The organism is Variovorax sp. PDC80, assembly GCF_900115375.1.
Taxonomy (GTDB): Bacteria; Pseudomonadota; Gammaproteobacteria; order Burkholderiales; family Burkholderiaceae_C; genus Variovorax.
Map to the genome: position 1 here is coordinate 1 of NZ_FOWG01000006.1, position 228,039 is coordinate 228,039.

Here is a 228,039-nt window from a genome sequence, read left to right on the forward strand (position 1 = left end):
TCCTTCCCATCCCGAACAGGACAGTGAAACGACTCAGCGCCGATGATAGTGCGGGTTCCCGTGTGAAAGTAGGTCATCGTCAGGCTCTTACAGCCAAAAAAGCCCCAACCAATCGGTTGGGGCTTTTTTCTTGGCAAAAGCAAAACAAAAAACAAAAAGCGCCCTGTCACGACAGGGCGCTTTTTTTGTTGGCAATTCAATTACCGATACGCGAGAAGCTAATCAGGCAACTTTGAAGGCAGGCAAATCCACCAGGTGAGGACGGCCGCCCAGCATCCGCGGAAGCGTCTCCGCATTGACTTCGAACGGGACCCCAGGAGCGATCTGGCTGACCTGATCGAGCCGGTCCACCAAGTCCTGCGGCAGCGCCAGGTCGAGCGCCAGAAGGTTGTTGTCGAGCTGCTCCACCGTACGCGGCCCGATGATCGTGATGATCGATGTGGTGGACTTCCGCGCCTTGGCGCCGAGCCATGCCAGGGCCACTTCGGCCGGCGATCTCCCGAGTTGCACACCCGCATCGATCACGGCGTCCACGACGGCCGCGTCGCGCTCGGTCTTCTCGGTGCGGATGACCCGGCCCATGCCCTGCAGCCGACCTTGCTCTCCATTGCGGTACTTGCCCGTGAGCAGGCCGCCCCCGAGCGGGGACCACACGGCAGCGGCCAAGCCCAGGGCTTCGGCCATCGGCATCAGTTCCCGGTCGGCGCTGCGTTCGATCAGGCTGTATTCGAACTGCACCCCCACCAGTGGCGACCAGCCACGCAGTTCCGCGAGCAGATCCGCGCGCGCGATGCGCCAGGCCGGGAAGTTCGAGAAGCCGGCGTAGAGGATCTTTCCCGCGCGCACCAGGTCATCGAGCCCTCGCAGAATTTCCTCGGTGGGTGTGACGTTGTCGGAGTGATGGACCCACAGCAGGTCGATGCGGTCCGTCTTGAGCCGTTGCAGGCTCTGCTCGACGGAGTAGACGAGGTTCTTGCGGCTGTTACCGGTCTTGGCGAGCGTCGGCTCCTTCGACGCGCCGCCGCTGTACTTCGTCGCCACCACGGTGTCGTCGCGGATCGGTGCGATGAGCTCGCCCAGCATGGATTCGGACTGGCCGAACTGGTAGCCGTCGGCGGTGTCGAAAAAGTTGCCGCCGGCCTCGAGATAGCGGTCGAACACCCGGCGCGCATCGGCATGCTCGGAGCCGTAGCCCCAGCCCGTGCCGAACAGGGCGACACCGAGTGCGAATTCAGAGACGCGAAGGCCGGACTTGCGGCCGAGAAGACGATAGCGCATGGAATTTCTCCTTCGTTGATGGACGATCACTCACTCGGCGCCACCATGTGCGCCTCTTGCAGGCCGTTCGCCGCCTGGGCATCGCGGCCGGGCATCAGCAGCCGTGTCAGCACCAGTGCGGCCACGGCCACGCCAGCGGCGGACCACGCGGCGGCGGCGAATCCGGTGCCGAATGCATGTCGCAACGCAGTTGCAGCAGCGGCGGCCGCATCTGTGGGAAGCGCCTGCAGTGCGTGCAGCGCCCCTGCTGCATCGCCCGCGCTGAAGCGCTTGGCCACGTCCCGGGCCAGCGCAGGTGCCAATGGCCACTGCGCAGCCGCGCGCTGGAAATCCGCAGTGGCCATCGCGACCAGCACCGCGCCCAATCCGGCCACGCCCGCCAGCAGACCGCTGAAGCGCGTGGTGCCCGCCAGGCCCGAGGCCATGCCCGCACGCTGCGGCGGGATCGCACCCTGCATGGCCTTGGCCGTTTCGCCGTTGAGCAGGCCGGCACCGGTGCCCGCGAGCGCCATCGCACAGGCGAAGGCTAGGTAGTTCGAGCCGCTGGTGGCCAGCAGTGCCATGGCCGCATTCGCCGCGCCGCTCAATCCCAGGCCCAGGCACAGCAACGCGCGTGGCGTCCACCCGGCCGTGTAGTGGGCTGCGACGCGCGGCACCAGGAACATGGGCAGTGCGAACGGCAGCATGGAGATGCCCGCGCTGGCCGGTGACAAGCCGAAGGCGTTCTGCAAGTACAGCGGCAGGTAGAACAGCATGACCTGCGCCCCCGCCGCGTAACCCACCATGGCGAAAGCGCTGCCGACGAAGGCCGGCGAGCGCAGCAGCCTGAAGTCGACCATGGGCCGCGCCTGCAGGCCCTCGATCACCACGAAGGCCTCGAGCAGCAGCACGCCGCCGATCAGGCGCCCCAGCACCGCGGGCGAAGTCCAGCCCAGCGCGTTGCCGTCGATGGCGGCCCAGGTCAGCAGGAACAGCGCACCGCTGAAGGTGGCGACGCCGCCATAGTCCAGGCGCACGGCTTCCTTGTCGCGCGACTCTTCCACCACCCGCAGCGTGGCGGCGATCAGCACCACGCCGATCGGCAGGTTGATGAGAAACACCCAGTGCCAGCCGATGGTGCTGGAGATCACTCCGCCGAGGATGGGCCCGCAGGTGATGGCGATGCCCAGGCAGGCGCCCCAGAACGCGTAGGCACGTGCGCGCGCCGGTCCCTGGAAGCTGTGGTTGATCACCGCCAGCGCCGCCGTCAACAGCAGGGCTGCGCCGATCCCCTGGAACGCCCGCGACACATTCAGCACCCAGGCGGCCGGGGCCGTGCCGCAGAACAGCGAAGCGCCGACGAAGAGCACCTGCCCCACCACCATGATGCGTCGCCGGCCATACCGGTCGCACAGCGAGCCCGCCGCCATGAGCAGGGCCGCGAAGGGCAGCATGTACGCGGTGATCACCCATTGCATGTCCGCGAACTCGGCATTGAGCGTGTGCGCGATGGTGGGCAGGGCGACCGCCACCACGTTGGTGTCGAGCATCACCAGCGACGACACCATGGAGGCCACCAGCAGAACGGCCTGCTGGCGACGTGGATCCTGCGCGATGGCAGGCGAGGCTGCGGCCCGTTGTGGCGCGGACGTGGGTGGAATGCTGGCGGTCATGATTTAAGGGCATATGCCCATATTGGGGTCAACGGGAAAAGCGGTGGATGCAAGCCCGAAAAATCAGGAGGCCCGCGAACTCAGCCGTTCGTCCGCGGCAATGTCCAGCAAGGTGATGCGCAAGATCGCCGCCTCCGCTTCGCCGAACACCTCGCAGAAGCGGTCCTGCGCGCGTTGCCACAGCGGCTGCGCGCGAGCGACGAGTGCCTGGCCCTTGCGGGTCAGCACGACCTGGCGCTGGCGCCGATCCGACTCGCCAGGCTGCAGCGCCAGCAGGCCATCGCGTTCCAGCGGGCGCAAGGTGTGGCCCAGGGCGGACCGGTCCATCACCAGGGCATCGGCCAGCACCTGAAGGGTGGGCGCCTCGCGGCCACGCCGGCTCAGTTCCATCAGGATCGAGTACTGGGTGGAACGCAGTCCCACGGGTGCCAGCGCTTCGTCATAGAGCTGCGTGACGCGGCGCGTGGCCTTGCGCAGCGCGGTGCTGCAGCACATGCCGTGGTGGTGATGGGCGGAGGTCATGCGCAATTATGGGTATATGCCCATAAACCGCGAGGGCGGTAGTGTTTACCGCGGGGCGCTGCCGCTTCGCCGTGAGCGCCTTGCGGCCGACGCCGCCATCAACCACCCGTGCCGAGCCTGCTACGGCTCGGCGATGCACCCCGCAACCGCCGATGCCGCAAGCACACGCGGATTGGCCAGATAGACATCGCCGTCCCCCATCCGCCCCGGCATGTTCCTGTTCGTCGCCGAGATGGCGACCTGCCCCGCGCGGGGCCCGCCGGGGCCCGCACTGATGCACGCGCCGCATCCAGGCTCGTCGATCACCGTCACGCCGGCCGCGACAAGCACGTCGTGGTAGCCCGCCTGCCTGGCCTGTTGCTGCACCAGCTGCGAGCCGTATTGCACATAGGTCGGAATGCGGACGCGGCGGCCGCTGAAGACTTCGGCATACATCGCAATGCTGCCCAGGTCACCGGCAGTGCACGAGCCGCCATAGGCCAGGTCCAGCGGCGTTCCCAGCACTTGCTCGAGCGGCACCCCGTTGCCGGGATGGCCGGGGCGCGCCACTAGGGTCTGGATCGCGCCGAGGTCGACGGTCATCACGCGCTCGTATTCGGCCTCCGGATCGGGACGCAGGCACAGGGCCCAGGCATCCTCCGGCGCGATCTGCCGCCGAACGGCCAGGTGATCGATCATCGCCAACGTGGGTTCGCACACGGCGGTCAACGCATTGCATTCGACCGCCATGTTCGCGAGCACGGCCTGCTCGTCGAACATCAAGGTCTCGAGGCCGCTGCCGCCGAATTCGATGACGCGGCCCGTGAAGATGCCCGATGCCTTGCCGATGCCGGCCAGGTGAAGCATCACGTCCTTCGCCGTGCAGGCCGCCGGCAAGCGGCCCTCGAGCTGGACCCTGACGGTCCGCGGGACACGAACGCCGAGGACATTCCACTCCCACACGGCCGCGATCTCGCTGTTGCCGACGCCGTAGGCCAGGCAATTGAGCGCGCCGGCGGAGCAGGTGTGCGAGTCGGTCCCGACGATGACCTGGCCGGGGAGGGCGACCTGCTCGCGGATCACCGTGTGGCAGATGCCGGTGGGCGTTCCTTGCGGCGTGGCGTGCCAGTGCATCCCGGTTCGTTCTGCCAGCGCGCGCTGGGACATGCGCAGATCGGCGATGCCGGCCAGCGCTTCGGCATCGATGCCCGGCAATCGCGAGGCCAGCGTCAGGTGGTCCGGAAAGGAGTGGACGGTTGCAGGCCGCTGGACGCGAACCGGTCGTCCGAGGGCCGCCTCGGCGGCGGCCGCGGCAGGCGCCGTCGTGTAGTCATGGGAGAACGCCGCATCGACCTCGAGGAAGCCGGTGTCCCCGGGCCGAACGGCACCGAAGCGCGTCTTCATGCGCCGTGCCATGATCTTCTCCGCGAGGGTCATCGCGCGGGCCGGCGTCGCGATGGCCTCGTCGGGTTCCTTGCCTTCGCTGCGGGCCTGCATGAAGGGGAACAGGCCGCCGCGACGAAGAATCCTGCGCGAGGTCGCGTCGAAGCCCTCGAGCAGCTCGTCGAATGCGAGGGTCTCGCCATCGGCCATGCGCCAGGCGAGTGCGGGATCGGTGATCGGCAGCATCCCGTTGTTGATCAGGTTCTGCCGATGGATGGGCGCGATGGACGGGGCGAACACCGCGCCGATCCCCGCGATCAGCAGCGCCCGCGCCGCGACCTCGCGCGAACTGCCTTCGCCCCATCCCTCGCCCGCCAGGATCAGGCCGAAGCCGCCTTGCCGTATCTCGCTGGCCTCGACGTAGCCGCCGTTTCCCAGGGAGCGCAGCAGGAGGTCGCCGAGCCGGTCGTCGTAGTAGTAGCAATCGGGGTTCGCCTTGATGATCGCGTCGGTCGATACATGGGCGAACAGATCGCAGACCACGGGCCTTTCGGTCAGTGTGGCGCCTTGCAACTGGGTGCGCAGCGGGCCACGGTCGTGCGTGAGATAGAGGGCCCTGCCCGCCAGCCTGGCGGCGGTGGCGAGGCCGTCGTCGTCCAGCAGGATGGTGAGATGGCCGACCTGGCGAAGCTTCGAAGTCATCGTGGGCATGAGAAAGGAGGTCGTCAATCGAGCGGCTTGAAGCCGGTGTCCTCGATCACCTTGCGCCACCGCTCGAGATCGGGCTTCATGCGCGCGGCCAGTTGGCTGGCGCCCGCATTGCCGGGCCTGAAGGCCAGCTGGCGGAAGGTCTCCTGCACGCTCGGCTGCTGCAGCGCGGTCTTCACCCCTGCCTCGACCTGCTGCACGAACTCCAGCGGCGTGCCGGCCGGATAGAAGAAGGCGTTGTAGTCCTCGAGCGTCAGCGCGCCGAAGCCCGCCTCGGCGATGGTCGGCACGTCCGGCAGGCTGCGCTCGGCGCCGCTGGTGGCCAGCAGCCTGATGCGGCCGCTGCCCAGGTGCGGCACCAGGCCCGAGGTCACGTCGACGCCGAAGGGTATCTGCCCGCCATTGAGTGCCTGCAGATGCGGCGCGCCGCCGAGGAAGGGAACGTAGTTCATCGCCACGCCGGCCTCGCGCCCGAGCATGGCGCCCATGAAGTGCGGGATCGAACCGACGCCGACGCCGCCGTAGTTCCCGTTCCTCGGATCCGCCTTCACCCACTGCACGTATTCGCGCAGCGACTTGATGCCCGGTGCTGCCGACGTGCTGGCGACGAAGCCGAACTCCATGTTGACGACGGACGCCACCGGCACGAAGTCGCGCAACGGGTCGTAGCCGAGGTTCTTGAAGACGTGCGGGTACACGCACATCAGCGTCGAGGATGTCAGCAGCAGGGTGTTGCCATCGGGCCTGGCGCTCTTCACGTAGGTGTTGGCCAGGCGGGCACCGGCACCGGGCTTGTTGTCCACGATGACGGTCGCCTTCAGCGCCTTCTCGAGGTGCGGCGACATGGTGCGCGCGATGACGTCGGTGGAACCGCCCGGCGGAAAGCCGATGACGATTCGCACGGTACGCCCGGACGCACTCGAGAGCTGCGCGCGCGCGACCTGCGCGGCGCCGAGCGCACCCATGGCGATCGTGTGGAGGACCTGTCGGCGCTTCATGATTGGCCCCCGTGAATGTGTTGCATGCCCAGCACCTCGTTGCGGGTCAGCAGGGTCGCGTATTTCTGTCCCATGTCGAACAGGTTGGCTTCGTGCGCCGGCAGCGAACGGTCGCCCACGCAGTCGGTCACGACCACCGGGCGGAAGCCGTGGCACATCGCGTCGACCACGCTGGCGCGCACGCAGCCGCTGGTGGTGCAGCCCGCCACCAGCACGGTCTTCGCGCCGCGCTGCGACAGCCAGCCCGCCAGCGAGCTGCCGAAGAAAGCGGAGGGATGGACCTTGCGCACCACCAGCTCGCCGGCGGAAGGCTGCAGCTGCGGCACGAACTGGCTGCCGTGCGCGTCTTCCTTCAAGGCGAGGATGCTGGGCACCTTGAGCGCGAAGATGTTGGCGTCGGCCCCGTCGTCCTGGTAGACCACCCGCGTGTGCGCGATCGGCCAGCCGCGTGCTCGCGCCTCGGCCAGGAGGCCGCGCGTGCATTCGATGGCGGGCCCGATGTTGCCGCCGCCGAAGCTGCCCGGGTCGGCGAACCCGTTGATGAAGTCGACGATCAGCAGGGCGAACGGGGCCTCGGGCGGCAGGGCGTTGCCGAAGCCCTGCTGGCGGTACACGTCTTCGTCGCGGCTCATTGCAGGGCCTCCTCGACGACCTTGCCGTCGCGCACCACCACCACGCCGTCGAGCTCCACCGTGCAGTTGCGCAGCGGAATGTCGAGATGGCAGGCCGTCGTGCGCGGACCGCCGACCTCGTTGTTGGGCCCCAGGGAGAACAGGAAGTTGCCTTCGAAGGCACGCGCGTCCATGCCCACTGTCTGCTCGCGGTCGAGCAGCGACAGCGTGTGCCAGTAGCAGCGCGGCTGCATGCCCCAGCCGATGTGCGCCATGGCATAGGCCTCGGGGTCCTTGTAGGCCTCCATGAACTCGCGCATCAGCTGCGCGTCGATGTCGCCTTCGATCTCGCGCACGAAGCCGTCGCGCACCGTCAGCGTGATCTTGTCGGCCATGTAGTTCTTCTGCGGCAGCAGGATGTCGCCCTTGTCGATCACGATGGTGCCGTCGCTCCCGCCCTCGTTGGCGAAGGTGAAGAGGAAGCCGCTGGGCCAATGGTCCCAGCGGCCGGGCTCGTCGCAGAACCCGTATTCGCCGATGGTGGGAAAGTCGCCGATCCTGAAGGTGGCATCGGTGCCAGCTGGCGAGGTCACGCGCATCAGCCGGGCCTTGCTCAGCACCTCGGTGGCGCGCCGCACGCGCCGGCGATCTTCCTGGGTGGGCACGACCCGCACCAGGATCTCTGGCGGCTCGACGGCCAGCAGGATCTTGGTGCCAGACCCGAGGATTTCCATCTGCTCGGGCGAGAACAGCAGCACCATCAGGTCGAGCACCAGGTCGCTCGTCTTCAGCGCCGCGAGCGCCACCGGGTTGTTGCTCAGCGGCGTCTCGCCCAGCCAGTTCAGGCGGTCGCGGCTCGTGGCCTTCTCGGCATTGATCGGCGGCAGCTCGATCGTCGTGACGATCGCGCCCGCGTTCTGGGCCGCGACCCGCGCGGTCCGCAGCGTCTGCGGGTTCGTGTAGGGCGCGCACAGGATGGTCACCGTTTGGCCGGGCTCGAGCCTGGACAGCCGGAGAACCTCTTCCCAGGCCTTCGTCAATTGGTAGTCGCTGACAGCGGACATTTTTTCTGTACCTCTTCGTTGGTGATGTCAGACCTGAGGCAGCACCGCTTCTTCGAGCGTTTCGAGCTTGAAGAGGCGGCGTGCATTGCCGTGGCAGACCAGCGCGCGCGTGGAGGCATCCAGCGGCGCGTTCTCGATGAACGTGCAGGCTTCCTCGGTGGACTCGAAGGGATAGTCGACCGAGAACAGGACGGCCTCGGCGCCGATCTCGCCGATCGCGCCCAGCAGGGCGGGCGCCGAGCACACGCCCGCGGTGGTGATCAGGATGTTGCGACCGAAGTATTCGCTCGGCTTGCGGGCCAGCGCGATGCCCGACGGATAGGCGGCGAAGCGGCTGTCGATCCGCGTGCGCTGGTAGGGCAGGAACTCGCCCATGTGCCCGAGCAGGAGCACGAGCCGCGGGAAGCGATCGAAGACGCCGCCGAACAGCAGGCGCAGCGCATGCCCCGCGGTTTCGACGCCCCAGCCCCATGTGGGGCCCAGCAGCACGGGCATGCCCGCGAGCAAGGCGGGTGGTGCGCTGAATGCGGCCGGGTGCAGGTAGACCGGGACACCGAGTGCTTCCGCGCGTTCCCAGAAGACGTCGAAGTCGCGGTGCTCGTAATAGCGGCCCAGCGTGTGACCGTTGATCAGCGCGCCCTTGAATCCGTATTCGCGAACGCTGCGTTCCAGTTCGTCCGCCGCGCTGGCCGGGTCCTGCAGCGCGACGTGCGCGAATGCGCCGAAGCGCTTCGGGTGGCGGGCCACGCGTCCCGCGAGGAACTCGTTGTTCTCTCGCGCTCGCCGAACCGCGAGCGCGCTGTCCGCTTCGGCCTGCACGCCGGGGGTGGTCTCCGACAGGATCGAATAGCCGATGTTGCCGGCATCCATTTCGTCGATGCGGCGGTCGTCGAAGTCGGAGAGCCGGGCGCCGATCTCTACGGTGAAGGCGCGCGGGAGCGCGCTGACGAAGGGTGCCCAGTACTGCTCGAATCCGGGGCCCGAGAAATGCTCTTCGAGTGCGATCTTTGGTGTGGTGTTCATGGTGGGTTTCCTGTCAGACCGGATAGACCAGGGCGGTCGCCAGCACTTCGGTGTCGTGGACGACGTCGCGGTGGAACAAGACGAGCCCGTCGGCGCGCCGCAGGAACTTGTCGTGGTAGATGCCCGCCAGATGGAGCGTCGAAGGACCCTCCACCAGGGTCTGCACGAGCATGAAGGGGGTCTGCGCGGCGATCGTGGATTCGTCCTCGTCCACCACGCGCGTGATGCCGAGCACGTGGACCATCTGGCGCGGCGCGAACATCTGCGAGTGGGCGATGGCCATCGCGCGGTCGCGGATCATGTCGAGCCCTTCGCAATACATCAGGCCGACGGGCATGCCGAGCAGCGCGTTCTCGCGCGAGGTCACGCGGTAGGTGGCGTCCTCGCAGAAGAACCCGGGCCAGCGTTCGATGTCGGCGGCGTCGAGCGCGGCGCAGTACTCGGCGTGGAAGACGTCGATCTCGGCGCGCAGTTCGATCGCGCGCCGGGGCGCGACCCTCGCGGGGCTGTAGGCGAGCGGGTTCTTCATGCCGTGGCCTCCGCGACGGGAATGCCCATCACCTCGCGGTAATAGGCGTACATCGAGCGGATGCAGGACTCGGAGATGAACCCACGCGTGGTGCCGGTCTGCCCGGCATCGAGCTGGATCACGTTGGTGTCCGTCGTCGAGCGGCGCATGCCTTCCTGGACGAACTTCAGCGCCTCGTTGTCTTCCACGCCCAGGAAGCCTCCAGGCCCCATCAGGTTGCCCTGGCGCAGGCGATGGCGCGTCATCTCGGGCGTGTCGTCCTCGTAGCCGAACATCGTCCACTGCATGATCATGCTGTTGGGCCCGTTCGGGATGATCTGGCGCACGCCCAGCGTGTTCAGCTCGCGCTGCACGATCATGTTCGGCCAGATGGTCATCATGATGGCCGACCAGGGCGAGTCGAATTCCTCCACGAAGTCGAGGAAGCGCTCGTCGCGCAGCTTCAGGTGGTCATGGAACGAGCGCATCTGCGACTTGTTGTCGTCGGAGACGCTGGCGTACTTCTCCTTCGTCTTGCGCGAGCCCATGAAGCCATGGCGCCCGTGCACCGTGTCCGCGTAGATCAGCGCCTTGACCCCCGCCACGGCCAGGCCGAACACCACCAGGAACGAATGCAGCAGCGTGGCGTGGTACGGGTCCTTGAGGTTCTCGTGGTACATCTTCCAGTTGCACGGAAGCTCGTTGCGGTAGTAGCCCAGCACCTTGAGCTTCTTGCCCGGGAAGGTCGAATCGAGCTGCTCGACGATCTCCGGCGTGAGGTACTCCTCGAGCGGCGGCGTGCGATCCGAATAGGTGGCGAACACCAGGCCGTTGCGCGTCGCCACGCGCAACTGGCGCAGGCCGTGGTCCTCGTTCCTGAAGCTCGGCGGCATGCCGCCCACCTTGTCGACGCCGCGCTTGAAGGGGATCCCCTGCAGGTTGCCCTTGAGGTCATAGGACCACTGGTGATAGGGGCAGACGAACTCCTTCGCATTGCCCTGGTTGTGGCGGCAGAACTCGGCCCCGCGGTGCGCGCAGCGGTTCTCGAAGACCGAGACGGTCCCGTCCTCCGCGCGCGCGATCACGACGGGCGTGGCGCCCACGTAGCCGCGCTTGTAGTCGCCGGTGGCCGGAATCTCGGCCTCGAGCGCAACGAAGTTCCAGCTCTCCCCCAGGAAGAACTTGTCGATCTCCCGGTCGTAGACCGCCTTGCTGGTGTAGACCCAGTCCGGGATCGTGTGGAGGGCATCGGCCGGCCAGACGCACTGCTCGAATGGCGGGTCCTTGTCGGCATTCGTGATTCCAATAACCGCTTGTGATTGATACATACAGGTCCTTCAAGAAAAGGGTCATGCGGCGACCGGCAAGCGCTGCAGCGCCTGCCTGGCCCATGCCCGGAGGTTGACGATCTCGTGGGAGAGGTCGCTGACGTCGACCGGCTGTGCGCGGTCGAAGAGAGGTCGGATGGCACGCAACTCGGCACCGCAGTTGAGGGCGACGCCATGGATCGGCACGCCGTCCCGATGTCCGATCCACAGCGCCTTGTCGTGCAGGGGATCGCCGCAGCGGAGGTACTGGAGGTCGCTGGCCGGAGCGCCCAGGACCTGGAGGTTGTGCCGGCCCTGGTCGGTCCAGAACCACGGCACCACCGGGGGCGGCGGCCGCAGGCCCAGGATGGCCGCGGCAGCCGCGCGTGCCTGCTCGTTCGCGTTCTGCCATGACTCGACGCGCGTGGGCCGCGGCTGGCCGCGACGCAACTGGCTTGCGCAATCGCCCACCGCGAAGACGAAGGGGTCGGTGGTCCGGCACTCGGCATCGACGAGTACGCCGCCGCCATCCGCGATGCCCAGTCCCGCATCGCGCGCGAGCTGGTCGTTGGGTACGAGGCCGATCGCGACCACGATCTGGTCGGCCTCCAGCCGCAGCCCCGCGGCGGTGACCAGCTCCATGCAGCCGTTCTCGGCGGCTCGCGCATGAACCAGCGAATCGTCCAGCACGAGCCGCACGCCCTCGCGCGCCAGCGCGGAGGCCAGCCATGCCGAGGCTTCGCTCGGCAGGAAGCGTTCGAGCAGCGGTGGCGTGCGCGCCAGCAGCGCTACCGACGACGCACCGGCCGCCAGCGCGGAATGCGCGAGCTCGAGGCCCAGGAAGCCGCCGCCGATGATGGCGATGCGGGGCCGCTCTCCGAGGGCCGCACGGAAGCGGCGCGCGTCGTCGAGGGTCCGGATGTAATGCACGCGCGGAGTGCCGCGCGGCAGGCCGGCCATCGTCATGGCTTCGCCGCCGGTGGCGAGCAGGCATGTGCCGTATGCGAACACGCGCCCGTCGCGGGCGCGGACTTCCTGCCGTTCAGGATCGAGTGCGACCACTTCGACGTTCGGAAGCAGCTCGACATCGATGTGCGACAAGACGCTCTCGGGCAGGACGTCGAGCCGGGGCTCGACCTCCGCGCTGAGCACGGCCTTCGACAGGGGCGGGCGCTCGTACGGCCGATGAGCCTCCTGGCCCAGCATGACGATCCGCCCCCGGTGGGCGAACTCGCGCAGCGTTTGCGCGGCGACGGCAGCCGACTGGCCGGCCCCGACGATGACGATCGGTTCGCGGCTCATGCGGCGTCCGGTGCCTGCACGTAGATGTCATCGCCCACGCGCTTCGTGGCGTGGGTGCGCAGGTCGACGGTCGCCGGGGCGCACAGGGCCTTGCCGGTGCGGATGTCGAAGCGTCCCTGGTGCAGCGGGCATTCGATGCATCCGTCTTCGAGGAAGCCGTCGGACAGTTGCGCCTTGCCGTGCGTGCAGATCCCGTCGGTGGCGAGGAACTCGCCACCCACGCGGTAGAGCGCGATGCTGTGGCCCGCGACGTTCACGGACCTGACTTCGTCCTCGCCCAGCTCCTGCGCCGAGGCCACCTTGATCCATTCCATGACGAGTTCCATTGCAGTGCTCTAAAAAATTGCTCAGTACACGTCGTAATTTAGGTGAAAAGAGATCGAGATGAATCAGGGTTTCCACGGGGAATGCTCGCTTCGGAGAAGGCAGGCCGAGCATCTGAATGTCGAGGAAGGTATCTATTTAATGGGGAGAAATGATCGATACGCCGGGTCGAAGCCTAGGGTTTCCACGCGTCAAGACAGGTGATCTGCTTTCGCCACGAGTTACCTATAATTAAGACAGTACACTTCGTATCTATCGATTTTTCCTGTCGATCCACCACACCTCGGAGACAACACATGGATCACGCAGAACTTCCGACACGGGCGCTCAAGCCCGAGGGGATCGGGGCCAGGGTTCCCCGCAAGGAAGACGCCCGGCACTTGGCGGGCAAGGGCAACTTCGTCGGCGATGTGGTGATGCCCGGGCTGCAGGAGGTCGCGTTCCTGCGCAGCCCGCTCGCGCACGCCGCCATCACGGGCGTGGAGATTCCGAAGGAGCTCGCGGGACGGGTGTTCGTGCGCGAGATGCTCGAGGGCGCGCTGGACATCCAGTCGCCGTCGAGCATTCCGGGCTACCAGTACTCGGAAGTGCCGCCGCTCGCGAAGGGCAAGGTCCGCCATGTCGGCGAGGCCGTCGCCATGGCGATCGCGCCGACACGCGCGCTTGCGGAGGACCTGCTCGAGGAGGTGCAGGTCTCGTACGACGAACTCCCGGTCTATCACGATGCCGCGTCCGCGCGGGCGGCGACCGGCGAGTTCCTTCACCCCGGCTGGAAGGACAACGTGTTCCTCACGCTGCGCATGGACCGGGACTTCGAGAAGGTCGCGGCGCAGGCCGAAGTCAAGGTCAGCCGCAGCGTCGAGCTCTCGCGCCAGTGCATCGCGCCCATGGAGGGCAAGTCCGTCATGGCGTACTGGGACTTCCGCACCGAGCAGCTGGTGCTGATCTGCGCGACGCAGTGCCCCCACCTGCTGCGCGCCGGCATCGCGCAGCACCTCGACATGAACGAGGAGTACGTGCGCGTGATCTCGCCGGACGTGGGCGGCGGCTTCGGCTACAAGGGCATGCTCTACCCGGAGGACATGTGCGTGGCCTGGCTGGCCAAGACGTACAAGCGCCCATTCCGCTATCTCGAGGATCGGCGCGAGCACCTGATCGTCGGCGCCAACACGCGCCAGCACCACTACGAGCTCACCGCGTACGCGGATCGCAACGGCAAGCTGCTCGCGCTCGACGCGGTGATCACCATCGACGGGGGCGCCTACTCGTACTGGCCGTTCTTCATCGGGCTCGAGCCCGGGCAGGCGCTCGGGAACCTGCCCGGCCCCTACACGATCCAGGGCTACCGATGCGAGACCGTCTGCATCGGCACGAACAAGCCCGGCTTCATGCCCTACCGGGGCGTGGCGCGCACCGGCGTCTGCTTCGCGATCGAACTGCTCATGGACGCGGTGGCGCGCGAAGTGGGCCGCGAACCGTGGCAGGTGCGCCTCGAGAATCTCGTGCCCGCCGCGCAGATGCCCTACGTGAACATCGCGAACAAGCACTTCGACAGCGGCGACTTTCGCGCCAGCCTTACGCGTGCGCTCGAGATGGTGGGCTACGAGGCCGTGCGCGAACGGCAGGCCCGCGGCGAGCCCGATGGCCGCCGCATCGGCTTCGGCGTCGCCACCTACACCGAGCAATCGGCGCACGGCACGGCGGTGTTCGCCGGCTGGGGCATCTCGGTCGTGCCCGGCTTCGACCAGGCGCTGGTGAGGATGACCGGCGACGGCGGCGTGGAAGTGCGCGTGGGCGTGCATTCGCACGGGCAGGGGATGGAGACCAGCTTCGCGCAGATCGCCCACGACGTGCTCGGCATCCCGGTCAGCCGCATCCGCGTGATCCATGGCGACACCGATCTCACGCCGTTCTCTTCCGGCACCTATGCCTCGCGCGCCACCGTGATGTCGGGCGGCGCCATCGCCACCGCCTGCAAGGAACTGCTGCCCCGGGTGCAGTCCATCGCGGCGCACCTGATGGGCGTGGATGCGCACGGCGTGTCCCTGCTCGACGGCCGGGCCTGGGCCGGCGAGCAGTCGATTCCGCTGTCCGACGTCGGACGCGCCTGGTACCTCACGCCGCAGGACCTGCCGCCAGAAGTCCACCTCGGCGGACTCGAGGTGTCGCGTGCCTACAAGCCCAAGGTCGACACCGGCACCTTCACCTATGCGAGCCACGCCGCCGTGGTCGCGGTGGACACCGAGACCGGCCAGGTCGAGATCCTCGACTACGTGGTGGTGGAGGACTGCGGCACCATCGTGAATCCGATGATCGTGGAAGGCCAGACCATCGGCGGCATCGCGCAGGGCATCGGCACCGCGATGTACGAGGAGAGCCCCTACGACGACCAGGCGCAGCCCCTGGCTTCCACGCTGGCCGACTACATCCTGCCGGGCGCCATGGAAATGCCCCGGATCCGGATCGAGCACACCGAGACCCCCTCGCCCCACACGGAGTTCGGCGCCAAGGGCATGGGAGAGGGCGGCGCGGTCGCGCCGCCCGCCGTGATCTTCAATGCCGTGAACGATGCCTTGCGAGGAACCGGTGCCGCCGAGTTGCGAATGACGCCGCTGACGCCCCGGCGCCTGCTGCAGGCGCTCGAATCGGCCAGGCCCGTGCGGGAGGGCGCGCTGTGAAGGCCGCGAACTTCGCATACGCCCGGGCGGCAGACGTAGACCACGCCATCGAGCTGCTGTCGAGGAACGGCACGGCCAAGCTTCTGGGCGGCAGCCAGTCGCTCGGGCCGATGCTGAACCTGCGCCTGGCCCGGCCCTCGGAGGTGATCGACATCGCGCAGATCGAAGACCTGCGCGTCGTGCGCGCGCACGGCGATGCCATCGAGATCGGCGCCGCCGTGACGCACGCGGAACTCGAGGACGGGGTGCATCCGCCCCTGGTGGGGCATCCGGTCCAGGACGTCGCGGCCGGCATCGCCTACCGCGCCATCCGCACGCGCGGCACCATCGGCGGCAGCCTGGCGCACGCCGATCCCGCGGCGGACTGGGTCGTGAGCCTCGCGGCCCTTGGTGCGCGCGTCCGGCTGCGGTCGCGCAGCGGCGAGCGCATCGTCGAGGCCGACAGCCTGCTGCTGGGCGCCTACACGACGGTGCTCGCGGCGGACGAGCTGATCGTCTCCGTCGCGGTGCCGGTCTCGACGCCCACCGCGCGCTGGGGCTATCACAAGCTGTGCCGCAAGACCGGCGAGTTCGCCGAAGCGAGCGCGGCCTGTTTCTTCGACCCCTCGCGCAACTGCGCGCGCGTGGTGCTCGGCGCGGTCGATGGTCCGCCGATCCTGTTGCGGAGCCTCGCGGCGCATCTGGGCGATGGCGCTACGCAGGGCCTGACGCGCGAGCAGGTGAAGACCGCCGTGAAGCAGGCCCTTCCCGAGCGCGACGCCATCGATCTCCGGCTGTTCGCCGCCGCCCTCGAGCGTGCGCTGCAGCAGGCCGGCGTGACGATCCATCACCAGGTTCAGGGAGCAAGGATTTGAACGCGATCTCCATGGAAGTCAACGGCCGCACGGTGAGCCGGGATGCCGAACCGAGGATGCACCTCGGCGATTTTCTGCGCGACGGGCTGCAGCTGACGGGAACGCACCTGAGTTGCGAACACGGCGTGTGCGGCGCCTGCACCGTGCTGCTGGATGGGCAGCCGGCGCGCTCCTGCACCACCTTCGCCGTGGCCTGCGAGGGGCATGCGGTCACGACCATCGAGGGCTATGACGACGATCCGGCGATGCGCCTGCTGCGTCCCGCCTTCACGCGGCACCACGCTCTCCAGTGCGGCTTCTGCACCCCCGGCATGCTCGCCACGGCCCGCGACATCGTGCTGCGGGTTCCCGCGGCCGACGAAGCGCGGGTTCGCCTCGAGCTCGCGGGCAACCTGTGCCGCTGCACCGGTTACCAGGGCATCGTCGACGCCATCCTGGACGTGCTGAAGCAGCAGCGCGACACGCCGGACCCGCGCGTCGAACGGCTGCGCGACACGCTGCGCGCGCCGCGACCGGTGACGGTCTACCGCAAGCCTGCCCACGCAACGCCGGCACCGACGCCGGCGCCCGCTGCTTCGGCCTCGCCCAGGACCGAGGTCGTCGCCGAGGTCGATGACGGCATCCTCGCCAAGGCCCGGGCCAAGGGCCATGCGATCGATGCGTCCTTCGACGTCCCTTTTCCCGCCGAGCAGGTCTGGGCGCTCATGGGCGATCTGCCGACGGTCGCGTCCTGCCTGCCGGGCGCGCGCATCGACTCGCACGATGGAGAGCGGGTCAAGGGCAGCATCGCCATCAAGTTCGGCCCGATGTCGGCCGCCTTCGTCGGCGCGGCGCGCCTCGAGCGCGACGATGCCCTCAAGCGGGCCGTCCTGCGCGGCGCGGGCCAGGACAGCCTGAGCAAGTCGCGCGCCCAGGGCAACGTGGCCTATCGATTGGAGTCGAGCGACGCCGGCCACACGCGGGTCCAAGTGGACATGGTGTACGCCCTCCAGGGACCGCTGGCGCAGTTCTCGCGCTCGGGCCTGGTCAAGGATTTCGTGCGCCGCATGGTGGCCGATTTCGGCGTGCAGGTGTCGCGACGCCTGGCGGGAGAGACCGCACCCGCCGATGAAGCGAAGCGCTCGGTGTCCCTGCTGGCCATCCTGTGGAGCGTGGCCGTCGACCGCCTTCGCCGCGTGTTCAGGCGGGCCTGACGATGACGCTCGCGCCCTACGGCTACCACGTGCGCGCCAATGGCGTGCGTCTGCACCTGCTTCGCTTCGGCGGGCAGGGGCCTCGCCTTCTGATCCTTCCGGGCATCACGAGCCCGGCCGTGACCTGGGGCTTCGTCGCCGAACGCCTGGCGCCGCACTTCGACGTCCACGTGCTCGACTTCCGGGGACGCGGGCTGTCGTTCAGCGCCCCAGGCATGGATGCGAGCCTGGAGACGATGGCCGCCGATGTCCTCGGCATCCTCGCCTCGCCGGACTGGTCGGCCACGACGGTGCTGGGCCATTCGATGGGCGCGCGCGTGGCGATTCGCGCCGCCGTGCGCGATTCGCGGCAGATGGCCCGGGTCCTGCTGATCGATCCACCCGTTTCGGGGCCCGGCCGCCGGAGCTATCCGTACCCGCTGGATTTGTACGTGAACTCGATCCGGGCAGCGGTGCAGGGGATCACGGCGGAGGCTCTGCGTGCGTTCACGCCCACGTGGACCGACGAACAGTTGCGGCTGCGCGCCCAATGGCTGCACACATGCGACGAGGCTGCCATCGTGCAGGCCCACCGCGGATTTCACGAGGACGACATCCACGCCGACATCGCGCGGCTCGAAACGCCGGGACTGCTGATGGCGGCGGGCCGCGGCGGCGTCATCTCGGCGGAAGACAGGGCCGAGATCCGGGCGCTGGCTCCCCACCTGTCCCAATGCGTCGCCGCCGACGCGGGCCACATGATCCCCTGGGACGACGCGGAAGGCTTCTTCCGGTTGCTCGGCGAGTACCTGCGGATCGACCTGCGCCACGCGCCCCGGCGGGTCGCGTAGATACACTCGCGAACGTGAGACATCCACCATCCAGAGCATGACGACCCAGCGCAATTCAACGCAGAAGACCGCAGCGGCGAAGGACGCCGCGAGCCGGCCGGCGCCGTTCAATCCCTTGCGGCAACTCATGTTCAGCCGCCCGAATTTCCTGATCCGGCGCCTGCATCAGATCGGCGCGGCCATCTTCTACGAGCTCTGCCACTCGGAGAGCATCACGCCGCTGCAGGTGGGAATGCTGACGGCACTGTCGATGAACCCGTGGCTCGACCAGAAGGCGATCGGCCGCGAGCTCGCCCTCGACCGCACGACGACCGCGGAGGTGCTCAAGCGCCTGAGCGAGAAGGGCCTGATCGAAACGCGCGTCAACCCGGACGACCGCCGCTCGAGGCTGTCGGTGATCACCAAGGACGGACTCAAGCTCATCCAGGAACTGCAGGACAGCGTGCGCCATGCGCAGGAGCTGCTGATGGAGCCGCTGTCCGCGGAGGATCAGCAGGTCTTCATGGGCCTGCTGACGCGGCTGGTCGAAGCGCACGAGCTGCGCGATGTCGCGGCGCGGCCCGAGGCCTCGACCGCCGTCGATGGCGAGCCGCCCTCCACGCGCCGCCGCCCGCGCGCGGTCAAGCGCCCACTTTGAAGCGCTCGGCGATGTAGGTGGCCGGCGGCTTGCCGAAGGCCTTCTTGAACATCGTGATGAAGGCGGACGGCGACTCGTACCCCAGGCCATAGGCCACCTGCTGCACGGTCGCGCCGCCCGAGAGTTCGCGAAGCGCCACGATCATGTGCAGCTGGCGCCGCCAGCGGCCGAAGCTCAGGCCGGTCTGCGCCGTGCACAGCCGGGTCAGGGTGCGCTCGCTGGTCCCGGTCTCGGCGGCCCAGTCCTGCAGGGTCCGGCGGTCCGAGGGGTCGAGCGTGATGGCGCGGGAGATCTTTCGAAGCCGCGCGTCCTGCGGCATCGGCAACGAGAAGTCCTCGTTCGGCATCGTGCCGAGCTGATCGAGCAGCACATGCGCGAGCCGGTCGGTCGCGCTGCCGGGCTCGTAGGTCGGCGGCAGGCCGGCCAGGTGCTGGATCATTTCGCTCAGCATGGTGCTGATGGCCAGGGTGCAGCACTTCGTCGGCAATGCGCCCGTGCCCGGCGCGACGAACAGATAGAAGATCAGCGCGTTCGCCGTGCCGTGGTTGCTGTGCGGCGTGCCGCCCGGAATCCACACGCCCGCCTGCGGCGGCACCATCCACAGCGCGCCCGGCACTTCGCACGACACTGCGCCGCGCAGCGCGATGACCAGCTGCCCCATCTGGTGCTGGTGGATAGGGATCTCGCGCGCACGCGCCTCGACGTCCACGCGCAGCGCCATGACGGGCACGGTGAGCTGGTGGTCCAGGCCTTCGGGGACGACCTCGGGGCGTTGCATGGTCTCCATGGGCGTTGCTGCGAGCCGGCCATTCTCGCCGCGCCGAGCGAAGGCTCCGGACGGAAGGGGCGCACGCCATGCCGTGGCCGAAAAGAGAAATCGTTCGGCCAGGAATGCAATTTCCGCCACGGGCACCGCTGCCTAGCATCGACTTATGCAAAGTATTCGCTTCTCTCGCCCCGAGATGCTCTTCTCCCTCAAGAGCTTCGCGGGTGCCATGCTCGCGCTGTACCTGGCCAGCCGCGCCGGCCTGCCACGGCCCTTCTGGGCCTTCATGACCGCCTACATCGTGGCGCATCCGCTCGCGGGCAACGTGCGCTCGAAGGCGCTCTATCGCTTCATGGGCACCCTGCTCGGCTGCGCGGCCACCGTGGTGCTGATCCCGTCACTGTCGGCCGCGCCCGAGCTGCTGACGCTGGCGCTCGCGCTGTGGACCGGGCTGTGCCTCTACCTCTCGCTGCTGGACCGCAGCGCGCGCTCCTATGTCTTCCTGCTGGCGGGCTACTCGGCCGCGCTCATCGGCTTCCCGCTGGTGGAAGCGCCCGCGGCCATGTTCGACACCGCCGTGGCGCGCGTGCAGGAGATCGGGCTGGGCATCCTGTGCGCCAGCCTGGTCCACAGCCTCGTGCTGCCGGCCAGCCTGGCGCCGCCGCTGCTCGGGTTGATGGACCGTGCGCTCGGCGACGCGCGCCGGTGGATGAGCGACCTGCTCGGTGACGGCCTCGCCCATGCGGATGGCGCGCGCATGGCCGCGGACCGCCAGCGGCTGGCGCTGGACATCACGCAGCTGCGCCTGCTGTCGACCCATGTGCCCTTCGACACCGGCAACCTGCGCTGGACCGCGGGCGCCATCCGCGCCATGCAGGACCGCCTCGCGGCGCTCACGCCCACGCTGTCGGCGATCGAGGACCGGCTCGAGGCGCTGAGGGTCGCCGAGGGCGAGGTGCCGCGGGACATCGTCTCGGCCTTCGGGCGCCACATGGGCTGGATGGCGCCGCAAGGAGCGAGCCTGCCGGCCGCGGCCATCGACGAAACGCGTACCGCATTTCGCGCGCTGGCCGATGGGCCGGCGTCGTCACCCTGGATCCGCGCACTGCGCATCGACCTCGCCGTGCGCCTCGAGGAACTGGTGCGCGAGTGGCAGGCCTGCATCGGACTGCGCGCCGACATCGACGCCGGCCTCGCGGGCAGCGCGATGCCACGACAGCGTGCCGCCGCGCTCGGTCAGAAGGTGCTGCATCGCGACCGGGGCCTGGCACTGCGCTCGGCCGTGACGGCCGTGCTGGCCACCTGCGCATGCTGCGCGGTCTGGATCGCCACGGCATGGCCCTCGGGCTCGGCCGCGGCCATGTCGGCGGCCGTCTTCTGCAGCTTCTTCGCGACGATGGACGATCCCGTGCCGGCCATGCACAAGTTCGTCGTCGCCTTGCTGTGGTCCTTGCCGGTGTCGGTGTTCTGCGTGCTGGTGGTGATGCCGCTGGCGCGCGACTTCGGCATGCTGGCGCTGTGCATCGCGCCGTTCTTTTTGCTCGTCGGCTGCTACATCGCGCGGCCCGCCAGTTCGCTCGCGGCACTGGGCATGTTCTTCGGCGTGGCCGGCACGCTCGCCTTGCAGGACACCGCCAACGCGGACCTGCCGAGCCTTCTCAATTCGAACCTCGCGCTGATCCTGGGCGCGGTGGCCGCGGCGCGCATCACGGCGCTCATGCGCAGCGTGGGCAGCGACTGGAGTGCCCGGCGCATACGGCGCGCGACCTCGCTCGATCTGGCCGAGTTGGCGGCCGATCCGCAAGGCGCATTCGCGCGCGACGCCTATGCCGGCCGGATGCTGGACCGCATCGCGCTGCTCGCACCGCGCACGGCACCGGGCGCGGGTGAGGAAGCCCGGGCCGACGCGCGGCTCGCGCTGCGCGACCTGCGCATGGGTGCCGACATCGCGTCCCTGCAACAGTGGCGCCGCTGCCTCCCCTCCGAAGCCGTCGGCCGCCTGCTCGCGGACTCGGCCCGGGTCTTTCGTGCTCAGGCCGCGGGGGCGCCACGGCGCGATGAACCGCTGCTGCCGCAGATCGACCGCCTGCTGCTCGGCGCGCTGCATGGCGATGCCGAGCAGCCTGACGGCGCCGCCATCGCCGCGCTCGTGGGCCTTCGACGCAATCTCTTTCCAGCGGCCCAGGGCGCACTCCACCCATGATCGAAACGAGTTTCCACGGTGTGTACCTGCCGGGGCTGATGCTGCTGAACGGCGGCGCGCTGGCGTGTTCCTGGGCGCTGCGCCGCCTGCTGTCGCTGGCCGGCGTCTACCGCTGGGTATGGCATCCGGCCCTGTTCGACCTGGCGGTGTACGTGCTGCTGCTCTTCGCCCTGGCCCGTTTCACCGGCGCCTTCGCCACCTGATTCCCGCGCTTCGCATTGCATTCCTTCTCCATGAAACCTGACGCCATTCCCTTTCCCGCCTGGGCTCGCCGCGGCATCCGCCTGCTCGTCACCCTGGCGGTCGTCGCGGCGGCCTGCTGGGCCGCCTGGCAACTGTGGGACCACTACGAGCTGGCCCCCTGGACCCGCAACGGACGCGTGCGCGCCGAGATCGTGCAGGTCGCGCCCGACGTGTCCGGCCTGGTGACCGATGTCGCGGTGCGCGACAACCAGTTCGTCGCCGCCGGCGCGCCGCTGTTCTCGCTGGACAAGGCCCGTTTCGAACTGGCCGTGCAGCAGGCCGAGGCCGCCGTCGCCGCGCAGGCCGTCGCGCTCGACAACCAGCGCATCTTCATCGCGCAGGCACAGCGCGAGAACAACCGCAACGCGGGCCTGGGCGAGCTGGTCTCGCAGGAGCTTCGCGAGCAGTCGCGCGCGCGGCTTGACCAGGCGAACGGCACGCTGCGCGCGGCCGAGGTGGCGTTGCGGCAGGCACAGGTCGCGCTGGACACCGCGCGGCTGAACCTGCGCCGCACGCAGGTGCATGCCCCCGCCGACGGTCTCGTGACCAACCTCGACCTGCGGCAAGGTGCCTACGCGAGCGCCGGTCATCCGGTGATGGCTTTGGTGGATGCGGGGTCGGTCTACGTCGAGGGCTATTTCGAGGAGAACAAGCTGCCGCGCATCCACCTGGGCGACCGGGTGCGCGTGACGCCCATGGACGCCGATGCGCTCGAAGGCACCGTGGAGAGCATCGCGGCCGGCATCGCCGATCGCGATCGCAGCACCGGCGCCAACCTGCTTCCCAGCGTGAACCCGACCTTCAACTGGGTGCGGCTCGCACAGCGCGTGCCCGTGCGCGTGAAGCTGGACGCGATACCGGCGGGCACGCGGCTGGTCACGGGCCAGACGGTCACGGTGCAGGTGCTCGGGGCGTCGGCGGCGCGGGAGGCAGCGGCCGTCGCGCGCCGCTCGGAGCTTCCTGGATGAGCCGCCTGCATCGACTTCTGGTCGCCGCCGCGGCGGGTGTGTTGCTGGCCGGTTGTGCCCACTCGCCCGTCGGCCCCGACTATGTGGCGCCGGCCGCGCTCTCGCCCGCGCAGGCGGCCTCCGCGGGACCGTTCCTGTCGGCCGAAGGCAACGCGGCGGACGCGGCCCTGCCGCCGAACTGGTGGCATCTGTACCAGGACCCGCAGCTGGACGCGCTGATCGCCCGAGCCTTCGCGCACAACGCCGACCTGCGGCAGGCCATCGCCAGCTTCGAGCGCGACCAGGCGCTCGAGGCCGAGGTGCGCGGGCCGGAGCGCCCGACGCTGGCCCTGAGCGGCGGCCCCGGCTTCGGCCATGTCTCGGGGCTCACGCTCGTGCAGAAGGACTACGAACCGCCGAGCCGCTTCACCTATGGCGCGAGCGCGAACCTGTCCTACCAGCTCGACCTGTTCGGCCAGTTGCGCCGCGCCGTCGAGGCGGCCGAGGCCGGCAGCGGCGCGGCGCAAGCCGCCGTCGACCTGGTGCGCGTCAACGTCGCCGGCGGCACCGCCAGGGCCTATGCCGAGGCCTGCGCCACCGGCTTGCGTTTGCGCAGCGCCCACGAGTCGGTGCGGCTGCAGGAAGAGGCCGTACGGCTCGCGCAACGGCTGCAGCAGGCCGGCAGGGTGGGGGCCATCGACACCGCGCGTGCACGCGGCCAGCTCGAGCTGCTGCGCGCCTCGCTGCCACCGCTGCAGGCGCAGCGCCAGAACGCGCTGTACCGCCTGGCCACACTGACTGGCGAGGCCCCGCGCGACTTTCCGGCCCAGGTGGCCGCATGCGACAGCCCCCCGCGCGTGGCCGGTCCGCTGCCCGTGGGCGATGGTGCAACCCTGTTGCGTCGCCGGCCCGACGTGCGCCAGGCCGAGCGCAGCCTCGCGGCCGCCACCGCCCGCATCGGCGTGGCGACGGCCGAGCTCTACCCCAAGGTCGTGCTGGGCCTGTCGGCCAGCTCGGCCGGCTTCATGGACCGGTTCGGCAACCGCGAGTCGTTCAGCTACAGCCTGGGCCCGCTGATCAGCTGGACGCTGCCCACCAACGGCGTGGCCCGCGCGCGCATCGCGCAGGCCGAGGCCGCTACGCGGCAGGCGGCAGCCCGCTTCGATGCCACCGTGCTCACGGCGCTGCGCGAGGTCGAGACCGCGCTCGAGTCCTATGCGCGCGAACTGGACCGGCATGCCGCGCTCGCGGCCGCGCGCGACCAGAGTGCCGTGGTCGCGGCGCAGGCACGCGCGCTCTACGTCAACGGCAAGACCGCGCAACTCGACGCGCTCGACGCCCTGCGCACGCTGGCGGCCAGCGAGGCCGCGCTGGCGGCATCGGAAGCCCAACTCGCGGACGGCCAGTTCGCCGTGTTCATGGCGCTCGGGGGCGGCTGGGAAGGCGAAGGACAGGACCGGCTCGCAAAGGCGGCGCCCTAGGCCATGGAGGACCTGCAGCAGCTCAAGGTCTTCGGCGAAGTCGTCGCCCGCAAGAGCTTCACGCGCGCGGCTGTCGCATTGGGCATCTCGAAGGCCAGCGTCACCAAGATCGTGGCCCAGCTCGAGAAGGGCGTGGGCGTGCGGCTGCTGAATCGTTCGACGCGTTCGGTCACGCCGACCGATGCCGGCCAGACGCTCGCGCGGCGGCTGGTGCCGCTGTTCGGCCTGCTGCAGGAGCTGAGCACCGAGTTGTCGGACTTCGCGGCGCATCCGCGCGGGCGGCTGCGGGTCGCGGCGCCGCACGGCCTGTCGCTGAGCCAGCTGGGTTGGCAGATCGAGGACTTCATCGCCGACCACCCCGACGTGCACGTGAGCATCCATCTGAGCAATCGCGACGACGATCTGGTGATGGGCGGCATCGATGTCGCCTTGCGCATCGGGCCCATCGAGGCCCGGGACGTCGTGGTGCGCAAGCTTCGGCCGGTGCCGCTGGTGCTCTGCGCGTCGCCGCGCTACTGGGCGCGCAGGGGCATGCCGTCGAAGCCCGAGGACCTGGCCCTGCACGACGTGCTGACCTATTCGCTGTGGGACGCCTCATCGCGGCTGCCCTTCCTGGTCGACGGCAAGACCCACTACGTGCCCGTGCGCAGCCGCCTCGATGCGGACGATGCCGCGCCGCTGATCGCGCTGGCGGTGAAAGGGCTCGGCGTCACCTGCGTGCCCGAGGTGCTGGCGCGCGCGCACCTGGGGTCGGGGGCCTTGGTGCCCGTGCTGAAAGATGCGATGCCGCAGACGATCTGGCTCTATGCGACCTACGCGCACCGCGACCACAAGAGCGCGGCGCTGCGGGCGTTCCTCGACTTCCTGACGTCGAGCGCCGGGGATTCGCCCGCGGCATCACTGCGCCAGACCCTCAGCGATTGAGCAGCACCATGGCCTTGATCGTCGGTGCGAGGGGAACGGTCGATGTGTGGGTGTAGCTGGCCGCGATGGGGTCGATGGTGCGGCGGTAGAGATTGGAAGAATCCACGAGATAGTTCACGCCCTCGCGCGAAGGATCGAAGGCCGTGGCGATGGGGCCGCGCAGCCCCCGGATCGCAAACGGGGCTCCCAGTGTGCCGGTGGTCGTGTCGGTGATCGCGCGCGTCTGCTGCACGTCGTTGGTCGTGTCGACCAGGCTGAGCATGCGTCCCCTTCCGTCGATGGCCAGGGAGGCCAATGTGGCTTCGAAGCTCTCCATGGCCAGGGTCAACGCCGTCTGCTTCAAGGCCCCCGTCGACGCGTCGATCGAGAAGGTACGCAGGAAGCCATCCGCAGCTAGAGCGTAGAGATAGGCGCCGGAGGGATGCACCGCGATCGACACGACGTCGGACACTCCCTGGTAGGCAACGTTGCCCAGCGTGCCGTCCGCCAGGATCGGCAGGGTCGCCAGGCCCCTGTCCTGGACATTGACGAAGACGAAGCGTCCCAGCGGGTCGACCGCCATCGACCATGCCGATGTGCCGTTGGAACCGATGGGCCGCAGCGCGAGCTGCTTGAGTGTCGTGGGGCTTGCCGGGGACACGGCATAGGTGCTCACCCATCCGGCGGAGCTGGCGGCGTAGAGGTACGCGCCGCCGGGGTGCATGCCCAGCGTCGGCGTTCCGACTTCCTGGACGGCGAAGCTGACCGAATCGGATACATCGCCTTCCTGGATCGCGTAGATCCTGCCACTGTCGCCGCTGCCGTAGACGTAGCGCCCTTTCGGATCGGCCACGAGCGATGTGAAGATGGTGGGCACGATCGACAACGCCTCCCCGCTCAGGTCCGCGCCGCTGTAGCGCGTGAGCGTGGAAAGGCTGCCGCCGAGCACGGAGGACACGTAGACGCTTTTCGTCGCGGGGGTGGCGCAGGCCACGCTCACATCGTCGACGTCCGCCGCGCCGGTCGTGCCGCTGCCCTGGCCGACGGTGCAGAACTGGGTGTACATGCGCGGCTGGGACTTCACCGTCACGGCATAGCTGCTTCCCTCCGCCACGTGGGTCGCGAACTGGCGCTTGCCATTGGCGTCGACGGCCAGGTCGTCGCCCGAGTTGTTCTGCAGCACCAGCCCTTGTCCATCGAGACCGCTCACGGTGACGTTCACCGCGCGGGTCCGGGTGGCGCAGGCCACCTGCACCGACGCCACGTCGTCCGCGCCGATGGTGCCGCTGCCCTGCGCCACCGAGCACAGCTGGGTGGGACCGCCGGGCTGCGTCTTCACGGTCACCGCATAGGCGGCGCCGCTGGCCACCGCCACGGGAAACACGAAGCCGCCGTTGGCCGCGACGGGCAGGTCGTCCGCCGCATTGTTCTGCAGCACCAGGCCCGTGCCGGCCAGTCCGATGACCGTGCCACCCACTGCGTAGGACCGGGTGGCGCACATCACCTTCACCCCCGTCACCGCCGTGTCGGCCACGGTGCCCATGCCCGCATTCACCGTGCAGACCTGGGAAGGCCCGCCGGGCTGGGATTGCACGGTCACCGCATAGGACGCGCCTCGCGCGAGCGCGGTGGCGAAGGTGAAGGTGAAGGCGCCATCGGCCGACACAGCAAGCGCATCGCCGCCGTTGTTCACCAGCACGAGCCCGCTGCCCTTCAACCCGGTGACGGTGCCGCCGATGGTGAGCGGCGAGGGCGTCTCCGGCGGTGGCGTTTCGGGCTGGGACGTGCTCGGCGGGGAGGGTTCCGCCGGCGTCGTCGTGGAGCCGATCGGCGGCAATGCGAACACGGCACCGCCATTGCCGCCTCCACCGCCGCCGCAGGCGGCCAGCAGCAGCACCAGCAGTGCGCAGCTCCTGCGTGCAACGGCCCGGAACGAGTCGGCGAAACGGATTGGCGAAATGGGGACGGGCGTGTGCTGCTGCATGAAGCGATGGGCCCGGTGGCACGACGTGGCGAGCCCGGGCATGGTCAGGAAAACGCGCGATGCTAGGGAGCTAGGCCTGGAGAACCAATCCCCGAAAACAGGTAAATCGAGGCGCCCACGGCGTTCTTCGCGAACGCTCGGCTCTGTTTTCGCGCGCGTGGGCTGTGGTCGATCCGCAGGGGCGCGCGAAGAATCTCTTCCTTCTTTTTCGCCCCGCGAGCGCGCCGGGGCGGAGCGTTCTTTCCCCCTCGATTGAGTCTATGCAACGATCTTTTTGCGTGCGGCGTTTCCTCTTCGCCGCGTTCCTGTGCCTTGCCGTGACGTTGGGCGCTTGCGGTGGCGGCGGCAGCGGCGGCAACGGTTTCTTTCCCGGCGGAATTCCATCGGGCGGCGATCCCTCGGGGGGCGGTGACGCGCCGCCACCGACCGAAGGCGAGGCCGCCAGCGTGGCCCGCCTGAATGCGATGGATCGTCTCGCGGACCAGTTCGAAACCATCACCGGCGGGCGGAAGAACGCCACGCCCGAGCAGTGGGAAGCGCTGCGCGCATGGACTGTCGCGCAAGCCGAGTTCGACGATGCCGGCGTCGGCGACGCGAGCCTCTGGGCCCGCTTCAAGGACGGGCGCTACTACCTGTTCTCCGACAACTGGCGCGTGCCGAAGAACCAGCCCGAACCGGAGCCCGCGCCCGACGAGGAGGACGCGGAACGCACCGGTCTGCGTTCCGCCGGCGCTCTCGCCGCGACCCCGGTGCCGTCGATCGTGCGCGCCATCCCGGGCAGCACGAAGGCCGTGCTGCTCGTCCATTCCGGCGCGCCCGCGCCCAATCCCAACGAATTCCGCTTCGGCGAGCCGCTGGTGCGTTCGATGAAGAAGGCGCTGACCGAGCGCGGCTACAGCGTGACGCGCCAGGCGATGACGGTGGCGAACGTCAAGGCCGTGGGCGATGTCGGCTTCCTGTACTTCAACTCGCACTCGGCCATGTACGGGCCCGGTGCGCAGAAGGAGTTCGCCGTGATGCTGGACGACTTCGCGACAGTGGTGAACGACGTGGTCCACCGCAAGGACCTCGAGGAAGGCAACCTCATCTACCACCGCGAGCGGACGATCTGGCAGGCGATGGGCAAGGGCAATCCGCCGAAGCTCTCGTTCACCGACAAGTTCGTGCGCCGCTATCTGAAGTTCGCGCCGAATGCGCTGGTCATCACCTACTCGTGCAACAGCGGCAATGCCGAGTCGGCGAACTTCCGCAGCGCATTGAAGGCGAGCGGCGCGGGTTCGATCGTGGGCTGGGACGGCAGCTCCAATCCCAACGGCTATCCCGCCATCGGCCTGCTCGTCGACCGCATGGCCGGCGTCAACCAGTACGAGCCCGTGTCCGTGCCGAACCGCTCCTTCGTCTTCAAGGACGTGATGGCCTATCTGCAGAAGCGCGGCCTGCTGTCGGCACCCGGCGTGGAGGACGACGACGGCCACATCACGCCCGATGCCTTCATCCGTGTCGATGGCGATCTCTTCACGAAGCTGGCGCCGGTGATCACGCACCTCGAGATGAAGGCCGGCAACCTGCTGGTGGTGCACGGCGATTTCGGCGACGAACCGGGCACGGTGAGCGTGGGCGGTGTGCCGGTCAACGCGACGTGGGCACCGACGCAGATCAAGGCGGTGCTGGGCAACGCGACGCACGGCGCGGTCGTGGTGACGGCCAGGGAGCTGCGCAGCAATCCGCGCCAGCTCGGCTCCTGGCAGGGCCGCGTCACCTACCAGAGCAAGCGGGTCGACAAGAGCTGCGCGGGCGCCACCTTCCTGGCCGACGTGAACGTCGACCTGCACCTGCGCGCCGACATGCAGGCGCGGCGCGAGGAGGTCGATGGCCCGTTGAAGAACAACAACCTCGTGATCGTTCCCGCCGACGACACCCAGGGTCAGTGGGCGGCGAGCGGCAGGTGCGTGCAGGGCGACGAGGTCGTGCTGGCGCACTCGGGATCGGGCGCGCTCGCGATGCGGCCCTTCGTCGACTTCGACGTGCTGAAGCCCTTCTCGGATGCGGTCTATGCCCGCCTCGACGCGGTGCAGAAGCGCCTGCACATCGCGGGCACCTTCGGCAAGTCGAAGATGACCCTGCAGGACAGGGACCGGGTCACGCAGAGCGAACTGCAGGTCTGGTTGCAGCTCTCGGACTATTTCTATGACGGCAGCCCCAACTGGCCGCACGAAGAGCGCTTCCCCTATGCCTCCTACATCGCGCTCGACCCCCGGCTCGATGCCGCCGCGGGCGTGACCGACAGGCAGGAACCGTCGAACAACGGGATGAGCCTCAAGTTCCAGTGGGGCGCGATGCAGGTCTCGCCGGCCTTCGACGACAAGGTGGGCAACTGAGGCATCACCGAGATGCCGGCCGCGCGGCTCGCAGCATGTCGGTCGCCATGGCCGCCAGGATGTCGTGGTATTCCTGGGCGAGGCGCAGGGACGTCAACAGCACGAGCGGAACCATGATCCGCTCGCGCAGAGGCCGGGGTTGCACGCCGGCATAGCGGTGCAGCGAGAACGGCGCGGGCAGGCAGGTGCATCCGCGTCCCGATCCGATCTGCGCGAACACGTGCAGTGCATCGGGGCCTCCCGCCTCCTGCGAGGGGACGAAGCCATGCGAGGCGTATTGCCGCGTGAACTCGTCGTACATGCGCGAGTTCTCGGCGCGAGCGAAGCGAAAGAAGGGCGGCAGCGCCTGCAGTTCGCGCACGGGGATGGCGCGCTTGCGCGCGAGCGCCGACGTGGCGGGCACGAAGGCCATCAGGGGCACCTCGCCGACCAGGTCGCCGCGCAGGCGATGCATCGAGGCAGGCCAGAGAACGATGGCGGCGTCCAGGTCGTTCTTGCGCAGCGCCGACATCGCGGCGATGGTCGTCGTGGTGCGCGCGTCCACACCGCTGGCATGGCCGCCCTCGACCAGGCTGTGTTCCATGGCCGCGAGGCCGTCCAGTTGCACCCAGTTCAGCACGCCCAGCCGCAGGCGCGGCAGTTGATGGGAGGCCTGCGCCACGTCCGCGACCGCCGCGTCGAACTCTCCCATGAGCGAGGAGAAGCGGCGCAGCGCCACTTCGCCCACCGGCGTCAGCCGCACGCCATGCGTGTTGCGGTCGAAGAGGCGAACGCCGAGTGCCGTTTCCAGCTCCGCGATCTGGCGCGACAAGGGCGGCTGCGTGATGGACAGCCGCTCGGCGGCGCGCCGGAAGCTGCGCTCCTGCGCCACGGCGAGAAAGCACTGGAGCTGCCGCACGCTGATGGGCCTGGTCATTCAAAAACGGTATCACAAAAATCGAAATTCCCTGGCGCCGTGCGCTTTCATAGAGTGCGGATGCCCGAAGCGGCGATGGGCATCCATTTCATTGCAACGACGACCACTCCCCGATGAACCAGCAACCCTTGCGGCAGGCTGCCGCGAGCTATCACGCATGCGTCGAGTCCTGGCGCTTCGACCCGATCCTTCACTTCCAGGCTCGCCTGGGGACAGGCTTCGCGGTCGGCATCGAGGGCCGCCGGCGCGCGCCGCTGTACGCCTTTGCAGGCCGGCCCTGCCAGTTCCGCATGCAGGGTGGGGCGCCGCTCCAGGTGGAACATGGCGACCTGCTGTTTCTTCCCCGCGGCGGAGCCCACCGCCTGTTCGACACGCCACATGCGGCGCCATTGCCCTTCGCTTCCATCGTCGCGCATCGATCCGCGCGCGAAGGCCTGACCTACGCCGTCGACCTGGAGGCCGCCACTGGCGGCACGGCCCGCGAGGATCGGGAGCCGGCCACGGTGGTCAGCGGCAGCTTCTTCTGGAGCGAACGCCTGCAGGCGGAACCGCTGCTGGCGCGGCTGCCCGAAGTGGTCCATCTGCGGCGGCGCAACGATGAATTGCCCTGGCTCGCGCCGATGATCGACCTGCTGCATTGGCTGTCCAACGTCCCCGAAGGCGGCCGTGGCGTGGGCATGACGGAAGCCGTCAATGCGCTGATCCGGCACGTCGTGCTCCAGCAACTGGGCCATGAGCACCATGAGCGCCACGACGAACCCGCACCGGCCGCAGCGCGCAGCGACGCCCGGCTGCTTCCCGCCCTGCATGCCATACACACACGGCCGGAGCAGCAATGGACGATGGAATCGCTCGCCGGCCTGTGCCACATGGCGAGGACCACCTTCGCGACCCGGTTCCAGCAACACACCGGCGTTCCGCCCATGGGCTACCTCGCCCGCTGGCGCGTGCAATCGGCGGCACGCCTGCTGCGCGAGCAGCGGATGTCGCTCGACGAAGCGGCCGACCGGGTCGGGTATTCGACGGGCGCGATCCTGGCGCGTGCGTACAAGCGCGTGCTGGGGACCTCGCCGCGCGCTCGCGCGCAATCGCCGCGCTGAAGCCGTAGCGGGTGAGTCGAGCGGCGCAAGCGCGCCGGCGCATCCTCCTTTTGGAGGAGTCGAAACCGCAAGTCCGCGGAGGAGATCCCGCGTGTAGCGCTTTAGCATTGCGAGGCAGTCGACGTGCGCTCGCACGCCGCGCGCACGAATGCAAAGGAGACCACGATGGCGCGATTCGACGAGGATCTCTACGCTGCATGGGCTGCGTCCGAGACCGCCCTTCACGACACCTTGCGCGAGCTCGGCCCCGAGGCCCCGCTGAGCGCGCTCAACGAGCTGGCCGAACTCAAGCTCGAGGCGAATCGGCGGTTCATGGACCTGTGGACTTCAGGCGCCGCGACCCCTTCGACGCCGGGCGGCGCGGCTCCCGGATAGTCCATTCGAGCCGAGGTTCAGCGGACTAGCGCGCGACCAGGTCGCGCCGCAGGCTCCAGATGCAGGCGCCCAGCTTGAGCAGGCGCTCCACCTTTCGATCGTAGGAATCCCAGGCCGGGTTCTCTTCGGCGACGAGCTCCGCGATGAACTCGAACGCATCGGAGGGGTTGAGGGCCAGTCCATCCCTCGCCATTGCCATGGAAGTGGCCAGAACATCAGTCTTTTTCATTACCTGAATTACGCCGAGCACCTCGGACCTGGATGTGTCCAGTTCGCAGGCACGCCTGCGAAGTGTGAAAAAGTCCACAACACTGGCGCTTCAGGGCCTCGAGGCGTCGAATGAGGCGTTGGCGAGGTGCGCGGTGGCGAGGTCCACGAAGGCGCGCAGGCGTTGCAGCCGCCTGAGATCGCGGTGGTAGCCCACCCAGATGTCCCGGTGCGGCGGGTCGTCGCCCAGGTCCAGCCGGCGGATGGCGCTGTTCTGGTCTCCGACGGGGCGCGGCAGCACGGCGATGCCGATGCCTCTCGCGCACATCTGCGCCTGGACATTGCGGTTGTTCGACTGCAGCACGACGCTGGCATTCGGGAAGCACTTCTTGAGCCAGTCGATGTCGGGAAATGCACCGGTGGACGTGTCCATCGCGATCAGCCGGCTGCCCGTGCCGTCGCCCTCGACCGGGTCGGTGCCGGCGATCGCCACGTAGGCACCGTATCGCATCCGAAGCAGCCGCTTTTGCACGATGTCCAGCCCCTCGAAGGGGACGATGCGGAAAGCGACATCGGCCTCGCGCTGCGCCAGGTCGAACAGGCGCGTTCCCGTGAGGACCTCGATGTCGACGCGGGGATATTCACGCGAGTACTCGGCGACCACCGGCGGCAGGACGTAGGCGCCGAACCAGTCGGCCGACGACACCCGCAGCGTTCCGTCCAGCGTGCGTTGCTTGCCGTCCAGCTGCCGCGCCATGGTCAGCGCGCTGTCTTCCATCTGCTCCGCGAGCGGCAGGATCGCCGTGCCTTCCTCGGTCAGCACGAAACCGTCGGTCGTGCGCTGGAAGAGCATCTGCCCTGTAGCCTCCTCCAGCGCGCGAAGCCGCCGCCCGACCGTCGGATGGCTCAGGTGCAGCAGGCGCGCGGCCGCGCCGAGCGTGCCTGTGCGCGCGACCGCGAGGAAGATTCTGACGTCGCTCCATTCCATGTCCGGCACCCACAAAAATGAACGGCTGTCGTTCATCATATTCAGTTGCCGAACGATGATGAACTCCCGGAGACTACACGCCGTCGCGAGCTGCAGCCTGCTTGCGAGCCGTCAGGAGAGTCACATGGAAATCGGAATCGTCGGCCTCGGGGCCATGGGCCGCGAAATAGCGCGCAACCTGGTCGTCGCGGGCCATTCGGTGAGCGCCTGGAATCGCTCGGGCGGGCATGTCGACGGGGTGCGAATGGTCGAGACGCCGGCGCAGGCCTTGCAGGCGGACCTGACCCTGACGATGCTCTCCGACGATGCGGCGATCCGCGGCGTCCTGCTGGACGCCGATCTGCTGTCCGGGGCTCGGCCCGGGCTGGTGCATGTGGTCGCATCGACGATCTCCGTGGCGTTCGCGCGAGAGCTGGTCGAACACCATCGCAAGGCGGGAATCGCCTTCGTGGCCGCGCCCGTGCTGGGCCGCCCGGACGTCGCCGCGAAGGGCGAACTCAACGTGCTCGCCGCCGGCGCGCCCGCCGCGCTGGAAAAAGCGAGGCCGGCGCTGGAAGCGATCGGCAAGCGGATCTGGGACATGGGGGAGGAACCGCCCACGGCCTATGCGGCCAAGATCGCCTGCAACATGATGATCACGATGGCCATCGAGGCGATGGCGGAGGCCGTGGTTCTCACCGAGACGAACGGACTCGCGCGGGAGCGCTTCTTCGAACTGATCCTGGGGACGCTGTTCGGCTGTCGTCCCTACCAGACCTACTCGGGCAATATCGTCCGGAACGAGTACCCGCCGGGCTTCAAGGCAAGCCTTGGCCTCAAGGACCTTCGCCTGGCCAGGGAAGCCGCGGCAGGTGCCGCGCGTGCACTGCCGATGCTCGATGCCGTCCATGGCCGCATGCGGCAAGCCGTGGATGCGGGCCTTGGCGATCGCGATTGGTCGGTCATGGCCCAAGTCACGCTGGCGCAGGACTGATGCCGATCCAGGTTCGGCGAACCATCTCGGCGCTCCCTGTCCAATTTTGTGGAGACGTCGCCCGCCAGACCATGCCGGCCGCCGCTACTGCTGCCCGGTCAACCAGAGCCCCGATTCGATCTGCGACCTCGCGGTGCCGATCAGCAGCTCGCGCATGCGCTCCGCGGCCGTCGACAGCGACTGGGTGCGTGCGCGGATCAGCGTCCACGCGACCTGCATGCCCGCGATCGGCGCGGCCGAGATCTGCTTGCGCAGCAGCGCCTGGTAGCAGCCCGAGTAGGGCAGGGCCGTGTAGCCGAGGCCCGCTTCCACGGAACCCAGCAGTCCGCGCGAGGAGTTGGTCTCCATCACGATGTCCAGCGGCAGCCGGGCCTTGGCGGCCGCGGCCTCGATCATCAGCCGCAGGCTGTTGGGTCGGCTGGTCAGCACCAGCGGCAGCGAGGCAAGCAACGACAGCTCGACCGGGGCCTTCATCGCGAGCTTCGCCTCCGGCGGGCCGACGAGGCACAGCGCCTCGGTCACGAAGGGCTCGTTCTCGAGCGAGGCCAGCGGCTCGATGTTGGTCACGACCGCGAGGTCGGCGTTGCCGGCCTGCACCATCGACCAGGCATTCATGACCGCGCTCATGGCCTCGAACATCCGCAGCGACACCTTCGGATAGGTCCGGTGGTACTCGCGCACCGCGGGCATGGTCACGAGGTGGAAGAGCGAGGGCGGCATGGCGACGGTCACGGTGCCGCTGGGCTCGTTGAACGCGTCGCGCATGTCCTGGCTCAGCGAATCGAAGTCGCGCAGCAGCGATGTGGCCTTGGCCTTGAGCAGGCGGCCCGCGTCCGTCAGCGTCACGCCGCGCTCGGAACGGTTGAACAGCGTCACCCCCAGTTCGTCCTCGAGTTGCTGCATCTGGCGCGACAAGGCAGGTTGCGCGATGTAGAGCACCGTCGCCGCCTGGGTCAGGCTGCCGATCTCGGCGATCTGCAGGAAATACTGGAGGCTCTTGATCTTCATGGGCGACGCGTCAGTCCCGCGAAGCCAGCCTGGCGATCTCGGCCGCGGCCTTGCGTGCGAAGGCCACCACCTCGGCCCGCCTCTCGGGGGCCAGCCGCTCGGGCACCGCCGCCACGCTCACCGCGCCGATGGGGATGCCCAATTCGGTCACGATCGGGATGCCTATCGCATTCATGCCGGGCATGACCTTGCCGTCGCTCAGGAAGAAGGTGGAAGAGGCCACGCCGGCGGCGCGCGTGGCCTGCACCTTCTCGCGCAGCCGATCGACCGAGATCTCGGGCGCGTAGGGCACGTAGCGCGAGACGTTGGAACGCAGCACCTCGTCGACGTCGGCATCGGACATCGCGCTGAGGATCGCGAGGCTGCCCGCGCCGACGCCCATCGGCCGGCGATCGCCCACCGACATCGTGAGCGTGCGGATCGGGTACTCGCCTTCGTAGCGCGCGATGCACAGCGAGTCCCTGCCGTCGGGGATCGACAGGAACACCGTGTCCTGCGTCTCGTCGGTCAGGCGCGCGAGCGCATCGACGCTCGCGCGGCGCAGGTTGAGGCGCTGTCCGGCCAGTGCGCCGAGGCTGAAGAGCTCGAGCCCGAGGTAGTAGCGGCGCGTCGTCTCGTTCTGCGACAGCAGCCTCTGCTCGATCAGGGCGGCCAGCAGGCGCCGCACGGTCGGCTTGCTGAGGCCCTGGTCGCTCACCAGGTCGGTGAGGCGCGCGCCCGCGTCGCCGCAGGCGGCCACGGCCTGCAGCAGGCGCACCGCGCGCTCCACCGCCTGGGTGCCGGTGCGCGATTCAGTCAGTTCGGTCTCCTCGATGGGCGCGGTACTCATGCGGCAAAGGATACGACAGAGTCATTGGCGTTCTCGCGCGTGCTCAGCTCAGCTTGCCCGTCGATTTCTCGAGCGCCGCCCAGGCTTCCTCGCCGAAGTTCTTCTTCCAGGTCTCGTAGAAACCTGCACCGCGCAGCGCATCGCGGAACGGCGCGACATCGGGCTCGTTGAACTTCAGCCCCTTGCCCGCGAGATCGGCGCGCACGCTGTTGTTGAGCTGCGCGAGGTCGGCGCGCTCCGCCATGGCGGCTTCGTTGATGTGCCTGGCGACGATGGGACGCAGCGATTCGGGCAGCCGTTCCCAGGCGCGGCGGTTGGCGAGGAACCAGAAGCCGTCCCAGGCATGGTTGGTGATCGAGCAGAACTTCTGCACCTCGTAGAACTTGGCGGTCGATAGGATCGACAGCGGGTTCTCCTGCGCGTCGACGATCTTCGTCTGCAGCGCCGAGTACAGCTCGTTGAAGTTGATCGGCGTGGTGGCCGCATCCAGGCTCTTGAACAGCGAGATGAAGATCGGCGCCGAGGCGAGACGGATCTTCAGTCCCTTGAGGTCGGCCGGCTTGTCGATCGGGCGCGTGCTGGTCGTGATCTGGCGAAAGCCGCTGTCCCAGATCTTGTCCATGGCCACGAGGTTGGACTTGGCGATCTGGCCGCGCACGTAGGTGCCGAGGCTGCCGTCCATCGCCGACCAGACCGCGTCGTAGTTGGGAAAGGCGAAGCCCAGGCCGCTGATCGATGCGGCGGGCACCAGGGTCGCGAGGATCAGGCCCGACAGCGTCATGAACTCGATCGCGCCCGAGCGCACCTGGCTGAGCATGTCCGTGTCCGAGCCGAGCTGCCCGTTCGGGAACACCTGCAGCTCCACGCGCCCGCCGGTGTCGGCCTTGATGCGAGCCGCCGCCTCGTTCGCGCGGACGTTGAGCGGATGTGCCAGCGGCAGGTTGTTGGCGAACTTGCAGGTGAACTCCGGCGCTGCCTGGGCCGGCAGCGACACCAGCGTGGCGCCGGCGGTCGCGGCGCCGCCGATCAGCAGCGTTCTGCGTGTCATCGAACTCATGTCTGTCTCCTGTTGGGGGTGGGTCGTTGTGTGGTGCGCCTTGGCACTCTTCAATGGTCCACAAAATGGACCTATGGTTTGCACGAATCTGCAGCGCGATTTCATTCTAGATAATGCTTTCATTACGGCGAGACGGGAGAATCCCGAACAAGCCAGTCCCAAAGTAGGTACACATAATGGACCATCAATCGAAAACCAAAGGCGCCACGCTCGTGACCGGCGGGGCTTCCGGCATCGGCCTGGCCACCGTCGAGCTGCTGTGGCGACGCGGGCAGCGCGTGGTCGTGGCCGATGCCAACGCTCGGGCCATCGATGCGCTGCGCGACCGCGCGGACCTGCCGCTGGACCTCGCCTGCCTCATGCCCTGCGACGTCACCGACGAGGCCGAGGTCGAGCGCATGTTCGAACGCGCGCAGGCGCGCTTCGGCCGCATCGCGGGCCTGGTGCAGTCGGCCGGCATCGGCGCGGAGATTCCCTTCCTCGACACGCCCACGCGCACCTTCCGCCAGGTGCTGGAGGTCAACCTGGTCGGCGCCTTCGTCGTCGCGCGCACCGCGGCGCGCCGGATGGCCGCGCAGGGCGGCGGCGCCATCGTCAACATCGCCTCGGCCTCGGGCCTGGTGGGCAACGCGGGGCGCAGCGCCTACGGCGCCTCCAAGGGCGGGCTCGTCACGCTGACCAAGGTGATGGCCGTCGAGCTGGCCGAGGCCGCGATCCGCGTGAACGCGGTCGCGCCGGGCGCGATCGAGACACCGCTGGTGGCCACCATGCATTCGCCCGCCACGCGCGCCTCGCTGCTCGAGCGCATTCCCCAGCGGCGCTACGGCACGCCCCATCAGGTGGCGAGCGTCATCGCCACCCTGCTCGACGACGAGCTCAGCGGCTACTGCACCGGCCAGGTCATCGCCATCGACGGCGGCATGACGGCCGCCGGGCTGCTGGCCGCCGCGCGCCTGCGAGAGGCCTCCGAGGCCTCCTGATTCCGACTTTCCATCCACTCCATCCCATAAAGGAAACCCACCATGCTGCCCTCCTCGAACACCGCCGTCGCCGAACGTCCGGCGCGACTGCGCGATGCCACGATCCACATCCACGACGTCGCTGCCGCGCCCTGGGTCGAAGCCGGCAAGCCGGGCCTGCACCAGAAGCTCGTGCGCGGCAACGAAGGCCAGGGCGAGTTCCTGGGCCTGCTGGGCTTCGATGCGCTGGTGGCCAGCGGCCTGCACCAGCACACCGGCGTCACCAGCAGCTACATGCTCGGCGGCTCGCTGACCGACCACTGGGACACCTACAAGGAAGGCGTCACCGGCATCAACCTCGAGGGCTCGACGCACGACGCCATGTGCTACTGCAAGACCTCGATGGTCAACCGCCTCGAGGCGCCGGTGCTCTATCCGCAGGACTTCTCGCTGCACACGCTGCACCATGGTTCGCGCCATGGCGACTTCGGCAATCCCGCGCCCGAACTCACGCCCACGCTGAGCATCGAGGTGGCGCGCGTGCAGGCGGTGCCGACCGCCGCGGCCGGTGTCACCCGCCGCATGATCTTCGACTACGGGCGTCCCGCGCAGCACGGCCGCCCCGGCGCCGCGGTGAACCATCGCCACGTCTGCCTCACGATGCTGCCGCGCTCGCGCGTGCCGGTCTTCAAGACCTCGGCGCTGACCGAGTTCTTCGTGCTGGGCGGCGAGATGACGATCGATGGCCGGCGCGCCGGCCCCGCCAACTTCGTGATCGTGGAGCCCGGCACCGAGGTCGCCATCGGCTCGGAGTTCGGCTGCACGCTGCTGGCCTGGGCCGACGGGCCCACCGCCTGGAGCGATCTCGAGGCCCCCGACCTGTTCGGGTTCTGATCCCGGCGCGGCGACCGCACCCGGGCCCCACGTCCTTCCCAAGAAAAAGATCGGCAGTGCCATGAACACCAACTCCCTGCATGCGGCCGCCGTGGATCCGCCGGCACAACGGTCGCACGCTTCCGAGGCCGCGGACTCGGGCTTGCTCCAGCGGGCGACCCGTACCGCGGTGCGCATCGTCGAGGTGCTGGCCTGCGTCCTCGTGGCCGCGGAGATCGTGCTGCTGCTGTGCGGCGTCGTGTCGCGCTACGTGTTCCGCCAGCCGCTGACCTGGTCGGACGAGCTGGCCTCGATCCTCTTCCTGTGGCTGGCGATGCTGGGTGCGGTGCTGGCCTTCTGCCGCGGCGAGCACATGCGCATGGCGGCGCTCGTCAACGGGCTCGACGAGCCGAAGCGGCGCTTCTTCGCGACGCTCGCCGTGATGGTCTGCGTGGCCGTGTTGCTGGCGCTGGCCTGGCCCGCGATCGAGTACGCGCAGGACGAGGCCTTCATCAGCACACCGACCCTGCACCTGCCGAACATCTGGCGCGCGGCCGCCATGCCGGCGGGGCTGGTGCTGATGCTGGCCTTCGCGCTGCTCACCCTGCTGCGGCGCGAACGCCTGGCACATGTGGCGGGGGCGGTCGTGCTGCTGGCGGCCATCGCGGCGGCGCTGTGGCTGCTGCGCCCGTGGCTGATGGAGATCGGCAACTACCGGCTGCTGGTGTTCTTCGTGCTGCTGGTCGGCGCGGGCGTGTTCGCGGGCGCGCCGATCGGCTTCGTGTTCGCGCTGGCCACCGTGGCCTTCCTGGCGGTCACCACTTCCACGCCGTTGAGCGTGGTGGTCTCGCGCATGGACGAGGGCATGAGCCACCTGATCCTGCTGTCGGTGCCGTTGTTCGTGTTCCTGGGCCTCCTGATCGAGGCCACGGGCATCGCGCGCAGCCTGGTGTCGTTCCTGGCCGCGCTGATCGGCCACGTGCGCGGCGGCCTCTCGTACGTGCTGCTCGGCGCGATGTTCCTGGTGTCGGGCATCTCGGGCTCGAAGGCGGCCGACATGGCGGCCATCGCGCCCGGGCTCTTCCCGGAAATGAAGAAGCGCGGCGTGGACGAGGGCGACCTGGTCGCGCTGCTGTCGTCCTCGGGCGCGATGTCCGAGACCATTCCGCCCAGCCTGGTGCTGATCACCATCGGCTCGGCCACGGGCGTCTCGATCGCCGCGCTGTTCACCGGCGGCATCCTGCCCGCGGTGGTGATGGCGCTCGCGCTGGCCGTGGTGGTGGGGTTCCATTGCCGCAACGACATCGTCGATGCCGCGCCGGGCCTGCTGCGCTCGGCCGCCTATTGGCGCACGGTGCGCCGCACGCTGCTGCTCGCGTTGCCGGGGCTCGCGCTGCCGTTCCTGATCCGTGCCGCCGTGGTCGAGGGCGTGACCACCGCCACCGAAGTCTCCACCGTGGGCATCGTCTATGCACTCGTGGCGGGTTGGGTGATCAACAAGGGCCTGCCCTGGCGCCGCCTCGGCGCGATGCTGGCCGAGACCGCCGCGCTGTCGGGCGCGATCCTGCTGATCATCGGTGCCGCCACGGCCATGGCCTGGGCATTGACCCAGTCGGGCTTCTCGCGCGACCTGGTGGCGGCGCTCGCCGGCGTGCCGGGCGGGCACTACACCTTCCTGGCGCTGTCGATCGTCGCGTTCGTGCTGCTGGGCTCGGTGCTCGAGGGCATTCCCGCGATCGTGCTGTTCGGGCCGCTGATGTTCCCGATCGCCAAGGAGATCGGCGTGCACGAGGTGCACTACGCGATGGTCGTGGTGCTGGCGATGGGCATCGGCCTGTTCATGCCGCCGTTCGGCGTGGGCTACTACACGGCCTGCGCCATCGGCCGCATTTCGCCGGACCGCGGCATGAAGGCCATCCTGCCGTACATGGGCGCGCTGCTGGCCGGGCTGCTGCTGATCGCGCTCGTGCCCTGGATCTCGATCGGCTTCCTGTAGCGCTCCGGGATCGCGCGGGCGTTCCGGCATGGCGACCATGCCGAGACGGTATTTCCGCCGCGCCACACCCGCCGATACGCTTGTCCCCATGAGCAGAACCAAGGAGACGAGCCAGATGATTCGCACACCGGGAGCGTCGGCATGAGCCGCCGCAAAGTCATCATCACCTGCGCGGTGACGGGCGCGATCCACACGCCCTCGATGTCGCCGCATCTTCCGATCACGCCCGAGGAGATCACGCGCGAGGCCCTGGCCGCGGCGCGGGCCGGCGCCGCGATCCTGCACCTGCATGCGCGCAATCCCGAGACCGGCAAGCCCGACCAGACGCCCGAGGCCTTCGAGCGCTTCCTGAGCGCGATCAACCGCCAGACCGACGCGGTGATCAACATCACCTCGGGCGGCAGTCCCTACATGTTGGTCGAGGAGCGCGTGAAGCCCGCGCTCACCTTCAAGCCGGAGCTGGCCTCGCTCAACATGGGGTCGACCAACTTCGGGCTGTTCCACCTGCTCGATCGCTACACGAAGTTCCGCTTCGACTGGGAGCCGGTTCACCTGGAGGCCACGCGCGACCTGGTGTTCCGCAACACCTTCAAGGACATCGAGTACATCCTGCAGACCTGCGCGAACAACGGCACCCGCTTCGAGTTCGAGTGCTACGACATCTCGCACCTCTACAACCTCAAGCACTTCCTGGACCGCGGCCTGGTCAAGCCGCCGCTGATGATCCAGTCCGTGTTCGGCATCCTGGGCGGCATCGGCAGCCATCCCGAGGATGTCGTCCACATGCGCCGCACCGCTGACCGGCTGTTCGGCGACCAGTACCAGTGGTCGGTACTCGGCGCGGGCGCCGCGCAGATGCGCATCGCCGCGATGTCGGTCGCGATGGGCGGGCACATCCGCGTCGGCCTCGAGGACTCGCTCTGGGCCGGCCCCGGCCGGCTGGCCACGTCGAATGCCGAGCAGGTGCGCCTGGCCTGCGAACTGGTGCAGGGCCTGGGCCTTGAGGTCGCGACGCCCGACGAGGCGCGCGAGATGCTCGCGCTCAAGGGCCGCCAGAGCGTCTCGTTCTGACAGCGGCGGCGCGGCCCGCGGCGCGCCGGATCTCTTTTCTTTTCTTTCTTCATCCGTCGAACGGAGGATCGTTCATGAGCAAGGTCATGGTCGTGACCGGGGCGAGCCGCGGCATCGGTGCCGCCATCGCGCTACGGGCAGCCCGCGAGGGCTGGCAGGTATGCATCAACTACCGCAGCGCGCACGAACAGGCGCGTGCCCTGGTGCGGCGCATCGAGGAGGACGGCGGGCGCGCCGTCGCGATCGCCGCGGACGTCTCGCGAAACGCCGAGGCCGCGCGGCTGTTCCGCGAGGTCGATGCGCTGCTCGGGCCCGTCTCGGCGCTCGTCAACAACGCGGGCATCGTCGGCGGCCAGCGCGCGCTCGAGGCGATCGACGAGGCGCTGCTGTCCGAGGTCTTCGCGACCAACGTCTTCAGCGTCTTCCATTGCAGCCGCGAGGCGGTGCGCCGCATGTCGACGCGGCACGGGGGCACGGGCGGCGTCATCGTCAACATGTCCTCGGCCGCCGCGCGCCATGGCGGCCTGCCCGACGAGAGCTTCTATGCCGCGAGCAAGGGCGCGGTCGACAGCCTCACGGTCGCGCTCGCGAAACAGCATGGCCGCGACGGCGTGCGCATCAACGCGCTGCGCCCCGGCCTGATCGAGACCGAGATCCACGAGGCGCACGGCGGCGCCGCCGCGGTCGCCGCGCTGGCCGCGGGCGTGCCGCTGGCGGGCCGGGCCGGCTCGGCCGACGAGGTCGCGCAGGCCGCGCTGTGGCTGGCCGGCGACGCCTCGAGCTACGTGCACGGCGCGCTGGTCGACGTCTCCGGCGGCCGCTGAAGCCCACGCATTCCATTCAACGAGAAGCAGAGCAACCATGAGCAATGTCGAACCCCTCCGTTCCGAAGTCCGCGATGGCATGCGCATCGACTGGGACGTGCCCATCGTCATGGACGACGGCCTGGTGCTGCGCGCCGACGTCTTCCGCCCCGAGGCGCCGGGCCGCTACCCGGTGGTGCTGACCTGCGGCCCGTACGCCAAGGGCCTGTCGTTCCAGGAGGGCTATCCGAGTGCGTGGAACGGCATGGTGCTGGAGTTCCCCGAAGTCGGCGCGGGCTCGACCAACAAGTACCAGAGCTGGGAGGTGGTCGACCCCGAGAAGTGGGTGCCCGACGGCTACGCATGCGTGCGGGTGGACTCGCGCGGCTGCGGCCGCTCGCCGGGCTTCGTCGACCACTTCTCGGCGCGCGAGACGCAGGACTTCTTCCTGGCCATCGAATGGGCCGGCGTCCAGCCGTGGAGCAACGGCAAGGTCGGGCTCAACGGCATCTCCTACTACGGCATGAACCAGTGGCAGGTGGCCTCGCTGCAGCCGCCGCACCTGGCCGCGATGTGCATCTGGGAAGGCGCCTCCGACTGGTACCGGGACGCCACCCATCACGGCGGCATCCTCAGCACCATGTGGGCCAACTGGTACGACATGCAGGTCAAGACCGTGCAGCACGGCCTCGGCGAGCGCGGTCCGCGCAGCAAGGTGCACGGCGACACCGTGTGCGGCCCCGACACGCTGTCCGACGCGCAGCTGCAGGCCAATCGCTCGCAGTTCGGCGACGACATCCTCGGGCATCCGCTCGACGACGCCTGGCACCGCGAACGCTCGGCCGTGTGGGAGCGGATCCGCGTGCCTTTCCTCTCGGCCGCCAACTGGGGCGGGCAGGGGCTGCACACGCGCGGCAACTTCGAGGCCATCGCGCGCGCGGCCTCGTCCGAGAAATGGCTCGAGGCGCACGGCCTGGCGCACTGGACGCACTTCTACACCGACTACGGCGTGCAGCTGCAGAAGCGCTTCTTCGACCACTACCTCAAGGGCGAGGCCAATGGCTGGCGCGAGCGGCCGAAGGTGCAGCTGCAGGTGCGCCACGTGGACCGCTTCGTCGAGCGGCAGGAGCACGAGTGGCCGCTGGCGCGCACCCGCTGGACGCGCTACTACCTGCACTTCGGCGACCACTCGCTGCGCACCGAGCCGCCCGCCGCGCCGGCCACGGTGGACTACGAGGCGCTGGGCGACGGCCTGACCTTCATGTCGCTGCCGCTGGCGCATGACACCGAGATCACCGGCCCCTCGGCCGCGCGCCTGCGGCTGTCGTCGTCGACCGCCGACGCGGACGTCTTCCTGGTGCTGCGCGTCTTCACGAGCGACCTGCGCGAGATCACCTTCCAGGGTGCGCTCGATCCGCACACGCCCGTGGGGCAGGGCTGGCTGCGGGCCTCGCACCGCAAGCTCGATCCGCGGTTCAGCCAGCCCTACCGTCCCTATCACCCGCACGACGCGCTCGAACCGCTCGAGCCCGGCCAGCCCGTGGACCTCGACGTGGAAGTGCTGCCGACCTCGATCGTGGTGCCGGCCGGCTACCGCATCGCGCTGTCGGTGCGCGGCAAGGACTACGAGTGGCAGGCGAGCACCGGCCTGAAGCTGTCGAACCTGAAGAACGAGCTCAAGGGCTGCGGCCCGTTCCTGCACAACGATCCGCGCGACCGGCCCGCGGAGATCTACGGCGGGCGCAACACGCTGCACTGCGATCCGGCCGACCCGCCCTTCATCCTGCTGCCCGTCATTCCCGACTAGGAACGGCGAGACACGTACCGGCGCCACAACCACAAGGAGACAAGACATGAGCATCGATCGCCGCCAATTCATCGCGGCCGCGGGCAGCGCCGCGGCACTGGCCAGTTGCCCGCCGCTGGCGCGGGCGCAGTCCGGGCCGATCCGGCTGGGCCTGCTGACGATCCGCACCGGGCCGCTCGCCTCGGGCGGCCTCGACATCGAGCGTTCGCTGCAGCAGTACCTGCGCGAGCGTGGCCAGACCATCGGCGGGCGCAAGGTCGAGCTGGTGGTGGCCGACACCGCCGGCGTGCCGGCCACCGCGCGCACCAAGGCGCAGGAGCTGGTGGAGCGCAACAAGGTGCATGCGCTCACCGGACCGATGGCGGCCTTCGAGGCGCTGGCCATCGACGACTACGTGCGCCAGCAGCAGGTGCCCACGCTGTGGATGCCCGGCGCCGAGGACATGACGCAGCGCAAGACCAATCCCTGGGCCGTGCGCGCCACGGCCACCTCGGCCCAGTGCTCGCATCCCATGGGCGACTACTGCGCGAAGGTCCTCAAGTACAAGCGCATGGTCGTGATCGCCGACGACCTGGCCTTCGGCCACGAGACCGTGGGCGGCTTCCAGCGCGCCTTCGAGGATGCCGGCGGCAAGGTCGTGCAGCGCCTCTTCTCGCCGCTCACGGTGCCGGACTACGGCAGCTACCTGGCGCAGCTCAAGACCGACGCCGACGCGATCTTCATCGGCTTCGCGGGCTCCAACGGCTTCCGCTTCCTGCGCCAGTTCAACGAGTACGGCCTGGCGGGCAAGCTGCCCGTGGTGGGCAACATGACGGCGCTCGAGGAATCGGTGCTGCGCAACATGGGCGACGAGGCCCTCGGCGTGCTCACCGCCTGCTGGTACTCCGCGGAACTCGACAACGAGGTGAACCGCAAGTTCTCGGCCGCCTTCCGCGCCGAGACGCGCTACGACCCCGGCCTCTACGCGGCCATGGGCTATGTCAACGGCGCCGTCTTCGAGGCGGCGGTGACGGCCGCCAACGGCCAGGTCGAGGACAAGGCCGCCTTCATGAAGGCGCTGCGCGAGGTGAAGCTCGCCAGGACCGCCCGCGGGCCGGTCTCGTTCGACACCTACGGCAACGTGGTGGGCGACGTCTACATCCGCAAGGTGGTCCGCAAGGAGGGCCGCCTCGTCAACTCGGTGATCGACACGTACCCGAACGTGAGCCAGTTCTGGAAGTACGAGCCCGCGGCCTTCCTCAAGGAACCGGTGTATTCGCGCAGCTTTCCGCCGGCCAGGCACCTGGAGAGCTGAGCGCATGCCCTCGACGCAATTCATGGTGCTGCAGGCGCTCAACAGCCTCTCGCTGGGCGCGGTGCTGTTCCTGCTGTCCTCCGGCTTCTCGCTGATCTTCGGCCTGATCCGCACGGCGAACCTCTCGCACGGCGCCTTCTTCATGCTCGGCGCCTACCTCGGCGTGATGGTGTTCAGCCGCGTCGCGAGCCTGTGGCTGGCCGTGCTCGCGGCCGGCGTCGCGCTCGGGCTGCTCGGCGCGCTGGTCGAGCGCTTCCTGATCCGGCGGCTGGCCGGCAACTCACTCAACCAGGTGCTCGCCACTCTGGGCCTGTCGTTCATCATCGCCGACGCCTGCCTGCTGCTGTGGGGCGGCGACCCGATCCCGCTCGCGACGCCGGAGCTGCTGCGCAAGCCGCTGGTGGTCTTCGGCATGGCCTTTCCCGCCTACCGGCTGTTCCTGCTCGGCGTGGCGGCCGCGATCGCGCTGGCCCTGCACCTGATGATCGACCGCACCCGGCTGGGCGCCATGATCCGCGCGGGCGTCGACGACATGCCGATGGCGCGCGCCGTCGGCGTGCCGGTGTCGCGCCTGCTGACGCTGGTGTTCAGCCTCGGTGCCGCGCTCGCGGGCATCGGCGGCGTGCTCGGCGCGCCGATCCTCTCGGCCTATCCGGGCATGGACGCCGACATGCTGCCGCTGGCGCTGATCGTCGTGATCCTCGGCGGCGTGGGCAGCCTGCTCGGCGCCTTCGTCGGAAGCTTCGTCATCGGCGCGATCTACACCTTCGGCACCGCGCTGCTGCCCGACCTCGCCTACGTGATCCTGTTCCTGCCGATGATCTTCGTCATCGCTTTTCGCCCGCGCGGCCTGTTCGGGAGGATCGCCGCATGAAGCGCTCCATCGCCGGCTGGCTGGCGCTGCTGGCCGTGCTCGCCGCCATGCCCTGGGTCGCGGGCGAGTACTACGTCAACCTCGCGACGCAGATCCTGATCGCCGCGCTGTTCGCCTCCAGCCTCAACATCCTCGTCGGCTACGGCGGGCTGACCTCGCTCGGCCATGCCTCCTTCCTCGGCATGGCGGCCTACGGCAGCGCATGGCTGACCACCTCGCAGGGCCTCGATGCCTGGACGGCCGCGCCGCTCGCGCTGGCGGCCGCGGTGCTGACGGCCGCGGTGTTCGGCTGGATCGCCCTGCGCGCCAGCGGCATCGGCTTCCTGATGATCACGCTCGCGTTGAGCCAGGTGCTCTGGGGGCTGGCCTACCGCTGGTCCTCGGTGACCGGCGGCGACAACGGCCTCGCCGGCCTGGGGCGGCCTTCGTTGCCGGGAGTGGACCTGAACGCCTCGACGCCGTTCTTCTACTTCACGCTGGCGGTGGTGGCGCTCGGGATGGCGGTGCTCATGGTCTTCGTCGCCTCGCCATTGGGCACCTCGCTGCGCGGCACGCGCGACCAGCCGCGGCGCATGGCGGCGCTGGGCCACGACGTGTGGCGGGTGCGCTGGATCGCCTTCGTGTTCGTCGGCTTCCTCGGCGGTGTCTCGGGCCTGCTCTATGTCTACTACCACAAGTACATCCATCCGAGCTCGCTGGCACTGGGCTCCTCGGCCGAAGCCCTGCTCGGCGTGATGACCGGCGGCACCGGGACGCTGGCCGGGCCGGTGGTGGGCGCGGCGATCGTGCTGCTGCTCAAGAACTACGTCTCGGGCTACGTCGAGCGCTGGAACATGCTGCTGGGCTTCGTGTTCGTGTTCATCGTCGTCTGGATGCCGCAGGGCGTGGTGCCCGGCGTGCGCCGCCTGTTCGGCGCGGCGCGGGAGGAGCGGCCATGAACGCGCCCGCGCTCGAGATCCGCCATCTCGCGAAATCCTTCGGCGGGCTGCCCGTGACGCAGGACGTCTCGCTCGCGATCGCGCAGGGCGAGCGGCGGCTGATGCTCGGTCCGAACGGCGCCGGCAAGACCACGCTGTTCAACCTGATCGCCGGCGACCTGCGCAGCGATGGCGGCGAGATCCGGATCTTCGGCCAGGACGTGACCACGCTGCGCAGCGACCAGCGCGCGCAGCTCGGCCTGGCGCGCACCTTCCAGATCATCACGCTGTTCGACCGCGACACCGTGGCGCAGAACCTGATGCTGAGCCTGCTCGGCCGCTCGCCGCTGCGCTGGACCGCCTGGCGTCCGATGCGCCCCGAGGCCGGCTTCCGCGAGCGCGCGCAGGAAGCGCTCGAGATGGTCGGGCTGCAGGACGCCGCGCGGCGCCGGCTCGGTACCTTGTCCTATGGCGAGAAGCGGCGCGTGGAGATCGCGATGGCGCTGGTGCAGCGGCCCCGGCTGCTGCTGCTGGACGAGCCGCTGGCCGGCCTGTCGCAGGGCGAGCGCGTGGCGATTCGGCAGCTGCTCGACCGCATACCGAGGGAGACCACGGTCGTGATGATCGAGCACGACATGGACGTGGCGCTCGACTTCGCCGACCGCATCACCTTGCTGCACTACGGAAAGATCCTGGTGGAGGGCACGCGCGCGGAGGTGGTGAACCACCCCAGGACACGGGAGATCTATCTTGGCCAATGAAACGGCATTGACGCTGGCCGGCGTGGACGCGCTCTACGGCGACAGCCAGGTGCTCCACGGCGTGGGCTTCTCGGTGCGCGCGGGGACCGTGCTGGCACTGCTCGGTCGCAACGGCGCGGGCAAGTCCACCTGCATCAGCAGCATCATGGGCTTGCTGGCCGGCGGCTGCGGCCGCATCGCGTTGTTCGGCGAAGCGATCGAGCGCGCGAGCCCCGAACGCATCGCGCGCCTGGGCATCGGTCTGGTGCCGCAGGGCCGGCGCGTGTTCGCCACGCTGTCGGTGAAGGAGAACCTCGATGTCGCGAAGCAGCCGCCGCGCCACGCGGGCTGCGCCGCATGGACCATGGCGCGCGTCTTCGAGCTGTTCCCGCGCCTGTCCGAACGGCGCCACCAGGCGGCCGGTTCGCTGTCGGGCGGCGAGCAGCAGATGCTGGCCATCGCGCGCGCGCTGATGGGCAATCCGCGCGTGCTGCTGCTCGACGAGCCCTCGGAGGGGCTCGCGCCGCAGATCGTGGCCGAGGTCTCGCGCACCATCGCGCTGCTCAAGGCCGAGGGGCTGACGATCGTGCTGGTGGAGCAGAACCTGCGGCTGGCCGTCGAGCTGTCCGACGATGCCGTGGTCATCAACACCGGGCATGTCGTGTTCGCGGGCAGCACCTCGGCACTGCGCGCGGACCCGGCCCTGATCGAACACCACCTCGGAATGCACTGAACCGCCATGATCATCGAGATGCGCACCTACACCCTTCGCCCCGGCAGCACGGCGGAGTACTTCCGGATCTACGAGGCCGAAGGCCTCGCGCTGCAGCGAAGCATCCTCGGCAACTACCTGGGGTCGTACCGCAGCGAGATCGGGCCCTTGAACCAGGTGGTCCACCTGTGGGGCTTCGACAGCCTCGACGAGCGCCAGTCGCGACGCGACCGGCTCGCGGCCGATCCGCAATGGCAACGCGCGGTGGATCTGTTCATCGGCTTCTTCGTGGCGCAGGAGAGCAAGATCCTGCTGCCTGCGGCGTTCACGGGGCCGATCGCGATGGCTTGCGCGATGTGATGGACTGACGGGGGCCGCCTCGCCTAAGCCGCAGAGAGACGCAACCCGGATGCAAGAGCCAGGAACCCGTCGATCGCCTTTTGGGAAGCCTCGTGCGGGTCCTCCGCGCTTGCAATCCACAACGATGCGCCAAGCAATGCGCCCATGATCAGTCGCGCCGTGGCGGGCGCATCGACGGGCCGCACCGTCTTCTCGGCGATGAGCTTCTCGATACTGCGCTGCGTGCTCATGATGCAGGAGTTCTGGCTGGGCCAGCGCGATGGATCGCCCAGCACCGCCGGTCCGTCGAGAAACACGATGCGCTGGATCTCCGGCTCGAGCGCCATCTTGATGTAAGCAATGCTTTCGTCGATGAAGCCGTCCCAGGTCGTCTTCGCTTCATCGACGATGGCGGTGAGCCGGGCCGTCATCTCCGCGTCGATCTGCGCGATCACCGCCTCGAGCAAGCCCTTCTTGTCCCCGAAGTGATGGTAGAGGGCGCCGCGCGTGAGCCCGGCCTGGGCGGTCAGCACGTCCATCGAGCTCTGCGCGAATCCCTGGGTGGCAAACGATTCTCTTGCCGCTTTGATGAGCTTGGCACGGGTCTCCAAGATCATGTCCGAACGCTTCTGTGCCATGAAATCCTCAAATTGACCTACGCGGCGTATGTGAATTGACATACGGAGCGTATGTGAAATGGCATACTCACATACGAGGCGTATGTTAGTTGCTGGCGGGTGCTCTGGAAAGCGTCGCGCCGCCGCCTGGACATCCTGGACTTGATCGCAGCCGAGGGAATCGCGATGAACATCTATGAGCAGGGCTTGGGTCGGAACGCGGCGAACTTCGAGCCGCTCTCGCCGACGAGCTTCATCGAGCGAAGCGCGCAGGTCTTCGCCGACATGCCCGCCGTGATTCACGGCGATCGCCGCTTCAGCTGGTCGCAATGCAGGGACAGGTCGGCCCGGCTGGCGGCGGCGTTGCGCGAACTCGGGGTTCGACGAGGCGACACGGTCAGCGTCATGCTCGCCAACACGCCCGAGATGATCGAAGTGCACTACGCGGTGCCGGGCATCAACGCGGTGCTCAACACGCTGAACACCCGGCTCGATGCGGACCTGCTGGCCTGGCAGATGAACCACTGCGAGACCCGGGTGCTGATCACCGACAGTGAGTTCGCACCGGTCATGCGGCAAGCGTTGCGCGCGTTGAAGCAGGTCCATGGCCGCACGCCGATCGTGATCGACGTGTGCGATTCCGAATATGCCGGCTCTCACGAACGCGTCGGCCAGCACGCGTACGAGTCCCTCCTGGCTTCCCACCTGCCGGTGCCCAAGCTGCAAGGGCCGCTCGACGAGTGGGATGCCATCGCCGTCAGCTACACCTCGGGGACGACCGGCGATCCGAAGGGCGTGGTGACACACCATCGCGGCGCGTACCTGAACGCGGTGTGCAACGTCGCGGTCTGGACGATGCCTCCCTTCGCACGCTATCTCTGGACCCTGCCGATGTTCCACTGCAACGGCTGGTGCTTCCCATGGACGGTGGCGCTTCTCGGCGGCGTGCATGTGTGCCTGCGGAAGGTGGAAGCCAAGGCGATCTTCGCTGCCATGCGGGACCACGGGGCCGATCACTACAGCGCCGCACCGATCGTGCACGACCTCCTGATCGCGGCACCTGCCGAAGACAGGCACGGGATCGCGCACAAGGTCCGCGCGATGGTCGCGGGCTCCGCGCCGCCCGCCACCATGATCGAGGGCATGGCCCGTCTAGGCATCGAGATGATCCATGTCTACGGACTGACGGAGGTGTACGGGCCCGCGGCCGTTTCTGCCAGACAACCGTCCTGGGACCGGGCCAGTCCGGCCGAGCAGGTGCGGTTGAACGGACGGCAAGGCGTGCGCTATCCGCTGCAGGAAGACATGACGGTGCGCGACCCGGTCACCCTGCAAGAGGTGCCGGCCGATGGCGAAACCATCGGCGAGATCATGTTTCGCGGCAACATCGTGATGAAGGGCTACCTGAAGAACGAGGCCGCCACCGAGAGCGCCTTTCAGGGCGGCTGGTTCCATACCGGCGACCTCGCGGTCCTGGAGCCCGATGGCTACGCCAGGATTCGCGATCGCAGCAAGGACGTGATCATCTCCGGCGGCGAGAACATCAGCTCCATCGAGGTCGAGGACGCCCTGTATCGCCATCCGGCCGTCCTGTCATGCGCTGTCGTCGCCAAGCCCGATGCCCGATGGGGCGAGACGCCCCTGGCATTCGTCGAGTTGCGGCCGGGCACCGAGGCCACGGCGGAACAGCTGATGGCCCACTGCCGAACGATGCTCGCCAAATACAAGCTCCCGCGCGAAGTTCGATTCGAGGCGCTGCCCCGGACGGCGACCGGAAAGATCCAGAAGTTCCAGCTCCGCCGCAAGGCCAGTTCGGCGGAGGCGCTCGAATGAGCGCGCGCCAGGCCGAAACCCCCTAGCTCCCCCGCCATGTAGCGGCACACCCATGCCGCGGACTCTCCACCACGCGTGGGGAGGGTCCGCGCACGCCCGGTTTTCTTGCTCGTCCACCCACCCCGTCCTTGCACAGGAGTATTCATGATCGAAAGTCTCACCGGTTACCAGTCGCCATCCATGATTGCCGACGCGGCGACGCGGAAGTCCCTCCACGGCTTCATCGCGCAGACGCTGCACGCGCTCTCCACGCCCGACTCGGGCGTCGCCGCGTACTTCGCGGACCCGGACATCGTGATCGCCGGCTCCGGCCTCGACGAGTACTTCATCGGACCCGAGAAGGCACAGGCCGGCGTGAGATGGGTAACCACGCTGGGCATCCGCTGGGAGCCGAAGGTCGTCCTGTGCTGGATGCAGGGCGACATCGCCTGGGCACAGATCCGCATCGACGGCCACAAGATGGAAGCCGGTGCGCCGGCGGTGGTGCCGTACGTGGCGACCGGGATCTTCAGGCGCAAGACCGATGGCTGGACCTGGCTTTACTGGGGCGGGGGTGAACCGCAGAAGGAGCCGCGCCTGTAGTCCGGGCGCGATGCCCGATGTCGAACAGGACCACCCCGATGACTGACCGGAACGTGCTGGTTGCCGCACCCGCCGACGCGTCCCCTCGCCGAGTCGCGAGCGCGAAGAAGATCGGTCTCGTCGTCAATCCGATCGCAGGCATGGGCGGGCGCGTCGGCCTCAAAGGGACCGACGGTGCCGACGTGCTGGACGAGGCGAGACGACGGGGTGCGCGGCCGGTCTCGAGCGAAAGAGCCCTGCAGGCGCTGAAGAAGCTGGCCGCTTCGAAGGCCGAGTTTTCGCTGGTCACGGCGCAGGGAGACCTTGGCGAGGATGTCGCGCGGCAGGCCGGCTTGCATCCGGTCGTGGTGCACGGCAAGCCGCATGCGGGCAGCACCCCCGCGGACACCCGGGAGGCCGTGGCCGCGATGCTGCGCGAGTGCGTCGACCTCCTGCTGTTCGCAGGGGGCGACGGCACCGCGCGCGACGTGCTGAGCATTGCCGGCGATCGAGTGCCGATGCTCGGGATTCCAACGGGCGTGAAGATGTACTCCGCCGTTTTCGGCACGAGCGCGCTGAACGCGGGTGACCTGGCGGCACGCTTCATCGAGGGCGATCCATCGGTGCGGTTGCGCGAGGCCGAGGTGATGGACATCGACGAGATGGCGATGCGGGAAGACAGGATGTCGGCCCGACTCTACGGCTACGCCCAGAGCCCGCATCACCGCCAGCTCGCGCAGAACGCCAAGGCCGGCTCGGGGTTGTCCGAGAACGTGGCGCTCGAGGCCGTGTCGCGGCAACTGGCCCGCCAGATGCGCCCCGGATGTCTCTACATCCTGGGGCCGGGCACCACGACGCGCCGCGTGATGTCGGCGCTCGGCTTGCCCAAGACGCTGCTGGGCGTGGACGCCGTGCTCGACGGTGCACTCGTCGGCGCCGACCTCGATGAGCACGCGCTGCTCGAACTGATGCAGGGGCGCGAAAGCTACATCGTCGTCAGCGTGCTCGGCGGGCACGGCAGCCTGTTCGGACGAGGGAACCAGCAGATCAGCGCGGACGTGATTCGCCAGGTCGGACGCGACCACATCCAGATCGTCGCGACCCTCGAAAAACTCGTCGCCCTGGAATCGGGTGCGCTGCACGTCGATACGGGCGACGAAGAAGTGGACGCCATGTTGAGCGGCTACCTGCCGCTTCGCACGGCGCCCGATCGCACGGTGTATTTCAAAGTCAGATCGTGACCCCATCCATGCCAGATTCAAGTGAAGGAACACCAGATGAATAACGGTACCGCCCATCCCTACATGGCGAACTCGGTCCCCGCGATCAAGCGGGAGATGCTCGACGCCATCGGCGTGGAGACCATCGAAGAATTGTTCGAGCAGATTCCGCGCGAGCATCGCCTGCAGCGTCCGATCGACCTGCCGCCGGCGCTCACCGAAAGCGAGCTGCGACGGCACATGGTGACGACGCTCGCCAGGAACAGGACCGCCGAGCAGAACCTCAACTTTCTCGGCGCCGGTTGCTGGCAGCACCATGTGCCTGCTGCCTGCGACGAGGTCGTGCGCCGCAACGAGTGGCTGACCTCGGTCTTCGGCGAGCCCAGTTCCGACCATGGCCGCAACCAGGCCTGGTTCGAGTTCTGCAGCCAGCTCGGTGAGCTGCTCGACATGGACCTGGTCGGGCTGCCGGTGCGAAGCTGGGGCGTTGCCGCCGGCCACGCCATTCGCATGGCATCGAGAATCACGAGCCGCAACGAGGTCGTCGTCGTTCGCGCGATCGACCCCGAGCGGCTCGCGGTCATCCAGAGCCTGTGCGAGCCGGTCGACATGGCCAGCCATATCGCGATACGCATGGTCGACTACGACCCCGCGACCGGCTTGATGGATCTCGACCATCTGCGCGCGACGCTCACGTCGAAGACCGCCGCCGTGTACTTCGAAACGCCGTCGTACTTCGGCGTGATCGAGCAGCACGGCGCGCAGATCGCCGAACTGGCCCACGCCGTGGGGGCCGAGGTGATCGTCGGCGTGGACGCCATCTCCCTGGGCGTGCTGTCCGCCCCCGTCCACTATGGCGCCGACATCGTCGTGGGAACGACCCAGCCGCTGGGCGTGCACATGAACGGCGGTGGCGGCGCCGCCGGTTTCATCGCTTCGCGCGACGAGGAGCGCTATGCGCACCAGTACCCGACGCTGTTCATCAGCATCTCCGAGACCACCAAGGAGGGCGAGTACGGATTCGGCCTGAGCCTGTTCGAGCAATCGTCGTACGGGCTGCGCGACAAGGGCAACGACTGGACCGGGCATTCCGTGTACATGTGGGCGATCGCCAATTCGGTGTACATGGCCATGATGGGTCCTCAGGGCTTCGAGGAAGTCGGCGAGCTGATCCTGCAGCGAGCGCACCATGCCGCCCGCGTGCTGGGCCGGATTCCCGGGGTGCGCGTCGTCTTTCCCGATGGCTTCTTCAAGGAGTTCGTCGTCAACTTCGACGGCACCGGGGTGCCCGTGGCGCAGATCAACAAGCGGCTGCTCGCGCTCGGCATCTTCGGCGGCAAGGACCTGAGCAAGGACTTCCCGGCGCTCGGCGCCAGCGCCTTGTACTGCGTGACCGAAATCCACACGCTGGCCGACATCGAGCGCCTGGCCGACGCCATCCAGAAAGCGATCCAACCATGAACACCAAGCTGCGCGAATATCACGCTCCGGTATGGAGCGAGCCCGTCATTCTCGAAATGGGCCACCCAGGGCGCCGAGGCGTTCTCTTCTCTCCCGTCGAAGACACGGTGCGCGCCACGGTCGGCGATGCCGCGGACTTGATTCCCTCGACCATGCGGCGAGCGCGCAAGCCCGCGCTGCCGGAGCTGTCGGAACCCGAGGTGCTCTACCACTATCTGCGCCTGTCGCAGCAGACCCTGGGCATGATGAACATCAGCCTGTTTGGCACCTGCACGATGAAATACAACGCGCAGATCAACGAGGCGATGGCCTGGCGGCCCGAGGTCACGCACCTGCATCCGTACCAGGACGAGGACACGATGCAGGGAGCGCTCGAGATCGTCCACGGGATGGACAAGATCCTGCGCGAGCTCTCGGGCATGGACCAGTTCGTGTTCCAGGCCGGCGGCGGCGCGGACGCCGCCTACACGAGCTGCGCCGTGACCCGGGCCTACCATGCCGCACGGGGCGAGCTCGCCCAGCGCGACGAGATCATCACCACGATCCAGACCCACCCCAGCAGCGCGGCCACCGCCGCCGCGGCCGGGTTCAAGGTCATCACGCTGATGATCGAGGAGAACGGCTACCCGTCGCTCGAAGCGCTCAAGGCCGCCGTCTCCAACCGCACGGCCGCCTTGATGCTCAACAACCCCGACGACATGGGCGTCTACAACCCGGAGATCCGCGAGTGGACCCGCATCGTGCGCGAAGCGGGAGGCATCAGCTTCTACGACCACGCGAACTTCAACGGTGCGATGACCAAGATCCGCGCCCGCGAGTTGGGGTTCGATGCCTGCATGTTCATGCTGCACAAGACCTTCGGTGCGCCCAAGAGCGGCGTGGGTGGCCCCGCGGTCGGTGCCTATGGCTGCTCGGCCGAACTCGCGCCCTTCATGCCCAAGCCGCTGGTGGCGTTCGACGGCGAGCGCTACCGCCTCGACTACGACCGGCCGCAGAGCTGCGGCAAGATCCGCGAGTTCTGGGGCAACCTGCCGGTGATCGTCAAGGCCTATGCGTGGTCGCGTTCCATGGGGGCCGAAGGCATGGCCGAGGCCTCGGACCTGTCGGTGCTCGCGAACAACTACATGGAGCGTGGCCTGCTCGCGATCCGCGGCGTCACGCGTTCCCATCCCGATGCGAAGAGCCCGCGCCTCGAGATGACGCGCTACAGCCTCCAGCAGCTCAAGGAAGACACCGGCGTCGACGTGCACGACGTGCAGAACCGCATGGCCGACTTCGGCATCGACCCGATGTGGACCAGCCATCATCCGTGGCTGGTTCCCGAGCCCTTCACGCCGGAGGCCGGCGAGATGTATGGCAAGGAAGCCCTCGACACCTGGATCGCCGTGCTGGCCCGGATCTCGGACGAGGCCTATTCGAATCCCGAGCTCGTGAAGACGGCCCCGCACAACCAGGCGGTGCACCGACTGAAGAACGCGTTGATCGACAACCCCGAGCACTGGGCAATGACCTGGCGCGCCTACCAGCGCAAGCGCAAGCTGGAGAAGCGGCCTCTGGACGCCGTGCCCCGGCACGGGCACTGAGTTGGCCAAGGCATGACGAATTTCGACCAGCACCCCGGTTACTCGGCCATGTTCAAGGACGGGCAGCTGACGCTGGGCCTCTTCTTCGCGATCGAGTCCTACCAGGGCGCGATCCCGGAGATGGACGTGGCCAGCCAGGTCCGCATCGCGAAGATGGCCGAGTCGCACGGCTTCGCGGCGCTCTATTTCAGGGACGTGCCCCTGAATGTGCCTTCCTTCGGCGACGTGGGGCACATCTACGACCCCTGGGTGTTCATGGGCCATATGGGGGCACACACCTCGCGCATCGCGCTGGCCACCGGCAGCATCATCACGACGCTGCGGCATCCCCTGCATGTCGCCAAGGCCGCCGCGTCCGTGGACCGGCTTTCGAACCAGCGCCTGGTGCTGGGGCTTGCCACCGGCGACCGGCCGACGGAATTCGCAGCCTTCAACCAATCGCTCGACAACCGCGGCGAGCTGTTTCGCGAAGCACTCGCCGTCATGCGTACGGCCTGGCGGGAGGACTTCCCGCGTGTCGCCACACCCAGGGTCGACCTGTCGGGTGGCGACACGCTGCCCAAGCCGGCACTGCGCGACATTCCGGTGCTGGTCACGGGCCACTCGCGCCAATCGGTCGCGTGGATCGCGCAGCACGCGGATGGATGGCTGCACTACCCGCAGAACGTGGACCCGCAGGCCCGAACGATCCGCCAATGGCGTTCGCTGCATCAGGGCTTCAAGCCCTTTGCACAGTCGCTCTACATCGATCTGGCCGAAGATCCCGATGCACCGCCCACACCCATCTTCCTGGGCTTCAAGTCCGGCCACCGCTTTCTCGTCGAGTACCTCGGCGCCTTGAGGGACATTGGCGTGAACCACGTCGGATTCAATCTCAAATACGGATCGCGCCCGGCGGCCGAGGTGGTCCAGGAGCTTGGCGAGTTCGTGGTGCCGCATTTCCCTGCGCATGTGGCATCTCGAGATCTCCCTAAAGACAAGGTCGAAAGCTGAACAAGGTGTCCGAACCCCTCATGACCAAGATGGCCTACCCCACAACCCGTCGTGTCGACGTTGTCGATGAGCTGTTCGGGCTAAAGGTCGCCGACCCTTTTCGCTGGCTCGAAGCCGATGCGCGCGGCGACGCCGACGTGGCCGCCTGGATCCAGGCGCAGAGCGCGCTGACGGCGGGCGCCTTGGCGTCGCTGCCCGCGCGCGATGTCTTTCGCGAGCGGCTGACCGCGCTGTTCGACCACGAGCATTTCACCGCGCCCCATCCGCGCGGCGGGCGCTACTTCCACCTGCGCCAGTCCGGCCTGAAGAACCAGCCCACGCTCCTCGTGCGCGAGGGCGTGGAGGGGGAGGACCGCGTGCTCCTCGATCCCGACACATGGTCCGACGACGGCACCGTCGCGCTGGCGGAGTGGGCCGCATCCAGGGACGGCCGCCATGTCGCCTATGCGGTTCAAGAGAGTGGCACCGATTGGCGGACCATCAAGGTCGTCGATGCGGCCACCGGCGAGGTGCTCGACGACAAGGTCGAGTGGGTCCGGTTCACCGCGATCGCGTGGGCCGCCGACGGTTCCGGCTTCTTCTATGCACGCTATCCAGAGCCTGGCGATGGTGCCGAGTCGCAGGCTGCCCTTGCCAACCACGCGGTCTACTTTCATGCGATCGGCACGCGGCAATCGGAAGACCGGTTGTTGCATGCGACGCCCGAGCGGCCCGAGCTGCTGCATTTCCCCGACGTCACCAGCGGTGGCCGCCATGCGTTGATCTACTCCACGCCGGGCTCCCAGACCAATTCGCTGACCGTCGTGGATCTCGCCAGCGACGGTTGGGAGACGCACACGCTGGTCGGCGATTTCGACAACGAGTGGACGGTTGTCGGCGACGTGGGCAGCACGCTCTACGTCCTGACCAGCCATGCGGCGGAGCGCCGCAGGATCGTGACCATCGACCTCGCGGCCGAGAATCCGGTCGCGGTCGAACTGGTGCCCGAAGACGCCGCGGTGCTGAGCCATGCCTGGCTGGTCGGCGGGCGCTTGATGGCCACCTATTTCGTCGACGTCAAGAGCCAGATCCGGCGCTACACGCTCGACGGCCAGCCCGACGGCACGATCGCGTTGCCGGGCATCGGCAGCGCGGGCGGCTTCCAGGGCCATCGCGACGACAACGAAGCCTTCTTCGTCTTCACCAGCTTCAATGCGCCGACCACGATCTATCGCTACGACGTGGCCGCCAACACGCAAGGCGTGTGGGCGGCGCCGAAGGTGGGCGTCGATCTCGAACGCATCGTGGTCGAGCAGCATTTCCATGACGCGAAGGACGGCACCCGCGTGCCGATGTTCATCGTGCGGCGCGACGACGTCGTCGGCGCGGCGCCCACGCTGCTGCACGGCTACGGCAGCTTCGGCATCAGCATGGTTCCGTTCTATTCACCGGACCAACTGGCGTGGGTCGAGCAGGGCGGTGTGCTGGCCATTGCCAACATCCGTGGCGGCGGGGAGTACGGCAAGGCCTGGCACAACGGCGCGCGCATGGACCGGAAGCAGACCAGCTTCGACGACTTCATCGCCGCCGCCGAATATCTGCACGACCGCGGGATCGCATCCGAAGATGGCTTGGCGGTCCATGGGGAATCCGCCGGCGGCCTGCTCGTGGGCGCGGTCGTCAATCAACGCCCCGAGTTGTTCGCGGCTGCCTTGCCGGGCGTCGGCGTGATGGACATGCTGCGTTTCAACCAATTCACCGGCGGCCACCTGTGGACGGGCGAGTACGGCGATCCGGCAGACCCGGCGCACTTCGAGACCCTGCTGGCCTACTCGCCGTATCACAACGTGGCCGCCGGCAAACGCTATCCCGCGATCCTCGCCACGACGGCCGACACCGACGATCGCGTGGTGCCCGCACACACCTTCAAATACATCGCGGCCATCCAGGCCGTCGACACCGGGTCGCGGCCGCACCTCGTGCGCATCGAGACGCGCGCGGGCCATGGTGCCGGCAAGCCGATGACGAAGGTGATCGATGAGTTGGCCGACAAGTGGGCGTTCGCCGCGCATTGGACGGGGCTGAAGTAGAGGCGACCGTGGCGCTGGTCGCCGCTGGTCACGCGTGCCTTGTCACGCAGTCCATCCGCCGTCGGCGTTGATGGCCTGGCCGGTAATGAGACGGCCGTGCTCCGAGGCGAGGAACGCGACGAGCGCGGCGACTTCTTCCGGCTTGCCGTAACGTCCGATGGCCATCATCTTGGCATGCGCGACCGAGTGCGGATTCCGGTCCGGATCCGCCGGATTCATTTCGGTGTCGGTCGGTCCGGGATTGACCGTGTTCACGGTAATGCCACGGCTGCCGAGTTCCCGCGCCAAGGCGCGCGTGAGTCCCGCCACCGCCGCTTTCGACGCGGTATAGATCGAGAGTCCGGGAAAGTTGGCCACCTGCCCGAAGGCGGAGCCGATGGCAACGATCGTGCCGCCGTCCTGCATGTGGGGAACCGCAGCCTTCGCCGCTTCGAAGACGCTGCGCACATGGATGTCGAAAGTGGCGTCGAAGCGATGGCCATCCAGTTCATCGATGGGCGCGGCGTCGAACACGCCGGCGGCGGACACCAGAACATCGACCTTTCCGAATTCGGAGACGACCGCTTCGACAGCACGCGCGGTCGCGCCACGTTCGAGCGCGTCGGCCTGAATGGCAAAGCCCTTGCGACCGGCCTGGCGTACCTGGTCGATCACCGATTGAGCACGCTCGGCCGAACGCGCATAGGTGATGGCGACGTCGGCGCCTTGACGCGCCAGCGTGAGCGCGATGGCCGCGCCGATGCCACCACTGCCGCCGACAACGAGTGCGGTCTTGTTGGAGAGTTCGATCATGAAGATTTCCTTGGTCTTGATTGCTGTGGATGTGGGATGTGGGGCTCGCGTCGGCTTTGTCTACTTCTTGCCGGCTAGCTGCCGCTGAACCTCGAGCACGTCGATCGCGTAGTTCTGCTCGTAGAACTTTCCGTCGCGCACTTTGTGAAATGCGAACTCGCCATATTCCACCGTGACTCCGGTGGGTTCCAGCCCCAGCCATTGCTTCGCCGGGGTGCCGATGTTGTAGAGCCGGGCGGCGACGGTATCTCCGTCGATCGCCAGATCGACGACCCGCCACTTGAAGTCGGGCACGGCGTCGATGTGCCCTTTCAACGATGCGATGACGTCATCACGGGTGATCGTTTTTCCGTGCTGGGTCAGCCGCTCATGGACGAACTCCGTCATGCGATCCATGTCGTTCGCATTGAGCGCGTCTATGTATCGCTCGAAGAATGCCTTGAGTTCGCTTCTGGACATCGCCGTGCCTCCTCGGGTGTGGGTTGAGATAGGGGACTGAGCGAACGCCGCGCCCGCATGCATGAGCGCCATTGCGCCACCCAGTGCGGTGGTCTGCATCACGAAGTCGCGCCGTCCTTGTGGAGAATTCATTTCGTCCATCTCGCTCGCCACCTGTCAGCGGCGGCTCTGACGCTCTGCGGAGCGCAAGAAATTCAGCGTGAGATCGGCGACTTGATCGGGCGCTTCCTCGGCGATGTAGTGGCCGCTCTCTTGAATGTGGACCATCTGCGGATTGACGATGCGGGCCTGCATGAAATCGACCAGCAGGGGATTACCGAGGCCGCCGATTCCCAACGAAGGAACATCGATCTGCTTCGGATAGGCAGCGTTGTCCTCGAGATCCTGAGGGAAGGCCTTGTACCAGCCGTTCCCGCCGCGTATGCCGTCCGGCGTGTTGTAGGCATTGGCATAGACGGCGCGGTCGCGCTGCGTGAGCGCATCCTGCTTGTAGAGCAGGTTCTTCCAGAACCAGTCGAGGTAGATATGCGCTCTCCCTTCGATCAGCGCTTCAGGCAGCTGATCCATTTGGTGGAATGCGAACCACCAGATGAAGAAGTGATCCTTGAAGGGTCCTGACAGCGGCTTCGCGGGCACCATCTTCAGATCGGCAACGGATGCAGGAAGTGCGGAGACATCGAGATAGACGGTGGAAAGCGTCGCCTCCGGGAATTGAGCGGCGAACGCGTAGGCGACATGCGAGCCGATGTCGTGCCCGACGATGTGCGCGCGTTGATGGCCCAGGCTCTTGAGGAGCTCGCGGATATCGACGGCCATGTTCTTCTTGTCGTAGCCACCTTCGGGCTTGCTCGACGTCCCCATGCCCCGAAGATCCACCGCGATGACGCGATGGTTCTGTGCCAGCGCCGGCATGATCTTGTGAAAGGCCCACCAGGTCTGCGGCCAGCCCGGCATCAAGATGACCGGCGTGCCTTGTCCGCCTTCGACGTAATGCAACCGGGTGCCGTTCACATCGGCAAAGCCGTTCTTGAAGCCCTTCAGCTCGCGTACGAGGGCTTCGTCGGAGACATCCATCGAAGCGTAGGGGTTGCCCTTGTCGGTGGTCTGGGCCGATGCCGCCGCTGGCAGAAGAAGGCTCAAGCCAAGAAGGACGGCGCTCAGGTTGCAGCGTGCCAATGCCATCAAGCCCGAAGACCGTGTTTGCGCGAGTCCCATCGAATTCCTTTCGTTGCAGGTTGCCGAACCACAAGGCGTTCAAGCAGGGCGCGGTCTTCACTTGGGCTTCGCAAGGTGAAAGCGACCTGGAATCGCTGAATTATGTGGTGATCGATAAAGTATTGCAACCATCCGCCAGGAAGATGTGGAGATTCAACCGCCAGCCAGACCTGGCTGGCAGGGAGGTCTCCCAGCGTCGACGTGTCATCTATCTGTAACGGTGCGATAAGATGCCACGGAAGCAAGTCGTCCGGACCCGGAGAGATCCGGCAAGCGCTGCTCGAAAATTTGTTTTATATGTATCGAGCGATGAAGAAATCGATCAACACGGAAGTCGAGTCCTCGAAGATCGAACGCAGCCGAGGACGGCCGCGCGAGTTCGATCGCGCCAAAGCCCTGGAGCAAGCAACCCGTCTGTTCTGGGCCAAGGGTTACGAAGCCACCTCGATCTCCGACCTGATCAAGTCCATGGGGATCGCATCCCCGAGCCTCTACGCTGCTTTCGGTTCGAAGGAGGCGCTCTATGCCGAGGTGATTCGCCACTACGGCGAAACGCAGGAGCCGCACTTCTGGAATGGATTCCAGGCGGCCGCGAAAGCGCGCGATGCGGTCAGATGGCTGTTGATGGATACCGCCGTTTTCCTGAGCGGATCGCCGGGTGAGCATTCCAATGGATGCATGGTGGCGCTCTCATCGGTGGGCGTCGGCAATGAGAAGCTGGCCGAACAACTTCGATCGGCGCGCGGGGTCGGTCTGCAGCGACTCGAGGATCGCCTTCGACAAGCGGTCGATGAAGGCGAGATCGCGAGCACCACGGATATCCATGCGCTCGCACGCTTCGTACAGACGGTGCAAAGCGGCATGTCGATACTGGCGCGCGACGGAGCGACCCGCGAGGAGTTCGAGGGCATCATCGAGATCGCGATGCTGGGTTGGGATGCTCGAACGAATGGCCAGGGGTGATTGCGCCTGCCCAGGTTGTCGTCGAATTGCCGCCGGTCTTGCGTGAGCATCACTTGTTGATGCGGCTCATGCGGGCGATCACCAGGAGTGAACGCATTGCCATTTTCGTAGCACCCACCGGCACGCCGGATCTGGAACAACAGGCAATTCCGATCTGCGCAAAGCCGGGCCAATGCGCGCTCATCGCGAGCGACAAATAGCACGCATCTCCGCGTGTGGCCTATCCCACAAATACGGTAGAAGCCCGAGATCGTTGCGTGGGGAAAACAGCGCGCCGGATGCGGGGCCGCGTTACTGCGAAATGTTTCCCAAAAGTGAATGCATTCACATACTCATTCTGCGCACCTACCTGTTTCCTACCGTTATCTGTAGTATCCATTCGTACTACAGCTTGCAACGGAGATAACGATGACGATCGCGCGTGCTATAGGCAGCTCACCTTAGACAGTGCCGCCAGGGATCTCGACAGCTCGCCCTAGCGCACCACTCGAGCATTAACCGCCCACAGCGGTAGCCGGTCGTCAGAACGTAGACGACTCGCCCACGACCCCAGACGCCCCATTCGCTCAACGAGCCGCTTCGGCTCGTATGGATGGGTGCGCCTGCGCGAAAACTGCCGGACTCCATGCAAAGACCCGCGTGCCGCGGGAGGGATGAGTCTTGCCGTTCGAAAAACAACCGACGTTGCCTCGCCCGAGGTCGACGCTTTCGAAACAAGACTCTGGAGAGTTTTGGATGCTTGCCCTATCGCCCAGCGGGGGACATCGTTTCTTTGCTGGACTTCATGCCCGCACGACGGTTTCGCCTCGTACGCTGATCTCTTCGATCGCGAGCGCTCACAACCGCACCGATGCAACTGCCAGTCAGTTGCAGCAACGTGCGTGCGCATACGTCTTCATCGGGAATCTTCCACAGCTCTCGCAGGCATACGGCATCGATTTCGCGATGGCCGTCAGTCGCGAGGTTCGCCGCCGACTCTGTTTCTCGTTCGTTCGCACGGAGAGCACCGACTTCGCCTTTCTGCGTGATGACTGCTACTTGCTGTGGTCTAACGAAAGTTTCCCCGTTCCGGTTGACTCCTCGCTGACTTCGGCTTGCGAACGCCTCGAGTCCCTGCTCGCGCATGTGGCCAAGCGTCCGATCGTGTACCGCGGTATCGCAGCGCTGGTGCAACTGCACAGCGACTGGATCGACGTACGCCCTCCTGCGGAGATGGACAGCACGGACGTCGAGCTCGCGCTATGGACGGCCCAGCAATGCGCGGAGTTCGAGCCGATGGAGCTGGATGGCTGGCGCCATCGATACCGCACCGATATGGACGTCGCCGTGCGGGTGGCCGACGCGCTGTCCCGAGGATTCCTCAGCATGTCCTGGCGCCCGGTGGTCGGCGTGTATGGCGGCTCGACCTCCCTGTACCACTCGCTCGTTGCAAGCGCGGGGCCGGTGCCGGAGGAAAGCCGTGCCGACGCAGTGCGCGACAGCCTCTATGGGCCGTGCCTCGAGCGACTCGGCCTGGCGCGGCTGTGGGATCGCCATGCGATGCGCAAGACCCTGGCGATCCTGCGCCAGCGCCCGGCGTTGCGTCTCGGCGTTCGCCTCTCGACGCAAAGCGCGCACTGCGATCACTGGTGGACCTCCCTCTTCGCCGCGCTGCAGACCGAGCCGATGCTCGCTTCGCGCCTGGTGGTGGAGTTCAGCGCGAGCGGCGCTGTCTGCGCACTCGAGGCCATGCGCAAGTTCTGCAGCCGCCTGCAAGGCCTGGGTTGCCGTATTGCAGTTCGCAACCTCGGATGCCGTGACGGTGACCTCGCCATCGTTCACGCCTGCCGTCCCGACATCGCGAAGGTCGATCCGTCCTTCTTGCGTCGAGCCCGCAGCGGCGAGTTCGGACTGGAAGGGCTGCAGGAGATGGTGTCGCTGGCCGGCCACCTGGCGACCTATGCAGTCGTCGATGGCATCGAGCGCGAAGAAGACATGCACCTGGCGCTGCGCGCGGGAGCCCAGTGGCTGGAGGGCTCTTTTCTCGAGAGCGCGAAGCTCGGGCGAGGGGAGGCGTACGCGTGAACGGCGAGATGCACATTCTTCTCGCGCGCATGGGTCTTCTGCTGGAACAGCTGCAGGAGACCGTGGGTGACCTGCTCGTTTGCAATGAGTCGAACCGGAACCGGGTGCAGCTTCCGCCCGCCACGAAGCCCGCGCCGAGTGATGCCGACAGCGCGACCGATGCCCAGTATCTGGCGCTCGAAGAGGCCATCCGCCAGCAGCGAAGAAGCGAGGTCCGCGAAAAGCTGCGTCCCGGCCGGCCCGCGGCGCCGCCCGCCGCCGCGGCGGAGGTCTCGTTGGGCTCGAGCAGTTGGCGGCTCGCGATGAATGGTTGGCGACTCGTGGCCGATGAGAAGGGCTTCGAGGTCCGACTGCGCCCGCAGGAACGCTCGCTGCTGTTGCGCGTGGCTCATGCGCCGAGCCAGTTCCTCGCGCCGCACGAGGTCCGGGAACTCAATCGCTCGCTCGCCACCTCGGTCGTTGACGTCGCCGGTGCCTTCGTTCCCGGTCGCGATGAGGACGCGGAGGAGGGCGAAACGTCGATCGATCTGCTGCACACCAAGGTCATCGGCCGCCTGCGTCGGCGCATGCGCACGCATGGCCATCTGCTTCCGCTGCGCACGTCCGCGGCAGGCAGCGTCTACGTCGATGAAGGCGGCGATCTCCCGCGCCAGATTCGGCGTCGGCCCGGCGTTTCCAAGACCCGTCACTCGCAACGAAGCGACAAGTCGCAGATCGCTCTGCACCTGGACATCCGCGCCTCCTCGACAGAGCACACGGGCGGCGCGACATGAGCGCGTTGCCTTCTGCCGTCTCCGCCGGCGGCCTTTCGCCCAGGCCCTCCCACCGCACTCCACAAGCAAACGGACACCTCATGACCACTTCACCTCATCCCCACCCAAAGCCCTGGCGCGTGCACGACATCACCCGATCGCTCGAGAAGGGTCTTGTCGCGGCCTGCCTGATCGCTGGCGCGGGCCAGGGGATGGCGAACAACGTCGGAGAGAACTCCGCGTGGCAGTTCCAGACCTCGGCCGACAAGGCCAACCAGGCCGCCATCCAGGACATGGTCCAGCGGCGCAAGGCCGGCAGCTATGGCGCCGCGAGCACCACCAACAACACCTACATCCAGCGCCAGTTCAACTGCGACGTCAGCGCGACCGCGCAGGGCAACCAGGGCTCGAACAGCACCGTTGCCAACTCGCCGAGCACCAGCGGCGCCGCGGCCACCTCGACCGGCAACGACAACACCGGCTGGAGCGGCAGCGGCACGGTGAGCACCGGCCAGGCCAACGCCGGCACCGTCGGCTCCCAGGTGAACGGCTCCACGACCACCGGGGTGCAGGGCTGGGCAGCCCAGGCACTCAACTCCAACCAGACCAACAGCGGCAGCCAGAGCGCAAGCGTCAGCGGCAGCACCGCCTGTGCCTACGGAACGCTCAACTGACGGAAATCCAGTCATGACATCGATCACCTTCGCTCGACCACGCCCGATGCCCACCACGGCGGTACGCACGCTCGGTGCGGCCGTTGCACTCGCCGCACTCGCGGGCTGCGTCACCGCCCCTCAGGAACGTGCCGCGCCCAAAGAAGCCCCCATCGTTCTCGGACCGGCCGTGCGCGACAACGTGACGCCGATGGAGGCCGTGCTCGCCTGCTATGGCGATCACGTCGCCGCCACCTCCAGGCCGCCCATCGTGGTCTCCGTGGGAGACGTGAAGGACTACACCGGCAAGTACAGCATCAACGAGGGCAATGCCATCACGCAGGGCGGTGCGCTGATGGTGTATTCGGCCCTGGGCAAGATGGGCGGCGCGGTCCAGGTCGCGGAGCGCTTCGATCCGGTCATCGCGGAGCGCGAGCTCGGCTATGCCGATCGCCGGCAGCTCGGCGACGGCCGCTCGCACCAGCTGGCGGGCCCGGCCGGCAACCAGGTGGTGCCGTGGCTGCCGTACTTCGGCGGCTCGATCAACAAGTCCGACTACTTCATCGTCGGCGGCATCACCGAGCTCAACTACAACATCAACTCGGGCGGCGCCGAGTTCGCCGTCAACCAGGTCGGCATCAAGGCCAGGACCTTCAGCCAGTCGGTGGGCGTGGACCTGCGCATCGTCGACACCCGCACGCTGATGATCCTCAAGACCATCAGCCTGACCAAGCAGTTCAACGGCTACGAGGTCGGCTTCAACGTCTTCCGCTTCTTCCGCAACGATCTTTTCGACGTGGACGTCGGCGCCAAGGGCCAGGAGCCGGTGCAGTTGGGCATTCGCGCGGCGCTGGAAGAGGCCGTGGTCCGCCTGGTCGCCGCCGTCACCAAGGTCGACCCGAAGCCCTGCCTCGGGATGCGCGTGTTCGATGAACTGCCGCGCCAGTCGGCGGAGTCGCTTCGCAAGGTTCCCAACCCGATCGTCGATTCCAGCGGCGCGCGCGTGCTCACGGGCGAGGCCGTCAACGCGGCCAGCAACGCATCGTCCGTCAGCACAGGCGACGGCGCGAGCGTGCAGATCCCGTTCGAGTTCGGCGCCGCGGCACTGACCGGCGGCACCTTGAATCTGCTCGACCAGATCGCGGCGGCCGCCGCCAAGGCGCCCACCGAAGTGGTGCTGGTGGCCCGCGACACCGAGAACTGGGACGCGGGCAAACGCGATCTGCTGACGGACCAGCGCATCGGCGTCGTGACATCGGCGCTGATCTCGCGCGGGATCGCCCCCGGCGGCATCAGCGTGAGCTGGCGGCCCGACAAGGCCGACACGGCCATCCATCGCGACGGTCCAGGGCTGCAAGAGGTCGCCAAGTTGCGCGTCCAGGGCGCGGGCTCGGGCAAGGGCGGGCCGGTTCAACCAGCCCGAGAGGAGAACACACGACGAGGGAGCTAAACCGCACTGAAAGCTGAACGCCACCACCACATCGATCCTCCGGATCCACCGAATTTTCGGAACTTTTGATCAATACCCAAGGAACTTCCATGAAGAAGACTCGCAATCTCCAGTCGCGTGCCATCAAGGCGCCGGCACTCAGCCGCGTCGGCCTCGCCGTGCTCGCCAGCTTGGCTGCCGGCGGCGCCATGGCCGCACCGCCCGAACTGGGCGCGACCACCACCATCAACGCGACCACCTCGACCGCCACCGCCTCGGGCTTCCTCACCGTGGATTCGGTGCAGACGAAGTCGCAGCCGGTGTCGGCGACCGCCGCCGGCCAGCAGATCGGCATCACGGTGGATGGCGTGCAGACCGGCACGTCGAACACCACGACGCAGAACACGGTGAACGCCACGGCCAAGGCCAATGAGTTCTCCAACGCGATCGACCTGTCCCTGACCGGCAACACGATCGCGCTCGATGGCGCGGCATCGCTGGGCGTGCAGACCAACACCGGCGCCATCTCCAGCAACGCGACCGGCAACTCGGTGGGCGTGAACCTCAATGGCTTCTCCTCGGGCGGCGCCTCGAACACGCAGAACACGATCTCGGCCACCACCGTGATCAATGGCGGTGCCTCCTCGGTGGCGGGCACCGTTCCGGTCGACTACGTCTCCAATGCCCCCGGCATCACCACGAGCACGCATTCGGCCGCCACGAACAGCAGCCAGGCCTCGGGCAGCATCGTGGTCACCACGGCGCAGCAGGGCACCGGCCCCGCATCGTCCGCGAGCGCCAGCGGCAATGCCGTCACGCTCGATCTGACCGCGGACGGCGCGAACGCCGTGAGCTCGGCGCCCGCGCTCGACGGCAACACCGTCTCCGCCACGCTCAAGGGCAATGCGGCGACCAACACCGCCTCGATCCAGGCCGGCGGCGCACCGACCTTCGCCGGCTCGGCCGTCGTGAGCAATCTGCAGCTGAACCAGGGCGTGGGCGTGACGCACAACGCGTCGAACACCGCCACCTCGATCGATGCCACGATCGGCAGCAACGGCACGGGCACCACCAACGTGCTGAACGGTGCCCTGTCCGTTCAAGGCAACACGATCTCCAGCGCGGCCACGGGCAACGAAGCCCTGGGTGCCGCCGGCGTCGCCGGCAACCGCATCGTGCTGGCTGATGGGATCTCCGTCGCCGGTTCGGGCGGCCCGACCATCAACAGCAGCACCTACAGTGCCGGCAGCCAGAGCTCGCAGCTCGGTGCGGACCTCGCGATCCTGAACACCCAGGGCAATGTCGGCGTGGCGCTGCAAGGCTCCACCAATGCCGCCAGCGTGACCGCCACCGTGCAGTCGATCGACGGCGGCGCGGCGACCGTCTCGGGCAACGCGATCACCTCCGCGGCCACCGGCAACGCCGTTTCCAGCGCGATTGCGACCGGCCAGAACGGTGCGACCTTCTCCGCCACCGCCGCGCTCGCGAACCAGCAGAGCAACTTCGGCGGCGGCGTTTCGGCCGTCACCGCACCGTCGATCATCGGTGCTGCAACCGGCCTGGAAAACGGCACCACCAAGGACAGCACGGTGGCCGTCGAGCAGAACCGCGCCGCGGCTTCCGCCTACGGCAACAGCGCGACCCAGAGCCTCTCGCTGGCCGCCAACGCCTTGCCGCTGGGCGCCGGCGCCACCGTCCTGAGCGGTGGCCGCACGCCCGATGGCAACGTCTCGGCCAGCGGCGCCGCCACGATCACCAGCCTGCAGAGCAACTACGCCAGCCCGGTTTCGGCCACGCTGGGCGGCTCGTACGTGGGCGCGTATGTCGACTCGCGCGGCACCGGCGGTGACACCATCACCGGCAGCACGGTCAGCGCCAGCAAGAACACGCAGGAAGCCGTCGGCCTGGCCAACAGCGCTTCCAACACGCTGTCGCTCACTGGCACGAGCATCGGTTCGGGCGCAGGCATCGCGAACATCCAGGTGGTGGACGCAGCCTCGCCGGTGAGCACCGTGCTGGGCGGCTCGGCCGCCGCGGTCTATGCCGGCACGCACATCACGGACACCAGCCTGAGCCTGTCGAACAACCTGCAGCGCTCCATCGCCTACGGCAACTCGACCGGCAACACCCTGACGGTTGCCGCCAACGGCGCCACCGTGCCCACCTCGGTGGCACCGGCGTCCACGCTGTCGAGCACCCCGAGCCTGGGCGGCACGGTCACCGCCGCCTACGGCCTGCTGAACAACCAGTCGGCACTCGGCGACGTGGATGCGCAAGCCACCGGCTTCGGCGGTCCGCTGGGCGCGCTGACGGTCCTGCTGGAAGGCAACGCCACCCGCAGCCAGATCGCCAACCAGGGCAATGCCTTCGTCGCGGCCGCCTACGGCAACGACGCGAGCAACGCCGGCAGCGTGAGCCTGGGTACCGGTGTCGACGCAGCGGGCGCGGCATCGATCGCCAACGTCACTAGCGCACAGACGGCCAGCGGTGCCGTTTCGGCCACCGCCACCGGCGGCGCCGTTATTGCCACCGCCATCCAGGACAACGTCTCGGCCTCGACGGTTGCCACCTCCGGCAACCAGATCCAGGCCCTGGCGTTCGGAAGCCGCGGCACGAACAGCCTGAGCGCATCGGGCAATGGCATCGACACCGCATCGGCCACGCCGCTCACCGGCGCGAGCTCGAACGCCGGCACGCTCACGACCAACGCCGCCTTCAGCGTGCAGAACGCGCAATCGGGCGCGGGCTCGGTCACCGCGACGCAGCGTGACGGAGCGCTGGTCGGTGGCACCGCCGCTGGCGTGCTGACCGCCGTGGGTGGTAACGTGACCGGCTCGAGCATCGCCTCGAACGACAACGTCTCCACCGCCTCGGCAACCAGCAACGCCGCGACGAACAGCCTGGGCCTGTCGGGCAACGGCCTGTCGACCACCACTGCCTTGCAGAACTCGCAGACGACCAGCGCCAGCGTCAATGCGCTGATCGGCCAGGCGGGTGTGGCGGGAAGCGCAGGTACGGCGCCAGAGCCCTTCACTTTCAGTGCCACGGGAAGCGGACTGACTGTTTCCGGTTCCGGCGCCACCCTGACCTTGACGGGCGGTACGCTGACGGTGCTGGCATCCAGCCTCTCGCCGGCGCAATTGAGCTATCTCACCAGCAACGGCTGGACGCAGTCCGGCGGAAACGTCAGTGGCTCGGCGACTTTGCTCGGCACGATCTCGCTGTCGGCCTACTCGGCGATCGTGGACGGGGGCGCGGCCGTGCTGTCGGGGCTCATCCCCGGCACGCCGGCCACGCCGAGCGTCCCGAACCAGGGCGGCGTCATCCTGGCCGTCTCGGGTGCCGTGACCGGCTCGCAGTTGTCCGTCAACGGCAACAGCAACACCGGCTCGGTCACGGGCAACAGCGCGACCAACACCACGAGCGTCACCGGCAACTCCGTCGCAGCCGGCAGCGGCCGCACGGTGGCGACCGCGGGTGCCCTGGTGACCGGCTCGGGCGCGCAGGCGGACAACGCGCTGTCGAACGTGCAATCGGTGACCGGTGACTCGGCGCTGGTGAGCAACGTGTACGGCAGCTTCGCCGTGGATACCGTGGCCGGCTCGGCCATCGGCAACTCCACGGTGAGCGTGTCCAACAACAGCCAGCGCGCGAGCTCGGTGGCCAACACGGCCACCAACACCCTGGGCGTGACCGCCACCAACCTGGCAGCGACTTCCGCGCTGGCTTCGCAGCAATCGAGCACCGCCTCGGTCGCCGCGAGCTCGGACGCGGAGCTGTACGCGCCGGGCGCCGTGTCGGGCTCGTCGGTGGCGCTGGCCAACAACCGCAACGTTTCGCTGGGCGTGATCAACGATGCCACGAACGCGCTGACGGTCACCGCGGGCAACGCAACGCCGGTCGGTGCCACGACCAATGCCGTTCTGAACGCGGCGGGCGCCACCGGCGACCACGTGCTCAGCAACAGCCAGGCCGCGTCCACCTCGGTCTCCAGCACGGCGAGCACGCGCCTGTACAACCAGGATCGCGTGGCCACGGCCACCACGGGCCTGGCGGACAGCACGTTCTCGATCACCGGCAACGCGACCACGGCAGAGGCTTCGGCCAACCGCGCCGACAACAGCGTGACGCTCTCCGGCGCCGCGCTGCAAGGCAGCAACGCCGGTCTGAGCAATGCGCAGACCAGCAGCGCCGCCGTCAACGCGAGCTCGACCACCGCCGCGGGCTTCAGCCTGGCGGGTGGCGTGCCGGCAGCGACCGCCGCGCTCAACAGCGGGCTGACCATCGACGGCAACAGCACGACGGCGCTGGCTCGCGGCAACGCGGCAAGCAACGTGCTCAACGTGTCGGCTGGCAGCAGCTACGCGACGCCCGCATCGGTTGCCGGCAGCACCGTCGGCGCCTCGCAAGCGGCCGCCGCCGTGCTCAACAACCAGGGCAACACGGGCAACGTGAGCTCGTTCGCGACGGCCAGCTACCAGGTGGCCCTGAACGCGACGGCTCCCGTGCTCGTGCCTGGCGTGAGCGGCAGCACCGTGGCCGTCACCGGCAACACGACCGCCGCCGAAGCGTATGGCAACACCGCGACCAACCGCGTGAATGTGAGTGCGCCTAGCGCGAGCCGTCCGACGGCTGCGGTCGGAAACTTCCAGACCAACAGCGGCACGGTCGTGGCGACTGCCACTGGCGTGAACTACGGCATCGGCGTCACTGGCGCGGCTACGGGCAGCACGCTGCGCGCGGCCGGCAACCAGGTCAGCGCCACGGCCGTGGGCAACTCCGCCGTGTCGACGATCGCGTCGGTGCGGTGATCTAGTTTCGCCCCTCCCCCGGCGGACGGTTTGCTGCCGGGGACTTTTGCTCAAACCGCTTCGGCGGTTTGAGCCTTTTGATTCGCCGGTTCTTCTCTTGACTCCCTGCATTCTCATCAGAGCCCATCACCTCGAAGTCGCGCGCAGCCGCTGCGCAGCCTCGATTTCGACGCGCTCGAACGCGGTGGATCTGGCGCACCGAGTGAAGGCATACGGCCCCGCCAACGACGGCTCGCCACGTGATGGCGCACGCGTTGTCCTGCCGACTTATCACTTTCAGCCTTTCACACAACTGCTGCAAAGAGAGAGAACAGCTTCAGTTTTTATCAACTTCATTTCATCAATCACGGAAAAGCCGGGACCCTGACGGCCAGCGATACAGGTCCCTTTTGGGGGGATGAGCTGGAGCACGAAGGAGGAGACCGCGTCCGTTCCAGCATGTATCTGCACCCACTTATTGCCACGCTGCCCGACAGCGAGCGTGCGTTGCTTGTTCAAAGCACCGAGTTCCGAAACTATCGCCGCAACGATGTCGTACTCGCCGTCGACGAGACATCCGAACATGTTTACTGCGTCGCCACTGGACTGCTGCGTGTCGTGGTACACGGCAGCGGTGGCGACAGCGAAGGCGTCACCACCGATTTCGTCAGCAAGGACGACTTCTTCTTCAGCCCCTCGTTGAAGGAAGACAGCTACGTGGCGCAGTCCACGTTGATCGCGGCGCTTCCTTCTTCTGTCTACCTCATCCCGATCCATGTTCTGCGGCGGCTTTGCACGCTCTTTCCGCAGGTCGCCGTGGGCCTGCTGGAGTCGGCCGTCAAGCGGGTCTCCATGGTGCATGGCCAGCTGCGGCGAATTTCTTCGCTCCCGCCCGTCGAACTGGTCGGCCGGGTGCTTCATGAATTGACGCACCTGGCACCGGCCGGCCCCGGCGGCTACGACAAGCGGATCACGCAGGCCGTGATCGCTTCGTATGCCGGGCTCTCGCGCGAGGGGGTGAACAAGGCGATGCGCGAACTCGAGAACCGCGGCCTCGTCCGGCGCGACGACGAGGGCGTGCACGTACCTCCGGAGTTTGCTTCCACCGATTTCGGCGCCCTGGAACTCGAAGGCGACAACGAGGACGCATCGGACACCAAGCTGCAGAACCCTTCCGATAGGCACCGCTCGCGTCGAGGCTCCTGACGCCATGGCACCGTTCCCCTTCACACCAAAGAGCGCGCCCACGAAGCGCGGAGGGGACACGCAATCGCTACGAGAAAAACACAGGGATGGATGTCACGGATCGGATCTTCAGGATGGATGCCGTCGGGAATCAGAGAGGGAAAGATGAAGAGTGTCCAAGATCCGCTCACGGGCTTGCTCGCTCGTCAGAGCTTCGTCGATGCGGCGTCGCATTGGCTCGGATCGGAGAAGCGGCCACGCCAGCGCCTGGTGATCTTCGAAGTCTTCGGCTTGTCGATCATCAACGAGACACAAGGGCTGGCATGGGGAGACAAGGTGCTGCAGGAGGTGGCTCGATGGCTGGCATCGAAGTTCGATCCGGCCCGGTGTGTGCTGGGCCGGTGGGCGGGCAACAAGTTCGTCGTGCTCTACGAGCCGCGCGGCGCCGAGGCCTTTCCCGGCGATATCCATCGCGCGAGCCTCGGGTCCCTCGGGCTGGGATCGAGTCTCGGCAGGCAAGCGGACCTGACGCGCCTGCACGTCGGCTTCTGCGACAGCGGTTCACGCCAGATCGATGAGCTCCTGACCTTCGCGAGCGAGGCGCTTCACGCGTCCGCGCGGTCGGTGGGGGCATGGGGCTATCGCTTCGATGAGGCGATGCATCGACGCCTGTTGCGCCGCCAGGACATCGAAAAGGATCTGGCCTGCGCCATCGAGGCACGGGAGATCGGGCTCTGGTATCAGCCGATCCTCTCGAGCGATGGAGCCAGCCTTCATAGCCTGGAAGCGCTGTTGCGCTGGCACCATCCGAGGCAGGGATGGACTTCACCCGAGGAGGTGGTTCACGCGGCCGCGGTCATGGGGATGGGCGAAACGCTGTTGCAGCACATCCTGCAGGAGGTCTGCCACGGCTTGCACGCTTTGGCGGACGCGGACCCCCGGTTCGAGGAGGTTCCGGTGGCCATGAACGTGTCGCCCCGTGAGATCGGAGATCTTCCCCTGAGCGACATCGTGTTGAGGACATTGCTGCGCGAGGGCATCGCCCCTCGGCATCTGAGGATCGAGATCACCGAGGAAAGCGCGCTGGACAGCCTGTCGTCTTCGGGGCAGCTCGAAGCGCTTGCGGCAGCCGGAATCGCCATCGCGGTGGACGACTTCGGCACCGGCTATTCGTCGCTGGCGATGCTGGGCGACAAGTACGTCAAGCAGATCAAGATCGATCGATTGCTGATATCGGAATTCCACCGGTCCGACAGGCGCATGCTGCTCGTGGATTCGATCATCCACCTCGGGAACGCACTGGGCATGGAGGTGGTGGGCGAGGGCGTGGAAACGCTCGAAGAGCTCGAGCACCTGCGCTTGCTCGGTTGTTCGCTGGTGCAGGGCTACTACCTGGCGCGGCCAACGCCGCTCGAGACATTGATCGCCCAGGTTCGTCACGCAAGATTGGATGGAGGCTAGCCAGCGCCCCCCGATTGTCGGTAACGCGCACTGGCGCAGGTCACGGATCCGCCTGCGGTCGCCGAGCTGCTGCTGTTGCTGGCTTGAATGCTGTTCGCCCCACCTGGATCGATCGGGACAGCGGAAGGGGCAGGCCTTTTTTTCAGCCAGCAACATGCATGCGAGCGATGGAGGAATGGACAGCGCAGCTTCAGAGCTTCGAGCCGCCGTCGACGTGCAAGGTGTGGCCGGTGACCCAGCGAGCCTCGTCGGACGCCAGGAACGCCACGGCATCGCCGATGTCCTCCGGCTGAGCCAGGCGCTTGAGTGCCTGCATGCCCAAGGTGGCAGCGCGTCCGGCGTCTGTCCTGGTGAAGCTGGACATCTCGGTCTCGACCACGCCCGGCGCGACCGCATTGACGCGAATGCCGCGCCCGCCGAGTGCCGTGGCGAAATGCGTCACGAGCGTGTCGATGGCCCCCTTGCTCGCGGCATAGGCAGACAGGGTGCCGACCGAGGCGCGCGCGGCCAGCGATGAAACCAGCACGATGCTGCTGCCTTCGCACAGCGCCGGCAGCAATTGCTGCACCAGGAAGAACGGCGCGCGCACGTTCACCGCGAAGAGATGGTCGAAGTCCTCCACGGTCGTGTCCTCGATCGAGGCGGCCCTGGAGATGCCGGCGTTCGCCACCAGCACATCGAGGCGGCCGCCGATGATGTCGCGCACGCGCTGCGCCAGGTCATGCGGTCCGGTGGGCGAGCGCAAGTCGGCTGCGACCTTCTCCGCCTTGCCCCCTGCACCGCGGATCTCGTCGACAACGGCGGTCGCTTCCTTCTCGCCGCTGGCGTAGTGAACCAGTACCTGGGCCCCGGCGCGAGCCAGGGCCAAAGCACTGGCTCGGCCGATGCCGCGCGATGCGCCCGTGACCAGGGCGGTCTTGCCGGAAAGGGTGTTGTTCACGGCGTGCTCCTCAGATTGCAACCGCTTCGAGCGGGAAACGATGTGCGTCGGCGATTGGGCCAGGCTGGCCTTCGGTGCCGGCGTTGTTGATGGCGACGTCGAGGCGGCCGAAGCGGGCGATGGTCTGGTCCACCAATTGGCCGACCTCGGCGTCGTTGCGCACGTCGGCTTCGATGAAGAAGGCCTGCGCACCCAGCGCATGGAGTTCGGCTTCGAGCGCCTTGCCTTGCGGCACGCGGCGTCCGGAGACGACCAGGCGGGCATGGGTGCGGGCGAATGCCAGGGCGGTGGCACGGCCGATGCCGGTGAGGGCGCCGGTGATGAGGACAACGGGTTGGTTCATGATGAAAAATCCTATGGGCATGACGATGGAAGCATGGATGAACCGGCTGATCACTTCGCTGCCGGTCGCGTCTCCATAGGGGAGAATCTAGGGATTCGGCGCAACTTTTAAAAAGACTTTGTGGGCTGGTGGGCATGCCTATGAAGCATGGGGATGCACATGGAACTGCGACATCTGAGGTATTTCATCGCGGTCGCGGAGACGGGCAGCCTGACCGTCGCGGCCGAGCGGCGCCTGCATACCTCGCAGCCGTCGCTGAGTCGACAGATCCGCGACCTGGAAGACCAGGTCGGGGTGGCGTTGTTGCATCGAAGCGCCCGCGGGGTGGAGTTGACGGCGGCCGGCAAGGCGTTTATCGACCATGCGCGGCTGGCGCTGACCCAGGTCGACGCGGCTGTCGAAGCCGCTCGGCGGGCCGCGCTGCCTTCGAAGCAGCGCTTCGCGCTGGGCTTCCTGACGGGGCAGGAGATGACCTGGTTGCCCCGAGCCATGCATCTGCTTCGAGACGAGTTGCCGAACATCGACGTGACGGTCTCCAGCGACTATTCCCCCGATCTGGCGGATGCCGTGGCACGCGGCAAGCTGGACCTGGCCTTTCTGCGCGCCGAGCCGGGTTTCGACCTGAGCTATCGAACCGTGGGCCGAGAACCTTTGGTGGTCCTGATGCCCAGCGATCATGCGCTGACGGCTCGGGCCGCCGTCACGCCGCAGGACCTGGTCGGCAGTCCGTTCATCGGCATGGCCAACAAGGCGCGGGTGTTGCAGGCCGTGGTGGACGACTACCTGCTGCGCTCGGGCGTGAAGATCACGCCGACACAAGGCGTGGACAACCCCGCCATGGTGATGTCGCTGGTCGCCTCGACACGTGGCCTGGCCCTGATTCCCGACTATGTCGAGAACCTGCTGCCCTGGTCGGTCGTCAGCCGCCCGCTGGCAGGTGAGGTGCCGACCATCGATCTGGTGGTGGGGTACAGCAAGTCCAATGCGTCGCCGGCGCTCCAGCTGTTTGTTTCCAGGCTGGGAGAGTTGGTGGCGAGGGCAGCGGACAGGCCCGCCGCGGCATCGTGAGATCCGTCGGCGCTCGAAAGGCTATGCCGGGCGGCCTTGGGTCGAGTCCGGTGCGACGTCCCGGAAGGCCGGGCTCGGACTCGTGCGGGCGCGCGTCATCCTGACTGTCTGTGCGCTGTCGGGCCTGGGGGCTCGCGCCAGGATGGACTGCCAGGTCGTTTGCCACCGTGCGAGCGCCGTGCCGTCGTGCTCGAAGATCAGGTCGAAGAATGCCAGTGCGAGATCCGCGGTGGCGACCTTGACCTTGGGGTTGAGCGATGGACCGCCGGTCAGCGAACGATCGGTGAACATGCTGTGGGAACCGCCCTGGAACACGGCCAGCAGCTTGTGGGGATTGGTGATTGCATCGAAGACGGCCAGTCGGTCGTCCACGCCTGAGCGGTAGCCCGGGATCTCGATCACGTCCTCGGTCGCCGTCACATGGATGGTGGGAATCGACACCTTGCCCAGCACTGCCGCCAGATCGGGTTCGCCATAGAACGGCGGCGCAGAGATGACGACTGCCGCCGAGAAGCGGGAATCGAGGCAGTCGAGCGTCAGGCCGTTCCTCACGATCTGCGCGCCGATCGTGAGGAGCGTCGTGTTCGCGCCGTAGGAATGGCCCGCCGCAACAAGGCGCTGGCGGTTCACCGCAGCGCCAAGACTGCCAGTTTCGTCGGAGAGCATTCGGTCGAGCGCGAAGCGCACATCGGCGGCACGCGCGATGGCCTCCTTTTCCTGCGCCGCAGCCTGCAGGCGGCCCACCACGCCGAACGGGTTGCCTCGCCAAAGCTGCGCATCGCTGCCGACATGCTGGACATGCAGACTGGCGACACCATGGGTCGACCAGTGTTTTCCGAGATAGCTGTAGCCCTGCCGCGAACCGCCGATCCCGTGCGAGAACACCACCAACGGCACGGACGCGTCGGACGTCGCAACCGTTGGCCAGTACAGGCGCGCTGGCACCGGGCGGGATCGCGCCTGGTCGACCCAGTCGAAATCCATCACCAGATAGGGCGGCTCGGTGGGTTGCGCCATCGCTTTCGTCGGGTCTGAGGCCAGCGCAGCCCACAGCAACATGGCATTGACTTGCCGCCGGCTCAGATTCATCTGCATGTCTTGGGTGCTGCGATGTTTCATGCGCGCGAGGGCTGGATGACATCGAGCGGTTTTACGGACCTTCGACCATCGCTGGTGGGAAACACCGCACCGGTCAACGCCTCCGACTCCAGCCACAGCTTCGCAGCGACGTTCTTGTCCAGTGCCTGAGGCGGGATCCTGGCCAGGACCGGATAGCCGCGCGTTTCGGCGAGCTTGTCCGGGCCGTAGTAGGCGCCGCCTCGAGCCTGCGGCGAAGTCGCGGCGAAGAGGGTGGGCAACGCGCCCTGCGCGGCCGGCTGGAACAGGAACCACATATAGCGGCGAGCGATGCCCGCGGCGCTCCATGCGCCCGCGCCGTTGGGCAACAGATCGGTGCGCGAAACGCCGGGGTGGGCGGGGATGCTCTGAATGCCCCAGCCCCCGGCATCGCTGCGGCGTTGCAACTCGAGGGCGAACATCAGGCACGCGAGTTTCGATTGACCGTAGACCGGCATCGGCCTGTAGCCGTGCCGAGCCTGCAGGTCATCGAAGTTGATCGCGCCGCTTCGGGCGGCAACACTCGACAGGCTGACCACGCGCGGTTGGTTGCCTTGGCGCAGCAAGGGGAGGAGCCTGGCGGTCAAGGCAAAGTGACCCAGGTAGTTGGTGCCGAACTGCATCTCGAATCCGTCGGCGGTCGCCAGGCGTTTGGGCGGTGCCATCACCGCCGCGTTGTTGATCAGCAGGTCCAACCGGTCGTGCGAACTCCGAAGGCGCTCGGCAAAAGCCTCGATGGAATCGAGGCTGGCGAGATCCAGCGCCCCGAAAACCACTTTCGCATCCGGAACGCTTTGGCGAATGAGGTCGACTGCTGCCGCCCCTTTCGTCGGGTTGCGACCTGCAATGACGACGTTCGCACCTGCACGGGCCAACGCGAGCGCGTCCTGGAACCCAAGACCGCCGGTACCGGTGACGACCGCGGTGCGGCCGCGCTGGGAAGGAATGTCGGAAGCTGTCCAGTGGGCCATGTCTTAGCTGGGGAAGAGGGGGACGGTAGAATCAGTGCATATAAAACAGCACTGAGTGCATAATTTAATGCACTTCGTGCAGCTATGCAAGAGGCCATCGAAATGCCAGGAAATCCCTCGCCCGCGGGCACGGTGCCCGCAGAGGGCCTGCGGGAACGCAAGCGCCGTGAGACACGTCAGCGCATCGCCGAGGTCGGCCAGCGCCTGTTCCTCGCCAACGGTTACGAAAGCACCACGCTGGATGCCATTGCGGCGGAAGCCGGTATTTCGCGCCGGACTTTCTTTTCGTACTTCAAGTCGAAGGACGAGATCATCGTGTTCTGGCAGCAGACCGGATCGGCCAGTCTGTATGCCGATCTGCTGAAGACATCGCCCGATGTGCCGCCGCTCGATGCGGTCCGCGATGTCATGGTGAAGCACATCTCGCTCTACACGACCGAGCAGATGACGGCGCTCGACAATCTCATGCGATCGAGCGAAGCGCTTCTTGCGCGCAAGCAAACGCACTACGTGGAGCAGGAGCAGGCGCTCTTCAGCACGCTGTGCGAAGTCTGGCGGCAGCCCGAGCGCCGTACGTCGCTTCGGATGGTGGCCATGGTGTCCACCGGTGCGATGAGATTGGCGCTTCAGGCCTGGAGAGACCAGACCGGCCCGCGAAAGCCGGTGGCCAGGTTTCTGCGGGAGGCCTTCGACAGCCTGCGAACGGAGCTTTGACGGCGCACCTCGAGGCAGGCCGCGAGTGGCTTCTTCAGGCTCGAGCCCGCCTGACTGATTGAAGGCTCGCGTTGCTCGAAGCGCCGACCATGCCGCGATGCCAAGGCCGGGGTGCGCGCCCCGTTACTTCGGAATGCTGATCACCTGTGGCTGCGTGACCGCCTTGAGGCCCTCGGCACCGAATTCCACGCCCCAACCCGAGCCCTTGACGCCACCGAAGGGCACCATCGGATGGATCGCGCCGTGCTGGTTGATCCACACGGTGCCGGCCTGCAGCCGCACGGCAACCGTACGCGCCTGCGCCACGTCGGAAGACCACACGGAGGCGCCGAGTCCGACATCGAGCCGGTTCGCGCTGGCGATCGCATCCTCGAGCTCGCGGTACTTGATGATGGGAAGCACGGGGCCGAACTGCTCTTCGTCCACCAGCGCGGCACCATCGGCCAGGCCGGTCACGAGCGTGAGCGGATAGAAGTTGCCGGCGCCTTCGCGCGCCTGACCGCCGCAGACGATCTCGCCACCATCGCGGCGCGATGCCTCCACCAGGCGGCTCACCTTGTCGAACTGCATCCGGTTCTGCACCGGCCCCATGACCACGCCGGCACCGAAGCCGTCGCCCATCGGCACCGTGGTTGCGATCGTCCTGAGTTCGTCCACCACCGCGTCGTGCAGCGATTCCGGCACGTACAGGCGCTTGATGGCCGCGCAGGTCTGTCCCATGTTGATGAAGGCGCCCCAGAACAGGCCCATGGCGATGGCGGCCGGGTCCGCGTCGGCCAGCACGATGGCCGCGTCGTTGCCGCCCAGTTCCATGGTGGTCGGCGTCAGATGACGCGCCGCGATCGCCGTGATCTTGGCGCCGGTCGAACCCGAGCCCGTGAACATGATCTTGTCGATCTGCGGGTTGTCGACCAGTGCGGCGCCGACTTCTCCCGGACCGCTGACGCTGTTGAGCACGCCCGGCGGCAGGTGCTCGGCCATGATTCGCACCATCTCGAGCGTGCCGATGCTCGTGTATTCGGAAGGCTTGATGACCACCGTGTTGCCGGCCCGCAGCGCCGGCACGATCTGCCAGATGGCAATCAGCAACGGCCAGTTCCACGGCGCGATGGCGGCGATCACGCCGTAGGGCTTGCGGTGCACTTCGTAGCGTCGGCCATCGTCTTCGAACACGGTTTCCACCGGCAGCTCGAGACTGGCGGGCACCCGGGTCCAGGCCTCGCAGCCGGCCAGCTCGAACAGCGCGCCGGGCACCTGGTCCGGCCCCAGGCCGCCGAGCGGCTTGCCCTGTTCGCGCGTGACCCATTCGGCGAGGTAGGTCGCATTGCGCTTCAGGGCGTCGGCCACGTGCTCGAGGTGTTCGCGTCGCTTGCCATCGGGCAACGCAGCCCACGCCGGCTGGGCCGCCTTCGCGGAAGCGATCGCCTGCGCGATCTGCGCCGGCTCGGAATGCGGCACCAGTCCGATCGCCTCGCCGTTGGCGGGGTTCTTCGATTCGAAGGTCCGGGCGGAGGGGACGGCGCGGCCGTCGACGGTGTTCGTGAAGGATTTCAAAGATTTCTCCGGTGAATGTTTTCAGACGCCCAGGTAGGCGTTGCGAACCGCCGGGTCCGCGAGCAGCGCGCGGCCGGTGCCGCTGTGCACGATGCGGCCGGTCTCGAGCACGTAGCCGCGGTCGGCCACGGTCAGTGCGGCGGCGGCGTTCTGTTCGACCACGAGGATGGTCACGCCCTGTGCGCGCAGTCGCACCAGCACCTCGAAGATCTGGTCGATCAGCAGGGGTGCGAGGCCCAGAGATGGCTCGTCCAGCAGCAGCAGCTTGGGCCGGCTCATGAGCGCGCGGCCGATGGCCAGCATCTGCTGCTGGCCCCCCGAGAGATCGGAGGCCACGCGGCGGCGCATCTCGCCGAGCACCGGAAACATGGCATAGACCATGTCGGTGTCCGCCGCGATCTCGGCGTCCTTGCGCCGGTAGGCGCCCAGGCGCAGGTTGTCGGCCACCGAGAGGGGCTTGAACACCTGCCGGCCTTCGGGCGCATGGCCCAGCCCCATGCCGACGCGACGGTGCGGGCTCATCGCGTCGAGCTTCGCGCCTTCGAGCCAGACGCTGCCACCGAGCTGCGAGTGCAGGCCCGAGATGGTGTGCATCAAGGTGGTCTTTCCCGCGCCGTTGGCGCCGAGCAGCGCCACGATCTCGCCGGCGTGCACTTCGAGCGTCACGTCCTTGAGCACCGACACCCGCCCGTAGGCGGTACACAGGCCTTCAACCCTCAGCATGGGCCAGCTCCTTTGCGTGACTACCGAGATAGGCCGCGATCACATCCGGGTTCTCGCGCACCTCTTGCGGCGTGCCCTGGGCCAGGATGCGGCCCTGGTTCAGCACCAGCACCTGGTGTGAGAGCCGCATCACCATCTTCATGTCGTGCTCGATCAGCACCACCGACACCTCGCCCGCGATGCCGCGCAGCATGTGCTCGATCTCCTCGGTCTCGACGGCGTTGCAACCGGCCGCCGGCTCGTCGAGCAGCAGCACCTTGGGCTCGCTGGCCAGTGCGCGCGCGATCTCGAGGCGCTTGAGCACGCCGTAGGAGAGGCTGCCGGCCACCGCGTTCGCATGGGTCGCGAGGCCGGTGCGCTCCAGCGCCGCCATGGCGCGCTCGCGGCTTTGCCGGTTCTGCCGGCCCACCGAGGGAAGGCGCAGCAGATCCTCGAGCAGCGTGGTGCTTTCCCAGCGAGCGCGACCGACCATGACGTTGTCGAGCGCGGTCTGTTGCGCAAACACCTGCAGGTTCTGGAAGGTGCGCGACATGCCCTTGCGGGCCAGCCGGAACGGCGGCAGGCCGCTCACGTCCTCGCCGCCCATGCGTACGCTGCCCGAGCGCGGCGTGTAGAGGCCGGACACCATGTTGAAGAGCGTGGTCTTGCCCGCGCCGTTCGGTCCGATGATCGACAGGATCTCGCCCGTCGGCGCGTCGAAGGAGACACCGTCCACCGCGACCACGCCGCCGAAGGCGATGCCCAGGTCCCTGACTTCGAGTGCCGCGCTCATTTGATGCCCCTCCGCAGCAGCTGGCCCAGCGTGGGCACGATGCCCTGGCGCAGGAAGATCATCGACAGCATGATGATCAGCCCGACCGCGATGTCCTGGTAGTCATGGAAGGATGCGAGCAATTGCGGCAGCAGGGTCAGCAGTGCCGCGCCGACCAGCGCGCCGAAAGGCGTCGCGGCGCCGCCGATCACGACCATTGCGACGAATTCCACCGAGGTCATGAAGCCCGCGAGGTCCGGCGTGATGAAGCCGTTCATGAGTGCCAGCGTGCTGCCGGCCACCGCCGCATAGACCGATGCGATCACGAAGGCCTGGAGCTTGCGCCGCGCGACGTCCACGCCCATGCTGGCGGCCGCCACCTCGCTGTCGAGGATCGCGCGCAGGGCGCGGCCGGTCGGACTGTCGCGCAGCACCATCGCGACGGCGACGCCCGCGACCATCAGCGCGGCGCTGATCCAGTACCAGGTGCTCGGCGATTCGAGCGTGAAGCCGGCGATGCCGAGCCGCTTCACGTCCATGCCGTCGGGGCCGCCGGTGAGTGCGACCTCGCTGGTGATCACCAGCCCGATCAGCAGCGAGAAGCCCAGCGTCGCGATGGCGAGGTAGTGGCCCTTGAGCCGCAGGATCGGCTTGCCGACCAGGTAGGCGATCAGTCCCGCCAGGACGATGCCGCCGGCCGCCGCCACCACCACCGGCACGCCGTAGCGCGCCGGCAGCACGGCGCTGGCATAGGCGCCGATGCCGAAGAAGCCCGCATGGCCCAGGCTGATCTGCCCGGCCATGCCCATGAGGATGTGCAGGCCGACGGCGGCCAGCCCCATGATCCACACCAGTGCCGCGATGCGCATCACGTAGCTGGAGCCCGCCACCACGGGAAGCAGCGCCACGATCAGCACCAGCAACGCCAGGGCGCGCCAGCCCGCGCCGGAAGCTCGAAGTGCTTTCATACGCGGTCCACCAGTTTGCTGCCGAGCAGGCCGTTGGGCATCACCAGCAGCATCAGGATCAGCGCGACGAAGGCAACGCCGTCCTTGTAGACGGACGTCACGTAACCGGCCGCGCCGGCTTCGAGCAGGCCCAGCAACAGCCCGCCGAGCACCGCACCCACCGGATTGCCGAGGCCGCCGAAGATCGCGGCCGAGAAGCCCTTGAGCGCCAGCAGCGCACCGATGTCGTAGCGCGTCAGCGTCACGGGCGTGACCAGGATGCCGGCGATGGCACCGAGCGCGGCCGACAGGCCGAAGGCGAGCACCAGCACGAAGGAGATGTTGATGCCCACCAGGCGCGCCGCCAGCCGGTTGGCCGCGCTCGCGCGCAGGGCCTTGCCGGTGAGGGTCTTGTCGAGGAAGAGCCAGAGCGCGAGAAACATCACGATCGCGCTGCCCAGCACCCAGAGGCTCTGCGGCAGCACGCTCGCGCCGCCGACCGCGATCGGCGTGTTGCCCGAGAAGGGCGCCAGGTTGTGGAACTGCTTGTCGAACAGGAGCCCGGCCACGCCGCGGATGAAGATCGAGGCGCCCAGCGTGATGATGATGAGCGTCACGGGCGAGGCATCGCGGGCGCGCTCGATGGCGAGCTTCTGCAGCAGGATGCCGACGATGACCGCAACGGCCACCGCCGAGGCGGCCGCCAGCCATACCGGCAGCCCCATGGCGATCAGGAACACCGTGGTCATGCCACCCAGCATGACGAACTCGCCCTGCGCGAAATTGACCACGTCCGAGGCGGCGTAGATCAGCGTGAAGCCGATCGCCACCACCGCGTAGACGGCGCCGACCGTGAGTCCGGAGAAGACGAACTGGAGAAACTGCGACATGGAGTGCTTCGTCAGTCGATCAGCAGCCAGTCGCCGTTCTTCACCTCGAGCATCCGGAAGGCCTCGACCGTGAGGCCCAGATGGTCCTGCGGCGTCATGTTCACCACGCCCGACGTGCCGACGAAGCCGCGGGTCTGCTCGAGTGCGTCGCGGATCTTCCTGGGATCGGCGCTGTTGGCGCGCTTGATCGCCTCGACCACCATCATCAGGCCGTCGTAGGCACCACCGCCGAAGGTGGAGACCGGCTGGCCCGTGGCCTTCTCGTAGGCCGCCATGTAGCCCGTCACCACCGGCTTCTGCGGATCGCTGGCCGGCAGCTTCGACGCCACCAGCAGCGCCGCGGCCGGCAGCCGCACGCCTTCGGCGGCGGCACCGGAGAGCTCGATGTAGCTCTTCGACGCCACGCCGGGGTTCTGGTAGAGCGGAATGCTCTTCATGTCGAGCTGACCGTAGTTGCGCGTCAGCACCGCCGGGCCCTGGCCCGAGGCGCCGGTGTTGAGGATGGCCTGCACGCCCGGCGTGGCCTTGATCTTCGCCAGCTGCGGCGTCATGTCGGTGTCCTGCGCGCCGTAGGTCTGGTCGATCAGGATCTTGATGCCGTACTTGTCGACCACCTTGAGGCACTGCTCGCGCATCGAGGTGCCGAATCCGTCGGTGCCGGCGATCAGCGCGATCGACGTGAAGTTGCGCTTCTTCATGTCCGAGAACACGCGCTCGCAACCCATGCGGTCGGTGTGCGGGCTCTTGAAGACGTGCTGGCGCACCGGCTCGATGATGTTCACGCTGCCGGCGAGCGACATGAAGGGGAGCTTGGCCGCTTCGAACACCGGGATCATCGCCATCGTCGTGCCGGTGGTGGAGCCGCCGACCATCGCCACCACGTTGTCGCGTTCGACCAGGCGCTGGGCGAAGGTGCGGGCCTTGTTGGCATCGCCCGCGTCGTCGTAGGTGACCAGTTCGATCGGCCGTCCGAGCACGCCGCCGGCGGCGTTGATCCGGTCGGCATAGAGCTTGAGCGTCTTCGCTTCGGGATCGCCGATATAGGAAGCCGCGCCCGTCACCGACAGCACGGAGCCGATGCGGATGGGTTCGGCCGCCTGCACCGAGGCCGCGAGGCCCAGGGGCAGGGCGATGGCAAGCGCCAGGTGGCGAAGGCGCGCGGAAATTCTTTTCATGGAACTGTCTCCTTGTCGTTGGCGGGGGTGGTGAATTCGATGAGCAGGCGCGTGAGGCCCGGTGCCGAGGCAGGCGCTGCCAGCTGGCCGGCGCGGCTTTGGGCGAACAGTCCGAGCGCCAGTCCGGTCGCGAAGCCTTGGCCGGAGCTGCCGGCCTGCTCGAGCGCCTCGCGCTCGGCGCCGCGGCGGATCGCGGCCGCGATGCGGGCGCGAAGGCCGGCGGGCGCGAGCCCGATGCGGTCGCCGACCAGCAGCGCTTCGGCACTGGCCGCCAGCACGTCGGCATGCACGTGGGCCTCGACCAGGCGCAGCGCCTGGCCGCATCCCAGCGCGCCACCGGCAACGAGCTCGTGGCCCAGCGTGCGCAGCACGGGCAGTGCGACGTCGAGTGCGGAGTCGTCGTCGCAGCCATGAACGATGGCAGCGGCAGCGCTGTCTTGCGCGCCGCCGCACAGGGGCGCGTCGATCAGCACGATGCCGCGCTGCGCGAGTCGTGCGCCGAGGCTGCGGGTGAGCGTTGGATCGGCAGCGCCGAGATCGACCACGATCGCGCCCGCGTGCAGGCCCTGCGAGACGGACGCGATCCGCTCGCGTACCGCGAAGCCCGGCGGCGCGAAGAGCAACAGGCCGGACGCCGACAGCCCGGCCAGATCGTTCGCCGCGCGGCACTGGAACTCCTGCGCGAAGGCGCGGGCCCGCGCGGCGTCGTCGTCATGCACCACCAGCGCATGGCCGGCGCGCGCAAGGCTGGACGCCAGCGCCCATCCCACGCCGTCGAGGCCATCGAAACCGACCGCCGCGCCCGAACCGATCACGCCCGCGTCCATCAGGCGACCAGCAGCGGAATCAGGCTGCGTACGTCGGCGACTTCGGGCAAGGCGCGCAGCGCCTGCAGGTAGGGTTCGATGCGCTCCGCCGCAATGGGTCGTGGGGCATAGGCCAGGCAGTCGTCGAAGCGCGCGCGGTGCTGCGTCTCGTCGAGGTCGGCGCCCGGAAAGCCCGGCGCGATGTCGAGCGAGCGCCGCAGGCTGCGGCCATCGTTGGTGTGCACAGTGAGGTCGACCGCGGTATGGCCGCGCGCATCGAGCGCGGCATCAGGCACGACCGTGATGCGGTCGATCAGCGTGCGCAGCGCGGGATCGAGCACCTGCTCCGGCGCGAAGTGCGCGAGCTTCGACGCACGGCGCGCGAAGGCATTGGCCACGCAGTAGGCGGCGCTGAACTGGCCGTCGACGCGCGGGTTGGTGCCCGGATCGAAGGGCTTGCCGACCAGCCGGAAGGCGTAGGGTGGCAAGCGTACTTCGGCCGCGCGCAAGTCCTCGGCCGAGACGCCGTCCTCGAGGAGCGACAGCGCCAGCTCGGTCACGCCCTGCGTGACGCCGCAGCTCGGGTATTTCTTGAAGACCATGCGGTGCAGGCGCCAGGTCGTGCCCAGTCCTTCGCCGACGGCGTCGAGATCCAGCGTGCCGCGGCCATAGAGGTGGCCGTAGCCGTAATGGCCCGAGAGGAAATTGACCGGCCCCGTGACACCGCGGCGCGCCAGCTCGGCACACTGCACGCCGGCCTGCGCCACCCAACCCTGCACCACGCGCACGCCCAGCGAGCCATCGACATGGCTCTGGAAGCTGCCGCCACAGCGGTTGAATGCCAGCGCCAGTGCATGCAGGGTCTGCTCGCTCGTGAGCCCGAGGATGCGCGAGGCAGCCGCGGCGGCCGAGAACACGACCGCGATGCCGGTGGGATCGAAGCCGTCGTACTGGGCTTCGCTGAGGTTGAGCCGCGAACTCAGCTCGGCACCGGCCGCCAGCGCGGCCAGAAACTCCGACCCGCTGCAGCCGCCCGCCAGCTCCGCGGCCGCGAAGGCCGCCGGCAGCAGGGCCGAGCCGATGTGCGGGCCGGGCGCCATCGCGTCGCAGTAGTCGAGCGCACGGCACATCGTGGCGTTGAACTGGGCCGCGGCATTCGCGGGCAGGCGATCGCCGTAGACCAGTGTGGTCGCCTGCGGCGTACCGCCGGACTCGGCAAGCACCGCGCGCAGGGCCTCGATGCCGTCTTCGGCCGCGCCCGCGATACCGGTGCCGGTCACCGCCATGACCATCCAGCGCAGGATGCGGCGTGCGTCCTCGGGCACTTCGTCGGCGCGCAAGGTGACAACGAACTCGGCGAGTCGGCGTTCCAGCTTCATCGCGCTACCTCAGGCCTGGCGCGGCGTGGCACCGGGCTCGATCACCGTGCCGGACTGCTGCTCGACCCAGCGGCCCAGTTCGCTCACGCTGGCGCCCGGCCCGGCGAAGCGCGAAGCCGCCATCCACAGCTGCTGGCCCAGCGCCGAGATCGGCGCCGAGGTCTCGGTCTCGCGCGCCAGCGCGTTGGCGATGCCGATGTCCTTGAGCATCAGCTCGAGCTTGAAGGGATCGTCGAAAGCGCGGCTCAGGATCCGCTGCTCGATGTGGGTCTTGCTGATCCACGACATGCCGGTGGAGACGTTGAGCACGCGCACCATCTCGGCCGGGTCGAGGCCATAGCGCTTGCCCATCGTCAAGCCCTCGCAGGTGGCACTGAAGGTCATGGCCGTGATCAGGTTGTTGATGCACTTCATGGCATGGCCGCTGCCCACCTCGCCCAGATGAAACACCGAGGTCCCCATGCGGTCGAGCAAGGGCCGCACGCGCTCGAGGTCCTCGGTCGCGCCGCCGGCCATGAAGACCAGCGCGGCCTCCTGCGCCCCCCATTGCGCGCCCGACACCGGGGCGTCGACCATCGCGATGCCGGCCGCCGCCAGTTGCTTCGCCGTCTGCTGGGTCAGCCAGGGTTGCGAGGAAGAGGTATCGAGCAACAGCGTGCCGGGCCGCCAGCCGGCCAGCAGGCCGTTCTCGCCGAGCGCCACCGCCTGCACGACTTCTCCGTTGGGCAACATCGTGATCACGATGTCGCTGCGGGCCGCAACCTCCCTGGGCGTCGCCACCGCGACCGCCTCGCCGCCGAGCGTGCGTGCCAGTTCCCGCGCGGCTTCCAGGTTCGCATCGTTGAGCGTCAGCCGATGGCCGGCATGCGCCAGGTGCGTCGCCATCGGCGATCCCATCACGCCCAGGCCGATGAAGCCCACATTCAAACTCTCGCCAGCTGTTTCCATAAGGTCCTCGAGATCAGCTTCGCGGAGTCGGATGCTGGCGATGCGCCAGTCATGCCCGAGCTCCGTCGATGATGGATCGAGGTTATGAAAAGGAGGCCGAACAGGCTTGCACCTTGATGCGGCGCCTTGGCTGACCGTGCACAAGCGCCCGGGTATTTACCCTGAGGCCGGCGAGCGCAGGCCAAAGTGAACGCGCGTCAGTGGCCCGCGATCTGCTGGTTGCGCCAGCGGCTCGGGCTTTGGCCGAACTTCTCGCTGAACACGCGCGAGAAATGCGCCGCATCCGAGAAGCCGAGTTCGAAGGCGACCTGCGTGATGGTCGTGCGCTCGGACTGCTCGACCAGCCGCTGCGCCGCCACGGCCAGGCGCCGGTTCATGATGTAGCTGCTGGGCGTCTGGCCCAGTGCGTTGAAGGCCGCGTAGAGGCTGCGGCGCGACATGCCGCATTCGCGTGCCACCAGTTCGGGGCTCAGTTCGGGCTCGGTGAGCCGGTTCTCGATGAAGGCCTGCACCTTCTGCAGCCGCTGGGAGAGGGCCCCGTCCTGCTTCGGCGAACTGCCGTGGATCTGCGCCACCGCGGTGCCGATCAACGCACTGATCGAGTCCTGCATCACGATCGCGCCCTGCTGCTCGAGTTCGACGAAGCCGGACAACATGCCCGAAAGGGCCGAGCGTGCGATCTCCGCGGTTCCGCGTGTCGGCAGCACCTTCCCGGTGACGAACTCGATGCCCGGGTTCCAGCGTCCCATCTCGGAGACCGGCACCAGCAGCACCATGAAGCGCGATCCGTTCGAGGTTTCGACCGAGTAGGGGCGGGAGGTGTCGTAGATCGTCCATTGGCCGGGATCGATCGTCACCGAATGGCCGTTGTGTTCGATCAGATTGCGGCCCTGGATCTGCCAGATCACCTTGAAGTAGCGGTCCTGATCTTCCGACGCCAGGGCGCGCGTGCGCATGACACGGTGCGCGCTGCTGTGGATGTCCGCCACCACGCAGCGGTGGAAGCGCGCGATGCAGGCCTGCCCCGAGAAGTGTTCGGAAGGCTGGAGATTCTGGGCCTGCAGCGTGAGGATCTTCGACGACATCGTCTCGCCCCAGCGGCTGAAGACGTTGGTGCTCAGCGGCTCGGGTTCGAAGGCGCGCTCGGTGGGCACGGCCCGCATCAAGGCGAGCGAATCCGGCACGGTCTGAGGCAGGGTCATTCGGGGCTCCAATTACCTCGTACCGCGTGGCTGCCGAGGTGTGTCTGTCGTCTCTTGTCTCTTCGGCAAAAAGCTTAACAGGGCTGCCTGCAACCGCAGAGCCCTGTGCCGTCGAATTCCATCCAGAAGCGATTCGGTGAGGATGCGGATGAAAAACGCCGAAAGGGCCGGCGGTTGGCCCATGGCGCAAGCTCAAAGCACTTCGCCGTTCACGCTGTGCGCTTCGATCACCCATCCGCTGACCGTGACGAGCGGATGCGCCGCGCCTTCCGCCTGAACCTGATCTCCGGGCTTCAGTTGCAGGCGCTCCATGCCTTGTGGGCGGAGGTGAACGAAGTCGCCGCTGTCCAGAACGACGCCATTGGCGGCGCCATGCTTCGCAAAATTCAGGCGCACGACCTTTCCATGCACCTGCGTTTCTCGTGCAGCCGCGTGGGTCGCGCGACCGTCGACGGCGGCCAGTCGTTCGAAGTGGTAGACCACGTGTTCGCCGTCGCCCTTCGGTGAAGGTCCGGCTTCGCGGCCTTCGACGACCAGCGCCTGGTCGCGACGAAGGCTCAGCAACTGGGCGACGCTGGCGGCGTCGTCGGGATCGATCGCGAACTGCGTGACGATGCCTTCGGTTTCGATCAACAGCCCTTCGATGCCGCCTTTGGGGCTGTAGATCAGGTGCTGGAAGCGGCCCTCGACGGACCAGATGTCGTCGTGCTCGGCGGGCTGATGGTGATGTGGCATGGGGAGGTCCTCGGAAGCTTGTGTGGGTGGATGTCCCCAGGACATCTCACGCAACGTGCCAGCACCGCGATCCTTTGAAATCAACGACTTGCGATCGCCGCCGCGGCGGCATCCGGATGATCCGGGGACAACGGGCGTCCGCTTTCCGGACACCGCGTCACGGCAGCGATGTCATGCAGTTTGAACGACGGTGCCATGGAGGCCACGCGCCCGCGCCGATCCAATCGATCGCGTTGACATGCCATCGGGCGCATGTCCGAACACAAGAGGCACACCATGGATTTCGAACTCAACCCCGCGCAACGCGATCTTCAGCAGCGCGCGCGCAGCTTCATCGGGACGGAAGTCCTGCCGCACTACCGCGAATGGCCGGTCGCCAACTGCGACTACAGCCCCGAGCTCAACGCGCACCTCAAGGGCAAGCTGGCCGAGTACGGCCTGGCCAAGCTGATCGTGCCGAAGGAATTCGGCGGCCAGGGCCTGGGGCCGATGGAGGATGTGATCGTGCTGGCCGAGTTCTCGAAGTCGCCGCGGCGCATGCCGGGCGGTCCGTTCGCGCCCTGGCCGGTGCTCTACCAGGCGCCCGAGAAGATCCGCGAGAAGTACCTCTATCCGGTGCTCGAGGGCAAGACGGGCTGGTCGATGTGCTTCACCGAACCCGAGGCCGGCTCGGACCTCGCGGGCATCCGCACGACGGCGGTGCGAAAGAGCGACCACTGGGTGCTCAACGGCACGAAGATGTGGCGCACCGGCCATCACTTCGCGTCGTACACGGCGGTCGCGGCGGTCACCGACCCGAGCAGGGGGCCGAAGGGCATCAGCGTGTTCCTGGTCGACAACGACACGCCGGGCTTCACGAAGTCGCGCGACATCCCGGTGATCGCGCGGCAATGGGGCACGGAACAGGAAGTGCGGCTCGAGAACGTGATCGTGCCGGCCGAGAACCTGCTGGGCGCGGAGGGCGAGGGCTTCTCCATCGCGCAGCACCAGTTCAACCGCTTCCGCCTGCGCCTGGGCGGCACCGCGCTCGGCATGGCCGAACGCAGCCAGGAACTGGCGGTCGAATACGCGCGCGAGCGCAAGGTGTTCGGCAAGGCACTCGGCGACAACCAGGCGATCCAGTGGATGCTGACCGACAACCAGTACGACATCGAATCGATCCGCCTCAACACCTACTACGCGGCCTGGATGGTGGCGCGCGGCGGCTACTCGGCCTCGCGGATGCAGGCGGCCATGGTGAAGGCCTATTGCGTGGATGCGGGGCTGCGCGTGATCGACCGCTCGATGCAGGTGCTGGGCGGCCGCGGCCTCGCGATCGAGGACTATCCCTTCTTCGATTTCCACAACCTGTTGCGCATGTGCAAGCAGATGGAAGGCTCGACCGAGATCATGAAGATCGTGATGGCGCGCGAGATCCTGTCGGGCGAACTGAACTGAAGAAGAAGACGGCGGCCCCGGCGGCCGCCGCCTTCACGCGACCACGACGATCTTGCCGAGCGCACCGCGCGCATCGAGCCGCGCGATGGCCGAAGGCGCATCGGCCAGCGCGAAGGTCTCTGTCACTTCCGGCTGCAGCAGGCCCTCGCGCCACATCGCGAGCAGCGAGTGCACGTTGCGGTCGTTGAGCTTCGGGTCTTCCTGCACGAAGCTGCGCCAATCCACGCCGACGATGTGGCGGCTCTTGAGCAGCGCCAGGTTGAGCGGCACGCTCGGGATGCCGGCGGTGAAGCCCACCACCAGGTGGCGGCCGCCGCGGCGCAGGCTGCGCAAGGCCGGTTCGGTGTAGCCGCCGCCGACCGGATCGAACACCACGTCGCAGCCGTCGCCGCCCACCGCCTCCTTGATGCGGCGTGCGAGCGCCTGCTGCGCCTCCCTGCCCTCGACCTGCTGTTCGTAGACGAGGCCGCCCGACGCACCGTGCGCCATCGCGAAGGCCAGCTTGGAGGGCGAGGACACGGCGGCCACCACGCGGGCCCCCAGTGCATGCGCGACCTCGACCGCGGCCGACCCCACGCCGCCCGCGGCGCCGAGCACCAGCACCGTCTGCTTCGCTTGCAGCTGGGCGGCATCGCACAGCGCGTGGTAGGCGGTGGCATAGGCGAACATGAAGGCGGCCGCCTGCGTGCGCGGCGTGTCGGCCGGCACGCGCACGCAGCGCTGCTCGGCCACGGCGATGCGATCGGCCATGGCGCCCCAGCCGCAGCGGCCGATGACGAGGTCGCCCTCGCGCAGGCCCGACACGCCCCGGCCCGTCTGTTCCACCACGCCGCAGAACTCGCTGCCGGGAACGAAGGGCCGCTCGGGCCTGACCTGGTAGAGGTCGCGGATCAGCAGGCCGTCGGGGTAGTTGACGCCCACCGCGGCGATCTTCACGAGCACCTCGCCGTCGGCGGGCACCGGATCCGGCAGCTCCTGCCACACCAGCGTCTCCGGTCCCCCGGGGCGATGACTCACCCATGCTTTCATGTTCGGCTCCTTTGGTTGGCGCCATGATGAAAGGCCCGTCCGGCCCGCGCCATGACCGCCGCGCGCAACCCGCATGGCGCGGCGCGCAGGGGTCATGGGGAACGAGCGCGACGGTCATCGCGGCCATGCAGGCGCGACGGCACCATGCAGCGATGAACGACGAGACGAAGAACGCATCCCCATCGCCCGCCGGTCCATTGCGCGGTCTGCGGGTCGTCGAGTTCGCGGGCCTGGGGCCGGTCTCCTTCACCGCGATGCTGCTCGCCGACATGGGCGCGCGGGTGGTCCGCATCGAGCGCCCCGGCGCGGTGCAGATGGAGCACGGCGCCACGATGCGCGGGCGCGAACGCCTCGCGCTCGACCTGCGCTCGACGGAAGGCCTCGCGACGGCGCGCGAGCTGCTGCGCCATGCCGATGTGGCGATCGAGGGCTTCCGGCCCGGCGTGATGGAAAGGCTGGGTCTCGGTCCTGCCGAGCTGTTCGCGTTGCGGCCCGCGCTGGTGTTCGGCCGCATGACGGGCTGGGGGCAGGAGGGTCCGCGCTCCCAGCAGGCGGGCCATGACATCGACTACCTCGCGGTCGCGGGCGCGCTGCATCCCATCGGTCCCGCCGAAGGCCCGAGCGTGCCGCTGAACCTGGTCGGCGACTACGGCGGCGGCGCGCTCTACCTGGCCGTGGGCGTGCTCGCGGCGCTGCACGAGGCGGCGCGCAGCGGGCGCGGCCAGGTGGTCGATGCCGCGATCTGCGACGGCACGGTGTCGCTGCTGTCGCTGATCCATGGCCTGCGCGCCGCATCGCGCTGGCACGACGAGCGGCAGTCCAACGTGCTCGATGGCGCCGCGCCGTACTACCGCAGCTACCGCTGCGCGGACGGGCTGCACCTGGCGGTGGGCGCGATCGAGCCGCAGTTCCATGCCGAGTTCCTCGCGCGCCTGGGCCTGGATGCCAAGGCCTTCGCGCAACACGATCGCGACCGCTGGCCCGAACAGGCGCGCGCGCTCGAGGCGCTGTTCGCGCGCGAGCCACGCGCGCATTGGGAGGCGCTGTTCGAAGGCAGCGACGCCTGCGTGGCGCCCGTCAACAACCTCGCAGCAAGCACGCGCGACCCGCACCTCGTCGCGCGACAGGCCTTCGTCGAACTCGAAGGCGAACTGCAGCCGGCACCGGCGCCGCGCTTCAGCCATTCGCCGTCGCTGCCGCGTCGCGCAACGGCGGTGGTGGCCGATGCGCACTGGCTCGCGGACTGGGCGGGCCCCGCGAACCCCTGAATCAGGACGCCGGCGGGTTGGCCCGGTACTCGGTCGGCCCCGTGCCCGTCCAGCGCCTGAAGGCCCGGTGGAAGGTGCTGTACTCGGCGAAGCCCAGCCGCAGCGCGATGGTCTCGAGCTTCACATGGCCCTGGCGCACCATGTCGAGCGCCGCGCGGCGGCGCACGTCGTCGCGCAGTTCGGAGAAGCCGCAGCCCTCGTCGGCCAGGTGCCGCCGCAGGGTCACCGGTGTCATGTGGAGGCGGGCCGCCACGTCGTCCAGGCTCATCGGCGTGCCCACCTGGGCGCGCAGGATGGACTTCACGCGGTCGCTGACGCGGCTGTGGTCGTAGTAACGGGTGATGAGCGTGCGCGGCGCCTCGGAGAGGAAGCGGCTCAGGCGTTCCTCGCCGCCGATGATCGGCAGCGAGGCCAGGTGGCTTTCGAGCCGCAGCGCGGTGAACGGCTGCTCGAAGCGGATCTCGCGCGTGTCGTAGGTGCGCAGCGTCTCGGCGCTGGTCGGCCGGCGCGGGTACGAGAACTCCACCGCGGTCAGCGGAATGCGGCGGTCGACCAGCCAGCACATGAACTGGTAGAGCAGGAAGACGGTCGCGCCATGCAGGCTCACGTGCCGCTCGGGCGAGAGCGTGCGCAGCGGCTTGAGCCAGACGATGGCCTCGCCGCCCTCGCGGCGGATCTTGATCGAGAAGTCGTCGACCACCAGCGCATAGAAGCGGCCGATGACGACCAGCGCCTCGCCGAGCGTGCGGCAATTGACGATCAGCCGGCACAGGGTGTGGAAGGTGCCCGGCGGAATCGGCCGCGAGGCGATGCCCCAGGCCTCGTCGCGCGCGCGCCGCGCCAGCAGGATCAGGAAGCGCGTGAAGGCCTGCTCGGTGACGCGCAGCCCGCGCGCGTCGAGTTGCAGCGGATCGATGCCCGAACGGCGCAGCACGGCTTCGGCCTGCGCCGGCGGCAGGGCCGCGCTGCGCAGGAACAGCTGCACGAACCAGCCGGCGATCGGCGGCGGCGTGGCGCTCGGCGAGGGGCCGGGGGCGGCGGTCATGAAGCGGGCGGGTGCGGGGAAAGCGCGGGCATGCGCTTCGCATTGTCGCGCCGCCCGCACGAGCGACAGCGTCAATCGGCCGTGATGTTGAAGCGCCGGCTCAGCGCCTCCCAGTGGCGGTACTCGTTCTGCATCGCGGCCGTGATCTGCTCGGGCGTCTCGCTGCTGGGCTCCAGGCCGGCCAGCTGCAGCCGGCCGACCATGTCGGGCTCCTGCAGGATGGCGCGGATCGCGTTGCGCAGGCGCTCGGCCACCGGCGCCGGCGTGCCCGCGCGCAGGAACAGCCCCCACCAGCCGGTGTAGTCGAAGCCCGCGTAGCCGAGCTCGTGCAGCGTGGGCACCTGCGGCAGCGCGGTCAGCCGCTTGCTGTGCGCCACCGCGATCGAGCGCAGTCCCTTGTCGCCCTGGCGCTCGATCGCGGTGGCGGCCGAGACGAAGGCCATCGGCACGCGTCCGCCCAGCATGTCCTGCAGCAGCGGGCTGGTGCCGCGGAAGGCCACGTGCGGCATCTCGATGTTCCAGGCCGCGCGCAGCTGCTCGCCGTAGATGTGCGAGGTCGAGCCCGCGCCATAGGAGCCGAACGAGAAGTTGCCCGGGTTGGCCTTGGCCGCGCGCGCGAGGTCGGCCAGGCTCTGGTAGGGACTCGACGCGGGCACCACCAGCACCACCGCCTGCCGGCCCAGCAGCACCAGCGGCTCGATGTCCTTCGCGAAGTCGTAGGGCGGCTTGCCGCGCGACAGCGCGATGTTCTGGATCAGGCTCGTGATGTGGAACAGCATCGTCAGCCCGTCGGGCGGCTGGCGCAGCAGGTACTGCGTGCCGATGAGTCCGTTGGCGCCGGCCTTGTTGTCGACCAGCACGGTGCGCGCGAGCACCTCCTGCAGGCGCTGCGCGAGCGGGCGCACCACGGGGTCGGCCGCGCCGCCGGCGGCATAGGGCACGAGCAAGGTCAGCGGCCGGGTGTCCGGCTGCGCACTGGCCAGTTCGGGCAGGCCGGCCAGCGAGGCCAGCAGGGCCATCGTCCAGTGCCTGCGTCCGATGTCGATCGTCATGGTCGGGTCTCCGTCACGGTTGGGAAGCGGGCGCGGCGAGCGCGCGGTAGCGGTCGCGCACCACGCGCTTGAGCAGCTTGCCGGTCTCGGTGCGCGGCAGGTCGGTCGCGAAGTCCACGCTGCGCGGGCACTTGATGGCCGACAGGTGGGCGCGGCAGTGGTCGATGAGCTGCTGCGCGGTCGAGGCATCGGCGAGAGCGGGGTCCTTGAGCTGGACCACGGCCTTCACCTCCTCGCCGAACTCGGCATGGGGCACGCCGATGACGGCCACCTCGTGCACCAGCGGGTGGTCCTGCAGCAGGTTCTCCGCCTCCTGCGGATAGATGTTCACGCCGCCCGAGATGATCATGTTGGCGCGCCGGTCCGTGAGGTAGAGGTAGCCTTCGGCATCCACGTGCCCGATGTCGCCGAAGGTGCCCCAGCCCTGCGGCGTGTGGGTCTCGGCGGTCTTCACCGGATCGTTGTGGTACGCGAAGGTCGGGCCGCCCTCGAAGCAGACCAGGCCGTCGACCATCGGCGCGCATTCGCCGCCGTCGTCGCCGACGATGTGCAGCACGCCCTGCTTCGCTCGGCCCACCGAGCCGGGATGCGCGAGCCATTCGGGCGCCGAGATCGCGGTGGCGCCGGCGCGCTCCGATCCCGTGTAGTACTCCCAGACGATCGGGCCCCACCAGTCGATCATGCGGCGCTTGACCTCGAGAGGGCAGGGCGCCGCCGCATGCAGCGCCAGCCGGTGGCTCGAGAGGTCGTGGGCCGCGCGGCGCTCGGCCGGCAGCGCGAGCAGGCGGATGAACATCGTCGGTACCCATTGCGAATGGGTGACGCGCCAGCGCGCGATCGCTTCGAGCGCGCCTTCGGCATCGAAGCGGCGCATCAGCACCACCGTGCCGCCGAAGGCCACGCAGCGCACGCTGAAGCGCAGCGGTGCCGCATGGTAGAGCGGCGCGGGCGAGAGATAGACGCTCGCGGGATCGAAGGCGAAGAACGAGAGCCAGTCGCCCGCGAGCGCCTTGCGCAGCTGCTGGTCCTCGAGCTTGTGCTTGATGCCCTTGGGCCGGCCGGTGGTGCCCGAGGAGTAGGCGAAGTCCAGGCCCAGGGGCCGATCGGGCAGCGGCGGCACCGCGCCGTCGTCCGCGACGAGCGCGCGGTAGCTCGCGGCGCCTTCGATGGGATCGTCGGCGTCGATGCAGAGCACCGCCTCGAGCGGCGCGGGCCAGGCCGAGCGCTCGGCCCAGGGTCGCAGCGCCGTCTCGGTCAGCAGGATGCGCGCGCCCGAGTCCCGCAGGATGTAGTCGATCTCGCCCGGCGTGAGGTGCGTGCTGATCGGCACGTAGTAGAGGCCGGCGCGGCGCGCGGCGAAGGTGAGCTCGAAGTATTCGAGCCGGTTGCCCAGCAGGATCGCCACCACCTCGCCGGCCTCGAGGCGGGCCGCGAGGAACTGCGCGAGCCGCGCCGAGCGTTCGTGCAGGCTTCGGTAGTCCAGCGTTTCGCCGGTCTCGGCCAGGATGGCGGCCGGTCGCGCGGGGGCCTCGGCGGCGAAGCGCGCCAGGCCGTCAAGGACGGGTTCTTTCGGTGGCAAGACGGTCTCCGTGTGGCCCTGGCCACCGGGGGTGGCGCGGACCTTGTCTCTCGTTCAATGGTCCGAGGATACGAAGCCGGGTCGGCGCGCGGCATGACCGGGCCGATCAAACTGCATGACGCGCGGCGACGGCCCCCTGGCCGGACCTCAGGCGCCTGGCTGCAGACCGCCCGCCGACAACGCCATGAGCTCGACCTGCCCGCCGTGGGGATCGCGCCATGGAAAGGCCATGGCCGCCAGCACCGTGTACTCGGCCGCCCTCGCCTCGTGGTGCGGCGTGCCGGTGTCCTCGGCCAGCGCGGGATGGCACATCAGCACATCGCCGCTGCGTGCCGCGGACAGCCAGGCGAGCAGGCGCCGCCGGTAGCCCGTCACCCCGCCCGCGAAGTCGTAGACCCCCAGCAGCCCCCGGCTGGTCGGGATCGACCGTCGCGCGGCTTCATGCACCAGCGCACGGCCTCCCAGCGCGTGGATGACCCGGGGCTTGAGCGCCGTGGCGCCGGGCCGCGTGTTGCGCAGCCACGGCGGCGCGGCCGTGTAGCGGCGCGACAGCTCCTCGAGCAGCAGCTCCCGCACCATCGGCAGCTGGTGCACGTGCCGGTGCCCGTCGACGAAGGCGGGCGCGCGGCCCAGGCCGTCCTCGAAGCGCGCGAGCTGTTCGGCGATGGTCTGGCGCAAATGGCGCCGCGGCGCGGACCGCGTGTAGCAGCGCAGGATCAGCGGGCCGAGGCCGGGCTCCCCGGCGCGCGGTGTCCGCGGCGGGGTCAGGTCCAGGTGCAGGCCGACGTCGACGCGCGCGGCATCGACGCGCCGCAGCGCGGGCAGGCCCCGGGGCCAGGCCTCGCGCAGCACGAGGCAGCCGGTGGCCGAGAGGTTGCCTCGCGCGATCAGGTCGAGCACCGCCGCGTTGATGCCGGGGCTCATGCCGAAGTCGTCGGCGCAGATGCACAGCCGTTGCGTCCTGGCCGCGGCTGGGGCCGCGGGCGCGCTCATGGCTCCTCGGCTTCCAGCCCGTGGCCGCGCTGCTCGCGCACCACGTAGACGGGCCGGCCCTTGACCTCTTCGAAGATGCGCGCGACGTACTCGCCGAGGATGCCGGTGGAGATCATCTGCACGCCGATGAAGAACATCAGGCTCACGACGATGGTGGACCAGCCCGACACCTCGTTGCCGAAGCACATGTAGTCGAGGACCACGTAGCTGCCGTAGCCGAAGGCCGGCAGCGCGAGCATCAGGCCGGCCACGCTGACCATGCGCAGCGGCCAGGTGGTGAAGGAGGTCAGGCCGTCGAGCGCCAGCTTGAACAGGCGCCGCGCGTTGAAGCGGCTGCGCCCCTCGGCGCGCGGCGCCGGCGTGTAGGGCAGCGCCACGGCGCGAAAGCCGACCCAGGCGTACAGGCCCTTCATGAAGCGGCTGCGCTCGGGCAGCTTCAGCAGCGCATCGACCACCTTGCGGTCCATGAGCCGGAAGTCGCCCGCGTTCTCGGGCACCGCGAAACGGTCGGAGGCATTCAGCAGCTTGTAGAACAGGCGCGTGCTCAGCGTCTTGAGCGGCCCTTCGTCGCTGCGGTCCTGGCGCACCGCATAGACCACCTCGGCGCCCGCGCGCCACTGGTCGATCATGGCGCGCACCAGCGCGGGCGAATGCTGCATGTCGCCGTCGAGCAGCACCACCGCGTCGCCCCGGGCCGCGCCCAGTCCGGCCGTCAGCGCCGCTTCCTTGCCGAAGTTGCGCGACAGCGAGAGGCAGCGGATGCCCGGCCGCTGGCACCACTGCTCGATGACGGCATCGGTGTCGTCGGTGCTGCCGTCGTTGACCACGATCACTTCCCAACGCAACTGAGTGGCGCGCAGCATCCGGTCGAGTTCCGGCAGCAGCGCGCCGAGGTTGCGTGCCTCGTTGAAGCACGGAACCACGCACGAGATGCCCGGGACCGAGGCCGTCCGGGGCCGTTGCAGGTTCGAGAGATCGCGCAGCGGAGCGTTCATGGATGGGCTGGAGATTAAGGGCTTGTGGATAGGAAAGCACTCAATCCCATGCACGCGAAGCGACCCATTGCGCACGGTCAGTGCGGGGTCAGCATGACCGGCTCCGCGGGCGTCGCGGCCAGCGGCAGCCGCAGCTCGAAACGCGCGCCGCCGCCCGGCGCGTTCATGGCCTCGATGCGGCCGCCATGCACCTGCACCACGGCCTGCGACAGCGCGAGCCCGAGTCCCAGGCCCGGCGTGGCCTCGTCCGAACGCGCGCCGGCGCCGCGGTAGAAGCGCTCGAACAGGTGTGGCAGTTCGTCGCTGCGGATGCCGGGGCCGTGGTCGGCGACGCGGACCACGGCCTCGCCGCCGCCGGGCGGTGCGAACACGTCCACGTGCACGGTGCCGCCATCGGGCGAGAACTTCAGCGCGTTGTCGAGCAGATTGGCCAATGCCAGATTCGCGGCACCGCGCGCCACGCGGACCGCGACCGGCTCCATCAGCTCGAGCCGCAGCCGGACGCCGCGCTCGCGCGCCATCGACTCGAGGCGGCGCAGCGCTTCCTCGGCCAGCTGATCGAGCGCCACCGTCTCCGCGGCCTCGCGTTCCTGGCCCGCATCGATGCGCGCCAGCACCAGCAGTTCCTCCACCAGCAGCGTGAGCGATTCCACCTCGTCGAGCGCCGAGCGCAGGGTCTGGACGTAGACCGCGGGTTCGCGCGGCCGGCGCAGCGCGAGCTCGAGCTCGGTGCGCAGCCGCGACAGGGGCGAGCGCAACTCGTGCGAGGCATCGGCGGTGAAGCGCCGCTGCGCTTCCATGCCGTGCTCGATGCGCGCCAGCATCGCATTGAGCGTCTCGACGAGCCGGCCGACCTCGTCGGCGGTTCCGGGCGCCGGCAGGCGCTCGCTGAGGTTGGCGTCGCTGATGCGATGCGCCTGCTGCACCACGTCGTCGATGGCGCGGAAGGCGCGCCGCGTGATCAGCGTGCCGGCCAGGCCCAGCGCCAGCAGCAGCGTGCCGCCGAGCACGAGGAACAGCACGCTGGCCATCGCGACGGTGCGGTTGATGTCGTCGAGCGAGCCGGCCACCTGCACTGCCAGCGTCGCGTCGCGGCCCGGCACCGGCACCGAGACCATGCGCGTGGGTTCCTCGCCGAAACCCTCGAGCGTCTCGAACACGGTCTCGCCCGCGGCGAGCCGCGCGCGCAGCAGCGGCGGGATCGGCAGCTGGGCCTCGCCCAGGTTGGCGCTGCGCGCGAGCACGCGGCCATCGGGGCCGACGATCTGCACCAGCCGGTCGAGCCGCACGAAGGAGGGCGCGCCGGGGCCGGAGGGTGCCTCATGCACCGTGGCCGCGGTGCCCGGGCCGGCCGACAGCAGCATGCCGAGCTCGGTCTCGGCCAGCGCCAGCAGCGCGGCGTCGAGTTCGCGGTGCACGTTGCGCGAGAACACCGCGTAGGCACCGAAGGCCGCGATGGCCATCACCACCACGGTCACGCCGACCTGCACCAGCACCAGCCGCCGGCGCAGGCTAAGCATGCGCGCCGTCCGCCGCCGCGAGCCGGAAGCCGCGCCCGCGCACGGTCTGGATCAGCGGCACCGCGGGCGCCGCGTCGACCTTGCGGCGCAGGTTGCCCACGTGCACGTCGATCAGGTTGTCGATGCCGATCAGGTCGTCCTTCCACACCTGCTCGGCCAGCCGCGCGCGGCTCACGACCTCGCCGGCATGGCGCAGCAGCATGTGCAGGATCGCGAACTCCTTGCGCGTCAGGTCCAGCGCCGCGCCGCCGCGCCGCGCGCTCTGGCGCTGCGGGTCGAGGCTCAGGTCGGCCAGCGACAGGATCACGGGCCGCATGCTCTCCGGGCGCCGCAGCAGGGCGCGCACGCGCGCCAGCAGCTCGTCGAAGGCGAAGGGCTTGGTCAGGTAGTCGTCCGCACCGGTGTTGAGGCCGGCCACGCGGTCCTGCAGGGCGTCGCGCGCCGTGAGCATCAGCACCGGCGTGCCGCAGCCGCGCCGGCGCAGGTCGTCGCACAGGGCCAGGCCGTCGCGGCCCGGCAGCATCCAGTCGAGGATCAGCAGGTCGTAGGTCTGGACGAAGGCCTTCTCGTCGCCCGCCTCGGCCGTGTGCACCGCATCGACGACGAAGCCTTCCTCCTCGAGGCCGCGCGCGAGCAGCCGGGCCGCCTTGCGGTCGTCTTCGATCAACAGGATTCGCATGGCGCGGATCATCCCGCCGCTACCTGACTGCCCGCTGCCCACGGTGCGCGTGGCATCGATGCGTCGCGGTCGCGAACCTGAAGACGTCTTCAGGATTTCTTCGGGCGTTCTTCAGCCGGGCCTTTCTACGCTGTGGCACCGGCGAAGGCAACGGGCCGCATCGCCGCGACGCATCCACTGTCATGAAGAACTCCCTGCACAAGACCCTCCTCGCGCCCGCCGCCGCGGGCGTGCTGGCCTGCGCGGCCCTGTACGCGGTCTGGTTCCACACCGCCGCGCACGGCGCCCAGGCCGCGGCCGCGCCCGCGCCGCTGCTGGTGCGCGAGGGCCATCGCCTCAGCGTGCCAGCGGGCTCCCCCTTGCGCGAGCGGCTGCAGGTCGCCGCCGCCACCGAGGGCGCGCGTTCGCACCTGCTGAGCCTGCCCGCGACGGTGGAAGCGGACCCGGCGCGCACCGTCAACATCCTGCCGCCGCTGGCCGGGCGCCTGCTCGAACTCAAGGTGCGCCTCGGCGATGCGGTGCGCGCCGGACAACTGCTCGCGACGATGGCCTCGCCCGATCTCGCGCAGGCCGTGGCCGACGCGCAGAAGGCGCGCGATGCGCTCGCGCTGGCCGAGCGCGCGCTCGCGCGGGCGCAGGGCGTCAACGAGGCCGGCTCCAACGCGGCCAAGGACGTGGAGGCGGCGCGCAGCGCGGTGGTGCAGCAGACGGCCGAGCTGCGGCGCAGCGAGGCGCGCCTGCACGGCATCGGCGCGAGCGCCGGCGACGGCCGCGTGCTGCGCATCGTCGCGCCCATGGCCGGCACCGTCACCGCGCTGAATGCCGCGAGCGGCGCGGTGCTCAACGACGCCAACGCGGCGCTGATGACCGTCTCCAACCTCGAGCGCGTCTGGGTCACGGTCGGCGTGCCCGAGGACCTGCTGGGGCTGGTCGCCGCGGGCCAGAACGCGACGGTGACGCTGGCCTCGCAGCCGGGGCGCCGGTTCGCGGGCCAGGTCGCCTTCGTGAGCGCGGCGCTCGATGCCGACACGCGCCGGGCCCGGGCGCGGATCGTGTTCGCGAACCCCGAGGGCGTGTTCAAGCCCAACATGTACGCAAGCGCGGCGCTCGAGCTGCCGCAGGCCGCGCAGCCGCAGGTGCCGAGCTCGGCCCTGCTGATGAACAACGACAGCGTGAGCGTGTTCGTCGAGGTGCAGCCATGGACCTTCGAGCGGCGCGCGGTCGAGCTCGGGCGCGAGGACGGCGACCGGGTGCGCATCCGCGGCGGCCTCGTGGCCGGCGAGCGCGTGGTGGTCCGTGGCGGCGTACTGCTCAATGATTAATCTCGTCATTTCCCAGTTCCTGCGCCGCCGGCACCTGGCCTGGGCGCTGTCGGTCGCGCTGGTGCTGTTCGGCGCCTGGTCGTGGACGCAGATGACCGTCGAGGCCTATCCCGACCTCGGCGACGTCACGGTGCAGGTGACGACGCAGGTCAACGGCCTGGCTTCGGAAGAGATGGAGCAGCAGATCACCACGCCGCTGGAGCGCGCGCTGAGCAACACGCCGGGGCTGGCCTCGATCCGCTCGAGCAGCACCTTCGGCCTGTCGCTGATCACGCTGACCTTCAAGGACGGCACCGACGACTACTTCGCGCGCCAGCGCGTGACCGAGCGCATCGGGCAGGTCAGCCTGCCGGCGGGCGCGCAGCCCGCGCTCGGGCCGGTGGCGGGGCCGGCCGGCGAGATCTACCGCTACACGCTCGAGTCCGACCGCATGAACCTGATGGAGCTGTCGGAGCTGCAGCGCTGGAAGGTGATCCCGGCCCTCAAGCAGGTGGCGGGCGTGGTCGACGTCAACAACTTCGGCGGCTTCACGCGCGAGTTCCAGCTCGAGCTCGATCCCGCGCGGCTGCAGGCGCACGGGCTGGTGCTCAACGACGTGGTGTCGGCGATCAACAACGGCAGCGCCAACGCGGGCGGCGGGCGCATCGCGCGCGGCGAGCAGAGCTACGTGGTGCGCGGCATCGGCCAGATCCGCTCGCTCGATGACCTGGGCGCGGTGATGGTGTCGAACAGCGGCGGCGCGCCGGTGCTGGTGCGCGACCTCGGGCGGCTGCAGTTCGGGCACCAGGAGCGCGGCGGCATCCTGGGCAAGAACACCGACCCCGACACGATCGAGGGCATCGTGCTGATGCTCAAGTACGAGAACCCCTCGCGCGTGCTCGAGGGCGTGCACCGGAAGATCGACGCGCTGCAGGCCGAGCTCGCCCCGCTGGGCGTTCGCATCGTGCCCTACATCGACCGCGACGACCTGGTGAAGCTCACGGTCGACAAGGTGACGCACACCGTGCTCGAGGGCATGGCGCTGGTGTGCTTCGTGCTCATCCTGTTCCTCGGCAGCCCGCGCAGCGCGGTGGTCGCGGCGATGGCCATCCCGATGTCGCTGGTGACGGTGTTCATCGTGATGCACTTCACCCGCATGCCGGCCAACCTGTTCTCGCTCGGCGCGATCGACTTCGGGATCATCGTGGACGGCGCCATCGTGGTGATGGAGGCGATCCTGCGGCGGCGCGAGGAGGAACCGAACGCCACGCTCACCGAGGGCAACATCCTCGAGACCGTGAGCCACGTGTCGGGGCCGATCTTCTTCGCCACGCTGATCATCATCACGGCCTACTTCCCGCTGTTCGCCTTCGAGCGCGCCGAGGGCAAGCTGTTCCGGCCGATGGCCTTCACGGTCGGCTACGCGCTGGTCGGCGCGCTGCTGTGCGCGCTCACGCTGATCCCGAGCCTGGCCTACGTGGCGCTGCGCAAGCCGCGGCGTCCCTTCGTCAACCGGCCGCTGCTGTGGCTCACCGCGGCCTACCGGCGCGCGCTCGACCTGCTGCTGGGGATGCCCGCCATCGCCTACGGCCTGGGCGTGGCCGCGCTGCTGGCGGTGGCCGTGCTCGGCGCCACGGCCGGGCGCGAGTTCCTGCCCGACATCGACGAGGGCGCGCTGTGGCTGCAGGTGCAGCTGCCCTCGGGCCTGTCGCTCGACAAGGCCAGCGAGATGGCCACCGAGCTGCGCCACGTGCTGCTCGAGTACCCGGAGGTCTCCTACGTGGTCACGCAGCTGGGCCGCAACGACGACGGCACCGACCCCTGGACGCCCTCGCACATGGAGGTGCCGGTGGGCCTCAAGCCCTATGCCGAATGGCCCGCGGGCACGCACAAGGCAGACTTCGTGCGCATGCTGGGCGAGCGCTTCGCGCGCATGCCGGGCTTCGACGTGGGCATCAGCCAGCCGATCATCGACGGCGTGAACGACGCCGTGGGCGGCGCCCACAGTCCGCTGGTGCTGCGCATCTACGGCGACGACCTCGCGGAGAGCCGGCGCATCGGCAACCGGATCGTCGAGCTGCTGGGCACGGTGCGCGGCACGGCCTCGGCCTCGCTGTTCCAGGAGCCGCCGATCCCGCAGGTGGTGATCCGGCTCGACCGCGAGGCGGCCGCGCGGCTGGGCGTGAGCGCGGCCGACGTGGCGGGCTTGGTGCAGACGGGCATCGGCGGCGCGCCCGTCATCACGGTCTATGCGGGTGCGCGCACCTACAACGTGTCGGTGAAGCTGCCGGCCAGCGCCAAGGGCGGTACCGAGGCCATCGGCGCGCTGCTGCTCAACGGCGCCAACGGCGCGAAGGTGCCGCTCGCGCAGGTGGCCGACATCCGCCTGCAGACCGGCGAGAGCACCATCTCGCACGAGATGAACGAGCGCCAGATCACGGTGCGCGTGGACAACCGCGACCGCGACCTGGCCTCCTACCTCGAGGAGGCGCGCGCGCGCATCGCGAAGGAAGTGCCCTTCGATCCCGCGAAGTTCCGGCTGCAGTGGGCCGGCCAGTTCGAGAACCAGCAGCGCGCGCAGGCGCGCCTGGGCGTGTCGCTCGCGATCGTGGTCGCGATCATGGCGGTGCTGCTGTTCTTCCAGTTCGGCAAGATCCGGCACGTGGCGCTGATCCTCGGCGTGGTGCCGATGGCCACGCTCGGCGGGCTGATCGCGGTCCACCTCGCGGGCGAGACGCTCAACATGGCGACCGCGGTGGGCTTCATCGCGCTGTTCGGCGTGTCGATACAGAACGGGATCATCATGGTCGCGAACTTCCGCCGCGTGCGCGGCGAGGGGCTGGCGCTGCGGGCCTCGGTGCTCGAGGGCGCGACCGAGCGGCTGCGACCGGTGCTGATGACGGCCTCGGTGGCCTCGGTCGGCATGCTGCCCGCGGCGCTGGCCACGGGCGTGGGCACCGACGTGCAGCGCGGGCTGGCCACGGTGGTGGTCGGCGGCCTGGTGGTGTCGACCCTGCTCACGCTGTTCATCCTGCCGGCCTTCTACTACGCGATGGAGCGGCTGTTCGAGCGCAAGGGCTGGGGCGTGCGCTCGCGGCGCGATCGCTGAAGCGGAGAGAACGATGAACAAGAGCATTCCCGCCGCGTTGGCCGTCGCGCTGTGCCTGGCCGGCTGCGCGGCCGGTCCCGACTACGCGCGCCCGCCGCTGGACCTGCCCGCGCGCTACACGGCCGCGCCGCCGCTGGCCGAGGCCGGCGAGGGCGTGCCGCTGCCGCGGCTGTCGCCCGGCCTCGACATCCCGGCCCAGTGGTGGGCCGCCTTCCACAACGAGCCGCTGAACGCGCTGGTGGCGCAGAGCCTGGCCGGCAATCCCGGCGTGGAGGCCGCCGACGCGGCGCTGCGCGCGGCGCGCGAGAACGAGGCGGCCCAGCGCGCGGCCTTCTGGCCCGTGCTGACGGCCGGGCTGGCGCCCACGCGCCAGCGCGTGGCGAATGCGGTCGCGAGCCCGGTGTCGTCGAACGCGAGCCTCTACACGCTGCACACGGCGCAGCTCAGCGTGAGCTATGCGCCCGACGTGTTCGGCGCCACGCGCCGGCAGGTCGAGGGCGCGCAGGCGCAGACCGAGGCGCAGCGCTTCCAGCTGCTCGCCGCGCGGCTCACGCTCAGCAGCAACGTGGTGGCGGCCGCGATCGCCGAGGCCTCGCTGCGCGCGCAGCGGCGTGCCACGCTGGCGATCGCCGAGAGCCAGTCGCAGGCGCTGCAGGCCTATCGCCGCCAGCTCGCGCTGGGGCAGGTCGCGCAGGCCGACGTGGAGGCGCAGGCCGCCCTGCTGGCCGCGACCGAGGCCGCCGTGCCCGCGCTCGACAAGCAGCTCGCGCAGCAGCGCAACCAATTGGCGGTGCTCGGCGGCCACTACCCGAGCGAGGAGGTGGCCGCGCGCTTCGAGCTCGACACGCTGGCACTGCCCACCGAGCTGCCGCTCGCGCTGCCCGCGCTGCTGGTCGAACACCGGCCCGACGTGCGCGCCGCCGAGGCCCAGCTGCAGGCCGCGAGCGCGGCCATCGGCGTCGCGGTGGCGGCGCGGCTGCCGGCCGTGACGCTGAGCGCGAACCTCGGTTCCTCGGCCTACACGCTGTCGCAGCTGTTCCATTCGCCCGCGATGTTCTGGACCGTGGCGGCCGGTGTCGCGCAGCCGCTGTTCGATGCCGGCGCGCTCGGCCACCGCGAGGCGGCCGCGCGCGCCTCGTTCGACGAAGCGGCCGCGCAGTACCGCGCGACCGTGCTCTCGGCCTTCCAGGACGTGGCCAACACGCTGGCCGCCATCGATGCCGACACGCGCGCGCTGCAGGCATCGGTGCGGGCCGAGCGCACCGCCGCGCAGGCGCTCGCGCGCACCCGTGCGCAGCTGCAGTGGGGCGATGCCAGCGCGCTGGCGCTGCTGCTCGCGCAGCAGCAGCAGGCGCAGGCCGAGATCAACCTCGTGCAGGCGCGCGCGCAGCGGCTCACCGACGCGGCCGCGCTGTTCCAGGCGCTCGGCGGCGGCTGGTGGAACGCGCCCGCCGATCCACGCCCGCCGACGGCTGCCCCCGTCGCTTCTTCCTCGTCTTCTTCTTCGAGCGCAACGCCATGAACATCAGCCGCCACGAGATGGGCCCGCGCTTCAGCGAGATGGTGACCGTCGACCTCGGCGCCGCCCGCCTGCTCTACCTGTCGGGGCAGGTGGCGGAGAACCCCTCGCTCGACGTGACCGGACAGATGCGCCAGATCCTGCGCCAGATCGACGACCTGCTCGGCCTCGAGGGCGCCACGCGCGAGAACCTGGTCAGCGTCACGATCTACCTGCGCACGGTGGGCGACTACGCCGCGATGAACGCGGTGTGGGACGAATGGGTGCCGGCGGGCCACACGCCGGCGCGCGCGACCGTGGGTGCCAGGCTGATCGATTCGGAGTACCGCGTGGAGATCCAGGCCACGGCCGCGGTGGGAGCGCGCGGCTGATGCGCGGCCTCGGCGGCGTGCTGGCGGCGTGCCTGTTCGCGCTGGCCGGCTGCGCCGGGCTCGCGGCCAGCCATGCCGACTTCGTGGCCGGCTGGCGCACCGGGCGCGTCGAGGCCCTGGGCCGCGCCGGCGAACTCGCGCGCGGCATGTACCGCGACTGCGCGCCGCGGGCCGGCGCGGACGAGCCCTATGCGGTCGTGCGCTACCACGACGGCGGACTGCGCACGCGCGCGCTCGGCACCACGCGCCTGCCGCCGGACCTGCGCGTCGGCGACACCGTGCGCGTCGACGTGCTCGATTGCAGCGCGCCGCTCGAGCTGCTCTCGCGGCCGGCGCCCGCCGACGCGTCGTGAGGGCCCGGTGACGCACGCGCAACGGCGCGCGAAGTCAGGCGGCGGTGGGGTGCGGTCCCTATAAATCCCGCCCATGACTTCTGGATCGACGCCCGTGCCGGGCCGCTTTCTTCCCGCCGCCGCCACGGCCCGCGAACCGATCGAGCGCTGGGTGCCCGCGTTGCTCGTCGCGCTGGTGCTGGCGTGGGCCTGGCCGATGGTGGCGCTCGACGTCACGCCGCCCTGGGACAACGTGGAGGAGCTGTTCTGGAGCGGCAGCCTGCAGTGGGGCTACTACAAGCATCCGCCGCTGCCGAGCTGGCTGCTGAGCCTGCCGGTGGCGCTGCTCGGCCGGCAGCCGTGGCTGACCTACGTGGCCGGCGTGGGCTGCGGCGTCGGCGCGCTCTACCTGCTGTGGCGCTGGTCGCGCGAGATGATGACGCCGGCACGCGCCGCCTTCGCGCTGCTGCTGGGCACGCTGGTCACCTACCACGTGCAGCGCGCGGTGGTCTACAACCACAACACGGTGCAGCTGCTGCCGCTCGCGGGCTACTGGTGGATGCTGTGGCGCGTGCTGCGGCCGGCCGGAAGCGGGCGCGCCGACTGGGTCTGGCTCGGGCTGTTCGCGGCCCTGTCGATGCTCACCAAGTACAGCGCCGCGGTGCAGTTCGCCGTGGGCCTGGGCTTCGTGGTCCGCCAGGGCCTGTGGCGCGACGCGCGCGTGCGGCGCGACCTGCTGCTGGCCACCGGCCTCGCGTTGCTGCTGCTGTCGCCGCACCTGTGGTGGGTGCTGCAGCACGGCGACACCACGGTGCTCTATGCGCGGCACTCGGTCCATTCGGTGCATGTATCCGGCAGGCACCTGCTGCCGCGGCCGGTGTTCGTGCTGCTGGTCCAGCTCGCGCGGCTGTCGCCGATGCTGCTGTTCATCGGCTGGGCCTGGTTCGCGCAGCGGCGCGAAGCGGCCACGCAGCGGGCGCCGCTGCCCGCCGCATTCGACCGGCGCTTCCTGGCCTGGGCGACCCTCGGTCCCACCGTGCTGGTGCTGGTCGCTTCGGCCTTGCTGCATTCGCGGCTGATTCCGGCCTGGCTCACGACCTTCTTCCTGCCGCTGGGCGTATGGGCGGCCGCCTCGCTGCCATGGCTCGACGTGGAGCGCTGGAGCCGGCGCCGGTGGCAGGCGGTGCTGGCGGTGGTGGGACTGCTGCACATCGCCACCGCCTGGGGCTATGCCGGCGTCGACGGGGTCTGGAGCGCGCGGGCCGGCCGCGCCACGCGCGCCAACCTGCCATCGCAGCGCATCGCCGCGGCGGTGGAGGCGACATGGCGCGATCGCATGGGCGAGCGTCCCCTGACGCTGCTGGTCGGCGATACCTGGTTCGCGGGCGCCGTCGCGCTGCGGATGGATCCCGGCGTGCGCCTGCTCATCGACGGCGACGAGCGGACCTCGCCCTGGCTGGCACCGGGCGTGCTGGCGCGCGAGGGTGGCATGGTGCTGATGCTCGACACGCGGCCGTTCCAGGCCGAGGGGCCGTTGCTCGAGCCCTTGATGAAGACCGTGGACTGCGCCGGCAGCATGGAATTGCCCTGGACCGGCGAGGGGCCCGATCGCCGCGTGCGTCTGCGTTGGGGCATCGTGCTGGCGGAGAACGAACGCGGCGCGCCGGGCATCGCCTGCGGCCACGATCCGCAGGCGAGCGCCGCGCGCTGAGCCGGCCGCCGCGCGTCGCGCGCGATCAGTGCCCGGCCGGAAAGCGCAGCGTGACCGCGAGGCCGCCCCAGGCGCTGTCCGACAGCGCGACCGTGGCGCCGTGCATCGCGACGATGTCGCGCACGATCGCCAGCCCCAGGCCGCTGCCGTCGCCGGTCGCATCGCGGCCGCGCACGAAGCGCTCGAGCACGGCCTCGCGTTCGTCCTCGGGAATGCCCGGTCCCGAGTCGCTCACGCGCAGCGCCGGCGGATCGCTCTCGAACTCCACCAGCACGCGCCCGCCCGGCGGCGTGTAGCGGATCGCGTTGTCGAGCAGGTTGCTCAGCGCGTCGGCGATCAGCTCGGGTTGCACCGCGACGCACACCGGCCGTTCGGGCGCCGCGAGTTCCAGCTCGATCGCGCGCGCCGAGGCCTGCTCGATGTGGGTGGCGCCCACGTCCTGCGCCAGCGCGACGAGGTCGATGCGGCGCCGGTCGAGATCGGCGCGCGCCTCGGGGTCGAGGGCGCCGAAGGTCAGCAGCTGCTGCACCAGCCGTCCCGAGCGCTGGATCGAGCCGCCGAGCTCGTCGACGATGCGCCGCATCGCCTGCGGATCGGGCGCCTCGCTGGCACGCGCCAGCCCGAGCTGCAGACCGGTCAGCGAGGTGCGCAACTGGTGCGCCGCCGTTGCGGCGAACTGCCGCTCGCGCGCCAGCATGGTCCGGATGCGCGCGAGCAGCTCGTTGTGCGAACTCGCGAAGGCCTGCAGCTCGCGCGGCACTTCGTCCACGCCGATGGGATCGAGCGAGGCATGCGAGCGCTCGTTCCAGCGCGTGGCGATGGCCTGCAGCGGCCGCACCGTGCGGCGCACCGCGATCGCGATGGCGAGCGCCGCCGCCACGACCAGCGCGACGACGGGCCACAGCAGCACCCAGAGTTCCTGCTCGGCGCGATGGCGCTTGGTCAGCGTCTCGCCCATCAGCATCGTGACCGGCGCGGCGCCGGGCCGCGTCAGCTCGACGCGCACCACGCGCACCGGCTGGCCCAGGTACTCGGCATCGAAGGCCTCGCCGCGGCGGTAGTGCACGCGCGCGGTGCCGCCGTCGGGCAGGCCGGGCTGCCCGGCCAGCAGGCGGTCGGACTGCGTGACGCTGAACCAGTTCTGGTCGATCTCGTCGAACAGCAGCATGGCCTTGAGCTGCGGCGACATGTCGATCGCCGCGATGCCCCGGTCGTCGTAGCGCAGCAGCGCGATGCTCGAGCGCGCGGCATCGAGCAGCCAGCGGTCGAACACGCGTTCGATCACCGCGTGCGTGTAGTGCAGGCCGAAGCCGCCGGCCACGGCCATCATCGTGATCAGCGGCAGCATCAGGCGCAGCAGCAGCTCGCGCCGCAGCCAGCGGATGCGGCGCGGCGGTTGTGGCGGCAACGCTTCCATCAAGCCTCCTGCGCGCCGGGAGCGGCCGCGTCGAGCACCAGCATGTAGCCGAAGCCGCGCACCGTGCGCACCTGCACGCCCGCGTCGACCAGCTTGCGGCGCAGGCGCGAGACGTAGATCTCCGAGGCGCTGTCGCCGAGCTCGATGTTGCGCTCGGCCAGCGCATCGACCAGCGCGCGCTTGGCGACCAGCCGCGGCGCGCGCTGCATCAGCAGGCCCAGCACCTCGAACTCGCGCGGCGCCAGCTCGAGCACGCGGTCGTCCACGTAGGCCCGGCCCAGGTCGCCGCGCCAGGTCAGGCGGCCATAGTGCAGGTGGTCGCCGCGCGCCACCTGGGCGCGGCGGCCGAGCACCTCGATGCGCGCATCGAGTTCCTCGGGCGCGAAGGGCTTGACCAGGTAGTCGTCGGCACCGCCCTGCAGGCCCAGCACGCGGTCGGCCACGCGGCTGCGCGCGGTCAGGATCAGCGCGGGCGTGAGGCGGTCGCGCTGGCGCAGTCGCCGCAGCCAGTCCAGGCCGTCGCCGTCGGGCAGGTTGAGGTCGAGCACGATGAACTCGAAATCCTGCACGTCGCGCTCGGCCAGCGCGCGATCGGCCTCGGCGAGATCGCCGCAGCCGCGCACCACCCAGCCGCGCTGGCGCCAGCGCAGTTGCAGTTCCCGCGAGATCACGGGGTCGTCTTCGATCAGCAGCAGGAGCATCGCGGTGCGAGGCGGCGGGACGCGGGGGCGGAGGGGCCGCCATTGTCGGCCAGCGGCGGCGCGCTCACGAGGTCGGCGCGCGCTGCCACCAGCCGCCGCCCGAGGCCTGGAACAGCGCGGCGCTGTCGCCCAGGCGCGCGGCCTGCGCCTGCACGCGCACGAGCATCGCCTGGTCGTGGGCCTGCTGCGCATTGAGCAGCGCGAGGCGGTTGACGTCGCCGAGCCGCAGCTGGCGACGCACCAGTTCCAGCCCGGTGCGGGCCTTCTCCTCGGCCAGCGCCGCGTCCTGCAGCGATTGCGCGTTGGCCTGGATCGACTGCAACGTGTCGGCCACGTTCTGCAGCGCCGCGATCACGGTCGCGCGGTACTGCGCATCGGCCTGGCGCAGCCCTTCCTCGGCCGCGCGCTGGCGGTGTTCGAGCGTGCCGCCGTCGAACAGGGTCTGCCCGACATTGCCCGCGAGGCTGAAGAAGCGCCCCGACTTCAGGAACATCTCGCCGAGCCGGCTGGCCGCGCCGCCCCAGCTCGCATCGATGGAGAACTGCGGCAGCCGGTCGGCCACCGCCACGCCGACCTGCGCGGTGGCGGCATGCAGCTGCTCCTCGGCGGCGCGGATGTCGGGCCGCTGCTCGACCAGGCGCGAGGGCAGGGCCAGCGGCAGTTCGCGCGGCAGCACCAGCGCATCGAGGTCGAAGTCGATCGCGAGGTCCTCGTCGGGGCCATCGCCGGCCAGTGCGCGCAGCAGGTTGTGCGTCTGCTCGCGCTGCTTGCGCAGCGGCGGGAGCTGCTGGCGCGCCTGCGCGAGCGCGAGTTCCTGCTGCGCCAGGTCCTGCCGCGCCGCGTAGCCGGCCCGCAGCTGGCGCTGCACCAGTGCCACCGCCTGTTCGTTGGCCTCGACGATGCCCTCGGCGATCGCGAGCTGCCGGCGCAGCAGCGCCTCCTGGATCGAGGCCGCCACCAGGTTCGAGGCCAGCGTGAGGCGCGCCGCCTCGAGCTGGTAGTGCTGCATCCGCGCCTGCGCCTCGAGGCTCTCGAGCTGCCGGCGCTGGCCGCCGAAGATGTCGGGCGCATAGCCGACCGTGAGCTGCGCGGTGTGGAAGTTGTAGATCACCGGCGCGTTGAAGGGCGCGCTGCCACCTTCGCTGGCCGGCGTGCCCTGATAGGTGGAGATCACGCTGCCGTTGCCCTGCACGCCTGGCGAGTTGCCGCCGAGGTTGCCCGCGATCTTGGTGCGCGCCGGCGAATAGCCGATACCGACCGTGGGAGCGAAGAAGCCGCGCTGCGCGTAGACGTTCTCCTGCGCCGCACGCAGCGCGGCCTGCGCGGCCTCGAGCGTGGGGCTGCGCGCCAGTGCGCGTGCGATCAGTGCGTCGAGGCGCGGCGAGCCGAACAGCGTCCACCAGTCGGCCTGGATGTCCCGCCCCGGCGCGAAGCGCTGCGCGTCGCCGCCGGGCACCGGTGCCGACGCGGTGTCGAGCGGCAGCGCCGACGGGGCATAACCCTTGGATGCGGGCGCATCGGGGCGCCGGAAATCGGGGCCGACCGTGCAGCCGGCCAGCAGTGCCACGCAGGCCAGCGCGAGCAGCGATCGAACGCGGGGATAAAACAAGGCGGGGGCATGCATCATCGCGGGCTCCGGTGCATCAGGGCGCGGCCGCCGGGCGCGCCTCGCGCGCCTGCTGCGGTTCGTCGTAGAAATCGCCGAAGCGGCGGATCGCCACCGGCAGCACCAGCAGCGTGAACAGCGTGCCGGTGACGATGCCGCCGACGATCACGCAGGCGAAGGGCCGCTGGGTCTCGCTGCCGATGCCGTGCGAGAGCGCGGCCGGCAGCAGGCCCAGGCCCGCCATCAGCGCCGTCATCAGGATCGGGCGCAGCCGCGTCGTCGCCCCTTCGACGATCGCCGTCGCGACCGCCGCGCCCGAGCGCACGCGCGCCATGATCTCCTCGACCATGATCACGCCGTTCTGCACCGAGATGCCCGCCACCGCGATGAACCCGACCGCGGCCGAGACCGACAGGTGCAGGCCCGCAAGCCCGAGCGCCGCGAGCCCGCCCACCAGCGTGAACGGCACCATGCCGAGCACCAGCGAGGCCAGCCGCACCGAGCGGAAGGCCCAGAACAGCAGCGAGAAGATCAGCAGCGCCGTGAACGGCACGATCACCGCAAGCCGCGCCGCGGCCCGCTGCGAGTTCTCGAACTGCCCGCCCCACACCAGCTGGTAGCCCGGCGGCAGCGCGACCTGGCGTGCCACGGTGCGCTGCGCCTCCTCCACGAAACTGCCCTGGTCGCGCCCCAGCAGGTTGACCTTGACGATGACCATGCGCGAGCCCGACTCGCGGAAGATGCGCGAGGCGCCCTGGCGCACCTCCACGTTCGCGACCTCGCCCAGCGAGATGGTGCCAGGGCCGTTGCCGACCTGCGTGCCGGCCACGGCGAGCTGCAGTCCGCGCACCGCGTCCACGCTGTCGCGGTGCGGCTGCGCGAGCCGCACCACCACGTCGAAGCGGCGGTCGGCGTCGTAGAAGCTGGTGGTCGAGGCGCCCGACATCGACTGGCCGATGACGTTGTCGACGTCGTTGACCGTGAGGCCGTAGCGCGCGAGCCGCGCGCGGTCGGGCGTGACGACCAGCTCGCTCTGCCCGCCGATGCGCGTGCTGTCCACGTCGGTGGCGCCGGGGATGGCGCGCAAGGTGGTGGCGACCTTCTCGCCGAGCTCGTCGAGGATGTCGAGGTTGTTGCCGATCACCTTCGCGACGATCTCGCCGCGAAAGCCCGACAGCGACTCCTCGACGTTGTCCTGGATCACCTGCGAGAAGTTGGTGCTGATGCCGGGGATGTCTTCCAGCTTGGCCGACATGTCGGCGATCAGCGCTTCCTTGCCCGCGAAGCGCCAGCCCGAGCGCGGCTGCAGGTCGACCAGGATCTCGAGGTTGTTCGGCCCCTTCGGGTCGGAGCCGTCGTCGGGCCGGCCGACCTGGCTGATCAGCCGCGCCACCTCGGGGTACGTCAGCAGGGTGGCGCGCACGCTGCGTTCCACCTGCTTGGTGGTCTCGAGCGCGGCCGAGGTCGGCAGCGTGATGGTCAGCCAGATGTTGCCCTCGTCGAGCTTGGGCAGGAACTCGCTGCCCAGCCGCGGTGCCAGTCCCAGCGCGAGCGCCACGGGCAGCGCCGCGAGCCACAGCGTGCGGCCCGCGTGGCGCATGGTCGCGGCGAGCAGGCCGCGGTAGCGCGCCTGCAGCCAGTCCAGCCAGGGCTTGTGCTTCTCGGCCAGGGTGCGGCGCTGCAACACGGTGGCCAGCAGCGCGGGCAGGTGCGTGAAGGTCAGCAGCACCGCGCCGAGCAGCGCGAAGCTCAGGGTCAGGGCCACCGGCGTGAAGATCTTTCCCTCCACGCGCTGGAAGGTGAAGATCGGCACGAAGGCCAGGATGATGATCGCCTTCGAGAACAGCACCGGATGCGCGAGATCGCTCACCGTGTGGTGCAGCACGCCCAGCCGCTGGTGGCGCGCCTCGGGCGAATCGGCGTCGAGCGCGGTCTTGGCCGCGAGCCGCACCATCAGCGCCTCGACGATCACGACCGCGCTGTCGATGATGATGCCGAAGTCGACCGCGCCCAGCGAGATCAGGTTGGCCGACACGCCGCGCGCGGTGATCAGGATGAAGGCGAACAGCAGCGCGAGTGGGATCACGGTGGCCACCACCAGCGCCGCGCGCCAGCTCGAGAGGAAGATCACGAGCACCGCCACCACCAGCAGCGCGCCCACCACCAGGTTCTCGACCACCGTGGCGACCGTGTGGTGCACGAGCTGCGTGCGGTCGTAGATCGGCAAGATCTTCACGCCGGCCGGCAGGCGCGGCTCGAGCTGCGCGATGCGCTGGCGCAGCTCGGCATTGATCTTCGCCGGATCGCCGCCCTTGGTCATCGAGACGATGCCCTCGACGATGCTGTCGCGTTTGCCCGCTGCGGCGATGCCCAGGCGCGGGCGCTCGCCCTCGCGCACCTGCGCCAGGTCGGCCACCGTCACGGGACGGCCCTGGCGCGAGGCGACCACCGCCGCGCGGATGTCGGCGAGGCTGTCGAACAGCCCGCTGGCGCGCACCACCAGCGAGGTGTCGCCGCGTCGCATCAGCCCGCCGCCCGCGCTGCCGTTGGCATTCGAGACCGCCTGGCCGAGCTGGTCCAGCGTCACCTGGTACTTGCGCAGTGCCACCGGGTCGACCTCGATCTGGAACTCCCTGAGCGCGCCGCCGAAGGTGACGATGTCGGCCACGCCGGGCGTCATGCGCAGGAACGGGCGCACGGTCCAGTCCTGCAGCGTGCGCGCCTCCACCTCGGACAGGCCCGGCGCCTCGAGCGTGTAGCGGTAGATCTCGCCGACGGCCGTCGACAGCGGCGCGAGCTGCGGCTGCACGCCGGTGGGCAGGTCGACGGTCGAAAGCTTCTCGAGCACCTGCTGGCGCGCGAAGTAGTCGTCGGTGCCGTCGGCGAAGGTCAGGGTCACGATCGACAGGCCGGTCATCGTGACCGAGCGCACGTTCGACAGGCGCGGGATCCCCGCCACCTCGCGCTCGATCGGCAGCGTGACCGAGCGCTCCATGTCCTGCGGCGCCGCGCCGGTGCGCTGCGAGATCACGCGCACCTGTACGTCCTGCACGTCGGGGAAGGCCTCGATCGGCAGGTTCGAGGCCGCGTAGCCGCCGAAACCCACGAGCGCCGCGACCAGCACGAACACGAAGACGCGCTGCGTCAGCGCGAAGGCGATGAGCCGCTGCATCACGGCCGCTCGCTCGCGCGGGTCGTCAGCTCGGCGTCGAGCAGCAGCGCACCCGCCGTGACCACGCGCTCGTTGCCCGCCAGGCCCTCGCGCACGTAGCTGGTGTCGCTGCCCTGCGCCAGCAGTTCGACCTGGCGGCGCCGGAACGCGCCGGGCGACTCCTCGACGAACACGTAGCTGTGCACGCCGCGGTTGACCAGCGCCTCGTTGGGCACGCGCACGCCGCTGCCGTCCTCCTGCAGCAACTGCGCACGCACGAACATCTCGGGCAGCAGTTCGAGCCCGGCGTTGTCGAGCTGCGCGCGCACCGGCACGCGCCGGGTGTTGGTGTCGACCGCGTGGCCGACCTGGCGCACCGTGGCGGCGAAGCGCCGGCCCGGATAGGCATCCGACTCCACGCTCACCGCGCTGCCCAGCTTGATCCGGCCGAGCAGCCGCTCGGGCAGGTCGATCATCAGCCACAGCCGCCGCGGATCTGTGACCACGAACAGCGGCGCCGCCATGCCCGGCGCGACCTCGAGCGCCGGCGTGGCCGTGCGCTCGGCGACCAACCCGTCCATCGGGCTGACCAGCTGCGGGCGCTGGCCTTCGCCGCGCAGCCCGCGCGGATTCATGTTCTGCAGCCGCCGGCGCGCGCGCTCCACTTCTTCCAGCGCCTGCGCATGGTCGGCCTCGAGCGCCTCGAGGTCCTTGTGCGCGATGGCATCGCCCGGCGCCAGCTCGCGCCCGCGTTCGGCCGCCAGCTGCTTGCGCTTCTCGTCGGCCAGCGCCTTGCCGAGGTCGGCGCGCGCCGTGCCGTAGTCGGGCGAGTCGATGTCGGCCAGCACCTGGCCGGCACGCACGCTGTCGCCGGGGCCGACGCGCAGCGCCACGATGCGGCCCGAGAAGCCGACGCCGATGCGCGCCGTCGCGTCCTCGTCGTAGACCAGGCGCGCGCTCAGCGGTTCGGCCAGGGGCAGCGGCACGCGAGGCATGGCGTCGGTGCGGATCATCGCGAGCTGGGCCGCGCCCTTCGGGTAGCGCAACTGCTCGGGATCGGCGGCGCTGGCTGTGTTGCTCGCGCCCGCAGGCGGTGTGGACGGCCCGGCATCGGAGCGCGGCGCGCGCCAGACGAGGAATGCCGCGCCGGCGAGCACCAGCAGGGCGAGAAGGACCAGGAGGACCCGGCGGGAGGCAGGAGGACGCAGGCTCATCGGTGCGGCGGTACGTACGGACCGACCGTGCGGGCACGACGTCGGAGAAGGAGGGAGCCGACCAGCCTAGGCCGCGAAGCTTTCGGGAAGCTATCTATCCACGGGCGGCGCTCCGGCAATCGCCACCGGCTTGCGAATGCGCGGTCGATGCGCGATCCTGAAGAGCGCGCATCGTGCGCCGCCTGTCATGGCCACAGCCACCCCCCTCGTCAACGGAACCCTTTCCAGAACCATGAGCAAACTGGACCTCAGGCAGGTCGAGCTGCGCCGGCTGCTGTCGGACGCACGACCCACGCAGGTCTTCGAGGACCTGCTGCAGCGCGGCCTGGTCGCCTGCCGGCAAGACTTCGGGTCGCTGCTGCTCGAGGTCTTCCCGAGGATCGATTCGACCGTGGTCGCGATGCTGTGGCGCTGGCGGCGGGACGGGGAGTGGCATCCGGCGCTGTCGGATGCGCATGTGGATTCGCAGGTGAGGCGGCTGCTGGCGGAGGCGGGGTACTTCGATGCGGTGTTGCAGGGGGCCGAAACCGAGAGATCCGGCGGCGCCTGAGAGGCGGTCCGGCGCATTGCCGGGGGCATCGGGCGGCCCGGCGAGCGGGCGGAGTGCCGAGGTGGCCCACCTATAATTCACCCCCGATGCCGCCCCTGGCATCGCCCTCGAATGCAGGCGCCTCGTCCCGCGACCGCGCCTTCCCCGCTTCCCCAATGTCTGCGCCCGTGCCCCCGTTCGTTCCCGATCCAGCCGGATCGCTTCCCACGCATTGCCCCTCGCTCCCGCGGTTTCGCAACGGCTTTGTCGGCGCGCAAGCGCTGAGCGCCCCGCGCCGCTGAAGCCCGCCCCGTGCAAGACCTTCTCTCCGGCGCCGGCCCGGTGCTGGCCTTCATGGCCTGCGTCGCCCTCGCCACCTACGCCCAGAACCTCACCGGCTTCGCCTTCAGTCTGATCCTGCTCGGCCTGGTCTCGGTGTTCCATATCGCGAGCGTGAGCGACGCGGCCAACGCGGCCACGGTGCTGAGCCTGATCAATGCCTGGACCTACTTCCGTGCCCGGCCCGGCCCGGTGCCCTGGCAGCTGATGAAGCCGGCGCTCAATGGCAGCACGGTGGGCGTGATCGTCGGGCTGATGCTGCTGACCTGGCTCAGCGGCAGCGCGGTCGACTGGCTGCGCGCGCTGCTGGGGGTGTCGATCCTCGGCTGCGCGGTGCTGCTGGTGTTGCAGGCGAAGCCGCTGCCGGCGATCTCGGGGCGCAAGAGCTTCGCCGTGGTCGGCTGCCTGTCGGGCGTGCTCGGCGGCCTGTTCTCGAGCTCGGGGCCGCCGATCGTGTTCCACATGTACCGGCAGCCGCTGGATCGCGAGCTGGTGCGGCGCGCGCTGCTGCTGATGTTCGCGTTCAACTCGCTGGTGCGGCTCGTGATCGTGGTGCCGACCGGGCACTTCTCGTGGCGTGCCGCGCTGCTCGCGGCCTGCGCGATGCCGGTGGTCTACGGGGCCACGCGCCTGCACCACCGGCTGCCCAACCGGCTGCAGCCGCGCACGCTCAAATGGCTGGTGGGCGGACTGCTGGCTGCCGCGGGTTCGACGCTGTTCGCCGCGGCCTGGGCCGCGATCGCGCACGGCTGAGCGCCACCGATCGCGGTGGCATGGCGCCGCCGCGCGGGGCCTTCACGAGGCGGCGGCTTACACGCGAAGTGCCCGAACCGCCCCTGTCGCGGCGCATGGCGCGCTGGAAAATCCGGCTGAAACCTCCCCAGGTCGTTCGCGTTGCACGAAGACAGGCACCGGTCGTCCCGGGCGTGTGTTCCTTCCAAAAAAAAGCCGCCCTCGCTGTCATGCCATCCTCGTCATCCCTCACCTCCACGGGAATTCCCGGCCTCGACGACATCCTGGGCGGCGGGTTGCCCGCGCAGCACCTCTACCTGGTCGAGGGCACGCCGGGCACGGGCAAGACCACGCTCGCGCTGCAGTTCCTGCAGGCCGGCCGCGCCGCGGGCGAGCGCGGGCTCTACGTCACCTTGTCCGAAACCTCCGAGGAACTGACCCAGGTCGCGGCCTCGCACGGCTGGTCGCTCGACGGCATCGAGGTCTACGACCTGGTGAGCGACGAGGGGCTCAGCGAAGAGGCCGAGCAGACGGTGCTGCATCCCTCGGAGTTCGAACTCGGCGAGACCACGCGCGACGTGATGCGCCTGGTCAACGAGCAGAAGCCGCAGCGCGTGGTCTTCGACAGCCTCTCGGAGATGCGGCTGCTGGCCCAGAGCGCGCTGCGCTACCGGCGCCAGATCCTCGCGCTCAAGCGCTTCTTCGCGCAGCGCGGCTGCACGGTGCTGATGCTCGACGACCGCTCGGGCGGCGATGGCGACCAGCACCTGCACAGCATCGCGCACGGCGTGCTGCACCTGGAGCAGAACACCAACGACTATGGCGCCGACAAGCGGCGGCTGCGCGTGGTGAAGCTGCGCGGCGTGAAGTTCCGCAGCGGAGAGCACGACTTCAACCTCGACCGCGGCGGGCTGCAGGTATTCCCGCGGCTGGTGGCCAGCGAGCACGAGCAGAAGATCGACGAGCGGCTGGTCTCGACCGGCACCCCGGCGCTCGACGCCCTGCTCGGCGGCGGCCTGACGCCCGGCAGCAGCCTGCTGCTGGCCGGGCCCGCGGGCGTGGGCAAGACCACCACCGCGATCAGCTGCGCCGTGGCCGCCGCGCGGCGCGGTGCGAAGGTCGCCTACTACCTGTTCGACGAGGGCCTGGGCACGCTGCGGCAGCGCTCGCGGGCACTGGGGCTCGATGTCGAGCCCTACATGAGCTCGGGCCACATCACGATCCGCACGCTGGACCCGGCCGAGGTCTCGCCGGGCCAGTTCGCGCATTCGGTGCGCATGGCGGTGGAGCAGGACGGCGTGCAGATGGTGGTGATCGACAGCCTCAATGCCTACCTGCACGCCATGCCCGGCGGCAAGTACCTGATACTGCAGATGCACGAGCTGCTGGCCTACCTGAACCTGCGCGGGCTCACCACGCTGCTGATCCTGTCGCTGCATGGCACCGTGGGCGAGATGCGCGCCGACGTGGACCTGAGCTACCTGAGCGATGCGATGCTGAACTTCAGGTACTTCGAGGCGCGCGGCAACCTGCTGAAGGCGATCTCGGTGATCAAGAGCCGCACCAACGCGCACGAGCAATCGATCCGCGAATTCCGCCTCGGGCCGCACGGCGTCGAGGTCGGCAAGGCGCTGAGCGACTTCCAGGGGGTGCTGTCGGGCGCGGCCCGCTACACGGGCACGCAGCCGTTGCTGGGCGATAGCGATATCGCCACGCCGACCCCATGAAAGGGCCGGTGTGGAAGACCGCATCCTGATCCTCGCGCCGCGCGGCCGGGATGCGCAGGTGATCCGGGCCGTGCTCGAAGGCCAGGCCATCGAATGCCTGGTCTGCCCCGACGCGTCGTCGCTGCTGGCGGAACTGGAGACCGCGGCCGCGGCCGCGGCCGCGATCGTGACCGAGGAGTCGCTGGCGGACGGCTTCGACGGCGCGCTCGGCGCCTGCCTGGCGCGGCAACCGGCCTGGTCCGACCTGCCCTTCGTGGTGCTGGCGATGCGCCAGTCAGGGCGGCGTTCGGCCAGCGCGCAGGCCTCGCTGCAGCAGCTGGGCAACTCGGTGCTGCTCGAGCGGCCGCTCAATCCCGAGACGCTCGCGAGCGCCGCGCGTTCCGCCCTGCGCGCGCGCCGGCGGCAGTACGCGACGCGCCGCCACCTGAACGACATCGAGGCGGCCAAGGCCACGGTCGAGCGACTCAATGCCGAGCTCGAAGGGCGCATCGCCACCCGCACGGCCGAACTCGCGGGCGCCAACGACTGGCTGATGCGCGAGATCGCCGAGCGCGAACGGCTGCAGGCCAACGTGGTGCAGGGCCAGAAGCTCGAGGCCATCGGCCGGCTCACGGGCGGCATCGCGCACGACTTCAACAACCTGCTGCACGTGGTCAACCTCAATCTGGAGTTCATCGCGCGGCTGGCGCCCGAGGGCAAGCTGACCGACTACGCGCGCCGCGCGAAGGAGTCGGTGGCGCGCGGCTCGCGCCTGACCGGGCAGCTGCTGTCGTTCGCGCGGGCGCGCAGCCTGGTGCCGCGGCTGCATGGCGTGAATGCGCTGGTCACCAATCTGCGCGAGCTCATCGAGGTCTCGGTCGGCTCGAAGGTGCGGGTGGCATTCGATCTCTGGGAAAGCGAACTCTGGGTGATGCTCGATGGCGCGCAACTCGAGATGGCGCTGCTGAACATGTCGGTGAACTCGCGCGACGCGATGCCCGAGGGCGGGCAACTGACCATCCGCACGGCATTGGCGAGCGCGCCCGACGGTTCGCCCCAGGTGCTGGTGAGCGTGGAGGACACCGGCAGCGGCATACCCAGCGCGGTGCTCTCGAAGGTGTTCGATCCCTTCTTCACCACCAAGGCCAACGGCCATGGCACGGGGCTGGGGCTGAGCCAGGTCTACGGCTTCGCCAGCCAGTCGGGCGGCCAGGCCGAGATCCGCAGCACGCCGGGCCAGGGCGCGACCGTGACCTTGCGCTTTCCGCTGTCGCAGCCCGAGCAGGCGGATGACACCGCATTGCCGCGCGAGCGCGAAGGCACCGCGCCCGCACGGCAGGACCCGCGCAGCGAGGTGCTGGTGGTGGAGGACGATGCCGAGGTCCGCCAGGGCATCGCCGAAGGCCTGCGCCTGCTGCAGTACACCGTGCGCGAGGCCAGCGACGGCCACAGCGGCCTGCAGGAGCTGCAGCGCCGCCGGCCCGACCTGCTGATGGTCGACTACCTGATGCCGGGCATGAACGGCGCCGAGCTCGCGGCGGCCGCGCGCCGGCTCTATCCGCAGATGCCGGTGCTGGTCGCGACCGGCTATGCCGACATGGCGGAGGTGCAGAAGGTGGTCGGTTCGCACTCCGTGCTGCGCAAGCCCTTCGACCTCGAGACGCTCAGCGGCGCGGTGAGCGCGGAGCTCGGCCGTGCGCGGACGACGGCGCAGGCCGCGGACGAGCGCGAACGGATCGTTTCCGGGTCATAAGCTCACAGCGATTCGTTCTTTGGCGCCGCGCGAGGTCTGGGCCACACTGCGGGGCCCATGTCTTCCCTCACCGTCATTCCCGACGCAGCCAGCCCGTCGGCCGATGCCGGGTTCGATGCCCAGGCCGACCGGGTGGCCGACTGGCTGCTCGGCAGCCTCGAGTGGAACGCCACGCTGTTCCACGTGGGCCAGTACTGCGGCCGCTGGCGCGCCTCGACGGCGGGCCGTGCGCGCGCGAGCTTCCACCTGATCCTCGAGGGCCGCTGCTGGCTGCATCGGCCGGGGCTCGAATCGGTGGCGCTGTCGCCGCGCGACGGCGTGTTCCTGATGCGCGACGTGCCGCATTTCCTCTCGCCCTATGCCGACCCCGGCATCGACTGCGCGCCGCGCGCGATGCAGCCGCTGTCGGCCAGCCCCGCGCTCGGCGAAACGGCACTGGCCTGCGGCTTCTTCTCGTTCGACGGGCCGCTGCGCGACCTGGTCGCGCAGTCCTTTCCCGACTGCCTGGTGCTGCGCGCCGACGACCTCGCGATGGCCTCGGCCGCGACCCTGTTCGACCTGATGCGCAGCGAGGCGCTGCGCGCCGGCACCGAGCCCTCGGTGCTGATGGACCGGCTGGCCGGCCTGCTGTTCTTCTATGGCCTGCGCCACGTGGCGCGCAGCGACGCGAACGCGCGTGGCTTCTGGGGGCTGCTGCGCCGGCGCGGCTTCGCGCCCTTGCTGGCGGCGCTGCTGCAGTCGCCCGAGCGGCCCTGGAGCGTGGCCGACATGGCGCAGCGCGTGCATCTCTCGCGCGCGGCCTTCTTCCGCCAGTTCGGCGAGGCCTGCGGCCAGTCGCCGCTGCAGTTCCTGCAGCTGCTGCGCATGCAGATCGCGGCGCGCAAGCTGACGCAGGGCGAGTCGATCGCGCAGGCTGCCGAGGCCGTGGGCTACGACTCCTATGCCGCGTTCTCGCGCACCTTCAAGCGCGTGATCGGCGAGCAGCCGGGCGCCTGGCAGCGCGCGCGCCGGCTCGATCGCAGCGAGGCCGCCGGCGTGACCGCGGGCGAGACGAACCGGCACAGATCCGAGACGCCCGGTCATTGATGCCCGCGAGCGCGCCGCGAAGAATCGGTGCCAGTTTCCGCACACCACGAGCCGCACCGACATGACACGCCTGACCCTGCACACCGAGACCTCCGCGCCCGAAGCCAGCCGTGCGCTGGTGGCGCGCGCCGCCGCCAACAACGGCTTCCTGCCGAACCTGATCGGCATCCTCGCCAATTCGCCGCAGGCGCTCGAGACCTACCTCGGCGTGGCCCAGACCACCGCGCGTGGCGAGCTCACGCTGGCCGAGCGCGAGGTGCTGCAGATCACTGCCGCGCGCATCCATGGCTGCGACTTCTGCGTGGCCGGCCATTCGGCCGCGGCGCTCAAGCAGGCCAAGTTGCCGGCCTCGGCCGTGGTGGCGTTGCAGCGCGGCGAGGCCACGGGCGAGGCCCGGCTCGATGCGGTGCGCGCCTTCACCGAGGCCGTGATCGCGAGCCGCGGCAAGGTGAGCGACGAGGCGCTCGCGGCCTTTCGTGGCGCGGGCTTCTCCGAGCGCCAGGTGCTCGAGGTGGTGCTGGGCGTGAGCCTGGCCACGCTGTGCAACTTCGCCAACAGCCTGGCCGGCAGCGCGGTCAATCCGCAGCTGCAGCCCTACCTGCCCGAGAACCTGCGCGCCGACGCAGCGCCCGCCCATGCTGGCTGAGGCCGACCGGCACTGGCTCGACGCGCAGGCCGAGGCGCTCGACAGCGACAACGCGCAGGCGCATGCCGTGCTGCCGCGGCTCGCGGCCGCCCAGCTGTTCGGCCTGGGCGTGCCGCGCGCGATCGGCGGGCAGGGCGGCGACACGCGTGACGCCATCGAGGCCATCGCCGCCGTGGCCGGCCATTCGCTCGCGGCGGCCTTCACCTTCTGGGGCCAGCGCGTCTTCATCGAATACCTGCTGCAGTCGCCCAACCAGGCGCTGCGCGAGCGCTGGCTGCCCGCGCTGCTCGACGGCTCGCTGGCCGGCGCCTCGGGGCTGTCGAACGCGATGAAGTTCCTCGGCGGCATCGAGGCGCTGCAGATCACGGCCACGCGGCAGGAGGGCGCGCCCGGCTGGCGGCTCGACGGCAGCGTGCCGTGGTGCACCAACCTGCGGCCGCAGGGCTTCGTGGCCGCGGTGGTGGTGCAGCGTGCCGATGGCGGCGCGCCTCTCGTGGCCGCGCTGCAGGGCGGGCAGGCGGGCGTGGAACGCAGCGCCGACCTCGACCTGATCGCGCTGCGCGGCAGCAACACCGCGTCGCTGCGCATCGAAGGCGCGCGGCTCGCGGCCGACGAACTGATCCACGACGAGGCCAACCGCTTCCTGCCCACGGCGCGGCCCGAGTTCCTCGGCCTGCAGTGCGGGCTGTCGATCGGGCTCGCGCGCGCCGCGCTCGCGACCGCGGCGCAGATCGGCGGTGCCGGGCGCGCGGTGCTCGACGCATCGCTGGTCGAACAGCGGCAGGCGCTCGATGCCACGGTCGATGCGCTCTACGCGGGCATCGCCGATGGCCGCTTCCGCACCCAGCCCGAGGCGCTGTTCCGCGCCCGGCTCGCGCTGGCCGACATCGCGCAGGCCGCGGTGCAGCTCGAGCTGCAGGCCAGCGGCGGCCGCGGCTACCACCGCGACCAGCCGCTGAGCCTGGCACGGCACTGGCGCGAGGTGGCTTTCGTGCCGATCGTGACGCCGAGCGTGGTGCAACTGCGTGGCGAACTCGCGCGCCGCGCGGCGCAGTCCGCATCGTGAGCGCCCTGGCTGCCGAGATCGGCCTCGACGAGGCCGCGAACGCGCCGCACCCGGTGCTCGAGGCACGCGATCTCGCCTTCGGCTTCGATGCGGCAAGGCCGGTGTTCAGCGGCGTGTCGCTCGCGGTGGCGCCGCGCGAGATCGTCTGCCTGCTCGGCGGCAGCGGCTGCGGCAAGTCCACCTTGCTGCGCCAGCTCGCGCGGCTCGAGGTGCCCGGCGTCGGGCATGCCGAGGGCGAGATCCGTTTTCTCGGCGAGGCTTCGAGCGCACCGCATCCGCGCGCGGCGCTGGTGTTCCAGCAGCCGGGCCTGCTGCCATGGCTCGACGCCGCGCGCAACGTGGGCTTCGGGCTCGACTTCGCGCGCCAGCCGAAGCTCGAACGCGAGCTGCGCGCGCGCCGCGTGCACGACGCGCTCGCGGCCGTGGGGCTCGCGGGGCAGGGCGGGCTCTATCCGTCGCAGCTGTCGGGCGGCATGGCACAGCGCGTGGCGCTGGCCCGGGCACTCGCGCGCGAGCCGGTGCTGCTGCTGGCCGACGAACCCTTCTCGGCGCTCGACGCCATCACCCGCACCGAGATGCAGGAACTGCTGGTCGACCTGGTGCACCGCTGGCGCACCGCCGCGCTGCTGGTCACGCACGACATCGACGAGGCGATCCTCGTCGGCGACCGCATCCTGCTGATGGGCGAGCGGCCCGGCCGCATCGTGCGCGAATGGCGCGTCGACATGCCGCGTCCGCGCAGCGATGGCGCCGCCTTCACCGCGCTGCGGCTCGACATCCTCGCCGCGCTGCAGGCCACGCGCCGTCATTCCTCCATCGAATCGCCACCCGGCATGCCAGAAAGAAAGCCCGTCGAATGACCGACCCGAATCCCGCCCATGGCGCCGCGCCGCGCGCCACCCATGTCTGCGCCTCGTCCGCCTGCGACTGCGGCCTCACGCGGCGCGACATGCTGCGGCTGTCGGCCCTGGCCGGCGCGGCGGTGGCGGCGCCCTTTCTCTCGGCCGGCGATGCGATGGCGCAAGGCTTCAAGGGCGATGACCAGCCCGTGAAGATCGGCTATCTGCCGATCACCGATGCCACGCCGCTGTTGATCGCGCATGCGCGCGGGCTGTTCGACAAGGAAGGGTTGCGTGCCGAGGCGCCGCGCATGTTCCGTTCGTGGGCGCAGATCGTCGAGGCCTTCGTCGCGGGCCAGGTCAACGTGATCCACCTGCTCACGCCGGCCACGCTGTGGGTGCGCTACGGCTCCAAATTTCCGGCCAAGATCGCGGCCTGGAACCACATCAACGGCTCGGCGCTCACCGTGCTGCCCGAGATCGGCAAGCTCTCCGACCTCGGCGGCAAGACCGTGGCGGTGCCGTTCTGGTATTCGATCCACAACGTGCTGCTGCAGGACATGCTGCGCGCCGAGGGCCTCAGCGCCGTCACCAAGGGCGCGGGCGCCGGCGGCGGCGTGGGTCCGAAGGAGGTCAACCTCGTGGTGCTGGCGCCGGCCGAGATGGTGTCGGCGCTGGCCGCGCGCTCCATCGCGGGCTTCATCGTGGCCGAGCCCTTCAACGCGGCGGCCGAGATCGCGGGCGTGGGCAAGGTGCTGCGTTTCTCGGGCGATGTCTGGAAGGACCATGCCTGCTGCGTCACCTTCCTGGCCGAGCGCGACATCGCCGAGAAGCCCGAATGGGCGCAGCGCGTGACCCATGCGATCGTCAAGGCGCAGCTGTGGACGCGCGACAACCGGCTCGACGCGGCACGGCTGCTGTCGAATGCCGGCGAGCGGCGCTACACGCCGCATCCGCCGCAGACCCTGGCCAAGGTGCTGGCCGCCACCGACTACGCGAGCTACGAGGCCAGCGGCGTGGTGCGTCACAAGGGCTGGAGCCAGCGGCGCATCGATTTCCAGCCCTATCCCTTCGCCTCCTACACCGAGCAACTGGTGCGCGCGGTGCAGGGCACCCGGGTCGAGGGCGAGAACGCCTTCCTGCGCGCGCTCGATCCGAAGTTCGTGGCGCGCGACCTGGTCGACGACCGTTTCGTGCGCAAGGCGATCGAGGCCGTGGGCGGGCCGCAGGTGTTCGGCGTGGCGCCGGACTACCAGCGGCGCGAGACCATCGCGGTCTGACGTGGGCCGCCGCCTAGGACTGCCGCTGGCCGGCCTCGCGCTCGCGCTCGTGCTGTGGTGGGCCGGCAGCGTCTGGCTCGCGCAGCGCACGCCCATCGCCACGGCCTTCGCGCCCGGACCGTCGGCGCTGGCGCTCGTGCGTCTCGTCGCCGGTCCCGACATCTGGCAGCACGCGCTGCTGAGCCTGCAGCGCGTGGCCATCGGCCTCGCACTGGCGATCGTGTTCGGCGTGCCGCTGGGCGTGCTCACCGGGCTGTGGCGCGGCTTCGCGCAGGCCAGCACGCCGGTGTTCCAGTTCCTGCGCATGATCTCGCCGCTGTCGTGGATGCCGATCGCCGTGATGGTGCTCGGCGTGGGCGACCTGCCGGTGTATTTCCTGCTGGCCTTCGCGGCCGTGTGGCCGATCCTGCTCAACACCGCGGCCGGCGTCGCGCAACTCGACCCGCACTGGCTCACGCTCGCGCGCAGCCTGTCGGCCACGCGCCGCGAGACCGTGCTGCGCGTGATCCTGCCAGGCATCACCGCGCACCTGCTCACGGGCGTGCGGCTGGCCATCGGCATCATCTGGATCGTGCTGGTGCCGGCCGAGATGCTGGGCGTGTCGGCCGGGCTCGGCTATTTCATCCTCGACACGCGCGACCGGCTCGCCTATTCGGAGCTGATGGCGGTGATCGTGCTGATCGGGGCGTTGGGGTATCTGCTCGATGGGTTGGCGCGCTGGTTGCATGCGCGGTGGACGCATGGGTGAGGGGGGCGCGTGCGGCAGGCAGGGGCAACCGAACAGGAAAACGAACCGGAAAATTCAGCCTTCTGAATGACGCAAGGACTTCATATAAAGCGTTGAATACATTGGTTTTTTAAGCAGAATCAACCGGCAAAAGAACCGGAAGCCATGAGCGAAAGACCGATCCCCCTGTCTGCCACGACCAGGCGAGCTTCATGAAGCGCCTGCCTCTCTTCGCAATCCTGCTGTGGCTTTGCATCGCCCTCGGCTCGGCCAACGCGGCGCCGCCGACCTACCAGGATCTGCAGGCTGACCCGGGCACTGTGCCGATGCAGCCAACCTGGCAATTGCGGCCGGTGAATGCATCAGCGCCGCCCTGGGAAGATATCTTCACTTTCACCATCGGCATCGCCCCGGACCTGATCGAAAAGGCGCGTTGGCTGAGCCTGAATCCGGGCAGGAACGGCGAGCGCGCGCCCGCGCTGTTCGACGCCCTCGATGGGCGAGTGCTTTTCCTGTCACCGACGGCGCGCAGCTTCTGCGATGGCCGCTGGCAGGTCGCGTGGCTGGAGCGCGTTGGCATCATCGTCATCGACGGCGCACTTCAGCCGACGCTCAAGGTGTGGCTGGTGGAGCAAAAGCCCGGCGGCGGACAACGGACCACCGTGGGCATCGGGCGCATCGATGCGCAAGGGCAGTGGGCCGTGCCGCCCGTGCGTTGCGATGGCAAGGACACGACATCCATCGACTCTCCCGCCGCTCTTTCCTACCTGATGCCCGACGAATCCAGGCAGGCGGCTTCCGATCTGCAGGTGGACACGGTCTACGCACAGCCCGGCTTGCGCGATGCCGCGGGGCAGTGGCGTACGCCGCCGCCGCCGCGTGACATCACCACGGCGCAATGGATGGACTACCAGCGGCAAATGCCGGCACCCGGCTCCACCGGCTCGGGCCTCATCGACGCGCGAGGCAGGATGGTGATCCCGTTCATCTTCGGCGGGCTGCCCGACGCGACGGCCCAGCGGCGCATCCGGCTCTGCACCGCCATCGGACTCGATCGCCAGCGCAACGCCAGCACGCCGCGCGCGTGCCGCTGGCAACGGCTGCACGGCGGCAACACCGACGCCGCGCTGCGGCCGGCCAAGGATGAGGACACCGGCCGATGGGGCTACCGGAACGCACAGGGCCAATGGGCGATCGCGCCGCAGTTCCAGGAGGCGCGAGCGTTCCGCCATGGCTATGCCGTCGTCGCGGGCGTGTTCCCCCAGGACTGGCGGCCGCCCGGGTGGCAGGACGAGCGGCCGATCATCCGGCAGTTCCACCGCATGGGCCGCCATTGGGTGGCCGAAGCCCTGGTGCGCAACGCGTCCACCGCCGGCGCATGGGAAATACGCTACGGCCTGCTCGACGATGCGGGGCAATGGCTGGCCGCCGTGCCACAGCCCACGCTGCACGTGGCCGTGCTGTTTCCGCCCGGCGGACGCAGCAGCCACTATGCCGGGATGCTGGCCAGCCATTTGCCCAGGCTGCTGGGACGCAACGTGCAGGTCGATCACGTGCCCAAGGCCACCGAGGCCGACTATCGCCGGCTGATGACGGAGGGCGGCAACGAGAAGGTCCTGCTCGCGGCGCTGAGGTTGCCGCGCGGAGGTATCGAGGGCGTGCACCAGGGCCCGCCGATCGATGCGCTGATGCAGGCCCTTCGCCCCGTCACGCTGCTGGCGTCGCAGCCGCTGGTGCTGGCCATCGACAGCACGAAGGCCGATGCGCTGGGCATTCACGACACGGACGACCTGCTCGCCTACGCGCGGGCCCACCCCGGCAGCCTGCGCATCGGCACGGGCGAAGACGGCTGGACCGGCCACCTCGCCTTCGGCCAGTTCCGCGCGCTGAGCGGCGTCGACGTGCAACGCGTGGTCTTCAAGGGCATGTACCCCGACTCGGACGTCATCACGAAGGAGCACGCGGTGGACCTGCTGTTCGCGCCCGTGAACGGCGTGGCGGTCGCGGTACGGCGCGGCCAGTTGCGCGTGCTCGGCACCACCGCCGACCCGGCGCGCCCGCAAAGCTTCGACGGTGTGTCGTGGCCGACGCTGGCCTCGAGCGCGCCGCTGGCCGGCTACGCGACGTACGACCACTTCAGCCTCTGGGCACCGGCGAATTCGGATGCCACGTCCAATCGCACCGTGCAGCAAGCCGTGGCCCAGGTGCTTGCCAGGCCCGAGGTGCGAAAGCAGCTGCAAGACCTTCAGGTGGTCAGCGGCGGTGGTTCACCCGAGAGCTTGCTGGCGCTGGAAGACGAAGAGCGCGAACGCTGGCTGCGTGCGCTTTCCTCGTCGGGGCGTTGATCGCGCTGCCGGGTCTTCGGGCGTGACGGCCTCGACCCTCGCGCTCATTCCGTCGCGAACCACGCCAGCGCCATCGCCGGCAACGCGAACCCGATCCACGACGCCAGCGGCCATCCGCCCTTCGCATAGGCCCAGGCACCGAGAGCTGACCCCACCGCACCACCGAGGAAGAAGGTGGCCATGTAGAGCCCGTTGAGGCGCGAGCGCAGTTCGGCACCGAGGCCGAAGATCGCGCGCTGCCCCAGGGTCATGTTGGCCGCCACGCCGAAGTCCAGCACCACCGCCGCGACCACCAGCAGGCTCAGCGACAGCGGCGATCCGCCATGGGTGAAGTGGGCCAGCAGGAAACTGCCCGCCACCGCGAGCATGGCGCCGATGGTCGCGCCGCGGCTCCAGCCGCGGTCGGCGGCGCGGCCGACCAAGGGGGCGGCCACGGCGCCCGCCACGCCCACCAGCGCGAAGAGGGCGATCTCGGCCTGCGACAGCCCGTAGGCGCTGCTCGCCAGCAGCAGCGGCGTGACGGTCCAGAACAGGCTGAACGATGCGAACAGGAAGGCGTGATAGAGCGCGCGCCGCTGCAGGACCCGCGTGGTGCGCGCGAGCCGCACCATCGATGCGAGCAACTCGCCGTAGCGCAGCCGGTGCGACGGCGTGCGCGTCGGCAGCGCCAGCGCGAGGACCAGGGCCAGCACCAGCATCAGCGCCGAGGACAGCACGAACACCAGGTGCCATGACGACAGCTGCGCGACGAAGCTCGCGGCCGGCCGCGCCCCCATGATGCCCAGCATCAGCCCGCTCATCACGCTGCCGACGGCACGTCCGCGCCGCGCCTCGGGCACCAGGTGGGTGACGTAGGGCACCAGCACCTGGACCGCCACGGTGCCGAGCCCGATGAACAGCGCCGCCGCCAGGAAGGGCAGCGGATGGGTGGACAGGCCCGCGGCCAGCAGCGACATCGCATCGATGCACAGCAGGACCAGCACCAGCAGCCGGTTCTCGACCAGGTCGCCGAGCGGGACGATGAACAGCAGGCCCAGCCCGTAGCCGAGCTGCGTCAGCGTGACGATGAGGCCGGTGGCGGCGGGCGACAGCCCGAGCGCGGCGCTGATCAGTCCGGCCAGCGGCTGCGCGTAGTAGAGGTTGGCCGCGGCCAGGCCGCAGGCCGTGGCCACCAGCGGCACCAGCCAGGCATCGGGTTGCGCGGCGGTGGCGCGTGGCGTCGCCGTGTTCGTGGAGGTCGTCATGGGGAGCGTGAGAGCGTGGAAGAAAGGAGGGCGCCAAATAAGGAAATGTTCATGTCCCAAATTGGCAAAAAAAAGATCGGTCGAAGGTCAGTCGAAAATGTGCATCGCGGCCTCGGCGACCGCCAGCATCTCCTTCTTGCTGCGGCCCGTGGTGCCGACCACGCGCATGCCCTGAAGGACGCACAGCACGAGGCGCGCGGCGGTCCTGTCGTCGAGGGCGGTGGCGATCGAACCGTCGTCCTTGCCCTGACGGATCAGATCCTCGAGCAGCGCCTCGTTCCGGTCGAGCGAGCGCTTGACGCGCTGCGCGATCTCGTCGTCGAGCGTGGCCAGTTCGGTGGCCGTGCCGACCACCAGGCAACCGCGCTCGCCCTCGACGCCATGCGACGAGCCCGCGAAGAAGCCGAGCACGTTGAACAGCCGCTCGCGGCCCGTGGCGCCGCGCTCGACCTGGGCCCGGATCAGCGGATCGCGCCTCTCCTTGTAGCGGTCGAAGGCCGCGAGAAAGATGCCGCGCTTGTCCTTGAAGGCCTTGTAGACGCTGCCCGAGGTCAACGCCATCGCGGCCGTCAGGTCGGTGATCGAGGTGCCGTGATAGCCGCGTTCGCGGAAGACCAGCACGGCCTTGTCGAGCGCCTCGTCCATGTCGAACTCGCGCGGGCGGCCGCGGCCGCGCGTGGTGTTGACCTGGATCGAAGGGGAGGAGGACATGGGCGGCGAGTATATAGGGAATGATCGATCCCTATTATGCGGGCCGGCAAAGGCGAGGCTTTCCCGGCCGCTGAACTGCGCTCCCTAGACCTGCTCACGGGCATCCGGCTGGCCATCGGCATCAACTGGATCGTGCCGATCGGGGCGCCGGGGTATCAGCTCGATGGATTCGCGCGCTGGCTGCCTGCGCGGTGGACGCATGGGTGAGGGGGCTGCCATGCCAGCGGTCACGAGACCGTCATTCGCGAATGTGATCCTTGCAGTAGTTGAAATGCCGTCCACAAGCTTGCCGATACGATCCTCTTCTTCCTTGTCGGCTTCCGTGCATGGTGGTTGTGGGCGAGTTGTCGTACGGGGCTCTGGCCGGGGCAAGGACGACAGGCTCGTGCGAGCCGTTGCCTCTGGCCTGACGTGTACCGCAGTTTGCGTCTGCATCGCCTGGATATCGACAGCGAAGGCGGTCGCCGCGGGCACTGACGCGCAGTCGGTGGATATCGCCACTGGCGCTTCGTCCGAATCGCAGATGCTGGACTTCGATGTGCCGGCGCAGCCATTGGTGACTGCCTTGGCGCAATACGCCACGGTGTCGGGGCGATCGGTGATGTTCATCGACGAATGGGTGGCCGGGCAAACTTCCGCGCCGGTGCGAGGGCGCCATACGTCGCATGCAGCCTTGCGGATCTTGCTGGCCGGCACAGGCTTCACTGCGGATGACGTGGACACCCAGCTTTCCGGTGCCTTCATACTGCAGCGTGTCGCAGCGGCGCCTGTGGTGGCATCGGCTGCCGGTTCGCAACGCCGGTACGACGCCCTGGTTCAGGCCCGTGTCTGGGAGGCATTGTGTGCCGATCTCCGCACAGCCCCCGGCCACTACCGCTCGATCCTGCAACTGCGGGTGGCCGCGTCGGGCCACATCAGCCAGGCCAGCCTGGTTTCGTCTTCGGGAGATCCTGGGCGGGATGCGGCCATGCTCGCGGCATTGGCGAATCTGAAGATGGACGGCCCACCACCAGCGGACCTGGCTCTGCCGCTCACGCTCGCCATCCTCCCGCACGACGTATTGCCCGGACCCCGCTGTGCCACGGTGCACTGACGCATGACGGAGAACGTCATCCCGCTGCTGCGCAGCTTCCTGGTTCAACGCTACGATCAGCTCAAGCAACGCTTGGCCCTGCGGCTGGGGAATGCCGAACTGGCGGAAGACGCCTTGCACGAGACTTGGCTGAAGCTGCAGCGCAGCCAGTCCATTCCGGGGCCCATTGCCACGCCTCAGGCGTACCTGCTGCGCATGGCGGTCAACCTGGCCATCGATGTGCGGCGCGCGCAGAGCCAGGTCTTGCTGTCCGACGACATCGAGGCGCTGATGAACGAACTGCCGGACCCGGCGCCCGGTCCCGCCGAGGTGGCCGAAGCCCGTTCGCAGCTGGAGGCGCTGGATGACCTTCTGTCGCGCTTGCCGCCGCGCCGCCGCGAAATCCTGCTGCTGATTCGGCTGGAGGGCTGGTCCCAGCGGGACGTGGCCAAGCGGCTCGGTATTCCCGTGCGGAACGTCGAGTACGAACTGAAAGCCGCGCAAGATTTTCTGTTCTCACGACTGGAACCGAAATCCGGCGGGTTCTCATGACGGCACGAAGAAACAGTTTGAGGATTGCGGCGTCCGCAACCGTCTACAAGGTACGGGCCCCCTGAGACCATCATGACGACGCACCCTCAACCACTGAAGCTGCCCGAGACCCTGCGCGAAGACGCGCGCGCCTGGGTGCGCAAGTTGCATTCGGGCGCCGCGACGCAATGGGAGGCACAGGCGTTCCGGCGCTGGCGTGACGCAAGTCCCGCGCATCAAGCGGCGTTCATCGAGGCCCGGCAGCAGTGGCGAGTGCTTCAACCCGCGCTGAACAGTCTGGTGCGCAGCGACGCCGAAGCGGCGAGCCTTCACCGCGAAACCCTGCGCGCGCCCGAGGCGAGCCGCCGGGCCTTCCTGGGCGCGGCCGGAGCGGCGGCCGTGGCTGGTGTCGCGGGGGTGGCGGTCTATTCGCCCTTGGGGTTGTGGCCCGCGGCCAATGAATGGAATGCGGACTGGCGCACGGTCGCCGGCGAGCAGCGTGCGATCGCGTTGTCCGATCAGATCGGCGTGACCTTGAACACCCGGACCAGCGTCCGCCGGTTGACCTCGGACGGCCAGACCGTGGGGCTGGAATTGCTGAACGGCGAGGCGGCGATCGAGATGCTGGCCAGTGCGCGCGACTTCAGCGTCGTGGCTGGCGCCGGCCGCAGCATTGCCGAATCGGCTCGCTTCGAGATCAGCCGCCTGGAGGGACGGGTGTGCGTTACCTGCCTGGCGGGGCGCGTACGCATCGAGCATCCGGCCGGCGACCGTCTGCTGCTGGCACGCCAGCAAGCGGTCTACCGCGATCACTCGATCAGCGGCATCGCCACCGTCGACCCCAAGGTGGCTTCTGCCTGGCGGCGCGGTGAACTCGTGTTCAAGCAGGTCCCCTTGTCCGCGGTGCTGGATGAGATCAATCGCTACCGCCCCGGGCGTGTGGTCCTGATGGTGGATTCGCTGCGGGAGAAAACGGTCACCGCGACCTTCAGGCTCGACCGTCTCGATCTGGCATTGCTCCAGATGCAGCGTTCCTTCGGCTTGAACGCCCGGTCGCTCCCCGCCGGTGTGCTGGTCCTGAGCTAGGGGCAAGTCCCGGGGCGGGTGGTGACTCTGTCTCGATGTCGCGTCGGGTCCACGTCGAATGTTGTCGAGGCTTCTCATGGTTGTCGTGCGCAGCCACTGTGAAGCTTTCGTGACTTTGCCGAGGTGCAGCGCGTTCCCGCCGTTGATCTGCAAGGACTTTTCAGATGGAGGCCGCAGCGGCGAGCGCGTGCCCGCAACGAGTCCAAAAATATTCTTCTGGAATTCGACGTTTCCGTCCCGTCAAGGAACTGACGGCTCCTATCGCGTTGGCTCTTGATCGCCATCGCAGGGGGCTTCTTGAATGCGGCTTGCCTGCGAGAAGCGTGCAGCCCCTTCGGCACAGTCCTTACTTCGGCGGGAACAAGAAATGACCATCAGTGGGTACAACGAGAAGAATCGACCGACACGCGCGGCGCGGCAGGTTTTCAGGATGGCGCCAGTCGCGCGGGCCATCGCGGTGGCGCTGGCCGCGGGTGGGATCCTCGGCAGCGCGCACGCCCAGCGGGTGTTCGGTCCGGCGTGGTTCGCCGACAAGGGCGCGACTCGGGCGGGCGTGATCGCAACGGGCAAACTGCCGAACGGCACCCCGGCGTCCAGCCTGATCAACCCGACGCAGCCATCGGCCGCGGCGAGTCAGCAGTTGCAGGCTTCCATCAACAACCTGAACCTGGCCGCGCGCACGATCGCCGCGCAACAGGCGCAGCAGGCACAGAAGCGGGCCGAGGCGCTGGCCAGCGGCGAATCTCCGCCGGACGGCCTGGCCGAAGGCGGCCTGAAGGTCGACACCCATTCGCTGACGGCCGGCTGGCTCAATGCCAGGAATCCCGTGCAAGCAGCAGCGGACGGCAGGACCACGGTCACCATCGAGCAGACCGCCGACAAGGCCATCCTGAACTGGGAGACCTTCAATGTCGGCAAGAGCACGACGGTGAAGTTCGACCAGCGTGGCGGCACCCAGGCCAAGACCGGCGTCAACGAGTGGGTCGCGCTCAACCGCATCAACGATCCCAGCGGCCGCCCCAGCCAAATTGCCGGCCGCATAGAGGCCGAGGGCAGCGTCTACCTCATCAATCGCAACGGCATCCTGTTCACCGGCAGCAGCCAGGTCAACGTGCGCAACCTGGTCGCCTCCAGCCTGAAACTCAGCGACGAACAGTTCAAGGCCGGTCTCAACACGCGGCTGGGCGCGAAGGCGGGCGACCCCGGTTACTGGAGCGGCCTGGAAGTCGGCGTCGGGATTCCCACCTTCGGCGAGAACCCCAAGCAGATGCCGACCGATTCGAACGTCCTGTTCGAAGACATGGGCCCGGCCTTCGATCCGGGCAAGCCGCCGGGCGACGTCAAGGTGCTGGCCGGTGCGCAGATCACGGGCCAGGGTGGCCACGTGCTGATGTTCGCACCCAAGGTCAGCAATGCCGGCAGCATCCGGACGCCGAGTGGCCAGACGCTGCTGGGCGCCGGCGAGAACGTGTGGCTGGAAGCCAGGGAAATCAGCCCCACCGTGCGCGGCTTCGATGCCGTCGCCTCGTCGGTGCGGCCCTGGGTCTTTCCGGCCAAGTTCCTGATCAATCCGCAGACAGCGCCCGCCTTCCAGCCCTACCTCATCGGGCGCATCGTGTCCGACATCCTGCCGCTGATGGAGCAGCGCGCGGCCCAGGTCGGCTACAGCGTGTTCAACACCGGCATCGTCCAGGCCGATCACGGCGACATCACCATGGTGTCGCGCGAAATCAATCAGAACGGCATCTTGCAAGCCAGCACCGCGCTGAACAACCGGACCGGCTCCATCCGCCTGCACGCCTGGGGCCAGGGCGTCCACAACATCGACATCAATCTGGCGGCCAACGTCTCGCACCTGGCGGCCTGGTCGGGCGGCACGCTGAACCTGGGGCCGGACAGCATCACGCAAGTCGTCAACGACTGGCAGGACACCACCCGGATCGAAAGCGGCTCGCTGGCCAACCGCTACCAGCCCGGCCGCATCGAGCTCCACGGCAAGACGATCGACGTGCAGACCCGTGCCCAGGTCACCGCCGCTGCGGGCAACATCGACATCCAGGCCCAGGCCAACCCTGCGGCCCTGCAGCGCAACACCCAGGTGGGCGACGGCAGCCGCATTCTCATCGGTGAACATGCCACCGTCAGTACCGCGGGACTGATGCAGATGCCGGTGGACATGGCCAGCAACTTCGTCGAAGCCGAACTGCGCATCAACGAACTGCGCGACTCCCACCTGCAAGCGAATACCTGGCTGTACGGCCGGAAGGTCGTCGTGGATCGACGCAAGTCGGGGACCTTCAAGGGGCTGATGGCGGGGGTCGAATGGGTCACCGACGAGTCCGGCAAGGTGGTCAAGGGCGTCTGGGTCGGCACCCCGCTGGCGGACGTGACGGGCTGGGTGGGCAACGGCCTGATCGGCTTGTCCGAGCTGGCGGCGCGAGGCGGCGACATCACGATCCAATCCAACGGTTCGGTGATCACGCGGCCGGGATCCATTCTGGACGTGTCCGGCGGCTCGGTGCGTTACAGCGACGGCTGGAACACGGAAACCCTGCTGCGAGGCGTGGACGGGCGCAGCTACACCATGTCGTCCGCGCCGGCGGACATGACCTACGAGGGCATCGCGGGCCAGTACCAGTACACGCATGCGCGCTGGGGTGTCACGCAGACCTATGTCAATCCGCTGTTGTCGGGGCGGCGCTGGGAGCCGGGCTACGAGGAAGGCCGGAATGCCGGTTCGATCGATATCCGTGCCGGCAGCGCCTTCATCCTGGAGGGTGAGTTCAGGGGCTCGGTGCAGCCCGGCGACCGGGTGCAGGAAGCGTCCGAGCTGCCTCGGGCCGGCCGCCTCACGGTGGGTTCCAACCGGGCGCAAGAGGGCATGTGGACCCTGGGCCAGGTCATCATCAGCGACAGGCCCGCGCTGCTGCCGGCGGGTTTCTCCATCGACAGCCCGCTGGGCAGGGACGCCTTCCTGACCGAGCCGGAAGGGCAATCCCCCGGCGCCGGCGCGGGCGTGGGCCGCACGACGTGGCTGTCCGCCGCGGGGCTGAGCCATTCAGGCCTGGGCGCCATCGAGTTGAACCTCAACACGGGCTTCGTGCTGGAAGACAACGCGGTGGTGAATCTGCAGCCGGGGGCGCGCTTCACGGCCGCGGTCTACGACGGCCAGGGCATCCCCGGCAACTTCGACATTCAGGGCAAGCTCATCGCCCCGGGTGGCTCCATTGCCCTGAGCGCCGGCGGCCAGGCGGACAGCGTGCTGCGCCTGGGTGCGAACAGCCTGCTGAGCGTCGCGGGCCAGTGGGTCAACGACACCGCTGGGGGCGTCACGCTGGGCCGCGCCATCCATGGTGGCTCGATTGCACTGGGGACCCCGATGAAAGAGGGCCTCGGCACGGTGTACGGCAACGTGGACGTGGCCGCCGGCGCAGCGCTGGACGTGTCCGGCGGCGGCTGGCTGTCCGGTGTCACGTCGGGCGGCAAGGCGGGCAAGGTGCAGGCGGGCAATGGCGGGGCCATCAGCCTGACGGCGTTCGACAACACGGCGCTCGACACGCTGGACCTGCGCGGCTGGGCGGGGGGCGATGCGTCCCGGCTCACCCTGACTGCGACCGGTGACGTGCAGGTGGGCGGCTCCGCGCCCGCGGGCGGGGCAACGGGCGAAAGTACATCGGGCGCAGCCAAGCCGCTGCACCTGCCGCAGACCCTGTACGCCGAGCGCGGCTTCGGCACGATCGGCATCCGTTCGCTCGGCGGGGACATCGTGGTCGCGGAAGGCGCACGGGTCCACATCCAACCCGCGAGCTGGGACATGCCCGCCGCGGTATCGACGCTGCGCACGCTGCCCAGCGGCAGCGCATTGGGCGATGTGCTGGCCCCCAGGACACTGGACGAACCGAGCGAGCCGCGCCGCGCCGCGCGCGCGCCCGGCGGCCTGTCGCTGGCGACCGCCGCGTCCGGCGGCGGCATCCGCATCGACGCGAACGCCAGCATCCAGACCGAAACCGGCGGCGCGATCTCGCTGGACGCCGACGGGTCCGGGCAGGCTTCCGTGCTCGTGGCGGGCCGCCTTCAGGCGCCGGCCGGGACGCTGAACATCCGCGCCAAGAACACCTTGACGCTGGCCGACGGGGCCGAATTGCTGCTGCCCGGCGTGGCGCAAATCTTCCACGACCCGGTCATGCGCCTGCCCCAGGGCAGGGTGCTGCCGGGCGGCACGGTCACGCTGAGCGCCGGCACGCTGGATGCGCAAGCGGGTGCGCTGATCGACGTATCGGGCGCGCGGGGCACGGTGGCGTATTGGGATCGCGGCACGGGTGCGCTCGGCGCCCTGCGGCGCGTGAACCAGGAGCTGGGCAGCGATGGCGGCGCGGTCGTGATGACGGCCGCGGCCGGCGGTGCCATGAACGCCAGGCTTCGCGCCCACGGCGGCAATGCCCAGGCGGCGGGCGGGTCCTTGTCCATCACGGACACCAGCGCGGCAGGGAGTGCGTCCGGGGACCTGGTGGCGCCGGACATCGGCTCCTTCCTCTACTACAAGAGCCCCACCGGCACGTACACGTTCAACGGCGAAAGGTACGTGCGGATCATCGGCACCAGCGGCAACCTCGACGTCCACGACGAGTACGCCGGCGACGTCAAGATGAGCAGTGCCATGCGCACCGCGCTCAACACGATGCTGCCAACGTCGGTGTCCAGCAGCCAGGGGCTCGTCCTCGACGCGGGCGCGGCGCTCGCCGCGGGACCGGGCGCCGACAGGGCGCCGTGGGAGCACGACGCGAGCATCGACAAGCGCGTGGTCGAACTGCTCAACAAGTATTTCTGGAGCGGCACCGGAACGGCACTGACCCACAAGATCGACATCGGCAACATCGCCACCTCGGACGGCACCCTGCACGTGTCGGCGAAGGCGCTGCAGGACACGGGCTTCTCGGCGGTCGATCTGCATTCCACGCAAGTGGGCGTGCAGCTGGCCGGCGGCGTCGACCTGAGCGTCGCCGGTCGCCTGGGCATCACCGCCCCGGTCATCAGGAGCGACGGGCTGGGCGGCGTGGTGCGCTTGCACGCCCGGCATCTGCAACTGAACCCGCTGGCAGGCACGGTCGGCGCCACGGCCGGCAATGCCGGCGAACTGATCCTGTCGGCCAGCCAGGCCATCGACATCGCAGGCAGGGGTGCGAAGGGCGAGTCTGCGTCGCCCGTCGACGTCAAGCTGCGCGGCTTCGAACGCACGGTGCTGGACACCGCCGACCTGCGCTTCGTGGCAGGGGCCTACAGCGAAGGCGGCACCGACTACGACGACTCCCAGCTCAGGGCCACGCTGGACGTGGGTGGCGCGCTGGAGATCAAGGCCGCGCAGGTCTACCCGGCCACGGCCGTCACGGCGCGAATCAACTCGGACCGGTCCATCACCGTGCACGGCAACGGAAGCGCCGCGGCGCCTCTGTCGGCCGGCGGCAGCCTGACGCTGAATGCGCCCGTCATCGAGCAGGACGGCGTGCTGCGCGCGCCCTTCGGGCAGATTGCGCTGAATGCCAGCGAGCGCCTGACGCTGGGCACGAACAGCCTGACCTCGGTGTCCGGCGCGGGCCTGGACGTGCTCTACGGCAGCCTGCGCAACGCCGAATACTGGCTGGACCCTGCCAACCCGCAGGGCCGCAATCGTGCGAATGCCGGCGATGCCAGTTCCCTGGACGAAAACCGCTATCTGTCGTCCCTGCCGGAAAAGCGCGTGCTCCTGCAAGCACCGGACGTGGCCATGGCCGCGGGCGCGGTGGTGGACATCGCGGGCGGGGGCGATCTGCATGCGTGGGAGCACGTGCCCGGCTCGGGGGGCTCGCACGACGTGCTGACGCTGCCCGGCATGTACGCGGTGCTGCCGGGCTACCAGGGCCTGTCGCCCGTGGCGGGCGGTGCGGCGGGCCGGAAGGTCTGGCTGGCCGGCGGCGGCCTGGGGGCCGGCTGGTACACGCTCCTGCCGGCACGCTATGCGCTGCTGCCCGGCGCCTTTGCGGTGCAGAGCACGGGCCAGGCCTTGCCGGCATGGGCTGCGTCCCGTGGCGAGGTGGTGAACCTGCGTGACGGCTCGACGATCGTGGCCGGGCGGGAACAGGACACGATCAGCGGCGCGCGCGATGCCACGGCCTCGGGCTGGCGCGTGCTGCCCGCCAGCCTGGTGCGCAAGGTCAGCGAATACAACGAAGCGCGGGGCAACGCCTTCTTCTCGTCGGATGCGTTCAAGCTGACGCAGTACCGCCTGACAGGGCAGGACGTCGTGACCCCGCGCCTGGCCCGCGATGGCGGCGCGGTGGTGTTCAAGGCCGACCGCGCGCTGACGCTGGACGGCGAGCTGCGCGCGCAACCCGATGCGGGCGGGCGCGGCAGCCTGGTGGACATTGCCGCCGCGAAGATCGCCATCGTCGGCGCGGGGCAGGACAGCAACGACCTGCGTGCCGACGGCTACCTGGTCGTGGACGCCGGCAGCCTGACGCGCTTCGGCGCGGGCAGCCTGCTGGTGGGCGGCACGCGCACGGGCGATGTGCGGGGCCTGCAGGTGGACGTGGCCGCCAGCGACGTGGTGCTGCGCAACACCGCAGGCACCGCGCTGAGCGGCCCGGAGGTGATCCTGGCCGCGGCGAATGCGGTGTCGATCGAGTCGGGCAGCGTGCTGCGCGCGGACGGCCGGGCCTCGGGCGACGAGGCGAACCTGGTGCTCAAGCCGCAGGTGGCGGCCGTGTGGAGCGACAACAACACGCCGAACGACACCAGCGACGACCACATCGTCACACCCTCCAGGGACTGGGGTGCGCTGGTGCGCGTGAGCAGCGGCCAGGCCGTGCGGGCGTTGCGCGAGAACGTCGACACCACGGTCGGCGGCCAGGTGCGCATTGGCGCCGGCGCGCTGCTGCAGGGCGGCGAGGCGCTGCTGCTCGACGCCACCAGCAACACGGAGATGGCCGCCGGCGCGCAGCTGTCGGGCAAGGCCTTGTCGGTGGCCGCGAGCCGCATCGGCATCGGCGGCGGCAGCGGCGGCCTGGTGCTGGACGCCGACGCCCTGGCGCAGCTGTCGCGCGCGCAGTCGTTGACGCTGCACAGCTACGGCAGCCTGGACTTCTATCGCTCGCTGGACATGCGCGGCCTGGCGCAGGTGGTGTTCGACGCCGCGGCCCTGCGCGGTCATGGCGCCGATGTCGTGCAGGTACAGGCCTCCCACCTGACGCTGCAGAACACGGGCGCGGCGCTCGGCAGCGCGGGCACGGGCAGTGGTCGCCTCGAGCTGTCGGCAGGCGAACTGGTGCTGGGCGCGGGCGACAAGACGATGTCCGGCTTCGACCAGGTGCTGCTGTCGGCCAGCCGTCGCATCGCCGGCGAAGGCACCGGGGGCCTGGACGCCGGGACGGCGGCGCTGACGCTGCGCACGCCGGTGCTGCAAGGGGTGTCCGGCGCCGACCAGGCCCTGCGAACGCAGGGGCAGCTGGTGTTGCAGCAAGAGGCGCAACTGGATGCGCAAGAGATGGCGGCGCAGGGCCGCGCCAGCCTGGGCGCGCGCCTGAGCCTGTCGGGCCAGGGCGTGACCGTGGCGCTGCCGGTGCTGGCGCTGGGCGGCAGCATTGCGGTCGATGCCGGCACGGGCAACCTCACGGTCGCAGAGTCGGGCCGCCTGCACGCGGGAGGCCTGGAAAAAGTCTTCTTCGACGCGGCCCAGTACGTGGATGCGGGCCAGATCAGCCTCGCGACGCGGGGCGGCTTGATCGACCTGGCCGCGGGCAGCCTGCTGGACCTGTCCGCCCATCCACGCGGTGGCGACGCCGGCCGCCTGACGGTGGATGCATCGGCCGGCGGACGGGTCCACTTCGGGGGCACGCTGCAGGCGCAGGCCGGTGCCGGGGGCAATGGCGGCAACTTTGCGCTGGCCATCGATCGGCTGGACGATTTCGGCGCGCTGGCGCGAACGCTCAACGATTCGGGTTTCAGCCGGTCGCGGCAGTTCCGCGTCCGCCAGGGCGACCTGACGATCGCGGGCACCACGCGGGTGGCCGACTTCGAAGTCATCACCGACCGCGGCGTGATCTCTGTCGACGGCACGGCGCGCGTCGAGGCCAACGCGGCCTACGGCGGCAGCATCCGCCTGGTCGGCGGGGCGGGGCTGGCGATGCAGCCTGGCGCGGTGCTGGCAGCCCATGCCACCGACGCCATCGACGGCCTGGGCAGCAGCCGCATCGACCTGGAAGCGGTCGACGGCCAACTGAACCTGGCCGGCGGCACGCTGGACCTGAGCGGCGGCGAAGGCGGCAAGCTGCGGCTGCGGGCGCAGCGCACCGCAGGCAACGACGGCCTGAACGTCACGGCGCTGAACGCCGCCGTGCAGGGTGCGCGCTCCGCGGTGCTCGAAGGCGTGCGCCGCCATGCCAGCACGGATGGCACGGTGGAATCCGTGGCCCCGCGGGCGATCGCCGAGGCCAATGCCTTTGCAGGCCACACCGGCATCCTGACGCGGCTGGGCGGCAACGCCGCCGCCTATGCGCTGGCGGCGGGCATCGAGATCACCAGCCCGGGCGACCTGACGCTGGGCCGCGACTGGAATCTGTTCGACAGCTTCGGTGCGGCGCACCGCGAAGGCACGCTCACGCTGCGCGCCGGCGGCAACCTGAACATCGACGGCCATCTGAGCGACGGCTTCGACGTGGCCGGCCGCGACAACGGCGCGGGCCGGGCGGCGCGGCTGCAGCAGGCCGCGTCGTGGAACCTGCGCCTGGTGGCGGGCGCGGACCTGAATTCGGTCGACGCACTGGCCACGCGGGCGCCGGGTGCGCTCGCGAGCGATGCCGGCACGATCCGCTTGGGCACGGCCGGTGCCGAATCGGGCGCCGGCAAGCTGGTGCGCACCGGCAGCGGCGACCTGACGGTGCGCGCCGGGCGCGACCTGGTGCTCGCCCACAAGGAGTCCGCGCTGTACACGGCGGGCCGGGCCGAGGCCGATCCCACCCTGGGTGGTGGCTTCGACACCGCCAGCGTCGATGCCCAGTACGGCACCGCGGGCGGTCACCTGGACGTCGCGGTCCAGGGCAGCGTGCGCGCGCCGACCCAGCAGGGCGTGCGTTCCGACCAAATACTGACCGAATGGCTGTTCCGCCAGGGGCGCTACGGGGGTGAGTTCGGCAGCCCCACCGGCTACTACGACGCGTACAACATGGGCGACAGCTGGGCGCCGGTCATGTCCGACCGGGGCCAGCAACCGAGCTGGTGGGTGAACCACGCCAGCTTCCAGCAGGGCCTGGGCGCGCTGGGCGGCGGCAACGTGAAGCTGTCGGCGGGCGGCGACCTGGTGAACCTGGTGGTGGCCTTGCCCAGCACCATGCGCGTGACGGGCGGGCGTTCCGCCGGCGATGCCGCGGCCTCCATCGTGACGCGCAATGGCGGGCAACTGCAGGTGAGCGCGGGCGGCGCCCTGAAGGCCGGCCAGTACTACGTGGGCCGCGGCGCCGGCGAGATCGACGCAGGCACCAGCGCCGCCGGCTACGTCATGACCGGCACATCGAGCAACGGGTCGGGCGCCACCTATGCCTACGACATCGCGCCCGTGCTGGCGCTGTCGGACGCCACGCTCAAGCTGCAGACGCTGGGCGACCTGGTCCTGCAGACCGTGATCGACCCCATGCAGATACGCCGTGCCTACATCGACCAGGCCGACAAGGACACCAGTGGCGGGGCCAGCCATGCGATGTTCATGAGCAGCCAGACCGAGCGCAGCGCCGTCACGCTGGTGTCCACCGGCGGCAACGTGCGCCTGGAAAACCAGTCGGAATACGTGGCGGGCAACGACACGGGCAACACCACCAAGCTGGTGAACGGCATGACGGACACCAAGCTCCAGACGGACATGGTGGGCCTGTATCCGGCCAAGCTGAGCGTGTCGGCCCTGAGCGGAAGCATCGACATCGCAGGCCTGCTGGCGATGGCGCCGGCGAACACCACCGACCTCTCCTTGCTGGCTGCCCAGGATCTGCGCTTCCTGCGCGGCAGCAGCCTGCTGAACACGGGGGCCATCGTGATGACCCAGACCACGCTGGACAAGTGGCCCTCGATCTTCCGCCCGTGGACAGGCCTTACCACCATGCTGGGCGGTGCGTCGGCGTTTGGCGCGCCGCTGAAGTCCGTCTATGGCGGCTTCTCGGTGACGAATGCCTTCCTGACGAACAGCGCCAATGGGGGGGCGGAGCTGTTCGACAACCCGGAGACGCTGCCGATGCAGGCGCACGACTTCGCGCCCAGCCGCCTTTACGCGGGGGCCGGTTCCATCAGCGACCTGAACCTGATCGCGTCGGAATCGGTGCGCGTGCAGGCCGGCACCGACATCCGCAATTTCGAGCTGAGCGCGCGAAACCTGCGCGCCACCGACAGCACGGTGCTGGCGGCGGGCAACGACATCCTGGCTGTCGCCAACCGGTTCCTGTCGCATCCCTATGCGGGAGCCAGCGGAGGCGCGGCCTCGTACTACTACGACAGGGGCAGCCGCACCGCGCTGCAAGGGCCGGGGGAGCTGCTGCTGCTGGCCGGGCGCGACATCCAGGGCAACAACTTCTCGCTGTACACCAACGGCAATCGCTATTGGGACTACGTGTCGGCCACGCCGCGCGGCGAGGAAACGAACATCATCAAGGCCCTGCCCGTCGAGGGCGCCGACATCACCCTGATGGCCGGCATGAACAAGGCCGCCAGCTACGACGCCTTCGAGTCGGCCTACCTGAACCCGGCCAACGTGGCCGCCATGCCGCAGTACCTGAAGACCACCCTGGCGGACGGCACGGTGGCGCCGCTGTACCTGACCGACGGCGTGGACCACCGCGGCGACCTGCCCAAGCTCACGCGCCGGGGCCTGGTGTCCTTCGTGGAAGGCGTGCTCGGTGCCGACAAGGTCGCCGGCCTGACCGGCCGCGCGGACGGCAAGCTGAGCCCGCAGCAGGCGTGGGAGCAATACCGGCAATTGCCGTCCCTGGTGCGCGAGCAGTTCCTGCGCCAGGTCTTCGTCTATGAACTGCGCGAAGGAGGGCGCGACCAGAACGGGGGCGACGGGCAGAACGGTCCGATCAACGGCGGCTACCGCCGCGGCTCCGCGGCCATCGACACGCTGTTCCGCGGTGCGACGGCCGAAGGCCAGCCCGTTCGCTACGCCGCGGACCTGCCGGACAACTGGCGCAGCAGCTGGTCCGGCGTGGGCAGCATCGCCGCGACCCGGATGGCGGCGCGCACCCACCAGGGGGGCGACATCAACGTCTTCACCCCCGGCGGCGGCCTGCAGGTGGCGGGGCTGGGCGCGGTGGTGCCGGACGGATACGGCCTGGTGACGCTGGCCTCGCCGGGGCAGGTCAATGTGTTCGCCGACCGCGACATCATCGTGAACCGCTCGCGCATCCTGTCCTTCGTCTCGCAAGCGGAGCCCCTGGGCAGCGACCAGGTGTTGTGGTCCAGCCAGGGCGACATCGACGCCGGCCGCGGCGCGAAGACGGTGCGCATCCCGCAGGCGCCGGAAGTCACGTCGGACGCGGACGGCAACATCACCGTGCGGGAAAAGCGCGACATGAGCGGCGCCGGCATCGGCACCGTGGGCGAAGGCGACGTGGACCTCGTCGCGCCCAGGGGGACCATCGATGCGGGCGATGCCGGCATCCGGGTCGCCAGCAACCTCAACATTGCCGCGCTGCAGGTGCTCAACGCCGACAACATCCAAGTCGAAGGCGAAGCGACCGGTCTGCCGATGGTGGCGGCGGTGAACATCGGTGCACTGACCAACGCCAGCGCGGCGGCGGCGTCGGCGGCCATGGCGGCGCAGGAATCCCTGCGAAACGAGCGGGACGCAGCGCGGCGCAGCCTGCCGTCGGTGTTCACGGTGCGGGTGCTGGGCTTCGGCAACGAAAGCCTGTCTCCGGGAGGTGCGGATACATCGCCGCCGCCGCGCCCCGGCTCGCCATCGAGCGTTTCGCTTCGATACGACCCTGCCCACTCCGTGCAGGTCTTCGGACACGGCAACCAGTTCGACGCGTCCGTGATGTCGTTGCTGACCGAAACCGAGAAGACCAGGTTGCGGCATGCCAAGTAAGACGCTTCCCCCGTTCGACTTCGGTCTCGGTCCTTGTTCCCAGGGGCGATGAGCGAAGGCGGTCCGCTATGAATGCACATTCTTCGTGTTGTCCGGGCGTCGCCGGCGCGGCCGATGCATCGTCTCTTGATCCCGATCCTGAGTTCGTGGGCAACGGCGAGCTCCCCGGCGTGGTGCTGCGGGCGTTCCTGACGGCGAACTACGCGTACCTGCATCGCCGGTTGGCCCGCGATCTCGGCTGTTCCGATCGGGCCAGCGAGTGCTTGCACGACGCCTGGCTGCGCCTGGGCGACATGACGGCATCGGAGCCCGTGCGCAGTCCCGGGGCCTACGTCTATCGAACGGCTCGCAACCTGGCCATGGATCGCCTGCGTCACGATCGGTCCTGGCAGTACGTGGCCGAGTGGGATAGCGCACTCGATCTCCTGGTCGATCATGCGCCCGGCCCGGATGCCATCGCCGAGGCGCGGTCGGCCGTGGAGGCCGTCGAGGAGGCAATGCAGCGGCTTTCGCATCGGCATCGTTCGGTACTCGTTGCGCTGCGAATAGAGGAGATGACCCGCCAGGACGTGGCGGACCGGCATTGCATCTCCCTGCGCAGGGTGGACACTGCACTTCGCCAGGCCCTGGACTATTGCGCTCATGCGTCGGGTCAGACAGCGTGGGCGGAAGTCTCTTCGCCCCGACCGGGTCCTTCTCGACGATGGCAGGAGAAAGTCGTCGCCCCGATGCGCGCCAGCGGCCGCGAATGATCAGAGGCGCGACAGCGGGATCCACGCAGCTCGGCTGGTGCGCCCGCCCGGCGATCACGAAGACCGATAGCGCTCCAGCCAGTGCGCGTACGGCGCGGGCAGCGTCCAGGCCGCCTTGTCCATGCCGAGCTCGAGCGCGGCGCGGTACGGCCAGTGCGGATTCGCAAGCAGCGGCCGGCCCAGCGTGACCAGGTCGACGGTGCCGCCGGTGACCAGTTCGTCCGCTTGCCGGGGCTCGCTGATGAACCAGCTCGTGGTGGCGGGCAGGCCCGTCTCGCGGCGCACGCGCTGCGCGATCGGCGCCATCAGGGCCGGGCCCCATGGGATCTTCGCCTTGGGCGTCGAGAAGCCGATGCTGACGTCGATGAAATCGAGGCCGGCCGCCTTGAGCCTGCGCACGAGCTCGATGCCTTCCTCGAGGTCGTCCTGGCCCGCGAACTCGGTGACGCCGAAGCGGGCCGCGAGCGGCAGGCGCTCGGGCCAGACCTCGCGCACGGCGGCGAGCGTCTCGATCAGGAAGCGCGCGCGGCCTTCGAAGTCGCCGCCGTAGGCATCGGTCCGCAGGTTGGACCAGGTCGAGAAGAAGCTCTGCGCCAGGTAGCCGTGCGCGAAATGCAGCTCGAGCCATTCGAAGCCCGCGTCGAGCGCGCGCTTGGCCGCGGCCACGAAGTCGGCCTTGACGCGCTCGATGTCGGCCAGCGTCATGGCCTCGGGCACCTTCGGCAGGCCGCCGCCGAACGCAACGGCCGAGGGGGCGATGGTCTGCCAGCCGCGCGCGTCGCCGGCGGCGATGTGGTCGTCGCCTTCCCAGGGCCGGTTGGCGCTCGCCTTGCGCCCGGCGTGGGCGATCTGGATGCCGGGCACGGCGCCGGCGGCCTTGACCGAGGCGACGATCCTGCGCCACGCCTCGGCCTGCGCATCGGTCCAGATCCCGGCGCAGCCGGGCGTGATGCGGCCTTCGGGCGAGACGGCCGTGGCTTCGGCGATGACCAGGGCCGCGCCGCCGCGCGCGAGGCCCGACAGATGAACGTGGTGCCAGTCGTTGACCACGCCGTCGACGGCCGAGTACTGGCACATCGGCGAGACGACCATGCGGTTTTTCAGCGTGACATCTTTCAGCGTGAAAGGCGAGAAGAGGCTTGGCATCGGATCCCTGGAGAAGGTGTGAAGAACAAGGTTCGATCGTACCTTGGTTCGATAACTATCGAACAATAGGACAAAAGCCGATCCGTGCTATGGTCGCGCGATGCGCAGCCTCAACCATCCGGCCCTCGACGATGTCTCGCTGACCCAGGTCCTCTATGCCCTGAGCGATCCCGAGCGGCTGCGCGTGGTGCACGAGCTCGCCGGCTGCGGCGAGGCAAGCTGTGCCGCACTGGGCGGGGGCAGGGCGAAGTCGAGCATGTCGCACCACTTCAGGGTGCTGCGCGAGGCGGGCATCGTGCGCACCCGCACCGACGGCCCCGCGCATGTGAACGAGCTGCGCCGCAAGGAAGTCGACAAGCGCTTTCCCGGCCTGCTGAAGGCCGTGCTCGCGGCCCAGGAGCCGGCCGCGAAGCAGGGCTGAGGGCGCTGCCTCAGACCCGCTCGAAGCGCTCCACCTGCTTCGAGACCACCCAATCCGTCGTCAGGCTGTCGAAGCGCTGGAAGTGCGCGCTCGCGAGATGCGCGTCGAAGGCCGCGCGGTCGTCGTAGACCTCGTAGAGGAAGACATGGCCCGCGTCGTCGGGCGCCACGCAGACGTCGAATTGCCGACAGCCGGGCTCGTGCTCGACCGAGCGCGAGGCGTTGGCCTTGATCTCGCGGAGGAAGTCTTCCCGGTGTTCGGGGGCGATGTGGAAGCGGGCGGTGACGATGTGCATGGTGGGTGGATTCTCGGTGAGTCGGGAACCTGGCCGCCGATGTGCGTCGGCTGAGGGCTCGGCGTCGCTCGTGTGGATGCGCCAGCCACGGCGGGGGGAGTCGTCGAGGAATTTAGAAATGCGCAAACTGTTTCCAGTATTGATTTGTCATTAGCTGGAATCGGCGTGTCAATAAAACACGTTAATTTTTGCTATTGCAAAAGAAGGGTTTCATTCTGATTTTCACTCCAAATCCCTAGTCTCAAAGTTTCTCAATTTCCACGATTTCGCCACACCTGATGCCAATCGTTGAGCACTATTTCCCGAAAACAATACAAACATACTGACTCTTCGTAAGAATTCGATGGTCCAGGTTTTCGACGAAAGGAGGGTGGAGTAATCTTTATGAAACTGAACATTCACTCTCTTTGGAGAAGGCGATGTTGTCTGTTCCGATAGACGTGGAAAAGGATCCAAGTGACAAAGGAAGTACGGATGCAACAAGCAGGAACGGCACGGGAGGCCGGCGTGGACTCCGGCGTTGCCGAAAAGCGCGTCGATCGATTCATGGTCCCGGTGCTCCCGCCCGCCGAACCACTGAGGTCGGCTCCTGGAGCGTGCGCATGGTGAGTCCGGCGGCAAACGCGGCCAAGCCCATCACGACGCTGGCGCTCGTCTTTGGCGACGATCACAACCGCAGCGCGCTGCGCAGCGCCCTCGATCCACAGGGCTTCGCCTCGGCGGCCTTCGATTCGGTGCAGGCCTTGTGCGAGTCCATGTCGACCGGCCACCACTACGACGCGCTGATCGCCTGGGCCGACAAGGCGTGGAGTCCGCGGCGGTGGGTGAATCTGCGCAGCATGGTGCGATTGCCGATCCTCGTCGTCGTGGCGCGCGATGCCGTGGAACTGGCATCGGCCTTCGGCAACGAATCCCTCAATGGCGAACGGATCGAGTTCGCCACGGCGCCCGTGGACGGCACCGAACTGGCCATGCGGTTGAGGCTGCTGCACTCGCGAAGGTTCGGGGGCAATGCCTTGCCCGAAGAGGAAGACCTGGTCTGGGGAAGCTTTCACTTCAAGCGGCACGCGCGCGTGGTGCTGGTCGATGGGGTGGAGGTCCGGCTGCAGCCGCGCGAGTTCGACATCGCGCTGCTGCTGTTTCTCAACCTCGGCAAGGTGGTGGCCCGCACCGACATCGAGGCACAGATCTCGGATTGGCGCGCCAGTCCTGGTTCGCGCGTGCTCGATGTGCATCTGGCCCGGATGAAAAAGAAGCTCTCACTGGGGCCGGAGAAGGGCGTTCGGCTGCTGACGGTCTATGGCATCGGCTACCGGCTGGTGATGCTGGGCCATCCGCTTGGGGGTGTGGCCGACGCGGACTCGGAAGGCCACGATCTTGAGCCTTGAGAAGGTTCTCGTCGCTCTCCCTCGCGATGTCCCCGCCCTCCATCATTAATAACTTTATCAAAAAATTAGCCAGACACTTTTAATTGAGATGTATTTGTAGAAGTCTATCGCAGTCGTCTTCGAGTGGTTGAAAGAGTTAATCACGTTTTTAATTTCTATTGTGTGATGCGACGTCCTGCGTGGTTTTCTATCTATACGATGACAATTGTCCGCAATAGGTTGCGGGCAATTCTTCATATCAATATTTAGGACCTTCATGTCGAAAAAACATCTTTCCAAGTTCGCAGTGATTGCGGCAGTTGCCGCCGTGTCGCAAGGTGCCTTCGCGGCTGCCGCAGACACCGGCAACATCAACTTCGAGGGTGAAATCACCGCCAGCATCTGCTCGATCTCGCCGAAGAGCCAGAACATGACCGTCTTCCTCGGCAAGCCGACGGTCAACCGGTTCAAGGCGGCGGGCGACAAGGCCCAGCCGGCCGACTTCACCATCGACCTGCTCGATTGCCCCGCCGTGGCCGCCGGCAGTCCCGCCAACGTGGCAAACGTGACCTTCAAGGGTGACGGCGACATGACCGCCGCGAGCGGCGGCAAGTGGCTGAAGATCTCCAATGCCGGTCAGGCTGGTGGCGTCGTGGCTGCCAAGAACGTGGCCATCCAGATCCTCGATTCGGCCAGCACCCAGGTCGACCTGAACACGGGCAAGTCGGGCGACTACATCCTCGGCGAGGGCACCAACTCGCTGAAGTTCAAGGCTGCGTACATCGCCACCGCGGTCGGTGTCACGGCGGGTCCGGCGAGCTCGAGCGCCACCTTCCAGGTCGACTACAAGTAAGCGGATCGACAGCGAGGGGCGCCAACGCCCCTCGCGTTGTCGGCGGCGCGAGGCGTGGCGATGCTCAGTCGCGCGGCGCTCGCGCCAGCCCACGCTTCTTCTCCTTCTGATTTTTCTTGAACGCACCGCCATCGGTGCGGAGTGCTTGCGCGCGCGCGTCGAATGCGGCTTGCAAGGCGGGGATACATAAATGTGTAGCAACAAACAGATTCGCTGGCTCTTCGTCCTCATCGCGCTGCTCAGCCTTCAATGCGCCGCGCATGCGAGCATCATGCTGAGCGGCACGCGCGTGATCCTGCGCGAACAAGCCCGCGAGGCCTCGCTTCCCATGAAGAACTACGGCACCGCCCCTTACGTGGTGCAGGCCTGGATCGATGCGGGCGAAGGCAAGAACAAGACGCCGTTGCTGGTTTCCCCGCCGCTGTCGCGGCTCGACCCCGGCAAGGAAAACATCCTGCGCATCATGCGCGCGGGCGGTGAGTTGCCATCCGACCGCGAGTCGGTGTTCTGGATCAACGTCAAGGAGATTCCCCAGAAGTCGCAGGAAGAGAACGTGCTGCAGATCGCGCTGCAGAACCGTCTCAAGGTGTTCTATCGCCCCGCCGGTCTCGAAGGAAGCTCCGCCGAGTCCCGCAGCAAACTCAAGTGGGCGGTCAGTGCTGACGCTCAAGGTCAAGGTGCGATTCTGAGAGTCGCCAATCCGACGCCTTATCACATCACCTTGGTCACGCTGAACATCAACAACGGCCAGCAGATCATCGATCCGGGCATGCTCCCGCCTTTCGGCGAACTGTCCTATCCGCTCAGCGCGATCAAGACGCCGCAAGCCGTCCAGGTCAATTTCGTGACGATCAACGACTACGGCGCCGGCACGCCCGAGGAGTTCGTCAAGGTTCCTGCGGCACCCGAGCCGGTGGCGGTGCAGGCCGAGCCCGTGCCGAAAAAGCCCGAGGCTTCCGCGACAGATACCAGCCAGCGCTGACCGGCCATGGGATACATCTCCTCATTGGGGGCGCCGTTTCGCCTCTCGCTGTGCGCCGCCGCCATCGGTATGCTGGGTACGCCGGCCTTCGCGCAGAAGTCGCCGCCAGAACAGTTGCCCGAGAAGTCTGCCGCCTCGGTCTTCAACGAAGACTTCCTCAACTACGGTGCCACCCAGAAGAGTGCGGACCTGTCGCTCTTCGCCTTCGGCAACCGCGTGCTGCCGGGGCGCTACACCGTCCGCGTATCGCTCAATGAGCGCGATGTCGGAAAGGTCGAGATCCAGTTCGACGACAAGCCAGGGAAAAGCGATGCCGAGCCCTGCCTCACGCGCCACATGCTGGACGACTGGGGCGTCAACGTGCTGGCATTCCCAGCCCTCACGGCCTTGTCGGACGATGCGTGCGTCGCCGACCTGGGCGCTGCCATTCCCGATGCTTCATTCGGCTACGACGGTGTGAAGCTGCTTCTGACCCTGAGCATTCCGCAGGCGGCATTGAAGCGCTCGGCGCGCGGCGCGGTCGACCCCGGCAAATGGGACACGGGCATCACCGCCGGCATGCTCGACTACCAGGTCAACTTCTCGCGCTATGGCGGCGACACCTACAGGCGCTCGTCGGATCCCTTCGCGCAGACGCGAAGCCTGTTCGACAACAACCCTTTCGATCGACCTCCCAACGACCCTCGGCGCGACACGTTGTACGCGGGCCTGCGAGCCGGTTTCAACCACCGCGAATGGCGCTTTCGCCATTTCTCCACCTACAGCCGCGGCACGGATGGGCGTGCTCGCTGGCAGGCCGTCGAGACCTATGCGCAGCGCGACTTTCCAGCGATCAACGGGCGCTTGCTGATCGGCGACGGCAGCACGCCCGGCAACTTCTTCGACAGCCTGCCGTTCCGCGGCGTGCAACTCGCTTCCGATGAAGCGATGCTGCCCGACAGTCAGCAAGGCTACGCGCCCACCATCCGCGGCATCGCGCAGACCAATGCCCGGGTCACGGTGCGGCAGAACGGCTACGTCATCTACAGCACCTTCGTCGCGCCCGGCGCTTTCGTCATCGACGACCTCAATGCCAACGGCTCGGGCAGCGACCTGGAAGTCGTAGTCACCGAAGCCGACGGCCGCGAAAGCCGGTACTTGCAGAGCTTCTCGGCCGTGCCCACGCTGTTGCGCGAAGGCGCCTGGCGCTATTCGGCCACGGTGGGCAAGTACCGGCGTGCGTCCGGGCAGGGCCGTGGCTACAACAGTTGGGGCGGGCTGTCGCAATGGCCGTGGACCCAGTCCCGGCAACCGCTGGCCGAGCCTGCGTTCTTGCAAGGCTCGCTGGCACACGGGCTGGGCGGCGACTACACGCTGTACGGCGGATTGATCGTGTCAGGTCGTTATCAGTCGGTGCTGGCCGGCGTCGGCAAGAATCTTCGAGCTTTCGGCGCCATTTCGGCCGACCTGACGGCCGCGCGCGCCACGGTGCCGATGCCGCTATTGGTCGACAAGAGCTACAACGGCCAGTCCTTGCGCTTTCTCTATTCCAAGGCCTTCGAGGTCGGCACCAATGTTCGCGTGGCTGGCTATCGCTATTCCACCGGTGGCTATCGTACTTTCCAGGAGGCCGCCGACATGCAGGGCCTGCTGCCGCTGGAGCGCCTCAACAACCGGCGCAGCGAGTTGCGGCTGGAGCTCTCGCAGCAGCTGGGCGACAAGTGGGGGTCGGTGTTCGTCTCGGCGCGGCAGCAGAGCTATTGGGGTGCCCGCGACAAGGACCGTGCGGTTCAATTCGGCTGGTCGGGCAGCTACAAGCAGTTCAGGTTGGGTGTGAACTACAACCGCGGCGTCTACCAGGATTCCCGGCGCAGCAGTCAGATCATGTTCACCGTGAACATGCCGCTGGGCGCGTCGGGGCTCAGCGCGCAATACGCGGTCACGCAGGAGCGCAACGGCCGTACCAGCCAGCAGGCCAATGTCTTCGGTTCCGCGCTGGACGATTCGCGTCTCAGCTACAGCGTGACAGCCGGGCATGACGATGGCCAGGGTTCCACCGGCGCCGTCAGTGCCAATTACCTGTCGCCCGTGGGGCGTTTCGATCTGGGCCATTCGCAGGGGGCCGGCTACCGCCAGACCACCGTCGGCATGGCGGGTGGCCTGGTGGTTCATGCGGGTGGTGTCACGCTGTCGCAGACCTTGGGCGAGACGATCGGGCTGGCGCGGCTGCCCAAGGCGCCTGGCGTGGGCTTCGAATCGATGTCAGGCGTGGCGACCGACTGGGCGGGCAACGCGGTCATCCCGAACCTTAACCCCTATCGCATCAACCGGGTGGCCGTGCGCACGCAGGACCTGGGCGACACCTTGGACGTCAAGAACGCTGCGACCGAGATGATTCCCACCCGAGGCGCAGTGGTTCTTGCGGCTTTCGAAACCTCGGTGGGCTACCGGCTGATGTTGACGTTGGCTGATCGCAAGGGCGAGCCACTTCCTTTCGGCGCCAGGATCGAAAGCGACACCGGCGTGGAGATGGGTATTGTGGGATCCGAAGGTCAGGCTTTTGTAACGGGTGCGGGTCAAAGCGGACGCTTCATCGTGCGCTGGGGACAACGGACGGTCGATCAGTGCACGGTGACCTATAGCTTGCCCGAGGCGGAGAGTCCTCCGCCTATCCGCGAAATGACGGCGAGCTGTGAATGACAGAGTGGATCCGCTGCGATGTTGGCTGATGCGTTTCATTCTTCGATGGCTAATCTTCTCTCGCAGCTTATCCGGTCATGGGATTATTTTAAAAATTAGCCTTAATCTACTGATTGGTGGTGTGTAGATGATAAAAAATCGTATTGATGTCCTTGTTTGGGTTGTCTTGTTTAATTGCTTGATCTTGGTTTCTACAGGTGTGAATGCAGCTTGTCCGGCGGTCTTGAATGTCAGGGGCCCTTCATCGATTACCTATGATCCCTCTGGGCCAGATCTATTGTGGGAGGGGAGTGTGAGTGTTTCAGGAGGGACTTTGGTTTGTCCTGCTAACCCGCCAGGTACTTATCCTATTAGTGGTTATATTGCGTATAATGAGCATTATGATGGAATTGGGACTCCTAATGGCAACATCTACGAATCTGGAATTCCAGGAATTGGATATCGACTGTGGCTTGAGGGTTCTACAGTAGCAGTCGCGGGAAGATATTGGCCAACTATTGTGCGGGGTCTGCGTTGGCTCGGAAGTTTTACTATAAACCCGCACACTATGCGTGTTCAACTGATTAGAACAGGACCTATTTCACAGGGGGGATTGTTGTCGGGTGTATTCGGAAAGATTTCTGCAGGTGGTATGACGGATGTGATTTTATATACTTGGTCTCCAGCCATTGTCGTCAAACCCAGCGTCCCAACTTGTGTGGTCATTACGCCATCAGTGAGGGTTCCTTTGGGAAGCGTTCCGCGCGCAGAGTTCGCCGGCCTAAACAGCACTTCGGCCAGCCGGCCGCTCAACATTGGCCTGTCGTGCTCTGGCGGGGACGGTATTAGGGGAGTCAACGTTTATACGACATTGACCGACAATACAAACCCTGGAAATCGGTCAACCTCGCTCACGCTGACAAGCGCCTCTACAGCGAAAGGGGTCGCAATTCAAGTGCTCAAAAATGGGGCGGTACTCGGCTATGGACCGGCTTCGAGTGCCAATGGAAACACGAATCAATGGTTCGCCGGCACGTCTTCCGGGGGAATTCTCAACATTCCCTTGACTGCTCGGTATGTTCAAACTGGGCCGACAGTCACTGCGGGGTCAGCCAACGGTGTGGCGACTTTTACGATGAGCTATAAGTGACGCGATCGACGGGCGATGACGATGTGACTGCGCGAATTCAGTGTTTTCCCCAAAGGTGGTCGTGTCGTTGACAGCTGACTCACTGGCACGGACCAAGAAAGCAGCGGCAACTGCAGCCGCGCCAGCATGTTCGAATCAGGCTTGTTGTTGAGCACTTCGTTGTTGAGATCACCCGATGCGATCCCTGCAGGTTCTCGTCATCGGCTTGAACTGGACGCGGCAGACGCGCTCAATGTCTCCCCGGCTTTCGTGACGAGGTCACTCAGCCAGGCCGTTAGCGACGCCTTGGCCTCCCGGTCCGCTTCGACGATGTGCTTGGCGATTGCCTCGTTGTGCGTGCTTTCCGCACTCATTCCCAGGATCAGTGGAGGCTCGGAACATCGGGGGTGCCCGCCAGTCATCGGCGTAGGTCTGATAACTGGAACCTGGCTGTGATCGTGAGTCCAAGGCCTCTCAATTGCACAATGGTCATGCCATCGCAAACCATTCGATTAGGACATATCCCGAGCACGGCATCCGGCCAATCGATCCACCTCACTGTTGCTCTCGGGAACATCCACAGCCAGTGGCATCTCGATCCAAATGCTCAGTTATGGGCCCGCGTCGAATGCCAACAACAACGCGAGTCAATGGCTTGCGGGCAAGACTGGCAATGAGTCTTCAACATGCCGTTGACGGAGCGCTACGTTCAAAAGGGCGCGACGGTCACTGGGGGTTCGGCCAATGGCCTGAGACAGTCACGATGAACTATCAGTGATTGACCAATGACATTGAGGGCCGAGGCGCGTTGAAAGACCCCGATCAGCTCGCCTTCCCCCGCCCCAACTTCTTCACTCCCTCGGCACGCCCCGCAGCCGCCGAAGCCTGCCCGACCTGCATCTGCTCCACCCACAGCAAGGTGTCCACATAGGTCATGAAGCGATTGAGGTACTCCGGCGAGAGATCGCGCATGAGGATCAGCGCGCGGTGCACGAGGTGGTGCGAATTGAGCGGGCCCGCGTTCTCGGGCATCTTCGCGAGCGACTGCGTGAGCCGGCGATCGGCGCTCAGGCGCGACCAGGTGCCGCGGAAGTAGCGCATGGTCTTGAGCTCGGCGGGCGCGGCAGAGCTCGCCGCGCTGGCGCGAATCGGCACGGCACCACCGCTCGGTGTCGGTGCTTCTTCGGGCAGCGGCGACTGGCGCGCGATGTGTTCGACGAGCTCGGCGAGCGCGCCGCGCGGTAACGGCTGTGCCGCCGCGGCCGGCGTCTGCGGCACCGCCTTCTCGAAGTCCTCGCCATACGCGCTCAGCAACTGCCGCAGCCGCTCGTCGAGCAGCCGCCTGGCCTCGCCGCGCTGCACCGAGGCGCGCTTCGCAAGCGTCTCGATGAAATGCAGCCGCACGGGATCGAAGCGCTCGGCCCCGCGCGCGCGCCAGGCTGCGACGACCGCGAGCGGGTCGTCGTTCGCGTCGATGGGCGCGTCGCTACTCACGGGCCTTCGCTGCAGTGCTGGCGGTGCTCGCCGCATACGACGGCCGCGGCGTCGGCGCCATCTCCACGCGCCGGTTCTTCGCGCGGCCATCGGCATCGGCATTCGAGGCCACGGCCTGTTCGGCGCCGAAGGCCGCGGCGAATACCGCGGACGAGGGCACGCCTTCCTCGATCAGCGTGCGGGTCACGGTCAGCGCGCGCTGGGCCGAGAGTTCCCAGTTGTCGGCGAACAGGCGCGCGCCCTCGCGCATCTGGCGGTTGTCGGTGAAGCCGCTCACCATCAGGATCTCGTCGCGCGAACGCAGGTAGGTGGCCAGCGGCGCCGCGAGGCTGCGCAGCACCTGCCGGCCCTCGGGCTGCAGGTCGGCGGAGTTGAAGGCGAACAGCACGCTGCCGCTGATGCCGATGCGCCCGTTGTTGAGCGTGACGCGGCCCGCGGCCAGCGGCCCGGCCAACGCCTTCTCGAGCGCCTCGCGGCGCTGGGCCTCGGCCTGGCGCTGCTTGACCTCGGATTCGAGCTTGGCCGCGAGGTCGAGCTGCATGCCGATCGCGCAGACCAGGATCAGCACGAAGGCGCCGAGCAGGCCCGACATCAGGTCGCCGAAGACGGCCCAGACCGGCACGCTGGTGTCGAGGCCGGCGTCGTCGATGTCCGCGTCCTGGCGCATCACGCCTCGCTGGCCACGGCGGCGGGCTGCCGGCTGGCGATCTGCTGCAGGTCTTCCACGATCTGCTTCTGCGACATGATGCTGAGGTCGATGACCTCGCGCGCCTGCGCCACGTAGTAGGCCAGCTGTTCGTCGCTGCGCGCCATCGACTTGCCGAGCGCGCCTTCCACGCGCTGCAGGTGCGCCACCAGCTTGTCGTTCGATTCGCCGAAGCGCTGCACCGCGAAGCCGAAGGTCTCGCCGAGACTCGCGACCTCGACCGCGCTGCCCGTGACCTGCGCGGCCACCTCGGCCATCTTGCCGGTCTGCGTTTCCACCTGTTCGGCGAAGCGGCTGCCCGCGCGTTCCATCGCCTCGGCCGAGGCCGCCACCAGCGCGTCGACCGCGCTGCGCTGCTCGGTCGACGCATGGTTGACCGCGTCGAGCAGCGTGCCCAGCGTCTCGAGCAGGCGGTTGCGTTCCTCGAGCATCGCGTTGTCGCGCGCCATGCTGTCCGATAGCTTCTGGCGCAGTTCCGACACCACCTCGGCGGCGGCGCGCGGCGCTTCGGCGGCGGCCTGCAGCAACTGCGCGATCTCGGTGACGGTGCGCTTGGCATGCGCCTCGTTCTGCGACGACATTTCGCCGGCGGTCTTCGTCAGCGCATCGAGCAGCTGGCGCTGCTGGTCGGCGCTGTGCGCACCGGCCTGCTGCCATTCCTGGCGCAGCGCGCCGGCCATTGCTTCGAGCGAGCCGGTCCAGGCGGCGAGGCGTTGCTCGTCGCGCGAGGCGAGGTCGGCTTGCGTCTCGAGCAGCTTCTGTTGATGGTTCAGTGCATGGGCGCCGGCCTGTTGCCATTCACGCTGCAGCGAAGTGGCCATGGCTTCGAGCGAACCGGTCCAGGCGGCGAGGCGCTGTTCGTCGCGCGACGAGAGGTCGGCCTGCGTCTCGAGCAGCTTCTGTTGATGGTTGAGTGCATGGGCGCCGGCCTGTTGCCATTCCTGCCGCAGCGACGCAGCCATGGCCTCGAGCGAACCCGTGAAGGCCGCGAGGCGCTCTTCGTCGCGCGCGGCGAGGTCGGCTTGCGTTTCGAGCAGCTTCTGCTGATGGCCCAGCACATGGCTGCCCGCCTGTTGCCATTCCTGTTGCAGCGATGCGGCCATCGCCGCGAGCGAGCGGGTCCATGCCGACAGCCGTTCCTCGTCGCGCGACGAGAGATCGGCCTGGGTGTCGAGCAGCTTCTGCTGGTGGATCAGCGCCTGCGCGCCGGCCTGCTGCCATTCCTTCTGCAGGGCCGCGCCCATTGAGGTCAGCGATTCGGTCCAGGCCGCGAGGCGCTGTTCGTCGCGCGCGGCCAGCGCGGCCTGCAGCTCGCCCTGCGCGTCGCCCACGGTGCGCAGCAGCGAGGCCGCATGCGCCTCGAAAGCCGTGGCGGCGGCCGACAGCGCCTGCTGCGCGTCGCCCGAGAGTCTGTCGCTCGTCTCCTGATGCCGCGCAAGCGCCTGTTGCCAGGTGTCGGACACCTTGCCGACCGTGGTCTCGAGTCGCGTCGACACGCCATCGACCAGCGCGGTCGAGCGCTGCTCGAAGCTCTGCGCGAAGCCTTCGAGCGAACCGCGCAGGTCGCTCGACAGCGCCTCGCTGGTGCGCTGGTGCGCGGCGAGCGCGCCCTGCCAGGTGTCGGCCACGCGGCCGGTGCTGGCCTCGAAGCGCGACGACAGGCCTTCGAGCTGCTGCTGCACCGTCTGCGCGATGCTGCCGTGCAGCGAGGCGGTCTCGCGCGCGATGCCGGCCATGGTGGCCTCGACCACCGGCTGGATCGCGGCGCCGGCCACGCGGGCGCTCTCGATCAGGCTGTGCTTGAGCGACTGGTCGACCGAGCTCGCGAGGCCGGCGTAGACCGCCTCGGCCTTGCCGTGGAACTCGGTCTGGTTGCCGATCAGGCGCTCGCTGAGCACCTGGGTCTGGCGCTCCATCGCGCCCATCATGGCCTGCAGCTGGCCGACCAGCTCGGGCATCAGGTCGGCCTGGCGCTGCAGCAGCTTGAAGGATTCGTCGCGCCGGTGCGCCTGCGAGTGCACGCGCAGGGTGCTCGCGATCTTCGCGTCGAGCGCCTGCGAGGCCTGCAGCCGTTCGCGCCGGCACAGCGCCGACACCAGGCCCAGCGCCGCCGAGGCGGCCACGCCGGCCACCGAGGTGCCGAAGGCGAGGCCGAGGCCGCGCACCGGGGCGGAGAGCGATTCGCGGATCGCTTCGAGGTCGGTCGCGCCCTGCAGCGCCGCGCCGGTGCCGTTGAGCGTGACCACCATGCCGAGGAAGGTGCCGAGCATGCCCAGCAGCACCAGCAGGCCCGCGAGGTAGGGCGCCAGCGCCGGCCCGGGCAGGCCCACGCGTTCGCCCTCGACGCGCAGGCGCACGGCGTTGCGCAGCGAGGGATGCAGCGAGGCAAGCCAGTCGCCGAGGCTGGCCGGGGGCTCGGACAGCGCGTTCGTCGCCTGCACCAGCGAGCCCGTGGCCTGCTGGAAGCGGTGCAGCTCGAGCCCGCCCATCAGGTAGAACGCGGCCACGAGCCCGGTGACGGCCAGCGCCAGCGTGTTCGTGCCAATGTAGCCGGCGCCGACCCAGCCGACGACGGCCAGGCCCGCGACGAACACGGCGTGATGGAGAAATCGGGTCATGTGTATCCAGTCAGCCCTTGTGACCGGTGCGCAGGGCTTCGAGCAGCCCGTCGACCGGTTGAAATCGAAAGTCCAGTTCGGCCTGCAGCACGTCCTGGATGTCCTTGCGGAAGACCGCGAGCCAGTCGGCATGGCCGCTGGCGCCGGGGTCTTCCCCCGTCGTTTCCTCGCTCTGGCGGGCCTTGCGCAGCCGCGCGAAGCGCTTCTCGAGCGCCGCCGGCACGCTCGCCAGCAGGCTGCGTTCGCGCGCGCCCAGCACCTGTTCCATCACCACGTCGACGGCGGCGAGCCGCGCCATGTCGTGCGAACCGGCGGCGAGCCGCGCGCGCAGCCGGCCGCGCAGCGGGCCGATGGCCGTCTCCATCGCCTGCTGCCGCGCGAGGTAGCGCTGGCGCATCGGCGCGAAGTCGGGCGGCGTCTCGACGTCGGCGGTTGCCGCGGCCGGGCGTGCCTTGGCGGGCGCGAAGCTGCCGTCCTCGGCGATCGCCTGGGCCAGCGCGGCGCGCACGCGCGCGCATTCGCTTTCATCGGCGCGCACCGAACCCCGCGGGGCCGGCGGCAGGCTGGCCGGCGTGCCGTTGAGGGCGGCCGACAGCGAGATCGCGTCGGTCCAGCCGAACCATAGGCTCAGCCGGTCCGCCGAAGCCTGTTCGGATTCGCGGATGTCGCCATCGGTCAGTCGGGAAAGCAAGCGGACGAGCGCCGAGCCGTTGAAACCAGTGCGCTGTGGAACGTGCGCCATGCCAGAGTCGGAAAAACCCGGCAGTCTACACCGCCGACCCTCGGGGGAATCCCGGGGCCGGGGCCGCTGGCAGTGGCGCGGACGGCGTTTCGCCAGGGGCGACGCGGGCCGCCGAGGCGGCGGAAATTTTGTATCGAAATCCAACCTGCCCGTGCCGGGCCCGGCGCTCAGGCCGGGGGCTTGGGCAGCGCGTGTGCGAGCAAGGCCACGGCCGCCTCGATCGGCCGGTCCACCGCCAGGCCCTCGGCCCAATCGAAGCGCAGCCCTTCGAAGGCCGCGCCGCCGGGCACCAGTCGCCGCGCACCCGCCGCGCGCGCGCGGGCCGACAGCGCGCGCACCTGCGCACGGAAGCGCTCGGGATCGGCGCGCAGCGCCGCACCGTCGCCATCAAGCGCGAACACGCCCGCCAGCAGGTGCGACGCGCCGCCGGCCACCACGCAGTCGGTGAGGATCGGCACCCAGGCCGCGCCCGCCGTGAGGATCGCGAAGCGTTCGCCGCGTTGCCGCGCGGCCAGGACGGCGGCCTCCGCCAGGCCGGTCACGGGCACGCCGGCGCGCTCGCGCAGCACCGCCAGCCCGGGGTCGCCGAAGCAGGCCAGCAGGATGGCGTCGGCGCGCGGCGCCTCGGCCAGCAGCGCCGGCATCGCGGCCGCGGCCGCGTCGTAGCTAGGCCGGTCCCTGATCACCGGCGGCCCGGCGGAGGCGGTCCAGCCGATGGCCTTCAGGCCCGGCGGCAGCAGCGCGCGAGCGGCCGAGACCACGGCTTCGGTCATCGCCTGGCTGGTGTTCGGGTTGAGCACCAGCAGCGTGGCGTCGCTCATCGGCCTTCGTCCGTGGACTGCGCGGCGCGCTGGCCCGCCCACATGCGCAACAGCACGCCCACCACGTCCTGCGAGGGCGCGGCCGCGCCGGGGCGCAGCCGGGTCTCGACCAGCGACAGGTGCGAGCGCATCGCGCGCGCGGCACCACCGCCGTCGCCCTTGAGCAGCGAGGTGAAGATGTCGCGGTGCTCGTCGCAGGCGCATTGCGCCGAATGCGGCGCCTCGTACATCGCCACCAGCATCGAGGTCCGGCTCACCAGCTCCTGCATCTGCTGCAGGATGAAGGTGTTGCCCGTGGCCTCTGCCAGGATCATGTGGAAGTCGGCCGACAGCCGCACCGAGGTGGCGCGGTCGCCCTCGGCCAGCGCGGCCTGCTCGCGCTCCATGTGCTCGTCGAGGCGGCGCAGCGCCTCGGCGCCCGCGTTCTGCGCCAGGTGGGCGACGATGCCGCCCTCGAGAATGCGGCGCGCGTCGTAGATCGAGCGCGCCTGCTCGAGCGAGGGCGCGGCCACGAAGGCGCCGCGGTTCGGGATCATCTCGATCAGCCGGTTGGTGCCCAGCCGCAGCAAGATCTTGCGGATGCGCTCGCGGCTCACGCCGAAGACCTCGGCCAGCGCGGTCTCGCGCAGCGGCGCGCCGGGCGCCAGCGCGCCGGCCAGCAGCGCGCGCGAGAGCGTGTCGTAGACCGCGTCCTCGCGTTCCTTCATGCGGCCGTGCCCTCGTCGGTGTGCGCCAGCCAGTGGCGGGCGATGCGTTCGCGGCTGGTCACCCAGGCGCCGCCCTTGTCGTGGAGGTGGCGCAGGATGCGCTCGAGCGCGCCGATGCGCCCGGGCCGGCCGATCATGCGCAGGTGCAGGCCCACCGACAGCATGCGCGGCGCATGCCCGCCCTCGCGCCACAGCCAGTCGTAGGCGGCACAGACGTAGTCGGCGAAGGCGTCGCCGGTATCGAAGCGCTGGGTGTTCTGGAACTGCATGTCGTTGGTGTCGAAAGCATAGGGCAGCACGAGGTGCGGCCGGCCGTCGACCGCCACGCGATAGGGCGTGTCGTCGTTGTAGGCGTCGCTGTCGTAGAGGAAGCCGCGCTCCACCAGCAGGCGGCGCGTGTGCGGGCTCGGGTTGGAGCGCGTGTGCCAGCCCACGGGGCGGCGCCCGGTGGCGGCCTCGATCGCGGTGCAGCAGCGGTCGATGGCCAGTCGCTCCTCGTCGAGCGTGAGGTCGATGCCGCGCTCCCAGCGCCAGCCGTGCGCCGAGACCTCGTGGCCGGCCTGCGCCGCATGCCGCGCCAGCCATGGCGAGCGCTCCACCGCGCGGCCGCAGGCGCTGAGCGTGAAGTGCCCGCCATGCCGCTCGAACAGGTCGGCGATGCGCCAGTAGGCCACGCGCGTGCCGTACTCGAAGTGGCTGTCGATGCAGCGGTCGGGCACCGGCTGGCCGTCGATCACCTCGTAGATGGCCTCGTTGCGGCTGTCGCCGTCGGTCATCGAGAACTCCGCGCCCTCCTCGAAGTTGACGACGAAGGAGACGGCCACGCGCGCCGCCTCGGGCCAGCGCACGGCGGGCAGGTCGCGGCCGTAGCCGATGAAGTCGCGGGTGGAGGCGGTGGTGTGGGAAGCAGTCGGATCGGCCATGGTCAGAACTGGGCCAGCCGGCGCAGGCCGACCAGCCTTTCGGCGATGAAGAGCACCACGGCGGCCAGCAGGATCAGGCAGGCCGAGATGGCGGCGATGGTGGGGTCGGGTGACTCCTCCAGGTAGTGCAGGATCTCGATCGGCAGCGTCTTGCTGCGCGCGTCGGTCAGGAAGATCGAGATCGGGTAGTTGTCCATCGAGGCGAGGAAGGCGAACAGCCCCGAGGTCAGGAAGGCCGGTGCCAGCGCCGGCACCATCACCTGCAGCAGCGCGCGCGGGCGCGACAGCCCCAAGGTCTGCGCCGCCTCGAGCAGCCGGGTGTCGAACAGTGCCAGGCTCGCATGCACCGTGCGCGTGACGTAGGGCAGGGTGATCACCACGTGCCCGATCAGCAGGCTCCAGAACACGTTGGCGAGCCCGACCGCGCGGAAGGCCTGCAGCAGCGCCACGCCGATCACCAGCCCCGGCATCATCAGCGGCGAGACCAGGAAGGCCAGCAGCGCCTCGCGGCCGCGGAAGCGTCCCTGCTCGATCGCGATCGCGCACAGCGTGCCGAGCACCAGCGCCGCGAGCGTCGCGCCCGCGGCCACCGCGGCCGACAGCAGCACGGTGTCGGCCAGCCCCTCCTTGGCCAGCATCGCGCGGTACCAGCGCAGCGACCACTGGCCCTCGGGCAGGTTGAACACCGGCGAGGGGCTGAACGAGACCAGCACCACCACCACCAGCGGCGCCAGCATGAAGACCGCGGTCGCCGCCATCAGCAGCCCGCCCGCGAGGCGGTTCCAGCGTGTGCTCATGCCGTGGCTCCCCGCGCCTGCAGCCGGCGCGTGAGCAGCGTGCTGCCCACCACCACCGCAACCGCGATGGCCAGCAGGATCACCGCCAGCGTCGAGCCCGACTGCCGGTCGCGCATGAACAGGTAGGCGCGCGCCAGCAGCGCGGGCAGCGTCTGGTAGCGGTCGCCCACCAGCAGCGCGGGGATCACGTACATCGACACCGCCATCGAGAACACGAAGGCCGAGCCCGCGACCACGCCCGGCAGCGACAGCGGCCAGGTCACGCGCACGAAGGCATGCAGCGGCTTCGCGCCGAGCGTGGCAGCGGCCTCGGCCAGGCGCGAGTCGATCTGGCGCGCCACCGTGAACACCGGCAGCACCATGAAGGGCAGGAACACGTGCACCGCGGCGATCACCAGCCCGCGCTCGTTGAACAGCAGCCGTGCCGGCTCGTCGACCAGCCCCAGGCCCAGCAGCACCTGGTTGACCAGGCCGTTGCTGCGCAGCAGGATGGTCCAGGCGAAGCTCTTGACCACCACGCCCACCGACAGCGGCAGGATCAGCGCCAGGAACATCAGCCCCTGCACCGGCAGCGAGGCGCGCGCCATGGCGAAGCCCACCGGGTAGCCGATCAGCAGGCACAGCAGCGTGACGAGCAGCGCGATCTTCAGCGTGTTCCAGACCACGACGGCGCTGAAGGGATCGGTCGCGAAGCGCGCGTAGCCCGCGAGCGAGAAGCCGCCCTGTTCGCCCTGGAAGCTGGTGGCCAGCAGCGCGGCCAGCGGCAGCACGAACAACAGCACGAGGTAGCCCGCGCCCGGCACGGCGAGCCAGCCCGGCGATCCTTCGGCGCGGCGCATGGCGCGGCTCATGGCGCCGCCTCGGCCGCGAACAGCAGCGTGTCGGCCACCGGCCATTGCACCGACAGCGTCTCGCCGGGGCGCGGCGCCAGGTCGTCGTGCGCCGGGAATTCCGCGAGCAGCGTCGCGCCGCCGCCCGGTGCGTTGAAGTAGACCAGCCGGTTGGCGCCGCGGTAGACGGTCTGGCTCACCACCAGCGACAGCCGGTTCATGCCCGCGGCCGCGGGCTGCGGATCGCGCGAGGCGCGCAGCCGCTCGGGGCGCACGCCCACCAGCACCTCGTGGCGCAGGCCGCCCGCGCCGACGTCGCGCGCGCGCTCGGCGGGCACCTCGATCTCGCCGCAGGCGGTGCGCACGCGCGCGCCGTCGAGCGTGCCGCGCCATTGCGAGGACAGGCCCACGAAGTTGAGCGCGAACTCGGTGCGCGGCTGGCCGTAGATGTGTTCGGGCACGTCGAGCTGCTCGATCGCGCCGCGGTTCATCACCGCGATGCGGTCGGACATCACCAGCGCCTCTTCCTGGTCGTGCGTGACGAAGATCGCCGTCATGCCCGCGTCGCGCAGGATCTGGCGCAGCTCGACCTGCATGGTCTCGCGCAGCTTGCGGTCGAGCGCCGACAGCGGCTCGTCGAGCAGGATCAGCCGCGGTCGCGTGGCGATCGCGCGCGCCACCGCCACGCGCTGCTGCTGGCCGCCCGACAGCGCCGAGATCGGCCGGTCCGCGAGCGCCGCGAGCCGCACCGAGCGCAGCGCCGCGTCCACCGCCTGCGCGAGCTCGGCGCGCGGCGTGCCGCGGGCCTTCAGGCCGAAGGCGATGTTCTCGCTGACCGTGAGGTGCGGGAACAGCGCATAGCTCTGGAACACCACGCCGATGTTTCGCTGGTGCGCGGGCAGCGCGGTCACGTCGCTGCCGCCCACGCGCACCGTGCCGGCGTCGCACGCCGCGAGCCCGGCGACGATGCGCAGCAGCGTGGTCTTGCCGCAGCCCGAGGGGCCGAGCAGCGACACGAATTCGCCGGAACCCACCTGCAGGTCCAGCCCGTCCACGACCGTCTGCGCGCCGTAGCGCTTGACGATCCCGCTCAGTTCGAGAGTGCTCATGCGACGCGCCTCACAGCGCCATCTCGCGGTCCCAGCGCTCGACCCAGGTCTTGCGGTTCTCGGCGATGTAGGCCCAGTCGGGAATGAACACCTCGCCCTTGGGCAGGCCGGCCGGCGCGGCCACGCCGGTGTTGGTGGGCATCGCGAGCGAGATCTCGGCGATCTGCTGCTGCCAGGCGCCGAGCATCGCCTCGACGAAGGCATTGGCGAGGTCGGCCTGCGGCCCGCCCCGGACCTTGGCGATGCCGGTCGGCATGGCCATGCCGCCTTCCTTCGGCAGCACGAAGTCGATCGGCGCGCCCTTGGCCTTGCGGTCGAAGGCGTTGAATCCGATCATGCCCGCGATGGCCGTGGCCTCGCCCTGCTCGAGCAGGTTCAGCGCCTGCGGCAGCTGGGTGTAGACGGTCAGCAGGTTGGGCTTGAGCGCCTTGAGCTTGCGGAACGCCGCCTCGGGCTGGTACTGCGCATCCTTCATCGGCTTGCCGGTCTCGAGCGCGGCCGCCACCAGGAACATCGACAGGCCCTCGGTGTTCTGCAGCGAGGGGATCACGACCTTGCCCTTGTTGGCCGGCTCCCACAGCGCCGCGTACGAGGGCAGTTGTTTGAGCTTGCCCGTGTTGACCGCCACGCCGGTGGTCGACTGCATGTAGTTGGCCCACATGCCGTCCATGTGGACCGTGCCGGGCTTGAGCTTCGCGAGGCTGGGGATGTCCTTGGCGGTGAGCGGCTCCAGCACGCCTTCCTTGACGGCCGGGATCATCACCGGATCGTCCATCAGCACCACCGACATGTACTGGCGGCCCTTGTTGTTGACCATCTTCTCGAGGTTCACGAGCGAGCGCGTGCCCTCGAAGATCACCTTGCAGCCGGTCTGCTTCTCGAACACCGGGATCAGCGGATCGAGGAAGGCCTTGTGGCTGCCCGCGCCGCCGACCACGAGTTCGCGGCCCTTGCCCTGGGCGCGCACCCAGGCCGGCGCGGCCAGCGTGGAAGCGGCGAGGAGTCCCTGCCCGAAGGCGCGGCGCGAGAGGCCGGATGCTGAGCGATTCATCTGCATGTCCTTGGGGGGCGATGCCCCAAATGGGTGGATGGAAGGCCGTGGCAGCCGCCAATCAGCCCAACAATTGTGCGCTCTTCAAAAGAAATTGTGCACAATCCATGCAGGAGGCCAAATCCGTGCCAACCCGCAGGCGCGGGGTGCCACGAAGAGAAAACCGGGAGGGGCGCTACGCGCGCAGCCGGCGCGCCGGTTCGGCCTCGTGCAGGTAGGCCGTGAAGGTGTCGCGCGGCGACGAGCCCGTGTGGCGCGTGAGGATCTGCCCGACCTCGCCGCGGTGGTAGCCGCCATGGGCGATCACGTGGCCCAGCATCTCCTCGCGCGACATGCGGCCGGCCGAGCCGTCGGTGAAGTCGAAGGCGAGCGGGGCCGCCAGGTCGTCGTCGCCGATCGCCTGCACGTGCGCGACGAACCAGCGGTCGTTGTCGCGCACCGCCTGCAGCAGGTGCCCGGGCGCGAGCCGCTGGGGCGAATGGGTGCCGGTGTAGGCATGGGGCCGGCCCTCGAGGTGGGCCCTGAAGATGCCGTCGACCGCATGGGCATGGTCGAGCGTGGCCCAGGCCGCCTCGAGGTCGTCCTCGGGCAGCGTGCCCCGCGCGGCCAGCAGGCCGGCGAACAGGCTCTCGTCGGCCCAGGCCTTGTAGCGGAACATCGAGGTCAGCAGCGTGCGTGCGCTCATCGGGGGTCTCCTGGCGAAGCGCCGCGGCGCGGCGCGCTTCGGGGCACGATGATCCCCGGCGTCCATGGCGCGGTCCAATGAAATGCAACCGGCCCACTGATAAGAGCCCCGCATCAATGCAGGGCCTGGCCGGGCGGCCGATTGCGCGGGCGCGGCTTCATGGGCACGATGCTTGCGGATGCGCCGGCGTACGGCCGATCCGCATCCTCCACCTCCAAGGCAGCGCCGATGTCCTTCCTGTGGCCCGGTTACCTCTGGTTCCTGCTGGCGCTCGCGCCGCTGCCGCTGGCCTATGCCTGGCTGCTGCGGCGCCGCGGCCGGCTGGCCCAGCGCTATGGTCGGTTGCAGACCGAGGGCGCCGCGTCGCTGCGGCGCGGCTGGCGCCGGCACCTGCCGCCCGCGCTGTTCCTGCTGGCCTGCGCCGGCCTGCTGTTCGCCGCGGCGCGGCCGGTGGCGCGCGTGCCGCTTCCCTGGGCGCGCACCTCGATCATGCTGGCGATGGACGTCTCGCTGAGCATGCGCGTGAACGACGTCAAGCCGACCCGGCTCGAGGCCGCGCAGGCGGCGGCCAAGTCCTTCCTGCGCGAGCTGCCGCGGCGCATCGAGGTCGGCCTCGTCACCTTCGCCGGCAGCAGCCAGGTCGCGCAGCGCGCCACGCTCGACCGCGACGCGCTCGCGGCCAGCATCGATGCTTTCCAGATGCAGATGGGCACCGCGGTCGGCGACGCGATCGTGCTGTGCCTGGCCGAGCTGTTCCCGCAGGACAACATCAGCCTCGGCGAGATGACCTTCGGCGGCAATGCGCCGCGCGGGCGCAGCCTGGACGACAAGGCGAAGCCGCCGCCGCGCCAGATCACGCCGGTGGCGCCCGGCTCCTACGACGCCGCTGCGATCATCCTGCTGAGCGACGGCCGCCGCACCACCGGCATCGACACGCTCGAGGCCGCGAAGATGGCGGCCGACCGCGGCGTGCGCGTCTACGTGATCGGCATGGGCACGCTCGACGGCGACATCGCCGCGCCCGACGGCATGGCGATCTACATGAAGCTCGACGAGCCCACCTTGCGCGAGGTGGCGCGCATGACCGGCGGCGAGTACCACCACGCCGGCACCGCCGAGGCGCTGCACGGCGTCTACGAGAAGCTCGGCTCGCGCGTGCAGGTGCAGCCGCGCGAGAACGAGCTCTCGGGCCTGCTGGCGTTGCTGTCGGCGCTGTTTGCGATCACAGGCGCGGGGTTGTCGGTGCTGTGGTTCGGGCGCATCGTCTGAGCCGCGGTTTGCCGCTCTCGCGCGGCGGCGCCACAATCGTGGCTGTACCCGTTGGCTCGCCGTCGATCCGTTCGACCGCCGGCCACGGTGTCGCATCCACCGGCCGATCCTCCATGCAGCATTCCCCGTTCCTCCTGCGCACGCGCCCCATCGGCGCTGGCAACCTGCGTGCCTTCGAGGTCGTGGCGCGGCACCTGAACTTCCGCGCCGCGGCCGAGGAGATGTCGCTCACGCAGCCTGCCGTGAGCCGCCAGATCCAGGCGCTCGAGGAGGAGGTGGGCGTGCGGCTGTTCCTGCGCCACACGCGCGCGGTCGAGCTCACGAGCGCGGGTGCCTTGCTGCTGCTGTCGGTGCAGCAGGCGCTGCCGCGCATCGACGCCACCATCCGCCAGATCCGCCAGAGCGCGTCGCGCAAGAGCGTGGGGCTGACCACCTTCGCCTCGTTCGCCTCGATGTGGCTGATCCCGCGCCTGGAGGCCTTCCAGCGCGACCATCCCGACATCGACATCCGCATCGATGCCTCCGACGCGGTGATCGACCTCGAGGTCAGCGACATCGACCTCGCGCTGCGCTACGGCCGCGCCGAGCACATGCCCGAGGGCGCGGTGCGGCTGTTCGGCGAGCACCTCACGCCGGTGGCCAGCCCCTGGCTCATCAAGAGCAGCCCGCCGATCGAGAAGCCCGAGGACCTCGCGCGCTTCACGCTGATCGAGGTCGGCGATGCGCACCCCAGCTATGTCGAGTGGCTGGTCTGGCGCCGCTGGTTCGAATCGAACGGCCTGGCCCGGATCCAGCCGCGCCGCTGGCTCTACTTCAACTACGACTACCAGATGGCGCAGGCCGCGCTGACCGGCCAGGGCGTGGTGCTGGCGCGCAGCCCGCTGATCGCCGAGAGCCTGGCCAACGGCGACCTGGTCGAGGTGCTGCCGCGCCAGCGCATGGATTCGCCGATGGCCTACTGGCTCGTGAGCGGCCCGCGCAGCGCCGGCCGGCCCGAGCTCCAGGCCTTCGGCGCATGGCTGCAGCAGCAGGCGGTGCTCACGCGCGCGGCGATCGGCGATGCGGTCGACGACGAGGTGCCGGTGGCACGGCGCCAGAGTGCCGCATGAACGCCGCATGAGCGCCGAGTGAGCGGCGGGCGCGGCAACAGCGTCTACGTCGAGCTGGCGCCGCTCGCGGCGCACCGCGCGCTGCTCGACCACCTGTTCATCCTCGTCGACGACGGTACCTTGACCGCGCCGGGCCGGCATCGCTTCGCCACGCCGTTCTCCGAGATCCGCTACCTGCGGCGGCCGGACGACGATCCGCCATGGCAGGCCTCGTGGTCGCGGCCCGTGGCCGCCGCGCGGCCCCGGCAACGCGCGCTCGCGGGCATGGTGGTCGGCTTTCGCGCGCATGCGCAGCCATCGCCCGGCGCGTTGCCGGAGCTCGGGCCGATCGGCATCGAGGGATCGCTCGATGCGGTGGTCCATGCGCTCGATGCGCTCGCGGCCGACCTGTGCCCACGTCTCGGCGGAGCACCGGCGATGGCTGCGGTGTCGCAACGCACGCTGCGGCGCCGCTTCGACGCCAGTGTCGGCCTGGGCCCGAAGGCCTGGCAGGCGCTGCACCGCTTTCGCGGCGCGCTGCTCGATCTCGCGCGCTCGCCGGCCAGCCTCGCCGACACCGCGCAGGCGCGCGGCTATGCCGACCAGTCGCACATGTCGGCCGACTTCCAGCGCTGCGCCGGCACCTCGCCCGGTCGCTTCGCCGCGCGCTCGCGCGCCGAGGCCGGCGGCGATGTTGGCCGATTCTTCCAAGACCCGGCGCTGCGGCAGCGGGTACACACCCTGGTTTCCACGTGATGAACGGAGCGATTCCATGGTGCGAGAGACGATCGACCCGGCCGATGCGCAACGGGTGAGGGCCAGCTTCGAGCGGCAGAACGCGATGCGCGAGCTCGGCATCGAACTGGTCGAGGTGCGGCCCGGCGAGGTCGAGCTGGCGATGCCGGCCTCCGAACGGCTGACCCAGCAGCACGGCTTCCTGCATGCCGGCATCGTCGCCACCGGGCTCGACAGCGCCTGCGGCTACGCGGCCTTCTCGCTGATGCCGCCCGAGGCGGCCGTGCTTACGGTCGAGTTCAAGATCAACCTGCTGGCTCCGGCGGCCGGCGAGCGCTTCGTGTTCCGTGCCGGCGTGACCAAGGCGGGCCGCACGATCAGCGTGAGCGACGGCCGTGCCTATGCGCTGCGCGAGGGGAAGGAGTCGCTGATCGCGACCATGACGGCCACGCTGATGGCGGTGGTGGGGCGCGAGGACATCCGGCACTGACGGGCTTCCGCGGCCGTCGCGGCCGCCACCGTGGCGGGTGGGTCGAATGCTGCCGACCGTTCAGAAGCTGAACGTTCAGGAGTTGTTCGGTGGCCGCGCGCTGATCGCCTGAAGGGCGCCAAAAGGCCCTGAAAAGCCTCGAAACCGCCGCTTTCGGCACGCAAAGCACGAGGTATTGCGTTGGCACGGCGCTTGCCATGTCGTGTGCATGACCTCTACCACAGCCACCCCCGAAACACCCGGCGCGCATGGCGCCGATCCCGACGGCCGGCCCGCGCTTCGCGAGGGCACGACCGGCAGCGCCACGCTCGTCGTCGCGCCGAAGCACCTGGCCAGCGCCTTCGCCGAAGAAAGCGGCGAGGCCTATCCGCAGGTGCTCGCCACGCCGGCCCTGGTCGGCCTGCTCGAGCGTGCCTGCGCGGCGATCCTCGTGCCCGCCCTGCGCGCGGGAGAGATGTCGGTCGGCCACCGGGTCCAGCTCGTGCACGGCGCGCCCACGGTGCCCGGCCAGGTGGTTCGCGCGAAGGCGACCTTGCTGCGCCGCGAGAAGCGCCTCTACGTGTTCGAGGTCGAGGCGCGCGACGACGCGGGCGTCGTGGCCACGGGCGAGCATTCGCGCGCGATCGTGCCGGCCGCCGCGGTGGAGGCCACGGCGCTGCGCCGCGCGAACGACGCCGTGGAGGCTGCGCGATGAGCACCGCCGCGATGCTGCATCCCGAGGTCGAGACGCTCGCGCCCGCGACCCTGCGCTCGCTGCAGGAAGCGCGCTGGACCGAGCAGTGGCGCTACGTGCGCACCAGCTCGGTCTTCTACCGGCGCAAGCTGTCGGGCTGGCTCGACCGCGCGCTCACGCTCGACGAGTTGCAGGAGCTGCCGCTGACCGAGAAGGACGAGCTGCGCCTGAGCCAGGAGGCCGACTACCCGTTCGGCGACTACGTGGCCTGCGCCGAGAAGCGCGTGGTGCGGCTGCACCGCACCTCGGGCACCACGGGCCGGCCGCTGATCCTCGCCAATTCGCGCCGCGACGCCGAGATCGTGGCCGAGGTCGGCGGGCGCTCGATGTGGGCCTCGGGCCTGCGGCCCAGCGACCGCGTGGTGCATTGCCTCAACTACTGCATGTGGACCGGCGGCTTCACCGACCACACCACGCTCGAGGCGGCCGGTGCCACCGTGCTGCCCTTCGGCGTGGGCAACACGCGGCAGTTGATCGATGCCATCCTCGACCTGAGGATCACGGCGATCTCGTGCACGCCGTCCTATCCGGCGCTGCTCGAGAGCGTGCTGCGCCAGCACTATCCAGGGCTGCAGCCGGCCGACCTGGGGTTGAAGCTGGGCCTGTTCGGCGGCGAGGCGGGGCTCGACAACGCCGAGTTCCGCGCGCAGATGGAGGCGCGCTGGGGCTTCAAGGTGCGCAATGCGAACTTCGGCCTGTCGGAGGTGATGAGCATCCTCGGCGGCCAGACCGACTGGACCACCGACCTGCTGTTCCATGCCGGCGACGTGGTGTTCGCCGAGATCCTCGATCCCGCCACCCTGCAGCGGCTGCCGATCCGCGAAGGCACTGTCGGCGAGCTGGTCTGCACCCACCTGCGCAAGGAGTGCCAGCCGCTGGTGCGCTACCGCACGCGCGACGTGGTGACGGTGACCGGCACCGAGCCCGGTCCCGACGGCCGCACTGCCTGGCGCTTCCGCGTCAGCGGGCGCACCGACGACATGTTCAACGTGCGCGGCATCAACGTGTTCCCGAGCGCGGTGCGCGCGGCGATCGAATCGCTGCCCGCGCTGAGCTCGGGGCACTTTCGCATCGTGCTGCGCGGGCCCGGCCCCTACGACCGCGTCGAGCTGCGCGCCGAAGCGGCCGCGGGGCTCGCGCCGGCCGACTGGGAAGCGGCCGCGCGCCGGCTGGAGATCGCGGTGCGCGAGCGCGCGGGCGCCAGTGCGCTGGTGGAGATGGTGCCGTTCGAGTTCTACGAACGCACCGACGGCAAGACCCAGTGGGTCGAGAAGCACTGAAGACCGGCCCGAGACCAACGAACGAACGAGCAAAGGATTTTTCGCCATGAACTACGTCACCCTCGAAACCAGCGACGGCATCGCGCACGTGCGGCTGCAGCGGCCCGAGCGCCTCAACGCCATCAGCGCCGTGGTGCTCGACGACCTGCACGAGGCGCTGCGCGAGGCGCAGTCCTCGACCGACGTGCGCGCGATCGTGTTCTCGGGCGCGGGCCGGGCCTTCTGCGCCGGCGACGACCTCAAGGAGTTCGGCGAGCAGACGCGCACGCCGGCCTCGATCCGCCATCACATCGAGCGCATCCAGACCATCACGCGCGACCTGATGTTCGGCGGCACGCCGGTGGTCGGCGCGATCCACGGCTTCGCGGTCGGCGGCGGCTTCGAATGGCTGCTGAACTGCGACCTGGTGGTGGCTTCCGAGGACCTGGTGTGCTTCTTCCCGGAAATGGACTGGGGCCAGTTCGTGACCGGCGGCGTGACCTGGCTGCTGCCGCAGGCCGTGGGCCACCAGCGCGCGATGGAGCTCTGGCTGCTGGGCGAGCGCCAGTCGGCCGCCGACCTGCTGCGGCTGGGGCTCGCGAACTGGGTGGTGCCGCCGGAGCGGGTGCTGGCGCGCGCCTTCGAGGTGGCGGCGGTGGTGGCCTCGAAGTCGCAGGGTTCGGTGTCGCGGCTCAAGCGCGTGGTGACGATGCAGGCGCAGTCGAACCTCGCGGTGGCGCTCGAGCTCGAGCAGGAGGCCACCGTGGCCGCCTTCGCCACGCCCGATGCCGCCGAGCGCGTGCTGAAGTTCGGGCGTCGCGCCTGAACAGGGAGACCGCGATGAACGTCCGCGCCATCACCTTCGACTACTTCGGAACCCTGGTCGACGTCGACCGCGGCGGCATGGCCGGCATCGAGGCCGTGCTGGCCGAAGCCGGCCTGCGCACCGAGCGGCCGCTGTTCGAGCTCTACCTCGACTGGGACATCCGCAACGTGCAGCGCTACCGCGGCGGGCGCTGGCGCCCCTACCGCCAGGTGGCGCGCGAGGCGCTGCGCGAGACGCTCGAGGCCATCGAGCTCGGCGTCACGGCGCGGCTCGACATCGACCTGCTCAACGAGCTGTACCTCGGCCACCTGGTCGAGTCGGCGCCGCCCCATCCCGAGGTCGAGGCCATCCTGCAACGGCTGGCCGAGCGCTTTCCGCTGATGCCCATCACGAACATGGACAGCGACCTGTGGCAGCGCAGCCAGCTCGTGCGCTTCTTCGACCAGGTCACCACGGCCGAGATGGCACGGGCCTACAAGCCCTCGGAATCGATCTTCAGGCTCGCGCTCGACCGCCTCGCGGTGCCGGCGGAGTCGGTGCTGCACTGCTCGCTCGCGAGCTGGGCCGACATCGACGGCGCCAAGCCGCTGGGCATGCAGGTGGCCTGGATCAACCGCGGCGCCGAGCGGCTGAGCGTCTGGCAACCGCGGCCCGACCACGAGTTCCCCACCCTCGAGGGCGTGCTCGCCCTCCTGGACTAGTCGGTTTCTTCCATTCACTTCGAGGTACAGAACATGCGCCGTTTCCTGCTTCTTGCTGCTTCCCTGGGCCTGTGGGCCTCCCTCCTGCCCGCCAGCGCGCAGGAACTGGTCGTCAAGATCGGCCATGCCGGCCCGCTCAGCGGTCCGCAGGCCAACGCGGGCCGCGACAACGAGCGCGGCGTGAAGCTCGCCATCGCCGATCTCAACGCGCAGGACTTCCGCATCGGCGGCAAGCGCGCGCGCTTCGAGCTGGTCTCGGAGGACGACCAGGGCGACCCGCGCACCGGCACCCAGGTGGCGCAGAAGATGGTCGACACCGGCGTGCGCGCGGTCATCGGTCACTACAACTCGGGCGTCTCGATTCCCGCCTCGCGCATCTACAGCCAGGAGGACATCCCGATGATCACGGGCGCGTCCTCGAACCCGCAGCTCACGCGCCAGGGCTTCGCGAGCATCTTCCGGCTCGCGGCCAACGACAACGTGATGGGCGCGGCCATGGCCGAGTTCGCCGCCGCGCGCGGCCTGCGGAAGGTGGCGGTGATCGACGACCGCACCGCCTACGGCACCGGCGTGGCCGACATCTTCGTGCAGACCGCCAAGGGGCTGGGCCTCGAGGTGGTGGGGCGCGAATTCACCAACGACAAGGCCACCGACTTCACCGCCATCCTGACCAAGTTCAAGGGGCTCGCGCCCGAGGCGGTGTTCCTCGGCGGCTACTACGCGCAGGGCGCGGGCGTCGCGCGCCAGATGCGCCAGCTCGACATCAACGCGCTGCTGCTCGGCGGCGACGGCATCTGCACGGCCGAGGTGGTGCCGCTGGGCGGCAAGCTGCTCGAAGGCCGCTACTTCTGCGCGCAGAGCGGGCGCCCGCTCGACAGCCTGCCGGGCGGCCCGGCCTTCCGCGAGCGCTTCACGAAGACCTTCGACGCGCCGATCGATGCCTATGCGCCGGCCTTCTACGTGGCGACGCTGGTGATCGCGCGCGCGATGCAGCAGGCCGGCAGCGACGAGCCGAAGAAGGTCACGGCCGCGCTGAAGACGCTGAAGATGGATTCGATGCTCGGCCCGGTGCAGTTCGATGCCACCGGCGAGTGGCTCAAGGCGCCGGTCACGGCCTACCAGATCGCCGGCGGCAAGCTGGTGCCGGTCGAGCGCAAGCCGTGAGCGCGCGCGCCCCGGCGGATGGCGCCAGCGTTCCGCCGCCCGCGCTTCCTTGGCAGAATCGGCGCGACCGGTCGGCCGCGGCGTCCTCGCCGCGCGCACCGGGCTGACGAGGACAAGGAACGCGATGACGCCGATGCTCGACGAGGTCTGGGACGTGCTGGTCGAGCGGGCGGTCGCCCAGGGCCACGGCGCGCTGCTGTTCGGCGCGGGGCGCGTGCTGCGGCGCGCCTGGACCGCGCCCGGCATCGAGGCCTCGGCGCTGATGGCCGTGCTGCCGGCCGAGGGTGCTGCCGCGTGGGCGCCCTGCGTGCCGGTGGCGCAGCCGCGGGGCTTCGATCGCCTGCACCTGCGTGCCGCCGACTCGAAGAGCGGCGAAGCGCTGTTCGTGGCGCTGCTCGCGCGGCCGGACAGCGCGGAGCTCGGCGACGAACTGCGCCTGCTGGCCCACCTGTGGGCCGCGGCGCATTCGGCCGAGCTGGTGGCCGAGCAGCAGGGCGCGTTGCTGCAGGAGCAGTCGGCGATCGTCGAGCACATCACCGACGGCCTGCTGGTGGTCGACCGCGAGCTGATCGTCAAGCACATGAATGCCGCGGCCGGCCGCATCCTGAGCCTGCATCCGCGCGAGAGCATCGGCAAGCCCTTCGGTTCGCTGCTCGATTTCGCGCCGATCATCCAGCCGCTGCTGGAAACCGGCGAGGGCTACATCGACCGCGAGCTGATCATCGACTCGCCGCAGCGGCACCTGCACCTGGTCGACACCGCGGTGCCGATCAAGAACGCGGCGGGCCAGGTGGTGTCGATCGTGAATTCCTTTCGCGAGATCCAGCGCGCGCGCCGCATGGCCGACCGCATCGCGGGCAACCATGCGCGCTACAGCTTCGACGACGTGGTGGGCACGGCGCCGCCGCTGGTGGCGGCCGTCGAGGCCGCGCGCAAGGCCGCGCGCGGTTTCGCCAACGTGCTGCTGATCGGCCAGAGCGGCGTCGGCAAGGAGGTCTTCGCCCAGGCCATCCACAACGCCAGCGCGCGCGCCCCGGGGCCTTTCATCGCGATCAACTGCGCCGCGCTGCCGCGCGACCTGATCGAGAGCGAGCTGTTCGGCTATGCGCCCGGCAGCTTCACGGGCGCCACGCGCGAGGGCCGGCCCGGCAAGTTCGAGGCGGCCAGCAGCGGCACCATCTTCCTCGACGAGATCTCCGAGCTGCCGATCGACGTGCAGGCCAAGCTGCTGCGCGTGCTGCAGGAGCGCGAGGTGGTGCGCGTGGGCGACACGCGCAGCATCCCGATCGACGTGCGCGTGATCTCGGCCAGCAACCGCGACCTGCAGGCCATGATCGAGCGGCGCGAGTTCCGCGAGGACCTCTACTACCGCTGCCACGTGATCGGCATCGAGCTGCCCTCGCTGCGCGAGCGGCCCGAGGACGTGCCGGTGCTGGTGCACCACTTCCTGCGCAAGTACGCGCAGCTGCTGCGCAAGAACGTCTTCCGCGTCTCGCCGGCCCTGATGCAGCGGCTGGTCGCGCATCCGTGGCCCGGCAACGTGCGCGAGCTCGAGAACACCGTCGAGCGGCTGGTGAACATGACCGATGCCGAGACAGCCTGCGTCGACGACCTGCCCGCATGGTTCTCCGGCGGCCCGAAGCCCGACGCCGCGCCGCCGCCGCCGGTGCGCCCGGCCTCCGAGGTGCGCACGCTCGAGGAGGTCGAGAAGGAGGCGATCGCGAATGCGCTGCGTGCCTGCGGCTTCAACGTGACCGAGACCGCGCGCCGGCTCGGCATCGCCAAGCCCACGCTCTACGCGAAGATCCGCGGCTATGGGCTGCGGCTGCAGCGCGGCGGGCGCGGCGCCTTCGATGCCGAGGAGGCGCGGCCGGCCGGGCACTGACCCCGATGGCATGGGCGCGAAGGCGTCCGGCACCGGGCGGCTGCCGGCGCGTTGAATGCCCAACAAGGCGCACTTTGCGAATGGCAAATTGCGCGTTCCGCCGGATCGGGCAATGCTGCGGCCATGACTACCGAGACCTCCGTCGACCTCCGGGCCTGGATCGGCCGCACCGAGCGCAGGGGCGACGACGTGGGCGCCGCGTCCCTGTCGGCGCTGGCCGCCACGTTCGACCGGGACGACCTCGCGTTCAACCTGGGCAGCGACGTGCCCCCGTTGTGGCACTGGCTGCACTTCATCCCGCTGGCGCGCCAGGACCAGATCGGCGTCGACGGCCACCCGCTGCGCGGCGGCTTCCTGCCGCCGATCGCGCTGCCGCGCCGCATGTGGGCCGGCGGCGAGCTGCAGTTCCACCATCCGCTGCAGGTGGGCGACGAGATCACGCGCCAGTCGCGGATCCTCGACGTGGATGCCAAGGACGGCAAGAGCGGGCCGCTGGTCTTCGTCAAGGTCCGCCATGAGATCTCGAATGCCCGGGGCCTCGCCATCACCGAGGAGCAGGACATCGTCTACCGCGACATGCCGGCCGCGGGCGCGCCCGCCCCGGCGGGAACGAAGGCGGCGACGGACGAGGACTACCGCGAGACCGTCGAGCCCGATCCGGTGCTGCTGTTCCGCTACTCCGCGCTGACCTTCAACGGCCACCGCATCCACTACGACCGGCCCTACGCCACCGAGGTGGAGGGCTACCCGGGCCTGGTGGTCCATGGCCCGATGGTGGCCACGCTGCTGCTGGGGCTCGCGAGCCGCCGGCTGCCGCAGCGTCGCGTGCGCGGCTTCGCCTTCCGGGCCGTGCATCCCCTGTTCGACACCGCCGCCTTCGAGCTGTGCGGCAAGGCCCAGGCCGACGGTTCCCAGACGCTGTGGGCACGCAACCATGACGGTGTGCTGGCGATGGAAGCCCGCGCCAGTTTTTTCTAACCCCAAGCAGCGATCCAATGACGAAGAACGCCGTCGACAAGTACCAAGACATCCGCGATGCCGTGCGCGCACTCTGCGCCGAGTTCCCCGACGAATACCACCGCAAGATCGACGAGCAGCGCGCCTACCCCGAGGCCTTCGTCGATGCGCTGACCAAGGCCGGCTGGCTCGCGGCGCTGATCCCCGCCGAGTACGGCGGCTCGGGCCTGGGCCTGACCGAGGCCTCGGTGATCATGGAGGAGATCAACCGCTCGGGCGGCAACTCCGGTGCCTGCCACGGCCAGATGTACAACATGGGCACGCTGCTGCGGCACGGCTCCGAGCAGCAGAAGCAGCTCTACCTGCCCAAGATCGCCTCGGGCGAATGGCGCCTGCAGTCCATGGGCGTGACCGAGCCCACGACCGGCACCGACACCACCAAGATCAAGACCACGGCCGTGAAGAAGGGCGACCGCTACGTCGTCAACGGCCAGAAGGTCTGGATCTCGCGCGTGCAGCACTCCGACTGGATGATCCTGCTCGCGCGCACCACGCCGCTGGCCGAGGTCAAGAAGAAGTCCGAGGGCATGTCGATCTTCCTGGTCGACCTGCGCGCCGCCGAGAAGAGCGGGATGACGGTGCGACCGATCCCGAACATGGTGAACCACGAGACCAACGAGCTGTTCTTCGAGAACCTCGAGATTCCGGCCGAGAACCTGATCGGCGAGGAAGGCCAGGGCTTCAAGTACATCCTCGACGGGCTCAATGCCGAGCGCACGCTGATCGCGGCCGAGTGCATCGGCGACGGCTACTGGTTCATCGACCGCGTGACGAAGTACGTCAACGAGCGCGTGGTATTCGGCCGCCCGATCGGCCAGAACCAGGGCGTGCAGTTCCCGATCGCCGACGCCTACATCGAGGTCGAGGCCGCCAACCTCATGCGCTTCAAGGCCTGCGAGCTGTTCGATGCGCACCAGCCCTGCGGCGCGCAGGCCAACATGGCGAAGTACCTGGCGGCCAAGGCGAGCTGGGAAGCGGCCAACACCTGCCTGCAGTTCCATGGCGGCTTCGGCTTCGCGAACGAATACGACATCGAGCGCAAGTTCCGCGAGACGCGCCTCTACCAGGTCGCGCCGATCTCCACCAACCTGATCTACGCATACGTGGCGGAGCACCTGCTCGGCCTGCCGCGTTCCTTCTGAGCGCCATGACGCGAACCCAAGGCAGGCGCCCGCTCGAAGGCATCACCGTCGTCACGCTCGAGCACGCGGTGGCGGCGCCCTTCGCCACGCGCCAGCTCGCGGACATGGGTGCGCGGGTCATCAAGATCGAGCGCCCGGGCGCCGGCGACTTCGCACGCGCCTACGACCGGCGCGTGCGGGGCGAGGCCTCCTATTTCGTCTGGATCAACCGGTCCAAGGAAAGCATCACCCTCGACGTCAAGCATCCCGAGGCGCGGCAGGTGCTGGCCAAACTGCTGGGCCAGGCCGACGTGCTGGTGCAGAACCTGGCGCCCGGCGCCGCGGCGCGGCTCGGCCTGTCCGAGGAAGCGCTGCGCCCCACGCACAAGCGCCTGATCGTCTGCGACATCTCGGGCTACGGCAGCGCGGGACCGTTCCGCGACAAGAAGGCCTACGACCTGCTGATCCAGGCCGAGGCGGGCCTGCTGTCGGTGACCGGTTCGCCCGAGGAGATGGCGCGCGCCGGCATCTCGGTGGCCGACATCGCCGCCGGCATGTATGCCTACAGCGCGGTGCTGGCCGCGCTGATCCAGCGCGGCATCACCGGCGAGGGCAGCCACATCGACGTGTCGATGCTCGAGTGCCTCGCCGAATGGATGGGCAACCCGCTCTACTACGGCTTCGAGGGCCAGGCGCAGGCTGCGCGCGCGGGCGCCAGCCATCCGAGCATCTATCCCTACGGCCCGTTCATGGCGGGCGACGGCAAGACCGTGCTGTTCGGCCTGCAGAACGAGCGGGAATGGAAGGCCTTCTGCGAACAGGTGCTCGCGCACCCGGAACTGGCCACCGACGAGCGCTTCGATGCCAATGCCAAGCGCAGCGCGCACCGGGTGGAGCTCAAGCAGCTCATCGAGTCGCTGCTGCAGCCGCTGACGGCGGCCCAGTGCATCGAGCGCCTCGATGCCGCCCACATCGGCAACGCCAGCGTCAACGACATCGCCGACGTGTGGGCCCATCCCCAGCTGCGCGCTCGGGAGCGCTGGCTCGAGGTGGGCTCGCCCGTCGGGCCGATCCCGGCGCTGAAGCCGCCAGCCGACAACGATCGCTTCGCGCCGCGCATGGACCCGGTTCCCGCGCTCGGCGAGCACACCGATGCCATCCTGCAAGCGCTGGGCTATGGTCCCGAAGACATCGCGCGCCTGCGTGCCAGCCAGATCCTCTGAAAGAACATCCGACATGACGACCTCGAACACCCCCGAGTCCATCCTGGCGCGCTTCGCCGCCGACCTGAAGGCCGAAGACATCCCGCCGGCCGTGCTGCGCCGCGCCGAGGACCTGTTCCTCGACTGGATCGGCTCGGCGCTGGCCGGCAAGGGCGCGCGCCCGGTCGAGACCATCACCCGCTTCGCGTCCGCCATGGGCGCGGGCGACGGCCGCAGCGAGATCCTGATCCACCGCACGCGCTCCAGCCCCCTGATGGCCGCGATGGCGAATGCCGCGGCCTCGCACTTCGCCGAGCAGGACGACGTGCACAACGGCTCGGTGTTCCATCCGGCGGCCGTGGTGTTCCCGGTGGCGCTCGCGATCGCCCAGGCGCATGGCCTCAGCGGCGCGCAGCTGCTGACCGCGGCGGTCGCCGGCTACGAGGTCGGCATCCGCGTCGGCGAGTTCCTGGGCCGCTCGCACTACAAGATCTTCCACACCACCGGCACCGCGGGTGCCGTGGCCGCCGCGGTGACGGCCGGCCACCTGCTGGCGCTCACGCCCGACCAGATGCTGCATGCGATCGGTTCCGCGGGCACCCAGGCCTCGGGCCTGTGGGAGTTCCTGCGCGATGCCGCCGATTCCAAGCAGCTGCACACGGCCCACGCGGCCGGCGCCGGCCTCACGGCCGCCTACCTCGCCAAGGACGACTTCACGGGCGCGCGGCGCATCCTGACCGGCGCGCAGGGCATGGCCGCGGGCATGTCGAGCGATGCCGATCCGGCCCGGCTCACGGACGGCCTCGGCACGCGCTGGGCGCTGCCCGAGACCTCGTTCAAGTTCCACGCCTCGTGCCGCCACACGCATCCCGCGGCCGATGCGCTGCAGCAGATCCTGCTGCGCCACCAGCTCGCGGCCGGCGACGTGAAGGCGGTGACGGCGCAGGTGCACCAGGCGGCCATCGACGTCCTCGGCCCGGTCACGGATCCGCAGACCGTGCACCAGTCGAAGTTCTCGATGGGCACCGTGCTCGGCCTGGTGGCCGTGCATGGCCGCGCGGGCCTGGCGGAGTTCGACGGGCACTTCAAGGACGCCGCGGTCTCGGCCTTCCACGACAAGGTCAGCATGGTCCTCGACCCCGAGGTGGACCAAGCCTACCCGGCGCGATGGATCGGCAAGGTGCATGTTGATACCATCGACGGCCGTCGTCTCGAGGGCCGCGTCGACGAACCCAAGGGCGATCCCGGCAACACCCTCGAGCGCCATGAACTGGAAGAGAAGGCGACGCGCCTGGCGCTCTACCGCCACGGCGCCACGGCCGCCGAGATGCAGAGCGTCATCGGCTGGGTCTGGTCGCTGATGTCGGTGCCGCGCGTCGGTCCTCTGCTGGAGCCTGTCGTTCCTCGTTGACGCAGGCAAGGGCGGCGGCGGGCGAGGGGCAAAGTCGGAAAGCAAGATGATCCATTTCGATCTGGTAGACCTGCGGCTGTTCCTGGCCATCGCCGAGGCCAACAGCCTCACGCGCGGCGCCGAGGCCACGTTCATGTCGGTCTCGGCGGCGAGCATCCGCGTCAAGAACCTCGAGGAAAGCGTGGGCACCAAGCTGCTGTACCGCAGCAGCCAGGGCGTGACCCTCTCGCCGCCGGGCCAGGCGCTGGCCTATCACGCGCGCCTGGTGGTCGGGCAGCTCGAGCACCTGCGCAACGACCTGCAGGAGTACGCGAGCGGCATCAAGGGCCATCTGCGCGTGTTCGCGAGCACGACCGCCATCACCGACTTCCTGCCGGCCGTGATGAGCCGCTACCTCATCACCCATCCCGACGTGAACGTCGACCTGCGCGAGCGCGGCAGCGGCGACATCGTGCGCGCGGTGTCCGACGGCCACACCGACATCGGCATCGTCTCGGGGCGCGTGCGCACCGAGGGGCTCGAGGTCGTGCCCTATCGCGAGGACCGGCTGGTGCTGGTGGTGCCCGACGGCCATGCGCTCGCGGCCCGCTCGCCGGTGCCCTTCGCCGAGACCCTCGAGTACGAGCACGTGGTGCTCAACGAGGGCACGGCCATCCATTCGTTCCTGAACCAGATCGCCCGCGACATGAACCGCGTGCTCAAGCCGCGCATCCAGGTCGGCAACTTCGAGGCCTGCTGCAAGATGACCGAATCGAACGTCGGCATCAGCATCATGCCGGGCACCTCGGCCGAGCGTTACCGGCAGTACATGGCGGTCCAGGTCATCCAGCTCGAGGACGACTGGGCCCTGCGCAACCTGCAGATCTGCTTTCGCAGCCTCGAGGCGCTGCCCGGCTTCGCGCGCGACCTGGTCGAGCTGCTGAAGGCCGATGCGCTGTCGGCCACGCGGTCTTCGGGCGGCGAGGCCGATTGATTCTCAGACCCCGGGCTCGAGCAGGGCGCGAGCACCGGGTCGGTCTTGTTCATGACTGCGTCGCTGCCGCGCCGGCCAGCCGCAACGCACGTTCGCCCGCTTCCTGCACGATCGCCTGGGCGCGCATCATGACGGGGCGGTCCACCATCCTGCCGTCCACCGCGACGGCGGCGCCCGCCGAACGCGCGGCCGCCTCGAGCACGCGGCGCGCCCAGGCAAGTTCCTCGGCGCTGGCGCAGAAGGCCGCGTTCACCGCGCCCACCTGCTTCGGGTGGATGCACAGCTTGGCGCCGAAGCCGAGCCGCCGCGAACGCAGCGTGTCGGCCGCGAGCGCGGCCTGGTCGTCGATCGAGGTGCTGACGCCATCGATGGGCGCGGCCAGCCGGGCCAGGCGCGAGGCCATCACCAGCTGCGCGCGGTAGGGCAGCAGTTCGAGCTCGTCGCCCGAGATGCCCAGGTCGAGCTGGAAGTCGATCGAGCCGAACACCAGCCGCTGCACGCCCTGCGCCCGCGCGATGGTGTGGACGTTGTGCAGCCCGGCCGCGGTCTCGATCATCGGAAACACCGCCGTGCCCGCGCCGATGCACGACACGCTGAACACCTCGTCGATGCGCTCCGTCTTCGGCAGCATGATGCCCGCGACACCGGGCAGCCGGGCCAGCGCGAGGTCGTCCTTGAACCAGGGCGTGTCGGCCGCGTTAATGCGCACGATCACGCGATGGTGGGTGGCCAGCCAGGCGGCCACGGAATGGCGCGCCTCGGTCTTGTTCTCGGGAGGCACCGCGTCCTCGAGGTCGATGACGACGGCATCGGCGCCGCAGGCCAGCGCCTTGTCGAAGCGGTCGGGACGGTTCGCGGGCACGAAGAGGAAGGAGCGTTGGGGCAGTGTCATGGTTTCGCCAGTGAGTTCGCCCTGAAGAATGCCCAGCGCGCGCGGGCCGCGCAATTTGCGCTTCCACAAGCCGCCATTTCGCGTGGCCAAACACCGGCCGGATGCGCAGGCCCTGTTCGACATCGACCCCGCACCGCCCCTGCCTTGAGGGCTCGCGAAGTGCCCGTTTGCGAATCTCAAATAGCGCGCGTCGCGCGGATCCAGGAAGCTCCGCGCGCCGGCATGCAACGCCGTGCGCAACACCACGGACCCATGAACGAACTGACCCACGCTTCCCGCCCGGCGCTCGACACCTTGCATCGACAGTGGGCCCGGGCCCATGAAGCGCTCTGCGCGCAACCGCTGAAGCTCAGCATGGCGCGCGGCGTGCCGTCGGCGGAACAGGTCGCGCTGTCCGAGGGCCTGCTGGCGCTGCCCGGCACGCAGGACTTCCTCGCCGAGGACGGCACCGACTGCCGCAACTACATGGGTCTGCAGGGCCTGCCCGAAGCGCGCCGGCTGTTCGCGTTCATGCTCGGCGTGCCGCCCGAGCAGGTGGTGGCCGGCGGCAACTCGAGCCTGTCGATGATGTACGACTGCGTCTCGCACGCCTGGCGCGCGGGCGTGCCCGGCGGCGGCGAGCCATGGCATGCCGTGCCCTCGGGCGTGGCCTTCCTCTGCCCGGTGCCCGGCTACGACCGCCACTTCGCGATCTGCGAGGCCTTCGGCATCCGCCTGATCCCGGTGCCGCTGCACGACGACGGACCCGACATGGAGGCGGTGCGCGCCCATGTGCAGGACCCGTCGGTGCGCGGCATGTGGTGCGTGCCCAAGTACAGCAACCCGACCGGCGCCGTGTACTCGGACGCGGTCGTCGAGGCGCTCGCGTCCATGCCCACGGCCGCGCCGGACTTCCGCCTGTTCTGGGACAACGCCTACGGCCTGCACCACCTGGGCGTGGAGGAGGTGCAGATCGCCAACATCGCCGAGCGCTGCGAGGCGCACGGCCATGCGAACCGGCCGCTGGTCTTCGCCTCCACCTCGAAGATCACCTTCGCCGGTGCCGGCGTCGCGCTGTTCGGTGCCTCGCCCGAGAACCTGCGCTGGTGGCTCGGCCATGCGGCGGTGCGCAGCGTGGGGCCCGACAAGCTCAACCAGCTGCGCCATGTGCGCTTCCTGCGCGACCGCGTGGGCCTCGAGATGCTGATGCTGCGCCACCGCGCGCTGCTGGCGCCTCGCTTCGACCGCGTGCTGGACGTGTTCGAACGCGAACTGGGCCCGTTGGGCATCGCGCAATGGACGCGCCCGCGCGGCGGCTACTTCATCGCGCTCGACGTGCAGCCGGGCACGGCCCGTCGCGTGGTCGAGCTCGCGGGCCGCGCGGGTGTCACGCTCACGCCGGCCGGCGCGCCGTTCCCGGGCGGCATCGATCCGCAGGACCGGACGCTGCGCATCGCGCCGTCCTCGCCGTCGATCGAGCAACTGGGCCGCGCCGCCGAAGTGGTCGCGCTGTGCGTGCGGCTGGCCGCCGCCGAGCAGTTGCTGGCGGCGCGCGCCGCCTGACCTCCCTTTTTTTCCATCCCCCGCTGGAGCTCCCCGCATGAAGAAGAAACAAGCATCGATCCTGGTCATCGCCACGCTGGCCGCCTGCGGCGCGCTCGCGCAGGCCAACGACACCCTCGCCAAGGTCAAGGCCTCGGGCGCCATCACCGAGGGCGTGCGCGAGTCCTCGGGCCTGGCCTACACGCTGGGCAACGGCCAGTACACGGGCTTCCACTTCGACGTCTGCGCCAACATCATCAAGGACCTCGAGAAGTCGCTCGGCCGCAAGCTCGATATCAAGTACCAGCCCGTGACCTCGCAGAACCGCATCCCGCTGGTGCAGAACGGCACCGTCGACCTCGAGTGCGGCTCGACCACCAACAACGCCGCGCGGCAGAAGGACGTGGCCTTCGGCCTGACCACCTACATCGAGGAGACCAAGATCCTCGTGAAGGCGAATTCGAGCATCCATGCGCTCGCGGACCTCAAGGGCAAGACGGTGGTCACCACCACCGGCACCACGCCGCTGCAGACCCTGCGCAAGCAGAAGCGCGCCGAGAACCTGAGCTTCTCCGAGGTCTACGGCAAGGACCATTCCGACAGCTTCCTGCTGCTCGAATCCGACCGCGCCGACGCCTTCGTGCTCGATGCGTCCGTGCTGGCCTCGCTGGCCGCCAAGTCGAAGTCGCCGAAGGACTTCAGGCTGCTGCCCGATGTGCTGGCCGTCGAGCCCATCGCGATCATGATCCGCAAGGACGACCCCGCGTTCAAGGCCGCGGTGGACGAGAGCATCAAGGCCCAGGCCAGGTCGGGCGAACTCGCCAGGCTCTACGACAAGTGGTTCCTGAAGCCGATCCCGCCCGTGGGCGTGACCATCAACCTGCCGCTGGGCGAGGCCACGAAGAACGCCTGGGCCAACCCGAGCGACAAGCCCGCGGAAGCCTACGTGGCCAAGGAATAGGCCCGCAACCGTCCCATGCCCCTTTCGTCGCGCCGCCTTGATCACTCCTGAAGTGCCTGTTTGCGAATCGCAAATGGCGCCGCGCGCATCGATGTAGGAAGCTTCGTCCACCGATATGAAACGCTACTCACACTGGATCGACGGACAGGAAGCCGCCCCCCTCGGCGGCAGCTGGTTCGAAACACACAACCCCTACACCGGCGAGGCCTGGGCCGAGATCGCCTCGGGCACGGCGGCCGACGTGGAAGCCGCCGTGCAGGCGGCGCACCGGGCCTTCACCGAGGGCCCCTGGGCCAGGCTCACGGCCACCGAGCGCGGTGCGCTGCTGCGCCGCGTCGGCGACCTGATCGCGCGCGATGCGCGCCGGCTGGCCGAGATCGAGGTGCGCGACAACGGCAAGCTGCTGGCCGAGATGCTGGGGCAGCTCCACTACATCCCGCAGTGGTTCTACTACTTCGGCGGCCTGGCCGACAAGGTCGAGGGGCGCGTGATGCCGCTCGACAAGCCGGGCTACTTCAACTTCACGCGCCGCGAGCCGCTCGGCGTGGTGGCCGCCATCACGCCCTGGAACTCGCCGCTGCTGCTGGCCACGTGGAAGATCGCCCCCGCGCTCGCCGCGGGCTGCACGGTGGTCATCAAGCCCTCGGAGTTCACGTCCGCGTCGAGCCTGGAGTTCGCGCGGCTGTTCGAGGAGGCGGGCTTTCCCGCCGGCGTGGTCAACGTGGTCACGGGCTTCGGCCGCGAGGTGGGCGCCACGCTCGTCGAGCATCCGCGGGTCGCGAAGATCAGCTTCACCGGCGCCGACGCCACCGGCCGTGCCATCAACGAGGCGGCAGCGCGCCAGTTCAAGCACGTGAGCCTGGAGCTTGGCGGCAAGTCGCCCAACATCGTCTTCGCGGATGCAAACCTCGACGACGCCGTGAACGGCGCGGTCTCGGGCATCTTCGCCGCCACCGGCCAGACCTGCATCGCGGGCTCGCGCCTGCTGGTGCAGGACGCGGTGTACGACGAGGTGGTCGAGCGCCTGCTGGCGCTGGCGCGCACCGCGCGCATGGGCGACCCGATGTCGATGGACACCCAGGTCGGCCCGGTGACCACGCGGCCCCAGTACGACAAGGTGCTGAGCTACATCCAGATCGCGAAGGACGAGGGCGCCCGGCTGCTGCTCGGCGGCAGTCCCGCCACGGGCGAGGCCTGCGGCACCGGATGGTTCGTGCAGCCGACGATCTTCGGCGACGTCGACAACGGCATGCGCATCGCGCAGGAAGAGGTGTTCGGCCCCGTGCTCTCGATCATCCGCTTCAAGGACGAGGACGACGCGGTGCGCATCGCCAACGATGTGCGCTTCGGGCTCGGCTCGGGCGTGTGGACGCGCGACATGGGCCGCGCGTTCCGCATGTCCGAGCGGCTGCAGGCCGGCATGGTGTGGATCAACACCTACCGAGCCGTGAGCTTCATGTCGCCGTTCGGCGGCTACAAGGATTCGGGCCTGGGCCGCGAGAACGGCATGGACGCGATCAACGAATACCTGCAGACCAAGAGCGTCTGGATCAACACCGTCGCGGCGACGGCCAACCCCTTCGTCATGCGCTGAGCATCGATCGATCCCTTCTTTCCATCATTCACCACCCCACTCACTCCCATGTCCACCATCGATTGGCCTCAGCAAATCTTCGAAGGCTTCAAGAACCTCGGCGTCCGGCAGGTCGCCTATGTCCCCGACGCGGGCCACAGTCAGCTGATCCGCATGTGCGAGGCGGACCCCGGGATCCACGCGGTCTCGCTCACCACCGAGGAGGAGGGCGTCGCGATGCTCGGCGGTGCCTGGCTCGGCGGCGACCGCGGCGTGCTGCTGCTGCAGTCCAGCGGCGTCGGCAACTGCATCAACATGCTGTCGCTGCAGCACGAGACGCGCATGCCGCTGTTCATGATCGTGACGATGCGCGGCGAGTGGGGCGAGTTCAACCCCTGGCAGGTCGCGATGGGCAAGTCGACGCAGGCGGTGCTCGAGGATTCGGGCGTGTACGTGTACCGCGCCGATTCGCCCGAGGAGGTTCCGCCCACCGTGATCGCCGGCGCGAAGTTCGCCTACCAGACCGGGCGCAGCGTCGCGGTGCTGATCGGGCAGCGCGTCATCGGCACGAAGAATTTCAACAAGTGAGCACCGCCATGTCATCCACAGCCAAGAACCAAGCCGTCCTGAATCGCCGCGAAGTGGTGGCGCGCATCCTGCGTGACCGGGGCGAGGCGCTGGCCATCACCAGCCTGGGCAACCCGACCTTCGACGTGGCCGCCGCCGGCGACGGTCCGCAGAACTTCTACCTCTGGGGCGCGATGGGCGGCGCCGTGATGGTGGGCCTGGGCCTGGCCCGCGCGCAGCCGAAGAAGCGCGTCATCGTGTTCGTCGGCGACGGCGAGATGATGATGGGCCTGGGCTCGCTGGCGACCGCCGCGGTCGACCGCACCGAGAACCTCACGGTCGTCGTGATCGACAACGAGCACTACGCCGAGACCGGCATGCAGCCGGCCCACGCGGGCCGCGGCGTCAACATCACCGAGGTGGCCAAGGCCACGGGCTTCCCGCAGGCGCTGACGGTGCGCACGGCCGCAGAGCTCGAGGAGGCGGTCGACAGGATTCTCCACGGCCAGGGCCCGGTGCTCGCGACCATCAAGGTCACGACCGATCCCGCGCCGACGGCGCTGCCGCCGCGCGACGGCCCGTTCCTGCGCAGCCGCTTTCGCACCGCGCTGCTGGGCGCCGAAGCGCACGTCTGAGGCCCGCGGCCCCGGCAAACCCTTCGTGCACCGCGACGTCGCGGATGCGTGGAGGCTGCACAACGACCGGCTCAAACGCCGGCGGCCGGCGCGCGGCCGCCGGCCACACAACAACCCACCGGAGACATCACATGGGCCACACCTACAGCGCATCGAACACGCGGGGCCGCGGCCTCGCCGTCGCGAGCCTCCTGGGCCTCGCGCTCGCCTTCACCTCGTGCCTGCCGGCGCGCGCCGACACCGACTACCCCGACAAGCCCGTGCGCCTGATCGTGCCCTTCCCGCCGGGCGGCGGCGGCGACAAGCTGGCGCGCGTGCTGGCGCCGACGCTCGGCGAGCTGCTCAAGACCAGCGTCATCATCGACAACCGCGCGGGCGCCAACGGCAACATCGCGCTGCAGGCGGTGGCCAAGTCCAGGGCCGACGGCTACACGCTCGGCCTCACGCTCACCGATCACATCGCGCTGAGCCCGTCGCTCTACGACAAGCTGCCATTCGACCCGCTGAAGGACTTCCAGCCGATCGGGCTGATCGCTTCCACGCCCTATGTGTTCACGGTCGACGCGGTCAGCGGCGCGGCCAACCTCGCGGCCGCCATCGCGAAGGCGAAGAAGGATCCGGGCGCGGTGAGCATCGGCTATCCGACCGTGAGCCCGCTGCTGGCGACCGAGCTGCTGCAGAAGCAGTCGGGCGCGAAGTTCAACCTGATCCCCTATCGCGGCATCGCCCAGGGCATGCCGGACATGCTCGGCGGCCGGCTCGACGCCTGGGTCGGGACCAGCGTCACGATGCGCGGCTTCATCGACGGCGGCAAGGTGCGCGGCATCGCCGTCACCTCGGCGCAGCGCTCGCCCGCGCTGCCGGGCGTGCCGACCATCGCCGAAAGCGGCTTCCCGGGCTTCGAGCTCGTGACCTGGTACGGCATCGTGGCGCCGGCCGGAACGCCGGCGGCGATCGTCACGGTGCTGAACGCCAAGCTCAACGAGACGCTGCGCACGCCCGACGTGAAGGCCAGGCTCGAGGCCGATGGCGCGCTGATCCTCGGCGGCGCGCCCGAGCAGCTCGCGCGCGCGCTGCGCGCGGACATGGACCGGCTGGGCCCGCTGGTCAAGGCCGCGGGCATCAAGCCCGAGTGACGCGGCCGATGGGGCTCGCATGAACCCGGTCGAACTCGTGGCCCAGTCGAAGGTTGGGGGCGCTGCGAAGGACCCGGTCACCCGTGGCCTTCGCGTTGCCGCTCAATGCATGGCGTCGGAGGAGATGAAGTGGCAGCCGGGCTTCGCGGCGATGGCCGCGTCGAGCAGTGCCGCGGCAATGGCCGCTGCCGGATTGACACGCCATCGCGCCGGCAGCACCGGCCCCAGGCGCCGCGCCCAGGTCAGCGCCATGCCTTCGGCACGCCTTTCCTCATGGCGTTCGCCGCCGATCAGGCTCGGCCGGCAGATCGTCAGCGAGCGGAAGCCGATCGCGCGGACGTCCCGCTCCACTTCGCCCTTGGTGCGCGGATAGAAGAAGAGCGAGCTGTCCGAGGCACCCATGGCCGTCACGATCACGAAGGTGCCCACGCCGGCGGCGTGCGCGGCCTGGGCGAAGGCGACCGGCAGTTCGTGGTCGACGTGGCGGAAGGCCTCCTTCGAACCGGCTTTCGCCTGCGTCGTGCCCAGTGCGCAGACCACGGCATCGGGCCGGTGCGCGATGCAGGCCTGCACCAGGTCCTCGAGCCGAGAGGCGACCGGGTTGACCAGCCTGGCGTGGGCCGCGAGCGGCGTTCGCGTTGGCGCGATCACCTCGGAGAAGGCGTCGTTCGAGAGCGCGAGCTGCAGTGCCCGGCCGCCCACCAATCCCGTCGCACCCAACAGCAGCAGTTTCATGTCGATCGCCTCGCGTGGTTCACCGCAGGCCATTGTGCGGCCCGATCAGGCCTGCGCGTCCAGGTCCTGCTCGTAGGCCTCCAGCGCCTTCGGCTTGCCGAACAGATAGCCCTGGTACAGGTGGCAGCCGTGGCGCGCGAGGAACTCGCGCTGCGCCTGCGTCTCCACGCCTTCGGCGACGATCTGCAGCTCGAGGTTGAGCGCCATGCCGATGATGGTCTGGATCACCAGCTCCACCTTCGGGTTCAGGCCGATGCCATGCACGAAGTACTTGTCGACCTTGATCTGGTTGAGCGGCAACTGGATCATGTACGACAGCGACGAGAAGCCGGTGCCGAAGTCGTCCATCGAGAACTGGATGCCCATGCCGGCCAGGGTCTTCATCTTGGCGATGGTGTCGGCGACCTTGAACTGCAGCAGGCTCTCGGTCAGCTCGAGCTTGAGCTGGCGCGGATCGGCGCCGGTGCGCTCGAGCACGCGGGCGACCTGCTTGACGAAGTCGTCGGTGCGGAACTGCCGCGCGCTCACGTTGACCGACAGCTGCAGGTGCGCGCGCCGCGGGTCCTCGCTCCAGGCCGCGAGCTGGCGGCAGGCGGTCTCTAGCACCCAGAGGCCGAGCGGGATGATGAGCCCGGTGTCCTCGGCCGCGGCGATGAACTCGCCGGGCGCCAGCAGGCCCCGCGTCGGATGCTGCCAGCGCACCAGCACCTCGGCGGCGACCACGCGGTCCTCGCTCGTGACCTGGCTCTGGTAGTGCAGCACGAACTGCCGCTGCTCGACGGCCGCGTGCAGTTCGTTCTCCAGCGCCGCGCGCGCGGTGATGCTGGTCTGCATACTGGTCTCGAAGAAGCGCAGCGCGTTGCCGCCGGCGGTCTTGGCGTAGTACATCGCGATGTCGGCCTGCTTGATGACCTCGTCGAGCGAGGCATCGGCGGTGTCGAACAGCGCCACGCCGATGCTGCAGGTGCTGTGGTGCTGCTGGCCGCCGAGCTGGTAGGGCCGGTTGAGCTGCTCGAGGATGGCCGCGCCCATGGCCTCGGTCTCGGAGGTCGCGATCAGCCGCCGCTCGTGCAGCTCGGCCAGCATCACGACGAACTCGTCGCCGCCCAGCCGCGCCACCGTGTCGCCGCGGCGCAGGCAGGCGGTCAGGCGTTGCGCCACCTGCTTGAGCATCACGTCGCCGGTGTCGTGGCCGTGGGCGTCGTTCACGGTCTTGAAGTTGTCGAGGTCGAGGAACAGCAGCGCGCTCCAGCGCGAGCGCCCCGGCACGGCATCGATGGCGTGCTTGATGCGGTCCACCAGCAGCCGACGGTTGGGCAGGCCGGTGAGCGTGTCGTAGAAGGCGAGCTGCTCGACCTCGTCGGCCGCCTGCTTGCTCTCGGTGATGTTGCGCAGGATCACGATGAAGCGCGGATCGGCCTGCGCGCCGCTGGCCTTGCGCGAGACCGAGATCTCGAACCAGGCCTTGCTGCGCGCGTAGCGGCGTTCGAACTGGCGCCCGCTCGAGCGCCCGGTCTCATTGGCTTCCTTGAGCGCCGCCATGACCTCCGCGCTCGCCTGCGGCGGCAGCAGCTCCTGCAGCCGCCGGCCGGCCGGCTGGTCGACCTGGATGCCCGGCAGCGGCACGCGCGGCGCGTGGTGGCCGTGGCAGATGCCGTCGAGGCCGACCTCGAGCAGCAGGTCGGGCAGCGCCTCGAGCGTGGCCTGCAGCTGGGCCTTGCTCTCGACGATGGCGGCCATGTGGCGCCGCTTCTCCGTGATGTCCTGGTAGACGCAGACGGTGCCGCCGTCGGGCGTGCGGCTGCGCGTGGCGTGCAGCACGCGGCCGTCCTCGAGCACCGCCTCCTGCTCGGAGTGGTCCTGCGCGAGCTGCGGCATGTTCAGCGCCATCCAGCCGGGCGGGCCGCCCTCGTGCACCACGTGGCGCGCGGTCTCGGCCACCAGCTCGCGAAACGGCAGCTGCGGCGCGAGCAGCGGCCGCACCCACGGGAACATCGCGACGAAGCTGTGGTTCCAGGCCAGCACGCGGTCGTCGGCATCGAGCAGCACGAAGCCGCCGATCATCGATTCGAGCGCCTGGTCGAGCGTGGCCTTGGAGCGCACCAGCTCCTGCCGCGACTGCCACTGGCGCCGCAGCTGCAGGTGGGTGAAGGCCGCGATCGCGAGGATCAGCGCGCCGATGACGGCGCCGGTCCACGCGATGCGGTCGCGCTCCTCGCGCCAGTCGCGCAGCGCCGCGGCCAGCGGGATGCTCGCGACGATCAGCAGGTTGCGGTGCAGCGTCGGGCGCGCCACCAGGATCGCGGGCACGCCGCTCAGGCGCGCGGCCATGCGCACCGGCTTGCCGTCGCTGGTCTGCTCGCTGAGCGCGGGTTCGAGCTGCCGGCCCAGCAGGTCGTCGCGCGCCGGCACGCTCACCAGCAGCGGACCGGCATCGCGCTCGAGCGTGATCTCCAGGCCCGGGATTGACGCGCCCTGCGTCGTCACCATGGCCAGCAGCGAGATCTGCACCTCGGCCACGGCCAGCACGCGGCTGCCGTCGGCCAGCGGCACGGCGCGCGCGAAGAACACCACCTTCTGCAGCGTGGCCGGGCTGGCGATCGGCGCGCTCACGGCCATGGTCGACAGCGGCTGCGCCAGCACCGAGCGCGCGAAGCCCTCGGGCAGCGCCATCGGCAGCCGCGCGCCGCGGCGGTCGGAGGAGGCGAGCGGCGTGCCGTCCGCGTCGACGAAGGCGACGAAGCGCACCAGCAGGTTCTGCCGCACCAGGTTGACGATCAGTCGCTGCACCTCGGGCCGGCCGGCCTCCTCGGCGAGGCGTTCGCGCGGCACGGCGCGCAGTTGCTCGCCGGCGCCGGCCAGCAGCATGTCGATGCTCAGCAGCGCGCGGTTGAGCGCCGCCTCGGAGCCGCCGACGAAGCGCATGGCTTGCGTCTCGGCGTTCTCGATCGCCCGGCCGCGCGCCTCCCAGGTGATGCTGGCGGCCACGGTCGCCAGCGTGCCGAGGAACAGCAGCGCCACGCCATAGACCACGGCGGCGACGCGACGGGAGAAGCGCTGCGTCATCGCACGAGCGGGGCGCGGATGCCGACCACGGGACCGACGGTGTCGTTCCAGACCTGCGCGCAGACCGGGCCGCAGCGCTGCAGCCAGGCCGGCAGCACGCGGGTGGCGAAGATCTCGCGCCGCCGCGCCTCGTCCTGCGGCGTGGGCGCGACCGCGGTCATGCGGCCCCGGACGGGCTTGGTGCAGGCGTCGGCGCCGGTGTTGCAGGCGATGCCCTCGGTGGTCTCGCGTTCGGACTCGGCCCACACCGCGGCCTCGAGCTTCGGCAGCTCCTGGCGCAGCACCGCCTGCAGGTCGGGCGGCAGCGCCTCGAGGTTCTCGCGGTTGGCCGCGAACACCGCGAGGCCCCAGCTCAGCGGCATGGTGTAGAGCGCGCTCGTGAGTGCATGCAGGCCCAGCGTGTGGCCCGACATGGTGCCGGTGATCGCGCAGTCGGTGTTGCCCGAACGCATGTTCGGCAGGATGGCCGCGAACTCGGTGTAGACCGGCGTGGCGCCGAGCGCGCGGATGAAGTCGGCCTGCGTGGCGCTCGACACGCGCACGCGCCGCTTCGCGAGATCGGCCAGCCGCGCGACCGGCCGGTTGCAGAACACGGCCTGCGCCGGGTAGATGTAGATCGCGAGCAGCTCGGCGCCGTAGCGCTCGCGCAGCGCGCCCGCGAGGTAGGGGCGAAAGGCCGCGACCACCCGGCGCAGGGTCGCGATGTCGGGGTTGAGCCCGGCCATGTCGGGCGTGCCGAGCTCGGGAAACTGCATCGCCATCTGGCTCATGAGCGCGGTGCCGAAGGGCACCACGCCGAGCTGGATCAGGCTCAGCATCTCCTGGCCCGGCACGCCCGCGCGGTCGAAGGGCACGATGCTGGCGCTGTAGCGCCCGCCGGTGCGTTCGGCGAGCTCCCGGGCCCAGAAGTTCTCCTCGTGCCGCGTGTACTGCGTGATGCCGCCGAGCCCGCCGACGATGCGCAGGCGCTGCAGCGGGGCGTCCGGCGTCGGCGCGGTCTGGGCCTGGCAGGCGAACGCGGCGAGCAGCAGCAGGGCGGCGAGCAGGCGGGGCATGGCGTGGCTCCTTCTTCGCGTGGGCGGGCGCATCAGGCGATGCCCGTTCCGCCGGCCAGCGGCCCGGCCTGGGTGGGGCGCGCCGGGCCCGCGTGCGTGTCGCCGAAGAAGGCGAAGCCCGGTCCCTGGCGCTGCTGCTTGACGCGGTACATCGCCTGGTCGGCGCAACGCAGCAACTGTGCCAGCGTTCGGCCGTCCTCGGGATTGCAGGCGATGCCCAGGCTCATGCCGACCGACACTTCGGCGCCATCGGCCTCGATGGGCTGCAGGCCGGCGTCGACGATGCGGCGTGCCATCTGCGCGAGCGCCTCGCGCGAGGGCCGGCCCGGCACCAGGATCGCGAACTCGTCGCCGCCCAGGCGCGCCACCGTGTCGCTCGCGCGCAGCTGCGCGCGCAGCCGCGCCACCGTCTGCACCAGCACCGCGTCGCCGACCGCGTGGCCGTGGCCGTCGTTGACCTCCTTGAAGCCGTCGAGGTCGAGCAGCATCAGCGCGAAGGGCTGGCCGTTGTGCAGCCATTCCTCGCCGCGGCTCTCGAGGCCGGCGCGGCTGGCGGCGCCGGTCAGCGCGTCGGTGCCCAGCGCTTCCACCAGCTGCTGGGTGCGCGCCGTCAGCGCCTGCTCGGAGCGCAGCACCAGCCGCAGCCGCGAGGCCATCGCCACCGCGAACACCACCAGCTCGGCCACCAGCGCCGCCTGCGAGACGTTCATCTGGCCGGGCGCCCATTCGATCCAGCCCCAGCTCGCGAACACGATCGCGCCGATGCCCGCCAGCAGCAGCCCGACCCCGATGCAATAGAGCACGGCCGGCCAATAGCGCCGGCGGATCGCGAACATCGCGCCGATCACCATCACGGCCGTCGAGGCCACCACCGACATCTGCACCAGCCGGAAGGTGATCAGCGGATGCGCGCCCCAGTGCGCGTAGGGAATGGCCAGCAGCAGCGCGACCGAGAAGGCCTGCACCAGCCGGTCGAGCAGCGGCGCGAAGTGCGACAGCCGCAGCAGCCGCCGGCCGAACTGCAGCTTGCACAGTGCCCACAGCGCGGGCCCGGCCGTGTAGGCGAAGCCGGCGCCGGCCGGCCAGTGGGCGAAGGGATAGCGCAGCGCATGGCCGTTGATGCTCGCGAGCGCCAGCAGGCCGCAGAGGCAGGCCAGCATGTAGTAGGCATAGAGCGCCTCGCCGAACACCACGAACAGCACCAAGCCGTAGACCGTGAGCCCGAGCAGCAGGCCGTAGCTGACGCCGTCGAACATGCGCTTGTCCTGCGTCGACTGCAGGTAGTCAGCCGGGTCCCAGAGCGTCACGTCGTAGATGCGCGCGAAGGTCGACTCGACGCGGAAGTACACCGTGTAGACGCCCGGCCCCGGCAGCTCGAAGCGCCAGGCCATCTGCTCGGAGGCGGCCGGCCGCGTGGCCCAGGGGTGGCGCATGCCGGTGACCACGGGCTCGGCCAGCGCCTGGCCCGTGGTGTCGAAGGGGCCGTAGAAGCGGATGTCGCGCGTCGACACCGTGGGCACCAGCATCAGCCATTCGCGCGCCGCATCGGCCGGGTCCTGCAACTGCATCTGCAGCTTGAACCACAGCACGCGGTCGGATTCCTGGCCGCGCAGCGGTTGGTCGGGCAGGGTGAAGCGCGCCTCCTGCGCCGGGGTGCGGACCTCGTCGATGCCCAGGGCGCGGGTCGTGTCCTCGAAGAACTGGAGCTGCAGCACCGCCGGCAGGCCGGCGGCCTGGCGCGAGAGCGTGAGCACCGGTTGCTGGCTGCCGGGCGGCGGTGCGCCGAGGGCCGGTGTCAGCGTGGCGAGCAGCAGCCACAGCGCCAGCAGCCAGTGCCGGCAGGGCCTGCGGTGCGCGGCGCGTGGGCGTGCCGGTCCGTCCTCATCCTCGAAGGCGCGAGACCGGACGAACGCGGATACCAGGGACATGGGGCGAACGGAGACGCGCCGCTGCCAGGCGGCATGAATGAAGAAGTTTGCAATTGTGTCCTACGGACTTCGGTGGGTGGGGCGGGGCGTGGCCTGGTTGCCACGGGTGGCCGACGAACGGTTTGGGGGTCTTCCCGAGGGAGGCCGGATCGGGGCCGTTCCCGCTTTTTCGTGCGGTGATTGCACGGCTCATTCACCGCAGATATTGCGGTGAATGGTTTGTGCTTGCGGCGAATCAGGCGTCTAATCTCCGCATGGATCGCGGAGAAAACATCTACATCTGGCAGGCCGACGACTGGCCCCGGTGGCGCTATGACCTGCCCGCCCTGGCCCAGCCCCTGGCCGATGTCAGCCGCGCCCAGGGCACCTTGCTCGGTCGCCTGGCCGACGTGGGGCTCGCGCTGCGCGACCAGGCCAGCCTGGCGGCGCTGACCGACGACGTGGTCAAGACCAGCGAGATCGAGGGCGAGGTGTTGGACGTGGCCTCGGTCCGGTCGTCGATCGCGCGCCGGCTCGGGCTGGACATCGGCGCGCTGGCGCCCGTGGACCGGCATGTGGAAGGCGTGGTCGAGATGGTGCTCGATGCCACTTCGCGCAGCGCCGAACCCCTGAGCGCCGAGCGCCTGTTCGGCTGGCACGCGGCACTGTTCCCGACCGGCTATTCGGGCCTGTCGAAGATCACAGTGGGCCGCTGGCGCGATGACGCAGCCGGTCCGATGCAGGTCGTCTCGGGGCCTGTGAACCGGCGCAAGGTCCACTTCGAGGCGCCGCCCGCGGTCACGCTGCCCGCGCAGGTGGAAGCGTTCCTGGCCTGGGCCAACCGGGAGACGGACGAACCCGCCCTCCTCAAGGCGGGCCTGGCGCACCTGTGGTTCGTCACCCTGCATCCCTTCGACGACGGCAACGGCCGCATCGCGCGCGCCGTCGGCGACCTGTTCCTCGCCCGTGCCGATGGCGCGGGGCAGCGCTTCTACAGCCTGTCGGCGCAGATCCAGCGCGAGCGCAAGGCCTACTACGACATCCTCGAGCGCACCCAGAAGGGCTCGCTCGATGTCACCGCATGGCTGGCCTGGTTCCTCGGCACGCTGGGTCGGGCCACCGCCAGCGCGCAGCTCACGCTCGACGGCGTGCTGGCCAAGGCGCGCTTCTGGCAGCGCTGGGCCGGTACGCCGGTGAACGAACGCCAGGCGAAGCTGCTCAACCGCCTGCTCGACGGCTTCGAAGGCAAGCTCACCAGCAGCAAGTGGGCCGCCATCGCCAAGTGCTCGCCGGATACCGCGCTGCGCGATATCACCCAGTTGCTGGCGCTGGGGGTGCTGAAGAAGTCGGCGGGAGGTGGGCGCAGTACGGGTTACGAGCTCATGGACTCCTGAGCCTCAACGCGCACCCGGGACCCGCTTCCCGCTTGCCGCCGCCGGCAGCCGCTCGTCGCGCGAGAACATCTGCGCTACCAGTTGCCGCAGCCACGCGTTGCTCTGGCACAGCGTCGTGGGAATGCGGATCGAGCTTGTCGGTGTTGCTGCCCGTGGCCGCAGTCTCCATGAACGCGAGGCCGCGGCGCCGCCGGCGATGCGTTGTGAGGATGCCAGTTGCTCTCGATGGGGCGGTAGTCGTTACCGCAGGGGTGTGATTCAAGTATCCAATGACTCGATGATGCGGGAGGGAGGACTGAATGCGGTGCAGTTCCTGTGTCGGCAGGGAGTCTTAAAAAAAATCAGTTGAGCCCGCGTTTCGGGCGCATCTATTTTTATGGTGATATATATCTTACGCGGCAAAGCGACGTTCCATCAGATCGGTGCACGTGCTTGTAAAAATGAATCATTGGCGAGGCGGCTCATTCTGCGAGGACTCAAGTGTTGCTTCCTGTTATTGGGCGCCTTGCATATTCCATCAAATGCAGCGGATCCAAACTATTCTGCAATCGCCCTGTCCGATCTTGCACGAGCAAAGCAGGTCATTCTTGATGCCCATCCGGCAGTGGCATTGAAAACAGACCAAGCGTTCAACGATTGGTTCATTCAGGGCTATGACGAAGCTATGAAATTGGCAATGCGGGCCGCGAACCAGGCCCAAGCACTGGCAGCGGTGCGCTATTACATCTCAGGCTTTCGCGATGGTCATGTAGCCGTCTGGGACCCGAATGCCCCCAGCAAGGCAATGTGGGCCGGGTGGACTGCGCAATTGAGGAGTGGCGAATGGCGTGTTGTGCATGCCGCTTCAAAATGGCCAACTTCGCTGCCGGAAAAAGGCGCCATGTTGATCGCCTGCGATGGATTGAAGCCTTTCGAATACATAGATACCTACATAGCGCCTTTCGTGGACCGGCGTACCGAGCTTGGATCCGTTCTGGACAGGCTGGCACTGCTGCTCTCCAATCGAATTCCTCGTGACAGCATTTGGGAGGCAGAAACGCCGCGCACTTGTACTTTCGAATCGAATGGAAAAACCATCGAACATCACCTCGATTGGAAAAATTCGGACGAAGGTACTTCTTTCCTCAATGTGCAACAACCGCGGATAGGCGTTGAATCATGGGGTGAGAATAGATATTGGATATATGCGCAGCAGTTTCTGCCTGCTCGCTTGGCAGAAGATGAATTGGAGAACGCCATTTCGGCCATTCAAATTATTCCGGAGAAAGCAGAGGTCGTTGTATTTGATGCGCGTGGCAACAACGGTGGTAGCAGCCTTTTCGGTTATCAATTGCTCGCAGCACTAATGCGTCGAGATACACCGACAATCGACAGTGGCGCGCAGGCTTGGTGGCGCCCCTCTCGAATTTCAGTCGATTGGTTTGATCGTCTTGCGCGTGATGAATTGGTACGCACTGGGCCGAAGAGCATTAGATACAAGAAGATTCTGGAAATGAAAAATTTCCTGAAAGAGGCTCATGAAAAATCCGGGCCGAGTGTGTTGGTAGCCGATAGTGCAATTGAAGGAAGCCAGTACCCGCCCCCTCCCGACGGAAATTCATTCAAAGGTCGGGTTGTTCTGTTGACCGATAAGCACTGCGCGAGCGCCTGCCTGGATTTTTCGGATCTGGTGCTCGCAGTCCCGGGTTCTTTGCATGTAGGTGAATCGACCAGCTCGGACTCCGATTACCTCGACATCACGGTGGTTGATCTGCCGAGCGGCTTGCAGATGGCCGTCCCCCAAAAGGTATGGATTGGTCGGGGCCGGAAGGCAAACGAGCCACTCATTCCTGAACACATATTTTCGGGAGATATTTACGACACGCCGTCGCTCCGAGCCTGGATGGAGCCATTGCTGTGACTCTCGCAAAATCAGCCTGTCGTTTGATCACAGGGATAGCTCATTTTCCTGTCGTGCGGACGGCCCGAATGCGTACGGCGTGCCGCTAGGAGCGATGCCATGAGGCGGCGGCTGGCCTATGCCTGGCTGAATAAAGCAGCACAGAGGCGTGCTCGCGAGGCCCGAGCTGGCTCTCAAAGGCGTCCATTTGGGCCCGTTGGATTGGCGCTGGCTACATCGGTCAGTACGACACCGAGAAATTCAACAGCCTGCTACGCCGAGCGCGCCGACGCCGGCACCCGCGCCCCCCCATCGGCCACCAGCGCCGCACCCGTCACGAACGACGCCTCGTCGCTCGCGAGGAACAGGCACGCGGCCGCCATCTCCTCGGCCGAGGCCATGCGCCCGAGCGCGATGCGCGCCACGGTCTGTGCATGCGCGGCTTCCTCGGAGATGCCGCGCTCGGCAGCCAGGTCGCGCATCTCCTGCCGGCTCATCGGCGTGTCGACCCAGCCGGGGCACAGCGCATTGACGCGCACGCCGCGCGGCCCATAAGCCTGCGCGGCCGAGCGCGTGAGCGCGACCACGCCGGCCTTGCTGGCGGCGTAGCTGGCCATGCCGGCACCGGCATTGAAGGCCGCCACCGAGGCGATGTTGACGATCGCGCCGCCGCCTTGCGCCACCATGCCCGGCAGCACCGCGCGCTGGCAGCGCATGGTGCCGCCGAGGTTGACCTCGTGCAGCCGCCGCCAGTCCGCGTCGTCGATGTCGGCCGCGTCGTCGTTGCGCACGATGCCGGCGCAGTTCACGAGCACGTCGATGCGGCCGAAGGCCGAGATCACCGTGGTCACGGTCGCGCGCACGGCGTCGTCGTCGGTCACGTCGCAGTCGAGCGCGGGGCCGTCGCCCACCGGTTGCGGCCGCGGCCAGCCGGCGACGGCGACGCGCGCGCCCTCGCTCGCGAAGCGTGCGGCCACCGCCGCGCCGATGCCGCTCGCGGCGCCGACGACGAGGCAGGCCTTGCCTTGCAGCCTTCCGCTGCTCATGCCTGCTCCGCGAAGAAGGGACTCTCGGGCAGGGTCGAGCCGCCATCGACCACGATGGTCTGCCCGGTGATGTAGCGCGCGGCGGGGCTCGCCAGGAAGCGCATCGCCAGGGCGATGTCCTCGGGCCGGCCCAGCTCGCCGATCGGGATGTGGCGCGCGATGCGCGCGGCCTTCGCGGGATCGGACAGCAGCGAGCCGCCCTGCTTGGCGATGTAGCCGGGCTCGACGCCGTTGACGGTGATGCCCTCGCGCGCGTACTCGAGCGCGGCGCTGCGGATGAAACCGTTGACGCCGGCCTTGCTGGCCGCGTAGTGGGCGCTGCCGGGCATGGCGACGCGCGGGCCGGTCACGGAAGAGGTGACGAGCAGCCGTCCGCCGCCGCGCGCGCGCAGGTGCGGCACCGCCGCCTGCGCGAGCCAGAAGCAGGCCTTGAGGTTCACGGCCAGCGTCCGCTCGAGCTGCTCGTCGCTCATGGCGTCGATCGCGGCCCAGGGATTGACCGCGGCGTTGTGGACCACGATGTCGAGCGCGCCGAAGACGCGCACCGCCTCGGCCACCGCGCGCTCGGCCTCGTCGCGCCGGCCGATGTCGCAGGCCAGTGCCTGCACGGCGAAACCGCGCGCGTGCAACTCGCCCGCCACGGCCTCGCCGGCGCTGCCGGTGCGGTTGGCGATGAGCACCGAGGCGCCGGCCTCGGCGAAGGCCTGCGCGATCGCGGCGCCGATACCGCGTCCGCCGCCGGTGACCAGCGCGACCTTGCCCTGCAGACCGAAGGGATCGTTGCCGCTCATGCGCTGCACTCCCGCGCGAAATCGGCGAAGGCCGCATCGTGTTCGTCCACCTCGCGCGCGGTGGTGCCGGGGCAGCACAGCATCATGTTGTGGAAGGGCGTGATCAGCACGCCGCGGTTCATCATGTAGAGGTGCAGCAGCGCCTCGAGCTCGCCGTCGCGCGTGCGCCGCACGTCGGCGGCGTTGCGCGGCGCGTCGGGGCAGAACAGGGTCTCGACGCGCGCGCCGACCTGGGTCGCGTGCCAGGGCAGGCCGGCCCTGGCGATGCTCGCGTTCACGCCATCGGCCAGCCGCTCGGCGAGCGCGAGCATGCGCTCGAAGGCCTCGGGCGTCAGCACCTGCGACAGCACCGCGCGCATCACGGCCACGGTGAGCGCATTGCCGGCCAAGGTGCCGCCGAAGCCGGCATGCGCCGACTGCCGCTTGGTCGGATGCAGCTTGGGCAGCACCTGCCACACGCGCTCGGCGGTCTCGGCACTGAGGCCGAAGGCCGCGGCGGGAATGCCGCCGGCGATGGCCTTGCCGATCACGAACATGTCGGGCGCGAGGCCGTGCGCGCGCGTGTAGCCGCCGGGGCCGCTCGAGATGGTGTGGGTCTCGTCGATGACCAGCAGGGTGCCGGTCTCGCGCGTGAGGCGGCGCAGCGCGTCGTGGAAGCCGGGCGCGGGCGCGATCATGCCGTAGTTGGTCATGGCCGGCTCGGCCAGCACGCAGGCCACGTCGCCCGCGCGCAGCGCGCGTTCGAGCGCGGGCAGGTCGTTGAACTCGACCACGGCCGACAGGCGGTCGTGCGGGAAGCCGTTGGGATGGATGTCGTTGCGCATCGCGACCGCGCCGTCGCGCAGCTCGACGTGCGCCTCTTCCACCGAGCCGTGGTAGCAGCCCGAGAACACCAGCACGCGTGGCCGGCCCGTGACCATGCGCGCGAGCCGGATGCAGGCGCGGTTGGCGTCCGAGGCCGAGGTCGTGAGGTTCCAGTAGGGCAGGCCGAAGCGGCGCGCGAGTTCCTCGCCCACCCAGGCCGCGTCGTCGGTGGGCAGCATCAGCGAGCTGCCGATGCGCGCCTGCCGCGCCAGCGCCTCGACCACCGCGGGGTGGCCATGGCCGCACATGCCGCCGGTGTCGCCGAGGCAGAAGTCGGCGTAGCCGTGGCCGTCGACGTCGACGAAGCGCGCGCCGTAGGGCAGCTTCGCGTCCTGCACGTAGAGCGGCCAGCCGCCGATCCAGCGGCGCATCCAGTGCGAGGGCGCGCCATAGAGCCAGGCCTGCTGGCCTTGCGCGAAGAGTTCGCCGGATCGCGCATGGGTGCGCGCGTAGCGCTCCTGCTCGGCGCGCATCAGGGCCTGCACGCGTTCGCGCGGCACGGTGGGTTCGAAGGTCGGGGTCATGGTCGTTGCGAAGAGGAAGAGGGAATGCCCAACAGCGCGAGAGCCCGCGCGTAGCTCGCGGCGGGCTGCATCACGTCGAAGTGCACGCAGCGCAGGCCCACGCGCTCGGCGCCGGCGATGTTGCGCAGCTGGTCGTCGACGAACACGCAGGCCTCGGGCGGCAGGCCGAGTTCGTCGAGGCACTGCCGGTAGGCGCGCGCATCGGGCTTGAGGACGCCGGTGTGGGTGGCGTCGACCACCACGTCGAAGGCCGCCATGAAGGGCAGGCGGCGGCGGAAGTCGGCGCCGTAGAACAGGTCGAGCTCGTTCGAGAGGATCGCGAGTCGGCAGCCGGCGCGGCGCGCGGCCTCGATCGCGGCCAGCGCCTCGGGCCGGATCGCGGCTTCGGGATCGGCGCCGCGCGCGCGTTGCACGAAGGTTTCCATCGCGTCCCAGCGCTCGCCCACCAGCGCGCCGACCTCGCGGGTGCGCGCCATCCAGTAGTCGCGCTCCGAGAGCTTGTCGGCCTGCATGTCGCGCCACAGCGGATCGCTCGCGAGGTCGAAGGGGCCGCGCCAGGTCAGCGTGCCGCGCGGCAGCGCGAGCGCTTCCTCGGTCAACGCATGGGTCTCGAACAGCGTGCGGCTGATGACGCCGCCGAAGTCGAGCACCAGCGCCTGTGTTGCGTGCGTCGCGCTCATGCGGGCCTCCCCGCGGGCACGGTGCCGTCGGCGACCCAGGCATCGAACACCCGCAGCGCGGCCTCGCAGAAGGCGGCGTCGTTGATGTGCGCGTTGAGCTCGATCAGGCGCGTGGCGCCGACGCTGTCGCGCAGCGCGGCGGTGAAGGCGGCCAGGCCTTCGGGATCGTGCAGCGGTTCGCCGGGCCGGTCCCAGCCCTCGATACCGTGCAGCGGCAGCAGCACGCAGGTGGCGCCTTCCGCGCGCGCCAGGCGGCTCGCGATCTCGGTCGCCACGCCGCGCCGGAACGCGGGCGCGCTGAGCGCCGAGGCCAGCAGCCGGTTGTGCGTGTGGGCCGGCCGGCCTTCGAGGCCTCGGGGCGTGGGCTGCCAGGCCGGGAAGTCGAGCATGTCGATGGCGCCCGGCGCCACGATCTGCGGCGTGCCGGCGCGGCCGGCGCCGAGCAGCCGGTCGGGCCCCGCGGTCACGCAGGAGCCGCCGAGCTGGTTCGCCAGTTCCTGCAGGCTGAAGTCCATCACGGCGCAGAAGCGGCCCTCGGCGGCCAGCGCCTCGAAGGCACGACCGCCCATGCCGGTGGTGTGGAACACGGCGACCTCGTAGCCGCGCGCCTCGAGCGCGGGCTTGAGCGTCTTCATGTAGGTCAGCGCGCTCGAGCCCAGCGAGGTCATGCCGACCAGCGGCCGCTCGAAGGCCGGCGCGCGCGCCTGGCGGCAGGCGCCGAGCACCGCGCCCGCGGCCTGGCTCAGGGCAGAGCGGCACAGGCTGTTGAGGCCGTAGAGGCCGCCGGCCCACAGCACCATGATCAGGTCGGGCGGAATGCGTTCGGGCGGCAGCAGGTGCGAGTAGGCAATGGTCGAGACCACCACCTTCGGCACGCCCAGCGGCAGCGCCTGCGCCACCTCGAGCGCGAGGTCGGTGCCCATGGTGCCGCCGAGCGCCAGCAGGCCGTCGATGCGGCCCTCGGCATGCCAGCGCGCGGCCAGCCTGGCGGCGCCGCGCGCCATCAGGGTCATGGCGCTGTTCTCGTCGCCGCTGGCCGCCACTTCGGCCACGCTGCGGCCGGCGGCCGCGGCCACTTCGGCATTCGTGATCTCGGGCACGAAGGGCGCGCCGTCGAGCACGCCCACGTCCATCACGGCCACTCGGCCGCCACCGGCCTCGATGCACTCGCGCATGAACAGCAGCTCGGCGCTCTTGGTGTCGGCGGTGCCGATCAGCAGGACGGTCGGCACCTTGCTCACAGCGTGGCTTCCACGTCGGCGAAGGCGCCCTCGAGCGCATCGACCATGTAGTCCACTTCCTCGCGCGTGATCACCAGCGGCGGCGACAGGATCAGGTTCGGGCCCGAGATGCGCACCATCAGCCCGCGCCGGTAGGCCGCCTGCGCCACCTTCGCGGCGATCGGGTTGCCGCGCGGCAAGGTGGTGCGCGTGGCCTTGTCGGCCACCATCTCGATGCCGAGCATCAGGCCCATGCCGCGCACGTCGCCGACGAAGCTGAACCGGTCGACGAAGGGCCGCACGCGGGCCTGGAAATGCGCGCCCACGCGCGCCGCGTTGCCGGGCACGTCGAGCGCCTCGATCTGGTCGAGCGTGGCGAGCGCCGCCGCCGCGGCCACCGGATGCGCGCTGTAGGTGTAGCCATGGCCCACCGCGGCCTGGCCCGTGGGGTCGTTGAGGAAGACCTCGGCCACCTTGGCGCCGATGGCGGTGGCGCCCAGCGGCACGTAGCCCGAGGAGATGCCCTTGGCCAGGCACCAGAGGTCGGCCTTGACGTTCCACAGCCGCGTGCCGAACAGCGCGCCGCCGCGGCCGAAGCCGGTGACCACCTCGTCGGCGATCAGCAGCACGCCGTACTTGTCGCAGATCTCGCGCACGCGCGGCCAGTAGTTGGGCGGCGGCACGATCACGCCGCCGGCGCCCTGGATCGGCTCGGCGATGAACGCGGCCACGGTGTCGGGTCCCTGGAACTGGATCTCGCGCTCGAGCAGCGTGGCGCAGATCTCGCCGAGCGCCTCGGGGTCCTGCGTGTAGGGATTGCGGTAGAGCCACGGCGTGTCGACGTGGAAGCAGCCGGGCAGCAGGGGCTCGTAGGCGCGGCGGAAATTGAGGTTGCCGTTCACGCTCATGCCGCCGAAGTGCACGCCGTGGTAGCCCTGGCGCAGCGCGATGAACTTGTAGCGGTCGGCCTGGCCCTGCAGCTTCCAGTACTGGCGCGCGAGCTTGAGCGCGCCTTCCACCGCGTCGGAGCCGCCGTTGCTGAAGAACACCGCGGCCACGCCGTCGGGTTCCATCGTCTGCACGATGCGCTTCGACAGCTCGATCGCGCGCGGATGCGTGGTGCCGCGGAACACGTTGTAGAACGGTAGCTCGTCGAGCTGCGCCACGATCGCGTCGCGCACCGCCCGGTTGCTGTGGCCCAGGTTCGCGGCCCACAGGCCGCCGACGCCGTCGAGCATCTTGTGGCCGTCCACGTCCCAGATCCAGCAGCCCTGGCCGCGCGCGACGATGTCGGGCTTGCTCTTCTGCATGGCCTGCGGATGGGCCATGGGGTGCCACAGGTAGCGGGCGTTGTCTTCCTTGAGTGCGTCGATGTCTGTTGTCGTCATGCGGGGACTCCCACGGTGATGGTCTTGAGTTCGGTGTAGTGCAGCAGGCCCTCGGCGCCCATCTCCTGGCCGATGCCGCTCTGCTTCCAGCCGCCGAAGGGCATCTCGGGCTGCGAGACGCCGAAGTGATTGATGCCGACCATGCCGGCCTCGAGCGCTTCGCCCAGGCGGTGCGCGGTCTGCAGGTCGCGCGTGAAGGCATAGGCGCCGAGGCCGTAGGGCAGGGCGTTGGCGGCGGCGATCGCTTCGTCGAGCGTGTCGTAGGGCTGCAGCACCGCGATCGGGCCGAAGGGCTCCTGGCGCATCACGCGGCTGTCGTCGGGCGCATCGGCGATCACCGTGGGCTCGAAGAAGTAGCCGGGCCGCGCGATGCGCCGGCCGCCGCACAGCAGCCGCGCGCCGCGGTCGACGGCGTCGTCGACGAAGCGCTGCATGTCCTCGATGCGGCGCGCATGCGCGAGCGGGCCCATCTGCGTGGCGGGATCGGTGCCGGCACCGATGCGCAGCGCGCGCGCGGCCTGCACGAAGGCCTCGGCCCATTCGCCGAAGCGCGCGCGCGGCAGGTAGAAGCGGATCGGCGAGGCGCAGACCTGGCCCGCGTTGCGGAACTTGGCGGCGATCGAGTTCCTGAGCGCGAACGCGAAGTCGGCGTCCTCGCAGACGATCACCGGCGCGTGGCCGCCGAGCTCGCCCGTGAAGCGCTTGACGTGGCGCGCTGCCTGTTCGCCGAGCAGCTGGCCTACCGCGACCGAGCCGGTGAACGAGACCTTGGCGATCGCGGGATGGTCGATGAGGAACGAGGACACCTCGGCCGGATCGCCGCACACCATGTTGAGCGCATCGGGCGGCACGCCCGCGTCGAGGAAGGCGCGCACCAGCAGCATGCAGGTGCCCGGCGTCTCCTCGGCCGGCTTGATGACCACGCTGCAGCCCGCGGCCAGCGCGCTCGCGAGCTTGCGCGTCGGCAGGTTGGCCGGGAAGTTCCACGGCGTGAAGGCCGCCACGGGGCCGACCGGCTGGCGCGTGACGGCCTGCGAGAGGATGCCCTCGACGCGCGGCGGCACCAGCCGGCCGTACAGGCGCTTGGCTTCCTCGGCCTGGAAGTCGACGATGTCGGCCGACAGCGTGACCTCGCGCAGCGACTCGGCCAGCGGCTTGCCCTGTTCGAGCGTGAGCACCTGCGCGATGGTCTTCGCCTGGTCGCGGATCGTCTGCGCGGCGGTGCGCAGGATGTTGCAGCGTTCGAGCGCGCTCTTCGCGCGCCAGAGCGCGAAGCCGCGGCGCGCGGACTCGGCGGCCTGCGCGAGTTCGTCGCGGCTGGCGAGCGGCAGTTGCGCGAGGGTGGCTTCGGTGGCGGGATCGACGACGGCGCGTTGGCCGCCTGCGGTCTGCGTGCGCCATCGGCCGGCGATGTGCAGGGCGAGTTCGGGATAGTCCATGCCGCGACGATAGGGATCGCACCCCCTGCCGCGTTATCGAAAACTGGCAAACCTCGTGCGTCCATCGTCGCTGTGTGGGCACGATGCATGAACGCGTTCCTATACTGTCCGCGCCCTTCACCTCCTCGCTCGCACCGTGCCCCGTTCACGCACCTCCTCGCCGCCGCGCTCGATCGCCGATGCCTTCGACCTCGAGACCTTCCTGCCGTTCCAGCTCTCGGTGGTCGCCAATCGCGTGAGCCAGTCGGTGGGCCAGGCGATCGCCGGCCGCTTCGCGCTGCAGATCCCCGAGTGGCGCATCGTGGTGGTGCTCGGCAAATACGGCGCGCTGTCGGCGCTCGAGATCGCGCGCAAGACCAGCATGGACAAGGCACGCGTGAGCCGCGCGCAGCACCGGCTGGTCGACCTCGGCCTGGCCAACATGCACCCTTCCGCCGAGGACCGGCGCAAGGTCATCGTCTCGCTCGAGGAAGAAGGCCTCGCGCTCTACCGCGACATGGTGCCGCTCGCGCACGACACCGCGCAGCGGCTGTTCGCGCAGCTCACGGCCGACGAGCGGCGCGTGCTGCAGACCATCGTGCAGAAGCTGTTCGACAGCACCACGGGCTTCGAGCCCAGCGGCGAGCTCGAGTAGGCGGGTTACAGGCCCTGGAGGTAGTGGGCCTTCTGCGCGGGGTAGTAGTCGCCGAAGGAGGGCAGCGCGCGGCCCTCGCGCGCGGCGACCAGCATGTCGAGGTAGTACTCCCAGCCCGGTCCCACCTCTGCCGCGAGCGCCGGATCGTCCAGGCGTTGCACGAAGCGCAGCGTGGTGATGTCGTCCTGCTGCGCCAGCGTCAGCTCGAGGCGCCACTCACCGAACTCGTCCACGGTCGCGACCGCGAGGCGATGCGGCGCCTCGCAGGCATCGATCCTCAGGTCGGTCCAGGGCTGGTCCTTTTCGTGCACCAGCTGGAGCCGCACCGTCATGCCCTGGCCGACCTCGCCTTCCCAGGGTCCGAACCAGAGCGCGGTCTTCCCGGGCCTCGTGACGCTGGCCCAGACGTCGTCGATGGGCGCGCGAAACCTGCGCTCGATGATCAGGTCGCTTCCTTGAAGCCGGCCGGTGGCTTGGGGGCTCATGCAGTCTCCTGGCGTTCGTGGATCGCCACGCATTCTCTTCGGGGCGCGTGGATCCGATGGAATTCAGGCCCGGGCGCCGAGGGTTTCTCCCGGTGCTTTGAGATCGTTGTCAACGAAACAATCTGGTCTGGAGATTGCTTCGGTCCAGGGGATCCCCCGTCCCCGTGGATATCCGCCATGAACTGCCAGACCGCCTCCACCTCCCGTCTTCCCATCGAGCGCTGGACCCTCACCACGCACGACATCGACGCCTATGCCAGCAGCCAGAGCGGCTGGCACCTGGAGTGCGACATGCTGTCGGGCGGCAGCTTCGCGGGCTTTCTCGACCATGTGCAGCTGCCGGGCCTGCGGCTGGTGCGCGAGACCACCAACCGCGCGCTGCGCCAGCACGGCGAGATGAATCCCGAGTGCTGCGGCTTCGCGCTGACCTGCCGGCAGGAGGGCGAGGCGCGCTTCTCGGGCCAGCGGCTCGACACCGGCTCGGTGATGGTCGGGCGCTGCGACGAACTCGACCTGTGCAGCCCGCCGGGCTTCGAGCTGATGGGCATCGTGGTCGACAACGCGCTGCTGCAGTCGCTGGCCGAGCGCCTCGACGAGCGCGGCCCGCCGGCCTGGCTGGCGCGGCGCGTGGTGCTGCACTTCGACGACGCGACCATGCGCGCGCTGCGCGGCACGCTGCTCGGCGCCTTCGCCGCGCTCGATGCGATGCCCGCGCTGCTCGCCGACCCGACCGCCACCACGCAGCTGCGCGACGACGTGCTGCTGGCCTGGCTCGAGGCGCTGCCCGAGGACGTGGACCTGCGCGAGCTGCGCTCCACCGAGGCACAGCGCCGCGTGGTGCGCCGCGCCTGCGAGCTGATGATGGCGCGGCCCGACGAGCCGCTGTCGATGCTCGAGGTCTGCAGCCGCATCGGCGCGAGCCAGCGCAAGCTCAACTATTGCTTCCAGGAAACGCTGGGCCTGAGCCCGGCGCGCTACCTCAGGGCGCTGCGCCTCAACGGCGTGCGGCGCGAACTCAAGCGCCTCGGTGCCGGCTCGGTGCAGGACGTCGCGGCCCACTGGGGCTTCTGGCACCTGAGCCAGTTCGCGACCGACTACCGGCGCCAGTTCGGCGAGCTGCCCTCGCAGACGCTGCGCGGCGCGGCGTTGATGCACCACTGAAGGGCCGACCGGGCGACCGGCCGATCGGTCGACCCAGGGGAATCCCGGGGGCCGCGGCACGCCAGGTTTGCCAATTCTTGATACCCGCTTCGCGGCGCGATCGCTATCGTCGATCGCCATATGTCGTCCTTTCCGTCCACCTTGCCGAGCGCCCGCGCGCTCGCCGCCGCGCTGAAGCGCCGCGAGTTCTCGTGCCGCGAACTGATGCAGGCCTGCCTGGGCCGCATCGACAGCCTCAACCCGAAGGTCAACGCGCTGGTGTCGCTGCAGCCGCCCGAACGGATGCTGCGCGAGGCCGATGCCTGCGACGCGCGGCTGGCGCGCGGCGAGCCGGTGGGCCGGCTGCACGGCTTTCCGATGGCGCCCAAGGATTTCGTCGCCACCGCGGGCATCCCCACCACCATGGGCAGCCCGCTGTTCGCGAACCAGCTCACGCCGCACGACGCGATCATGGTCGAGCGGCTGCGCCGCGCCGGCGCGATCTTCGTCGGGCGCAGCAACACGCCCGAGTTCGGCCTGGGCTCGCACACCTACAACACGGTGTTCGGCACCACGCGCAACGCCTGGAACCTCGACCGTGCGGCCGGCGGCAGCAGCGGCGGTGCCGCGGTGGCGCTGGCGCTGCAGATGCTGCCCGTGGCCGACGGCAGCGACATGATGGGTTCGCTGCGCAACCCGGCGGCCTGGAACCATGTCTACGGCCTGCGGCCCTCGCTGGGCCGCGTGCCGACCGGACCCGGGCCCGAGCTGTTCTTCCAGCAACTGGGTTGCGAAGGGCCGATGGGCCGCACGCCCGAGGACGTGGCCTGGCTGCTGTCGGTGCAGGCCGGCCACGATCCGCGCTCGCCGCTGAGCCTGGCCGGCGACGGCGAGGCCTTCGCGCAGCCGCTCGACGCCGAGCTGCGCGGCACGCGGGTGGCCTGGCTCGGCGACCTCGGCGGCCACCTGGCGATGGACCTGGGCGTGATGGCGCTGTGCGAGGGGGCGCTGCGCCACTTCGACACCCTGGGCTGCACGGTCGAGCCGGCCGTGCCCGATTTCGACTTCGACGCGCTGTGGACCGCCTGGCTGCGCCTGCGCGGCTTCATCGTGGCCGGTGCGCTGCAGGGCCTGCATGCCGATCCGGCGCTGCGCGCGAAGCTCAAGCCCGAGGCCTGCTGGGAGATCGAGCAGGGCCAGCGCCTGGCCGTGCCCGCGCTGCACGAGGCCGCCGTCACGCGCACCCGGTGGCATGCCACGCTGCTGAAGCTGTTCGAGCGCTTCGACGTGCTGGTGCTGCCGGCCGCGCAGGCCTTCCCGCTGCCGGTCGAGCTGCACTGGCCGCGCGAGGTCGGCGGCCGCGCGATGGACACCTACCACCGCTGGATGGAAGTGACGATCGGCCCCTCGCTTGCTGGTTTGCCCGCGATGGCGGTGCCGGCCGGCTTCTCGCCCGACGGCGCGACGCGCGGCCTGCCGATGGGCCTGCAGCTGATCGGCCGGCCCGGTGCCGACCTCGAGGTGCTGCGGCTCGCGCACGGCTGGCACCAGGCCGTGCCCTTCGCCGACGCGCGCTCGCCGCTGCTGGCCGCGGCCTGAATTTCCGAGAACACACAACAACCACCCGAGGAGTAAAGCGCATGCGCAGACGTTCGATGATCGGTGCCGGCCTGGCGGCCGGCCTGTCCACCATGGCCGGCTCCGTCCTGGCCCAGGGGCTGGCCGGCAAGACCCTGAACCTGATCGTTCCCTACCCGGCCGGCGGCGGCTCCGACATCAACGCGCGGCTGGCCGCGCCCGAGCTGTCGCGGCTGCTGGGCCAGCCGGCCGTGGTCGACAACGTGCCCGGCGCCAGCGGATCGCTGGGCGTCATGAAGGCCGCCAACGGCGCGGCCGACGGCTCGGTGCTGCTGATGGGCTCGCCGATGGAGCTGATGCTCACGCCGCTCACGCTCGCCAGCGCGCGCTACAAGGCCGAGGATTTCCGCCCCATCGGCATGATGGCCGTGACCTCGATGGTGCTGCTGGCGCGCAAGGACCTGGGCCCGGGCAGCGTCGACGAACTGATCGCGCAGCTGCGCAAGCCCGACGCGAAGGAACTGAGCTACGGCAGCATCGGCCCGGGCTCGCTCTACCACCTGCTGGGCGAGCGCTTCACGCAGCAGACCGGCACCAAGATGCTGCACGTGCCCTACAAGGGCTTCGCGCCGATCATCAACGACCTGCTGGGCGGCCAGATCGACCTGGTGTTCGCGCCGCTGGCCGGCAACGTGCCCGACCTGCTGGATGCCGGCAAGGTCAAGGCGCTGGGCATCGCGGCCGCCGCGCCGCACGAGCGCTTCGGCGCCATTCCGCTGATCCGCGCCAGCAAGGGGCTCGACGACTTCGTCTACAGCCTCTGGGCCGGCGCGCAGGTGTCGCAGCGCGTGCCCGAGGAGGCGCAGCAGCGGCTGCACGTGGCCTTCAACGAGATGATGCGCAAGCCCGAGCTGCGCCGCGCCATCGAGCTCGGCGGCAGCAAGGTGGCGCCCGAGCAGACGCTGGCCGAGCTGCGCCGCGGCTACCAGGCCGACGTGGAGCGCTACCGCGCGATCGCGAAGTCGGTCAACCTGCGCCCCGAATGAGGGCGGCGGCCACGGCCCGCGATTTGCCAGTTTTCGATAACGGCGAGCCGGCGCGCGGAGGGAGGATGCGGCCCTGTCCATCCTCCATCGCCAAGGAGCATTCCATGCCCGCCGCTTCCCATTCCGCAGCTTCCGGCGCGCTGACGCGCCGCCAACTCGTCATCGGCGGCGGCGCGGCCGCGCTGGCCGGCGTGCCGGCGCTGTCGCACGCGCAGTCGAAGACGATCAAGATCGGCTATCTCACGACGCTGTCGGGCGTGCGCGCCAATTTCGGCGAGGCCGACCCCTGGAGCCTGGAGCGCGTGCGCGCCGCGCTGAAGGACGGCCTGACCATCGCCGGCACCAACTACAAGGTCGAGATCGTGGTGCGCGACACCCAGTCCGACGCCAACCGCGGCGCCACGATGTCGAGCGAGCTGCTGCTGCGCGAGAAGGTCGACCTGTTGCTGGTGCAGGACAGCGATGCAGCGCTGGCGGCCGGCCAGCTCTGCGACGTCAACGGCGTGCCGATGGTCTCGACCATGGGCCCGTGGCAGGCCATCACCTTCGGCCGGGGCTCCACGCCGCAGAAGGGCTTTCCGTTCTCGTTCCATTTCTTCTGGGGCGCCGACGACGTGCTGAAGAACTTCTTCGGCATGTGGGAGCCGCTGAAGGTGGAGCGCTCGCTGGGCACGCTCTACATCGACAACGGCCCGGGCCATGCCTTCGCCGATCCGGCCACCGGCATCCCGGGCGGCGCGAAGCAGCGCGGCTACAAGGAGACCAACGGCGGCTTCTTCAAGATCGCGACCGACGACTTCAGCAACCAGGTCTCGAGCTTCAAGGCGGCGCGCGCGAACATCGTCTCGGGCTTCGCCTATGCCAACCACTTCGCCACCTTCTGGAAGCAGGCGCAGCAGTCGGGCTACCGGCCCGAGGTGGTGACGATGGCGGCGGCCTTCCTGTTCCCGAGCGCGGTCGAGTCGCTGGGCGCGGCCGGCAACGGCATGTCGACCGAGGTCTGGTGGACGCCCAACTTCCCGTTCAAGTCCTCGCTGACCGGCCAGAGCGCCAAGGCGCTCGCGGCCGACTGGGAGAGCTCCACGGGCAAGCAGTGGACCCAGCCCATCGGCTACGGCCATGCGCTGTTCGAGGTCGGCATCGCGGCGCTCAAGAACGCGACCAACCCCAAGGACAAGAAGGCGGTGCGCGATGCGCTGGCCAACCTGCAGCTCGACTCGGTGGTCGGGCGCATCGACTTCAAGGGCAGCCCGATCAAGAGCGTGGCCGTCACGCCGATGGTGGCGGGCCAGTGGCGCAAGACCGCCGCGGGCGCGAAGTTCCCGTACGAGCTGGTGATCACGCACAACAGCACCGCGAAGCAGATTCCGGTGGAAGACGAACTCAAGCTGCTGTCGCAGCTCAAGGCCTGAGCCCGCGACGCATGACCGATTGCCTCGTCATCGACGGCCTGTGCAAGCGCTACGGCGAGATCGTGGTGGCCGACGGCGTGTCGCTCGCGCTCGCGCGCGGCCAGTGCCTCGGCGTGGTCGGCCCCAACGGGGCCGGCAAGAGCTCGCTGTTCAACCTGATCACCGGCGTGGCCGTGCCCGATGCCGGCAGCATCCGGCTCGAGGGCCGCGAGCTGGTGGGCCTGCGCGCCGATGCGCGCGCGCGGCTGGGCGTGGCGCGCGCCTTCCAGATCCCGCAGCCCTTCGCGCACCTGAGCGCCTACGAGAACGCGCTGGCCGCCGCCAGCTTCGCGGCGCGGCTGCCGCGCGCGCAGGCCGCGCAGCTGGCCTGGGAGGTGCTCGAGCGCACCGGCCTGGCCGACCGCGCCGAGGTGCCCGCGGGCCGGCTGCCGCTGCTCGACCGCAAGCGGCTCGAACTGGCCAAGGGCCTCGCGGCCCGGCCGCACCTGCTGCTGCTCGACGAGATCGCGGGCGGCCTGACCGAGGCCGAGGTGCAGGTGCTGGTCGCGCTGGTGCTCGAGCTCAAGCGCGACGTGGCGATGATCTGGATCGAGCACATCGCGCAGGCGCTGATGGCGGTGGCCGACCGCATCATGGTGCTGAACTTCGGCCGCAAGCTGCTCGAGGACACGCCGGCCGCCGCGATGGCCAGCCGCGAGGTGCGCGAGATCTACATGGGCGTCGGAGAAGACGCAGAGGACGAAGCAGAGGAGGGCACCCATGCCGCTGCTTGAAGTGCGCGACCTCTGCAGCCACTACGGCGACCTGCAGGCGCTGTTCGATCTCTCGCTCGACGTGGGCGAGGGCGAGGCCACGGCGCTGATCGGCGCCAACGGGGCCGGCAAGTCCACGCTGATCCGCGCCATCGCGGGCCTGGGCCGACGCAGCCGCGGCACGGTGCGCTTCGACGGCCAGGCCATCGAGGCCGAACCGGCCGAGCGCATCGCGCGCCGCGGCATCGCGCTGGTGCCCGAGGGCCGCATGCTGTTCGCCTCGCTCACGGTGGAGGAGAACCTGCGCATGGGCGCGCTGTGCGGCCGGGCCGGCCACTGGAACCTGGCCACCGTGTATGCGCTGTTCCCGATCCTGCGCGAGTTCCGGCACCGGCCGGCCACGCGGCTGTCGGGTGGCCAGCAGCAGATGGTGAGCATCGGCCGCGCGCTGATGGCCAACCCGCGGCTGATGCTGTGCGACGAGATCTCGCTGGGCCTGGCGCCGGTGGTGATCGCACAGATCTACCGCGCCTTCGGCGACATCCAGGCGCAGGGCACGGCGCTCTTGATCGTGGAGCAGGACGTGACGCGCGCCTGCCGCATCGCGCAGCGCGTGTACTGCCTGCTCAAGGGCCGCGTCACGCTGGCCGGCCGCGCGTCTGACTTCAGCGCCGCGCAGATCGCCAACGCCTATTTCGGGCACTGAGAGAAGCACCATGGCCTGGATCGAAACCCTCATCAACGGCGTGCTGCTCGGCGGCCTCTATGCGCTCTTCGGCCTCGGGCTGGCGCTGGTCTTCGGCGTGATGCGCATGGTCAACCTCGCGCACGGCGAGTTCGTCGTGCTCGCGGCCTATTTCGCGGTGTTCCTGGCCGCGCAGTTCCCGCAGGTGTCGCCGCTGCTGCTGCTGGTGCCGGTGGCGCTGGCCGCCTTCGGCACCGGCTACCTGCTGCAGCGGCTGCTGCTCAACCGCGCGGTCGCGACCGACGATCCGCTCACGCCCGTGCTGGTGACCTTCGGCATCGCGGTGGTGCTGCGCAACCTGATGGTCGAGCTGTTCGGCGCCGACCCGCGCGCGCTCGACGGCGGCGCGCTGGCCACGGCCGGCTTCGAGATCGGCGGCCTGCGCATCGGCTGGTACCCGGTGCTGGTGTTGGGGCTCGCGGTGCTGGCCTTCGGCGCGCTGCAGTGGCTGCTGCGGCACTCGCGCTTCGGCCTGATCGTGCGCGCCACCTCCGACCACCGCGAGATCGTGCGCACCATGGGCGTGCGGCCGCGCCATGTCTACGGCGTGGTCATGGGACTGTCGCTGGCCTTCGCCTCGGTGGCGGGGCTGCTGCTGGCGCTGCGCAGCTCGTTCACGCCGTTCTCGGGCGTGGAGCGGCTGCTCGGTGCCTTCGAGGTCGTGATCATCGGCGGCATGGGCTCGTTCTGGGGCGCGCTGGCCGGCGGCATCGCGCTGGGCGTGGCGCAGCTCGCGGGGCAGCGGCTCGATTCCAACGCGGGCGCGCTCTATGCGCACCTGCTGTTCTTCATCGTCCTGATGGTGCGCCCGAACGGCATCGCGGGCCAACGGGCCTGACACCCGATGCGCAACCCCTCTCTTTTTCCCTCGATCGGCTTCCTCGCCGCGGCCCTCGCCATCGCCTTCGCGCCCACGGTGGCCGATGCCGGCCTGCTGCGCCTGCTGAGCGAGGTGCTCGTGGTGCTGGCGATGGCCCAGATGTGGAACCTGCTGGCCGGCTACACCGGCCTGGTGTCGATGGGGCACCAGGCCTTCGTCGGCATCGGCGCCTACCTGGTGTTCGTGGTCTCCGACCGGCTCGGCCTCTCGCCCTACTGGATGGTGCCGCTGGCCGGCGTGGGCGCGGCGCTGCTGGCGGCCGCGGTGGCGCCGCTGATGTTCAGGCTGCGCGATGCCTACTTCTCGATCGGCATGTGGGTGCTGGCCGAGATCGTGCGGCTGCTGGTCGCCAAGTTCCCGCTGTTCGGCGGCGAATCGGGCGTGCCGCTGCAGGCGGTGCGGCTGGTCGATGCCGAGACCTTCCAGCGCAACGCGTTCTGGATCTCGGGTGCGATCGGCCTCGCGGCCGTGGCCGGCGTCTACCTGCTGATGCGCTCGCCCTTCGGCCTCGGGCTGATGGCGGTGCGCGACAACGAACTGGCCGCCACCAGCATCGGCGTGAACGTCTGGCGCAACCGCTTCATCGCCTTCGTGCTCTCGGGCCTGGGCTTCGGGCTGGCCGGCGGCGCGCATTTCATGGGCACGATGTTCGTCTCGCCCGACTCGGCCTTCGACATCAACTGGGTCGTGACCGCGATGTTCATCGTCATCATCGGCGGCATCGGCACCATCGAGGGACCGCTGATCGGCACGCTGATCTACTTCGGGCTGCGCGAGCTGTTCAACACCTGGTTCGCGATGTCGGGCGGCTGGTATCTCATCGCCATGGGCAGCATCGCGGTGGCCGTGATGCTGCTGGCGCCGCGCGGCCTCTGGGGCCTGGCCCGCGAGCGCTGGGGCTGGCGCGGCCTGAGCGTGCAGCGCCATCCGCCCCAAAGGGCGGCATCGATTTCCTCTTCTTCCTTTTCCCACACCACCGAGGACGCAACGCATGAAGAACACCGCCTTCTTTCACGATGAACGCACCTTCTGGCACGTGCCGGGCGGGCTGCACGCCCTGTTCCTGCCGGTCGGCGGCTGGGTCCAGCCCATGGCCGGCAGCGGCATGGCCGAGTCGCCCGATTCCAAGCGCCGCATCAAGTCGCTGATGGACGTGTCGGGCCTGAGCGCGCAGCTCGACCTGCTGAGCGCGCCGATGGCCAGCGAGGAGGACCTGCGCCGCGTGCATCCCGCGAGCTACCTCGAGAAGTTCAAGGCCGCCAGCGATGCGGGCGGCGGCGATCTCGGCGAGGTCGCGCCCTTCGGTCCCGGCAGCTACGAGATCGCGAAGCTCTCGACCGGCCTGGCCATCGCCGCCATGGACAGCGTGCTGCAGGGCCGCCACCGCAACGCCTTCGCGCTCACGCGGCCGCCGGGTCACCACTGCCTGCGCGAGCACAGCATGGGCTTCTGCCTGTTCAACAACATCGCGGTGGCGATCGAGACCATGAAGGCGCGCCACGGCGTCAAGCGCGTGGCCGTGATCGACTGGGACGTGCACCACGGCAACGGCACGCAGGAGATCTTCTACGACCGCCCCGACGTGCTGACCGTCTCGCTGCACCAGGAGAACTGCTTCCCGCCCGGCTACAGCGGCGCCGAGGACCGCGGCGAGGGCGAGGGCCTGGGCTTCAACGTCAACGTGCCGCTGCAGCCCGGCGGCGGCCACGCGAGCTACATGTATGCCTTCGAGCGCATCGTGGCGCCGGTGGTCGAGCGCTTCCGCCCCGAGCTGATCGTGGTGGCCAGCGGCCTCGATGCCAATGCGGTCGACCCGCTGGCGCGCATGCAGCTGCATCCCGAGTCGTTCCGCCAGATGATGAAGCAGGTCAACGCGCTCGCGGCGCGGCACAGCGAAGGCCGCGTGGTGGTGGTGCACGAGGGCGGTTATTCCGAAGCCTGCGTGCCCTTCTGCGGGCTCGCGGTGGTCGAGGAACTCTCGGGCCACCGCACCGAGGTGCAGGACCCGTTCACCGATTTCTTCGGGCTGCAGCAGCCCTCGGCGCGTTTCGATGCGTTCCAGCGCGGGCTGATCGACGAGATGGCGGCGCTGCACGGGCTCTGAGCGCAGCGCCGGGCCCGGGCTCAGGCGGGCTGCGCGTGCCCGATCGCCTGGAACGGATGCCAGTGCGAACCGGCGCGCTGGCGGCTCGCAGGCGCGGCCTTCGGCGGCGCCGCGCTCGCCGTCTGCATGCGCGCCTCCAGCAGGTCGAGCAGCGCGCGCAGCGCCGCGCTGTTGTGGCGGCGCTGCGTGTAGGCCGCGAACAGCCAGAGGTCGCTGGGCATGAAGTCCTTGAGCACCGGCACGAGCCGGCCGCCGTCGATGTGCGGCTGCGCGAGCAGCGCGGGCACGCAGACGGCGCCGACGCCCGCGAGCGCCGCGGCGATCAGCGCGGCGGCGTCGTTGGCGTCCATGCGCGCGTTCACTGGCACGCTGTACGGCTTGCCGTCGACCTCGAAGGGCAGGTGCGCGGGGCCGCCGCCGGCCGAGTAGGCGAGCACCTCGTGGCGGCGCATGTCGTCGGGCACCCGCGGCATGCCGCGCCGGGCCCAGTAGCCGGGTGTGGCGCACAGCACCAGCGCCATCGGGCGCAGCTTGCGCACGATCAGGTTCTCGTCGCCGATGCGGCCCACGCGCAGGGCGACGTCCACGCCTTCCTCGACCAGGTCGATCACGCGGTTGCTCAGGTGCAGGTCGATGTGGACGTCGGGATGCAGGGTGATGAACTCGCCGAGCAGGCCGGGGAAGTCGGTCTGCACGAGGCCGTGCGGCGCCGCCACGCGCAGCCGCCCGCTCGGGCGCGCGCTGTGAGCCTGCAGCTCGTTCTGCGTGTCCTCGACCATCTCCATCAGCGGCATGCTGCGCTCGCGCAGCAGCCGGCCCGCGTCGGTCAGCGTGACCGAACGCGTCGAGCGGTTGAACAGCCGCACGCTGAAGCTGGCCTCCAGCTGCGCGACATGCTTGCTGACGCTGGCCTTCGAGATGCCCAGCATGTCGGCGGCGCGCGAGAAGCTGCCGCGCTTGGCGACCTCGAGGAAGGTGCGCAGGTGCTCGAGACCGTCCATCGAATCCCTGCTCCGTTCAGGACGCCTTGGCGGCGCCGGCCGTGCGCGCGGCCGGGCGCCGCTGCACCAGCACGTGCGTGGTCTCGGTGATGGGCTCGCCGCTGCTGCGGTCGACCAGCACGGGATCGATCTGCCGGCCCGTTTCCTTCTCCTGCAGCACCACGCTCTTGCCCTCGGTGGCGAAGTGCCGGTTGCCCCAGGTCACGAGCGAGAGCAGCACCGGCCGGAAGTCGCGGCCCAGCGGCGTGAGGCAGTACTCGTAGCGCGGCGGGCGCTCGCTGTACTGGCGTTTCTCGAGCAGGCCGTCCTCGACCAGCGAGTTGAGCCGGCGCGTCAGCATGTTGGGCGCGATCTGCAGGCTGTTGACGAAGTCGTCGAAGCGGGTGATGCCGTAGAAGGCGTCGCGCAGGATCAGGATGCTCCACCGCTCGCCCACGCGCTCGAGGCTGCGCACGATGGGGCAGTACTTCATCCGCTGCTCGGGGCTGATGGGCGTGGGGGTCTTCGGGGTCATGGGCGGCTCTTCTTGGAAACGTCGGTGGCGCGGAGGTCGGCGGGACTCAGTGCGCGTCGGCGGACGGCGCCTTCGGCGGCCCGACCTTGCGCATGAGCGGCACCATCGCGGTGGCGATGATGAAGCAGACCATGATGCCAAAGAAAACGTCGGAAAAGGTCAGCGTCAGGGCCTCGCGGAAGGTCAGGTTCCAGAGCTGGCGCAGCGCGGCCGAGGCGCCCACCAGCTGGTCGGTGGCGCCCTGCAGCCGGCTGCTCACGCCGTCGAGCAGCGCGGTGGTGGCCTCGTTGCTGCGCGTGAGGTGCTCGGCCAGCCGGTAGAAGTGCAGGTTGGTGCGGTCGTTGAGCAGCGTGGCGCAGGCTGCGATGCCGAGCGCGCCGCCGAGGTTGCGCATCAGGTTGAACAGCCCCGAGGCGAGCTTGAGCCGGTTCATCGCGAGGCCGCCGAGCGTCAGCGTGACCGCGGGCGGCACCGCGAACTGCTGGCCGATGCCGCGCAGCGCCTGCGGCAGCAGCAGCTCGGCCGGGCCCCAGTCGTGCGTGATCGGCGTGAACTGCCACATCGACAGCGCGAAGCAGGCCAGCCCGAACATCATCAGCCAGCGCAGGTCGAGGCGGTTGGCGAAGAAGGCATAGACGGGAATGGCCAGGATCTGGAACACGCCGGTCGAGAACACGGCCAGGCCGATCTGCAGCGCGCTGAAGCCGCGCACACGGCCGAGGAACAGCGGCGTCAGGTAGATGGTGGCGAAGATGCCGATGCCCGTGATGAACGAGAACAGGCAGCCGAGCGCGAAGTTGCGGTCCTTCAGCGCGCGCAGGTCGACCACCGGGTGCGCATAGGTCATCGAGCGCCAGACGAACAGCACGCCGGCCGTGCCCGAGACCCAGGCGGCGCCCGCGATGGCGGGGTCGCCGAACCAGTCGAGGCGCGGTCCCTCCTCGAGCGTGTACTCGAGGCAGCCGAGGAACAGCGCCATCAGCACCATGCCCAGGTAGTCCGCGTTGCGCAGCAGCGACCAGTCGTGGCGGTCGATCTTCACCAGCAGCGGCACGGCGATGGTCACGAAGATGCCGGGCACGAGGTTGACGAAGAACAGCCAGTGCCACGAGTAGCTGTCGGTGATCCAGCCGCCGACCGAGGGCCCGAGCGTGGGCGCCAGCGAGGCGATGGCACCGATGATGGCGGCCGCGAAGACGCGCTGCTTGCCCTGGAAGAAGGCGAAGGCGGTGGTGAAGACCAGCGGGATCATCGAGCCGCCGAGGAAGCCCTGCAGCGCGCGGAAGGCGATCATGCTCTGGATGTTCCAGGCGATGCCGCACAGGAGGCTGGTGAGCGTGAAGCCCGCGGCCGAGACGGCGAACAGCCAGCGCGTGGACAGCACGCGCGACAGCCAGCCCGACATCGGGATCACGATGATCTCGGCGATCAGGTAGCTGGTCTGGACCCAGACCGTCTCGTCGGTGCCGGCCGACAGGCCGCCGCCGATCTCGCGCAGCGATGCCGAGACGATCTGGATGTCGATCAGCGCGATGAACATGCCCACGCACATCGCCGCGAAGGCCAGGGCCTTGGCGGAGGTGGTCATGCCGGCGGGGTCGACGATCCCCGAGACGGGCTGGCTCATGGTTCGCCTGCCGTGCCCGTGCGTGCGTTCGCGAACTGCACGTCGCGCGCATCGACCTCGGCCGTGACCGACAGGCCGGGGCGCAGCAGGCCGAGCACGCCGTCGGCGTCGTCGAGCACGATGCGCACCGGCACGCGCTGCACGATCTTGGTGAAGTTGCCGGTCGCGTTCTCGGGCGGCAGCACACTGAACTGCGCGCCGGTGGCCGGCGAGAGGCTCGCCACGTGGCCGTGGAAGCGGCGCCCGGGCACGGCATCGGCCTCGACGGTGGCGGGCATGCCGGGACGGAAGCGCGCGAGCTGGCTTTCCTTGAAGTTGGCGTCGATCCACAGGCCGCGCGCCGGCACGATCGACATCATGTGCGCGCCGGCGGCCGCGAAGGCGCCGTTGCGCGCATTGCGGTTGCCGACCGTGCCGTCGATGGGCGCGCGCAGCTCGGTGTAGCCGAGGTTGAGCCGCGCGATGTCGCGCTCGGCCGTGGCCTGCGCGAGCGCGGCCTGCGCCTGCTGGCGGCGGGTGGCGATCACGTCGAGCTCGCGCTCGGCGGCCAGCTTGCTCGCCTGCGCCTTCTGGCCGTTGGCCACGGCCTGCTTGTAGTCGGCATCGGCCTTCTGCGCGCTCTGCACCGACACGGCCGCGGTGGCCGAGAGGTTCTGCAGCCGCTGGGCATCGTCGCGCGCGCGCAGCGTCTCGGCCGCGGCGGCGCTCACGCTCGCCTCGGCCTGCGCGATCACGGCCTGCTGCAGGCTGCGCGTGGCGAGCAGGTTGGCCAGCACGGCTTCCTGGCTCGCGACCGTGGCCTCGGCCTTGTCGAGGGCGGCGCGGTAGTCGCGGTCGTCGAGCTTCACGAGCAGGTCGCCCGCATGCACCGCCTGGTTGTCGGTGGCCGCGGCGCTGACGATGTAGCCCGGCACCTTGGGGCTGACGACGGTGATGTCGCCGCCCACGTAGGCGTCGTCGGTGCGTTCGACGAAGCGCCCGCCGTTCCACCAGTGCCAGCCATAGACGGCCGCGGCCAGCACCACGGCGATGGCCGCGCAGCTCGCGACGAGGCTGCGCCCGTGCGGGCGCCGGTGCCGCGGAATTCCTGCCGGGGCCTTTTCAACGGAGG

General features: G+C 69.2%; 195 protein-coding genes and 1 pseudogene (1 of these 196 only partly in view). 109 read left to right on the forward strand and 87 right to left on the reverse strand.

Annotated elements, in window-relative coordinates:
• Positions 1–236, forward strand: a 236-nt coding sequence (locus BM109_RS41480; protein ID WP_218159379.1) for a hypothetical protein, incomplete at its 5' end; no start/stop codon positions are given.
• On the opposite strand, the gene BM109_RS17995 is transcribed toward BM109_RS41480, so the two are convergent.
• From BM109_RS17995 to BM109_RS18050, 12 genes are all read right to left on the reverse strand, one after another.
• Positions 223–1,278, reverse strand: coding sequence for an aldo/keto reductase (locus tag BM109_RS17995; protein ID WP_093345096.1), 1,056 nt, complete (start codon positions 1,276–1,278; stop codon positions 223–225). The two genes, BM109_RS41480 and BM109_RS17995, sit on opposite strands and share 14 nt — an antisense overlap.
• Before the next feature lie 26 nt (positions 1,279–1,304).
• Entirely contained in the window at positions 1,305–2,930 is a 1,626-nt protein-coding gene (locus BM109_RS18000) for an MFS transporter (RefSeq protein ID WP_093345099.1), read from the reverse strand.
• Positions 2,931–2,993: 63 nt separating this feature from the next.
• Positions 2,994–3,452: a MarR family winged helix-turn-helix transcriptional regulator gene (locus BM109_RS18005; RefSeq protein ID WP_218159380.1), complete on the reverse strand. Its 459-nt coding sequence runs from the start codon at positions 3,450–3,452 to the stop codon at positions 2,994–2,996.
• 120 nt (positions 3,453–3,572) lie between these two features.
• A complete protein-coding gene (locus tag BM109_RS18010) occupies positions 3,573–5,516 on the reverse strand; it encodes an aconitase family protein (protein ID WP_177239378.1) in 1,944 nt (647 codons plus the stop codon).
• A gap of 23 nt (positions 5,517–5,539) precedes the next feature.
• The gene (locus BM109_RS18015; protein WP_093345119.1) at positions 5,540–6,520 is read right to left on the reverse strand and encodes a tripartite tricarboxylate transporter substrate-binding protein; all 981 of its coding nucleotides are present in this window, start codon (positions 6,518–6,520) and stop codon (positions 5,540–5,542) included.
• Complete coding sequence (locus BM109_RS18020; protein ID WP_093345121.1) at positions 6,517–7,152, reverse strand: isochorismatase family protein; 636 nt, start codon at positions 7,150–7,152, stop codon at positions 6,517–6,519. Before BM109_RS18020 ends, BM109_RS18015 begins: the two co-directional genes overlap by 4 nt.
• On the reverse strand, positions 7,149–8,195 hold the full coding sequence (locus BM109_RS18025) for a 2,5-dihydroxypyridine 5,6-dioxygenase NicX family protein (RefSeq protein ID WP_093345126.1): 1,047 nt from the start codon (positions 8,193–8,195) through the stop codon (positions 7,149–7,151). The genes BM109_RS18020 and BM109_RS18025 overlap by 4 nt, the downstream gene beginning before the upstream one ends.
• Before the next feature lie 27 nt (positions 8,196–8,222).
• The gene (locus BM109_RS18030; protein WP_093345128.1) at positions 8,223–9,218 is read right to left on the reverse strand and encodes an amidohydrolase family protein; all 996 of its coding nucleotides are present in this window, start codon (positions 9,216–9,218) and stop codon (positions 8,223–8,225) included.
• A gap of 13 nt (positions 9,219–9,231) precedes the next feature.
• Positions 9,232–9,747 carry an aromatic-ring-hydroxylating dioxygenase subunit beta gene (locus BM109_RS18035; protein ID WP_093345131.1) on the reverse strand — a complete coding sequence of 172 codons (516 nt, stop codon included), beginning with the start codon at positions 9,745–9,747 and terminating at the stop codon, positions 9,232–9,234.
• Entirely contained in the window at positions 9,744–11,054 is a 1,311-nt protein-coding gene (locus BM109_RS18040; RefSeq protein ID WP_093345134.1) for an aromatic ring-hydroxylating oxygenase subunit alpha, read from the reverse strand. The genes BM109_RS18035 and BM109_RS18040 overlap by 4 nt, the downstream gene beginning before the upstream one ends.
• A gap of 21 nt (positions 11,055–11,075) precedes the next feature.
• Positions 11,076–12,335 (reverse strand): NAD(P)/FAD-dependent oxidoreductase, encoded by a 1,260-nt coding sequence (locus BM109_RS18045; RefSeq protein ID WP_093345136.1) that lies wholly within the window; start codon positions 12,333–12,335, stop codon positions 11,076–11,078.
• Positions 12,332–12,649 carry a non-heme iron oxygenase ferredoxin subunit gene (locus tag BM109_RS18050; RefSeq protein WP_093346090.1) on the reverse strand — a complete coding sequence of 106 codons (318 nt, stop codon included), beginning with the start codon at positions 12,647–12,649 and terminating at the stop codon, positions 12,332–12,334. The genes BM109_RS18045 and BM109_RS18050 overlap by 4 nt, the downstream gene beginning before the upstream one ends.
• Positions 12,650–12,955: 306 nt before the next feature.
• Between BM109_RS18050 and BM109_RS18055 the strand changes: the two genes are divergently transcribed.
• From BM109_RS18055 to BM109_RS18075, 5 genes are read left to right on the forward strand one after another with little or no spacing between them, the layout of a single operon-like run.
• Complete coding sequence (locus BM109_RS18055; RefSeq protein WP_093345138.1) at positions 12,956–15,337, forward strand: xanthine dehydrogenase family protein molybdopterin-binding subunit; 2,382 nt, start codon at positions 12,956–12,958, stop codon at positions 15,335–15,337.
• Positions 15,334–16,191 (forward strand): FAD binding domain-containing protein, encoded by an 858-nt coding sequence (locus BM109_RS18060; protein WP_093345141.1) that lies wholly within the window; start codon positions 15,334–15,336, stop codon positions 16,189–16,191. Before BM109_RS18055 ends, BM109_RS18060 begins: the two co-directional genes overlap by 4 nt.
• An 11-nt stretch (positions 16,192–16,202) precedes the next feature.
• A complete protein-coding gene (locus tag BM109_RS18065) occupies positions 16,203–17,384 on the forward strand; it encodes a xanthine dehydrogenase family Fe-S subunit (RefSeq protein WP_093346092.1) in 1,182 nt (393 codons plus the stop codon).
• Positions 17,385–17,386: 2 nt separating this feature from the next.
• Entirely contained in the window at positions 17,387–18,214 is an 828-nt protein-coding gene (locus BM109_RS18070; protein ID WP_093345143.1) for an alpha/beta fold hydrolase, read from the forward strand.
• A 37-nt stretch (positions 18,215–18,251) separates the two neighbouring features.
• Positions 18,252–18,851, forward strand: a complete 600-nt coding sequence (locus BM109_RS18075) for a MarR family winged helix-turn-helix transcriptional regulator (protein WP_093345146.1) — start codon at positions 18,252–18,254, stop codon at positions 18,849–18,851.
• Here the strand turns inward: BM109_RS18075 and BM109_RS18080 are convergent.
• Positions 18,835–19,638 carry an AraC family transcriptional regulator gene (locus BM109_RS18080; RefSeq protein ID WP_256222636.1) on the reverse strand — a complete coding sequence of 268 codons (804 nt, stop codon included), beginning with the start codon at positions 19,636–19,638 and terminating at the stop codon, positions 18,835–18,837. The two genes, BM109_RS18075 and BM109_RS18080, sit on opposite strands and share 17 nt — an antisense overlap.
• 175 nt (positions 19,639–19,813) lie before the next feature.
• Here BM109_RS18080 and BM109_RS18085 point away from each other — a divergent pair, with 175 nt between their 5' ends.
• From BM109_RS18085 to BM109_RS18105, 5 genes are read left to right on the forward strand one after another with little or no spacing between them, the layout of a single operon-like run.
• Complete coding sequence (locus BM109_RS18085) at positions 19,814–21,820, forward strand: FUSC family protein (RefSeq protein WP_256222637.1); 2,007 nt, start codon at positions 19,814–19,816, stop codon at positions 21,818–21,820.
• Positions 21,817–22,023, forward strand: coding sequence for a DUF1656 domain-containing protein (locus BM109_RS18090; RefSeq protein ID WP_093345151.1), 207 nt, complete (start codon positions 21,817–21,819; stop codon positions 22,021–22,023). The genes BM109_RS18085 and BM109_RS18090 overlap by 4 nt, the downstream gene beginning before the upstream one ends.
• A 30-nt stretch (positions 22,024–22,053) precedes the next feature.
• A complete protein-coding gene (locus tag BM109_RS18095) occupies positions 22,054–23,031 on the forward strand; it encodes an efflux RND transporter periplasmic adaptor subunit (protein ID WP_093345154.1) in 978 nt (325 codons plus the stop codon).
• Positions 23,028–24,491: an efflux transporter outer membrane subunit gene (locus BM109_RS18100; RefSeq protein WP_093345156.1), complete on the forward strand. Its 1,464-nt coding sequence runs from the start codon at positions 23,028–23,030 to the stop codon at positions 24,489–24,491. Before BM109_RS18095 ends, BM109_RS18100 begins: the two co-directional genes overlap by 4 nt.
• Before the next feature lie 3 nt (positions 24,492–24,494).
• On the forward strand, positions 24,495–25,415 hold the full coding sequence (locus tag BM109_RS18105; RefSeq protein ID WP_093345159.1) for a LysR family transcriptional regulator: 921 nt from the start codon (positions 24,495–24,497) through the stop codon (positions 25,413–25,415).
• Here BM109_RS18105 and BM109_RS18110 read toward each other — a convergent pair.
• Positions 25,405–27,378 carry a lactonase family protein gene (locus tag BM109_RS18110; protein ID WP_177239379.1) on the reverse strand — a complete coding sequence of 658 codons (1,974 nt, stop codon included), beginning with the start codon at positions 27,376–27,378 and terminating at the stop codon, positions 25,405–25,407. The genes BM109_RS18105 and BM109_RS18110 overlap by 11 nt on opposite strands.
• Before the next feature lie 464 nt (positions 27,379–27,842).
• Between BM109_RS18110 and BM109_RS18115 the strand changes: the two genes are divergently transcribed.
• On the forward strand, positions 27,843–29,756 hold the full coding sequence (locus BM109_RS18115; RefSeq protein WP_143129192.1) for a hypothetical protein: 1,914 nt from the start codon (positions 27,843–27,845) through the stop codon (positions 29,754–29,756).
• Between the two features lie 4 nt (positions 29,757–29,760).
• Here the strand turns inward: BM109_RS18115 and BM109_RS18120 are convergent, their stop codons facing one another.
• Entirely contained in the window at positions 29,761–30,672 is a 912-nt protein-coding gene (locus BM109_RS18120; RefSeq protein WP_093345166.1) for a LysR family transcriptional regulator, read from the reverse strand.
• Between the two features lie 113 nt (positions 30,673–30,785).
• Here BM109_RS18120 and BM109_RS18125 point away from each other — a divergent pair, with 113 nt between their 5' ends.
• Together BM109_RS18125 and BM109_RS18130 are read left to right on the forward strand one after the other, a co-directional pair.
• Positions 30,786–31,772, forward strand: coding sequence for an AraC family transcriptional regulator (locus tag BM109_RS18125; RefSeq protein ID WP_093345168.1), 987 nt, complete (start codon positions 30,786–30,788; stop codon positions 31,770–31,772).
• A gap of 165 nt (positions 31,773–31,937) precedes the next feature.
• Positions 31,938–32,147, forward strand: a complete 210-nt coding sequence (locus BM109_RS18130) for a hypothetical protein (protein WP_143129193.1) — start codon at positions 31,938–31,940, stop codon at positions 32,145–32,147.
• A gap of 25 nt (positions 32,148–32,172) precedes the next feature.
• On the opposite strand, the gene BM109_RS18135 is transcribed toward BM109_RS18130, so the two are convergent.
• Both BM109_RS18135 and BM109_RS18140 read right to left on the reverse strand, forming a co-directional pair.
• Positions 32,173–32,346: a hypothetical protein gene (locus BM109_RS18135; protein WP_256222638.1), complete on the reverse strand. Its 174-nt coding sequence runs from the start codon at positions 32,344–32,346 to the stop codon at positions 32,173–32,175.
• A gap of 120 nt (positions 32,347–32,466) precedes the next feature.
• On the reverse strand, positions 32,467–33,342 hold the full coding sequence (locus BM109_RS18140) for a LysR family transcriptional regulator (protein WP_093345174.1): 876 nt from the start codon (positions 33,340–33,342) through the stop codon (positions 32,467–32,469).
• Positions 33,343–33,466: 124 nt separating this feature from the next.
• Between BM109_RS18140 and BM109_RS18145 the strand changes: the two genes are divergently transcribed.
• Entirely contained in the window at positions 33,467–34,315 is an 849-nt protein-coding gene (locus BM109_RS18145; protein ID WP_093345176.1) for an NAD(P)-dependent oxidoreductase, read from the forward strand.
• 84 nt (positions 34,316–34,399) lie between these two features.
• Here BM109_RS18145 and BM109_RS18150 read toward each other — a convergent pair whose 3' ends face one another.
• Genes BM109_RS18150 through BM109_RS18160 form a run of 3 tightly spaced genes read right to left on the reverse strand, consistent with a single transcriptional unit; the run spans position 34,400 to position 37,209 of the window.
• On the reverse strand, positions 34,400–35,323 hold the full coding sequence (locus BM109_RS18150; protein WP_093345178.1) for a LysR family transcriptional regulator: 924 nt from the start codon (positions 35,321–35,323) through the stop codon (positions 34,400–34,402).
• A 10-nt stretch (positions 35,324–35,333) separates the two neighbouring features.
• Positions 35,334–36,152: an IclR family transcriptional regulator gene (locus BM109_RS18155; RefSeq protein ID WP_093345181.1), complete on the reverse strand. Its 819-nt coding sequence runs from the start codon at positions 36,150–36,152 to the stop codon at positions 35,334–35,336.
• A 43-nt stretch (positions 36,153–36,195) separates the two neighbouring features.
• Positions 36,196–37,209: a TRAP transporter substrate-binding protein gene (locus tag BM109_RS18160; RefSeq protein WP_093345183.1), complete on the reverse strand. Its 1,014-nt coding sequence runs from the start codon at positions 37,207–37,209 to the stop codon at positions 36,196–36,198.
• 176 nt (positions 37,210–37,385) lie between these two features.
• Here BM109_RS18160 and BM109_RS18165 point away from each other — a divergent pair, with 176 nt between their 5' ends.
• From BM109_RS18165 to BM109_RS18220, 12 genes are all read left to right on the forward strand, one after another.
• Positions 37,386–38,189: an SDR family NAD(P)-dependent oxidoreductase gene (locus BM109_RS18165; RefSeq protein WP_093345186.1), complete on the forward strand. Its 804-nt coding sequence runs from the start codon at positions 37,386–37,388 to the stop codon at positions 38,187–38,189.
• A 42-nt stretch (positions 38,190–38,231) separates the two neighbouring features.
• Positions 38,232–39,062, forward strand: coding sequence for a cupin domain-containing protein (locus BM109_RS18170; protein WP_093345189.1), 831 nt, complete (start codon positions 38,232–38,234; stop codon positions 39,060–39,062).
• 61 nt (positions 39,063–39,123) lie between these two features.
• Positions 39,124–41,037: a TRAP transporter large permease gene (locus tag BM109_RS18175; protein WP_093345191.1), complete on the forward strand. Its 1,914-nt coding sequence runs from the start codon at positions 39,124–39,126 to the stop codon at positions 41,035–41,037.
• A gap of 141 nt (positions 41,038–41,178) precedes the next feature.
• Positions 41,179–42,108 carry a 3,5-dioxohexanoate:acetyl-CoA acetone transferase gene (locus BM109_RS18180; RefSeq protein ID WP_093345194.1) on the forward strand — a complete coding sequence of 310 codons (930 nt, stop codon included), beginning with the start codon at positions 41,179–41,181 and terminating at the stop codon, positions 42,106–42,108.
• Between the two features lie 74 nt (positions 42,109–42,182).
• Positions 42,183–42,932 carry an SDR family oxidoreductase gene (locus tag BM109_RS18185; protein ID WP_093345196.1) on the forward strand — a complete coding sequence of 250 codons (750 nt, stop codon included), beginning with the start codon at positions 42,183–42,185 and terminating at the stop codon, positions 42,930–42,932.
• A gap of 37 nt (positions 42,933–42,969) precedes the next feature.
• The gene (locus BM109_RS18190; protein ID WP_256222639.1) at positions 42,970–44,718 is read left to right on the forward strand and encodes a CocE/NonD family hydrolase; all 1,749 of its coding nucleotides are present in this window, start codon (positions 42,970–42,972) and stop codon (positions 44,716–44,718) included.
• 46 nt (positions 44,719–44,764) lie between these two features.
• Positions 44,765–46,012: an ABC transporter substrate-binding protein gene (locus tag BM109_RS18195; protein ID WP_093345198.1), complete on the forward strand. Its 1,248-nt coding sequence runs from the start codon at positions 44,765–44,767 to the stop codon at positions 46,010–46,012.
• A gap of 4 nt (positions 46,013–46,016) precedes the next feature.
• Positions 46,017–46,886, forward strand: a complete 870-nt coding sequence (locus tag BM109_RS18200; RefSeq protein ID WP_218159381.1) for a branched-chain amino acid ABC transporter permease — start codon at positions 46,017–46,019, stop codon at positions 46,884–46,886.
• Positions 46,883–47,824 (forward strand): branched-chain amino acid ABC transporter permease, encoded by a 942-nt coding sequence (locus BM109_RS18205; protein WP_093345201.1) that lies wholly within the window; start codon positions 46,883–46,885, stop codon positions 47,822–47,824. Before BM109_RS18200 ends, BM109_RS18205 begins: the two co-directional genes overlap by 4 nt.
• Positions 47,821–48,564, forward strand: a complete 744-nt coding sequence (locus BM109_RS18210) for an ABC transporter ATP-binding protein (RefSeq protein ID WP_093345203.1) — start codon at positions 47,821–47,823, stop codon at positions 48,562–48,564. The genes BM109_RS18205 and BM109_RS18210 overlap by 4 nt, the downstream gene beginning before the upstream one ends.
• On the forward strand, positions 48,554–49,276 hold the full coding sequence (locus BM109_RS18215; RefSeq protein WP_093345206.1) for an ABC transporter ATP-binding protein: 723 nt from the start codon (positions 48,554–48,556) through the stop codon (positions 49,274–49,276). The genes BM109_RS18210 and BM109_RS18215 overlap by 11 nt, the downstream gene beginning before the upstream one ends.
• A 6-nt stretch (positions 49,277–49,282) precedes the next feature.
• Positions 49,283–49,615 carry an NIPSNAP family protein gene (locus tag BM109_RS18220; RefSeq protein WP_093345208.1) on the forward strand — a complete coding sequence of 111 codons (333 nt, stop codon included), beginning with the start codon at positions 49,283–49,285 and terminating at the stop codon, positions 49,613–49,615.
• Positions 49,616–49,638: 23 nt separating this feature from the next.
• Here BM109_RS18220 and BM109_RS18225 read toward each other — a convergent pair whose 3' ends face one another.
• Positions 49,639–50,211, reverse strand: a complete 573-nt coding sequence (locus BM109_RS18225; protein ID WP_256222640.1) for a TetR/AcrR family transcriptional regulator — start codon at positions 50,209–50,211, stop codon at positions 49,639–49,641.
• A gap of 186 nt (positions 50,212–50,397) precedes the next feature.
• On the opposite strand from BM109_RS18225, the gene BM109_RS18230 reads away from it, so the two are divergent.
• From BM109_RS18230 to BM109_RS18260, 7 genes are all read left to right on the forward strand, one after another.
• Positions 50,398–52,044 carry an acyl-CoA synthetase gene (locus BM109_RS18230; RefSeq protein ID WP_093345213.1) on the forward strand — a complete coding sequence of 549 codons (1,647 nt, stop codon included), beginning with the start codon at positions 50,398–50,400 and terminating at the stop codon, positions 52,042–52,044.
• A 144-nt stretch (positions 52,045–52,188) separates the two neighbouring features.
• Entirely contained in the window at positions 52,189–52,626 is a 438-nt protein-coding gene (locus BM109_RS18235; RefSeq protein WP_093345215.1) for a nuclear transport factor 2 family protein, read from the forward strand.
• A 38-nt stretch (positions 52,627–52,664) separates the two neighbouring features.
• Entirely contained in the window at positions 52,665–53,846 is a 1,182-nt protein-coding gene (locus BM109_RS18240) for an ATP-NAD kinase family protein (RefSeq protein ID WP_093345218.1), read from the forward strand.
• Between the two features lie 21 nt (positions 53,847–53,867).
• A complete protein-coding gene (gene gcvPA / locus BM109_RS18245) occupies positions 53,868–55,286 on the forward strand; it encodes an aminomethyl-transferring glycine dehydrogenase subunit GcvPA (RefSeq protein WP_256222641.1) in 1,419 nt (472 codons plus the stop codon).
• Complete coding sequence (gene gcvPB / locus BM109_RS18250) at positions 55,283–56,869, forward strand: aminomethyl-transferring glycine dehydrogenase subunit GcvPB (protein WP_093345224.1); 1,587 nt, start codon at positions 55,283–55,285, stop codon at positions 56,867–56,869. Before gcvPA ends, gcvPB begins: the two co-directional genes overlap by 4 nt.
• A 12-nt stretch (positions 56,870–56,881) precedes the next feature.
• On the forward strand, positions 56,882–57,862 hold the full coding sequence (locus BM109_RS18255; RefSeq protein ID WP_256222642.1) for an LLM class oxidoreductase: 981 nt from the start codon (positions 56,882–56,884) through the stop codon (positions 57,860–57,862).
• 20 nt (positions 57,863–57,882) lie between these two features.
• The gene (locus BM109_RS18260) at positions 57,883–59,931 is read left to right on the forward strand and encodes a prolyl oligopeptidase family serine peptidase (protein ID WP_256222643.1); all 2,049 of its coding nucleotides are present in this window, start codon (positions 57,883–57,885) and stop codon (positions 59,929–59,931) included.
• Between the two features lie 42 nt (positions 59,932–59,973).
• On the opposite strand, the gene BM109_RS18265 is transcribed toward BM109_RS18260, so the two are convergent.
• Genes BM109_RS18265 through BM109_RS18275 form a run of 3 tightly spaced genes read right to left on the reverse strand, consistent with a single transcriptional unit; the run spans position 59,974 to position 62,397 of the window.
• Complete coding sequence (locus BM109_RS18265; RefSeq protein WP_093345227.1) at positions 59,974–60,723, reverse strand: SDR family NAD(P)-dependent oxidoreductase; 750 nt, start codon at positions 60,721–60,723, stop codon at positions 59,974–59,976.
• Between the two features lie 60 nt (positions 60,724–60,783).
• Entirely contained in the window at positions 60,784–61,323 is a 540-nt protein-coding gene (locus tag BM109_RS18270; RefSeq protein ID WP_218159382.1) for an ester cyclase, read from the reverse strand.
• 15 nt (positions 61,324–61,338) lie between these two features.
• Positions 61,339–62,397, reverse strand: coding sequence for an alpha/beta fold hydrolase (locus BM109_RS18275; RefSeq protein ID WP_218159383.1), 1,059 nt, complete (start codon positions 62,395–62,397; stop codon positions 61,339–61,341).
• Between the two features lie 309 nt (positions 62,398–62,706).
• Between BM109_RS18275 and BM109_RS18280 the strand changes: the two genes are divergently transcribed.
• The 9 genes from BM109_RS18280 to BM109_RS18315 all read left to right on the forward strand — a co-directional run bounded on the left by BM109_RS18280 (position 62,707) and on the right by BM109_RS18315 (position 75,694).
• Entirely contained in the window at positions 62,707–63,360 is a 654-nt protein-coding gene (locus BM109_RS18280) for a TetR/AcrR family transcriptional regulator (protein WP_093345232.1), read from the forward strand.
• Positions 63,357–63,560: a hypothetical protein gene (locus tag BM109_RS40765; RefSeq protein WP_143129194.1), complete on the forward strand. Its 204-nt coding sequence runs from the start codon at positions 63,357–63,359 to the stop codon at positions 63,558–63,560. The genes BM109_RS18280 and BM109_RS40765 overlap by 4 nt, the downstream gene beginning before the upstream one ends.
• Before the next feature lie 535 nt (positions 63,561–64,095).
• Positions 64,096–65,424, forward strand: a complete 1,329-nt coding sequence (locus BM109_RS18285; RefSeq protein ID WP_093345235.1) for an EAL domain-containing protein — start codon at positions 64,096–64,098, stop codon at positions 65,422–65,424.
• Positions 65,421–66,197, forward strand: a complete 777-nt coding sequence (locus tag BM109_RS18290; RefSeq protein ID WP_143129195.1) for a hypothetical protein — start codon at positions 65,421–65,423, stop codon at positions 66,195–66,197. The genes BM109_RS18285 and BM109_RS18290 overlap by 4 nt, the downstream gene beginning before the upstream one ends.
• 80 nt (positions 66,198–66,277) lie before the next feature.
• Positions 66,278–66,850 (forward strand): hypothetical protein, encoded by a 573-nt coding sequence (locus BM109_RS18295; protein WP_256222644.1) that lies wholly within the window; start codon positions 66,278–66,280, stop codon positions 66,848–66,850.
• 13 nt (positions 66,851–66,863) lie between these two features.
• On the forward strand, positions 66,864–68,279 hold the full coding sequence (locus BM109_RS18300; RefSeq protein ID WP_093345244.1) for a CsgG/HfaB family protein: 1,416 nt from the start codon (positions 66,864–66,866) through the stop codon (positions 68,277–68,279).
• Between the two features lie 89 nt (positions 68,280–68,368).
• Positions 68,369–73,069 carry a beta strand repeat-containing protein gene (locus BM109_RS18305; RefSeq protein WP_093345247.1) on the forward strand — a complete coding sequence of 1,567 codons (4,701 nt, stop codon included), beginning with the start codon at positions 68,369–68,371 and terminating at the stop codon, positions 73,067–73,069.
• Between the two features lie 438 nt (positions 73,070–73,507).
• Complete coding sequence (locus BM109_RS18310) at positions 73,508–74,254, forward strand: Crp/Fnr family transcriptional regulator (RefSeq protein WP_093345249.1); 747 nt, start codon at positions 73,508–73,510, stop codon at positions 74,252–74,254.
• Between the two features lie 144 nt (positions 74,255–74,398).
• Positions 74,399–75,694, forward strand: coding sequence for a GGDEF domain-containing phosphodiesterase (locus tag BM109_RS18315; protein ID WP_177239380.1), 1,296 nt, complete (start codon positions 74,399–74,401; stop codon positions 75,692–75,694).
• 190 nt (positions 75,695–75,884) lie between these two features.
• Here BM109_RS18315 and BM109_RS18320 read toward each other — a convergent pair whose 3' ends face one another.
• Complete coding sequence (locus BM109_RS18320; RefSeq protein ID WP_093345254.1) at positions 75,885–76,634, reverse strand: SDR family NAD(P)-dependent oxidoreductase; 750 nt, start codon at positions 76,632–76,634, stop codon at positions 75,885–75,887.
• Between the two features lie 46 nt (positions 76,635–76,680).
• A pseudogene (locus tag BM109_RS18325) lies at positions 76,681–76,977 on the reverse strand (SDR family NAD(P)-dependent oxidoreductase); the annotation flags it as partial.
• A 159-nt stretch (positions 76,978–77,136) separates the two neighbouring features.
• Here BM109_RS18325 and BM109_RS18330 point away from each other — a divergent pair.
• Complete coding sequence (locus BM109_RS18330) at positions 77,137–78,045, forward strand: LysR family transcriptional regulator (RefSeq protein ID WP_093346113.1); 909 nt, start codon at positions 77,137–77,139, stop codon at positions 78,043–78,045.
• A 21-nt stretch (positions 78,046–78,066) separates the two neighbouring features.
• On the opposite strand, the gene BM109_RS18335 is transcribed toward BM109_RS18330, so the two are convergent.
• Both BM109_RS18335 and BM109_RS18340 read right to left on the reverse strand, forming a co-directional pair.
• Entirely contained in the window at positions 78,067–79,164 is a 1,098-nt protein-coding gene (locus BM109_RS18335) for an alpha/beta hydrolase family protein (RefSeq protein WP_143129196.1), read from the reverse strand.
• Entirely contained in the window at positions 79,161–80,132 is a 972-nt protein-coding gene (locus tag BM109_RS18340) for an SDR family oxidoreductase (RefSeq protein WP_093345259.1), read from the reverse strand. The genes BM109_RS18335 and BM109_RS18340 overlap by 4 nt, the downstream gene beginning before the upstream one ends.
• An 84-nt stretch (positions 80,133–80,216) precedes the next feature.
• On the opposite strand from BM109_RS18340, the gene BM109_RS18345 reads away from it, so the two are divergent.
• Positions 80,217–80,846 (forward strand): TetR/AcrR family transcriptional regulator, encoded by a 630-nt coding sequence (locus BM109_RS18345; protein WP_256222645.1) that lies wholly within the window; start codon positions 80,217–80,219, stop codon positions 80,844–80,846.
• Between the two features lie 123 nt (positions 80,847–80,969).
• Here BM109_RS18345 and BM109_RS18350 read toward each other — a convergent pair whose 3' ends face one another.
• From BM109_RS18350 to BM109_RS18400, 11 genes are all read right to left on the reverse strand, one after another.
• On the reverse strand, positions 80,970–82,400 hold the full coding sequence (locus BM109_RS18350; protein WP_093345262.1) for an aldehyde dehydrogenase family protein: 1,431 nt from the start codon (positions 82,398–82,400) through the stop codon (positions 80,970–80,972).
• Between the two features lie 21 nt (positions 82,401–82,421).
• Complete coding sequence (locus BM109_RS18355; protein WP_093345264.1) at positions 82,422–83,123, reverse strand: ABC transporter ATP-binding protein; 702 nt, start codon at positions 83,121–83,123, stop codon at positions 82,422–82,424.
• The gene (locus tag BM109_RS18360) at positions 83,110–83,895 is read right to left on the reverse strand and encodes an ABC transporter ATP-binding protein (RefSeq protein ID WP_093345267.1); all 786 of its coding nucleotides are present in this window, start codon (positions 83,893–83,895) and stop codon (positions 83,110–83,112) included. The genes BM109_RS18355 and BM109_RS18360 overlap by 14 nt, the downstream gene beginning before the upstream one ends.
• Positions 83,892–84,842 carry a branched-chain amino acid ABC transporter permease gene (locus BM109_RS18365; RefSeq protein WP_093345269.1) on the reverse strand — a complete coding sequence of 317 codons (951 nt, stop codon included), beginning with the start codon at positions 84,840–84,842 and terminating at the stop codon, positions 83,892–83,894. The genes BM109_RS18360 and BM109_RS18365 overlap by 4 nt, the downstream gene beginning before the upstream one ends.
• Complete coding sequence (locus BM109_RS18370; protein ID WP_093345272.1) at positions 84,839–85,711, reverse strand: branched-chain amino acid ABC transporter permease; 873 nt, start codon at positions 85,709–85,711, stop codon at positions 84,839–84,841. The genes BM109_RS18365 and BM109_RS18370 overlap by 4 nt, the downstream gene beginning before the upstream one ends.
• An 11-nt stretch (positions 85,712–85,722) precedes the next feature.
• Positions 85,723–86,886 (reverse strand): ABC transporter substrate-binding protein, encoded by a 1,164-nt coding sequence (locus tag BM109_RS18375; protein WP_093345274.1) that lies wholly within the window; start codon positions 86,884–86,886, stop codon positions 85,723–85,725.
• A complete protein-coding gene (locus tag BM109_RS18380) occupies positions 86,883–87,713 on the reverse strand; it encodes an NAD(P)-binding domain-containing protein (RefSeq protein WP_093345277.1) in 831 nt (276 codons plus the stop codon). Before BM109_RS18380 ends, BM109_RS18375 begins: the two co-directional genes overlap by 4 nt.
• Complete coding sequence (locus BM109_RS18385) at positions 87,713–89,071, reverse strand: MmgE/PrpD family protein (RefSeq protein WP_093345279.1); 1,359 nt, start codon at positions 89,069–89,071, stop codon at positions 87,713–87,715. Before BM109_RS18385 ends, BM109_RS18380 begins: the two co-directional genes overlap by 1 nt.
• Positions 89,072–89,080: 9 nt before the next feature.
• Positions 89,081–90,019, reverse strand: coding sequence for an NAD(P)-dependent oxidoreductase (locus tag BM109_RS18390; protein ID WP_093345282.1), 939 nt, complete (start codon positions 90,017–90,019; stop codon positions 89,081–89,083).
• Between the two features lie 197 nt (positions 90,020–90,216).
• Positions 90,217–91,221 (reverse strand): helix-turn-helix domain-containing protein, encoded by a 1,005-nt coding sequence (locus tag BM109_RS18395; protein ID WP_093345284.1) that lies wholly within the window; start codon positions 91,219–91,221, stop codon positions 90,217–90,219.
• 192 nt (positions 91,222–91,413) lie between these two features.
• Positions 91,414–91,956, reverse strand: a complete 543-nt coding sequence (locus tag BM109_RS18400) for a hypothetical protein (protein WP_093345287.1) — start codon at positions 91,954–91,956, stop codon at positions 91,414–91,416.
• 276 nt (positions 91,957–92,232) lie between these two features.
• Between BM109_RS18400 and BM109_RS18405 the strand changes: the two genes are divergently transcribed.
• Complete coding sequence (locus BM109_RS18405) at positions 92,233–93,393, forward strand: acyl-CoA dehydrogenase family protein (RefSeq protein WP_177239381.1); 1,161 nt, start codon at positions 92,233–92,235, stop codon at positions 93,391–93,393.
• A gap of 33 nt (positions 93,394–93,426) precedes the next feature.
• Here BM109_RS18405 and BM109_RS18410 read toward each other — a convergent pair whose 3' ends face one another.
• Complete coding sequence (locus BM109_RS18410; RefSeq protein WP_093345292.1) at positions 93,427–94,422, reverse strand: NADPH:quinone oxidoreductase family protein; 996 nt, start codon at positions 94,420–94,422, stop codon at positions 93,427–93,429.
• A gap of 152 nt (positions 94,423–94,574) precedes the next feature.
• Here BM109_RS18410 and BM109_RS18415 point away from each other — a divergent pair, with 152 nt between their 5' ends.
• Positions 94,575–95,690 carry a CaiB/BaiF CoA transferase family protein gene (locus BM109_RS18415; RefSeq protein ID WP_093345294.1) on the forward strand — a complete coding sequence of 372 codons (1,116 nt, stop codon included), beginning with the start codon at positions 94,575–94,577 and terminating at the stop codon, positions 95,688–95,690.
• Between the two features lies 1 nt (position 95,691).
• On the opposite strand, the gene BM109_RS18420 is transcribed toward BM109_RS18415, so the two are convergent.
• From BM109_RS18420 to BM109_RS18450, 7 genes are all read right to left on the reverse strand, one after another.
• On the reverse strand, positions 95,692–96,735 hold the full coding sequence (locus BM109_RS18420; protein ID WP_093345295.1) for an AraC family transcriptional regulator: 1,044 nt from the start codon (positions 96,733–96,735) through the stop codon (positions 95,692–95,694).
• 71 nt (positions 96,736–96,806) lie between these two features.
• Positions 96,807–97,787, reverse strand: coding sequence for a Bug family tripartite tricarboxylate transporter substrate binding protein (locus BM109_RS18425; protein WP_093345298.1), 981 nt, complete (start codon positions 97,785–97,787; stop codon positions 96,807–96,809).
• A 13-nt stretch (positions 97,788–97,800) separates the two neighbouring features.
• Positions 97,801–99,366, reverse strand: a complete 1,566-nt coding sequence (locus BM109_RS18430) for an AMP-binding protein (RefSeq protein WP_256222648.1) — start codon at positions 99,364–99,366, stop codon at positions 97,801–97,803.
• Between the two features lie 147 nt (positions 99,367–99,513).
• A complete protein-coding gene (locus BM109_RS18435; protein ID WP_093345300.1) occupies positions 99,514–100,359 on the reverse strand; it encodes a ChbG/HpnK family deacetylase in 846 nt (281 codons plus the stop codon).
• Positions 100,356–101,354 carry a glycosyltransferase family 2 protein gene (locus BM109_RS18440; RefSeq protein ID WP_093345303.1) on the reverse strand — a complete coding sequence of 333 codons (999 nt, stop codon included), beginning with the start codon at positions 101,352–101,354 and terminating at the stop codon, positions 100,356–100,358. The genes BM109_RS18435 and BM109_RS18440 overlap by 4 nt, the downstream gene beginning before the upstream one ends.
• Before the next feature lie 77 nt (positions 101,355–101,431).
• Complete coding sequence (locus BM109_RS18445; protein WP_093345305.1) at positions 101,432–102,874, reverse strand: sensor histidine kinase; 1,443 nt, start codon at positions 102,872–102,874, stop codon at positions 101,432–101,434.
• Positions 102,867–103,553: a response regulator transcription factor gene (locus BM109_RS18450; protein ID WP_093345307.1), complete on the reverse strand. Its 687-nt coding sequence runs from the start codon at positions 103,551–103,553 to the stop codon at positions 102,867–102,869. Before BM109_RS18450 ends, BM109_RS18445 begins: the two co-directional genes overlap by 8 nt.
• Positions 103,554–103,735: 182 nt before the next feature.
• Between BM109_RS18450 and BM109_RS18455 the strand changes: the two genes are divergently transcribed.
• The 6 genes from BM109_RS18455 to BM109_RS18480 all read left to right on the forward strand — a co-directional run bounded on the left by BM109_RS18455 (position 103,736) and on the right by BM109_RS18480 (position 111,896).
• Positions 103,736–104,875, forward strand: coding sequence for an efflux RND transporter periplasmic adaptor subunit (locus BM109_RS18455; RefSeq protein ID WP_093345310.1), 1,140 nt, complete (start codon positions 103,736–103,738; stop codon positions 104,873–104,875).
• The gene (locus BM109_RS18460; RefSeq protein WP_093345312.1) at positions 104,868–107,963 is read left to right on the forward strand and encodes an efflux RND transporter permease subunit; all 3,096 of its coding nucleotides are present in this window, start codon (positions 104,868–104,870) and stop codon (positions 107,961–107,963) included. The genes BM109_RS18455 and BM109_RS18460 overlap by 8 nt, the downstream gene beginning before the upstream one ends.
• A gap of 13 nt (positions 107,964–107,976) precedes the next feature.
• On the forward strand, positions 107,977–109,485 hold the full coding sequence (locus tag BM109_RS18465) for an efflux transporter outer membrane subunit (RefSeq protein WP_093345314.1): 1,509 nt from the start codon (positions 107,977–107,979) through the stop codon (positions 109,483–109,485).
• Positions 109,482–109,853 carry a RidA family protein gene (locus BM109_RS18470; protein ID WP_093345317.1) on the forward strand — a complete coding sequence of 124 codons (372 nt, stop codon included), beginning with the start codon at positions 109,482–109,484 and terminating at the stop codon, positions 109,851–109,853. Before BM109_RS18465 ends, BM109_RS18470 begins: the two co-directional genes overlap by 4 nt.
• Positions 109,853–110,206 carry a hypothetical protein gene (locus BM109_RS18475; protein WP_093345319.1) on the forward strand — a complete coding sequence of 118 codons (354 nt, stop codon included), beginning with the start codon at positions 109,853–109,855 and terminating at the stop codon, positions 110,204–110,206. The genes BM109_RS18470 and BM109_RS18475 overlap by 1 nt, the downstream gene beginning before the upstream one ends.
• Positions 110,207–110,279: 73 nt before the next feature.
• Complete coding sequence (locus BM109_RS18480; protein WP_093345322.1) at positions 110,280–111,896, forward strand: glycosyltransferase family 39 protein; 1,617 nt, start codon at positions 110,280–110,282, stop codon at positions 111,894–111,896.
• A gap of 25 nt (positions 111,897–111,921) precedes the next feature.
• Here BM109_RS18480 and BM109_RS18485 read toward each other — a convergent pair whose 3' ends face one another.
• From BM109_RS18485 to BM109_RS18505, 5 genes are all read right to left on the reverse strand, one after another.
• On the reverse strand, positions 111,922–113,313 hold the full coding sequence (locus BM109_RS18485; protein WP_093345324.1) for a sensor histidine kinase: 1,392 nt from the start codon (positions 113,311–113,313) through the stop codon (positions 111,922–111,924).
• On the reverse strand, positions 113,313–114,014 hold the full coding sequence (locus BM109_RS18490) for a response regulator (RefSeq protein WP_093345327.1): 702 nt from the start codon (positions 114,012–114,014) through the stop codon (positions 113,313–113,315). Before BM109_RS18490 ends, BM109_RS18485 begins: the two co-directional genes overlap by 1 nt.
• Before the next feature lie 64 nt (positions 114,015–114,078).
• Positions 114,079–115,623 (reverse strand): efflux transporter outer membrane subunit, encoded by a 1,545-nt coding sequence (locus BM109_RS18495; protein WP_256222649.1) that lies wholly within the window; start codon positions 115,621–115,623, stop codon positions 114,079–114,081.
• Between the two features lie 34 nt (positions 115,624–115,657).
• The gene (locus tag BM109_RS18500) at positions 115,658–118,792 is read right to left on the reverse strand and encodes an efflux RND transporter permease subunit (protein WP_256222650.1); all 3,135 of its coding nucleotides are present in this window, start codon (positions 118,790–118,792) and stop codon (positions 115,658–115,660) included.
• A complete protein-coding gene (locus BM109_RS18505; protein ID WP_143129197.1) occupies positions 118,792–119,985 on the reverse strand; it encodes an efflux RND transporter periplasmic adaptor subunit in 1,194 nt (397 codons plus the stop codon). Before BM109_RS18505 ends, BM109_RS18500 begins: the two co-directional genes overlap by 1 nt.
• Before the next feature lie 232 nt (positions 119,986–120,217).
• On the opposite strand from BM109_RS18505, the gene BM109_RS18510 reads away from it, so the two are divergent.
• From BM109_RS18510 to BM109_RS18560, 11 genes are all read left to right on the forward strand, one after another.
• On the forward strand, positions 120,218–120,535 hold the full coding sequence (locus tag BM109_RS18510) for a hypothetical protein (protein ID WP_093345332.1): 318 nt from the start codon (positions 120,218–120,220) through the stop codon (positions 120,533–120,535).
• A 291-nt stretch (positions 120,536–120,826) separates the two neighbouring features.
• Positions 120,827–121,606, forward strand: a complete 780-nt coding sequence (locus BM109_RS18515) for a sulfite exporter TauE/SafE family protein (RefSeq protein WP_093345333.1) — start codon at positions 120,827–120,829, stop codon at positions 121,604–121,606.
• A 209-nt stretch (positions 121,607–121,815) separates the two neighbouring features.
• The gene (locus BM109_RS18520; RefSeq protein WP_093345336.1) at positions 121,816–123,312 is read left to right on the forward strand and encodes an ATPase domain-containing protein; all 1,497 of its coding nucleotides are present in this window, start codon (positions 121,816–121,818) and stop codon (positions 123,310–123,312) included.
• A 10-nt stretch (positions 123,313–123,322) separates the two neighbouring features.
• Positions 123,323–125,044: a response regulator gene (locus BM109_RS18525; protein ID WP_093345338.1), complete on the forward strand. Its 1,722-nt coding sequence runs from the start codon at positions 123,323–123,325 to the stop codon at positions 125,042–125,044.
• Between the two features lie 57 nt (positions 125,045–125,101).
• A complete protein-coding gene (locus BM109_RS18530) occupies positions 125,102–126,130 on the forward strand; it encodes an AraC family transcriptional regulator (RefSeq protein WP_093345341.1) in 1,029 nt (342 codons plus the stop codon).
• 61 nt (positions 126,131–126,191) lie between these two features.
• Positions 126,192–126,776: a carboxymuconolactone decarboxylase family protein gene (locus tag BM109_RS18535; RefSeq protein ID WP_093345342.1), complete on the forward strand. Its 585-nt coding sequence runs from the start codon at positions 126,192–126,194 to the stop codon at positions 126,774–126,776.
• A complete protein-coding gene (locus tag BM109_RS18540; RefSeq protein WP_093345345.1) occupies positions 126,766–127,842 on the forward strand; it encodes an acyl-CoA dehydrogenase family protein in 1,077 nt (358 codons plus the stop codon). Before BM109_RS18535 ends, BM109_RS18540 begins: the two co-directional genes overlap by 11 nt.
• A complete protein-coding gene (locus BM109_RS18545) occupies positions 127,839–128,702 on the forward strand; it encodes an ABC transporter ATP-binding protein (RefSeq protein WP_256222651.1) in 864 nt (287 codons plus the stop codon). Before BM109_RS18540 ends, BM109_RS18545 begins: the two co-directional genes overlap by 4 nt.
• Complete coding sequence (locus BM109_RS18550; RefSeq protein WP_093345346.1) at positions 128,699–129,961, forward strand: ABC transporter substrate-binding protein; 1,263 nt, start codon at positions 128,699–128,701, stop codon at positions 129,959–129,961. Before BM109_RS18545 ends, BM109_RS18550 begins: the two co-directional genes overlap by 4 nt.
• A 1-nt stretch (position 129,962) precedes the next feature.
• Positions 129,963–130,709: an ABC transporter permease gene (locus BM109_RS18555; protein WP_093345349.1), complete on the forward strand. Its 747-nt coding sequence runs from the start codon at positions 129,963–129,965 to the stop codon at positions 130,707–130,709.
• Between the two features lie 191 nt (positions 130,710–130,900).
• Entirely contained in the window at positions 130,901–133,033 is a 2,133-nt protein-coding gene (locus BM109_RS18560; protein ID WP_093345351.1) for a tripartite tricarboxylate transporter substrate-binding protein, read from the forward strand.
• Between the two features lie 44 nt (positions 133,034–133,077).
• Here the strand turns inward: BM109_RS18560 and BM109_RS18565 are convergent, their stop codons facing one another.
• Complete coding sequence (locus BM109_RS18565) at positions 133,078–134,277, reverse strand: MFS transporter (protein WP_093345353.1); 1,200 nt, start codon at positions 134,275–134,277, stop codon at positions 133,078–133,080.
• Positions 134,278–134,364: 87 nt separating this feature from the next.
• The gene (locus tag BM109_RS18570) at positions 134,365–134,988 is read right to left on the reverse strand and encodes a TetR/AcrR family transcriptional regulator (RefSeq protein ID WP_218159385.1); all 624 of its coding nucleotides are present in this window, start codon (positions 134,986–134,988) and stop codon (positions 134,365–134,367) included.
• 36 nt (positions 134,989–135,024) lie between these two features.
• Here BM109_RS18570 and BM109_RS41240 point away from each other — a divergent pair, with 36 nt between their 5' ends.
• The 6 genes from BM109_RS41240 (at position 135,025) to BM109_RS18595 (ending at position 150,529) form a co-directional block, all read left to right on the forward strand.
• Complete coding sequence (locus BM109_RS41240) at positions 135,025–135,195, forward strand: hypothetical protein (protein WP_177239382.1); 171 nt, start codon at positions 135,025–135,027, stop codon at positions 135,193–135,195.
• A gap of 316 nt (positions 135,196–135,511) precedes the next feature.
• The gene (locus BM109_RS18575; protein ID WP_093345356.1) at positions 135,512–136,081 is read left to right on the forward strand and encodes an STN domain-containing protein; all 570 of its coding nucleotides are present in this window, start codon (positions 135,512–135,514) and stop codon (positions 136,079–136,081) included.
• A 3-nt stretch (positions 136,082–136,084) separates the two neighbouring features.
• Complete coding sequence (locus BM109_RS18580; protein WP_093345358.1) at positions 136,085–136,612, forward strand: RNA polymerase sigma factor; 528 nt, start codon at positions 136,085–136,087, stop codon at positions 136,610–136,612.
• Between the two features lie 72 nt (positions 136,613–136,684).
• Positions 136,685–137,677, forward strand: a complete 993-nt coding sequence (locus tag BM109_RS18585; RefSeq protein ID WP_093345361.1) for a FecR family protein — start codon at positions 136,685–136,687, stop codon at positions 137,675–137,677.
• A 367-nt stretch (positions 137,678–138,044) separates the two neighbouring features.
• Positions 138,045–149,777, forward strand: a complete 11,733-nt coding sequence (locus BM109_RS18590) for a filamentous hemagglutinin family protein (protein WP_177239383.1) — start codon at positions 138,045–138,047, stop codon at positions 149,775–149,777.
• Between the two features lie 68 nt (positions 149,778–149,845).
• Entirely contained in the window at positions 149,846–150,529 is a 684-nt protein-coding gene (locus tag BM109_RS18595; RefSeq protein ID WP_093345365.1) for an RNA polymerase sigma factor, read from the forward strand.
• 54 nt (positions 150,530–150,583) lie between these two features.
• Here the strand turns inward: BM109_RS18595 and BM109_RS18600 are convergent, their stop codons facing one another.
• Entirely contained in the window at positions 150,584–151,675 is a 1,092-nt protein-coding gene (locus BM109_RS18600; RefSeq protein ID WP_093345367.1) for an NADH:flavin oxidoreductase/NADH oxidase, read from the reverse strand.
• Between the two features lie 100 nt (positions 151,676–151,775).
• On the opposite strand from BM109_RS18600, the gene BM109_RS18605 reads away from it, so the two are divergent.
• On the forward strand, positions 151,776–152,096 hold the full coding sequence (locus BM109_RS18605; RefSeq protein WP_093345369.1) for an ArsR/SmtB family transcription factor: 321 nt from the start codon (positions 151,776–151,778) through the stop codon (positions 152,094–152,096).
• Between the two features lie 10 nt (positions 152,097–152,106).
• Here the strand turns inward: BM109_RS18605 and BM109_RS18610 are convergent, their stop codons facing one another.
• Positions 152,107–152,391 carry a putative quinol monooxygenase gene (locus tag BM109_RS18610; RefSeq protein ID WP_093345372.1) on the reverse strand — a complete coding sequence of 95 codons (285 nt, stop codon included), beginning with the start codon at positions 152,389–152,391 and terminating at the stop codon, positions 152,107–152,109.
• Between the two features lie 602 nt (positions 152,392–152,993).
• On the opposite strand from BM109_RS18610, the gene BM109_RS18615 reads away from it, so the two are divergent.
• The gene (locus tag BM109_RS18615) at positions 152,994–153,779 is read left to right on the forward strand and encodes a winged helix-turn-helix transcriptional regulator (RefSeq protein ID WP_177239384.1); all 786 of its coding nucleotides are present in this window, start codon (positions 152,994–152,996) and stop codon (positions 153,777–153,779) included.
• A gap of 57 nt (positions 153,780–153,836) precedes the next feature.
• Here the strand turns inward: BM109_RS18615 and BM109_RS41625 are convergent, their stop codons facing one another.
• Entirely contained in the window at positions 153,837–154,190 is a 354-nt protein-coding gene (locus tag BM109_RS41625) for a hypothetical protein (RefSeq protein WP_256222653.1), read from the reverse strand.
• On the opposite strand from BM109_RS41625, the gene BM109_RS18620 reads away from it, so the two are divergent.
• Entirely contained in the window at positions 154,189–154,611 is a 423-nt protein-coding gene (locus BM109_RS18620) for a fimbrial protein (RefSeq protein ID WP_256222654.1), read from the forward strand. The two genes, BM109_RS41625 and BM109_RS18620, sit on opposite strands and share 2 nt — an antisense overlap.
• Positions 154,612–154,675: 64 nt before the next feature.
• Here the strand turns inward: BM109_RS18620 and BM109_RS41245 are convergent, their stop codons facing one another.
• Positions 154,676–154,873, reverse strand: coding sequence for a hypothetical protein (locus tag BM109_RS41245; RefSeq protein WP_177239377.1), 198 nt, complete (start codon positions 154,871–154,873; stop codon positions 154,676–154,678).
• Positions 154,874–154,882: 9 nt separating this feature from the next.
• On the opposite strand from BM109_RS41245, the gene BM109_RS18625 reads away from it, so the two are divergent.
• The 3 genes from BM109_RS18625 (at position 154,883) to BM109_RS41805 (ending at position 159,401) form a co-directional block, all read left to right on the forward strand.
• Positions 154,883–155,593 carry a fimbrial biogenesis chaperone gene (locus tag BM109_RS18625; protein ID WP_256222655.1) on the forward strand — a complete coding sequence of 237 codons (711 nt, stop codon included), beginning with the start codon at positions 154,883–154,885 and terminating at the stop codon, positions 155,591–155,593.
• Between the two features lie 6 nt (positions 155,594–155,599).
• A complete protein-coding gene (locus BM109_RS18630) occupies positions 155,600–158,272 on the forward strand; it encodes a fimbria/pilus outer membrane usher protein (RefSeq protein ID WP_093345382.1) in 2,673 nt (890 codons plus the stop codon).
• A 631-nt stretch (positions 158,273–158,903) separates the two neighbouring features.
• Positions 158,904–159,401, forward strand: a complete 498-nt coding sequence (locus BM109_RS41805; RefSeq protein ID WP_371268822.1) for a fimbrial protein — start codon at positions 158,904–158,906, stop codon at positions 159,399–159,401.
• 801 nt (positions 159,402–160,202) lie between these two features.
• On the opposite strand, the gene BM109_RS18640 is transcribed toward BM109_RS41805, so the two are convergent.
• From BM109_RS18640 to BM109_RS18695, 12 genes are all read right to left on the reverse strand, one after another.
• Complete coding sequence (locus tag BM109_RS18640; RefSeq protein ID WP_256222656.1) at positions 160,203–160,874, reverse strand: DUF2894 domain-containing protein; 672 nt, start codon at positions 160,872–160,874, stop codon at positions 160,203–160,205.
• A complete protein-coding gene (locus BM109_RS18645; RefSeq protein ID WP_093345388.1) occupies positions 160,867–161,541 on the reverse strand; it encodes an OmpA family protein in 675 nt (224 codons plus the stop codon). Before BM109_RS18645 ends, BM109_RS18640 begins: the two co-directional genes overlap by 8 nt.
• Positions 161,541–164,198: a DUF802 domain-containing protein gene (locus BM109_RS18650; RefSeq protein WP_093345391.1), complete on the reverse strand. Its 2,658-nt coding sequence runs from the start codon at positions 164,196–164,198 to the stop codon at positions 161,541–161,543. The genes BM109_RS18645 and BM109_RS18650 overlap by 1 nt, the downstream gene beginning before the upstream one ends.
• A 10-nt stretch (positions 164,199–164,208) precedes the next feature.
• A complete protein-coding gene (locus BM109_RS18655; protein ID WP_093345393.1) occupies positions 164,209–164,940 on the reverse strand; it encodes a DUF3348 domain-containing protein in 732 nt (243 codons plus the stop codon).
• Between the two features lie 167 nt (positions 164,941–165,107).
• The gene (locus BM109_RS18660; RefSeq protein WP_093345396.1) at positions 165,108–165,761 is read right to left on the reverse strand and encodes an aspartate/glutamate racemase family protein; all 654 of its coding nucleotides are present in this window, start codon (positions 165,759–165,761) and stop codon (positions 165,108–165,110) included.
• Positions 165,758–166,468, reverse strand: a complete 711-nt coding sequence (locus BM109_RS18665) for a GntR family transcriptional regulator (RefSeq protein ID WP_093345398.1) — start codon at positions 166,466–166,468, stop codon at positions 165,758–165,760. The genes BM109_RS18660 and BM109_RS18665 overlap by 4 nt, the downstream gene beginning before the upstream one ends.
• A complete protein-coding gene (locus BM109_RS18670; RefSeq protein WP_093345401.1) occupies positions 166,465–167,391 on the reverse strand; it encodes a polysaccharide deacetylase family protein in 927 nt (308 codons plus the stop codon). The genes BM109_RS18665 and BM109_RS18670 overlap by 4 nt, the downstream gene beginning before the upstream one ends.
• A gap of 2 nt (positions 167,392–167,393) precedes the next feature.
• The gene (locus tag BM109_RS18675) at positions 167,394–168,188 is read right to left on the reverse strand and encodes an ABC transporter permease (protein ID WP_093345404.1); all 795 of its coding nucleotides are present in this window, start codon (positions 168,186–168,188) and stop codon (positions 167,394–167,396) included.
• Positions 168,185–169,039 (reverse strand): ABC transporter permease, encoded by an 855-nt coding sequence (locus BM109_RS18680; RefSeq protein WP_256222657.1) that lies wholly within the window; start codon positions 169,037–169,039, stop codon positions 168,185–168,187. Before BM109_RS18680 ends, BM109_RS18675 begins: the two co-directional genes overlap by 4 nt.
• Positions 169,036–170,127 (reverse strand): ABC transporter ATP-binding protein, encoded by a 1,092-nt coding sequence (locus tag BM109_RS18685; RefSeq protein ID WP_093345406.1) that lies wholly within the window; start codon positions 170,125–170,127, stop codon positions 169,036–169,038. The genes BM109_RS18680 and BM109_RS18685 overlap by 4 nt, the downstream gene beginning before the upstream one ends.
• Positions 170,128–170,137: 10 nt before the next feature.
• A complete protein-coding gene (locus BM109_RS18690; RefSeq protein WP_093346136.1) occupies positions 170,138–171,178 on the reverse strand; it encodes an ABC transporter substrate-binding protein in 1,041 nt (346 codons plus the stop codon).
• A 175-nt stretch (positions 171,179–171,353) separates the two neighbouring features.
• Positions 171,354–171,863, reverse strand: a complete 510-nt coding sequence (locus tag BM109_RS18695; RefSeq protein ID WP_093345409.1) for a DinB family protein — start codon at positions 171,861–171,863, stop codon at positions 171,354–171,356.
• A 228-nt stretch (positions 171,864–172,091) separates the two neighbouring features.
• Here BM109_RS18695 and BM109_RS18700 point away from each other — a divergent pair, with 228 nt between their 5' ends.
• The 15 genes from BM109_RS18700 to BM109_RS18770 all read left to right on the forward strand — a co-directional run bounded on the left by BM109_RS18700 (position 172,092) and on the right by BM109_RS18770 (position 187,737).
• Positions 172,092–173,132, forward strand: a complete 1,041-nt coding sequence (locus tag BM109_RS18700; RefSeq protein ID WP_093345411.1) for a VWA domain-containing protein — start codon at positions 172,092–172,094, stop codon at positions 173,130–173,132.
• A 113-nt stretch (positions 173,133–173,245) separates the two neighbouring features.
• Positions 173,246–174,241, forward strand: a complete 996-nt coding sequence (locus tag BM109_RS18705; protein ID WP_093345414.1) for a LysR substrate-binding domain-containing protein — start codon at positions 173,246–173,248, stop codon at positions 174,239–174,241.
• An 18-nt stretch (positions 174,242–174,259) separates the two neighbouring features.
• Positions 174,260–174,976: a helix-turn-helix transcriptional regulator gene (locus tag BM109_RS18710; protein WP_093345416.1), complete on the forward strand. Its 717-nt coding sequence runs from the start codon at positions 174,260–174,262 to the stop codon at positions 174,974–174,976.
• Between the two features lie 16 nt (positions 174,977–174,992).
• Positions 174,993–175,445 (forward strand): PaaI family thioesterase, encoded by a 453-nt coding sequence (locus tag BM109_RS18715; protein ID WP_093345418.1) that lies wholly within the window; start codon positions 174,993–174,995, stop codon positions 175,443–175,445.
• Positions 175,446–175,653: 208 nt separating this feature from the next.
• On the forward strand, positions 175,654–176,139 hold the full coding sequence (locus tag BM109_RS18720; RefSeq protein ID WP_256222658.1) for a thioesterase family protein: 486 nt from the start codon (positions 175,654–175,656) through the stop codon (positions 176,137–176,139).
• Entirely contained in the window at positions 176,136–177,458 is a 1,323-nt protein-coding gene (locus BM109_RS18725; protein ID WP_093345420.1) for a phenylacetate--CoA ligase family protein, read from the forward strand. Before BM109_RS18720 ends, BM109_RS18725 begins: the two co-directional genes overlap by 4 nt.
• A 46-nt stretch (positions 177,459–177,504) precedes the next feature.
• On the forward strand, positions 177,505–178,263 hold the full coding sequence (locus BM109_RS18730) for an enoyl-CoA hydratase/isomerase family protein (protein ID WP_093345423.1): 759 nt from the start codon (positions 177,505–177,507) through the stop codon (positions 178,261–178,263).
• 14 nt (positions 178,264–178,277) lie between these two features.
• Positions 178,278–178,964, forward strand: a complete 687-nt coding sequence (locus BM109_RS18735; protein WP_093345425.1) for an HAD family hydrolase — start codon at positions 178,278–178,280, stop codon at positions 178,962–178,964.
• A gap of 33 nt (positions 178,965–178,997) precedes the next feature.
• The gene (locus BM109_RS18740) at positions 178,998–180,128 is read left to right on the forward strand and encodes a branched-chain amino acid ABC transporter substrate-binding protein (RefSeq protein ID WP_093345428.1); all 1,131 of its coding nucleotides are present in this window, start codon (positions 178,998–179,000) and stop codon (positions 180,126–180,128) included.
• 124 nt (positions 180,129–180,252) lie between these two features.
• Positions 180,253–182,013, forward strand: coding sequence for a sigma-54 interaction domain-containing protein (locus BM109_RS18745; RefSeq protein WP_093345430.1), 1,761 nt, complete (start codon positions 180,253–180,255; stop codon positions 182,011–182,013).
• Between the two features lie 123 nt (positions 182,014–182,136).
• A complete protein-coding gene (locus tag BM109_RS18750) occupies positions 182,137–182,991 on the forward strand; it encodes an HTD2 family dehydratase (RefSeq protein WP_093345433.1) in 855 nt (284 codons plus the stop codon).
• Positions 182,992–183,008: 17 nt separating this feature from the next.
• Complete coding sequence (locus tag BM109_RS18755) at positions 183,009–184,172, forward strand: acyl-CoA dehydrogenase family protein (RefSeq protein WP_057590129.1); 1,164 nt, start codon at positions 183,009–183,011, stop codon at positions 184,170–184,172.
• Positions 184,173–184,177: 5 nt separating this feature from the next.
• Positions 184,178–185,374, forward strand: a complete 1,197-nt coding sequence (locus BM109_RS18760; protein ID WP_093345435.1) for a CaiB/BaiF CoA transferase family protein — start codon at positions 184,178–184,180, stop codon at positions 185,372–185,374.
• A 13-nt stretch (positions 185,375–185,387) separates the two neighbouring features.
• A complete protein-coding gene (locus BM109_RS18765) occupies positions 185,388–186,764 on the forward strand; it encodes an MmgE/PrpD family protein (RefSeq protein ID WP_093345437.1) in 1,377 nt (458 codons plus the stop codon).
• A 46-nt stretch (positions 186,765–186,810) separates the two neighbouring features.
• Positions 186,811–187,737 (forward strand): LysR family transcriptional regulator, encoded by a 927-nt coding sequence (locus tag BM109_RS18770; RefSeq protein ID WP_093345440.1) that lies wholly within the window; start codon positions 186,811–186,813, stop codon positions 187,735–187,737.
• Between the two features lie 49 nt (positions 187,738–187,786).
• Here the strand turns inward: BM109_RS18770 and BM109_RS18775 are convergent, their stop codons facing one another.
• Positions 187,787–188,629, reverse strand: a complete 843-nt coding sequence (locus BM109_RS18775; protein ID WP_093345442.1) for an HpcH/HpaI aldolase/citrate lyase family protein — start codon at positions 188,627–188,629, stop codon at positions 187,787–187,789.
• A gap of 252 nt (positions 188,630–188,881) precedes the next feature.
• Between BM109_RS18775 and BM109_RS18780 the strand changes: the two genes are divergently transcribed.
• The 6 genes from BM109_RS18780 (at position 188,882) to BM109_RS18805 (ending at position 195,022) form a co-directional block, all read left to right on the forward strand.
• Positions 188,882–190,171 (forward strand): aspartate aminotransferase type Ic, encoded by a 1,290-nt coding sequence (locus tag BM109_RS18780; protein WP_093345445.1) that lies wholly within the window; start codon positions 188,882–188,884, stop codon positions 190,169–190,171.
• A 37-nt stretch (positions 190,172–190,208) separates the two neighbouring features.
• Positions 190,209–191,111 (forward strand): amino acid ABC transporter substrate-binding protein, encoded by a 903-nt coding sequence (locus BM109_RS18785; RefSeq protein WP_093345447.1) that lies wholly within the window; start codon positions 190,209–190,211, stop codon positions 191,109–191,111.
• A gap of 115 nt (positions 191,112–191,226) precedes the next feature.
• On the forward strand, positions 191,227–192,705 hold the full coding sequence (locus tag BM109_RS18790) for an aldehyde dehydrogenase (RefSeq protein WP_093345449.1): 1,479 nt from the start codon (positions 191,227–191,229) through the stop codon (positions 192,703–192,705).
• A gap of 48 nt (positions 192,706–192,753) precedes the next feature.
• The gene (locus tag BM109_RS18795; protein WP_093345452.1) at positions 192,754–193,272 is read left to right on the forward strand and encodes a thiamine pyrophosphate-binding protein; all 519 of its coding nucleotides are present in this window, start codon (positions 192,754–192,756) and stop codon (positions 193,270–193,272) included.
• Between the two features lie 8 nt (positions 193,273–193,280).
• Positions 193,281–193,886, forward strand: a complete 606-nt coding sequence (locus BM109_RS18800) for a thiamine pyrophosphate-dependent enzyme (RefSeq protein WP_093346141.1) — start codon at positions 193,281–193,283, stop codon at positions 193,884–193,886.
• A 131-nt stretch (positions 193,887–194,017) separates the two neighbouring features.
• Positions 194,018–195,022, forward strand: coding sequence for a Bug family tripartite tricarboxylate transporter substrate binding protein (locus tag BM109_RS18805; protein WP_093345454.1), 1,005 nt, complete (start codon positions 194,018–194,020; stop codon positions 195,020–195,022).
• A gap of 102 nt (positions 195,023–195,124) precedes the next feature.
• Here BM109_RS18805 and BM109_RS18810 read toward each other — a convergent pair whose 3' ends face one another.
• Genes BM109_RS18810 through BM109_RS18825 form a run of 4 tightly spaced genes read right to left on the reverse strand, consistent with a single transcriptional unit; the run spans position 195,125 to position 201,806 of the window.
• Positions 195,125–195,757, reverse strand: a complete 633-nt coding sequence (locus BM109_RS18810) for an NAD(P)H-binding protein (protein WP_093346143.1) — start codon at positions 195,755–195,757, stop codon at positions 195,125–195,127.
• 45 nt (positions 195,758–195,802) lie between these two features.
• On the reverse strand, positions 195,803–198,823 hold the full coding sequence (locus BM109_RS18815; protein WP_093345457.1) for a bifunctional diguanylate cyclase/phosphodiesterase: 3,021 nt from the start codon (positions 198,821–198,823) through the stop codon (positions 195,803–195,805).
• Positions 198,820–199,878: a TRAP transporter substrate-binding protein gene (locus tag BM109_RS18820; protein ID WP_093345458.1), complete on the reverse strand. Its 1,059-nt coding sequence runs from the start codon at positions 199,876–199,878 to the stop codon at positions 198,820–198,822. Before BM109_RS18820 ends, BM109_RS18815 begins: the two co-directional genes overlap by 4 nt.
• A gap of 32 nt (positions 199,879–199,910) precedes the next feature.
• Positions 199,911–201,806, reverse strand: coding sequence for a diguanylate cyclase (locus BM109_RS18825; protein ID WP_093345461.1), 1,896 nt, complete (start codon positions 201,804–201,806; stop codon positions 199,911–199,913).
• Between the two features lie 254 nt (positions 201,807–202,060).
• On the opposite strand from BM109_RS18825, the gene BM109_RS18830 reads away from it, so the two are divergent.
• Both BM109_RS18830 and BM109_RS18835 read left to right on the forward strand, forming a co-directional pair.
• Positions 202,061–203,179, forward strand: coding sequence for a Fic family protein (locus tag BM109_RS18830; RefSeq protein WP_093345463.1), 1,119 nt, complete (start codon positions 202,061–202,063; stop codon positions 203,177–203,179).
• A 376-nt stretch (positions 203,180–203,555) separates the two neighbouring features.
• Positions 203,556–205,079, forward strand: coding sequence for a S41 family peptidase (locus tag BM109_RS18835; RefSeq protein ID WP_093345466.1), 1,524 nt, complete (start codon positions 203,556–203,558; stop codon positions 205,077–205,079).
• Positions 205,080–205,330: 251 nt separating this feature from the next.
• Here BM109_RS18835 and BM109_RS18840 read toward each other — a convergent pair whose 3' ends face one another.
• The 7 genes from BM109_RS18840 to BM109_RS18870 are packed head-to-tail and all read right to left on the reverse strand — an operon-like array spanning position 205,331 to position 213,010.
• Positions 205,331–206,104, reverse strand: coding sequence for an SDR family NAD(P)-dependent oxidoreductase (locus BM109_RS18840; RefSeq protein WP_093345468.1), 774 nt, complete (start codon positions 206,102–206,104; stop codon positions 205,331–205,333).
• Positions 206,101–206,895: an SDR family oxidoreductase gene (locus BM109_RS18845; protein WP_093346146.1), complete on the reverse strand. Its 795-nt coding sequence runs from the start codon at positions 206,893–206,895 to the stop codon at positions 206,101–206,103. Before BM109_RS18845 ends, BM109_RS18840 begins: the two co-directional genes overlap by 4 nt.
• Positions 206,892–208,283 (reverse strand): transaminase, encoded by a 1,392-nt coding sequence (locus tag BM109_RS18850; protein ID WP_093345471.1) that lies wholly within the window; start codon positions 208,281–208,283, stop codon positions 206,892–206,894. Before BM109_RS18850 ends, BM109_RS18845 begins: the two co-directional genes overlap by 4 nt.
• On the reverse strand, positions 208,280–208,963 hold the full coding sequence (locus BM109_RS18855) for an HAD-IA family hydrolase (protein WP_093345473.1): 684 nt from the start codon (positions 208,961–208,963) through the stop codon (positions 208,280–208,282). The genes BM109_RS18850 and BM109_RS18855 overlap by 4 nt, the downstream gene beginning before the upstream one ends.
• Complete coding sequence (locus BM109_RS18860) at positions 208,960–210,204, reverse strand: Tm-1-like ATP-binding domain-containing protein (RefSeq protein WP_093345476.1); 1,245 nt, start codon at positions 210,202–210,204, stop codon at positions 208,960–208,962. The genes BM109_RS18855 and BM109_RS18860 overlap by 4 nt, the downstream gene beginning before the upstream one ends.
• Positions 210,201–211,571, reverse strand: coding sequence for an aminotransferase class III-fold pyridoxal phosphate-dependent enzyme (locus BM109_RS18865; RefSeq protein ID WP_093345479.1), 1,371 nt, complete (start codon positions 211,569–211,571; stop codon positions 210,201–210,203). Before BM109_RS18865 ends, BM109_RS18860 begins: the two co-directional genes overlap by 4 nt.
• Positions 211,568–213,010: an NAD-dependent succinate-semialdehyde dehydrogenase gene (locus tag BM109_RS18870; protein WP_093345481.1), complete on the reverse strand. Its 1,443-nt coding sequence runs from the start codon at positions 213,008–213,010 to the stop codon at positions 211,568–211,570. Before BM109_RS18870 ends, BM109_RS18865 begins: the two co-directional genes overlap by 4 nt.
• A gap of 136 nt (positions 213,011–213,146) precedes the next feature.
• Between BM109_RS18870 and BM109_RS18875 the strand changes: the two genes are divergently transcribed.
• A complete protein-coding gene (locus BM109_RS18875; RefSeq protein WP_093345485.1) occupies positions 213,147–213,644 on the forward strand; it encodes a MarR family winged helix-turn-helix transcriptional regulator in 498 nt (165 codons plus the stop codon).
• 5 nt (positions 213,645–213,649) lie between these two features.
• On the opposite strand, the gene BM109_RS18880 is transcribed toward BM109_RS18875, so the two are convergent.
• On the reverse strand, positions 213,650–214,129 hold the full coding sequence (locus tag BM109_RS18880) for an SRPBCC family protein (RefSeq protein WP_093345487.1): 480 nt from the start codon (positions 214,127–214,129) through the stop codon (positions 213,650–213,652).
• A 177-nt stretch (positions 214,130–214,306) separates the two neighbouring features.
• Here BM109_RS18880 and BM109_RS18885 point away from each other — a divergent pair, with 177 nt between their 5' ends.
• The 9 genes from BM109_RS18885 to BM109_RS18925 all read left to right on the forward strand — a co-directional run bounded on the left by BM109_RS18885 (position 214,307) and on the right by BM109_RS18925 (position 223,786).
• A complete protein-coding gene (locus tag BM109_RS18885) occupies positions 214,307–215,290 on the forward strand; it encodes a helix-turn-helix domain-containing protein (protein ID WP_093345490.1) in 984 nt (327 codons plus the stop codon).
• Positions 215,291–215,431: 141 nt separating this feature from the next.
• Positions 215,432–216,868: an amidase gene (locus tag BM109_RS18890; protein ID WP_256222659.1), complete on the forward strand. Its 1,437-nt coding sequence runs from the start codon at positions 215,432–215,434 to the stop codon at positions 216,866–216,868.
• Between the two features lie 41 nt (positions 216,869–216,909).
• The gene (locus tag BM109_RS18895) at positions 216,910–217,893 is read left to right on the forward strand and encodes a Bug family tripartite tricarboxylate transporter substrate binding protein (protein WP_093345495.1); all 984 of its coding nucleotides are present in this window, start codon (positions 216,910–216,912) and stop codon (positions 217,891–217,893) included.
• A 104-nt stretch (positions 217,894–217,997) separates the two neighbouring features.
• The gene (locus tag BM109_RS18900; RefSeq protein WP_093345498.1) at positions 217,998–219,305 is read left to right on the forward strand and encodes an ABC transporter substrate-binding protein; all 1,308 of its coding nucleotides are present in this window, start codon (positions 217,998–218,000) and stop codon (positions 219,303–219,305) included.
• A gap of 11 nt (positions 219,306–219,316) precedes the next feature.
• Positions 219,317–220,078: an ABC transporter ATP-binding protein gene (locus tag BM109_RS18905; RefSeq protein ID WP_093345500.1), complete on the forward strand. Its 762-nt coding sequence runs from the start codon at positions 219,317–219,319 to the stop codon at positions 220,076–220,078.
• Positions 220,065–220,763, forward strand: a complete 699-nt coding sequence (locus BM109_RS18910) for an ABC transporter ATP-binding protein (protein WP_093345503.1) — start codon at positions 220,065–220,067, stop codon at positions 220,761–220,763. The genes BM109_RS18905 and BM109_RS18910 overlap by 14 nt, the downstream gene beginning before the upstream one ends.
• Positions 220,764–220,773: 10 nt before the next feature.
• A complete protein-coding gene (locus BM109_RS18915) occupies positions 220,774–221,640 on the forward strand; it encodes a branched-chain amino acid ABC transporter permease (protein ID WP_057590101.1) in 867 nt (288 codons plus the stop codon).
• A gap of 6 nt (positions 221,641–221,646) precedes the next feature.
• Positions 221,647–222,702 carry a branched-chain amino acid ABC transporter permease gene (locus BM109_RS18920; RefSeq protein WP_093345505.1) on the forward strand — a complete coding sequence of 352 codons (1,056 nt, stop codon included), beginning with the start codon at positions 221,647–221,649 and terminating at the stop codon, positions 222,700–222,702.
• Positions 222,674–223,786, forward strand: a complete 1,113-nt coding sequence (locus tag BM109_RS18925) for a class II histone deacetylase (RefSeq protein WP_093345508.1) — start codon at positions 222,674–222,676, stop codon at positions 223,784–223,786. The genes BM109_RS18920 and BM109_RS18925 overlap by 29 nt, the downstream gene beginning before the upstream one ends.
• Before the next feature lie 20 nt (positions 223,787–223,806).
• Here the strand turns inward: BM109_RS18925 and BM109_RS18930 are convergent, their stop codons facing one another.
• The 4 genes in view from BM109_RS18930 to BM109_RS18945 are tightly spaced (at most 46 nt apart) and all read right to left on the reverse strand, a layout consistent with a single transcriptional unit that may run on beyond the window.
• Entirely contained in the window at positions 223,807–224,787 is a 981-nt protein-coding gene (locus BM109_RS18930) for a LysR family transcriptional regulator (RefSeq protein WP_093345510.1), read from the reverse strand.
• Between the two features lie 16 nt (positions 224,788–224,803).
• Positions 224,804–225,301 carry a winged helix-turn-helix transcriptional regulator gene (locus BM109_RS18935; RefSeq protein WP_371268820.1) on the reverse strand — a complete coding sequence of 166 codons (498 nt, stop codon included), beginning with the start codon at positions 225,299–225,301 and terminating at the stop codon, positions 224,804–224,806.
• Between the two features lie 46 nt (positions 225,302–225,347).
• A complete protein-coding gene (locus BM109_RS18940; protein WP_093345515.1) occupies positions 225,348–226,928 on the reverse strand; it encodes a DHA2 family efflux MFS transporter permease subunit in 1,581 nt (526 codons plus the stop codon).
• On the reverse strand, positions 226,925–228,039 hold the 3' portion of the coding sequence (locus BM109_RS18945) for an HlyD family secretion protein (RefSeq protein WP_093345518.1). The gene runs 10 nt beyond the window's last position; 1,115 of the gene's 1,125 nt are visible here — the last part of the coding sequence; the start codon falls outside the window, past its right edge — the gene reads right to left on this strand; its stop codon occupies positions 226,925–226,927. The genes BM109_RS18940 and BM109_RS18945 overlap by 4 nt, the downstream gene beginning before the upstream one ends.

What these genes read in the sequence shown, in the direction of transcription:
- BM109_RS18385 (WP_093345279.1), bottom strand. Translation starts at nt 89,071, where the DNA reads ATGAAGCTGGAACGCCGACTCGCCGAGTTCGTTGTCACCTTGCGCGCC.
- BM109_RS18410 (WP_093345292.1), bottom strand. Translation starts at nt 94,422, where the DNA reads ATGAAAGCATGGGTGAGTCATCGCCCCGGGGGACCGGAGACGCTGGTG.
- BM109_RS18400 (WP_093345287.1), bottom strand. Translation starts at nt 91,956, where the DNA reads ATGCCACATCACCATCAGCCCGCCGAGCACGACGACATCTGGTCCGTC.
- BM109_RS18700 (WP_093345411.1), top strand. Translation starts at nt 172,092, where the DNA reads ATGTCCTTCCTGTGGCCCGGTTACCTCTGGTTCCTGCTGGCGCTCGCG.
- BM109_RS18850 (WP_093345471.1), bottom strand. Translation starts at nt 208,283, where the DNA reads ATGACCCCGACCTTCGAACCCACCGTGCCGCGCGAACGCGTGCAGGCC.
- BM109_RS18025 (WP_093345126.1), bottom strand. Translation starts at nt 8,195, where the DNA reads ATGTCCGCTGTCAGCGACTACCAATTGACGAAGGCCTGGGAAGAGGTT.
- BM109_RS18665 (WP_093345398.1), bottom strand. Translation starts at nt 166,468, where the DNA reads ATGAAGGAACGCGAGGACGCGGTCTACGACACGCTCTCGCGCGCGCTG.
- BM109_RS18225 (WP_256222640.1), bottom strand. Translation starts at nt 50,211, where the DNA reads ATGATCTTGGAGACCCGTGCCAAGCTCATCAAAGCGGCAAGAGAATCG.
- BM109_RS41240 (WP_177239382.1), top strand. Translation starts at nt 135,025, where the DNA reads ATGCGGGCCGGCAAAGGCGAGGCTTTCCCGGCCGCTGAACTGCGCTCC.
- BM109_RS18160 (WP_093345183.1), bottom strand. Translation starts at nt 37,209, where the DNA reads ATGAGTTCGATGACACGCAGAACGCTGCTGATCGGCGGCGCCGCGACC.
- BM109_RS18145 (WP_093345176.1), top strand. Translation starts at nt 33,467, where the DNA reads ATGGAAATCGGAATCGTCGGCCTCGGGGCCATGGGCCGCGAAATAGCG.
- BM109_RS18435 (WP_093345300.1), bottom strand. Translation starts at nt 100,359, where the DNA reads ATGAGCGCGCCCGCGGCCCCAGCCGCGGCCAGGACGCAACGGCTGTGC.
- BM109_RS18445 (WP_093345305.1), bottom strand. Translation starts at nt 102,874, where the DNA reads ATGCTTAGCCTGCGCCGGCGGCTGGTGCTGGTGCAGGTCGGCGTGACC.
- BM109_RS18535 (WP_093345342.1), top strand. Translation starts at nt 126,192, where the DNA reads ATGACACGCCTGACCCTGCACACCGAGACCTCCGCGCCCGAAGCCAGC.
- BM109_RS18600 (WP_093345367.1), bottom strand. Translation starts at nt 151,675, where the DNA reads ATGCCAAGCCTCTTCTCGCCTTTCACGCTGAAAGATGTCACGCTGAAA.
- BM109_RS18540 (WP_093345345.1), top strand. Translation starts at nt 126,766, where the DNA reads ATGCTGGCTGAGGCCGACCGGCACTGGCTCGACGCGCAGGCCGAGGCG.
- BM109_RS18940 (WP_093345515.1), bottom strand. Translation starts at nt 226,928, where the DNA reads ATGAGCCAGCCCGTCTCGGGGATCGTCGACCCCGCCGGCATGACCACC.
- BM109_RS18230 (WP_093345213.1), top strand. Translation starts at nt 50,398, where the DNA reads ATGAACATCTATGAGCAGGGCTTGGGTCGGAACGCGGCGAACTTCGAG.
- BM109_RS18885 (WP_093345490.1), top strand. Translation starts at nt 214,307, where the DNA reads ATGAACTGCCAGACCGCCTCCACCTCCCGTCTTCCCATCGAGCGCTGG.
- BM109_RS41625 (WP_256222653.1), bottom strand. Translation starts at nt 154,190, where the DNA reads ATGTTCTGGCTCTTCGGCGAGATCGAGCAGATGCTGGCGGTGATTTCA.
- BM109_RS18310 (WP_093345249.1), top strand. Translation starts at nt 73,508, where the DNA reads ATGTATCTGCACCCACTTATTGCCACGCTGCCCGACAGCGAGCGTGCG.
- BM109_RS18255 (WP_256222642.1), top strand. Translation starts at nt 56,882, where the DNA reads ATGACGAATTTCGACCAGCACCCCGGTTACTCGGCCATGTTCAAGGAC.
- BM109_RS18120 (WP_093345166.1), bottom strand. Translation starts at nt 30,672, where the DNA reads ATGACCAGGCCCATCAGCGTGCGGCAGCTCCAGTGCTTTCTCGCCGTG.
- BM109_RS18135 (WP_256222638.1), bottom strand. Translation starts at nt 32,346, where the DNA reads ATGGCAATGGCGAGGGATGGACTGGCCCTCAACCCCTCCGATGCGTTC.
- BM109_RS18480 (WP_093345322.1), top strand. Translation starts at nt 110,280, where the DNA reads ATGACTTCTGGATCGACGCCCGTGCCGGGCCGCTTTCTTCCCGCCGCC.
- BM109_RS18520 (WP_093345336.1), top strand. Translation starts at nt 121,816, where the DNA reads ATGCCATCCTCGTCATCCCTCACCTCCACGGGAATTCCCGGCCTCGAC.
- BM109_RS18655 (WP_093345393.1), bottom strand. Translation starts at nt 164,940, where the DNA reads ATGGCGCACGTTCCACAGCGCACTGGTTTCAACGGCTCGGCGCTCGTC.
- BM109_RS18500 (WP_256222650.1), bottom strand. Translation starts at nt 118,792, where the DNA reads ATGCAGCGGCTCATCGCCTTCGCGCTGACGCAGCGCGTCTTCGTGTTC.
- BM109_RS18450 (WP_093345307.1), bottom strand. Translation starts at nt 103,553, where the DNA reads ATGCGAATCCTGTTGATCGAAGACGACCGCAAGGCGGCCCGGCTGCTC.
- BM109_RS18630 (WP_093345382.1), top strand. Translation starts at nt 155,600, where the DNA reads ATGGGATACATCTCCTCATTGGGGGCGCCGTTTCGCCTCTCGCTGTGC.
- BM109_RS18610 (WP_093345372.1), bottom strand. Translation starts at nt 152,391, where the DNA reads ATGCACATCGTCACCGCCCGCTTCCACATCGCCCCCGAACACCGGGAA.
- BM109_RS18755 (WP_057590129.1), top strand. Translation starts at nt 183,009, where the DNA reads ATGACGAAGAACGCCGTCGACAAGTACCAAGACATCCGCGATGCCGTG.
- BM109_RS18485 (WP_093345324.1), bottom strand. Translation starts at nt 113,313, where the DNA reads ATGGAAGCGTTGCCGCCACAACCGCCGCGCCGCATCCGCTGGCTGCGG.
- BM109_RS18490 (WP_093345327.1), bottom strand. Translation starts at nt 114,014, where the DNA reads ATGCTCCTGCTGCTGATCGAAGACGACCCCGTGATCTCGCGGGAACTG.
- BM109_RS18440 (WP_093345303.1), bottom strand. Translation starts at nt 101,354, where the DNA reads ATGAACGCTCCGCTGCGCGATCTCTCGAACCTGCAACGGCCCCGGACG.
- BM109_RS18470 (WP_093345317.1), top strand. Translation starts at nt 109,482, where the DNA reads ATGAACATCAGCCGCCACGAGATGGGCCCGCGCTTCAGCGAGATGGTG.
- BM109_RS18035 (WP_093345131.1), bottom strand. Translation starts at nt 9,747, where the DNA reads ATGAAGAACCCGCTCGCCTACAGCCCCGCGAGGGTCGCGCCCCGGCGC.
- BM109_RS18335 (WP_143129196.1), bottom strand. Translation starts at nt 79,164, where the DNA reads ATGAAACATCGCAGCACCCAAGACATGCAGATGAATCTGAGCCGGCGG.
- BM109_RS18210 (WP_093345203.1), top strand. Translation starts at nt 47,821, where the DNA reads ATGAACGCGCCCGCGCTCGAGATCCGCCATCTCGCGAAATCCTTCGGC.
- BM109_RS18425 (WP_093345298.1), bottom strand. Translation starts at nt 97,787, where the DNA reads ATGACGATCGACATCGGACGCAGGCACTGGACGATGGCCCTGCTGGCC.
- BM109_RS18090 (WP_093345151.1), top strand. Translation starts at nt 21,817, where the DNA reads ATGATCGAAACGAGTTTCCACGGTGTGTACCTGCCGGGGCTGATGCTG.
- BM109_RS18185 (WP_093345196.1), top strand. Translation starts at nt 42,183, where the DNA reads ATGAGCAAGGTCATGGTCGTGACCGGGGCGAGCCGCGGCATCGGTGCC.
- BM109_RS18355 (WP_093345264.1), bottom strand. Translation starts at nt 83,123, where the DNA reads ATGCTGAGGGTTGAAGGCCTGTGTACCGCCTACGGGCGGGTGTCGGTG.
- BM109_RS18530 (WP_093345341.1), top strand. Translation starts at nt 125,102, where the DNA reads ATGTCTTCCCTCACCGTCATTCCCGACGCAGCCAGCCCGTCGGCCGAT.
- BM109_RS18585 (WP_093345361.1), top strand. Translation starts at nt 136,685, where the DNA reads ATGACGACGCACCCTCAACCACTGAAGCTGCCCGAGACCCTGCGCGAA.
- BM109_RS18380 (WP_093345277.1), bottom strand. Translation starts at nt 87,713, where the DNA reads ATGGACGCGGGCGTGATCGGTTCGGGCGCGGCGGTCGGTTTCGATGGC.
- BM109_RS18020 (WP_093345121.1), bottom strand. Translation starts at nt 7,152, where the DNA reads ATGAGCCGCGACGAAGACGTGTACCGCCAGCAGGGCTTCGGCAACGCC.
- BM109_RS41245 (WP_177239377.1), bottom strand. Translation starts at nt 154,873, where the DNA reads ATGCGCGGCGCATTGAAGGCTGAGCAGCGCGATGAGGACGAAGAGCCA.
- BM109_RS18345 (WP_256222645.1), top strand. Translation starts at nt 80,217, where the DNA reads ATGCAAGAGGCCATCGAAATGCCAGGAAATCCCTCGCCCGCGGGCACG.
- BM109_RS18565 (WP_093345353.1), bottom strand. Translation starts at nt 134,277, where the DNA reads ATGACGACCTCCACGAACACGGCGACGCCACGCGCCACCGCCGCGCAA.
- BM109_RS18510 (WP_093345332.1), top strand. Translation starts at nt 120,218, where the DNA reads ATGAGCAAACTGGACCTCAGGCAGGTCGAGCTGCGCCGGCTGCTGTCG.
- gcvPB (WP_093345224.1), top strand. Translation starts at nt 55,283, where the DNA reads ATGAACACCAAGCTGCGCGAATATCACGCTCCGGTATGGAGCGAGCCC.
- BM109_RS18920 (WP_093345505.1), top strand. Translation starts at nt 221,647, where the DNA reads ATGCGCAACCCCTCTCTTTTTCCCTCGATCGGCTTCCTCGCCGCGGCC.
- BM109_RS18190 (WP_256222639.1), top strand. Translation starts at nt 42,970, where the DNA reads ATGAGCAATGTCGAACCCCTCCGTTCCGAAGTCCGCGATGGCATGCGC.
- BM109_RS18615 (WP_177239384.1), top strand. Translation starts at nt 152,994, where the DNA reads ATGGTGAGTCCGGCGGCAAACGCGGCCAAGCCCATCACGACGCTGGCG.
- BM109_RS18740 (WP_093345428.1), top strand. Translation starts at nt 178,998, where the DNA reads ATGCGCCGTTTCCTGCTTCTTGCTGCTTCCCTGGGCCTGTGGGCCTCC.
- BM109_RS18125 (WP_093345168.1), top strand. Translation starts at nt 30,786, where the DNA reads ATGAACCAGCAACCCTTGCGGCAGGCTGCCGCGAGCTATCACGCATGC.
- BM109_RS18790 (WP_093345449.1), top strand. Translation starts at nt 191,227, where the DNA reads ATGAAACGCTACTCACACTGGATCGACGGACAGGAAGCCGCCCCCCTC.
- BM109_RS18140 (WP_093345174.1), bottom strand. Translation starts at nt 33,342, where the DNA reads ATGGAATGGAGCGACGTCAGAATCTTCCTCGCGGTCGCGCGCACAGGC.
- BM109_RS18280 (WP_093345232.1), top strand. Translation starts at nt 62,707, where the DNA reads ATGAAGAAATCGATCAACACGGAAGTCGAGTCCTCGAAGATCGAACGC.
- BM109_RS18330 (WP_093346113.1), top strand. Translation starts at nt 77,137, where the DNA reads ATGGAACTGCGACATCTGAGGTATTTCATCGCGGTCGCGGAGACGGGC.
- BM109_RS18105 (WP_093345159.1), top strand. Translation starts at nt 24,495, where the DNA reads ATGGAGGACCTGCAGCAGCTCAAGGTCTTCGGCGAAGTCGTCGCCCGC.
- BM109_RS18265 (WP_093345227.1), bottom strand. Translation starts at nt 60,723, where the DNA reads ATGATCGAACTCTCCAACAAGACCGCACTCGTTGTCGGCGGCAGTGGT.
- BM109_RS18570 (WP_218159385.1), bottom strand. Translation starts at nt 134,988, where the DNA reads ATGTCCTCCTCCCCTTCGATCCAGGTCAACACCACGCGCGGCCGCGGC.
- BM109_RS18580 (WP_093345358.1), top strand. Translation starts at nt 136,085, where the DNA reads ATGACGGAGAACGTCATCCCGCTGCTGCGCAGCTTCCTGGTTCAACGC.
- BM109_RS18845 (WP_093346146.1), bottom strand. Translation starts at nt 206,895, where the DNA reads ATGAGCGGCAACGATCCCTTCGGTCTGCAGGGCAAGGTCGCGCTGGTC.
- BM109_RS18910 (WP_093345503.1), top strand. Translation starts at nt 220,065, where the DNA reads ATGCCGCTGCTTGAAGTGCGCGACCTCTGCAGCCACTACGGCGACCTG.
- BM109_RS18080 (WP_256222636.1), bottom strand. Translation starts at nt 19,638, where the DNA reads ATGGAGACCATGCAACGCCCCGAGGTCGTCCCCGAAGGCCTGGACCAC.
- BM109_RS18720 (WP_256222658.1), top strand. Translation starts at nt 175,654, where the DNA reads ATGACCTCTACCACAGCCACCCCCGAAACACCCGGCGCGCATGGCGCC.
- BM109_RS18045 (WP_093345136.1), bottom strand. Translation starts at nt 12,335, where the DNA reads ATGAGCCGCGAACCGATCGTCATCGTCGGGGCCGGCCAGTCGGCTGCC.
- BM109_RS18660 (WP_093345396.1), bottom strand. Translation starts at nt 165,761, where the DNA reads ATGAGCGACGCCACGCTGCTGGTGCTCAACCCGAACACCAGCCAGGCG.
- BM109_RS18375 (WP_093345274.1), bottom strand. Translation starts at nt 86,886, where the DNA reads ATGAAAAGAATTTCCGCGCGCCTTCGCCACCTGGCGCTTGCCATCGCC.
- BM109_RS18820 (WP_093345458.1), bottom strand. Translation starts at nt 199,878, where the DNA reads ATGCCCCGCCTGCTCGCCGCCCTGCTGCTGCTCGCCGCGTTCGCCTGC.
- BM109_RS18050 (WP_093346090.1), bottom strand. Translation starts at nt 12,649, where the DNA reads ATGGAATGGATCAAGGTGGCCTCGGCGCAGGAGCTGGGCGAGGACGAA.
- BM109_RS18275 (WP_218159383.1), bottom strand. Translation starts at nt 62,397, where the DNA reads ATGGGACTCGCGCAAACACGGTCTTCGGGCTTGATGGCATTGGCACGC.
- BM109_RS18705 (WP_093345414.1), top strand. Translation starts at nt 173,246, where the DNA reads ATGCAGCATTCCCCGTTCCTCCTGCGCACGCGCCCCATCGGCGCTGGC.
- BM109_RS18765 (WP_093345437.1), top strand. Translation starts at nt 185,388, where the DNA reads ATGACGACCTCGAACACCCCCGAGTCCATCCTGGCGCGCTTCGCCGCC.
- BM109_RS18030 (WP_093345128.1), bottom strand. Translation starts at nt 9,218, where the DNA reads ATGAACACCACACCAAAGATCGCACTCGAAGAGCATTTCTCGGGCCCC.
- BM109_RS18110 (WP_177239379.1), bottom strand. Translation starts at nt 27,378, where the DNA reads ATGCAGCAGCACACGCCCGTCCCCATTTCGCCAATCCGTTTCGCCGAC.
- BM109_RS18915 (WP_057590101.1), top strand. Translation starts at nt 220,774, where the DNA reads ATGGCCTGGATCGAAACCCTCATCAACGGCGTGCTGCTCGGCGGCCTC.
- BM109_RS18220 (WP_093345208.1), top strand. Translation starts at nt 49,283, where the DNA reads ATGATCATCGAGATGCGCACCTACACCCTTCGCCCCGGCAGCACGGCG.
- BM109_RS18925 (WP_093345508.1), top strand. Translation starts at nt 222,674, where the DNA reads ATGAAGAACACCGCCTTCTTTCACGATGAACGCACCTTCTGGCACGTG.
- BM109_RS18000 (WP_093345099.1), bottom strand. Translation starts at nt 2,930, where the DNA reads ATGACCGCCAGCATTCCACCCACGTCCGCGCCACAACGGGCCGCAGCC.
- BM109_RS18825 (WP_093345461.1), bottom strand. Translation starts at nt 201,806, where the DNA reads ATGTCCCTGGTATCCGCGTTCGTCCGGTCTCGCGCCTTCGAGGATGAG.
- BM109_RS18240 (WP_093345218.1), top strand. Translation starts at nt 52,665, where the DNA reads ATGACTGACCGGAACGTGCTGGTTGCCGCACCCGCCGACGCGTCCCCT.
- BM109_RS18195 (WP_093345198.1), top strand. Translation starts at nt 44,765, where the DNA reads ATGAGCATCGATCGCCGCCAATTCATCGCGGCCGCGGGCAGCGCCGCG.
- BM109_RS18770 (WP_093345440.1), top strand. Translation starts at nt 186,811, where the DNA reads ATGATCCATTTCGATCTGGTAGACCTGCGGCTGTTCCTGGCCATCGCC.
- BM109_RS18625 (WP_256222655.1), top strand. Translation starts at nt 154,883, where the DNA reads ATGCTGAGCGGCACGCGCGTGATCCTGCGCGAACAAGCCCGCGAGGCC.
- BM109_RS18830 (WP_093345463.1), top strand. Translation starts at nt 202,061, where the DNA reads ATGGATCGCGGAGAAAACATCTACATCTGGCAGGCCGACGACTGGCCC.
- BM109_RS18475 (WP_093345319.1), top strand. Translation starts at nt 109,853, where the DNA reads ATGCGCGGCCTCGGCGGCGTGCTGGCGGCGTGCCTGTTCGCGCTGGCC.
- BM109_RS18015 (WP_093345119.1), bottom strand. Translation starts at nt 6,520, where the DNA reads ATGAAGCGCCGACAGGTCCTCCACACGATCGCCATGGGTGCGCTCGGC.
- BM109_RS18070 (WP_093345143.1), top strand. Translation starts at nt 17,387, where the DNA reads ATGACGCTCGCGCCCTACGGCTACCACGTGCGCGCCAATGGCGTGCGT.
- BM109_RS18935 (WP_371268820.1), bottom strand. Translation starts at nt 225,301, where the DNA reads ATGACCCCGAAGACCCCCACGCCCATCAGCCCCGAGCAGCGGATGAAG.
- BM109_RS18300 (WP_093345244.1), top strand. Translation starts at nt 66,864, where the DNA reads ATGACATCGATCACCTTCGCTCGACCACGCCCGATGCCCACCACGGCG.
- BM109_RS18685 (WP_093345406.1), bottom strand. Translation starts at nt 170,127, where the DNA reads ATGAGCACTCTCGAACTGAGCGGGATCGTCAAGCGCTACGGCGCGCAG.
- BM109_RS18370 (WP_093345272.1), bottom strand. Translation starts at nt 85,711, where the DNA reads ATGTCGCAGTTTCTCCAGTTCGTCTTCTCCGGACTCACGGTCGGCGCC.
- BM109_RS18645 (WP_093345388.1), bottom strand. Translation starts at nt 161,541, where the DNA reads ATGCGCCAGGACGCGGACATCGACGACGCCGGCCTCGACACCAGCGTG.
- BM109_RS18205 (WP_093345201.1), top strand. Translation starts at nt 46,883, where the DNA reads ATGAAGCGCTCCATCGCCGGCTGGCTGGCGCTGCTGGCCGTGCTCGCC.
- BM109_RS18690 (WP_093346136.1), bottom strand. Translation starts at nt 171,178, where the DNA reads ATGAATCGCTCAGCATCCGGCCTCTCGCGCCGCGCCTTCGGGCAGGGA.
- BM109_RS18560 (WP_093345351.1), top strand. Translation starts at nt 130,901, where the DNA reads ATGAAGCGCCTGCCTCTCTTCGCAATCCTGCTGTGGCTTTGCATCGCC.
- BM109_RS18735 (WP_093345425.1), top strand. Translation starts at nt 178,278, where the DNA reads ATGAACGTCCGCGCCATCACCTTCGACTACTTCGGAACCCTGGTCGAC.
- BM109_RS18785 (WP_093345447.1), top strand. Translation starts at nt 190,209, where the DNA reads ATGAAGAAGAAACAAGCATCGATCCTGGTCATCGCCACGCTGGCCGCC.
- BM109_RS18235 (WP_093345215.1), top strand. Translation starts at nt 52,189, where the DNA reads ATGATCGAAAGTCTCACCGGTTACCAGTCGCCATCCATGATTGCCGAC.
- BM109_RS18075 (WP_093345146.1), top strand. Translation starts at nt 18,252, where the DNA reads ATGACGACCCAGCGCAATTCAACGCAGAAGACCGCAGCGGCGAAGGAC.
- BM109_RS18805 (WP_093345454.1), top strand. Translation starts at nt 194,018, where the DNA reads ATGGGCCACACCTACAGCGCATCGAACACGCGGGGCCGCGGCCTCGCC.
- BM109_RS18270 (WP_218159382.1), bottom strand. Translation starts at nt 61,323, where the DNA reads ATGGACGAAATGAATTCTCCACAAGGACGGCGCGACTTCGTGATGCAG.
- BM109_RS18895 (WP_093345495.1), top strand. Translation starts at nt 216,910, where the DNA reads ATGCGCAGACGTTCGATGATCGGTGCCGGCCTGGCGGCCGGCCTGTCC.
- BM109_RS18390 (WP_093345282.1), bottom strand. Translation starts at nt 90,019, where the DNA reads ATGGAAACAGCTGGCGAGAGTTTGAATGTGGGCTTCATCGGCCTGGGC.
- BM109_RS18420 (WP_093345295.1), bottom strand. Translation starts at nt 96,735, where the DNA reads ATGACCGCCGCCCCCGGCCCCTCGCCGAGCGCCACGCCGCCGCCGATC.
- BM109_RS18040 (WP_093345134.1), bottom strand. Translation starts at nt 11,054, where the DNA reads ATGTATCAATCACAAGCGGTTATTGGAATCACGAATGCCGACAAGGAC.
- BM109_RS18835 (WP_093345466.1), top strand. Translation starts at nt 203,556, where the DNA reads ATGGTGATATATATCTTACGCGGCAAAGCGACGTTCCATCAGATCGGT.
- BM109_RS18065 (WP_093346092.1), top strand. Translation starts at nt 16,203, where the DNA reads ATGGAAGTCAACGGCCGCACGGTGAGCCGGGATGCCGAACCGAGGATG.
- BM109_RS18595 (WP_093345365.1), top strand. Translation starts at nt 149,846, where the DNA reads ATGAATGCACATTCTTCGTGTTGTCCGGGCGTCGCCGGCGCGGCCGAT.
- BM109_RS18180 (WP_093345194.1), top strand. Translation starts at nt 41,179, where the DNA reads ATGAGCCGCCGCAAAGTCATCATCACCTGCGCGGTGACGGGCGCGATC.
- BM109_RS18745 (WP_093345430.1), top strand. Translation starts at nt 180,253, where the DNA reads ATGACGCCGATGCTCGACGAGGTCTGGGACGTGCTGGTCGAGCGGGCG.
- BM109_RS18620 (WP_256222654.1), top strand. Translation starts at nt 154,189, where the DNA reads ATGACCGTCTTCCTCGGCAAGCCGACGGTCAACCGGTTCAAGGCGGCG.
- BM109_RS18315 (WP_177239380.1), top strand. Translation starts at nt 74,399, where the DNA reads ATGAAGAGTGTCCAAGATCCGCTCACGGGCTTGCTCGCTCGTCAGAGC.
- BM109_RS18285 (WP_093345235.1), top strand. Translation starts at nt 64,096, where the DNA reads ATGCTTGCCCTATCGCCCAGCGGGGGACATCGTTTCTTTGCTGGACTT.
- BM109_RS18165 (WP_093345186.1), top strand. Translation starts at nt 37,386, where the DNA reads ATGGACCATCAATCGAAAACCAAAGGCGCCACGCTCGTGACCGGCGGG.
- BM109_RS18360 (WP_093345267.1), bottom strand. Translation starts at nt 83,895, where the DNA reads ATGAGCGCGGCACTCGAAGTCAGGGACCTGGGCATCGCCTTCGGCGGC.
- BM109_RS18200 (WP_218159381.1), top strand. Translation starts at nt 46,017, where the DNA reads ATGCCCTCGACGCAATTCATGGTGCTGCAGGCGCTCAACAGCCTCTCG.
- BM109_RS18115 (WP_143129192.1), top strand. Translation starts at nt 27,843, where the DNA reads ATGGATCGTCTCGCGGACCAGTTCGAAACCATCACCGGCGGGCGGAAG.
- BM109_RS18130 (WP_143129193.1), top strand. Translation starts at nt 31,938, where the DNA reads ATGGCGCGATTCGACGAGGATCTCTACGCTGCATGGGCTGCGTCCGAG.
- BM109_RS18085 (WP_256222637.1), top strand. Translation starts at nt 19,814, where the DNA reads ATGCTCTTCTCCCTCAAGAGCTTCGCGGGTGCCATGCTCGCGCTGTAC.
- BM109_RS18260 (WP_256222643.1), top strand. Translation starts at nt 57,883, where the DNA reads ATGACCAAGATGGCCTACCCCACAACCCGTCGTGTCGACGTTGTCGAT.
- BM109_RS18815 (WP_093345457.1), bottom strand. Translation starts at nt 198,823, where the DNA reads ATGACGCAGCGCTTCTCCCGTCGCGTCGCCGCCGTGGTCTATGGCGTG.
- BM109_RS18550 (WP_093345346.1), top strand. Translation starts at nt 128,699, where the DNA reads ATGACCGACCCGAATCCCGCCCATGGCGCCGCGCCGCGCGCCACCCAT.
- BM109_RS18780 (WP_093345445.1), top strand. Translation starts at nt 188,882, where the DNA reads ATGAACGAACTGACCCACGCTTCCCGCCCGGCGCTCGACACCTTGCAT.
- BM109_RS18460 (WP_093345312.1), top strand. Translation starts at nt 104,868, where the DNA reads ATGATTAATCTCGTCATTTCCCAGTTCCTGCGCCGCCGGCACCTGGCC.
- BM109_RS17995 (WP_093345096.1), bottom strand. Translation starts at nt 1,278, where the DNA reads ATGCGCTATCGTCTTCTCGGCCGCAAGTCCGGCCTTCGCGTCTCTGAA.
- BM109_RS18010 (WP_177239378.1), bottom strand. Translation starts at nt 5,516, where the DNA reads ATGACTTCGAAGCTTCGCCAGGTCGGCCATCTCACCATCCTGCTGGAC.
- BM109_RS18695 (WP_093345409.1), bottom strand. Translation starts at nt 171,863, where the DNA reads ATGAGCGCACGCACGCTGCTGACCTCGATGTTCCGCTACAAGGCCTGG.
- BM109_RS18155 (WP_093345181.1), bottom strand. Translation starts at nt 36,152, where the DNA reads ATGAGTACCGCGCCCATCGAGGAGACCGAACTGACTGAATCGCGCACC.
- BM109_RS18800 (WP_093346141.1), top strand. Translation starts at nt 193,281, where the DNA reads ATGTCATCCACAGCCAAGAACCAAGCCGTCCTGAATCGCCGCGAAGTG.
- BM109_RS18725 (WP_093345420.1), top strand. Translation starts at nt 176,136, where the DNA reads ATGAGCACCGCCGCGATGCTGCATCCCGAGGTCGAGACGCTCGCGCCC.
- BM109_RS18295 (WP_256222644.1), top strand. Translation starts at nt 66,278, where the DNA reads ATGACCACTTCACCTCATCCCCACCCAAAGCCCTGGCGCGTGCACGAC.
- BM109_RS18880 (WP_093345487.1), bottom strand. Translation starts at nt 214,129, where the DNA reads ATGAGCCCCCAAGCCACCGGCCGGCTTCAAGGAAGCGACCTGATCATC.
- BM109_RS18005 (WP_218159380.1), bottom strand. Translation starts at nt 3,452, where the DNA reads ATGACCTCCGCCCATCACCACCACGGCATGTGCTGCAGCACCGCGCTG.
- BM109_RS18465 (WP_093345314.1), top strand. Translation starts at nt 107,977, where the DNA reads ATGAACAAGAGCATTCCCGCCGCGTTGGCCGTCGCGCTGTGCCTGGCC.
- BM109_RS18715 (WP_093345418.1), top strand. Translation starts at nt 174,993, where the DNA reads ATGGTGCGAGAGACGATCGACCCGGCCGATGCGCAACGGGTGAGGGCC.
- BM109_RS18855 (WP_093345473.1), bottom strand. Translation starts at nt 208,963, where the DNA reads ATGAGCGCGACGCACGCAACACAGGCGCTGGTGCTCGACTTCGGCGGC.
- BM109_RS41805 (WP_371268822.1), top strand. Translation starts at nt 158,904, where the DNA reads ATGACGGATGTGATTTTATATACTTGGTCTCCAGCCATTGTCGTCAAA.
- BM109_RS18870 (WP_093345481.1), bottom strand. Translation starts at nt 213,010, where the DNA reads ATGGACTATCCCGAACTCGCCCTGCACATCGCCGGCCGATGGCGCACG.
- BM109_RS18365 (WP_093345269.1), bottom strand. Translation starts at nt 84,842, where the DNA reads ATGAAAGCACTTCGAGCTTCCGGCGCGGGCTGGCGCGCCCTGGCGTTG.
- BM109_RS18455 (WP_093345310.1), top strand. Translation starts at nt 103,736, where the DNA reads ATGAAGAACTCCCTGCACAAGACCCTCCTCGCGCCCGCCGCCGCGGGC.
- BM109_RS18905 (WP_093345500.1), top strand. Translation starts at nt 219,317, where the DNA reads ATGACCGATTGCCTCGTCATCGACGGCCTGTGCAAGCGCTACGGCGAG.
- BM109_RS18810 (WP_093346143.1), bottom strand. Translation starts at nt 195,757, where the DNA reads ATGAAACTGCTGCTGTTGGGTGCGACGGGATTGGTGGGCGGCCGGGCA.
- BM109_RS18605 (WP_093345369.1), top strand. Translation starts at nt 151,776, where the DNA reads ATGCGCAGCCTCAACCATCCGGCCCTCGACGATGTCTCGCTGACCCAG.
- BM109_RS18150 (WP_093345178.1), bottom strand. Translation starts at nt 35,323, where the DNA reads ATGAAGATCAAGAGCCTCCAGTATTTCCTGCAGATCGCCGAGATCGGC.
- BM109_RS18405 (WP_177239381.1), top strand. Translation starts at nt 92,233, where the DNA reads ATGGATTTCGAACTCAACCCCGCGCAACGCGATCTTCAGCAGCGCGCG.
- BM109_RS18750 (WP_093345433.1), top strand. Translation starts at nt 182,137, where the DNA reads ATGACTACCGAGACCTCCGTCGACCTCCGGGCCTGGATCGGCCGCACC.
- BM109_RS18395 (WP_093345284.1), bottom strand. Translation starts at nt 91,221, where the DNA reads ATGACCCTGCCTCAGACCGTGCCGGATTCGCTCGCCTTGATGCGGGCC.
- BM109_RS18930 (WP_093345510.1), bottom strand. Translation starts at nt 224,787, where the DNA reads ATGGACGGTCTCGAGCACCTGCGCACCTTCCTCGAGGTCGCCAAGCGC.
- BM109_RS18340 (WP_093345259.1), bottom strand. Translation starts at nt 80,132, where the DNA reads ATGGCCCACTGGACAGCTTCCGACATTCCTTCCCAGCGCGGCCGCACC.
- BM109_RS18840 (WP_093345468.1), bottom strand. Translation starts at nt 206,104, where the DNA reads ATGAGCAGCGGAAGGCTGCAAGGCAAGGCCTGCCTCGTCGTCGGCGCC.
- BM109_RS18175 (WP_093345191.1), top strand. Translation starts at nt 39,124, where the DNA reads ATGAACACCAACTCCCTGCATGCGGCCGCCGTGGATCCGCCGGCACAA.
- BM109_RS18305 (WP_093345247.1), top strand. Translation starts at nt 68,369, where the DNA reads ATGAAGAAGACTCGCAATCTCCAGTCGCGTGCCATCAAGGCGCCGGCA.
- BM109_RS18100 (WP_093345156.1), top strand. Translation starts at nt 23,028, where the DNA reads ATGAGCCGCCTGCATCGACTTCTGGTCGCCGCCGCGGCGGGTGTGTTG.
- BM109_RS18760 (WP_093345435.1), top strand. Translation starts at nt 184,178, where the DNA reads ATGACGCGAACCCAAGGCAGGCGCCCGCTCGAAGGCATCACCGTCGTC.
- BM109_RS18505 (WP_143129197.1), bottom strand. Translation starts at nt 119,985, where the DNA reads ATGAGCCTGCGTCCTCCTGCCTCCCGCCGGGTCCTCCTGGTCCTTCTC.
- BM109_RS18170 (WP_093345189.1), top strand. Translation starts at nt 38,232, where the DNA reads ATGCTGCCCTCCTCGAACACCGCCGTCGCCGAACGTCCGGCGCGACTG.
- BM109_RS18575 (WP_093345356.1), top strand. Translation starts at nt 135,512, where the DNA reads ATGCTGGACTTCGATGTGCCGGCGCAGCCATTGGTGACTGCCTTGGCG.
- BM109_RS18900 (WP_093345498.1), top strand. Translation starts at nt 217,998, where the DNA reads ATGCCCGCCGCTTCCCATTCCGCAGCTTCCGGCGCGCTGACGCGCCGC.
- BM109_RS18730 (WP_093345423.1), top strand. Translation starts at nt 177,505, where the DNA reads ATGAACTACGTCACCCTCGAAACCAGCGACGGCATCGCGCACGTGCGG.
- BM109_RS18590 (WP_177239383.1), top strand. Translation starts at nt 138,045, where the DNA reads ATGACCATCAGTGGGTACAACGAGAAGAATCGACCGACACGCGCGGCG.
- BM109_RS18865 (WP_093345479.1), bottom strand. Translation starts at nt 211,571, where the DNA reads ATGACGACAACAGACATCGACGCACTCAAGGAAGACAACGCCCGCTAC.
- BM109_RS18095 (WP_093345154.1), top strand. Translation starts at nt 22,054, where the DNA reads ATGAAACCTGACGCCATTCCCTTTCCCGCCTGGGCTCGCCGCGGCATC.
- BM109_RS18415 (WP_093345294.1), top strand. Translation starts at nt 94,575, where the DNA reads ATGAACGACGAGACGAAGAACGCATCCCCATCGCCCGCCGGTCCATTG.
- BM109_RS18775 (WP_093345442.1), bottom strand. Translation starts at nt 188,629, where the DNA reads ATGACACTGCCCCAACGCTCCTTCCTCTTCGTGCCCGCGAACCGTCCC.
- BM109_RS18055 (WP_093345138.1), top strand. Translation starts at nt 12,956, where the DNA reads ATGGATCACGCAGAACTTCCGACACGGGCGCTCAAGCCCGAGGGGATC.
- BM109_RS18795 (WP_093345452.1), top strand. Translation starts at nt 192,754, where the DNA reads ATGTCCACCATCGATTGGCCTCAGCAAATCTTCGAAGGCTTCAAGAAC.
- BM109_RS18675 (WP_093345404.1), bottom strand. Translation starts at nt 168,188, where the DNA reads ATGAGCACACGCTGGAACCGCCTCGCGGGCGGGCTGCTGATGGCGGCG.
- BM109_RS18670 (WP_093345401.1), bottom strand. Translation starts at nt 167,391, where the DNA reads ATGGCCGATCCGACTGCTTCCCACACCACCGCCTCCACCCGCGACTTC.
- BM109_RS18650 (WP_093345391.1), bottom strand. Translation starts at nt 164,198, where the DNA reads ATGACCCGATTTCTCCATCACGCCGTGTTCGTCGCGGGCCTGGCCGTC.
- BM109_RS18680 (WP_256222657.1), bottom strand. Translation starts at nt 169,039, where the DNA reads ATGAGCCGCGCCATGCGCCGCGCCGAAGGATCGCCGGGCTGGCTCGCC.